The sequence below is a fragment of the Bacteroides sp. 90-K9/2 genome (assembly GCF_047310725.1).
In the GTDB taxonomy this organism is placed as follows: domain Bacteria; phylum Bacteroidota; class Bacteroidia; order Bacteroidales; family Bacteroidaceae; genus Bacteroides; species Bacteroides vicugnae.
On record NZ_JBCGVL010000001.1, the window covers coordinates 856,927 to 1,087,612 of the forward strand.

Below are 230,686 nucleotides of genomic sequence, written 5' to 3' on the forward strand. Positions count from 1 at the left end.
AGAGCAATACACCGGGCGAACCACCCAGCAGCATGGCAAAAGCCAATGCGACTCCTTTTGAACACAAGAATTTGGATTTAATTTCCATAATACTATTAAATTGTTAAAGTTAATATGTGTTTTTCCGAATCTGGTATTTAACCGACTTTGGAGAATTCATTTTTCAAACAAGTACGAACAGTTTTGCGAGCCAGCAATAATTGACATTCTACTGTACGGGGAGATAAGGACAGCTTTCCTGCAATGGCAGGACAAGACAGTTCATGATTGAAACTAAGTTCATAGATCTGGCGGCGTTTGACAGGAAGAGCTTCCATAACTTTGTCGTGTATCTTTTTTAGTTCACGATAATGAACGGCATCTTCTGTGGTATTCCGACCGATGTCTTCCATCCTATTATATATATAGGCGACAAAATCTTCCTGTTTATAATAACGACGAATTTTATCAGTTACGATATTGCGGGCGATAGTAAAGAGCAAAGACCAGACTGTATCTTTGTTCACGAATGCCCTGTGTTCCCATAAGCGGACAAAGACATCCTGCGCCAAATCTTCCGCTTCGTGCGGATGGCAAATGCGGATAGCGATGTAGTTCTTGATATACTCCTTATATTTAAGGTAGCATTCAGAGAAAAAGTCGTCAAATGTAGCTTGCTGTTTATTCATGGCATTAAATTTATCCGTTTAACGATGATACAAAAGTAGGAACAAGTTTCGAACTAAAATATCACAAAAGTAACAGATAACAAAACTATCGTAACAAGCGTGTATTTTTGCAAAAACGTCCCATTTCATCGGGATAAATCTAACGGTCACTCCAATAAAAAAGGGGATGCCGTTACATTAGACGACTCCCCTGTTCTTAAATTTGCATGGATGAAAGCTTTCATCCGGAAGGATTCATTATTTATTATCCTGCGATGTCTGGAAATCCGGTATACGTTTTACGTTCGCACCTTTCATCACACCTCTTTTGATCGCTTCATTCGTATCGGTGATTTCTTTCTTCACACGTTTATAGTATTCTTTCGTCAGTCCTTTCTCTACCGCTTCCGATTCTGTTACTGCCCAAAGATACTGATAATCCATTAACATCAAATCCGGTGCCACTACTTTAAAGAAAATGCTGTCATCCGCAAACTTTTCACGCAAATCGCCCAAATAGATTGTATCTGCCGGATTTACTTCTTTACCACTCGCATTATTTTTTGAACTGCTACCTCCGCAAGAAGATAACATCAAACCTCCTACCAACGAAATTAAAACTAATACTTTCATATCAATATATATTATAAAATAAAACTTCTTCTGCCCCAATGTGAACAAGATCTTACAATTATCTCACTTATTCAGCGCAAATGTAATAATTAAACTACAAATACAAGCACAATGTCATTCTTTTCTTCCCGATTCCTCGGCATATTGCTTGGGTAGCACCCCAAACATTTCTCTAAAACACTTCGAGAAATAGCTGGGTGAACTGAATCCTACCCGGTTCGCAATTTCAACAATCGGCAACTGGCTTCCTTGTAATAACTGTGCCGCCCGTTTCAAACGGATGCTGCGGATAAAGTCCGTCGGTGTGTGTCCGGTGATGGATTGTAGCTTACGGTAAAGGCTCATACGCACCATACCCAAATCCCCACTCAACTCTTCTACACCATATTCCGGATTGTCCATGTTCTTTTCTATATATTCCAGACACTTCTGTATAAGCTGTTCGTCTACTGAAGTAATAGTGATAGCACTCGGATTTACTTCTATGTTTTTACGGAATTCCTGCTTTCTCTTTTCCTGTTGCTCTATCAGTTTTTCAATGCGCACCATGAGCATATCAAAGTTGAAGGGTTTCGACATATAAGAGTCTGCTCCTACTTCATAGCTATTGATCTTGATATCATCGGCAGTGCGAGCCGTCAACAATATCACAGGTATATGGGAAGCCTGCACATTCGTCTTGATCCGACGGCAAAGTTCGATACCGTCTACTTTCGGCATCATAATGTCGCTGATAATCAGGTTCGGATTCTCCTCTATCGCTTTTCGCTCTCCTTCCTCGCCGTCTGCTGCTTCAACGATCTGATAGAAATCTTCCAACTGTTCTTTCAGGAAAGTACGGAATTCCTGATTGTCCTCCACTAACAACAGTTTCTTCAGGTTATCGTCAACTATGGATGTAGTGGTTTCTTTCTCTTTAACGTCCGTTGTTTCCGTTCCGACAATTTCTTCCGGCAGTTCATCCGGTTCCGGTTTCAGATCCATCGGCAGCCAAACGGTAAATACTGATCCGCGATCTATCTGACTGTCCACTTTAATGCGGCCACCATGTATATTTACATATTCCCTTACCAAATGAAGTCCGATGCCACTGCCTATTTTTTCGTCCCCTTCATTTCCTACCTGATAGAAACGGTCAAAGATATAGGGAAGATCTGATTCGGATATTCCGATTCCGGTGTCGGATACGGATATTCTCACGTAGTTTCTTCCTTCTATTTCTTCTGTTGCAAGCAGTAAGTCTACCGTCCCGCCTTCCGGCGTATATTTAAAGGCGTTGGACAAGAGATTATTTACAATCTTATGTACCTTGTCCCGGTCGAAGAACATATAAAGCGCTCTATGTTCCGATTGGTTCACGAAGTTAAGATGCTTCTCTACTGCCATTGGCATGAAGTTGTTATAGGCCGAAACAATAAATTCCTCCATATCGCCGTTCATCAGATGCAACCTCTCTCCTTTCATTTCCAGTTTGCGGAAATCGAGTAGCTGATTCACCAATGACAATAGGTTTTGAGCATTCTTATAGATGGTATTCAGTTGTTTTTTCATCGCATCGTCTGTCAATCGACGTATCATCATATCCAATGGCGTGATAATCAACGTCAACGGAGTGCGGAGTTCATGGCTTATATTTGTGAAGAAGCGGAATTTCATCTGATCCAGTTCTTCTTTCTGCTTCAACGCTTCTTCCTCCTGCATACGAATCATCTTTTGCCGGTTGCGGCGGTTTATTACATAGATCAGCCCGAAGATTAAGAGAATACCTAAAATTGCATAGAAAACACGAGCGGCCAGTGTATCCCAAAACGGGGGATGAATTACAATTTTGAATGCAGACTCCGGTCCCCATATCCGGTCGTTTCCGGCAGCGGACACACGGAAGATGTATTCGCCCGAAGGGAGATTATTATAGACAACACGTCCTTGTCCATTCTCAAAAAGGGTTTCTGTCCATTCCTTGTCAAATCCTTCCAGCTGGTAACGGAAAAAGGTTTGGGAAGGATTGGGGAAGTTCAGGCCGGAGAATTCAAGTGTAATGTAATTCTCATCATATTTCAACTGTACTTCGTCCGAATAACTCAATGCTTTGTCAAATAAGACACGCCCGTTATATGTTTCACCCGAAACAACCGGAACATTAAACAAGCGGAATGAGGTAAACAGAGGACGATTGAGGCACTGATTATCTATCATGTTTTCCGGTGAGAAAGCGATAAAGCCGTTCATCAACCCCAGGAAAAGCTGATTGTCCCTGGTCATTAACGAAGGGAAACTATATAAATCATCCTGACGGATTTCATCTTCCGACAGACAGCTGATTACATGAAAGCCGTATTTATCAGCTCTTCTGTCTACTTTTATCTTATAAATAGAAGTGACTGTCGAAATCCAGAGATCATGGTTCTTATCTTCTACTACGTTCAGGATGGCTTTGGACAGACCTTCTTCTCTCCCTAATGTGTAGCTTTGCCCATTGTGAGTCAAGACGCTCAAGCCATATTGAGTGGCAAACCATAAAGTTCCCTCATGGTCTTTGAGTATTTGGTTGTACTTGATACTTCCCTGATTGAAGATTGAATTAGCCTGGCCGTCTTGCTCCGGTATCCATATTTTATTCGTTGCAGGATCGTAAATGTAAAGTCCGTTATCACTGCCTACGACCAACCGGGATTGGTTATCTATGGCCAATGCATTGGCTACTTTGTATTTTTTGAGTTCGGGGAACTGTTCGGACAATAAGTTTATTTGCCCGTTTTCCGGATTGAATAATCCTACACCACCATATATACTTACCCACAACCGACCGGAAGGGTCTTCGACCATGACACGGATATTACTGAAATCCAGTTCATTCTGATAATCCGTATCGGGATAATCGTAAGACCGTACCTTTCCATGATCTATACAGTAGAGTCCATCGTGGTATGTTCCGACCCAAACACGCTTCTTACTGTCTTCATAGAGTACACGGCAATTCTTCTGGCTGAATTCATGATAGAATCTGTTCATTCTCTTAGTCTCCGGTTCATAACGATAGACACCTTGTGTAGTACCCATCAGAATTTCTCCTTTAGACGTTTCGAGCATACAGCGTATTTCCTCTCCTTTCCAGTCGCCATTTATCATCTTTTTATTGTACAGCACTATTTTATTCATGCTGGGATGGTAATAGCACATTCCCTGATTATAGAGTCCTATCCAAACAGAATTGTTTTCCTTGTCGCAATAGATACTCTGAATGCCATTACGTACTGTATTACCTGATAATAAAGGAATGTCCTGTGTCCGGGTTACAGAAAAATTATGCATATCAATGACATAGAATCCATCGATAACGGTTCCTACCCATGCATTTCCACCTTTATCAATGTCCATAGAAGTGAACCATGAATAGTGTCCGAGTCGGATACCTGAAATTTGATTCCATTTTTTATTATAGACATCATAATAGCCTACTCCACGATCCCACATCAGCCAAAAGTCACCATTGTCGAGTATCTTCAGAACTACACGGTCATCCGGTTTCAGTTGGTCTTTCAGGAAATCAAGTTGCTGTACAAAACGTTTCTTTTCCAAATCGTAGCAACGGATAGCTCCTTTCTGATGAACCATCCAACTGTATTTTCCATGACTTTCCACCCCGAGCAATCCGCCATAGTATTCCATAAACTCATCGTTCCTGCAAACCTGCTCGATTGATTTTGTCTCTGCATCGTACATATAGACAGAGGAACCCGGTGTCAGAAACCAACAGTGTTTTTCAGAATCAATGATGATATCCGCCACTTTATCCTTTAAGCCGAACTGTTGGAATAAAGAATCTACGTTATATATATACTGTTCGGTAGTCAAATCGAAAACACGCAGGCTCTTACGTTCTTTCATCCACAAACGTTTATCAGCATCAATATACTGTTCAGGAATGATATGGTTATATGCTATCGAATATTCGCCATGAATATTGAAAGGGAAATTTGAATAGTTCGCACCGTCATACAGGCTTAACAGCACAGTGCTTCGCACACCGATACGTCCGTCCGGGATGGGGAAAACGCTTTTTACATAGTTATCCGGTAATCCTTCGACAACTCCAATCTGGCGGAATACATAAGGGGACTCTTGCGAGCTAATATAACCCGGATACAATAATCCCATCAGTATGATTAACAAACATATTCGAATTTTCATGGCCATCTTTTTTTGTAGTACTATTATTAAGTACGAACGAGAAATCAAATCCCCTTATCCTGCTTTACTATTATTTTCTGGATTTCGAGTTTATCTCCGGCTTGCTCTATCTGTAAGCGAAGTACGCAAGCTCCTGCGGAAAGAGTGAGTTTTCCTATTTCTCTTTCCGTCCATTGTGCGGAGCAGGGTAATTGCACTGGTTCCGTCTTTACTTCCGAATCAGAAGCTACGGACAATAAAGAATTTCCTTTTGATTGATAAACTAGACAATAGGTGATTCCGGGATGAATGAAGTTACGTCGTTGCGCTTGTACTCCATTTTGAATGTTCCCTATCCATACAATCCCAATAATCCATATAATTCTGTTAATCATAGTGCGATTCGATTTCTTTTCTACCAAATGACAAGCAAAGATAGCATTTCGTAGTAAAAAGAAGCTCAAATAGATAAGTTATTATCTCTCTATTGCAAAGTTCTTTCCTTCTAATACTAAAGTTGCTCTTAACTAATAGAAATCTATAATTGCAAGCTTTGATTATAAAAACGAAAGTTTCATTTATATAATTGCAAGTTCTGATTATATAAATGAAACTTGCATTTATAGTTTATGTTTAACCTAAAGAAAGTTTGGTATTAGAAGAAAAGAAGTTTGCACCTAATGCAAAGAAATTTATCTATTCATACTTCATGTTCCAGATTATGCTATTTGACGGTGATTTTCTTTATATATTCATTCGTGATAAAATCATCTGTGTTTTTCATCTTCACACCATTGATCATCACATTATCAAAGATGATATTCTTGACGGAGCGTTCTTTATCAAACCCTTTCAATAGAGACGGATTCTCACCCACTCCATTATAAGTGATATTGCGGAAAGTAATATCTTCAATTCCCCGTCCGGGCTGTTTATCATACTTTGAATTGAAACGGACATTAATATGAAACAATCTTCCCTCCTGAATACTCTCTACACGGATATCTTCAAATAATATCTTACGTACCAGATTTTTATCACCGCAATCCACCGCCATACAGCCCTGATAAAGAAGATCATCTTCGTCATGTTCCAGAATATCGACATTCCGGACGGTTATATCCTCAACCACTTCTCCCACTGCGTCGTCCGGGTTACCGTGTCCTCCAATGTTGATCGGGTGAGCAATATCCGCCCAAAGGATTGAATTCTGTAAAGTCACGTTACGACTTCCTCCGTAATAGTTCCAGCGATGGGCATAGATGGCAATACAGTCATCACTGTTCCGCATAAAAACATTGTCTATTAATACGTCACTGCAACACATCAGGTCTATGCCATCACTCCATCCTTTACAACTGAAAGACTTTAAATTCTTGATGATCAAGCCAGTAGATTCACCTCCAAATACTGTATAGTGATCAGGATTTATGACTGTAATACCGTCAATCCATACATTTTTAGAATGAGTAACTTCTATTCCACGGATCGAATGGTCGAGAATACCACGCCCGACAATGCGTACATTTTCAGCTTTATCAATCAGTAATTTAGCTTTTACAACAGCTCCGGGAGCTAAATAAACAGTAGTATTGGAAGGAATCTGTATCTGTGTATTCGGCAAATCTTTCGGACGATGGACACCCGGCCCGAAATACATCACTTTGTCACTGCTTTCAGTATAAGTTTCTGTTTCCAAAGGATTAGCAAACAAATGAAGATTATGCAAACGATCACCATTAAACTCAATCGACAGGTATTGAGGTCTAATTAATGTAAAAAAGATTGCATTGTGATTTACCGTATGTTGTATACCTATTGCCAACGGACGGATTTTCACATCCTGAATTGAACCATTGTTCTTTTTCACCATCACTTCTACGGGACTGCCCATATCAAACTGTACCATTGAAGCAGATTGTACCCGATCCATATCTACCTGAACTTCATATTCGAATACATCTTTCCATTCACCACCTGCTTCACGTACTTTGACTGTATAATCATCATTATGTGGCATACCTGTGTTCAGTCCTTCCGGATAGGTTACTAATTGAGCGTTCCCGAATGTTGAAAACACAATAGCTATCGCTAATAAACATTTTCTTTTGCCAAATAAAACTTCTACCATATTCATATCACCAAACTATGTTATACTTTAATTATTCTATTTATTGAAGTTCTTTGCAAAGCTACACTTTCTATTCCGGTCAGGTTGGCAACCTGGTAACAGAAACTGCCAAACAAGGAACCAATACAAAAAATCTCCTTTATTGTCTATTACGAACAATAAAGGAGATTTACCTAGAGTATTTCTGTTTTTTCAGTTTTCTTATTTCCCGCCTTTTATACTTGCCTCTGCAAAAACACTTCTCTCATAATTATCAGGCAAACCATCAGCTAGCCCGATACGGCGAAATATATATAGAAGGGCGCATTCAGTTTCCCTGTGTGTTTTCATACAATAAATAGTCGGATAATAAAGTGCCTATTTCTTTTCTTACTGGAAAGTAGGCATCTTGAATCTGTATAATAATCCACCTACCATGGAAGCTACGCGGTCAGGTCTTCCCTGTTCGGAGCCATCGTATGTATCGGTACGGATACCCACTTTAGGTTCGGCATACAGATACAAAGAAGAAGCCACTTTCAGCTTAACCTGCACACCGGCATCCAGTCCCGGCACTGCCTGAAACTTACCGTAACGGCGTACCAGTCCGGCAGTAACTCCCACAAAAGGAACAACGTCTATCACATGATCGGGGCTATATCCTTTTGCCAATGTGGCCAGACTCATCATATAATCCATACCCAAACCGGCATAATGGAGATTCATCTTCGACGACGTTTTGGCCTTGTACATAATTGTTCCGTTTACCCGCCATGCAGATAATGGAGTGTACCATTTGCCAATGCTTCCTTTTGCTTCTACACCTGCATTCTTCACCAAATCCTTGTTGGCTACGAGCAAACTACCCAATCCAAGTGCACCGGAGATGAAGTAACGCTTGTCATCCTGACCAAACACGCTACGATTGGCTGCTTTTGAATAAGGAACAAAGCGATAGTGGAAACCTGCATTGACTCCTACCATCACGTCTTTCTGCATAAAGCCCAGATTGCCTTCGATGAATTTATCTCCATACAAGCGAATCTGTGGTTCAATATACAAACCGAGAAAATCATTCACATGCCATAATCCCTGTATGCCCGCATTAACACCCGGTTGGATTTTATGGTCTGATTGGGAAGTATAAGCAAGGTTGACACCTACCGAACCTATTAAATCAAAGATACGATCGGGATTATATCCGCTCATGGTAGACGTTATGTTCCACAAGTAATCAAGGCCGCCACTAACACTGGCATGTCTAAGTTTGCCCGCTTTAACACTTCCCGGAACTACATAGTTCGTAAAGAGTCCACCCATACCCACCAGGCGCAAACCGGAGTAAGGACTCAACCACTTACCGATAGAGACAGAGGCCTGCGGACCTAAAGAACCAAGGTTTTCAAGATTCGTCTTATTCAGGAACATTTGCACACCGATTCCCGAAGTCATAAACAGATTGTCTGCAATGTGATTGCTTGAGAATCCGTTCTTCGGACGTGCCGCACGGTCAATCGTATGATAAGTCAAACCAAAATTCAACTCTCCGAGTTGGTCTGTATTGCTACCTACTCCGCGACCTCCTGCATATCTCTTATTATACACATTAAGGCGAGGTTCTATAAATAAATCCACAGAACGGTTGATACGGAAACTTCCTTGCACACCAACTCCTATTCCCGGAGCATACTTGGCGGTTTTATCCACTCCTTTCGTACCTGCCAGGTTAACTCCGGCAATACCGATCAGACTAAATATTCTGTCTTCATCATATCCCCAAAGAACATTATTGATATTCAACAGATAGTCCGCATGCAGATCGACATGCTTAAAGTAGCCGCTTGCACTGCCCGAAGGGGTGTCTGAAAGTCCAACTGTCCCGGACAAACGCAGACCGGAAGAAGGACTGAACCATTTACCGATTCCGGCAGAGAACTGCGGTCCTGCTCCTTTAATCGTATTCTTGATTCCCGGAACTTTCAGCGTACTGATACCACCGGATAAAGAGATAAACATATGATTCAGGAAAGAGCTATTATCAAAATCATCGAAATGGATCTTAGTTCCCATCGGAGCAGCAGGCATATAGTTCAGACCTACCAGAACCGAACCTGCCATTTTATAATTTCTCCAACTTTCCGTATGGGCAAAACCGTCATTATACCATCCGATCCGTGGCTCTACAAACAAATCCAATGTAGGAGAAAGACGTACATTTCCCTGTAAACCGAGATGAGCGCCGTAATAAAGCTGACCGCCACCTTTCAAATCCGGATACTTTTCGGAACGCCCGCTATTATCGCCCACCTTAGAATAACCGGCTTCTATACCTGCAATCCCCAATAATTCAAAACAACGGTTCGCATTGTATCCGTATGCCAGAGAGGACATATTCAACAGATAGTCCAGGCTACCGCCCCCCATTTTTATTTTAGAATCGTAGATACTCGACGGCAGATAACCCAAATTCACCCCTATCCGAAGTCCGTGAACCGGAGTAATCCACTTTCCCATAAAGAGATGAGCGGTCATTCCCATCCCATCCTGACTATCTCCACTTGTAAACAAGCTGTATGGCCCGATTCCGGCGGAGAAAAAGAGATGTTCATTGAATTTATTGCTCTCGAACTTTTCATTCGCAGGCCGTTTCTGTAACATATATTGCAATGCACCATAATCCTGTGCCTGTAAGGTAACAGCAAGCATCAGGAAGATTGCCGCTGCCACATATTTATTGTTGATTCTGAAGATATTCATCGTTTACTCTTGTTGTATATATCATTATTTAATTTTCTGCTCTTCCGGCAGCAAGTCAATAATATCCCCGTCCACCTTCGCTACTTCCAATAAGGAAGGATCAAGTTCAAGGGCCTTCTCAATGCTCATAATCGCATCACCTATTTTCTCCAGACGGTTGGCGGCAATCGCTTTTATATAATATTCGCGGGCTGTCTCTACATCCATGGCAGAAATCTTATCCCATGCTTCCTGATTTTTCTTCATTGCCAGTAGCATCACCACCTCATTGAAAGGACTGGTAGCCGCCACCTTTTCGAAAGCATCATTATAATAACCGGCCAATGCCTGAACGATGGCCTGCAAATCTTCAGAAACCGCTTCTTCGGGAACCAACGTCAGTACAGAATCCGCTTTTGTATATTTCCCTTCATGTAATAAGGCAATAGCCTGATTGGACAATAACTCTGCCGGTGCCGATTTACTGACAAACGGTTCGAGAATACGTGAATCCGGAGTATCTTTCTGTATTTTTGCCACTGCCAGTTCATTGGCTGCATACGTAAAATTATCATAAAGTTCAAGAGCTTCCCTGCAATACTTTTCTCTTTCGTCGGGAGTTTTTGCCGTCGTAATCATACGGTAATATTCGAAACGGGTCAGTTCCTTCGGATTCTTTCTGTAAAGTTCTCTAATCTCGTCGTCCGTCAAAGAACGGAAGATTGAATAACCATACGTATATTGCACCTTTCTCAATTTAGGCAGATAAGTAGCCGCAAGTTCCTTGTAGAAAGGTTTCGATTTCAAGACCCCATTCAACCGGTAAGGAGTAGCTGCATATTGTTTGATTAAGTCCTCTACTTCTTTCGCCAATTCCGGTTTGGAATCCTTCTTCAGCAATTCAGCCACTTCCTTCCATGAAGCTACCGACGCATCCGATTTCACTTCCAGCAGCTTGCGTGTTTCCGGATCCAGTTGGGCCAGAATACGTTCCAGTGCTTTATCCGTACGTAACTTTGCCAGACGGAGATTCGTCTCGTAGGAACCGTCCGGTGAAGCCACTCCCGTGATATGGAAACTCTTCAAAGAGGCATCCGGATTCGTCTCAATACCACGTAATTCCTGATTCAACCGGTTCAGTTCCACCTGATTCTGTGGATTCTTATCATCCAAATCGGCTTTACCTACCAGGAAGGTCAGGTTAACCTCCCCTTTCGTATCCCGCAACTGCATCACGGGTTTCGGAAGATATTTCTCGTCCGTCAGGCTGAAAGCGGAGAATTTATACTCCAAGAAACGAAGCGGGTTGACTGTTCCGCGTGCAATGGAGAAAGAGTCGCGATAAATGATATTCTGGTAATTTTCCATCGCCAGATGCACATCCGCACGATAGTCATGTTGCAGATATTCTATATAGATAGAATCATGATAAGCAATAATATCCCCTTTGCGTGAAGAAGTCGTTTTCACACGGATGTAATCGTGCAAAGGGTCTTTATCCATATCATAATCGTACATTCGATTTTGCGTTGTATTATAAGTATCTCCATCGAATACAACAGGACGCATCAACAGACGCTTTTTCAGTGTCACATCATAAATGGAAGGCTGCAATACCAAGCGGCGATGTGAGTTAAACATCTCCTTAGGCACCGGGACACGGGTTTTCAGATGGAAATAATTACCTTTGATTTCGATGTCCGTAGGTTCCGGAATCACTTTATCCTTCACTTTGGAAGTAATCGTTACCTCGTCCAGTTCGATGACGGCATCTTTCAATACCACATTCAGAACCTGCTTGCCTGCCACCTTCACCGTTTTGTCCTCATAACCGACACATGTAAACTTCAACGAGCCGTTTTTCTCAACCAATACACTGTAACGGCCATCCTCGTCGGACATTTCTATACGTTCATCATTGACCGGATTCAGCACATTTACATTCGGAACACTTTTTCCCTGCGGGTTTGTGACATGCCCCTGCACACGGATCCGTTGGGCAGATACATTCATGCCGACTAACATCATCGCCACGAGAAGTATACCTGCTAATCTATCACGTTTCAAATTGATTTTCATTCTCTTTTCTGACTAGCTAATGTTCGTTATCGAATAATATAAACAAAAGATATCCCCAGTTTGACAGGTGCTATGGTGGTCTTACTATCGTTGACCGCACCCGGTTTCGGAGTACCCTTATCATACTTAAACTGACGGTAGCGCAACACACCCACTCCGGCAGTTGCTTCGATATTCCAATGATCGCCCAGCACCCATGCATATCCATAGGTCAAACCTGCGGCGTATGCATCGCCTTTGTGATGCACATCTTTCACCATCATATTAAAATTATTCACGAAAGCGGTGATTCCAAGAAAATGACTCACCATCGGACGATTTAGCCAGTAACGAACTTCAGGCTGAAAATGCGTGAAAGTCGTTTTAAAGTTGTCTGTACTGATTGGGTTCGCAGCAATCCCCATGTTTAAGGAGACATGGCTACCCAATACAAATTCTGCTTCTACATTCGGACTGGCGGTCAGCCAACCTAATGCATTTGTCTTTACAGCCACCCGCTGTGCGTGCACATGTACACCACAACATAATAACAGAAATGATAATGCAGCAATTACCCTGCGACCATTTCTCATCACATATACCATCATTTATTTCCCACTAAATATTTCCCACTAATATTTACCCACAAAAAAAGGGCTTACTGTCCATTTTATATACTACTTGGACAGAAAGCCACAAAATTAGAAAAAATATAGTATTAAAAACGTTTAAACGCGCTTTTTTTGTTTTTTATTGCAACTATTTCCATCTTAGGCCATAATATATCATACTACGGATAAGATATACAATTTTTCTTTATTACAAATGAAACATCAGATACGCAACAATATAGGCTCCGGCGCAGCATCGGATTTTATCTTCTTATCGCCGATAACAACCGTACAGGGGGCAGAAGAAATAATATACCATTTTCCCCCTTTCTTTTCGAGCAATACATTGGCGGCATTGTCGGTCTGGATCATTATCCCGGGCGTAACCAATTGGGTTCCATTCCCTAAAAATAACATCCGGTTTCCTGCATATTCATTGCTGATAACGGCATAATCCGCTTTCACTTTCATTCCCTGATAAGTAGCGGTTTGTGCGGCATCGGATAGAGAGAAGATATGATCTATACGTCCGTTTTTGCTTTTCACACAGATTCCGGCAAAGTCTTCTAAACCTACTCCTTCCGCATCAAAGTAAGAGACGGACTGAATAGCGGACGGTTCTTTTTTCGTGCTCGGTTCATATATCGAAACAAAAGGACGATTCCATGCTTCTCCATGCTGGCGGGCAACAAATGTCAGCGTCGGCTGCTCCTTTATATTATAGGGCATATTCGGTGTGCGGCTCAGCCCTTCGGTCATTGGCGCCAAGGCCGTAAAAACTTCACGATCCGGTGCACCTTTCATCCAAAGATTCATGTATATATCATCGCCATCCTTATCTTTCATATCGATGGTGAAAGTTGCCTTGACATCCTTATCGGTTGCAGCCACTTTCTTATCATATAAATAGGAATAAGCGTAAAGATGTGCACCTGCAAAGGAGAGTTCTTCCGTAGGCTGGAGATTCAGGTCGCTACCATCTGCTGCCGTCAATGTCAAAGTCTGCCCAAGGTTGTGATAGAAGTAATCGTGCATCTTATCGCCTCCTTTCTCTTTCCGGCTGCGGAATACATCGACATAATATCCTGTCTCCGCCCCGGTAGTGACAATACTCATCATACGGGTCTGATCCGCCCTGCTTTCCGGTTCGCGGAAATAAAGGTTACTGTAAGTGACGGACGTAAATGCTTTGCCCGGTTCCGCTGATGCCGGAAAACAGGAAAGCAACTCAAAAGAATGGTTACTTTTCATCACCGGATAGCTCGATATTCCATCCACACAAACTGTATTATGACTAGGAAATTGAGAATAATATTCTGCATAATCCAGTCCGCTGTACAGGAAAAGTCCGATACCTGCATCCGGTCCCAGTACATATCCTTTTCCGTAAAGTTCCATCGAAATGCCGTTAGCGTGCATGTGATTACCTTCACTGCCATTCAACGAAATCATCAAACTGTTGCGCGGATGCATACCGTTGCGCTGTACCAGCCACGACACATTGGGAGCATAAAATAAAGGAGAAACATAATCTTCTATCTTTCCCGGCTGCACTTTGGGATTTAGCGTCAGCGGTTTATCTTCAAAGAAAGAATTGACAGATACACGCACATTCTTCTTTTCTGTTTTATCATTTCCCAAATCCGGGTTCAGGCATTTCAGTAAAGCCGTGAAATAGTTTTCCTGTCCTTTCTTCCCGTTCGCCTGTGCATTCTGTATCATACGGATAAAGAAGTTCGTACTCAAATATCCCGGATGCGTATCTCCAAAGCCACAAATCATGCGGTTGGGAAACAGATATTGGGGAGTGGTTGCTACCGCTTTCGACAATACAGGCATTGCTTTCACCAAATCATATTGCAGATTCGTATCAAACTGATTCACAAAATTGGCATAATCATTGATTACCACACTGCTATATCCCGGACATTCAGCCCAAATTCCTGTATTGGTGTCGAAACCGTAATCCGCCAGTCGCGTCAGACTCCATTGGCGGATGCTGGAACGGTTCATCACATAGTCGATATAATATTCGCGTCCTTTTCCGTCGGCATATTCCTTATTGTCTTCCAATACCAATCCGACATTCATAATAAACCGTGCCTGTAACAAATTCCAATTGTTATGAGGTACACCGTTCGCAATGATATTATCCGCCCATTTCTTGAAAGCTCCGGCATAGATTTCCATTTTATCCGGGTAATTAGCCTTTAGGTAATTATATAGAAAATCATATAAAGGGACAACGATATGGAGTGCATCTTCATGGATTACCTCGAAAGAAGTCAGCCCTACCAATGTTTGCTGATGCCCGTGGTTCAAGTCGATGGGGACATTTCTATAATAAATCCCCGTCATATATGTATCAAAGACTCCTGCGGCAAGTTTGGCGAACTTCTCTTCATCCGTCATCCAATAAAGGAAAGCGGCATCACGGGCAATTCCCAGAATTTCGCAGTTCAGACTTTCGATATTCCGCCCGGTTTTGGATGGGTGTACACTCTCCATAGGACGGTCGGGAAGTGCATTATTGCAAAAAGTCACATTCCCGTCCGCATCATCATAAGGAACGACATCCGCCAATTTGGGGCGGCCGTGAGTAGCAGCCGTTCCACGGGTTCCTGTATAGCGCACAGTAGGATAAGGAGCCTTTTCACCGCCTGCATGGTCGAACGTTTCACCTTTCACATATACTTCCGTGGCATGAGATTTCCAGTACATCGCCAAACGGGACAACAACCAAGATGGTTGAGCATCCGTCAGGTTTGTATATACTTCCGTCCGTTCCTTCAATTTATTGAAGACATCTTTCGCCCATTCTTCTTTTCTAATCAACTTCCATGTTTCCTGCTTTCCCGCCGGAGTGGTCAGTACCCGCGGATGCGCCTGCGGCATCGTTTCCGGCAAGGGAATCGCTTGTCCGGATGCACTGTTCAGAAAGGATAAAAAACACAGTCCCAGTAAAATTCGTCTCATACTTCAATTATCTTTTATTAGGTTTGATACCTAATTAAATACGAAGATAGAGATTTATTTACCTAAATCCTCCGTCAAAGATCGGTTTTATTTGCACAAGAGCATGCTGTTATTCCAAACAAAGAATTATATTTGCAAAAAACCTACTAACAATTCTGATACTTATGAAAATCTTATCTATCCATGATTTGGCTACAATCAGGAAGAGAGCAGAACACAAACTTTCATTACGTGAAGAGAGTAATGAAAAAGTGACCGAAAAGTGCTGCGGACTGGCGTCCGGCACACAGCATCTTCAGATTCTTATCTGCGGCGGTACAGGGTGCAAAGCCTCTTCCAGTCAAGGCATTACGGAACATCTCCGGACAGCCATCGAAAAGAACGGCATTGCCGACAAGGTAGAAGTCATCACAGTGGGCTGCTTCGGCTTCTGCGAAAAAGGTCCCATTGTGAAAATCATTCCCGACAATACATTCTACACACAGGTCACTCCCGAAGATGCGGAAGACATCATCACCGAACATATCATCGGCGGCCGGAAAATAGCAAGGCTGCTATACATAGATCCTAAAACGGAACAGACTGTCAGTGACTCCAAACACATGGATTTCTATCGGAAACAACTCCGTATCGCCCTGCGTAACTGTGGTTTTATTGATCCCGAAAACATCGAAGAATATATCGCCCGAGAGGGGTACTTCGCATTAGCCGATTGCCTGCTCAACAAACGACCGATGGATGTGATTGATATTATCAAACAGTCCGGTTTGCGCGGACGCGGCGGTGGCGGTTTTCCTACCGGATTGAAATGGGAGTTTGCCCACAAACAGAAATCAGATGTCAAATATGTAGTCTGTAATGCCGACGAGGGAGATCCGGGTGCGTTTATGGACCGTTCCATCATGGAGGGAGACCCTCATTCGATTGTAGAAGCGATGTGTGTCTGCGGTTATTCTATCGGTTCTTCCAAAGGATTGGTGTATATCCGTGCCGAATATCCGCTGGCTATCAACCGCCTGAAAACAGCTATCGGCCAGGCACGCCAATACGGGTTGCTGGGAGATCATATCTTGGGGACTGATTTTTGTTTCGATATAGAAATACGATATGGGGCAGGTGCATTCGTCTGCGGAGAAGAAACCGCCCTGATTCACTCCATGGAAGGAAAACGGGGTGAACCAACCCTCAAACCTCCCTTCCCTGCCGAATCCGGTTATTTGGGGAAGCCTACTAACGTAAACAATGTAGAGACGCTTGCCAACATCCCCATTATTTTGACGAAAGGTGCCGACTGGTTTGCAGCCATCGGAACGGAACGTTCCAAAGGAACGAAAGTATTCGCCCTTGCAGGAAAAATAAACAATGTCGGCCTGATTGAGGTACCGATGGGAACTACCCTCCGGGAAGTAATCTATGAAATCGGTGGCGGTATCAAAGGCGGAAAGAGGTTCAAGGCAGTGCAGACAGGCGGACCTTCGGGCGGTTGTCTGACAGAGAAACATCTGGATACTCCTATCGACTTCGATAATCTTCTGGCTGCCGGATCTATGATGGGTTCGGGAGGTATGATTGTCATGGATGAAGACGATTGTATGGTATCGGTTGCCCGTTTCTACCTCGATTTCACCGTTGAAGAATCTTGCGGAAAATGTACGCCTTGCCGTATCGGCAACAAACGTCTGCTGGAACTGCTGAACAAGATAACGGAAGGAAGAGGTACGGAAAAAGACCTGGATACCCTCGCTACTTTGGGACAAGTAATTAAGGATACTGCTCTCTGCGGATTAGGGCAGACTTCTCCGAATCCTGTTCTATCAACACTGGACAATTTCTATAATGAATACGTGGAGCATGTGCGGGATAAAACCTGTCGCGCCAAGCAATGTAAATCACTGCTGACTTATACGATTAATCCGGAGCATTGCATCGGTTGTCATTTATGCGCCAAAAACTGTCCGGCTGATGCAATCGGCGGCTTAGTGCGAAAACCGCATGTAATCAATCCTGATAAATGTATCAAGTGCGGCATGTGCATGGCACGCTGCAAATTCAATGCTATTCTTGTCTGCTAAAATCTATTTACTATGGAAGAAAAACAAATTACTCTCCAGATAGACGGTCATTTCATCACTGTGCCCGAGGGAAGCACGATTCTTGAAGCCGCCATCAAAATCGGTATCAATATACCTACGCTGTGTCATATCGACCTGAAAGGAACTTGCATAAAAAATAATCCGGCTTCCTGCCGTATTTGTGTGGTTGAAGTGATGGGACGACGCAACCTGGCTCCTGCCTGCGCTACCCGTTGCACGGAGGGAATGGTGGTAAAAACCAGTACCCTGCGCGTAATGAACGCCCGTAAAGTGGTAGCCGAACTGATTCTTTCCGACCATCCTAATGACTGTCTCACTTGCCCTAAATGCGGTAACTGCGAACTTCAAACGTTGGCACTGCGTTTCAATATTCGCGAAATGCCTTTCAATGGTGGTGAGCTGTCCCCCCGTAAGCGGGAAATTACTGCTTCTATCGTCCGTAATATGGATAAATGCATCTTCTGCCGCCGTTGTGAAAGTGTTTGCAATGATGTACAGACTGTCGGAGCATTGGGAGCCATCCGTCGCGGCTTCAACACCACCATCGCTCCCGCTTTCGACCGAATGATGACGGAAAGTGAATGTACTTACTGCGGTCAGTGTGTGGCTGTCTGTCCCGTAGGCGCATTAACGGAACGTGACTACACCAACCGTCTGCTTGACGATCTGGCTAATCCGGACAAAGTAGTGATTGTGCAGACCGCACCTGCCGTACGGGCTGCCCTAGGTGAAGAATTCGGATTTCCTCCCGGCACTCTGGTAACCGGGAAAATGGTATATGCGCTTCGCGAACTGGGATTCGACTATGTATTTGACACGGATTTTGCAGCGGATCTTACCATTATGGAAGAAGGTTCTGAAATTCTGAACCGATTGACACGTTATCTCAACGGAGATAAATCCGTGCGGTTACCTATCCTGACCTCCTGTTGTCCGGCATGGGTCAACTTCTTCGAACATCATTTCCCAGATATGTTGGACATTCCGTCTACCGCCCGCTCCCCACAACAGATGTTCGGTTCCATCGCCAAATCCTATTGGGCGGAGAAAATGGGCATACCCAGAGAAAAGCTGGTAGTCGTATCTATCATGCCTTGTCTGGCTAAAAAGTACGAATGTGCCCGTGATGAGTTCAAAGTGAACGGTATCCCCGATGTCGACTATTCCATTTCCACCCGTGAGCTGGCACGACTGATTAAACGTGCCAATATCGGCTTCCCTCTCGTACTGGATAGCCCATTCGACAACCCGATGGGTGAATCGACAGGCGCCGGTGTCATTTTCGGAACAACAGGTGGCGTAATGGAAGCCGCTCTCCGTTCTGTCTATGAAATCTATACCGGAGAACCTCTGAAAAATGTAAATTTCGAACAAGTACGCGGACTAAGCGGTGTTCGTCGTGCTACTATTAACCTAAACGGATTTGAATTAAAAGTAGGCATCGCACACGGACTAGGCAACGCTCGTCATCTATTGGAAGATATACGGAACGGGCACAACGAATATCATGTCATCGAAATTATGGCTTGCCCCGGAGGCTGTATCGGTGGCGGCGGGCAGCCTTTGCATCACGGCAACTCGGAAATACTCTATGCACGCGCTAACGCACTTTACCGCGAAGACGCCAACAAACCTTTGCGCAAATCGCACGAGAATCCGTATATCAAGACATTGTACGAGGATTATCTCGGCAAACCGCTGGGTGAGAAATCGGAAACTCTCCTGCATACGCATTATTTCAACAAAGCGATTGATTAACTTTTAAATGAAGAGTATTATGTCAGATATCAAACTAGCCTGTGACATGGCAGAGCAAATCAAAACGATCTGCGACAAGCATGGAAACAACCCGGGCGAACTTATCAATATTTTACACGAGGCACAGCATCTGCAAGGGTATCTACCCGAGGAAACGCAACGGATTATCGCTTCCAAACTCGGAATCCCCGTATCAAAAGTGTATGGTGTGGTCACTTTCTATACTTTCTTTACCATGACTCCCAAAGGGAAACATCCCATCTCTGTCTGCATGGGTACAGCCTGCTATGTACGTGGCTCTGAAAAATTGCTGGAAGAGTTCAAACGTGTATTGGGTATCGAAGTAGGAGATACGACTCCGGACGGAAAATTCTCATTAGACTGTCTGCGCTGTGTAGGCGCCTGTGGACTGGCTCCGGTAGTGATGATCGGCGAAAAGGTGTACGGACGCCTGCAACCGGTAGATGTAAAGAAGATTATTGAAGAATTGGAATAAACGCTCAAACGTTTCTATATAAAAATTAAAGCGGCTGCTTTGATTATTCAAAACAGTCGCTTTTACAAATTTCAAATAACACTAAAAAAAAGCGGAGAGAACGAGATTCGAACTCGTGATACACTTTTGGCGTATACACGCTTTCCAGGCGTGCCTCTTCAACCACTCGAGCACCTCTCCTTGTTCGGGGCGCAAAAGTACAGGAAGTTTCCGTAACTCGCAAATATTTGAGAAGAATAATGCAATATTTTTTATATTCAGACTTTTATTGAAAAGATTTATACATCTACTTATTTAAATTCAAGGTAATATATTCGAATAGGGAGAGAAATAAAAAAAAGTCCTGCCATGATAATATGTCATGTAGGACTTTTTTTACTGCCTTAAGTTTTTTTTGGGCGGAGAGACAGGATTATGAACCTTACTCTTCCAATTCCGTATATATCAGCCTATTAGCACTTATATTTTTACTACCTGTAACGAATTTGTAACGACATAAAGAAATCTTCATTTGACTACATTTGTCCTAAATTCGTCTGCCATAGCTTTCGGGTTCAAAAGTATGGAAAAAACGAACATCTTCCAAACATTTGATTATTAATTATCTATTTTTATTTTTCTAGTGCAAGGTGCGAGCCTATATATAAGTATAGGCTTGCACCTTGCACTGACATTTCACTTGTCCGACATGAGACTATCATCTACTACGGTAATTATCAATCATCATAAAAAAAGTAATACCAAGTTGGTAACAAGTTGGTAAATGGTCTGATAAGATTGGATGAACTTTGCAGCAAATAATTAAACGAAAAGTTATGGATGTAATTACAATGGAGGCTACCGCCTATAAAGATCTTATTCGCAAAATCGAGAAAATTGCGGATTATGTATTCAGAAAAGAAGCAAAGCCCAATGAAGAGGAAGAAGTATGGATGGACAACCAAGAAGTTGCCGCCATACTACGTATCAGCACAAAAACCCTACAAAGATTGAGAAAGGAAAATCTCATCAGTTATTCTATGGTGAGAGGACAGTGCAGATATAAGTTATCAGAAATTGAAAGAGGGCTGAATGAGAAAATCATAGTCTGCGATCCGCATACATTAGAACAATTTCGTAGAAACTATTTATTCAATGGAAATCATGAATAAAGAAGATATTCTTCGTATGACGGATAAAGGAATGGCTATATTCAGACATTACCTCCCCACCCCTTTCCGTGTAGGTCGTAATTTTCATAATCCACTTTATGAGGATAAGCATGCATCGTGCAACATCTATTACGAGCGTAGAAGCGATATGTATAGATTAAAAGATTTTGGGAATGATGATTATTCCGGTGATTGCTTTGCCTTAGTGGGGAAATTGAATGGATTAAATTGTAAAGAGCCTAAAGAGTTTATTGAAATAATGACGATTATTGACCGGGACTTACATTTGGGATTAACAAAAAATGAGAAACAAATATTCAAGCCCATTGTAACCGCTATCCATGAACCTGTTCCACCGGCAAAAAAGAAACGCCCTTATACAACAATTCAAAGAGTATTCACGGCTGCGGAACTTGCCTATTGGAATAAATATGGCATCACACCGGATATACTGAAAAGATTCAAGGTTACTTCCCTTCTGAAATTCAGCAGCGAAAATAATGAGGGGAAGCCGTTTAGTTTCTCTTCCACAGCAAAAGAACCGATTTATGGATATACAGGTAAACAGCACATAAAGATTTACCGTCCATCTTCGGATGTTCGTTTCCTGTATGCCGGCGATTTCGGAGATAATTATTGCTTCGGGTTGGAACAACTACCATCTAAAGGTGATTTGCTTTTCATCACGGGTGGAGAAAAGGATGTAATGAGTCTCACCGCTCACGGATTTCATGCCATTTGTTTCAACTCTGAAACAGTAGCGATACCAATGGGGATTGTCCGTAAACTCTCTTTCCGGTTCAAGCATATTATCTTACTCTTCGATATGGATAAGACGGGGCTGGACAGCTCGGCAAAACAGGAGCAGAACTTAAAGGAGTATGGTGTAAAACGATTGTTGTTGCCATTGGCAGGGACAAAGGAAGAAAAAGATATTTCGGACTATTTCAAGTCAGGGAATAGACGAGAAGATTTGATAAAACTATTTTTAAACTATCTGGATTCAATTTATAGTGAAACAATGTCAGCTTTAAGATCTTGCGAAGTGGATTTCAACAATCCCCCTCCTATTGCCCAAATGATTGTATCGGTCAATGATGTGCCTCTCGGAACCCAAGGCAACCTGCTATGTGTGACAGGCGGCGAAGGAACGGGAAAGAGTAATTATATAGCCGCCCTGATTGCGGGAGCTATCAGGCAAACGGATAAGACGATTGATACGTTAGGCGTATCAGTTTGTGAGAACACCAAACAGAAAGCTATTCTGTTCTATGATACGGAACAGTCGGAAGTGCAGACCTACAAGAATATCACCAATCTTCTGCGTCGAAGCGGACGAGAGGCGATGCCGGAATATTTCCGGGCTTACTGCCTAACGGGAATGAGCCGTAAAGAACGATTGCAGTCCATTATTCAAAGTATGGATAAGTTTCATTACCAGTATCAAGGTATCCACATGGTGGTTATAGACGGAATAGCGGACTTGATAAAGGGGGCTAATGATGAAGCGGAAAGTATTGCGGTAGTGGAGGAACTCTACCGATTGGCAGGAATCTATAAGACCTGTATCATAACGGTGCTGCATTTTATTCCTAATGGCTTAAAACTGCGTGGACATCTTGGCTCGGAACTGCAACGCAAGGCTGCCGCCATCCTTTCCATCGAAAAAGATACCGATCCGGCTATATCGGTAGTGAAAGCATTGAAAGTTCGTAACGGTAGTCCATTAGATGTTCCCATCATGCAATTCTCTTGGGATAGAGAAGCCGGGATGCACATTTATCTGGGAGAAAAGCCCAAAGAGGCAAAGGAGAAACGAAAAGAGGATGAATTAGTTTCGGTTGCAAAAGATGTATTCGGCAGGCAGCGATTTATTACCTATGTGGATTTATCGGAACAGATACAGACTATTCTTGATGTAAAGGAACGGACGGCAAAAAGCTATATCAAATTTATGCGTGAGAAAGAGATTATAGTTAAAGACCCGTCCAACCAGAGCTATTATATTACCGGCAACTTCAATCAGGAACTATGATACCATTGGATAAAGAAACATTTGAGTGTTACATGGAGCGTCTGTTGGAACAACTGGAGAAGTTATTCCGGGCTGCAAGTATAAAAGAGAAGAAGCACGCCAACTATCTGAACGGTGAAAAGCTATACGATAATCAGGATATTTGCCTGTTATTGAACATCAGTAAGCGGACACTTCAACGGTATCGGGATAGTGGGCTGAAATATTATACCATTCTCCATAAGACTTATTACAAGGAAAAGGACTTGCACGAGTTTATACGGAGATATTTCGACAATTCTGAAAAAGTGGATAATAATAAGAAAGAGGACTCTTATGAAATATCACCGGAAGCTGGTGAACAGGAAGAATACTAATAATGTACATACCATATAATTTCCATAATTTGATTAGAGATTAAGTTTAGAGCTTAATGTATATCCCATACTGTCGTGAGGATAGGATGGGATATTTTTTAACGAAAAAGCAAGAAATCACATTTCATCTGCGATTTTACCCGAAAAATGAGTATTTTTGCAGATACAATGTTGATCAGATATGAAACAGGAAGATAATTATAAGATTAGAAATTGGGTGGAAGACTTACCTAAGAGAGGGGTTATCACTTTTTCTATTGAAGAAGTCTATAAATTATTTCCATCTATAAGTAAACGTGGAACAGCGAATGCTTTATTACGTTTAGTTACCAAAGGGAAAATTCTATCGGTATGGAAAGGATTTTATGTTGTAATACCTATTGAGTATGCGCATAAAGGCGTAGTACCCCCTATTGTTTATATAAATCAATTGATGGAATATTTGCACAGACAATATTATATTGGATTATTGGATGCCGCAGCCTTTTATGCGGCGGCACATCAACGTCCGCAAGTATTCACTGTGATTACAGGCTTACCAAGCGTAAGAGCATCAGAGAAAAAAGGTATAAGGATGAAGTTCATCATAAAGAAAAATATACCGACATCTTTTTTGATTCAGAAGAAAACTAAAAGCGGTTACGTTTTAGTTTCCAGTCCCGAACTGACCGCAATGGATCTTATCCTTTATGATAAAGAGATAGGCGGGATTAACAGAGCGGCGACCGTATTGAATGAATTGGCGGAAGAGCTAAACTTCCGTGATATGGCTATTTCTATATTTGACAATACTCCCGTCCCTGTAGTGCAAAGGTTAGGGTATTTATTAGAAGAACTGGATTATTCAGAGTTGGCAGATGATTTACTGCGCAAAACAAAGGAGGCTGGCATTCTATTCCGAAAGTCACCCTTGAAGACTGGAAAAGACAGTGAGGATTGCGAATATAATGCAAAGTGGAAAATAATTATTAATGAAGAAATTGAAATAGACGAATGATACCGGAATATGCAATAACAGCATGGCGCAACATAGTGCCTTGGAGTGCTTCCGAACAAGTGGAGCAGGATTTAGTTATATGTCGTGCATTGACAGAAATATATAAGGATGAATACCTGTCATCACATTTGGCTTTTCGTGGCGGTACAGCCTTGCATAAGCTCTACCTGTCTCCCCAGCCCAGGTACAGTGAAGACATTGACCTGGTACAGATAGAGCCGGAGCCGATAAAGGCAACCATAGACAAAATACGTGATGTGCTTGCTTTCTTAGGTGAGCCTAAAGTGAAACAGAAGAAGCATAACAATACATTAATCTTTCGATTTGATTCAGAAACCATACCTGTGGTACCGATACGATTAAAAGTAGAGATTAACTGCAAGGAGCATTTCAATGTCTTTGGTCTGAATAAGATGGATTTCAGTGTACAGAACCAATGGTATACCGGAAGTTGCCAAGTGAATACTTATCATTTAGACGAATTAATAGGAACTAAATTACGTGCGCTCTACCAAAGAAGAAAAGGACGTGATCTTTTTGATTTGTACAAAGCAATATCGACAGGCTCATTAAATACCGATAAGGTACTGGAATGTTATCACAAGTATATGGAGTTTGTTGTGGACAATCCTCCTTCACAAAAGGAGTTTATACAAAATATGGAAATAAAAATGCAGGATGATGAATTTTTGGGAGATACGGAACTACTGCTCCGTCCTGACGAAAAGTTCAATCCGCAAGAGGCATATGAAATTATAAAGAAAGAATTAATAGAAAAACTATAATAATAAAAATAATTTCATCCTTCAACTTAACTTAAAAAGCCGTTACATTCAAAATCATGTAACGGCTTTTATTTTAGAAACACTGTCCATAAAATTGTGTAAATGAAAAACTACAGGTATTGTTACTTGTAGTTTTTTTATTTATTAAATTTGAAAAATGTAAATTTTATGGAGATTCCCAAAGAATTATTGAGCAAGGAGTTCTTAAGTCAATTTAAAAGCGAAGAAGACGTAAGCATTCAACATTTGAAAACAAGATTTAAGTATAAAACCTTAAATCTGAAACTTCTTATTTATACAAAATTTTGGAAAGTATCACGTAAAATCTGTACTATATTTAATGCTACAACAGTTTCTTTACAAATAAAATCAATACCAAATTGAGTTTTCTTAAGCTCCATCTATTTTCAATACATGAAGCTTAAGATATAAAAGTCTAATCTATCTTTGACATGAGTATAGCCAAATCATTACTTAATTTTTCATCGGTAATCTTGGCATATAGTTGAGTAGTTTTTATATTAGTGTGTCCTAAAACCTTAGATAGGCTCTCAATAGGCACACCGTTTGCCAAACAAACAGTCGTTGCCATCGTATGGCGGGCAACGTGAAAAGTCAGGTTCTTATGAATATCACAAATATCAGCAATCTCTTTTAAATAAGCATTTACTTTTTGATTACTTGGAACAGGAAATAAGTAGATAGAATCTGGATTTTCATATTTTGCAATCAATGTCTTAGGAAGATTAAATAGGTATACATTTGCTGTCTCACCACTTTTATTGCGGTTCATTCGTAACCACAAATTCCCATCATGAGCAATATACAAATGATGTTTTGACAAATTCTTGAGATCAATATAAGATAAACCTGTGTAGCATGCAAAAAGAAAAAGATCTCTGACTAAAACCAAACGTTTTATTTCGATCTTTTTTTCTTTTATTCTCTGTAGTTCTTCTCTCGTTAAATATCCACGATCTACTTTTTGCAGTTTTATCTGATATTCTGAAAAAGGATTTTTGGTTATATACCCATTATTTAAAGCAAGGATGATAATTCGTTTGAAAAACTGCATAAATTTAGCTGTTGTATTATGAGCACAATGAGCGGTTACACGCAAATAGACTTCAAAATCACAAATAAATGTATGATTGATATTTTCTAGAATTATATCCTCCAGACACTTACTTCGAAGATAACCTTGAAGATGCTTGCGTGTAGTTTCATATTTCCGAAAAGTCGTAGGAGATTTGCTTATACCCACCTGCTTCCTTATACTCTCATTGTGTAATTCAAATAAAGAAAGTAAATAATGATTCTTTTTGTCTGCTCCTGTAAAAGTATCTTTGATTTTTTGAGGAGTAGTTGTCTCTCCGTATAAAGACTGTTGATAAAAAATCTGATTCAGCCTAAACCTGATACTTTTTAGAAATAAATTTGTTTGTTTCGCACAACTGCCCACACACTGATGTAATCGGATACTCCAATTAGAAAGTAACGCTTTTTGCCCGGTATAAATTTCTACACTTTTACCATTGATAGTGATACGAACCATAATTGGATGCAAGCCATCCATATGGTTTTGTCTTTTCTTCAAAAAGAATAAAAGGGAAAATGTTTGTCTCATAATGATCGATTTTTAATTAAACAATTTCCAAAGAAGGGCAAAAAATAATAAAACAATGAAGAAAAAATAGTTTTCTTTAAGGCAAACAGATAAAATACTGATTATCTGAATAATAAATATTTAATCATGGACATTTTTGAGTTCAATCATTGAGCATGATTTAGCCACTTCCAACACTCATTATCAGTGCCCAATTACAATAAACCAACTAGCAATAAATTATATAACTATCATATTATCAGATAAATAAAGAAAAAGAAAACAATAGGTTCGGGAGATTTGAGGTACTAAAAAACCCTTTATAAATCATTGATTTATAAAGGGTTACATTTCCAGCGGAGAGACAGGGATTCGAACCCCGGGTACCTCGCGGTACAACGGTTTTCAAGACCGCCGCAATCGACCACTCTGCCACCTCTCCAAAACCTCTTTATCAGAAGTGCTTTTCGTTAAAAGTGGTGCAAAGGTACAACTCTTTTTTTGATACGCAAATATTTTTAGGACAAAATTTACGAAAAATAAAATCAGGGCAGAAAATAAAGCTGGCAAAACAACTCTATAGTCCGTTACTAATTAATTCTCATTTTCCTTTGCATATTTACATTTTATGCATATCTTCGCCTCGTTTTCACAACAAAATAAACAATAAGCGAAAAAGCAGTATGGGAAGTATATTTAAGACTAGTATTATTTTTTTATGCCTACTCACACACACTCTTCTATCAGTAGGTAGTACCCCTAAAAAAGACCTCGACCAGATTCTGGTCATCAGCGCTTATGCAGACTCCAATCCCTGGAGCAACAGCTTCATCACTCCGATTGTCACCATGGCTTCACAAGACAGCACCATAGGAGCATATACTATATATCTGAATATGTTCGCATTGCAAAACGCCAAAGAGGTGGATAAATTCGAAGCAAGTATCTGCGAGATGTTACCTTCGTCTCCTCCCAAAATGGTGGTATTTGTGGGGAATGCCAGTTTCGTTTTCTGCGACAACCTCAATAAGATATGGCCGGACATTCCTATGTTGCTATGTGGCGAGCGGGATTATACAGGTCCGGACAGCCTTATCATTCAGGCTCATGCACTGGCTCCGCAACAGCGTATACCTATCAGCGACCTACAAAAGACGATGAACTTGACCATGTTGTACGCCAATCTGTATATCGAAGAGAATCTGCAACTCATGAAGCAGCTCATTCCGCAAATGAATAAAGTCATTTATATCGGTGATGGTACATACACATGCCAGCAGAACGATTATGACCTTTCCGCAACGATCAGGAAGAAGCATCCGGACTTGGAATATCAGTTTATTTCTGCAGAAAACACCTCTACCGACAGTCTTTTCACCATTCTCCGCAAACAGAATCCTCTCACTACCGGATTTTTGTTTTCTTCCTGGTTACGAAAAAAAGACTATGAAGAAAATCTTGTAATGACCAGTAACTCCCATCGTATTATCGCCACCTCATCCGTACCTCTTTTTTCATTCAGAAGAGTAGGTATTCAGGAAGAAGGAGGAATTATCGGTGGCTATATCTATGATGAAAAAGAGTATATTAACCGGATGTTAACCACCATCAAAGAGATTATCCACGGAAAACAACCCCGTTATATCCCTATCTATAATGCCGGAAATGCTACTCCCGTATTCAATTATCAGTCATTACTCCACCGCAAACTCGATCCAAAAAATTGTCCAAAAAATACAATTTTCTATGACGCACCTCCCACTTTGTGGGAGAAATACGAATATGCGATCATCGGAACAAGCTGCCTGTTCATTCTGCTGCTGTTAGGCTTCCAATATTACCGAGTACACACACTCGAAAGAATGAAGCGTGTCCAGCACAAAGCATTAGAAAGTACTGGCAAGTATTATAACATTATCAATAATATGCCAATTCTTTACATGGCGGAAGAACTTATAAAAGATGAGGACGGACGGATTGTAGACACAATATATATAGACGTAAACCAACATTTCGAGAAGAGATTTTTCGAAAAACAGAAAGTTATCGGTAAGCGGGGAAGCGAAATATTTCCGGAATCACTGCCACAGTTTCTACATTTCATGAATATCTCCCTGGCAGAAAAACGTTCCATCACTTTTTCCTACTATTATAAAGAGATCGACACTTTTTATGACATAGTAGTAAATGCCAGTGACGACGGACGATTCATGCATATATTCTGTATGGACAGCACAGAGTTGCACCATGCCCAGATGCAAATGCGTTCTATCAACCACAAGTTATCCATGGCACTCGATATTGCCAATATCATCCCCTGGAAATGGGATTTAAAGACACATACCATACAGTATGATGTAAACAGAACCGCCGTCACCGGCAATGAGAATACAGAAATAAGTGATGAACAGCTTTATATATCCGACGAACAGTATTTTACAAAAATACATAAAGAAGACTTTCCCAAGGTAAAAGAAGCCTATGCAAGCCTAATCACCAAACATACTAGAAAAGCAAAGGTGGAATACCGTATCATCAAAGAAGTGGACGGTGTGAACCATACTGACTGGATAGAGGCACAGGTAGCTGTAGAAAGTTATGACGAAAACGGACAGCCACTCACTTTAGTAGGTTCCTCGCTGACCATTACCGACCGGAAGAGCATGGAAAACGATTTGATTTCCGCTAAAAACCGCGCGGAAGAGTCCAATCGACTCAAATCGGCTTTCCTTGCCAACATGAGCCACGAGATCCGCACACCGCTCAATGCAATTGTCGGTTTCTCCGGAATACTGGCTTCCACCGAGGAAGAAGAAGAGAAACGGGAATATGTCAGCATCATCGAAAATAACAATACCCTGCTTTTACAACTTATCAGTGACATCCTTGATCTCTCAAAGATTGAAGCCGGTACCATGGAGTTTGCCTACACAGACTTTGACCTGAATGGTGTAATGACCGAGCTGGAAAGTTCATTACGCCTGAAACTGTCCCCCGACAAACAAGTCACACTCACTCTCGAAACTCCGTTACCGGAATGTTATATTCATGCCGAACGCAACCGCATTTCACAGATTATCATTAATCTGGTAACAAACGCCATCAAATTTACAGAAACAGGTAACATTCGTATAGGCTACCAAATACGTGATAACAAACAGCTCTATTTCTATGTGACTGATACCGGCTGCGGCATTTCGGAAGACAAGCAAGAAAGTGTATTCGGACGCTTTGTCAAACTGAACACTTTCGCACAAGGAACAGGACTGGGACTTTCGATTTGCCAAACTCTTGTTCAGCAAATGGGAGGTGAAATCAGTGTATGCTCAACCCCCGGAGAGGGTTCCACTTTTTGGTTCACCCTCCCCTACCGTCCCGCGCTCGAAGCTCCGCAGCAGGAAGTAACAACAGAACCGGTAAAGATAAAGAAGCAAAAAATCACGATCCTGGTGGCGGAAGACCATGGAAGTAATTACCGTCTGATAGAATCCATTCTTAAAAAGGACTACAATTTACTACATGCCTGGAATGGAGAGGAAGCAGTAAGCCTATTTAGAGAACATAACCCGCAGCTCATCCTGATGGATATCAACATGCCCGTGATGGATGGATACGAGGCAACCAAAGAGATACGGAAATACTCCAAACGGGTTCCCATCATAGCCGTCACCGCCTTTGCCTATGCTTCGGACGAGCAGAGAGTGATGGAAAACGGATTTGACGCTTATATGCCCAAGCCCATCAATGCCAATCAACTGAAAGGGCAAATCACCTCCATACTGATGAAACATATCACTTTTATGTAGACCGGAAACAATCGTTTCGTACAGTCGGGGAAAGGTCATTTCCAAAGAATAGCAATATCTAGGTATTTTATGTTGAAAAGCATAAAATAGAGCATATTTATGCCGATTATATGAAAAATCATTGTAACTTTGTGCGCTCTAAAGAAAAGGATAACTACAACCTCTAATTTTATCATTTATGGAATTAAACAAGATCTTTAAAGACGGTCTTTGGAGCACTGAAATCAACGTCAGAGATTTCGTAAGTCATAACATCACTCCGTATTATGGAGATGCTTCTTTCCTCGAAGGACCTACTGAACGCACAAAAGCCGTGTGGAACCGCTGCCTCGAAGCACTGGCAGAAGAAAGAGCCAATAATGGGGTACGCTCACTGGATAATGTCACCGTCTCAACCATCACTTCTCATAAAGCCGGATACATCGACAAAGAAAACGAACTGATTGTCGGCTTACAGACAGACGAGCTTCTGAAACGTGCCATCAAACCTTTCGGAGGTATCAATGTAGTGAGCAAAGCCTGCCACGAAAACGGTGTAGAGGTGGACGACCGCGTAAAAGATATCTTCACCCACTACCGCAAGACACACAACGACGGAGTATTCGACGTATATACCGAAGAAATCCGCTCGTTCCGTTCTTTGGGATTCCTCACCGGACTTCCTGACAACTACGCCCGCGGACGTATCATCGGCGACTACCGCCGCATGGCCCTCTATGGTATCGACCGACTGATTGAAGCCAAAAAAGAAGACTTACGCAACCTCACCGGTCCGATGACCGACGCCCGTATCCGCCTGCGCGAAGAAGTGGCAGAACAAATCAAGGCGTTGAAAGACATGAAGGTAATGGGCGAATACTACGGACTCGATTTGAGCCGTCCCGCTTACACGGCACAAGAAGCCGTACAATGGGTTTACATGGCATACCTTGCTGCCGTAAAAGAACAAGACGGCGCTGCCATGTCACTGGGTAACGTCTCTTCGTTCCTCGACATTTATATGGAATATGAATTGAGCAAAGGAACCATCACCGAATCTTTCGCACAGGAGCTGATCGACCAGTTTGTCATCAAACTGCGTATGGTGCGCCACCTGCGTATGCAATCCTACAACGATATCTTTGCGGGTGACCCGACATGGGTAACCGAATCTCTGGGCGGACGCCTCAACGACGGACGTACCAAGGTGACAAAGACTTCATTCCGCTTCCTGCAAACACTGTACAACCTCGGCCCTTCACCGGAACCGAACCTGACCGTACTATGGAGCCCGGAACTGCCGGAAGGATTCAAGGAATTCTGTGCTAAAGTTTCCATCGACACTTCATCCATCCAATACGAAAACGACGACCTGATGCGCGAAGTACGCCAGTCGGACGACTATGGAATTGCCTGCTGCGTATCTTACCAGGAAATCGGTAAACAAATCCAGTTCTTCGGCGCACGCTGCAATCTTGCGAAAGCCCTGTTGCTCGCCATCAACGGCGGACGTTGCGAAAACACCGGTACAGTTATGGTGAAAAACATTCCCGTATTGACCAGTGATACGCTGAAATTTGAGGAAGTAATGGACAACTACAAGAAAGTATTGACCGAAATCGCCCGTGTTTACAACGAAGCGATGAACATCATCCATTATATGCATGATAAGTATTACTACGAGAAAGCCCAAATGGCACTTGTAGATACCAACCCACGCATTAATCTTGCTTACGGTGTAGCCGGACTTTCTATCGCACTCGATTCACTGTCGGCCATCAAATATGCCAAAGTAACCGCACGTCGCAACGACATCGGTCTCACTGAAGGCTTCGACATCGAAGGCGAATTCCCTTGCTTCGGTAATGACAACGACAAGGTAGACCATCTGGGTGTTGACCTGGTATATTTCTTCAGCGAAGAACTGAAGAAACTTCCGGTTTACAAGAATGCCCGTCCGACTCTTTCATTGCTGACTATCACTTCCAACGTGATGTATGGCAAGAAGACAGGTGCTACTCCCGACGGACGTGCCAAAGGTGTCGCTTTTGCTCCGGGAGCCAACCCGATGCACGGACGCGACAAGAACGGTGCCATCGCTTCCTTGAGTTCCGTAGCGAAATTACGTTACCGCGATTCACAGGACGGTATCAGTAACACTTTCTCTATCGTTCCTAAATCACTGGGAGCTACTGCGGAAGATCGCATCGAGAATCTGGTTACCATGATGGACGGTTACTTCACCAAAGGTGCTCACCACCTGAATGTAAACGTTCTGAACCGTGATATGCTGTATGATGCCATGGAACATCCGGAAAAATACCCGCAGCTTACCATCCGTGTTTCCGGTTATGCCGTAAACTTCGTGAAGTTGAGCCGCGAACATCAATTGGAGGTTATCAGCCGTAGCTTCCACGAACGTATGTAACAATCTATTTACTCTATATGACGATAAACGTACATTCATACGAAAGTATGGGAACATTCGACGGGCCGGGCTTACGGCTCGTCGTTTTTCTTCAAGGTTGCAACTTCCGTTGCCTGTATTGCGCCAATCCCGACACGATAGCCGGCAAAGGCGGCACGCCTACCCCACCGGCAGAGATTGTCCGCATGGCAATGAGCCAGCGTCCTTTCTTCGGAAAGCGTGGAGGAGTTACTTTCTCCGGAGGAGAACCGACGTTTCAGGCAAAGGCACTCGTCCCACTGGTTCGTGAGCTGAAAGAGAAAGGAATTCATGTGTGCATAGACAGCAACGGCGGCATTTGGAACGAAGATGTAGAAGAGCTTTTCCGTCTGACCGATCTTGTATTGCTAGATATTAAAGAATTCAATCCTGCACGCCATCAGGCACTGACCGGAAGAAGCAACGAGCAAAACATCCGCACGGCAGCATGGCTGGAAGAAAACGAGAAACCTTTCTGGCTGCGTTATGTATTAGTGCCCGGCTACAGCGATTTCGAGGAAGACATCCGCCGTTTAGGAGAGGCTCTGGGAAAATATAAGATGGTGCAACGAGTGGAAATCCTGCCTTATCACACATTAGGCGTACATAAGTATGAAGCGATGGAGCAGGAATACAAGCTGAAAGACGTAAAAGAAAATACCCCCGAACAACTTGAAAAAGCCGCGGAGGTATTTAAAGAGTATTTCACTACTGTGGTGGTAAACTAATCATTTACCACACAGTATTATAATTCATTTAATTTGCAAATATCATTCTGTATCTTTGAGATCTCTTGATATTCTTCATAAGCAAGAGACTCCTTTAATATATTTTGTTCAAAATCCACTCCTGTTCCTTCGCACAATTTTTTCCCTATAGAAACCAAATAATTATACAGGCAGTGCCCCCGAACATACAAATAGGCGTTCTCTTTCTGTAAGCCAAAGCGCGAGTACTGTTCCATTTCATTTTCCAGACAAAAATCAGTCTTATCTTTCCAATCAGCTACAGCATTTTGCAACAACATCTTCAATCGCCGCAATAGCTTACTTCCGTTGTCCAGTTCATCATCCTTTTGATATTGCAAAGAGATACATCGCTTAAAAGCATCCCGGCCAAAATCCTTTAAGCCTTTTCTTTCTTCATAAAGCATAAAAAGCAAAGACTCGTAAATGATTGCAGAATAATTACTCAAAGACAGCAAGGCTGCTCCTATCCAAAACCAATTGATATAGGTGAAGTCATAAACATCTACTCCATTTTGAACAGTCTTATTACCTTCTATTTAAATGCCACTCATCACATCCTGCAATCCGGCTCCGATATAACTAGCGATGCCGACTACTCCCAAAGCGGCACCCGAAGCATTACGGGGAGCAATATCCACTGCCATCAAACCACCCAGAAAACAGATCAAAACTCCGATTCCTAAACCGAAAAGTACCATTGCCAACACGTCTATCCAAAAATGCCCCCCCGGGACCAAAAGAAACAAACAGAGAGCAAACACATTCATCAACCCGAAAATTAACGCAGGCACATTGCGACGTCCACCAAATAACTTATCAAAAATAACACCTGAAAACATAGTACCGATAATACCACAGACCGGACAAATAGAAATGATAAAACTGGCATCCAATGTGGAGTAACCCTTTTGGGCTTCCAAATAAAAAACGCCCCAACCATTGATAGCGTAGCGGCTGATATACATAAAAACACTTGAAAGAGCCAGCATCCAAATGGCAGGCATCAGCAATGTAGCCATAGGTCATAAACAGGTGACAATATTATTAATATTGTCTCAATTATCCGACTTTTCGGGAAGGTTTCTGCATATATTTCTTTTTCCTAAAGTTCAAAAATAGTTAATTAAATTCCCGGATTATCCGATGTTCTATCAGCATACAAGGATATTTTCCTATCTTTGCAATAGGATTACGTTATCAAGGACAAAATGTAGTTTTAAAATTTAATAGAATGGGCAATATCAAAACAAAACAAAAGAATATTTCTTCTCAAAAGCAGAAGAATAAAATCAATCCCTCAAAAATTGATGATGGGAAAAAATTTGTATTGTCTGATGTATCCAAAGAAGAACTAAATAAAAGAAGAATTCCAGTATATCCTTACCTCCTCTAAATGTTAGAAAGCGCATATCCATTCTTCTTCATCCAAAAAGATGAAGGGAATGAGGATGGACTTCTATCTATATTATTATACAGATTCAAATCCGCTAAGTCGAATTTAGTTTATATTGTCAGGGTAGAGCAATACGAATGCAATATCTATGCAGTAAAGTTCTATCAGAAAAATCATAGATTATCTCATAATAAGTATAGGATAATGACCAATACCTTCGAACCGAGAAGGATCATTAATACCTGTATTAATATAATGCTCTCTATCTACGAAAAAAATCCCAAAGCTTCATTTGGTTTTATTGGAGCCAACGGTTTTAATGAAGATACGAAGTGTACCAAAAGATACAGAGTCTATTCAAGAATTGTAGCAACCTACTTTAGCGACAGAGTTTTCTATCACAAAGAAAATATAGAGAAGAGTGCATATATGCTCATCAACAATATAGCATTAAAAGAAAATCCCGACTTTATTCAACAAATCGAGAATTTCTTTATTAATCAATATGATTATTTTGAATAATTATTATTCGTACTAATAAGTCAGACGAACACCTGCTTGTATGTTGAAGTTAAACGGATTCTCTTTACGTATAGTTTGTATGTCGGAACCATCATTGAAATAATAAGCAACACCCGGTTCCACGTAGATACCCAAACGCTTCGTTGCATTGATCTGTGCACCTACACCACCGGATACCGAGAACTGCAAAGGCTTCACTGTTTCTTTTTCAGAGCCAAGCTTTCCATAAACGCATTTCTCAACCATACCTCCGCCGGAGACATAAAGAGTGACAAGTTTCTTATCCAGGAAGTTCCAGTTGGCACGCAACGGAATACCGATATAATGTAGTTTCTGCTCTATCTGTTGCTCTTCACCTGCCAGTTTTGCATCCGAAGAAAGCAGCGTATAAGTCAGTCCTGTCTCAAGAGAGAATCCCTTAGCTAAACCTTTACGAACAGACAATCCGAAAGAAATAGGTTGATGATGTTTAATATCAACCACCTGTTTTGCCTGACGCAGGTAAGGTACTCCATCTTCAAAAACCAACGTCTGGTCATTAGGAATTGTCTCCATCAAACCGTTGGAAACAGAAAACATACTCACACGGGACATATAGGCATGAGATCCGGCACCTACTTCTGTCGAAGCACCTCCTGAATTTCCTACCGAAAGTCCCATTGACCATGTTCCCTTTTGAGAAGATCTTTTTTCTGTCGGAATATGAAGTTTGTCTTTACCGGAGGGGCGGCGCGGTCTGTTATTCAATCGCTCTGCATCTTGTGACTGTCCCTGACTGACATTTGTATTTTCTACCTGCTTCGGTTCATCTTCTACATTTTCAGTCTCTCCTTTCCCTTTTACATTCTTATCCTCCTCACTCAAAGAGTCCTCTCCATTTCCTATTGAAGGTTTATTTTCATTACCGATCCCTAATGGATCTACACCTGTTTTCTGCTCCGTATGATTCCTGTTGACTTTCGCCAAACGGTCTACGCGAGCTACCGGCCGTAAGACAGGTTCCACAGCAGTTCCCTGCATATCCGGTTGTTGCACACCCGGCAATGCATCGGGCGTGGAAGCCAATGCAGGAGTTTGTATATGACGTATTTCATCCGCAGCAGGTGTCCCTAGAAAATACAGACTTACTGACGAAACGACAGCTAATATTATAACAGCTGCAGCAGCCATCATCCATTTTCGATAAGGATATATTTTCTTCTCCACAGGAGGCATAAGTTCTTTCTCCAGTTGTTCCCAACCGGAAGCAGGCGTCGGCTCGGAATAATCCGCGAGCTTCTCCTTCAACTTATTCATCCACAATTCTTTCTCTTCCATCTCTATCTATCCATTATGCGTTATCCATTCTTTTACTCTTTTTGCTAATACACTCTTCGCACGAAACAGTTGCGAAGCCGAAGATTTTTCATTGATACCTAATACCTGTGCGATTTCTTTATGCGATTTGTCTTCAAATGTATAAAGGTTGAACACGGTACGATACCCGGCGGGTAATTCTTCAATAAACTGCATCAGTACTTTTTGTGGAATCGCTTCCACATCGGAAGCATCCGGCTCTTCATACTCTTCGGGCAACTCTTCCAAAGGTGCCGACTGATTGATTACATCATTCTTCCGAAGATACTGCAAAGCAGTGTTGACCATCACCCGCTCCATCCAGGCCCGCAAGGAACCCTCACCCCTCCAGGTGAACTTATCGAACGAATCGAAGATCTTTAAAAAACCGTCGTGAAGCAGATCCTGGGCTGTATCCCGGTCGCCGGTATAACGTAGACAGATGCCAAGCATACGCCCCGCATACTGTTCATACAGTTCCTTGCGGGCCCGGTTATTACCCAGCCTACATTGTTCCGACAACTCTATTTCTTCCATTCTCTTATACACGTGTTTACCTTATAAATGCAGCAAAGATAGAAATACTGCACAGAGAGAACAACTCTTTTATCACTTTTGTTTCTTTAACAGATCCGAATGCAATATTCTCTATCCCCTTGCATTTTTACTACAGAAAACATAAATATTATAAAATCTAAAACCTAGTAAGTATATGAAGAAATTTAAATTCATTGCCTTTATCTTTGCTATTATGACTACCATGCCGATTCTCCAGTCATGCTTGGACGACGATGACAGTTCGTCCGATCTTCTGGTTATCAGCACCATTAATATGATTAGCCAGGATAGCAAGGAATTTTATTTCACTTTGGATAATGGGAAAAAGATGTATCCCAGCAACTCGCAAGGATGGAACAATAAAGATTGGGTGGAAGGACAACGAGCTTTTGTGATATTCAACGAGCTGGAAGAGCCTGTGAATGGATATGACCTTAATATTCAGGTGAAAGGTATCAATCCAATCTTAACCAAAGACATCGTCACAATGGGTGAAGATGACAACGACGAAGAGAAAATCGGAGATGATAAGATCAACACGACTTATATGTGGATCAATAAGGATAATAAATATCTGACGATTGAATTCCAATATTACGGAACACATAGTGAAGATAAAAAACATTTCCTGAATCTGGTGATTAACGACAAAGAAGAGACAGTTCCCACTGCTGACGAAGACAATGCAGAGGACGAATATATTAATCTGGAATTCCGTCATAACAGTGAAGGAGATTATCCTCAACGTTTGGGTGAAGGATATGTGTCTTTCAAACTGGATAAAATAAAAGAGCGGATGGAAGGAAAAAAGGGATTGAGAATTCGTGTTAATACCTTATATAGTGGGGTGAAAACTTATGAAGTAAAATTTCCTTAGATTACTAATCTAATATGAACATGCGAAACACACTCTTTTTTAATATAATATATTAATTACGCAAGAGGGGGCGGTAGTTGTGAAACTGCCGCCCTTTACCTATAAAATCATATACACACCTGCATCTTTTCCATTCATACGCCCAGTCAAGAATGCTCCTGATTATATGGTTAGAAATCATTCCTGCCACATTAGAAAAGATAAACAGGAATTCTCTAATTCACTATAACAAACATTGTATGGCCTGCAAAGTAAGCATTTCTTTAGGGACCGCTGCCTTTATTTCTTCTTTCAGGACGCACAGCAGGCTGTGACGGATAAAATCTCTATTTGTCACCAGCACCACTTGTCGCGTAGGCCGGGGGATAGCAAACGGACGCACTAACTGTCGCTGTTCTTCTGTCAATTGCGCCACTGCCAGTTCGGGAATAAAAGTGATGCCTTTTCCGCTTTCTACCATTCGCATAAAAGTTTCCATACTTCCCAGACGATAAGCTATCTGGCTGACCTTCACCGCCTCCATCTGACAAAAACGGACAAGTTGGTCACGGAAGCAATGTCCTTCGTCCAGGAGCCAAAGATGTTCACCTGTTATATCGGAAGTACGGATCACTTCATGCTTGAAAGAGGGCTCTTTCCTTGATACATATGCGTAGAATTGCTCATAGAAAAGAGTTTCTTCTGTCAGGAATGTGTCTTCTAATTTACTGGCAATAATCCCTGCGTCCAAATCTCCGGCGTGCAAAGCTTGCTGAATATCCTGTGTTTTCATTTCTGTGACACGAATATCCAGTTCCGGGTATTTTTCCATTAGTTGAGGGAAAAAGCGGGGAAGCAAATAAGGAGCAATAGTTGGCAATACTCCCAAGCGGAATACACCGGACAATGACTGTTTATCTTCACTGATTATTTCTTTTACTTGGGCTGCCTGTGCCAGAATCACACGAGCCTGATCTATCACTTTCCGCCCGATGGCTGTCGGACAAACGGGCTGTACCGTTCTATCGAACAGTTTTACTCCCAGTTCATCTTCCAGTTTCTGAATCATGGCACTCAAAGTGGGTTGCGTCACACGGCAATATTCGGCTGCCCGTGCAAAATGCCTGAACTGGTCTACAGCCAGTATATATTCTAATTGTTGTATCGTCATCTATCAAATCATATTAAGTTATAGATTTCATCTATGCAAAGATAGAAATTTTCAGTTTGACAACAAGCATTTTCCGCCTTATCTTTGCAGTACAGAAAAAAAGAAAACGAGTATAAATCATTAAAAATAAAAAGAATATGAAAACTTTAGAATTTATCAAATTGAACGAATCGGGAGCAAACAACGTAGTAGCATCTTTGCAACAACTATTAGCAGACTTCCAAGTATATTACACCAATCTCCGCGGGTTCCACTGGAATATCAAGGGACATAATTTCTTTGTTCTCCACAGTCAATTCGAAAAGATGTATGATGACACGGCCGAAAAAGTGGACGAAATCGCAGAACGTATCTTAATGTTAGGTGGCACTCCGGCCAATAAGTTCAGTGATTATCTGAAAGTGGCAGGCATCAATGAAGTAGATAAAGTGAGTAACGGAGATGAAGCATTGAATAGTATCCTTCAGTCTATCAGCTATCTGATTGGTGAAGAACGTAAGATCTTGTCCATCGCTTCTCAAGCCGGAGATGAAGTTACCGTTTCGATGATGAGCGATTATCTGAAAGAACAGGAGAAGTTGGTTTGGATGTTGGTTGCCTATAATAACAAGTAAAATTTAAATAAAAGGTTTAGGTTTTAAGTCAAAAAGAGAGGATATTCCCATAAAAAGGTATATTCTCTCTTTTTTGCATTTCTTCTCTCCAGAATTAAAAACATTCCTCAAAGAGTTTCTGCATTTGTGGGTATTTGCCATCTGTATCTTCGACTTCCATACGTAGTTTTATCATTTCCTTTTTCATTTGTTTAATGATAGGGGCATATTCTTTCTCATTGTACACATTATGATCTTCTTTCGGATCTTTTTGTAAATCATAAAAGTCCCATACCGGTTTAGTCGCTCTCTCCTGCCCGTCCGTCATATCTAATGGATCACCATAATAGAAAACAAGCTTATAACGTTCGTTACGAATCCCCATATGAGCAGGACGAATAGTGTGGTGCGTCCAATAACGATAATAAAAACTCCTACGCCAATCATCCGGTGTCCGCCCGCAAAGATTATCCACGAAGCTGCGTCCCTGCATTCCTCCTGACGGGTTCACTCCGGCAAATTGTGCCAACGTCGGAGCAAAATCGATATTTAAAATCAAATCTTTCACTCGCTTTCCGGACGGGAGCCTCTTCGGATAACGAATCACAAACGGCATGCGGGCTGCTTCCTCATAAAACATACGTTTATCGAAAAATCCATGCTCTCCCAAAAAGTAACCTTGATCGGAAACATATACCACAATCGTATTATCCGCTATCCCCATATCATCCAAAGCCTGCAAAAGTTTACCTATATTATCATCCACCGTGGCTCCGCAACGCAGATAATCTCTTATATATTTCTGATAGATAGTTTTACGGGCTGCCGCACGTTGCCTACCTTGAGTAGAAAAAGGCAATCCGGGATAACGGCACCACCATTTGTCAGGATCGGCAGAAGCCAGTTCCCATCTTCTTCCTATTTCTTCCAATTTTTGTCCGATGAATCCTCTTCCATTAGTTTCCGGTCCCCAATCCATCAGATTCTCGGGCTCGGGAAATACGATTCCGTCGTACAGATGCTCCATTCTAGTTGGATAATCATACGGTTCATGGGTAGCTTTAAAATGGCAACACATCAGAAACGGCTGCTTCTTCTCCCAGGCTTTCATCCATTCTATCGCTTTCTCCGTCACAATATCGGTAGAGAATCCCTGCACACACTCACCGAAATTACGATTGCCCGGCCACGGATCGGAACTATTGATAAACAACGGATCGCGATATACTCCTTGATCGTAAAAAATTGAATAATAATCAAATCCTTGCGGCTGGGATTTTAAATGCCATTTACCGACCAAGCCTGTTTGATAGCCTGCCTGCTTCAAGATAGTAGCAATGGTAGGCAACGAAGTGTCCAACGAATCGGCTAATGTATAGACACCGTTTTTATGGCTATAAGCTCCTGTCAGAATAGAAGCGCGGCTTGGCGATGAAATAGAATTTGTACAGAAACAATTATCCAGCACCACTCCCTCGGAAGCTAAACGACGAATATTGGGATTATGCGCATAATCAGCCAATATTCCTCCATAAATTCCCCATGCTTGCGCTGTATGGTCATCACTTAGGATGAAGAGAATATTAGGACGTTCCTCCCCTGCTATTTTTATATCTGTCTGAGCACATATTTTCCCGTTCATACAGGCAGCCAGCACGCCCAGTACAGACAATGAAATTTTTTTGTCCATAATGTATTTTAGTCCAATTTAAAAGTATATTTCGCAATCAGAAACGAAATCGAATAAATAAAAACTACTTTTTTATACTAAATTACCCCCTTGTTACAATATCCGTAACAAGGGGGAATCATATTTCAAATGTTTTAACTCATATTAATTCCTCGTTACATTTTCATCATCTCCCCTACATACTCAAAGCCCAAAGTAAGTGCCGGAGATGAATCACTCGCTGCTATATTAAGTACTCCTTTAATTGTATACTTTTGGGTCGCTTCATCGTATTGAATCGTAAATATTCCCGGATTTGAAGGATCTACTTGCCTGTTCTTATCAATACCATCCACCCCTTGTAATACTACCGTCACGATATCTGCTTTGGTATAATCACCGGGAAGTAAAGCTGTCCTGTTTACCAGTATGTTTATAAGAGCATTATTACTACCAGCAAACGCTAACACCAAATTATTGCCTTGAACTTTATATCCTGCCATTATAGATTCGAAAAACAGATCTGTATCGGACTCATCTTTTACCTCTATTCTGAGTTCTGTTGAAACTCCACTGCCGTCATTCGCTATTATTTCAATAACAGCCGTACCGGAGGCCAAAACCTCAATGATACCATTCTCCAATGAAATGACCTCATCGCCTTCCTTCAAATTATAAGATACAGATTTATCCTCCGCATTATCCGGCAATACAACAAGGGTAGCATTCAAATCGTAAGTATCACCGACTACCAAGTCCAGAACTCCCATTCCATCCGCTACAATAATTTCTTCCACTCTTACCTGATAATCTACGGCTACTCTGTATTTGGATTGAAATCGTGCTATATTTGCATTATCTACCAGAGTGACCGTCAGTTCTGCTTCACCAGAAGCAATACCCGTAATTACTCCTTCACGGTTTACTGTGAAAACGTCCTCGTTACTTGAGCCAAACCGAAATGAGTATTCCTCCAGATTACCAGCATTATCCGGAATAACGCTAACACGCAGAGCAGTGGTAATTCCTACTTCATCAAAAACAATATCCCCCTCTTCGGTTATATACTCATTTTCGACAGAAATCCCGGTAACAGGGTTTTCCACCACCTCTACCTGACTAATTTCATCGTCATCACCGCAAGCCGCACATATAACAGCCGCAGCAAACATTAAATATAATAATTTTTTCTTCATATTTACTTCATTATAAATCGATTGTTCTGCCAATTATTCGGGACAGCGTACACCCTCCACCCAGTTAAGAGTCTTATTTATATCCCAGCCATTTCCGGTCCAGTCTCTGACAACATCGCCTTCACCTTCATTAAATCTCCAGTAAGCAATCATATCCTGATAATTGTCCGGAGATATATAGCACATATTATTCTGAATCTCGCTCTGTGTCAAAGCCTTTTTCCATACACGAACTTCACTTATGACTCCGTCAAAATAGCGGGAATCCAGCGAAGAGCCAATACAGAACCTGCGTTTATCTGTCTTTCCACACAAGGTAATAGGACCACGCGGAGCATCTACCTGTCCATCCAATTCACCATTCACATAAAGCTTAATGCTAGAACCGTCGAACACAACTGCAAGATGATACCATTTATTCACTTCGAACTCCGTCTTGCCCGTGACAGGATAGCCACCTCCGGCCAATTGAATCTGATTCGGCTTAATAGTAACATCACCAAAGCGCAATAGAAATTCTTCCTCCACTCCCATTACAGTACTAATATACGGATTTATGGCAGCGAAGTTGTTCACCTTAACTCTCGCCTCCATCGTGACTTGCGGCACACTCGCCAACGCAGGATCATCCTCAAAAGCAAGCTTCATGTTAGTCCGGTAAAGAGTGGCAGCCTTAACTACCATCACTTGATTCAATACAAGATAAATCGTTCGGGAAGATTCCATAACAGGCATATCACCAGTCACATTCGTAATAGTTATAGGCACACAATAGATAACCCCCTCTTCAAAATTAGTAGTTCTCAATAAAGAAAAGATCAATTGTTCTGAAATATTCTCACCTGCTTTCAGCACAATTTCGTCATTGGACAACATATAATCTTCAACAGGAACAATCTTATATTTCTTCCCATACTCCGCATTGTAACCCTCCAGCTTATCCGGATCCACTTTGACTTTAATCAGTTGATCCCCCATTGCCTGGCAAGAAGCCGAAACTGTCACACCAATGTCAGCCGGACCATCCACTGTATATTTAACAGTAGGAGAATTTTCAGTGCCGGTAAAGTATAAAGCATCTTTCAATGGTTCCGCATTTGTACAAGCAAACAAAACGGCCCCCCATAACATAATCAATAATAAATATTTTGTCTTCATATCTTTTCTGCTTTTTAGATATTATTTCTTCGCAGGATTCATTATCTGGATAGCCTCACGAAGATATTTATATTCAACATCCGTATGGTTATACTCATATTCCATATGGTAACTTCCAATCCCTCCCTTATGCTGTTTTTCCGTTATTTCTTCCGGTTGCCAGCGTGCCATTCCAAGCAAAGAGGGAATCGTGCCTAGTTCCGGATCTTTATATCCGGCTCCTCCCGTTGACCAGAGGCTCTCAAAATTTTCTGTAACTATAAAACGTTCTGGGCTAATATGTTTACTCACCGTATTAAATCGATATTGCAAAGAAGAAGGAGCAGTTGTACCATATGCCTGGGCAATTGCATAATTTGCATATTTCCATCCTTCTTCCGTGATTTTCTCTATATATCCGTCCACACAGATGAGCTTATCCTCTCCCAAATTAGCACGCATTTCTCTCAATAAAGTAGTCATATTCACCGACTTATTGAATAAGTCACCACTGCTACATTCATGGTCGAAATCGACTCCATCATACCCATATTTGAACACACTGTCGGCTACCGCCTTCGCCACAGCAGGAATATTCTCCGCCACATTCTCAAAATTACCGGGGAAGTTGGACATATTATGAGAAAATATAGTAAATGTCACCTTGGTTCCATATACCTCTTGCACATATTTCAAATCCTCCATCTGCGCCTGAGTCAAGCTATGCCATGTTCCCCAAATAGAAACCACGTCTACACTGTCAGGCAAGTTACGCAGATATTTTACAGGAGATGTTCCGGCTGCCTTCCAGCCGCCAAACCATCCAAAAGCCAACTGATGATCTGACTTTTTATAGGCTCGCAGATTCTCATAATATTGGGCATCTTTCACAACAGGCACTTGGAGCGATATATTTTCTATCTCCGTATCACATGCCACCATAACCATAGCCAATACGAAAAGTCCAAAGACTCTATTCATTATCTTATTCATAGTAATAAAATTAGATACATAATTATTTTTTATCCCACCACAACTTTACATTTCCATAGTCCTTGCCACCAAGAAAATCAGTTACGGCCTTATTTACCTCTGTTGTATTCGTATCATATTCCGTAGACGGAAGCGGAATACGACGAGGACCGGAAGCGTCCACTTGCCCTGAACTGGCATTTGTTCCATACAAGTTAAACAGTTTCGGATACCCGGTCCGACGATATTCGCTCCAAGCCTCCTGACCTTCCGGAAACATAGCGATCCATTTCTGCGTGATAATACGCTCGAGTTTCTTTTCATCACGATCAACAGCATTCCATGCAATAGTAATTGTTGAAGCTGCCACCGCACTACCTGTTGTTCCCGAGGGCGCAGTGAACGGCACAGGTTTATATTCATCACCTCTTGTCAGATAATCACCCAAGGACACTCCCCACTGCTCAAAAGACTTCGTAATACCTGTATTATATAGTCCTTCCATTTCACCGCCCATATTCCAACCATGAAGCCTTCCTTCCGCACGCAAGAAATAAACCTCCGCAGCACACATCCACTGAACGGGTGTCTCTGCAAATATATTCGGAGCCGACAACTTAACGTAATTCGTCTTATTAGTAATATTCACCCCTAATCGTGCCCCATGAAGCTTATCACCAACTTCACCATATTCCGATTCTTGGAAATATTTGGAAAGACGAGGATCATTGTAACCCTTCATTATAGACTCAATATCAGCTCCCATTCGTACATCCTCATAATTATCCCAGCAAATCTTCAAAGGATGAAATACAGAGATCCCGTTTCCCGACTGCAACAGGGCATTTTCCGCATTTTCCGTAATCACTCCATTCTTAACTGCTTCCTCAGCTAACTTTCGTGAAGTTTTTCCATTCACCTCAAATCCCTCCACATAACAGGTACGCATAGCCAAACGCAGTTTTAATGAATTCGCGAATTTCAACCACCTCGTGAAATCACCTCCATATACCAGATCATATTTACTCAAAGGCTTACTTCCCGGATGAACAGCGACATAATCCTGCAATTCCGCTATAGCCTCATCAAGATCTTCGAAAAAAGATTTATAGATATCTTCCTGTGAATCATAAGGAGTTTCCAAGCCCCCGTGTCCAAACTGCAGATAGGGCAAAGGACCATATATATCCGTTATCCGATGCATAGCAGCCACCTTTAATATTTGTGCCACCGCATAAGCTTCCGGAAATTCATCCTTGCCATTATCACGAATTTGTTTCCATGCCGACATCACATTAGTAAATGCGACCTCGAAAGCAACGTCATTCCATTTATCATACCGCAAGTTATAATGGCAAGCAGAATTCGATCCCCACGTACCGATGGGTGTCATGTATCCTGAATGCATATCGCCGCATAAGTTTTGAGCGCGTTGAAATTGATTAGCGTCCACATCACTGGTCGGTATAACATCCATCTGCATAGCCGGAAAGAAATTCCCTATTTTCATCAATCCGACCAGCATATATTCCGGGACCTCTGTAGGATCGGTATTCCACTCTTTATAATTATCCGTACACGATGAAGCAATCAACATAGCCGCTCCTAACGTGCATACCATATGTCTTATTTTTCCTAATCTTTTCATTGTATTATTCCTTTCTGGTTAGTTAATATTGGAATTTCACACTAAACCCGATGCTACGTACACTTGGTTGCATAAAATAGTCAAACCCTTGATAATATGTACCCGTAGAGGCCGATAATTCCGGATCAAAAGGTGCCTTATTATGAAACATGAACAGATTCTTACCAATAAGCGACACTGTTAGATTTTGTATCTGATTGCCAAACCATTTTGTTGGAAATGTATACCCTAAAGTTGCTTCTCTAAGCCGTACATTTGTCATACTATAGACATAATTCGCCAAGACTCCGGTCGCCCCATTACCAAGTACATTATAGTAATCTTTTGCTGTCACGCGGCCACTATTAAGATTCACTCCACCATTATCCCGTACTATAGCCGATGTTTTAGAAGTTCCATAGTAATCCATTTTAGCTTGTGTAGCAGACACGCCTACTCCACCGATACGAGCATCAATCAGGAAACTAAGATTAATGCCTTTCCAGCTGAAACTGTTATTCCATCCCCAATTGAATCGTGGTGCCGCACTACCGGCTTTTATCCAGGTATTCGGGTCAGCCTCAATAGCACCCGTATTTGCGTCAACTTTAATGTTGCCTAAATAGTCAATCTTCAACCCAGTTACATAAATATCACTCAGAGTACCTCCCTCTTTCACTATCATTTTATAGCTTCCTTGCGGATTGAAAGGTTCTATCTCTGTAATGGAAATGGGTTCTCCTGTAATTGGATTGGTAGCACCACCGGGTAACAGATAAACAACCTTATTACGATTCATAGTAAAAGTCAGATTCGAGTTCCATTTTACAGGGCCAAGATTAGCGTCAATACCCAAACGCGCTTCAATACCCCAGTTATTTACCTTACCGCCATTCAACATATAGTTGCTATAACCCGTACTCGGCGGCATTGTATAATTAATGAACTGATTGTAAGTATTACTATTATAATAGGTGAAATCAATATTCAACAAATTCTGAAACATTCTCAAGTTCATACCGATTTCAACAGATTTTGTGCGTTCAGGCTTCAGATCCGGATTCAATAATCTGGAGGAAGTGTTGACGATACCATCTTTCACGGTATAGGTGGGCATTGTAATCTGCCGCATCGGCGGATTACCCACTTCACTGTAAGAAGCTCTAAACTTTAAAAAGGAAATATATGCTTTTGACAAATCAAACATCTCACTGACAACTGCAGATACACCTACCGATGGATAAAAGAAACCACTTTTCTCATTATCCGTATTTGCTAAAGTAGAAAACCAGTCATTGCGGGCAGTTAAATCCAGATATGCCCAACTCTTATACCCCAACTGGAAAGTCGCAAAAACAGCTTGATTATTATCTATATATCCCGCTTGTTCAGCCTTGGTATTTGCACCATTTTTACTTATATTGTTAAAAGAGAAAAAGTTGGGAACAGTAGCCAGATGTCCCTCATAGTTCGTCATTTCATAGGTTTGATGATTAAAACTGGCTCCCAAGTTTGCTGTAATTCCCCAATTCTCCCAACGTTTATTAATCTGTGCCATGACATCTCCATAGGTATTCTTATATCCAGACTTCATGTTCATATAATTACCATATTCAGATGCAAACAATTGGTCGGAAGAGGCCGCAATTTTACGTTCATATATATCATTGCTATTGTCTACGCGCATACGGCCAACCACATTCATCCAATCAAAAACTTTATAATTCAAATTAGCCGAGAACATGTAGCGAGATTTATGATTACTCATATTCTCACGATTCACAATCCAATACGGATTTTCTATTGCAAATCCCTGATTACCATAAGGCCAGTATTGCACATCATAATATTTCTCACTATTATAACGTTCATATACCTTATATTTATTCAAATCATCTCCCCTGGGCATGAGGTATAATGCAACAAGTGGGTTATGATATTGCCCCTGCGACATCATATTATTATCATTGGTAATCACATAAGAGGCACTCATATCCAATGTCAACTTATCCTTAATTAATTCAGTCGTATTACGCAATGTAAAATTATACCGGTTATAAGTATTATTAGGTATAATACCACGCGCATTAGTCGATGCTACAGAGAAATAAGTCTGATTGCGGTCATTGCCTGCTGACAAACCTAACGAGTTAGTTTCTGTGAAACCTGTTTGAAAGAAATCTTTAGGTTCCCATGTCGCATCCTTTTTAGCTCCCCAGCTAGCAAACTCACCTTCTAGCGATCCATAAGTCGTCTGAAACTCCGGCATTACCAATGGACTCATGAACTGAGTATCGTTAGAATAATTAATTCTCAACTTCCCCTCTTCTCCTTTTTTTGTTGTAATCAACACAACACCATTGGCACCCTGCGAACCGTAAAGCGCAGCAGCCGCTGCACCTGTCAATACAGACATCGATTCAATATCATCCGGATTTATACTGGAAATCCCATCACTATCTCCTCCATCTGCATTCTCATAAAAGCTTTTTTCCTGATTAGAACGCATAGAAGCCATAGGAATACCGTCAATTACATACAAGGCATTGTTATCATTTGTGATAGATTTCAAACCGCGCATCACAACACGGGTAGAACCACCAATACCAGACGCACTTTGATTAATAGTCACCCCGGCAATCTTACCAGCCAGACTATTCATGAAACTAGCATCCTTTACAGTAGTAAGATCAGCAGCTTTCATTTCTTGCACATTATAGGTCAATGATTTCACTTCGCGTTTAATACCCAAAGCGGTAACAACCACCTCATCCAGCACTTCATTATCCGGACGCATGGTTATACTGTAAAAGTCCTTTCCGGAAACAGGTATCAATTGAGTGGCATATCCGATATAAGAGACTTTCAAAGTAGAATTACTCAAAGCAGACATTGAGAAATTTCCATCCAAATCGGTAATGGTACCAGTATTAGTACCCTCAACTGCAACATTGACACCAATCAAAGGTTCTCCCTTCTCATCAACAATTTTTCCTTTCACCGTCTTTGTAGTCTGAGAATTTGTTCCCTTTTTTTCAGGAACAATCATAATATACTTATCAGTCAATTTATAAGAAAACCCTGTTCCTTTCAAAATTGTTTTTAGCGCAGTCTCTAACGGTTGGTTTACTATATTCAAAGATAATTGTCGTTTATCTGAAAGTTGTGATTGATTGTAAGCAACGGATAATTTAGACTGTCTTTCGACTTCCGACAATGCCTTTTGTAAAGTGATTTCTGCATTTTTTATAGTAATACGAATATTACTTTGGGCAAATGCTGTTGTTTGTAATATAAACAAACAGCAAATAATTATTGTACTTTTAGCTGTTTTTAGATATAAATTCATATCTTCGTAGCGTTTTTAGTGTTAAACTCATAATATTAATTCCATCAAAAATCTAGTATTTTACATTTTAATACTAAAAAACTTATTTCATATCCGGAACCAGGCGGCATCCTCGTTCCGGATACTTTTTTACATAATGATATATTTTAAGGTTAAACAATCGAGCTTCTTATTCTATTTCACAGTTTTCATATAGCAAACATTTTTATCTATTTTGTAAGTAAACTTTCCAGTCACTTCTTTCATTACCTCCATTATTTCTCCAATATCCGTATTCTTGCTAAAACTAAAGTTATATTCATCTGTTGTAAATAACTTCGTATTATATTGGAAAGTTATGTCAAAACGCCTTTCCAAAGTCAGCAGAATCTCTTCCATTGTACTTCCACGAAATACAATCTGTCCTCTCTGCCAAGCTGTTACATCTTCCAGATCAGCTTCTTCAATTTTACTTTGAGCTGTCTTTCGATTATAAACTACCTGTTGCCCCGGTCTCAAAATATAAGAATGATCCGATTGTTCATAGTTCACTTTTATCTTGCCTTGAATCAAAGTTGCAACAATTTCCGAATCTTCAGGATAAGCAGCTACATTAAATTCTGTTCCCAAGGCAGTTACAGACATATTGGCAGATCGCACAATAAATGGTTTATCCGGATTCTTCTTAACTTTAAAATCGGCTTCTCCTATTAGATAAACAGTACGAGTATCTCCTTTAAATGCATCCGGATAGAGCAATAACGTTCCGGAATTCACATGAACCCGGCTACCATCCGGTAATTCAAACTCATATGTTTTTCCATCAGGAATATATTGCTCAATCATCGCAGCCGTTTCCTCTTTAAAAGTATTCTTTGTTAACCAAAATGTACCGGATACCGTTACAACAAACATTGCGACTGCTGCCGCATATTTCCAGGGAAACAACCGATACCGCTTTTTAGTGCCGGCAGATACTCCGACTTTATCATATACATTCTCTAAAGAAGTCCATGTGCCTGCATCAACTTTGCCTTCTGTTTCTTTCCATAATGTACTCAACGCTATATCTTTCTCATCAGCATGCTCCTCGTCTAACAACCATTGATGTACTTCTTTGGTTACATTCTCGCTATGCTCAGAAGCGGTGAATACATTGATAATTTTTTGAATATAATTCTTCATTTTAGATTTGCCTTATATAATATAGACAACTAGCTAAAACGGACTACTCAACTGAAATAGAAAAAAAATGCGATTAAGATGACTTTTTTTAATTCTTGTAGTGCAAGATAGATGTGGCGTTCCACTGTACGGATAGAAAGTTGTAGTTTATCAGCAATCTCCTGATTACTCATACCGTTTTGCCGGCTCATAGAAAAAACTTTTCTGCGTTGTTCCGGCATATTATCTAAAGTAAGTTTTATCAGAAGTTGTAGTTCTTTTGCATAAAGTTTATCGTATATATCAAATTCAAAAGAAGGAGAATCTTCCTGGGACAATTTCTCCTGATAACTAAGTTCTACGGACTGATGCTTCAAAAAGTTATAAATCTGATTACGAGTCATCGTGTAAATATAACTATCCCATGTCTCTTTGTTTTCCCAGATTTCCGGATTATCCCACAGTTTGACAAATATATCCTGAGCAATATCTTCAGCATCTTCTTCCGAACGTAAAATCTTCCATGCAAAAGCCTTTACCTTCGGAAAAGTAAGAATGAAAAACTGCTCGAATTTTTTCTTCTTTTCTTGTTCACCAATATGTGTCATCAGAGATTTTCGGCTATTATCGTTTTTATGGAAGCCAAAAATAGAAGCTTTTATTAAAAAAAACAAGTAAAAGTTATATTAAAAACAAATTTATTATTTTCTCCCGAAATTCACTTTCCGGTATATCCTCTTATTTATCAGAGATTATAAAAGTGAACTACAGCTTTCATAAGATGAGACCTATTCAACTGAAAATAATCCATTTAATCTAATATCATCCGGAGAACTACCGATCATTATCTGAAAAACTCCTGCCTCAACAGTTCGTTCCACATCTTGGTTTATAATACATAAGTCTTCTTCTGCCAAAGTGAAGATAATAGACTTTTCCTCTCCCTTTCTTAAAGGAAAACGTTTAAAATGTTTCAACTGCCTCATTGGCTGGACAACTGACGCATATTTATGCCTTATATAAAGTTGTGCCACTTCCTCCCCGTCATACTTCCCTGTATTTTTCACATTAAATGAAACCTCAAAACAATAAGGGCCTTTCTGTACTATTTGTAAATCTGAATATTCAAAAGTGGTATAACTCATCCCGTAACCAAAAGTATAGATGGGCGATGCTGACATTTCTACATAATCATGGTTGAGGGGAGCTTTCTTATTATAATATACCGGAATCTGCCCTACTGACCGGGGAACAGATATTGGCAAACGTCCGGCAGGATTATAATCTCCAAATAAGACATCGGCTATCGCATTTCCACCTTCCTGTCCCGGATAATAGGCCGTTAATAATGCATCTGCATATTCCGAAGCCCAGTTTTTCTCTAACGGACGACCTTCGATATAAACTACAATCAATGGCTTTCCCGTTTGCTTCAAGGCTTCCAATAATTCTTGCTGTCTGCCAAGCAATGACAAAGTTGCACGATCGAATCCTTCACCACATTCCATATCACTAATGCTACCCTGTTCAGCTACTGCTGCACCTGTTTCTTTATAACTCGTTTTAAAGTCACGGGCACTGGAACCGCCCACCACTGCTATGACAACTTCAGCACAACGCGCAACGTCAACTGCCTGTTTTATTTCATTCACAGCAGTATCACGGATAGCGCAACCTTTCACATATTCCACACGCGAAGGAGATAGTTTAGCTATTATTCCATCAAGTACAGTTTTCACATTACTGTCTGCCTGAGGAGCGGTATAGTCTCCTAACATATTGTACCGATTGTCGGCATTAGGACCAATAACTGCCACTTTGTTTATTTTCTTGTTTAAAGGCAGAATTGAATTTTCATTTTTGAGCAATGTAATAGAGGCTTGTGCCATTTTACGTGCCAAACTGATATGTTCTTTACTGCGTACTATTTTTTTCGCAACCTTCGGTTCCACATAAGGATGCTCAAACAACCCCATCTCAAATTTCATCCGTAACACCCGGCAAACAGCAGTATCAATCACCGCTTTGTCCATTCGCCCGGTCTGAACTGCATGACAAAGATTAGTATAGGCATCTCCCCCTAGGTCAACGTCAACGCCCGCCATAACAGCGCTTATCGCAGCTTTTTCTTTTGTCGGAGCTACAAAGTGACTTTCATGAATGCCCTCAATACTATATAAATCGGACACAACAAAACCACGAAATTTCCACTCATTACGCAACAATTGAGTCAGCAAATAATGATTCGACGTACATGGAATGCCATCTATTGAGTTATATGAGGTCATGACTGATAATGCTCCTGCATCTATCGCCTTATGAAAAGGAGGAAGAAAGTTCTGATGCAAATCCCGAATACCTACTGATGCATAATTACCATTTTGTCCACCCTCCGGCACAGCATATGCCAGAAAATGTTTCAGCGTCGCTATGGTAGCGTACTTCTGCGATAAATCACCTCCTCCTAAACCTTCGACCATAGCTGCTCCTAAAACGCCACTCAACACCGGATCTTCTCCAAATGTTTCTTCCACACGAGACCAACGGGGATCACGAGTTAAATCAAGCACAGGCCCGTAACTTATATGCCCGCCTTGAGAACGAATCTCTTTAGCTATGACCTGCCCTACTTCTTTTATCAATTCCGGAGACCATGATGCCGCCATTCCTATACCCGTAGGAAAAACAGTAGTACCAATTGCCATATGCCCATGAGGGGCTTCTTCCGCTAGAAACATCGGGATTCCCAAACGGGTATTCTCCATCACATATTTTTGCAATGCATTTCCTGCTTTCGCTGCCAATTCAGGATTTAATCCACTCGATAATGTTTTCTTTGTCCATGGGTCTGCACGATAAGTCGCCCAAAGCATTCCTGCATTCCTTTCCTTGACAAGTTGCTTGAACTTCCCGGAAGGATAAACCTCATTTCCCTTTATTTCGTACATCTCCCACCCCAGAGGACAAAGTAATTGACCGACCTTCTCTTCTAAAGTCATACGTGACAACAAATCAGCCACCCTTAAATCAACAGACAGACCCGGATTCTTATAAGACGGTAAAGAGGATTGGGCAAAAATTTGAACGCTCACCCATAAAATGAATATAAAAACATATAATCGATGTGTCATAATGCAATGAACCTTTTTATAATAGGACAAAGTAAGTCTGCATATCTCATCATTCCCAAATCAGTGAAGTGTACCCCATCAACAGTAGCTTCTCCATCCTTTCCCAACATTTCTGAAGAAGGTATTAAATAAATGTTTTTCTCGCCGTTTTTCTTCAATGTACCAAAAATCTCATTTAAAGCCTGATTCCTCTCTTCTACCTCACGAGCAATTTCCTGATCAAACAGGACATGAGTGAAAACCGGATCCTCTACAAAAAGAACCGGAGTCTGCGGATGCTTGGCACGGACTATCTGATAAAAAGTTACCATTCTTTCCTTTATCTGTTTCACAGAAGCATTTGGTGCAAAATCCAACACAAAAACACCGGCATCTATTTCCGCCATCACTTTTGCCACTTCCAGATCAAGCAAAGCATTACCGCTAAATCCAAAATTGACACATTCGCGATTCAATCTTCTTGATATTATATTTGTATGTGCCATTCCCGGCCGTGAAGCGCAACCACCTTGCAAAATACTGGTTCCATAAAACACAACAGGTTTCTCACGAACCGGATAGTTTGTTGCCGGTCGGTTTATGGCAGACAATGAATCAACACCGATTGCCAAAGAATCAATTCCGTCATAAAGCGGCAGATAGAGCATAAACTCTCTTTCTTTGGGTACCATATTGGCTATAATCGTTGTCTGATTCTCTTTCTGTGTAGGACGGGCACTGTTAACAAAACGCCAAATACCATTTTCCTCTAAACTATAAAGATCGAGACCTTTTATTCCCACGTCAGTCATGTGATTCATATGGTTATTAAAAAGCACTTCCCACTTCACTGCAATCCTTGTGGAGTTACTTCGAAAACGTATTGCCATTCCTGCCGAATTACGGCTTAAATTCCAAAGTGGAGTACGTAATATATTCTTCAATGAATCCGGTAATCTTTCATATCTTGGGCCTCCGTTATCAACAACTTTTCCTAACAACGGAAAAACCGAGGCATCATAATATACAATCTGTGCATACCCATAGCACGCCAACAATAGCATACTAAGAATGATAATTGTTCTTTTCATATTTAATCAAATAAGTTGTAAGATTCATATATGTGTCAACTAAAATTCGATGTCCGCATCTTCTATAACAGAAACCAACGGAAATCCATCCAACGAGTCTTTCAAGTTCAACTCTTCGGGAGTAGGTGGCATGAACTTAGCCTTTTTTCCTTTCACTTCCGCCCCTTTACTCGTCAATGTCACCAAAGCATACAACGGAGCATCATAAGTTATCGAGTATTTCATCAAAGAATATTTCTGATTGATTTCTTCCGGATAACGTTTCTCCGTCATTGAAGGTTGTTCAATCCAAACATAGGAAGCACTATTCATTTGCATATACGTAATACCATTTATTACTTTTGTGTAATTGCTATGATTATGACCGCTAAAAGCCAACACAACCTTTTTAAATCCGGCCCGCCGATTCTCATCTTCCAAAATCTGCCGTACTTTATCTCCATTCTTCACAACAGCATCAATACTCTGATGTGAGAAAATCACACAACGCTTCTCTGTTTTTTCCAAATCACATTTAAGCCATTCCATTTGTTCCGGATCTATAAAAGCGCGCATACTGGCATCCACATAATAATTTGCTTTCGCATAGTGCCGGTACTCTTTTCCATCATACAAGTTATTACCATCCAATACAATAAAATGGAAGTTTCCAGAATCGAAAGAATAGTAACGTCCCGGCATTCCCATCCCTTCCACATATTCCTCCGGAGCATATTTATCCATATCATGATTACCTATAACATGATATTTATCACCCGAAAACCTATCCCAAATATTCAAATAGGGCTGGCTTACACTATCCAAACGACAAAAGTCCCCCAACTCTATAATAAAATCCACATCTGCACAAGAAGCGGCAGTTATAAACGAATCTAATCGTTCTTTCCCGTCCGGCACGTCCTCTGCATGCAGATCAGATACAATGGCAAACCTTACCGGCTTCTCCGGAGAAGTACAAGCTGCCATACACACAACCATAAAAAGTATTATAATTCTTCCAAACATTTTTTTCTACTATTAAATATTCCTTTTATTCTCATTCTTTTGATACAAATCCATATACATTGCCGGCATAATCAGCCCCGAACATCATATTGCCCGACACTGCCACCGTACTCATAACAGGTGCACCTACCGAGTGTTTCCAACACAAATTACCGTCTGCACAGTCGAGCGCATAAAAAGCTCCATCCGAAGCACCGAATAGTACTAGTTTTCCTGATTTTACCGGGCTGCTTTCTATTTGTGAAGCCGGAGTACAAACATAAGGTGAAGTATAGATAAGCGCATCTCCTGTCATATAATTCCAGCGTCTTTCCAGATTTTCCCGGTCTAATGCAACCATTCCGTTCCGTGCTGTTCCAAAGATAATGGCATCTTCAGTCACTAACGGAGTTGAAGTGACATCCACTGAATAAGGCAATTTCTTCTTTGCCAGAATCTGCCCTGTGTGGACAGACATGACAAACAAAGAACTGTTGGAAAGGAGATACATTACTCCGCCGTGTATGGCCGGAGATGAAGCCCGGTTACGGACGCCCTCTTTCTCCACTCTCCAAAGTAGTTTCCCCGTACGGATATCATTGCCATATAAAGCATCCCATTGTACGCTACCCACTAGCACTCCTGTGCCTGAAGACAAAGTAGCTGTTGTTCCTTCACCCTGTTTCCACGAAGTATTCTTCCAATATTCCCGTCCGCTACTTGCTTCCACAGCACAAAGTCCCTCACCGGAACCGGCAAAAACCGTATCGCCCGAAACCACCAGACCATCATTCAATGCCGGTACTCCCATAACATCCAGTTGTTTCTCCCAAATCAGTTGTCCCGCCGACGCATCAACCGCATACAAATGCCCGTCTACATCCTGTGCAAAGACAAGTCCTTGAGTAGCAGCAATGCTATTCTTAACGGACGAACTCACAGGGTACTTCCAACAAACCACACCAGTAAGTGCATCCATTGCAACGATAGCAGACTTCCCCGATGCATTTTCATCCGCAGAAGCAATGTACACTCTGCCACGATATATGACAGGAGAGGTCATATAGATATTCGAACCGACATTTTGGGTCCATAATAAAGAGAAAGGAGCGGACAATGTATCCTTACTAATACCTATATGTTCCGGATTCCCCAATAAATTGTTCCAGTCCCCTTTCACTTTTCCAGTTGTTATTCTTGTTACCGGACAAACAAAGGTTTCCCGTGTTTCCGCCACTTCTCCATTGGTGAATCGAGCCTCAACTTCCACTGCAACCTGTCTGCCCTTGCACTTATCCGGCAAAACAATCTCCCCAAACCAGTTAAAGTCAGTTTTCTGGTGCAAAGGTCGGCCATTGATAATTTTCTGCCCGTCCACCCAACAACTATATACAACTTCACGAGCAGGCGAAACAGTATGATAAGCATTTACCGACAAAGGAATATTCCCATTTTTCAACAAGGGAACTTCTCCATTCTGAATGGAAGCAATCTGCACCTGCTTATTGATATAAGTATAACGTAATGTAGAAGTCAATGCTCCTTTACGGTCAACCTTTATAACACGGAAAGCTGCCGCCGCATGGTCAATTCCTCCCCGAATCGGCGTTGAAGTACAAATGCTGACTGCACTCTGATGCTTCCGGATATGATTGATATGCCAATGTCCATAAATCCATGCTTTCAGATTATAGTTATCCAGGTCTATGAACTCCCGGTCATTGATACCATAAATAAATTTATCATCCTTCGTTAACAAGTCATGACTGAACACGACAATTGGTTTCCCCGCAGGAATCTGTGCCAGATCATTCTTCAACCATCGGTAAACTTCCTCTTTCGTATAACCCGGACGATAATCTCCCCCGAGCATCGGAGTAACAATATAATGGACATTGCCTACATCAAAAGAATAATAGACCGGACCATAAATACTTTCATACAACTCCTCGCCGGATTTACCTTTCACCAAATCATGGTTACCTATACAATAAAAAACCGGAACTCCCATATTCTCAGAGTTCATCATAGGCAGATGCGCTTTCATCCCGGCTTCATAACAGAGATCACCTGTATGAATTATAAAAGCAGCCTTTTCATTTATCGCATAGTCGCGTACATTAGCAAGCCAAACATTTTGTCCCTCCTTTGAAGAGATTTCCGTATCGGATATATGCACAAAAGAATGACTGCTATCGGAAGCTATAACAGCGGAATGCAAAGGGAAAACGCCAAAATCATATCCTTCCCTATCATTTGTAACGCGATAATAATGTTTATAGTTTGTCTGATACCCGGAAGGGGTTGTTATAAAGAGAAATTCAACTTTCGAGTGTCCCGGCAGAGAATATGTCCCGTCAACAGCTGTTTTTGTAACATTCAGACCGTCTGAAACCATTACCCCTTTAAGCACCTTTTCTCCTTTGTCATATTGCCCGTTTCTATTAGAATCCACATAGACTTTTCCTCTAAATGTAGCATTCAGACATAAAGGAAGCAAGCACAAAATAATAAATAAGAAAATCCTGTTCATAATCATTGTTTTAGTATAACCCATTAAAAATACCCCAATGAACAATCATTTCATTCATTGAGTCCCACCTACTATCCCTGTGAAACGTATCATCCGTACCGGACTTCCAGGATCATTACTTATCAGCTTTACATCCGCTTTCAATCGACTAGCCTTACGGGGAGTAACAACAAATACAATTTCCCTTGTTTCTCCCGGTCTTAATACCATTTCTTTATGAACATCCGCTACCACATCTTCCCCACATTCCAATTTACGAACAATCAAAGGTGACTTTCCTGTGTTTATAATGTGTACTGCACGAGTTATCCGAACGCCAGATTTCAATGTACCCAATTCAAAAGTATGAGAAGAAAGTTTCAGTTTTGGACCGTTTAGTAAACTCACTCCCCGCATATCATCTACACCTGTACCATATGCTTCAAGTGCTTCTGTACGTTTTCCGTTTACTAAAAGTACTATTCTATCATTGAAAGAGCCATAATAATTTCGAGGTATAGTGGCAACAGTTCGTATTGTTGCCACATCTTTTGCTTCAATCTTTTTAGGCATATCCACCTGAAGACAACCACTCTCATTTTCAATGATATAAGACAGAAGTACACGCTGATTTGAATGGTTATAAATTTTAGTTTTTATTTCTTTAGATATCATATTCTGCTGAACATTCTGAAAAGAAAGTACTAATTGCTCAATCGCAACTCCATCTGTCAATGAATATGGGAAATCCTTCTCCAAATCGGGAATAGGATCTACAAATCCGGTGACACGTAAGTAATTCGTACTTATTCCCTTTCCGCAAATAACTCGAATACTTTTTGAAAAATAATTCATACGTCCACGGGGATCAAAAGTAATCTTAATAAATCCTTTTTCACCAGGCAATATCCTTTTTTTTGTGTATGATGCTACTACACATCCACAAGTAGACACAATCCGTTCTATTGTAACCGATTGAGAATGATTATTAACAAAACAAAAGTTATGTGTTAATTTTCCCATATTTTCGGAAACATGTCCAACATCCCAAGTTGTATTATCGAAATGCAAAAAACTACATTTGTTTTGCGTTTGCTGGGCAATAAGATTACCCAGCAAAACAAAACCAAATAATAATAATGCTATTTCCTTTTTCATAAACTTTCAAAAGATAATCCTAAAGAAATATCCGATTAAATATTCAAGCATGATTTAATGAAATCTAACTACATATATCTATTCAACACATTTATTATTAACTTCCGTCCATTCAACCACTCCTTCTTTTTCATATACTAAATGCCGTTGATTGGGAGACATATCTCGAAAAACATCCCCACTTCCTTCATTCATCGGCCAATAGGCCTCTAATCCGACCGCATCAGGATCAACACTACACAAATTATTCTTGATTTCACGCTGTGAAAGAGCTCTACTCCAAATACGTATTCCTCCACACCATCCATGAAAAAGCTGCCTAGCCTGATACAAACTTTCCGTCATCCCAACGTCATAATAACTAAACACATATTCATCCGTGGACACTGTCCTTGAGTTATCTTTCTCACCATTAACATATAACGTCAGTGTTCGCCCATCATTAACGACTGAAAGCATATACCAAACTCCGGGTGTAAATTGAGTATTAGCAATCAGTTTTTTTTCTGTACCTGCATATACTTCCAAAATATTAGTTGAAGCCCCTCCTTCACCAAAACGTAGCATATTATTATACCAACTACCGATACGAATTGGCTCATTCGCACTATTTCTTTTGAAATTCTCCGCTTTAAACTTTAGCTCCCAAGTATATTGAGTCATAGGTTCTGCCGGATTATCAAATTCAAATTTTTTTGTTGTATTAGTAGTTCCTACATAAGGAGCCGAAAAATATACACTCTTAGAAAGTTTTAAAAATATGGTACGCCCCGATTCTATTACAGGTAATCCTGCATCTACATGCAAAATTGTTACAGGAAGTAAATATGAACGTCCTTCAACCAATAAATCTCTCTTATCTGCAAGTATCGAGATTGTTGCAGCTGAAGAAACGGCCTGCCCTGCAGATATTACAACATCACTATTATCTAATGTACACACTTCATCAGGCACTGGATAAAATATTGTTCCCATATCCCTATTATATTCTTCTACCAAATCTGTATCTATTGCAATATGAACTTTCACATCACTTTCTACACATGCCGTAGATGTTACAGATATAGTATACATATCCTGTTCATCGATTGGAAATTTCACAAGATTATTAGATGCAGTTCCTGTCATCAATATTCCATCTCCACATTCAACCATCTCTTTACATCCAAACAAAGTAAAGAGCATAACTATATAAATTATTCTATGTTTCATCACAATTTCTATTTATTTTTTTGTACAAGCATAAAATTCATGAATAGTACCTCCCGCTTTCTTAGTTACGCCACCGAAAATACTCCAAGACTCAACTATCGGGAATGTAAATTTCACATAACGTAATTGTACAGGAATATAAAATACAATATCCGGACTAGTAGATATAGTTGTTCCAATTTTTGTCCAAGTCTCTTTATCCACACTAACATTAACTTCCACACCTTTTGCAATTCCAATCAGACGACACCCAATAATATCATCATACACTTTCTGCATATCTACGATTACATCGACAGGAGATGACTTACTCTCAAACCACCACCTGTGCTGATAAACATTTGTTATACCATCAAACAACTTTGCAGGGCCATTAGTCTGTGAAATGTTCAAACCTGATAGTTCGGCCTCCCACCCACTACGAATATCATCAGCTATAAAATTGGCATGAATATCTTCCAACGTAACTCCTTCCTGATAATTTCCTTCTACAGTTGTAACTTCTATACTTATATACACTACATTACTAGTAGTAGTACTTAAAGTTGCATTTCCCAACACTTCTTTTAACCTTATTGGGATTAAATAACGATCGGCATTTTTCAATAAAGCTAGATTCTCTTCCGCTATAGATATTTCCATTTCTTGTTTTGCAGCCATAGCATTAGAAGCAATAACTAAAATAGGATTTTTCATATCTAGTATCTCAATCGGTACAGCAGCATAATCCGTCTCATGAATTATATTATAATCTTCAACTAAAGTATTATCTACTGCAAAAACTGCTTGAATTTCCCCATTAGCTTTATTAGTACAATGAACTGATACTTTCATTTTCACATCTCCAACGCTAGAAACGGGAGTGTGAAGCACCTCTAAAACCGTAGAACCTGGATCTGGAATGTATACTTTATTTTCTGTTCCACCATAAATATCATACACTTCTTCATTGCCACATGAAACAACAATAATTGCACATACAAGAAGAAGTTGATAAATACAACTTAAATATAATATTCTTTTCATAAACATATACGTTTACATGATTTTAATAAATTATCTAACAGCTGGATTCTGTTCCTGTATCCCACGTCTTAAGCTATAATATGGAATTGGCTTATCCTCCTTATCTCCAATACTTTGATTTGCAGGACGAGTTGTATTGTACTCATAATCAAAGTAATATCCACCAAATCCGCCTTTACGCCCTTGTTTGGGATTCCAACGGGCCATACCAATTGCAGAATACAATGGATTTCCCCATGAGTCTACAGTGTTACCGTCATTCTCCGTAAATGGTAATCCGCCATTCTGCCAATATTCACCAATCCATTCTGTAGCCACCCATTTCTTAGGAGGACACCAACTACTTATATAATCATAAGTTTCTTGTAACTTCTTAGCTGTAGTTGTTTTATATGTTTGGCAGACAAAATAATCCACATATTTTTCTATTTCAGCAGTCGGTTTTAAAGGACCTGCTCCCGATACATAATCCATTATTAGAAGTTTCCCTGTTCCTGATTGAGGACCAATGTATTGCCCTAGTATTTTGACAAACTTCATCATAACTTCTCCTGTTACCCAATCTTGGCCAGGCTCATAGTCTATATCTAATCCATCCAAATCATACTGATTTATTTTATTAACAAAATACATTGCAAAATCCTCTAACCCCTCGTCAGTATGTGGATATTCATCTCCAATTTTACAAAAAGAACATAAAACGAAGCGAGTTCCTTTTTTCTTACGAACTTCATACATTTCTTCCAGCATCTTCCCTTCTGGAATTCCCATCCACAAACTAACTATATCCATACTATCCGGTAATCCCTCAAAATGATTCCCCATAGATGGAGAATCTCCATTTACATATGCTGAATACCAACCAAAACAAATAGCATGATCACTTTTCTTATAATTTCGAAGATTTTCATAATACTGTTCATCAGCACGCAAAGGGTTTTGTATGCTTACAGATTCTATTTCTGAATCACAGGCATGAAATCCCAAAGCCATAGCTATACAAGTTATCCACAAATATATTATAACTGTTCTCATAAATATTGTATTAAATCTAATTATTACTGTTTTTATCCCACCAAACTCTCGTACCTGGATTGTCAGGTCCTTCCAAAAGTACTCTTGCAGCTTCCACCGCTTTTCTATTCGTATCATATTCTGATACCGGATAAGGTAAACGACGAATTTGTGTATTCAAGTCTACATTTGAATTTTCACATTCTATCACTGGATATACTCTTGGATAACCTGTACGACGAAAATCCGTCCAAGCCTCTTGTCCCACAGGAAACAAAGCTATATATTTTTGAGTGATAATCCTTTCTATCTTCATAGCTTTATCATCTTGTTCATTCCAAGGTATTGTTATAGAACTCGGACTATTAGCAGAATATAAACTATTAAGCTTATCTTCATATTGAGCTGGAATCTTGGTAGACTTCAAATAATCATCAGCTCCAGAAATAGAATGTTCTTCAAAAGAAAGACGAATACCTTGATCATAAAACTCTGCTGCACTTCCTCCTAGTTCCAAATCAGGCCAACGCACTGCAGCTTCCGCTTTAAGAAAACAAGTTTCAGAAGCACGCATCCAGACTATATTTCCTGTAGCACTTACAACCGGATGTGAGAACAAATTATCTTTTGTATATGCATCCATAGAAATAGTAGCCGGCATTCCAGCACGTACTCCACGGAATTTATTATCCGAAGTCCGCCTGAAATAAGCATCTCGGCGAGGATCTTCATATCCATTCATATAAGCATCAATAGTAGCCCCCATTAAAATATCATTCCAACCATCAATCACATAAAGAGGACTTTCATATGTAGCAATTGGATGAATATGCCTCAATTCCACAATGTCTGTCTTTTCCGTCAAAAAGCCGTGAGGAGCTTTCATCACCTTCTGTATCTCTTCTTTTGCTTTATCTGGATCAATATTAGACAAGTGCATAGCTAAACGTAGCCGTAAAGAATTTGCAAATTTCACCCACTGTTTAACATCTCCACGAAATACGCAATCCCAATCTGTAAAAATTAAGTCGCCATTAGTAGCTGGTATGTCCAAAATGTTGACCGCAGCTTCCAATTCATCAAAGAAACTATAATAAATATCTTTCTGGGTATCATAGGCTACTTCTTTATCTATTCCAAATTTCAAATATGGAATAGGACCATAAGTATCTGTTACTCGATGCATATTGGCTATTTTCAAAATTTGCACAACAGCATATCGCGGGTCACTATCATTATTGATAGCCGTCTTCAGCTCACGCCAAGCATTCATTACATCTCTATAAGCACTAGTAAACATCATTCCCGGCCAATTACGGTTACCACTCCAGCTATAGCGTCCCGCTGAATTGATATTCGGATTGGGAGAACCAAAAAAGCCCACAAATCCATCCCCAGTCACAACTTCCACAACCTGATAAACAGATGCCTCTTCAATAGGTATTACATTACGCTGCATTTGTAAAAAGAACGATCCTGTTCTCGCATTATCCCAATCAGCCATTTCTGCAGTTACCTCATCCGGATTCGTATTATATTCTTCAAAACTACTCGTACAACTTGTTGCTAAAACTACAGTCCCCCAAAAACAAAGGAAACTTTTCAAGTTTAGATATTTAGATATTTTCATATTCAAACATATATTAGAAAGTTACTTTTGCGGAAAATCCCATAGAACGTAAACTAGGTTGCATAAAATAATCCATTCCTTGATTATAAGTTCCCGTTCCGGCCGTTGTTTCAGGATCAAACGGTGCTTTGCAATAAATCATCAACAAATTGCGCCCAACCAATGAAACATTTAATTCTTTAATAAACTTGCACCATTTATTAATGGGAATATCATATCCGATACTAAGTTCTCCGAGGCGTACATTTGTCATATCATATATATAGCAAGAGCCTACAAAATCAACACCGTTTCCGCCTACCGTCTGATACCAACTCTGTGCATCATATTTATAACCATTAACTAAAACTCCACCATTATCACGCGCTTTTGCAGAAGTTTCCGACACCCCGTAATAGTCTAGTACAGCCTGAGTAGCAGAAGCGCCTCTACCTCCAACTCGAGCATTAATCATGAACCCCAAACTGATTCCTCTCCAAAAGAATTCATTACGCCAACTTAGCACATATTTAGGATTAGTATTACCCACATAAATATAGTTGTTTTTTTCCGTTTGTATAGTATTCGACTTTGAATCCAGCCAAATATGCCCATGTTCATCCGTACGCAATATATTTGCATACAAATCGCCCATCGAACCACCAACTGTCAAGCGTTTCTTTGCTCCACCCATCGAATAAACATCCATTTCATCCAAACGAACAGTCACTCCCAATTCATCATTTGTATATTCGGGGAGTAATTGATTTACTTTATTCCTATTTAAAGACCAAAGTAATGTAGTTTTCCAATCTACCTGTCCAATTTTCTGCTTGTATCCTAGTGCCAATTCGATACCTTCATTAGTTACCTTACCAGCATTAACATAGATACTGGAATACCCCGTAGTAGTAGAGATTTCCGGACTAAACAATTGATTTTTAGTATATGACCTATAAACAGTAGCATCTAAAGTCAATTTATTTTCAAATAACGCTAAATTAAGACCGGTTTCCCATGAATATGTACGTTCCGGTTTAAGATCTTTAATTGGGAAATACGATGTAGTAGTCAATCCACCATATACAGAATAGGTCGTTATCGCTGAAAAACGAGACGGTGCATTTCCCACCTCACTATAAGAAAGGCGAATCTTTGCATAAGACAGAATATCTGATTTTATATTAAACGCATCCGTCAATATAGCCGAAGCTCCTACTGATGGATAAAGAATAGATTTATGCTTTGTTCCAGCTAAAGCAGAAAGCCAGTCACTACGCAAAGCACCGTCTACATACACCATTCCTTTATATCCAACAGAAGCCGTAGCGAATAAAGAGTTTGTCCGATCGTGATAGTTGCCTCTGCGATAAGTCAGCTTACCGCTAGTGTCGATATTATTTACTGTAAATCTATTAGGAACAGTCAACAATCCTCCTCCTAAAGTCAATGTTCTACTGTTTAGGTCCAATAAACTAGCACCAAGTGTAGCCGTAACATTCCATTTATCATCAGCAAAATATTTATTTACATTCGCCATTACATCTGCATAGTACTGAGTAACATTCTGCTCTGTTTCAATATATGCTCCTTTATCTGAATTTTCTGCTAATACGGTCAAAGTCGACGCATACATTTTACGCTCATTATGCACGATATCTCTGTCCATTTTTGCACGTGCAGATACATTCAACCAATTAGTTATCTCATATTTCAAAGAAGCAGATGTCAAGAAACGGTCTTTTTTATTAATATACATATTACGATCAGTCACCCAATAAGGGTTCTGCATAGAAAGTCCATTTTCGCCCAAAGGCCAATATTGTACATCTATATTACGTTCTATGTCATAACGCTCATAATAACGATATTTTTCGATATCTTCTCCACGGGGAAACAAATAAACCGGAACTAAAGGATTACCATATTCACCTTGTGCCAGCATATTTTGCTCTTTTACATTAGAATACATAAAGCTAACATCCAAATGCAATTTATCATTCAACATAGAAGCCGTATTACGTGCTGAAAAGTTATAGCGATCTAAATCATTATTATGAATGATACCTCTACCATTTACTGTTCCGACAGAAACATAAGTCTGATTTTTATCATTTCCTGTCGTCAGACTCACCGTATTGGCTACATTATACCCTGTCTGGAAAAAGTCATTCACATCGTAGCTGGAAGGAGTATCTAACTTAGATGACCAACTAAACCATTCCCCAGGCTCTGAACCGTAAGAATTTTGAAATTTTGGCATTACAAACGGAGAATAGAAAGTAGAATTATTATTATAGCTGACACTTGTCTTTCCAGCCGCGCCTTTTTTGGTAGTTATCAAAACAACCCCATTAGCAGCAGCAGAACCATACAAAGCAGCGGCAGCAGAACCACTTAAAACTGAAATAGATTCAATATCATCCGAATTAAAGTAAGAAATGCCATCACCTGATTGTCCTGCTCCTTCATAACGCCCACCAGGTTGTGTTCCATATGAACTTGGCAAAGGAACTCCATCTACAACATACAATGCATTGTTATTTCCGGAAATGGATTTTGTACCACGCATTACAACACGAGCACCACCACCAATACCTGCTGAGCTTGAATTGATACTCACACCAGCTACCTTTCCGGCCAGACTGTTCATCATATTCACATCCTTCACTTTCGTGATCTCATCCGAACTGACTTGCTGTACATTATAAGTCAATGATTTAGTTTCCCTTTTGAGTCCCAAAGCTGTCACCACCACCTCATTCAACACTTTTGTATCTTCAGTAAGTACGATATCCAAAGCCTTACTATCGGATATTTTAATCGATTGAGAAACGTAGCCAACATAAGAGATTTCAAGAATATCCCCTTTTACTACTTGCAAGATGAATTTTCCGTCAAAATCGGTAATAGTACCTTTACCTGCTCCTTTAACTTTGACATTCACCCCAATCAGAGGTTCTCCTTTCACGTCTTTCACAACCCCCTTCAATGGAAAAGAAGGATTTTGTGCAACTACATCTAATTTATTTGTAGACAAAATAATTTGCTTGTCTACCACTGTATAAACAATATTAGTACCTCGGAATACTTCATCCAAAATATCCATAATTTTCCCATTCGTATTTCGAACTGAAACAATACGATTTGTCTGAATGGTCTTGTCATTGTATAAAAAGACAAAATCTGATATTTCTTCTATTTTATTCAGCACTTGTTCTATCGAAGCGTTATTCATAGAAATAGGAATCCGTGTTCGCTGGGCGTACCCATTTTCGGCTGATAGCTGTAATACCACAGCAAAAAGCAGTATTAGACTAATCCTCATAACTAAAGGAAGTTTTAAATTTAAAGCATATTTAGAACATGATGCAATAAATGAATGATTTTTTTTCATACATTTGCGGTTAACTAGAGTTTATTACTATAATGAACTATGGTCGATTCCGGTTGTCGTTTGCGAAACTTTGGACCGTGAATCTTAAAAATCGGAGGAAGACAGCTGTTGGTAGCAGCTTTCTTCCTTTTTTTGTCGTCTTTGTGCTATCTCATTGGCTATTATATTTTTAAAGTTATTAATGTAAATCTACTATAATTCTTTTCTTTGTGAATGTATCATCGGTTTGTTGTTCCGGTTCTTCTGTCCTCCATTTCAATGTAGCGGATTTAGACAGATAATCCAGAATCTGTGGCAGAGTTTCATTCCGGAAAGTAGCCCGATACTTATATTCTTTTCCTGATTTATTAGAAAACTGGATTTCAACATTGAAATGCCGTTCCAAACGCTTGAAAATATCTTCCAATGCAGTATTGCGGAATATAAGTTTACCATCTTTCCAGGCTACCTTCTCATAAACGTCCACCTTATTTTTAACCAATTTCTGACTGTGTTTATCGTAAAGCAAACGTTCACCGGGAGTCAATTGAGTAATAGTCTGCCGGTCGGGGGATATCACATTTACTTTACCTTTTTCCAAAACTGTTTCTATAATATCATCATCTTCATACGCGGACACATTAAATTTTGTACCATACACATATATGCTCAACCCATTCGGAGTATTTACATAAAATGGACACTCACGATCAGCCTGAACATCAAAATAGGCTTCACCTCTCAAATCTACATTACGATTATCTTTACGAAAAACAGTAGGATAACGTAAAGTACTACCGGCATTCAACCAAACAACTGAATGATCGGGAAGCTCGAAACGAATAACAGAACCTGTAGCTGCCGTAATTTCGGCATATCTGTCATCTTGTTCCGGTTCATGAAAATATAGATATCCTAACACCAACGATGTCAGCAATAATGGCAGAGTCAAAAAAGCCGCATATCTCATCAATTGATGATACACTTGTTTTCTTTTAGCTGACTTAATCTTCATTTGTGCCCGGTTATAGGCCCGAGCTACATTAATAGCTTCCATCTCTTTAATATCATCTCCCAAGGCTTGCGCTTTCCGGAGTAATGATTCAGGGTTCAGATTTTCCATATTCTCGTTCAAAATCATATTTATAATTGCAATTACACTAATAGTACAATTGATGCTATCAGAAAGGGACAGGCAAATGGCGTTTTTTTCATCATAATTAAAAAAAAAGTTCAAAATAGCCCTGAAGTTGCTTTCTTATTATATATTTGCAGTATCAATAATACTTATATCTAATCTAAGAAGAAATGGAATTATCACACTTACAACACAGTAAAGAGCAGATTTTCAAACAACTCTATGAGGAATATTACGCTCCTTTCTGTCTGTATGCAAAAAGATTTATTGATGATAAAGATACACGTGAAGACATTGTTTCGGATGTATTCACCTCGATATGGGACAAGCTCGGAACGGAATCCTTCGATCTGCAATCGGACACAGCATTAGGATACATCAAAATGTGCGTAAAAAATAACTGCCTGAATTACCTGAAACATCAGGAATATGAATGGAACTATGCGGAAATCATTCAGAAGAAAGCTCCTATTTACGAAACAGAGGCGGATAGTGTATATACGCTTGATGAATTATACAGGATGTTGTATGAGACATTGAATAAACTACCCGAAAACTATCGAACCGTCTTTGTGAAAAGTTTCTTTGAAGGTAAGACTCATGCGGAGATTGCAGAAGAGATGAATCTTAGCGTGAAGTCCATCAACCGATACAAGCAAAAGACAATGGAACTTTTGCGAAATGAACTGAAAGACTATCTGCCACTATTCCTTCTATTATTCTTTCGTACGTAAGCTACTGCCACACGAATATCATTCTCCCGTATATACGTAGTAAAGTTCTTCACACCCTATTGCAAACTACATTCCCCTTACAGTGTTCCTTTGTCCCATATATTGTGGGAAAAGATTCCCAGTTAATTGGGAAAGTATTCCCTCATTTTGTGGGAAAGTATTCCCATAATATAAGAGAAAGTATTTCCACAATATGTGGGACAATCGGAACGAATGCTTATCCTCAACCAAGAAAAGGAAAAGGATAGTATCTGACTATGAGAAATACCCTGAAATACTATGAGAACAAGGTGAATTTTGAGCCAAAACTGGAAATATCTTATGAGAAATGCCATCTTAAAAAGTATTTCTCATAAGATATCCATTTGATTATCTTTGATTTAACAGCAACTATGAGAATATGAGAAATGAAATTAGAAAATCGTTTCTAGGGACCCCTAAGATGTCAAAACTGGAAATTCTATCTCTTTTAGGGAATATCCAACAAAACATCTATCTTTGTCCTTTGTAAGCCGAAGAGAAATGCGGCATATTGAAACGTTTTTTGCAGACGAAAAAAGTACCAAATTTATTTTAAACAAAAAGCAACTGACAGAAGCATCACGCTTTCACCCGAAATAGCCAGTCTGTTACTGTAACAGACTCTCCGCCAAAACACGACACTCCGCACGATTTACTTTTCCGTTTCCTGTTTGCGGAATAGATTCTGTTGTCAATATGTGTTTGGGGCGATAATAAGGTGCCAGTATTTCCTGCAACTTATTGTCTATGTATTGTAGCTTATTGTCGATTTCTTCAATGTCGTCCGGCTGACCACCTTCCAATAATTCCGGCTGACCTTCCAGCAACAAAGTCACAGCCTGCCCTAAACGCGGGTCGGGAACAGAAGTGATGACAAATGGCACAGGAATAAACGGTCGGAGCAACTTCTCCAGTTCTTCCGCCTGAATCTTAATCCCTCCGCTATTGATTACATTATCTTTTCGCCCCAGAATCATAAAACTTCCATCGGGATAGATACGTGCAATGTCATTGGTCTGCAATGTTTCGTCACATACCAAAGGAGCATCGATGACTAATGTATTCTCTGCGGATAAAGACAATTTTACTGAAGGAAATGGATAATAATGTTCTGAAGCCGATGCTCCATTCAAACGACGAAGGGCAATATGCGACAAGGTTTCGGTCATGCCATAAGTGGAGTAAACCGCCGTCGGAAGATGTTTGATCTCCGTTTCCAGAGCCTCATCGATGGCTCCGCCTCCTATAATCAGAATATCCGTTTGTTTTAATCGCTTTTTTTCTTCGGGAACCTGCAATGTGTTATAAACTTGCAATGGGACCATTGCAACAAATCTCAAAGATTCTTTTATATCGGCCATTGGATGACCGGAAGCGGGACGAACAAGCAGGTTCAAACCTGCGACCAAAGAACGTACCACTACCATCATGGCACCGATATAACGAAGGTTCATACATAATAATGCCGACTCACCTTTCTTCAAATTCAGAAACTCACAGGTCAGGCGCGCACTTTGCATCATCCGGTCCTTACGTACCATCAGTTCTTTAGGTGTACCCGTAGAGCCTGATGTATGAACAGTAATGACCGGAAAATCATTGAACCATTCGTTCAAGAAAAGATATAAATCCCAATAAGCAGGAGAATGAGCTTCCGTTCCTCCTGCTATCAATTGACGTATATCTTCAGAAGTGTATTCTTTTCCGTCCAGTAACAGACATTGTTGTTGTCGGTTGAATATCATCACAACATCCTTTAAATATCATCCTTTAAATATTATCCTTTGCAAAACCACAAGCAATCTTTTCTTATTTCAAGGGGCACTTCCACATTATCCGTAAAAAGCAATCCTGTCCCCAATCCCTGTGGCAACGGATTATTGAATGTTGCACACCACTGTGCAATAGCGTTCAAACCGATGTTTGATTCCAGAGCGGAAGTGACCCACCAGCCGATATGTCGCTTTTCAGCTTCGGTAATCCATTCGTCCCCTCCGCACATTCCTCCGTGAAGGGAAGGTTTAATAACAATATATTGCGGACGGATGGTTGAAAGCAGTTCTTGTTTTCTTTCCAACGTGTTGTACCCTATCAATTCTTCATCCAAAGCTATCGGTAATGGAGATGCGGAAGTAAGGCGTGCCATTTCCTCCCATTGTCCGGCACGGATCGGCTGTTCGATAGAGTGCAGATCAAGTTCGGACAGACGCTTCAGCTTTTCCATGGCATCAACCGGAGAAAAAGCACCATTCGCATCTACACGCAACTCTATTTCCTTAGAGGAGAAATGTGAACGGATATAACGTAGCAATGCCAACTCTTCTTCAAAGTTGATAGCACCAATCTTTAGTTTGATACAACGGAATCCAGCTTCCATCTTTTTCTCAATCTGGGATAACATACAATCATAATCTCCCATCCAGATAAGACCGTTGATGGGAATCCCCGTCTCTCCACGTGAGAAAGCCGTATCACATAAAGCCCAGTTTCCTGCAAAGAAATGCCGGATGGCCGTTTCCAGACCAAATAAAATGGAAGGATAGTCGCACCAACCATCCATATCCAATATTCCTTGTTCTCTCTCCACTTGCCGGCAAACTTTCATTAATATATCTTCGTAATCAGGAAGATCATCGCAACTCAAAGCGGGCAAAGGTGCACACTCTCCTATTCCCACTCTGCCCGGAAAGTCTGGAGAGGTGAAATGAAGATACCAGACTTTACGCGTAGTATATGTTCCCCGGGAAGTCCCTGCCGGTTGCTTGAAATGAAGCAACCGGGGAATGATTTCTATTTTACAGTTCATTGTGAATAAATTCTCTATTCACCACAGAGTAACATAGAGCCCCACGAAGTTTTAGTAATCAGATCTCTTGCAGTTCTCCTGCAGCTCTCTTACAGTTCTGCTTTGCAGAAAAAATAAACTCTGTGTTACTCTGTAGTGAAATCGGTTTAAGGGAATTTCGGATATTGTTTGAAGTTCGGTTTACGTTTCTCCAGAAATGCATTCTTTCCTTCCTGTGCTTCATCCGTCAGGTAATAGAGCAACGTTGCATCGCCCGCGAGTTCCTGAATACCTGCCTGGCCATCCAGTTCGGCATTCAATCCCGCTTTAATCATGCGCAAAGCCAACGGACTAAGCAACATCATTTCTTCCGCCCACTGCACATATTCATCTTCCAACTGTTCCAAGGGGACCACCTTATTCACTAATCCCATGTCCAGTGCTTCCTGCGCATTGTATTTCCGGCAGAGAAACCAAATTTCACGTGCTTTCTTTTGGCCTACCACACGTGCCAGATAAGACGCACCGAATCCGGCATCAAAGCTGCCCACACGAGGACCAGTCTGACCGAAGATGGCATTTTCCGAAGCAATGGATAAATCACATACTACGTGAAGTACATGTCCGCCACCAATGGCAAAGCCGTTCACGGCGGCAATCACAGGTTTCGGGATGCTACGAATCTGCTTCTGTACATCCAGTACGCTCAAACGAGGCACACCGTCTTTCCCGATATATCCGCCACGTCCTTTCACATTTTGGTCGCCTCCCGAACAGAATGCCTTATCTCCGGCTCCGGTAATCACAATCACGTCAATATCCGCTTCTTCACGGCAAATACGCAATGCATCACTCATTTCGGCGGTAGTAGTCGGGGTAAATGCATTCCGATAACGTTCACGGTTGATTGTGATGCGGGCAATTCCATTATAATAATCAAAAAGAATATCGTCGTATTCTCTGATGGTTGTCCACTCTCTTTGTGTTGACATAATCTATTTTTGTTTTAATTGATGATAATAATTCTTCAACATACGCGCATCCTTGTTTTTGTTGGTAAACACTTCCAGCAACACTGGCTGTTCCATAGCCTGCGGTTGGGTGAAAGTTTTCATCGCTTCAGCCAGTTCTTCATCATTTTGCGCTTGCAGATAGAGGAAGCCACGTTCCTCCGCCCAGCCTTTGGCCGACGTTTTATGGACTGCTGCAATAAATTTATGTGAGGTTCCCGACATATCCAATCCCGGTAAAGTATGGAAAATCTCTCCTCCTCCGTTATTTAATAAAAGGATACGCAAGTTAGAACGGACGTTGATATTCCACAACGCATTCATATCATAGAAGAAACTTAAATCTCCGATAGCTATAAAATTCAGTTTATCGGAAGCTGCCGCATAGCCGACTGCCGTAGACAGTGAACCTTCAATGCCACTTGTTCCCCGATTGCAACAGACCTCAATCGTGGAAGGGATCGAATACAACTGCGCATAGCGAACCACCGAACTGTTTGCCAGATGCAAGGCGCACGACTCCGGCAAGGCTTTCAGCAACGCACCGACAGCCGACATCTCCGAATAAGCAAAATCCGGTTCGGGGATAATCTTGCAATAATTCTCCCATACACGTGGATATTCAGGAGTCCGGTTATCCAGCAGACTGGCAATCTTCTCCAAAAACTCGAACGGATCCATCTCGATCACCGTAGTTAATGAGCCGTACAAATCGACCACCTCACCGTCCGGCGATACGTGCCAATGTTCTTTAGGCGGATGCTGGCGAAGGAACTTCTTCAACCGTTTGGAAACCACGTGTCCACCATAAGTAATCAGCAGTTCGGGAACCATCTGGCCTACCTTCTCTTCGGGCATGGCATAAAGCGCCGCATCAAAATTCTTCACCGGAATACCGGGAACTGTCTGGTTGCCGATATGTTCTGTCAACCAGGCAAAATGTTTATATAATAACTTGATATATCTTTTCTCAAACAGATAGATAAGATTCATCTGACCGATGATAATCATACGCTTCTGATATTTATTCATCCGGTCGATCAGATCGTTATAATCACGGTCGTAGACATTCAATCCCTGATAACGGGTAATGACACGCACTGCGGGTAGTGAATCGGCCGTAAACTGAAACAGCGGTTCGGAAACAGGTACATTGATATGTACCGGACCTTTCCCATGATGGGTCATCTCCAGCAAAGCCTCATTCACCAGACGATTGCAATACCACTCATCTTCTTCCGTGTGAATCTCCGGAAGGTTCACCGATTTCTTGACCAACGTCCGAAATACGTCTGGTTGCGGAACGGTCTGTCCATCCATCTGTCCGATCCAGGCAGCGGGACGGTCTGCAGAAATGACGACTAAAGGAACATTCTGGTAAAATGCTTCCGCCACAGCCGGATGAAGGTTTAATAACGCTGTACCGGAAGTGCAGCAGACAGCAGCAGGCTTACCACCATTCAACGCAAGACCAATGGCAAAATAACCGGCACTCCGTTCATCAGTCACCGGATAACAGGTAAAATTCGGGTGGTTAGACAAAGTATGCACGATGGGCGTGTTACGGCTACCCGGACACAACACAACTTTGGTAATCCCATGCGCCTCGAGCAACGCAACCAACTGGAGTATGTTCTTCTTGTCTGTATACATGACGGTTAATGATTAGTGAATTAGTGATTAATGATTAATGGGTTATAAGCCGTTTGATGGTTTGCAACTTCTTTTCCGTTTCCAGCCATTCATCATTCAATTCCGAAGAGGCCAATAATCCGCCGCCGGCATAAAGAGTGAGGTGTTTGTCCTCGATATGCATACAGCGCAGATTCACGTAGATGTCAGTTCTCCCTTCCGGATCCAGCCATCCGATAAAGCCGGAATAATAGCGCCGGTCGTAACCTTCGTTCTGCAATATAAACCGATAGGCTTCTTCCTTTGGCAGACCGCATACGGCAGGCGTCGGATGCAATACTTTCAGAAGATCGCCCAAACCTTTATTATCTTTCAATGAGAAGCGGAAATCTGTCTTTAAATGAGACAAGGCACCGGCATAAGCCGGATAAGGCCCGTTTTCCGTAGAATGGATGCCCAATGAAAGAAGCTGGCGGCGAATGTAAGAGGCTACATAATCCTGTTCTTTCCGGTTCTTTTCATCCCATACCTGCGGCAGCCTGCCATCTTGCAAAGGCTGCGTTCCGGCTAGCGCAACTGTATTCCATTCATCTTTCTCACCTGATAAAATGATTTCGGGAGTACTTCCCAGCCAAATACCCGTTTGGGGAGTGTAGCATAAATATATATAGGAATGAATATAACGCTTGCAAGCCGCACGAAAAATGGACGAAGGAGAAAAGTCTGCTACTTTATCAATAGTAAGATGACGGGAAAGCACTAATTTATCAAAAGTCTTATCGCGTAAAGCATTGATAAAGGTATGAAAGCACGCTGCATATTCCTCCGTGAAAGAAGTCAGGAATGATTCTTGTCCTTGCATCCGCAAAGCGACCTTGCGGTCTTCTTCCGTATCATCATCAACCAGTAAAGGCTGCCCCCACTGATCGGGTTGAATCAACACAACCGGACACCTCTCACTCACCTGAAACGGAGCGATGACAAATCCTCTCTGTCCATTCAGTTCTTTCAGATCGTATATCAGACGTACCTCTCCTTCCGCCTGTGTCAACAGACGGGGAACTTTCTCCCCGGGAATACGGTAAACAGCAAATGGCTGCTTCCGCTGAATAAATGCATCAATAGTTGTCAAGTTACTTATTTCTTCGTCGGTCATCTCTTTTTCATCACACTGTTGACTACCCGTATGGAAGACACCAGTTTATTGGTTGAAGTAAACACGTCTACATTCCACACATGGGATGAACGTCCTTTATGTACAACTGTCCCTACTGCACGTACCGTATCTCCTTCATGCGCAGAAGATATATGATTTCCGCTGACCTGCATTCCTACTACAATTTCGTCCGGCTGGCAAAGGATCATCGAACCGAGTCCGGCAACTGTTTCTGCCAACGCAAGAGTAGCTCCACCATGTAAAATACCAAAAGGCTGACGGGTACGATGATCTACCGGCATCGTCGCTTCCACACGGTCTTCATCGGCATATGTGTATTGAATTCCCAAGTTTCCCATTAACGCGTGGCGTGCCTGCGCATTCAGTTGGTCAAGGGGGATTTCGGCCGCACGCACTTCAGAAAGGATCGCTTTCTCCACTGCAACAGCCACCCCGTCTTCCTCATTCGAAGCTGTCACATAATCGGCACAAGCTTTCACCGAGTCCTGTGAATGTCCCATAGCTACACCCAATCCTGCCAATTGAATCATAGTCACATCACACACGCCGTCGCCAATAGCAATCACTTCCTCACGCTTCATATTTAAGACTTCCAGCAAAGCCCCCAAAGAATTGGCTTTATCAATGGAGCAGGGAACGACTTCCAGAAAATAAGGTTCCGAACGGAATACATCCAACGCTCCGTTCAGTCTTCTCTTCCAGTGATCTTCCAAACCGATCAATGCTTCTTCGTCGTCACTGACCAGCATACATTTGCAAGGAGCAAAGTCAACGGCTGCAGAAAATTCTTCTTCCTTGATTATTTGCAGGTTATTCAACCGGGCTTCATTTTGGATATGTACATTTTCAGGAGAATCCGTTATGATCGTATCATCATGATAAGTGAATATGGCAAAACCGTTTTTACGGGCTTTCTTTTCCAGATACGGCAACATTTCGGGATTAATCCGACGCTCGAACAATATTTCACCGTTTTGCGCACTGATAATCTGGCAACCATTATAGGAAAGGATAAAACCTCCATAGTTTCCAAGTTCGAGCATCTTGGCCAGTGGCATCAAGCCATAAGTCGGTCTGCCGGAAGCCAGCACGATACGTACTCCCATCTGCTGAACTTTCAACAAAGCGGCCAATGTACGTTTACTAATTTCTTTCGCATCATTAAGGAGCGTTCCGTCTACATCAAGAACCAATAATTTATACTTCATGATTACACGATTTTGATTTAGATGACAAAGGTAGGAAATTGAGTGAACGACAGAAAGCGTAAACAGATAAAAATTACTTTAATTTCACTCTTTCAGATGCATTTCCAAATAATCGCGAAGGATTCGGGCATGATTGTACACAGGTTCTTTAGAAGCATAAAGTAAAGTAACCACAGGATGAGGCTTGATAAGAGTTAGAAAATCAGCCACTGCCGGAGAAGCGTCCAGCTCTTTCTGATACTGCACCACAAAATCGTCCCAATGTCCGGGAATATCTTCGTGAAACCATTTACGTAATATAGGGGACGGTGTTATATCTTTTGCCCAATAATCGTATTTCAACCATTCTTTCTTTATTCCGCGTGGCCATAATTTATCTACCAGCACCCTGTATCCATCTGTTTCTGAAAAATCTTCGTAAACCCGTTTTATCCTTACCTGTATCATTTCCATTTATATTCAGTTACTGATAAATAAACCGGAAAAATCGAAAATTGTTTAACGGAACCGCTTAATTCCTCAATGTTTCCTGTGCTTTTTTAAATTCATAAGGAGTCATCCCCGTCTTCTTCTTAAAAAGATTATATAAGATCGGGGTGCTATTAAATCCTGACTCATCCGCTATGGCACGTATCGTATAGTTAGGATACTTCTTCATCAGCTTGATCGCATAATTAATACGCAGTTCATTGATATATCCATTGAAATTGGTTCCGGCACATTCCCTTATCATCCGGGCAAAGCGTGCGTTGTTCAGATGTACGATTTGAGCCAGATCTTCTCTCGACAATTCGGAAGAAAGATATAACTGCTTCTGAACAACAATATGATTCAGCTCCTGAAATATCTTCCGATTCTCTTCTTCTTCCCCACTTTCCTTGTCTGTCTCATCCGAAAGTTCTTCCTGTTCTTCAGGTGAAACCTGTTCCGGTTCCAGATCCGATGAAATAGTCAACTGCTCGTGCACTTCCGATAACTGATTACCATCTTTTCTATTAGCGAATTTTTCGTTTATGAGACTGGCAAGCATTCTGTTCTTATACTTGACTATATGGCTGAAACGCCACAAACGCCATAGTATAAATAAGGTAAGCAGCACAACACAAGCCAAAAAACAGAGCGAAATATTTCTTATTTTTAATTGAGAAGCCTGTTCGGCAATATATTCTTCCTTTTCAGAAGCACCGTATATGGCATTCAGTTCTAATGCCGCATTTCTCTTGTCGTTATTGTTAATGCTATCCGTTATAGCAAGAATAATCCCACGTATCGCTGCCGCTTCCTTATAATTGTGCATCCCCAGATAAGCTTGTACTTCTTTATTAAGCACAGTAATATATTGAGCATTCAAGGTATCTTGCTGCATCCTCAACAATTCTTTAAAGTCTTTACAGTTATCTATTACTTTCTCATACTGTTTGGAAAGAATCAAATAAGGAATCGAATACATCTTGCCGTCCGGAGTATGGGAATCCTTCATTGTCAGATATTGTTGATAATATCGTTCAGCCTGTGCATACTGTTTTTCTACATAGTAGATATAGGCCAATTTTGCATACAAATAACTATACTGACCATCCACATACCCTTCGGGGACTTGTGGTAATTTCTCCAATTTCTTAAGAAGCTTTTCGCGTTCATAGGCAAGATTCAAAGCTTCCTTGACACGTGAATCACTCATTAAGAATCCCATTTCCGCTCCATAATAATAAGAAAGCAACATCATCTCTCTCACCTCCTTTGATCCCCGCAGCAATTCAATAGCACGACCAAAATAATCGTACGCTTTATCTTTCAATGATAATCTCCAGTTATTCTCTCCTATGCAAAAAAGCAGTCTGGCTTCGGCCTCCCGGTCCTTCAGTTCTTGCACCTGTTTAATTCCATTGAGAGCATATCTCATGCTTTCATTATATTTACTCATTAAAGACGATAGTTCAGACAAAAAGACTGTCATTTTCAACATGTGTTGCGGTTCCCTTTGAGATATGGAATCAAGCAAGTATGATTTCCGCGCATACATAAAAGCTAGTTTATTCATATACATATTACGATATGACAAACTACGTAATTCATTAATCAAACGCATAGAGAAAGCTTTTCTGCTTTCTGCCTCGTCCAATAATTGTAAAGCACGCTTTGGATTGGAAATATAAATATCTCTGATATACTTTTCAGTATACAGAGAATCATTATTTATTATTTTATCAGCCCTCGAAAATTGATTGTGTACAAATAGAAGCACAAAAATACATACCAAAAAACGCATACAACTCTTAATCGTGTTTAATCATTAACATTCAAAGATATGCATTTTCTACATAAAGTGCAGACAGAATTTAAATTTGCAAAATAAAAATAAGAAACATTAGCTAAAGATACCGAAGACACAACATTGTCCATGCTATCCATTTGCCGGAATCACAGTCCTAACGCTTTGCCCAACCGTCCTTCCATACACGCACTTAAGTCAGTCGTTACAAACTTCCCGTTATAAAAAAGAGTAAATATAGTAGCCGGAGTGGGTGCATTTTGCGCCTGCTCCATACTTTCCAACTCGATTATTCTCAATGGAATATCTTTGTTCCTGACAGCATTTACCAAAGAACCGCGAACGTGATACTCCGTAAATGGGCAGCGATGGGTATAATAAACCACTATCCCATCTTTATCCGGACACTCACCACTCAACACGCAATCATTAAAAGAAGGATCAGGAGCAACCGGATTTAGTTTCAAACCTAAAAGGCTGAATCCGTAAGGGAGCTTTTCTATTGTTTGGAAGCCTTGTCGCAACAGCCATTTCGTATCACTCATAAAGTGAAATTTAGAAGTACCCACCACAGTGACCAAGCCATCTTTCCCCTGCGATTTTGCATCATCAATGGCAGACTGCAACAATGCCTTACCATGTCCGCAACCTTTATATTTACCTGACACCCAGAAACAGTTTATCATCAGATAATTGGGAGCGTTCACCGGAATCCATGCTTTTTCAGCAGGACCGTATTCGATAAACACTTTTGCCCGTTCATCAATACGTCTGAACACATAGCCGTTATCGAACTCTTTCTTCAGCCATTCTTTTTTCAGTTCATAACTATCCTTGCATTTCTTATCTGAAAAAGCACAGCATATATGTTCGTTCGCAATATTCTCCTTTGTCAAAGTGATGTAATTGGTTTCCATAATATATTCTATTCAATTAACTGGTTAAACAAATAACAATTCGATATCTCCCCGTTGTTATGAGTCGGCAGAAAACCGCCAGGCTAATATCCTGCTACTTTTAGTTCCCTGCTGCATTCGAATAATTTTATATTCGGACACATTCACCGATTTTAATTTGGCATATAACTTTCCCAGATTCTTTTCTTTAGAAACCAAACTCGTAAACCATCCGCAGTTCTTCTGAAATTTTTGACTCTCGGAAATCATATTCAATAAGAAACGTACTTCTCCGCCTTCGCACCAAAGTTCATTCGCACTCCCGCCGAAATTCAGCTGCACTTTATTCACCTTCGTACCTTTCAGACTGCTTAATTTGCGCAACGTTCCGTCTTCCGCCTCTTCACGCGAACTATGAAACGGAGGATTGCATATTGTCACATCAAAATACTCGTCAGGCATAATAATTCCATCGAAAATCTTCTTACTGTCTTTTTGAAGTCGCAAGTCAATCTTGTGCGCCAACACAGGGTTGCAAGTCACTATCTTTCGTGCATTTTCTATCGAAACCGGATCAATATCAGTTCCAACAAAGATCCACCCATATTCAGTATGTCCTATGATCGGATAAATGCAATTTGCACCTACCCCAATATCCAGACATCTACATTTCGGTTTCTGCCCATTAGCATCTCCTGCCGGTAAATCCGCAGTTGTCCCGTCCGGCTGGATAAGATCGGCAATATAATGAATATAATCCGCCCTTCCGGGAATAGGCGGGCACAAATATTGCTTCGGTATGTCCCAATACCGGATACCGTAATAAGTGACCAATAATGCTTTGTTCAAGGCCTTCACCGCTTGCGGATTAAAAAAGTTTATAGTCTGTGTTCCGAGGGGATTGAGCGATACGAACCTCTTTAGTGGAAGATAATTTTCCATCAACAATGGAAAATCATACTGACCATTGTGCTTATTTCTTCTATGTAACTCGCCTTTTTTTGCCATGCCGGCAAAGATACAGAGAATTTCCCTGTCTGCAAATCTTTCCCTATTCTTATCTTATACTCTCCGGGGATCATATATAATATTCTACCATTTCAATCAGCCCGGCACGTAAGGCATACTTAGTCGCTTCATATACATTATTCACACCCAACTTCCGGAAAATATTCTTTTTGTGGGTGATAATGGTATGAATACTCGAGGTTCTTTCCAATGCTATTTCTTTCACGGATTTTCCACGTGCAATCAATTTGAGAATGTCAATCTCTGTAACGGTCAAAACAGAATGAATTTCCGGTTTGCCGGAACCGGTTATCAACAGATTGGTTATCTGGTGACCAAGAAACCGTTCCTTATGAGCTGCACACATCAATGCAGAATGGATCTCTTCACCGGAGTTCTCTTTCAATATCATACCGATATTCTTTTCTATACTCATCCTGCGAATAAAATCCTCACTCAATTCATTGGAAAATAATATCCAGTGAACTTCAGGAAAACGCTTTCCTATAATGAGAAACTCATCCACACCATTGAGATCAAACAGGGTATAATCAAGAATGACAACACTGTCACTACATTCTACCAATGCCTGTATCAGTTCCTTCTTGTCTGTCACATCTATCATGCGACATCTACTGAATATAGTGGAAATATATCCATGCATTCCCATTCTGGTTATATCCTGATTATCTGCTATGATAAATGTAATGTCAGTGTTCATTGCAATTCTGATTTTTAAATTCAACGGATTTTTTTCAAAAGCATACGGCAGCCCGGAGATACTGATGCATCATCGTTCCTTATCAGCCACATCAAACCACAAACGGGTAGTGATTTCATCTGCTCCCTGGCGGGATATGGCAATCTGATACTGTTTACCATTAAGTGATTGTTCCGTTACGGGATAAAAAAAGCGACGGGGTAATTCTCCGGAACCCAAAACAGAGTCGGGACCAGGGAGAAGCCGGGGATAACCCAGCCTGCGCCAATCAGTGAAGGCATCAGGGCCTTGTCCATAATAAGCTATCCACTTCTGCCAGCCAATAGATTCGTACCAATGTTCGGCGTCGAACCGGACGCCCTCCTGCTGCAAATAGGAATCGATGATATGAGTGTCTGTTATGCCAAACTGGTTCAATGAAGCAATAACAGCTTCTCGGTAGAGTGTTTCCGCATCAGCCGTTATCCAGCCGCGTACAGCGGATTCCGCAAATATAAACAAGACCTCGGCATACGTATAAAATACAGCCGGAGAACTGTCTTTCAAAAAATAAGTGCCGGGACGGGAGACTTTATAAAATCCCTGATTGTTTGCGGCATCAGCAGAGAGGGAATTGGCTGCTCCTACATAGTTTGTCACACTTTCGTCTTGAGGTAGCTGTGCTAAAACTCCGATTCTCGGATCATTCCATTCATTCAGTCTATCAATCAATGTTTTTGATACCCGCTGATCATCACGTGAATTGAAAGCAGACGCCCACGGATTCCATTGCGGTGAAGAAGTAAATACAAAACGGGCTATGGCATCATTGCTATCTATCACACTGTTACGACTATTCCAAAGGGAAGCAATAACCCGACGTGCCGTATCCTCATCCCGATCCGCCAACTCAAGAGCGATACGTAGCCGCAGGGATTGAGCCAACTGTTTCCAACGGGCAATATCGTTTCCGTAAATCAAATCCCCCTCCACTGCTTCTCCCGTGGTAGAAAGCAACTGGTCAGCAGTAACCAACTCCTCCAAAAGTCCGCGTAAAACAGTTTCTTGTGAATCATAAGCCGGTGTTACACTTTGTGCATATTCAGTGTATGGTATATCTCCATACAGATTTGTAAGCAACAGATAAACCCATGAACGCCATACAGTAGCTATACCTCGGTAATTATCATTACCGAATTCCGAACTGATAATAGCATTCAAGTCAGTTATTAATGTTGCATATCCGGTGTCCCATGTAGTGGTAAAGCTCCCATTATCCACATTATAGCAGTCCGGCTCTGTATATTGTATTTTAGCCCAATGTTGCACCCACAACAGAGTAGAATTATAATTTGTACTACTTCCCCAATAAAGATTGGCAGCATGATACTGTGCAGCGGCAAGCAAATAAGCCGGTTGTGGATTTTCGGTGGCATTAGGGTTACGGTTGATATCGGCCAGTTCATCATCACACGACCACAGGGAAATGGTAACTACTTGTACCCATATTATATATAAAAAGTATATTCTTCTTTTCATTTTATCCTATTATTAAAAGGTTCGCATTTAGAATTTTACGGAAAGGTTCACACCAAAGGAACGTGTCGTAGGCAGTGAGTAGGCCTCTACCCCTTGTGCATTTCCGGTAGTCAAAGCCGATTCCGGATCTATATTGGGGACACTTTTATAGATAGTCCACAAGTTACGTCCCGTCAGCGTAACGGAAGCTTCTTGTAAATGCAGTTTCTGCGTCCACAAGCGAGGCAGACGATAACTCAAAGCTACTTCGCGCAGTTTCACGTAAGAGGCATCATACACATTAGATTCGGCAATACTGTAAATGCGATGATAGTATTTCTCGGCAGACACGACCTTTTCATTCTTAGAACCGCTTTCCGTCACTCCTTCTACAATAATACCATCCTGATATACACGAGTGGATTGACCATTGACGTGGGCATAGTAAAGCCCATCGGAGGATATGGAGTAAGAAGGAGGTTCCGATAATCGTACATTGTTACCCATAGCGTCAGTATAATACCACAAACCACCATGCTCGGCATCCCTGCCCGGTAATGTGTTAGCCAATACACCGGTATATTTTCCTGTTTTATTAGTGTTGGAAAATATAGAACCGCCCACACTGGCATCTATCAGAAAAGAAAGACTCAACGAACGATAGCTGAAAGTGTTGCTGACACCACCTGTCCAGTCGGGTGTAAACTTCCCCAATGTTTTATTAGTGGTTGAAATTTTAGGCAGACCGTTAGCATCCACCACAATGCTTCCATTAGCATCACGCACGTATGAAGTGCCATACAAAGTTCCATAAGCTTCTCCCACTGAAGCCAGTATCTGAATGCCCGACGAGTAGAGCTGATAACTCGTAATTAAACCTTCATCATCCAGCTTGATAACCTTGCTGCGGTTGGCACCATAATTCAGGTCCAGATTCCAACGAAACCCTTTCGATGTTTGTATAGGAACAGCTCCCAATTGTATTTCATAGCCACGATTACGAATATGTCCGGCATTACGCACCTGCGACGTGTAGCCACTGGCCGCAGTAGTAGCCAGTTTTAATATTTGGTTGCGGCTATCGGTCTTATAGTAAGTGAAATCCAAATACAGGCGGTTGTCCAGAAAAGCTGCTTCGAAACCAGCTTCTATAGATGATGTCTTCTCCGGCTTTAGATTCGGATTCATGCCGATGGTAGAAGAACTTTGAAGCGGATTTCCGTCGAAAGCTGTTTCTGAAGTAAAGACTGTTGCTAATTGATAAGGATCGGCATCTGCTCCCACTTGCGACCATCCTCCACGTAATTTCAGATAGTTGACGGCCTTACTCCTCCACCCCAAAGCCTCGGAAAGCAGCACACTAGCCGTCACCGAAGGATAGAAATAAGAATTGTTGTCCACAGGTAGCGTAGACGACCAATCATTCCGTCCTGTTATGTTCAAGAAAGCCCAACGACGGTAATCCAATTGTACGGAACCGTAGAGTCCATATTGCCGCAAGCGGTAAAAATCATTGGACGAAGTGAGCGGATCACGAGAATTGGTCAACGTATAAAGGTCGGCAACAGCCAAACGGGGAGCAGCCTGATAGTTGTTCTCGTACTGTTTGTTACGCACATTAAAACCCAGAAGAGCGTCAAATCCCCAGTTTTTATTCAACTGCTTGACATAAGTCGCCAATATTTCTGTGTTATTCTCTTTCACCGTATAAGCATCTTCAGCATAACTGCCGTAAGGTGAACCGGCACCTGTACTGCCCCATTTTACTTTAGATTTTCTCCGGTCATTATACCAGTCGGTGCTGGTACGGAAACGCATATTCAGACCATCTGCCAGATGGAATTCGGCATGCAGGTCACCTATCAGACGATGCCGCTCCTGACTTTGCGTATTATAAGAAGCACTCCAAAAAGGATTATCATAATAGCTTGAATTCCAGTTGCGAGTATAGTCTGCTTTCAATGAGTTCGTATCCACTTGACGTCCGAACCACAAAAACTGAAGCATAGGACTGTTAGAACGTACGTTACTACCCGAAGGGGTAGCTGACCCCGGTAAACTGGGAGCTGTATAAATGATGTAATTGGCCGTAGCTCCTACCGAAATCCATTTTGCAAGATGGTAATCTGTATTTAGACTGATATTCGTTTTATTGGTTCCAGCATCAGGAACAATACTGACTTGTTTCTCGTAGTTATAACCTACACGGAACTGATATTTGTCGTCCCCACGGGCAACTGAAATACCGTTGTTGGTAGAAAAGCCCGTACGGAAATAATCGCGTACATTGTTGGGATGCGACACCCAGGGAGTAGCCATACGAGTACCGTCAGCATCCAGCGGACTGTCAAACTGGGGAATCAGCAATCCAATGTCAAGACGCGGTCCCCAGCTTTCGTCCACACCGTCATTCACACCTGCACCTTTGCCGTCCACATAACTGAATCGTCCGCCTGCCCCTTGCCCGAAAAGGTTCTGAAACTCCGGCAAGGTCGCTGCAAAAGAAATTTGTGTGGAAGAATGCAATGTAATGCCTATCCCTTGCTGCTTTTTGTCTCCTCCTTTGGTAGTGATAACAATAGCACCATGGGCAGCACGTGCACCATAAAGGGCAGCAGCATTCGGACCTTTTAATACAGTAAGCGTCTTTATGTCCTCCGGATTCAAGTCAGCTATCGCATTCTTAAAATCGCGTCCGCTGGAACGTGCATTAAGCTGCGAATTGTCCACCGGGATGCCATCCACAATAAAAAGCGGTTGATTCTCACCGGCAATAGAAGTTTCACCACGAATAACAATACGGCTGGAACCGACATCTCCCTGCGTGTTGGTAATACGCACACCTGCTATCTTACCACTCAATGAATTCAACAAGTTATTGTCTTTCCCCTGCACCAACGCATCCTGCTTTATCTCCTGTGCCGTGTAGCCCAGCGCCTTCTTCTCGCGTGAAATACCCAAAGCTGTTACCACCACCTCATCCAGCAGATGTGTGTCACTCTTCAATGCCACCGACAGCTGTGGTGCGATAGCCACCTCCTTTGCTATCAAACTGATGTAGGAGATTATCAGCCGGGTGGCCGATGGCGGAAGTCCGCTCAGTTCAAATCTCCCGTTAACATCAGTTACAGTACCCAATGCGGTTCCTTTCACTATGACCGAAGCACCGATAACCGGTTCTCCATCTTCTTCTGTGGTGACGATGCCCCGCACCGTTGTCACCTGTGCCGCCCCTTGTATCACTCCTATTGCAAGAGCAAGCAAAAATAAACGAATCCTTTTACCCATTATTATTTACTGTTAAAATGATGGGGCAAAGGTATTAGATATATACAAACTGGTAAATCCCGTATGAATGGCATTTTATATACCATATTTGCGGTATATTACAGCCACAGTGTATCACTTTTTGATTTTCTTTTCTATTCTTTTTTATTTTCCAAAGCCTGCCTGATATCCTCAAACAGATCATCCACATCCTCCAAACCAATGGAGAGACGGATAGTCGTATCCAGCACATCCATGGCCAGCCGTTGTTCGTCAGTAAACGGTCCGAAAATAGTACTCGCAGGATGGATGGCAAGTGTCTTATTGTCAAATAAGTTGGTAGCACGGCGTATCAACTTCAGGCGGTTGATGAAAAGAAAACACACCTCTTTACTTTCAAGGTCTATCGTAATCATAGCACCAGCGGTTGAACCAAACTGTCTTTGCGCCAAGGCATAGTACGGATTATCCTCCAATCCCACATAATTCACACGTCTAATAGCAGGCAACGTGCGGAGTTTGCTTGCCAGTGTAGCGGCATTGGCAGACTGTAACCGGTATCGTGCGTCCAACGTTTCCAGTCCGATGGTATGCATATAGGCCACATGAGGAGTCATGTAAGCTCCCAAATTGAGTAACATCTCTGTACGCATACGTTGACCGAATCCCAGACAAGTACCATAATCAATCACCAAGCCACCAATGGAAGTGGCTCCTCCTGACAAGTATTTGGTACTGGAAACCACTTCAATATCTACCCCTAATCTGTGTGAATCGAATTCCGTAAAAGGAATAAGTGTAGTATCGGCAATGAGAGGAATCCCCCTTTCATGAGCTATCCGTGAGAGCACCTGTAAGTCCGCCACTTCCATTTGAGGATTGGTGATAATTTCCATATAAATACAACAAGTATTACCGTCTACGACTTTTTCTACAGTTTCAACTTCAGTCAAATCACACAACCTGGGTTCCACCCCGAAGCGCGACAACGTACCAGTAATAAATGAATAGGTATTACCGAACAAATGACGCGATGTAACTATATTCTTTCCTGCAGCTGCAATTGAAAGCAATGTATTACTAATAGCCGCCATACCGGAATTGACAGCTATCACTTCCGTTGCCCCGGTAAGTTGCTTTACTTTATTCTCAAAAAAAGTCACTGTCGGATTCATTACTCTGGAATAATCCGGAGCATCTGTCCGCCCGCAGAAAGCATCAGCCATATCATCGGCATTGTCAAACTCATAAGCCGCTGTATGGTAAACCGGCATACTAAGAGAATTATAAGCATCTCTTCTTTGGAACTGGGTATGAATCGCTTGGGTCTGTTTTTTCATTATTCTATCCTTTTATATTATAGCTATCAAATCTTGTAAAATCAGAACAAAGGTAGATATAAAAACTGAAAGGTGATAGTAAATAAAAACAGATATTTAACTGATAATAAGCATTTTGGAATAATATTCTTTAAACTGATAATTTCCACCTTTTAAAAAGAGTGTTTATTCTAAAATATACTGTTCAAATAGTATTATTTTCTATTTCAATAAGAAACACACTTTTTCATGCCTATCATGCTATATATACAAAATAGAAAATCCCTGTAAAGTGCTACTTTACAGGGATTTATCTATTAATTGAAGCGGAGAGACAGGGATTCGAACCCCGGGTACCTCGCGGTACAACGGTTTTCAAGACCGCCGCAATCGACCACTCTGCCACCTCTCCAAAACTCCTTTATCAGAAGTGCTTTCCGTTGAAAGCGGTGCAAAGGTACGAATCATTTTTAAATCTGCAAACATTCTGATATTTTTTTCGCGAATAAATCGTATTTTTGCAGTTCATTAGTAAGAACAGAAATATGATATACCCTCAAAACTTTGAGCAAAAGATAGGATTCGACCAGATAAGACAGTTACTAAAAGATAAGTGCCTCAGTACTTTAGGCGAAGAAAGAGTTACAGACATGAACTTTTCCGAGCAACATGAAGAGGTTGAAGAGAAATTAAACCAAGTAACAGAGTTTGTCCGCATCATCCAGGAAGAGGACGGATTTCCCGATCAATTTTTCTTTGATGTCCGTCCTTCGTTAAAACGCGTGCGGATAGAAGGAATGTATTTGGACGAACAAGAACTATTTGACCTACGCCGTTCATTAGAAACCATCCGTGACATCGTACGCTTTCTGCATCGGAATGAAGATGAAGAAGAGAACAACACCCCCTACCCCAGCCTGAAACGACTGGCAGGAGATATTGCCGTGTTCCCGCAACTGATAGGAAAAATAGACGGCATCCTTAACAAATATGGGAAAATCAAGGACAATGCCTCTACCGAATTAGCCCGCATACGTCGCGAACTTGCCAGTACGATGGGAAATATTTCCCGCTCGTTAAACAGCATCCTACGTAGCGCACAGTCCGAAGGTTACGTGGACAAAGATGTAGCTCCCACCATGCGTGACGGACGTCTGGTGATCCCGGTTGCCCCCGGACTCAAGCGAAAAATCAAAGGTATCGTACACGATGAATCCGCCAGCGGAAAAACAGTGTTTATAGAACCGGCGGAAGTGGTAGAAGCCAACAACCGCATCCGCGAACTCGAAGGCGATGAACGACGTGAGATCATTCGCATCCTTACCGAGTTCTCAAACATTCTCCGTCCATCTATCCCGGAAATTCTTCAATCATACGAATTTCTGGCAGAGATAGATTTTATTCGTGCGAAAAGTTACTTCGCCATACAGACCAATAGTCTGAAACCCGCCGTCGAGAATGAGCAACTACTGGATTGGACGATGGCCGTGCATCCTTTATTACAACTTTCACTAGCTAAACATGGAAAGAAAGTCGTACCACTGGATATAGAACTTAATCAGAAACAACGTATCCTTATCATATCCGGACCGAACGCCGGAGGTAAATCCGTCTGTTTGAAAACAGTCGGTTTGCTGCAATATATGCTGCAATGCGGTATGCTGATTCCCTTGCACGAACGTAGTCATGCCGGTATATTCAGCAGCATCTTTATCGATATTGGTGACGAGCAATCTATTGAAGATGATTTGAGTACCTACTCTTCTCACTTGACCAATATGAAAATCATGATGAAGAGCTGTAACGAACGGAGCCTCATCCTGATTGACGAGTTCGGTGGAGGTACGGAGCCGCAAATCGGAGGTGCTATTGCCGAAGCTGTACTGAAACGTTTCAACCAGAAAGGAACATTCGGAGTCATCACTACCCACTACCAAAATCTGAAACATTTTGCCGAAGATCATGAAGGAGTAGTAAACGGAGCCATGCTTTACGACCGTCATCTCATGCAAGCACTTTTCCAATTACAAATCGGAAATCCGGGAAGTTCGTTTGCCGTAGAGATTGCACGAAAAATCGGACTACCGGAAGATGTCATCGCAGATGCTTCGGAAATCGTAGGAAGCGAATATATCAATGCAGACAAATACCTTCAGGACATTGTGCGCGACAAGCGTTACTGGGAAGGAAAACGTCAAACCATCCGTCAACGGGAAAAGCACATGGAAGAAACCATTGCCCGTTACCAGACAGAGATGGAAGAATTGCAAAAATCCCGGAAAGAGATTATCCGGCAAGCAAAAGAAGAAGCGGAACGCATGCTTCAGGAATCCAATGCCCGCATTGAAAATACGATTCGTACGATAAAGGAAGCACAAGCCGAAAAGGAAAAGACACGCCAGGCACGTCAGGAACTGACAGACTTCCGTACTTCTCTGGATGCACTGGCATCTAAAGAGCATGAAGAGAAGATTGCAAAAAAAATGGAGAAACTAAAGGAGAAGCAAGAGCGGAAGAAAAACAAGAAGAGCGAACCGAAAGCTGTAGTCTCTTCTCCATCAAGTGCCCCTAAAATAGTGCCGATTGCGGTAGGAGAGAATGTAAAAATCAAAGGACAGACAAGCGTCGGCCAAGTGATGGAAATCAGTGGTAAAAATGCGACTGTTGCCTTTGGAAGCATAAAAACGACCGTAAAAACAGACCGTTTGGAACGTGTCAATCATATGCCCAAGACGGAAGGGATTGCTAAAAGCACCTTTGTCAGCAGCCAGACACACGATCAGATGTATGAAAAAAAGCTTAGCTTCAAACAGGATATTGATGTACGCGGAATGCGTGGAGACGAAGCCTTACAAGCAGTCACCTATTTTATTGATGACGCCATATTAGTCGGCATGGATCGTGTACGTATCCTTCACGGCACAGGAACGGGAATACTTCGTACACTTATCCGCCAATATCTGGCCACCGTACCGGGAGTTAGCCACTATGCCGACGAACATGTGCAGTTTGGTGGTGCCGGAATCACAGTAGTCGATTTTGACTAACACGTAAACAAAACGTTCAAAGAACTTGTTCTCATTTAGAAAACCACTACCTTTGTTACAGTGGTTTTCTAAAACGAGAATAAAGCATGAAGAATAATCTGTTAAGCGAAAAGCTTATTTACACAGGAGAAAGTCTTACTCCTACCCATTTACATCTTTGTACTTACAATGCTACCGAGATACAGGAAAGCTCTAGTGATACTTTTCAGGCCATCAAAGGTACGCTAAACAATGATCAAATCAATTGGCTACAGATACACGGAATGAAAAATACAGAAACTATCCGGGAAATCTGCAGTCATTTCGAAATAGACTTCCTTGTCTTACAAGATATATTAAATGCGGATCATCCGACCAAGATAGAAGAGCATGATAAATACATTGTCCTGATCTTAAAGATATTCTATCCGAACGAACATAAAGAAGAAAATGAACTGGACGAACTGCTCCAACAGCAAGTCTGCCTTATCATAGGAAATAATTATGTACTGACTTTCCTCGAAAAAGAAACTGATTTCTTCGATGATATCAGTTCCGCCTTGCGTAATGATGTCCTGAAGATACGCAGTCGTCAAACAGATTATCTGCTTAGCGTACTGCTCAACAGCGTGATGGGAAACTATATTTCAACCATCTCTTCCATCGATGACGCACTCGAAGATTTGGAAGAGGAACTGCTTACTATCACCAACGGAGATGACATCGGTATCCAGATTCAGGCATTACGACGCCAATATATGCTAATGAAAAAAGCAATCCTCCCCTTGAAAGAACAATATATAAAGCTACTGAGGGCAGAAAACCAGCTCATCCATAAAGTGAACCGCGCCTTTTTCAATGATGTAAACGACCACCTACAATTTGTATTACAAACCATCGAAATCTGTCGGGAAACCCTTTCTTCATTAGTCGATCTTTATATCTCCAACAATGATTTGCGTATGAACGATATCATGAAGAGACTGACCATCGTATCCACAATTTTCATTCCTTTAACATTTCTGGTTGGAGTATGGGGAATGAATTACAAATGGATGCCGGAACTGGAATGGCAGTACGGGTATTTATTTGCCTGGATTGTAATGGCAATTATCGGTATTATTGTATATTTGTACTTCAGAAAAAAGAAATGGTATTAACAAAAACACATCATCAGTCATGAAATCGATTAAAGAGCTATACAGGATAGGCACAGGACCTTCCAGTAGCCACACTATGGGACCGCGCAAAGCTGCCGAAATGTTTTTGGAACGTCATCAGGATGCTGCATCTTTTAAAGTCACCCTTTACGGCAGTTTAGCCGCTACCGGTAAAGGACACATGACGGATGTAGCCATTATAGACACCTTACAGCCCACTGCACCAGTAGAAATTGTATGGCAACCCAAAGTCTTTCTACCGTTCCATCCGAACGGAATGACATTTGCGGCTTTGGATAACAATAATAAAGTGCTTGAGAACTGGACTGTTTACAGTATTGGTGGCGGTGCACTGGCAGAAAATAATGATAATCCAACTATCGAAAGCCCCGATGTATATGGCATGGAAAACATGACCGAAATACTCCAATGGTGTGAGGATACCGGAAAAAGTTATTGGGAATACGTGAAGGAATGTGAGGAAGAAGATATATGGGATTACCTGGCTGAAGTATGGGGCACCATGAAAGATGCCATTCACCGTGGACTGGAAGCGGAAGGAGTACTTCCCGGCCCACTAAATCTTAGACGAAAAGCCTCCACCTACTATATACGCGCTACCGGATACAAACAATCCCTGCAATCCAGAGGACTTGTCTTTTCTTATGCTTTGGCAGTAAGTGAGGAAAATGCTTCCGGTGGAAAAATAGTGACCGCTCCTACCTGTGGTTCCTGCGGAGTGATGCCTGCCGTATTATATCATCTCCAGAAAAGCCGTGATTTCAGTGATATGCGCATCCTACGCGCATTAGCCACTGCCGGATTGTTTGGCAACATTGTCAAATTCAATGCATCTATTTCCGGAGCAGAAGTAGGTTGCCAAGGAGAAGTAGGCGTCGCCTGCGCAATGGCTTCGGCTGCCGCCAATCAATTATTTGGAGGTAGCCCTGCACAAATTGAGTATGCAGCAGAAATGGGATTGGAGCACCATCTGGGAATGACTTGCGACCCGGTATGCGGATTGGTACAAATTCCCTGTATCGAACGAAATGCATACGCTGCCGCACGTGCGCTGGATGCAAATCTTTATTCAGCTTTCACCGATGGTATGCACCGTGTCTCTTTCGATAAAGTAGTGCAAGTAATGAAACAGACCGGACACGACCTTCCATCACTTTACAAAGAAACAAGTGAAGGAGGATTAGCTAAGGATTATAAACAAATGTAATTATAAAAAACAACGGGCTATTCCTTTCATAGAAATAGCCCGTTTTGATTTTTATGATTAAAAACTATTCAGTCGGCGGCCAATTTGTATCATCTCCATTGCTAATATCTTTTTCATGTAGCAATCCGCCTTCCTGTGAGAAATAAAGCGCATAGCGTTGACTACCTTGCTTCACCTGAATCACAGATTCCATCGGATTTTGTGGAAAAGTCAACACATACACATCCGTCACTACCCATGCATTATATTTAGAATCCATGAAAGCGGTGTAAACAGCCGGTACGAGCTGATCTATGCTATTCAGTTCATTTTCCGTCATCACCCAATTGGCATTAGCATCAAACCAGACCTCCAGTTCGTCATTGCTTACCCAGCAGTCAGCTACATAATAGGCACCTTTCATCTCCCATTCTACATTCTGGGCAGCCGGATATACCTGTTTTAAGGCTTCTGTAATATTACTGGGCGGAACAAAAGTATCATCATCGTCATTATCACATGCGCCAAACAAAAGAGCAGTCATCATCAATACCACTGCCCAAGCGCCAAACTTAAATCTCCACATAGCTATCTTCTTGTTTAGGTCTATTATCACAAATCTTCAATTAATCATCAGCCTTGATAAACTTTCCCTTCTTATCAAATTTGAAAGAAAGTCCGGTAGACAATTCTATTTCATATCCTTTACGGTCACGTTCCACTTTGGTCACTCCCTCATTTACAAAATTATGAGACTTCAAATAATTGACAGCAAATCCCGGAATAATACTAACAGGAACAACCTGTCCTTTCTTTGCACTTACTTCTTCCCAGTTGCCTTTACTGTCAAAATCAATTTCCGTACCATCCATCAATACCACTTCATACTTGGTAGACTCCATCATATCCTTATCAATCTTGATATGAGCCACCTCTGGTTTCGTAAAATTGCTATTGATAAAATTACGTGCCGGAAGCGGTAACTGATTCATGTCTTTTGTAATCACATCTTTTGCGAATGAGAATTGTACGGCTACAATAGCCAACACAAGTAAAGATAGAATTTTCTTCATAATCGTTATTCTTTTAGCGTTAATACTATACTTTCGTTTCATACAGCAAATAACGATACAGATTCTGGAAAGATTTAGGAATCATGCAAGTTTGCTCTTTTTTTGTATTCTTTAACCATCTAAAAAATAATATACCAACGATCCTCACAGACAGTTGGTATATTTCACATATAGATACATATCAGTTTTTAAACCAATATGAGGGCTAAGTTAGAAATATACCGCTGTACGATTTCTAACCTGCAAAATGTAGGGATTTCATGAGTTTATCATGAATCTAGGGACCTACATATTCTTTTATAATTATAGTTTGTGATTCATTTTAAATATCAACGATCTTCACAGACAGTTGATATAGTGGGAAATTCACATCGGCTTTAACCTCCGATGTCAGGGCGTAAATTAGAAATGTACCGTCGTACGATTTCCAATCCACAATGTAGGAGAATCATGCCTTTACAGCATGAAGCTAGGGACCTACATTTTTTTCATCTCACATACGAAACACTCACGTGTTTATTACATCTCAACATATTCAACATTTATTATATACCCAATTTATTTCAGAAAAGTCATCTCAAATACAGATTATCATTATCTCTATACCAATCCTTAATTGCTTCCTCAAATGTATAATGAAACTTATAACCTGAATCAGCCAATTTCTTTCCGCATATATTAGTAGAGATCATTAATTTCTTTACACGAGCCGGACAAATACCTAAAGCTTTTCCCCCTAACGGACCGACAATACTTGCAACTGTCATTAGAAGACTTCCCGGCACCTTAACAATGGCACGTTGTAGTCCCGTAACCTTTTTCATTGTTTCGACTATTTGCTCGATAGTAAAAGCCGGTTCAAATGTACAGTTATATAACTCTACTCCTTCGCTATGATTCTCCAACCGGTAAAGCATAAAGCGAACCAATTCTTTCACATAAATGCAAGCTTTAATCGTATCTTTACGGCCTGGATAGAAGAACTTACCACCACGGATACCCCAATACAAACGGGTAAAGTTACCATTTTCCCCTTTACCGAATACCACACCCGGACGAACAATAGTAAGTTGCCGTTCGTTCGTTTTTTTTGCCTGCCAAATCGCATGTATTTTTTCAGCCACTAATTTAGAAATTCCATAAGGCGTGTTCGGTGTGGGAAGCGTCTTTTCTGTTTTCAAATCTTCAGCTGCACCATAAGGGGCTATGGAACTAGTAAAAACGATTCTCTTTACCCCGAACTTCTCGGCAAAAGCACATACATTCTCTGCACCACGAATATTCGTCTCAAAATAAGCCTGGTCCGGATGTCCCGGGGTACGATGAACGGCTGCAAAGTTAAAGATAACGTCTTCGGAAGTAACGGGAATATCAATGTTTATTTCAGAACGAACATCACAATTGATATATGTAGATTTACCTTCATGGTTATTCTCCACGATATCCAAATTGTATATTCTTGTACCCGGATATAAATTATCAATTAGAGCAATAAGGTGCGTACCGATAAAACCGGAACCGCCAAATATAAAATGACTCATTTCACTAGATGATTAAATTCATTATATTTTAACTCTACAAACTCCTTTATTTCCTTCTTAAAACGTTCTTCCGAAAAAGTCTCCGCATGGTTACGTATTATTTTAGGATCAAACGGTGTTTCTAGTTTTTCAAATCTTTCTACTGCATCAATAATCGAATCTACAGTTTGTTCATAAAAGAAAAGACCTGTTACTCCTTCTTTTACTGTTTCCAAAGAACCTCCCCTGCCATAAGCAATAACAGGAGTCCCACATGATTGCGCTTCGATCGGAATCATACCAAAATCCTCATCTGCTGCAAAAACAAAGGCTTTAGCTTTCTGCATCTTTTCTTTTAGTACGGCAAATGACTGATATCCCATGACAGTTACATTATGCCCGGCAATCTTGCGTATCTTTTCCAAATTAGGACCTCCACCAATCACAACCAGCTTTTTATTAGGCATACGACTAAAAGCTTCGACAATAAGATCTATTTTCTTATATCCCACCAAACGACTACTAGTTAAATAGAAATCTTCTTTCTCTACGCACAAATCAAAGTTAGAAATATCAATATTAGGGTGAATTGTTACAGAATCCCGCCTATAAGTCTCCTGAATTCGACGTCCCACATAATCGGAATTACTTATAAAACAGTCAACCCGGAAGCTGGATATCAAATCCCATTTACGAATACGGTGAAGCATATATTTAGCCAGATATCCTTTCAAGCCTTTTGTCAACCCCGATTCTTCCAAGTATTCATGATACATATCCCACACATAACGAATAGGAGAATGACAATAACAAATATGCAGTTGATCCGCTTTGGTTAAAACTCCTTTGGCAACAGCATGAGAAGATGATATAATCACATCATATCCCCGTAAATCAAACTGTTCTATTGCAAACGGAAATATAGGCAAATACATCCTATGCTTCTTTACCCCTAAAGGCAACTTCTGAATGAATGATGTATGGACTTTATTCCAGTCAATCCCTAATTCGTCACAAACTTGTTTTTTAGCAACTAAGGTGTAAATATCTGCGGCAGGAAATACATCCGCAATAGCTTTGACTACTTTATCTGAACCGCCAACGGTTACTAACCATTCTTGAATAATAGCAACTTTCATATTTAATAAGTGCAATAATATTTTAAAGCGATAGAAAATATCTCATAAATCACTTTTTCCTTTATCACTTTATGTACTTCACTAAACATATTTATTTTCACAGAACAATACTTGACTACAACTTTTCATTCTTGCAAAATAAATTACTTTAAGTCGCTAAAATCAAATTGGCATTTCCAAAGTATACTGGAAAATATATACTCCCTCTCCTTCATACCAAAGGTATTTATTATAGTCATCAGAATCCTCATCCCCCTAAAAAAATATCCAAATGATAATATTATTAAAACATTGAAGTATTCAATATTCATCATCATATGATTTTATAATATCCCTGATATATTCCGCACTCCTTCCCCACGAAAAACGTTTTACATTCTCGTATCCTCTACGAACTAGATATTCTGACATTATCTTATCTTGAGCAATTTTTATTATAGCTTTAGCAAAATCATTTTCTTTATTTGAATTACACAATATTGCACTATCACCTAACACCTCAAGCAAAGCCGAAGAATCACTCGAAATAACAGGACATCCACAAGCTTGTGCTTCAAGCACAGGTATCCCAAATCCCTCATAAAATGAAGGAAAAACAAAAGCCATAGCGTTACTATAAAATTTTACAAGTTCAGTATCCGCCACACGCCCCAACAATACTACATCTTTATCTTGTTGCAACTGAGAAACAAGGACATCCATATTATTAAAACTTCCTGTTTTAACATCACCAATTATATATAATTTCAAGCCTTCTACATATTTTTGAGCTAATTTAAATGCCTTATATGCCATAATAAAATTCTTATTCTCTTTAAAACTTGAAACTGTAATCAAATACTTTTCCTTACCTAACACATTATCAGTTATATGATGAAACATTCCATTTACCGCATTATAAATAATTGCGACTTTATTCGGATTAACGTTATAGTAATCACATATTTCTTTCTTAGAAAAATCGCTTACTGTAAAAATATGCTTTGAGGTATGTAACACTCTTGGTATGAGAATCCTATATAGCATCCTAAATTTAAATGAGAATGTTTTAGGATAGCGTATGAACATAATATCATGTAGTGTTGAAATTTTATTATGATAAAAAACAGGTGCTGTATTTCCCAGACATATAAGTATAGGACTACCTTTAGTCTTCAAATAGATTGGTAAATCTATCTGTTCCCAAAGATGGCCTTTCTTTTTTCCTATAACGACTGCCCCCAATTGTTCAGCTATCTCTGTATGAATAATATTATAAGGTACAACAAACTGTACATCACCACCGAATCTTTCTTTCATTTGCAAACAAAGTTCAATAGCAAACCGCTGTACACCAGTTAATTTCTGAGTCAAAAACCTTGCGTTTATTATTATCATTTTATATATGTTATCAACTACTCCACAACATTATTATTTTAAGCTACAGCATTGGGTAATCTTAATAGTTCCACCCTTAACAGTAACGCGTAAATAATATATGCCTCACATAAAAAAATCGGAATCTGTGGTTCTGCAATAATCATCAAACGTCCAACACTTACCACTATTAAAAAAAGACCTAATGCAGCACAGTAATACCAGCCATATTTCTGTTGAACACGACACGTCAATTTCAAAAGAAGAACTAAATAATAAACAATAAATACCATTCCTAAGATACCTGACGTCTTGAGTGTACCCAAATATGGGACTTGATATTCAGCTTGATATTGCGAATATTTTTCATTCTCAGAATCAACAACTCTTCTTTCACCACCATCTTCTGACATGGTTTGCCTTATAATCAAACCTCCATCACCTATTCCAAAAATAATATTTACTGGATTATTCTGAAATGCAACCATTAAACTATTATTTTGTCCCACTCTAGACATTTTATCACCTTTCGAACTATTAATAAAAAACAAGGCAAATATAAATACAGCTATACCGATCAACATCGATAAATTCCTAATTCTACGTGATATCCTCCCTCCCATTAATCCTATAATAACTAATAATATAAGCAATAATGCTGCATTTAAATACAACATTTTCACATAATTATACACCTGTAGTAATATGATAACATAAGCCGTAAAAACCATCCATTTGGAAATTATCTTATTTTTAGCTATTATTAAAGGAAGAAGGAATAGTGACATATAACTCTCAGACTGGTCTAATAAAACTACACTATGCCCCCCTCTTTGCCAACTTATACTTTGCAAGAAAAAAGAACTAATAACCTGAGATAACACATTCATAAAATTTAGAAAGAACAATATTGAAAGGAGTCTTCTTATATCTTGCTCTTTATCATATTTCTTTAAAATAAGCATTGTTATATAAACACAAATGAACCCTGTTATTACCCCCCGTAATGTTCTAAGCTGTATCATATAATCCGTTGGATTGCCTGTTAACATATAAAGATAAAATCCCCCAAAAGATAAAACCAATATATATACATCTCTTCTCCATATCCACATAATAACATTCGATTGCTTAAAAATCCCCTTATCTCTTTTAAGAATAAAATAGCGAATTAAAAGCATCCCACAAAGCCCAATAGAGAAAAAATCGTAAATTGATAATCCTGCAACTATCTTTTGATAAAAAATATAAGTACGAGGTATAGGTAATAAATAATCTTGTACAGGTTTTACATATATATTGTAAATAGAGAATGTTACAATCATATATATATATAAAGCTATTTTTTCTTTTCCAATACTCTTCTTGCTAATATATATTGACGAAATAATTATAGCGATCAATAGTATCAACGAATCAATCAGTACTAATTTTAACAATTCGTTTCCAATTACAAACATATATTTTTTTTAAATTAACATTCCAGTAATTATATACTTTCAATTATCTCTTCATATTTATCAATCCACCCCTCAAAGTCCATCATTTCCTCTACAGTATTTCTTGCTCTTAAAGCCATACTAGCTAATATAGCAGGATTATCATAAATATACATTATCGCTTTTGAAAGACTATCTATATCTGAAGCATCAACAATTACACCATTAATCCCACTTTGAATTATTTCAGGGAGTCCACCGCAATTAGTAGCTATCACAGGCACGTGGTACGCACAACTCTCAAATGCCACAGTGGGAAATGTATCCGGCCATCTTGATGGAATCACTGACAGATGAATATTAGCATAATGTTCAGCTTGCTTCACATACCCAACAAAATTTATTCTACTATCCCCATAAGCTAAATTATGTAAATAACTCTCATAATCCTGTGTATCGCCTCTTCCAGCAATAGTAAGTGTAGCGTTAATATTCATTTTCATAAAAGTGCGTATCAACCACTCCACCCCCTTCACCTCGCTCAATGTACCAATATAGCCAAGACGAAGCGGCTCGTTACCGTTCCATATAAGGTACTGCTGTGGTTCTGTAATATTACGCGCATTATGAATCACCTTTTTACAACTCCTTGCAAAATAACCTAAACAGATAAGGCTATCTAGTACAAATCTACTAACCCCAATAACCACATCTACCTGATTACTCATATATCGATGAGGCAGTCGCATTAATCGACATAACACGCACTGCCCCTCACATGGTTTCCCATGCTTAAAAGCATTACTATTAGGACATCGAAAATACTGATCATGCAACACTTCAATAATGGGAATATTGCGACGTTTTATAACCTTCCAAATAGAGATAGACAGTCCCGAAATATTGTGACATATAACAACATCCGGTTTTTCTTTATTAAGTGCCCACTCAACTCCGGCCATCATAGCACTATTATAAATATCCTGCAAATGCCAAATTAAGTGAACTAACCGTCCATTTCTTTTCTCAAAATGCCAATATATATTGCGTATTCCCACTCTATATACAGTGAGCCCATTTACTGTGTCAGACACCACCTTCCTATTTGCAGCCCCTGTTGTAAGTACAGACACATGATAACCTCTCACTGCTAACGCTTCGGCCTGTTCTTGACAAATAATCTCAGCACCACCTCCAATATTGGGACTATAGAGTGTATTAATGATAAGTAAGCGTTTCATCTAGAAATCTTTGCAGTCTTCTTATTTTCTTTTAATCAGTTTAAATCTATTACTAGGTTTAGTTTTATGTATGCTAACACAATCACATTCAAATCCCCAATAAGTTTTAAACTTTCTATTAAGTAAAATCCAGTTACCCATCTTTTCATCTTTCACAAATATCACTGGACATGGAGAAATAAGTATAGTATTAGGATCGAAATTAATCTCTATTCCTTTACTAGATATTATTGGCAATTTTTGTGTTTTATATAGTAACCCTTGCTTTATCTGTTCTTCTTTCAATGAATCATAAGTCATTACATAGTAACCCAGACCTTTCATTCCGTAAAATCCCGCATTACCTTGTACCCTATTTGCATTACTAAATAAAGAACTGCCCTCATATAACATTTCAGCAACATTCTCGGGAATAGTTATCATAATAGGAACAGAATCTACCCCCAATTTATCAGCTTTAACTCTCGCCAATCTCATTGAAGTGAAACTGGAATTCAATACATCATCTACATTTATAGTAAAAGGCCTCGTAATACTCATGCCTTCATATACCGTTCTTTTTATAATATAATCTTTACTATTAAGATATGTTTGTTGACAATTATCGACAATATTCCACTTATAAAAAGAATCATAAATCACAAGAGTAAAATGTACGAATAAACATATTGCTATACCATAAAACCATCTAACATAACCAGAATTGTAGAAAGCGTATATTAATCTTCCTAAAACTATAATACTGAATGCTTCTATAGCAACAGCTGATCTACCTCCCTGACCTGCAAATATAGGAATAGCAAACGATGAAAATAACATTAACAGAATTAAAATATTTCTCTTCAAGAAAAAAATAGCCTCATTTTTATGTTTGAACCGAAATATGACCCATACTCCCCAAAATAAATAAAAAAACTTCAAACTTTTACATAAGGCAATTACCCTTCTTATAATAGCCATAAAATTCAAAGCTTCTATTCCCGATTCACTCCCAACGCGGTTAAAGTTACCAGGAGAAGCAAATACAATTAAAGACGCCACACAAAACCCTACTAAAGCAAATAATAGATTTTTATTTAATAGATTTCGATTAAAAGCATAAAATACTAATAGAGAAAAAGACATTGGTATCACAAACATTTCATGTTGCAAACCTAAAAAAAATGAAGAAAACAATATTAATATATTTATTTCTGTCGTCATCCGCGTCTTTTTATTTTGTAAATACTGCAAGATCACCAAAAAGCCTAATGACATAGCCATAGACCATAAATAATTTGCAGAACCTGCTCCCCAAAAGAATAGACTACCATTTTCAAGCATAATTACATAAAATCCACATAATACTATCGCTATAGGGCATACAGAGCTACAGTTAAATTTGGGAACTACAAGTTTAATCATCAAACACAACGATATTGTAAACACAATTGTATTCAAAATATTAAATATTACATCCCCTATAAGCGTTGGAAAAGCCATCATTAACAAATTGCAAAAGAAACGACCATTCAAATTATGCCAGCTAACAAAAGTTGATTTTAATAAATCTGTTACATTTGTGATCAACCTATCATTATACATAGAATATATCACAGCATAATCATCACCATAAAAAGGCACAATAATATTCATCACATAAAACATAAGGATGAATATTAACAGTATGACATAATCAATTTTCTTCATCCGTATCTTTTTTTATAAAGTATCTCACTAGCAAGAAATTTATTGGTACACAAATAATAAACACCGGAAAGGGCGCCCATTGCTCAGATATCCCCAAGACAAGAAACAAGTTTAAACAGCCTATCTGTATCAGATAGTTAACCAGATGACTAAATGCAAAACCAATAGTTCGTTTTGTATTTAGTTTTACTTTAAATGTAAAATATACGGTTAATAAATAGTTCACAATAATACTTACTATATACCCAACAGTATAGGATAAGTTATGTCCACATACGGATAGTAACAAATAATACACTAAATACAATATAAAAAGAGCAACCCCTCCTACTATTCCAAACTTCACAAATTCAAATAGTTTAGGATTTCGCTTTACCAGACTAGTTATCAATCTCATACATTCAAAGATTTTACATATTCAAGAACTCGGACTACATCTTCTATACTATCTTTGTTCCCCATCTCTATAGACACAAAATGCTGATAATTGATATCCTTCAATAAAGCAAAAAGTTGCTTATGCATATCACGCCGTTCGATAATATTCAAATTTGGTTCGCTAATATGAATGTGATTTATAACTTCTGCGACTTGTCTCAAATATCCAATATCTTCTTTATTATATATGATTGTGCCTAAATCAACATTTAGTTTTACTCCTTCCGAGGATACTTTATAAATCAATTCAACAGCTTGTTCAGTAGTATTTATAAAACGGGTATTATATATGAGAGGATTGGCTTCTATCGCAACAATAGTATTATGTTTTATTGCATAATCACCCAGTTCTTTAAAAAAATCAATAGCTATTGACATATTACCCGTTATATTATCGGTATCTCTATTACGAGGACATCCAAAAACAATATTCTTACATCCTATTGATTCTGCAAATAAAATGGCCTTTTTAGTATAATTGACTAATATTTTTCTTTCATTTTCTGTTTCAAATATTTTCTCTTGGCGACCATACCAAATAGATTGTATGGAAGATATTTTAAGTCCATATTCATTTTTTAATTCAGTTGCCCAGTGTTTCGCTTCTGCTCTATGCGAATACGGATGTTCCATAAAAATACGTGTCGGGGCAATTTCAAGACCCTGATAACCATAGGATCTAAGTATTTCATACATAAAAAGATCATTGTTACCCCTCCATGCTATATTTGAAATTGATAATCTCATAGTAATTGTGACAAGACAAATTGTTTGATTTCATCAAGGCAAGTTTTTTTACCCAAAAGATAACCATTGGTACCTCCCAACTCTATATCATGAATAGTTTTAAAATCATAATGAGCAATTGGCTTATCCAATTCATTTACAAACTTTTCACCTTCATATACATATTCATAAATTTCCGCAGCCGTAATCGGTTCTACCGCAATATTCAGTACATTAATGTTAATGGCCAACGCTTTTTCTATGACTGACCAAAGATGCGAAAGACAATAATACTGATATATCCCTCGACTATCTGTAAAAGATAATGCAGTAAAACCTAGATTTTTAAATTCTCTCTTCAGTTTAGAAAGTATAATTTTATCTTTTACAGAACATTTCAAAAAGCCATTACCTTGCATACTATATGAAGATGCTATGAGTTTAGACTTTTTAGAAAGCTCTTCATATTTATCTTCTTTCAACATTGTAGGAATAATATGGATCATGTCAAAAAGAAAGTTTTTCTTTAAATTGATACCATAAATCCCAGGAAGGCGTACTATCAATGAATCAGGATAGTTATGTTCAACCCATTCCTCCAAAATCCTACGATTGCAACCATAAGGTGTAGATAATTCTTTGTTTATAGGAGTGGATTCATCAACGCCATAAGTTTTATTATACACTGCTATAGTTGAAATTAACACAATCCTTTTAGGAGCTATACGTCGAATATTCTCTATTGCTTCCTCAATTGTAGCCAAATCCTCATTAGCAAAATTATTAGCAAGAAACATTTCAGCCCTTACTCCAGAATATATCAATAAATCGGGATGAGTACCAAAAGCATTCTCTATATTTCTACTATTATAACAAGCATCAAACTGGTGAGAAACGCAGAGATTACTTCCTACGAAACCTGTATATCCTACTATTACTTTTGCCATTTCATTATCTACCTAAATTTAACCTACCTTTTTTATAATCTCCCATAGAAAACAACCTTTCATTCATACAATAAATCAAGATAAATGTATATCTAAAAAACATAGCCTTTAACTTCAAATTACTTTCCCCTAATTCTCGATTATACCAATTATTGGATATTACTTTATAAGAATATCCTCTAATTATTCCTTTAAGTGGTAATTCCAATGCTAGACTAAACTGTCCCGATAGGAAAGGTTTTAATCCTTCAATAGTTTCGCGACTAAATAATTTAAATCCATTAGTAACATCATTATACTTAAACCCAAATAGTAAACGAATACAATGATTTACAACACGATTTAGCCATAACTTATTTTTAGGATAGTTTACCACTTTCGACTTCTTTGTCCATCGAGAACCAAAAACCATATCACATTTTTCTCTTTCCATGACACGAAAGTATTTCACCAAATCCTTTGGCTCGTCAGATAAATCCGCCATCACAATTGCTACACAATCACCTATAAAATTATTCAATCCCTTTTGACAAGCATATCCATAACCATTTGGAGCAATATTTGTTAGATATCGTAGTGTAGGAATTTCTTCTTTCATTTTTTTAAGAACTGCCAATGTTTTATCTTGAGAGTTATCATTTATGACTAGTATCTCATGGTCAATATGTTCTGCAGTCAGCTCTCGATAAAAAGATTTCACTGTATTTTCAATATTTCCTTCCTCATTATAGGCTGGTATTACAACTGATAGCATCTTCATATTTACTGCAATTTTTGAATAGACTCAAATAAAAAATCTTTCTTTCTGAAATTTAACTTGACAATTACCTGAAGATACTTTATCACCATAGCGAGAATTATAAAAAGCCCACCAAAACCCAAAGAATTGAAAATAACCGTAGTAGTCCAACCTTCAACAGGATTCTCTGTCAATTTATAAGCTAATGCATAAATAGCAATTCCAACAGACAATAACAACATAATAATAGCTAAACCAATTGTAACACGATAAGCTACATCCGTAAAAAGTATTAATGAATCAATAGCAACTGATTTACTATCCTTACGCGGTTTACGTGATATTTTAGAAATTGGCTTATATTCTAGCACATCAATAGCTAGTCCACTATTAGCATAAGCAGCTTTACGGAAAGGTATACTTTGAGTTATAGAATGAATACGATTAATTGCTCTACGAGACAGAATACGAAACGACTCCATGCCGATCTTATATTGCAAATGAGCATACCTATTAAACAATTTATAAAAGATTCGTGATACTAACCGTGGTTTTCCTTCAACTTTGGCACTCACAATATCATAACCAGCTAACGAATGTTGGTATACTTTCATCAACATAGACCAATCGTAATCAAGATTCATTGAGTCAAACTCAAAAACAAAGTCACCGATAGAAAGAGCTACGCCAGCATTCATTGATGCTTCAAGTCCTTGAAAATAACTCATATTTAGTAAGCTAATTACTACTCTCTCTTTATTATAAGTAGTATATTGTTTTATTATATCAGAACTATTATCGGTAGAACAATCATTGACAATTATAATTTCGAATTTCAAAAATATCTCCGACAGTGTTTTATGTAAATTTTCTATAAACTCTTTTATTATACAAGCATCATTATAACAATATACAACGGCTGAAATGAAGTTCTTTTCCTTATATTTTTTTTCCATAAACTTCTATATTATTGATTACTTAAAACATTATCCAGATCATACACAGTATTGATCTTGCCAGACAAAACACTAACAAATGTTGGTTCATTTGAAAACTGACGTATCACAGTAGGGCGTGAATCATCAATCTCAGAAGCCAACAATATAGGTTTCATTGAATACAATGTATGATTGAATTCAAAATTTAAATCATCTCGCATATATTTTCGTGCCAAACTACTCATGTATGGCCATGCTGATTCAGGCTTAACAGGGCAATTATTACAATTTCCTAATTGCATAGGTGAACAAAAACCATCACTACGTTCCTGACAATCAAATCTTGGCAATGATTCCTTACAAGTAACATGAGGGGTAAATGTAACAGCAGTAAGTGAATGATAACCAGTCTTACCAAAAGGCATAATAGAAAAGAATGGACCATCCATCACTGTTAATCCTATTTTTTTAAGTTTATCATTTACATCACATAATATAATCTCACACAACTCATATTTAATTTTGAACATCTCGAAACCAAGCATTTTTTGAATTTGGTTCACAGACGCATAAGTTGCATTCAACACAAATGAAGAACTTACTTTTTTATCACCAGAGATTGTTAAATGATATTCATCGCCATTATTCTCGATTCTTTTTATCTGTTGAGAATACTTTATCTCAATATTGGGATAATTATCGATTTGCTCTAAATACCATCTACATAATATTTTTGCATCATATGTATACTCTTCCGTCAAAAATGCACCATCACAACAGCCTTCTTTAAAATATTGACGTACAGAAATTTCATCACAGCGTATTTTTGAAGCCTCACAAAATTTCCTAAATTCATTAGCATCACTCCAGGAAAAGTCAGAACTTGTAGCATAAATTTGATCAAATTTATTCAGAATACAAAAACCATAATCTTCATTAAAACGCTTAAAATAACCGGCTGATTTTATAGCCGTCGAAAAAGATCGAGGATAGTGATATCCCATGTGTACACGTGCCTGATTAATATATGTAGCACGTTTAAAGGGAATATCTTCATATTCTAAAACCAACACTTTCTCTCCTCTTCTTCCACAAAAGAGTGCTGAATATAAACCATAAAGCCCAGCCCCAATTATGATTTTATCATATTGCTGTTTCATATATAGAAGTATTTTATATCTATTGCTACTATTTATCTTTAAGCATTTTTTCAAAAAAACGAGTTGTTGTCTTTCTTTCCATATCATATACCCGCTCTACATATTGCCAATCAATAATATTATCAAGAGGTGAAAAATCATCAAATTGACAAATAGCACGAGCTTTCAGACCAGTGAGAGTAAGTAAATCATAGATTCGCCCTCCAAACTGCTTGGCAGGTATAACACTAATAAAGTCTTTTTGAAAATTTGTACTAAACGCAGTTACATGAAAGGAGTCTGTAACCACTAACGAAGCATAATAGATGGCAGATAAAAGTATATCTATGGTCGGTATCAATAATGGATATCCTTGTTTACGAATTTCATCGTAACGGTAACACACACGAACAATTTTAAGCTGGCAACGATATGCGATTTCTTTAAGATAATCATCCATACCCTCCTCTTTATGCAGTTGATAAACTAGAAGATATTTCTGTTTCACTGGACGACTATGAACAAATTTTTTCCAATATTTACTTGATAACAATAATGTAGGATCAAGTATTCGATGAACCTGCTTTAAACCCAAGCTATGACATATATTCACTCCACTACTTTCTCTGCAGGTAATATAATCATATCGATTAAGCAATCGACGTACTTCATCTATTTCCCAATCATCGAGTAGTTCTTTTCCAAATGATGACGAAAACGATATACGTTTCTTACCTTCAGGAACAAAATCTAGAAAAAAATGTGGCAAAGTACCACTATTTAACGTACTATTCCAGACTTGATCACTACCTGTACAATAGATATCAGCTTGAGGTGTATGGTCATAAAAATCAGCATTAGTAATATATTCTCTCTTCGAGATATTAAGATTTCTAGTACAGAATATTCCGAACATTCTTTTCCAATGAATTACCGTAGGTAGTAAAACTAATGATTTCAGAATTGATTTCAAAAATGGGTCATCTTTACAAGTATAACATAAATAATTACCTATACTACGAAAATCATTACGTTTGTAGTTTATAAACTCTACTGTATAACCTAGCTGTTCAAAAAAATACTGGGTAGCAAGCGCTTGTAAAACACTACCATAATTCCAAACGCCATGTAAAGTAATAACTTCAATCTTCATATTTTTTTCATCCTATTTACTATATAACTATATAGCTTTGATGGGTGTTTAAGTATATTCATCAAATTATTTAATTTCAATGGTAGTTTAATCGCAGAAGCTACATCATTAATCGTTGCATTTTCATCCATAAGCACAGCCATTGCCTTATTATAAATATAGCCTCTTTGAGGACAAGTCTTCATTTGTCCTTCTGTTACAATTTCTAACGGGTGTTCAACCAGTGTACAATTACACCATTTCAACAATTCATCTCCTTTACTAGTAAAAGTTAAAACAGCACTTACGCCTTCTTCATTTTGAGAATATGTTTTTCCCCAAAGATCACCAATACGAATATCAGCTGAAGACTGTAAGTCTTTATATTTACAATCAGTGTAGCAAGCTTTACCCAGACATGCATCACTCAAAAATAAACGATAAAAGTTATCACCTTGTGACAACCGAGAATAAAAAAAATGCTCTCTTTTATATTTTAAAACATCATTATTACCCCCAATTGGCATTTTTTTATTAAACTCACTCTCTATAGCCATAGCCCATGAATCATGCCACCCCGTCCTTTTGTTGCGCCAAGATACATAAGTTAATTTACCAATCTTTTTTTCTACGTCAGTTATATACTTTCGCCACATCAGCATAGATGGAACACCATGACAAAAAAAGTCCATTAGTAGAAAATTATCCTCCATATGAAATTTACGAATATAACGACGAAATGAATCTATTTGACATGGTGTACCTGTAACAAGATATTTCTGTTTGCGATTAATAGAGCTAAATCCATTGATTGTATAGCTCTGTATATATTTACTACCTATAGAAGGTCGTAATTCATCAATAGTAGTAGCAATATAGTGTTCAGCACGAGCAAGCTCAGTATTATAACGCACTCCGCAAACATGATAACCTTTACCAATTAAAGTACGCCCTAATTCAAAACCAATCCCCCCACTACTACACTCACTACGTATTATAGAATCATTACTCCATGCAGCATAAGATTTTGGTGTTCTACATTGTAAACTCAACTCTTTATGAGTGTAAGCACATACTTCACAACAAAGTCCACAATCTAAACAATCAGTAATATCAGTAATATTAGGCTCATAAAACCCCTCGTTATTCAATTCAATATTAATAATTCTTTTAGGACAGGCTATAGCACAAAGGCCACAGCCATAACAATTTCTTATATATTGTATATTCATAATATTACTTTCATTCATTATGTAAACAATGAACTAGCAATCTCTTTAACAGCACCCAAGTATTTACAAATAAATTAACAGTTTTATTCCTTCTCCTAATATTCCAGCTTTCAGTCCCCAAGCTTTTTGAACTAATTCCTCCTATTGTAAAAATAGCAAAGTCAATATCAACATATTTAAATATATATGGTTTCAAATATGCTCTAACCAATATATCATAATCAGCACATAAATTATACCGCTCATCAAATCCTTTTAGATCTTCTATTACTTTTCTTCGCATAATAACAGCTTGATGGCTTGTATTGTTTTTCCTAAGAAATGAGGGGTTACTATGAGATTTTATGATTTCTACTTTTCCTTGAGAGTTTGTCAAATAATTGCCATAAATAACATCACAATCTTCTATCTGTTTTTCAAAAATACTTTTAAAAGTATTAGGCAAAAGTTCATCATCAGCACCTAAATAATAAACCCATTCACCTTTAGCCATTCGCCACCCTTTGTTAAAAGCATCATATACCCCTCCATCTGGTTCAGATACCCAACGATAACGTGAATCTTTTTCTGAAAAATATTTAACAACTTCAATTGTGCCATCCTTTGACGCCCCATCAACTATAATACATTCCCAATCTAGAAAATTTTGGTTCTGTACGCTATTCAATGCGACATGCAACGTTTTTACTGCATTATATGTTGCAATAATAATTGAAACTTTCTTCATTATTATAAAAAGAATTAATGCCTATATAATAATAGATATTTAATAAAATAAATCTAGCTATTTACCACTATTCAAATGAATAGATACATAAAAATCAAATACCTTACACAGTGAAACTAAAGTTACACCGCATAAAAACTATTTTCTTTGTTTATTCTATTTCAACCAAATGCCTCTTGCTTTACGATTAATAATTTTCGATATTTGTATTTTTCCAATTAAAGCTTGTATACCAAATGTAATCGTTGGTACAATCAAAATACCTTCTATACCATACCTATGACAAAACAAATTCATCAATGGAACAGATACAATAGCAACAGATACATAAACTATCAGTTGAAGCCGAACTTTACTTGTCCCATTAATAAGATACATATACACATTACCTCCCGTCTGAAACAAAACATAAACGGCTATACAACAAGACAAAGATAAAGGAATACATACCGAATCACCAATCCACAATCGATATAAAAAGCTTGAGCATAAGATCATTATGCATAGAATAGGAATACACAATAACCACATACATTCCAACTTCTTCAATGCTCTACGCATCCATTCATAGTCCTTTTTTACGTAAGCGTCCGTAAAAGCAGACCAAAAAGGAGTCAGAATAATCGTAGCCACCATATTAAGCACATTAAAGTACTTGTAAGCTATGTTATATTGGGTAACTGCATCAGGTCCCTCCACTCTTGATAGTATAATATTAATAAACTGAAAGATAAATAACATCGATATCATTATGACGAAGAATTGTCCTCCAAGCCCTAAAATATTCTTAGTCAGAGAAATCCGGACACAATGAATAGAGGGAGCTATAGAACGATATTTTCTCATATTAAACATTACTATAGAAAATATAATCAACAACACACAAGGAACTCCTGCAAAAGTTACAGCTAAAGCACTTAAACTTCCAGAAGTCATTTTCGTCAAAATATAAACACCGAGAAAAGCAAAAGCCTGCCCCCCTGTCTGTACAAGCGCAGCCAATGCCGGCTTCTGATCTGCCATCAACATTGTTGTAAAAACACTTGCTACAATATTCAAACAAAAGAAACAAGCTAATAACCCAAAAACAATATGTAGTTCATTATTATAAACTGGAGCTATATTCAAAATACTACTCCAATTCAAAAAATTGTTCACTATCAAAACTATCAATAATATAAAAGAAAACAATAAGAACAATACAATATATGTCGTACTGATATATTCTTTTGCTAATTTTATATCTCCTTTTGCCTTTGATTCAGCAAAACGATTACGAAATCCATGTGCAAAGCCTAAATCAAAATAAGATAACCAAGCAATAATAGAACTTAATGTCAGCCAAATTCCATATTTTGTTGGGTTGATATAATCAATAGTTAATGGTACGACTTGCAATGAAATCAAAATGCTAATACACTTCAACACCAATGCTCCTGCAATATTTTTTTTTACAGTAATACTGCGTGTACATCCATTAGTAAAACTGGAATACAATTTTAATTTTATTAAGTGCATTTTCATTTATAAATTCCTCTAAAATCTCTCCCTTAGTTATTTAAACATCTCATTTTATGCTTTAAAGAAGATAGTAAACATATATTTACTATTTTAAAGCTACTCGATCGTTTTTATTTTTCATTAATATGCATTCTTTTCTCCAACAATCACATTTGCTATAGTCTTATAAATAATATATAAGTCAAGCAACATTGTCCAATGCTCCATATACCAGATATCAGCCTTAACACGTTCCTCCATCTGTGAAAGTTCCCTCGTTTCACCACGAAAACCATGCGTTTGAGCCCAACCGGTTACTCCAGGTTTTATAAAATGTCGCACCATATATTTATCAATCAACCGGGCATAAATCTCCGTATGAGCCAACATGTGAGGACGGGGACCTACTATCGACATATCACCCTTAAAGACATTGATAAACTGAGGAAGTTCGTCAATATTAGAACAGCGAAGGAAGTTCCCAAAACGAGTTTTACGGGGATCATCAGCCGTAGCCTGTTTACTGTCAGCTTCATCATTCACTTTCATGGATCGAAATTTGTAACACACAAAATCCACACCATTCAAACCTGTACGCATTTGCTTAAAGAATACAGGACCGGGAGAAGTTAATTTTATAATACTTCCTACTATAAGATAGATAAAAGGAAAAATAGTAACTAAAAAAAGACTGGAGAAAACAACATCAAATATCCGTTTCAATATACGGTTCTCCATCTTACTCAAAGGCTCATAACGCAGATTCAAGATAGGCATATTACCAACCATACTGTGCCAGATACGACGAGGAAAACCTTTACATACATTAGGAACACCATGAAAATAAAGAAGATGGTTCTCACAGTGATTCATAATAGAAAAATTATAACGCCCCTCCTCCATCGACAAAGAACAAAAAACATGCTTGATGCTTGGGTGTGCAGACATAAAATCTGAAAAAGCGTCAGGATTACCTAAATAAGAACATTGCGAAGAGAGGGTGTCATTCGGTTTAATATCAAAATAGCCTACGACTTCATATAGAGAAAACGCCAGAGAATTCTCCATCTCCTCATACAAAACCTGCATATTATTGCCTCCTCCTATAAAAACAGCATAACGCCTATGCTTGCCCTTAGCACAATAAACTATCAGGAAATGACGGATAATAATACGATAAATACTTAAAATGACAAAGAGGAAAGAGAAATAAGCGACAAAGAAAAGAGGAGAATAGATAGAGATTCCACTAAAAGTCATGATACATGCCCAAAAGATGGAAAAAGCAACAATATTCTTCAATACACGCAACACAAGTTGGTCAGGACGAATTCCCCGACTGTCCCAAACCCTTCCACGGGAGCCCGAACAGGCCAGATAACAGAGACTTAGCGAAGTCATCATCCATGAAACCCTACAAGAAAAAGGTAAAGAGACAAATACTTCTTCCCAAAAGAAAAGGAGAAAGAACAATACCAAATTCAGAATGATCAGATCTCCCAGAACTGCTACAAATTCTATAAATTTATTGATTTGACTGGTGGTTGATACCATATCATATTAAAGATTGATTTTAGGCACATACTTCTTTGAACTTATTCAGAAGATTTTTTCCGAATAAATTCCATAATACAACAAAACAAACTGATAGGAAAACAAAAGCTAAAACATATAACTTCCTACTAGTTCCTGAAGGATATAATGGCACTACCGCAGGCTCTACAACTGCAAATACAGGCTTTTCCTCCTGAACTTTGGCTCTAGCGATCTGAAGCTGACTGGCAACCTGACTATATACCTGATAAGCAAGACTCACATCATTTTGTAAACGTTCCTGTTCAGTACGAACACTCTGCAAAATGATATTATCATGAGAATCCATATAATCGGCGTATTTTTTCTGTGCTTCATAATATTCCTGCTGACGTTCTTTAAACAATTTCTCCAGATAGAGACAATCCTCTTTTGCCTTGAAAGTACGATAGTCTATTATGTATTCCTGCAATTTCTTCACTACAGAATCGGCTACGACTGCAGCAACTTTAGGATCCTGAAAAGTTGCAGTTACGGAAGTCATAGATGTTTTCTTATCTACAGAAGCAGTTATCATTTTCTTTAGAATTTCAATCTTCATAGACTCCATCTTAGATAATTCAATTGTACCCTGATTCGCTTTACCGAAAGATGTAATTTCATCTTCCTCAGTAAACAAGGAATTTACTCCACCAATTACCATTCCAGGAAACCCGATTACATAGCTCCACCAAGGAGAAGACTCTTCATCTAAATAAGTTTCCAATGTCATAACTTCATTTTTCGATACAGGTATTTTCATTGTGAAAAGTTCCAATAAGAAAGGAGTGGAAGATACAATATCAGCAGATAAGGAAGCATTCAATGCATCAGTACCATCTCCCATAGAAACGTCACTTCCTAAAAAAGAGGCTGCTAAACCAGATAGACCACCACCTTTAGCACTTCCCATCTCTGGAGAAAGAGTCACTTCAACCGTGTACTGTTTAGGAATACTGATTGCTATAATAACGCCAATTACCAAACCAATGCCAGCAGCTTTATAAATTTTCTCACGAATGCTTATAACCTTACGAAGAAGATCCATCAGATCGATTTCAATCTCCTCATCATTGTGAATATTCTGTTGTTGTTTTATTTCTTTTTCAGACGCATGTTCCATCAGAGTAGCCATAAAAGGGATTCGTTATTTCTTTATTAAGTTAGCAATAGAGGCAACCATCATTCCCAAAGTACTGAAGGTAGTAGCATAACCTAAGATATTTCCAATATTAGTTTTCTTCTTAGCTTTACTAGGCACAATTATCTCACAACCTGGTTCAATCTGTTTCTTACCACTACCTTTAACCTTCGTTACCTGACCATTCATATAAACGATGAATTTCTTACTCTTCTTCGCATTTTCAGAATAACCTCCCGCTTGATTCAGATAATAATCTATATTCTTTCCTTCCATATAAGAAACTGTATTCGGGACCATTACAGCGCCATTAATCGTAACCGTATTATTATTTTTTGGAATAGAAATCACATCACCCTCACGCAAGACAATATCTACTGTACTTCCAGGGTTAGCCAATGCCTTTTCCAAGTCAATACCAACACTAAAGGTATCTTCCACACGAACACCCAAAGAATCCATCATAGCCTCACCCAATTGTCTGCTCATCAAACGGATTACATCACCCATGCGTTTCTTTTCGCTCGCATTAGCCACACGAGTCAATTTGGCACCACGTAAGTAGGCATAATTCGTTGCACCTCCCGCTTTATTGATTAAGTCCGAAAGACGTTCTTCACGGCTGGTCATAGCATAAGAACCTCCGAACAGAATTTCACCTTCAACAACTACATTCTGTTGAGCCTGATAACCCGGACTACGACGTACATAAACTTCATCATAAGGTTGAAGGACAAAGCCGGGAGTTCCATCTACAATAAAACCTTCTTTCAGGGAGAATGTATATATCTGGCCGATAGTATCGTTGTCTACTGTACTACGAGGATTTTTAATTCTACGGGATACATCTACACGGACTACAGAAGCGGCTTCACGCAATCCACCTGCTTGAATAATCAAGTCTTCAAGGGTCATGTTATCCGCATAAGGATAAGAATCCGGTTTGGCTACCTCACCATGGATTACGACATTGCCTCTGTCTTCCAGGTCATGAATACTCGGAATATAAAGGATATCGTTTCTCATCAGAATGATGTTTTGGGAAGTACCGTCCATGATAGCTTTAATGTCTACTGGAACAACTTCGGTAGTCAAGTCCTCACGCTGGCGGTAGAGAACAGCACGGTTTAAGAAGGCATCACCAGTCAGGCCTTGAGCTTCGTTTACCAGTTCACGGACTGTATTCAGTTTTCCATTCAGCTGGTAGATGCCGGGACGATAAACGGCTCCACGGATTTCAAGTTTATTGATGAAGCGGTTAAGGATGGCTTCGGCGGTCACAACATCACCGTTTCGCATTTTATAGACACTATAGTCAAGGTCTTTGACCGTGTTTACTTCATATTCCTGTCCGTTCTGGCGTACGACGCGTAAGGAACGGGTGTAGGCGTCGGCTTCAAAGCCACCGGCATAGCTGATAAGAGTGGATAGACTCTCATCCTTTTTCATTTCGAAACGCATTGGGCGTTTCACTTTTCCGTCGATCTTAACCAATACGTCATAGGCGGGGACAATCACTACATCGCCTTCCTGAAGCCGGATGTCATCCTGAATGTTTCCTTTCATGATAAATTGGTAGACGTCGATCGTGGCGATATTTTTGCCGTTACGTACCAGCTGCACATTGCGAAGGCTTCCTATGTCACTGACTCCACCCGCACGGTAAAGTGCATGGAAAACTGTGGCAAAAGAAGAGAGGGAGTAAGTGCCCGGTTGGACAACCTCACCCATTACATTGATCTGGATAGTACGTATGCTACCCAAAGTCAGACGGATGTCAGAGGTGGGATCATTCGTATTATTAAGACCATTATATATCTTGTTTAATGTCTTTTTGAGATAGTCGTTGGCTTCAGCAATGGTTAGTCCGTTCAGGTTGACAGGACCTATTTTCTGAATGTTGATCGTGCCGTCAGGAGAAATATGCTGACGGATAGTGTTCTGGCTGGCTCCCCAGATGTCGATAATCACTTCATCACCGGGACCCAGACGATAGCTTAAAGGAGTGGCGATGTTGACGCTGGGTTCAAAAGTCAGATTACGGGTGTTGAAGATGTTTCGTCCGAAAACCTGGTTGCCACGTGCGAGGTCTTGAGTGCTCGGGTGGTCTTCCAGCATATCGGAAGTATTTTCTTTCATTTCCTCACGCAGGCGTGATTCATTGACATCGGTACCTGTTGCATTGGAAGCATTGACATTGTTTTGCTGCTCATATAGTTGCTTCACACGCGTTGCCTGTTCTTTGGTCACACCTCTACGTGCCAGTTCGGAGGCTAGTTGTTTCTGTTCTTTACCCTGGCGGATGCCATCCTTTACATATTCAAGAACTTGGGAGTCGCTCATGCTTTGAGCCATTAAAGGAGAAAAAACTCCCAGTATCAAAAATAGAAGAAAAGTACGAAAAAGCGTTTGTATTTTCATCGATCAATTCAAATTAGAAAAATTAGCCCACATGAATGTCTGCAGATTCAACATAACCAATAGGCATATCTACACAGGCACAGCCAAGCATATTCAACCGAACTGCAATCTTACTTTTACCATCAACACTGACCAATTCACCAACCAGTCCAGTCAAAGGTCCTTTCACAACACGAACTTTTTCGCCACGTGCCAAAGGAGAGCTATTCATACAAATAGCTTCTTCTGAATAATCAAGCATAAAACGGAAACGAGCCATCTGTTCATCAGGAATCACTGCCGGAGTACTTTCTCCACGCATCACCATATAACGGCTCACTGTAGAAAAGCTTAGAACTTCTTTACGTTCAGATGGATCAGCATGAACAAATACCATCATTGGAAGAAGAACAGATTCAACCATCTTACGACGGTCGCTCCATTGATGAATTTCCTGCTGAACGGGAACAAAAGAATCAATTCCCATCTTAGATAAACGCTCGGCAACTTTCTTCTCGTGATGCATTCGAACGAGTGCTACATACCAGCGTTTTGAGTGTGCTACGCCTTCCCCTGTCCCACTACTAGACCCGGCATTTACTGATTTCGGTTTTGTTAAAATCATACTTTTTTACCCCATGTTATTCCGTTACTTCTTAGGTAACAGACAATATATACACGAAACGCATACTACAGTGAGAATAGAAATCACACACATGACAAAGGCGTATAAAATGGAAAAGCCTAATATTCAATAGGAAAACTATTGAATTAGGCAATGAAAAAGTATAGAGCATGGAAATAAGATTATTTCATGTTCAGACAATTTTTTGCTCTATGTTTTAGATAAAACGAAAAAAAGTGGAAGAATATTTGCTTACTATTCGTGTTTTTGCCTATCTTTGCGTCAAATTTAAGTTCTGTTACCTAAGAAGTAACACACATATTTTACTTCTGATTATCAATATTTTATATATCTACCATCTGTCTACACAACAGTTCCTCACGTAAGATAAATTCCCTTTATTTACCTCTGTACGTTCTTTAAGCCCGAAGCCTTTTAAATAGATTTGTGTGGTTTTTATAGATTTGTGTCCCAATGATTCACTAATCATTTCAATCGATACTCCCCGATACTTCGCGGTCGTTGCCCAAGAATGGCGAAGTGTGTAAGAAGTGACAGGAGATTTCAAACGTAAAGCTCTCGCTAAGTCTTTTAAACGGTTGTTGAATCGACGAAGGGCAGACTGGTATTCCCGATAAGCCCTTTCATCCGTCCGTTTCTTATCACTACTAAGAATATCAAACAAATAATCCGGAGAATCAGGATGAGAATCCTGATTACTACGAAGCCGGTTAATCATTTCCTTTGCAGTATCAAGTATTTCCACACTCATCGGAGTTTTGGTCTTGATACGGTTATACCGTAACACATTCTGATCTAAAGCTGATTTCTCCAGATGAGCTAAATCCGCGAATGACATTCCACAGAATTGAAACATCAGGGCAGCAATAGCCTGCGTTCGACGCAAACGCTCCGATTTGGGATCCTCATACAGAAGTCTACGTAATTCACCGATAGGCAAAGCTTTCTTTTGGCGAACATCTACTCCCGTATAAACATCATGAAACAACCGAGGCACATAAGGTGCACTACCCGCTTCTACTCCCCGGTTATAAATACTACGAAGCATACGCATATACGTAGAAATCGTATTAGGCTTCAAACCACACTCATAAAGATACTGCCCGTAACGTCGTAAACGTTCGCGGGTGACCTGTCGGAACGACACATGGGACGTGCCACAAAATTTGCTAAAAGAGAAAATAGCATTCTTATAGACATGCGCTGTAGAATGCCTCCCTTCCTTCCGCAAACGACCGATGTAGAACTCTGCACATCGGCTAAATCCATTTTTGTTCATCATTTGCATCACTAGTTATTTTATATATATACCATTTGGCAAGCGGCAAAAAAACAAATCTTTTTGCATACCTGACACGTACTTACCAGATGTAGTCTTATTTTTCATCATTTTTAACTTTGTTAAAATCAGCAAATTATGGCTAGTAAAAAAACAAATCACAGAGAGTCTAAAACACAAGTAAAAAACGGTGCTCAAAACCAGAAAAAAGAGGGAAGAGCACATCAGAAAGGGGAAATTATCAGTAGGGATGAACTAGAAAAAAGAGGCGGGCTCACCGGAGATCCAACAGCTTTGCTGGCGGTATACCTACACAAGTTTGAGGAAGGAGAAACTCATGTCAACTACTCCAAAAAACTCAAAGATTTAGCTGAACATATCTATGAGAAAGAAATATTATACATACCCAAGCATGGAGGTTATAAGCTAATGGAAGTCAGCAGTATAGAAACAGAATTATCTGTTATCAGAAGAGCCAAACGGGAACAGTTGGAAGAGGAAGAAAGACAGACGAAAGAGAAAGTATCAAACAGGTATTGACAAAAATAATTGTGCAGGTAAAATGCAAGCTCTACTTTTGACGCCGTTTTAAGCCGGCTAAAAACAGAGAATTATATCCCAGAAAAATAGTGACGCTATCCGGTTGAGATGGCGTCACTATATCCCCCATATAGCGTCACTATCTTTCAGGAAGTATTCTCACTTCACTAAACACGCATTTTTAATTTTAATTATTTTTCAATGAAAAGAAAAATCGACAAAAGCAAGATTGCATCTTGCAAATTAGTATGGAAAAAACGTATTGTATCCGAAAAAGGATTCTCGGAAAAATATGCTGAAAGAATAGTGCAAAAGTGCATAGAATTGATAGAACGCATGCAGTATGGAAATGCCATGATAGCTTTTTATAAACAAGACGGCACATTCTGCATGGAACAAGGCACGTTGGTAGGATACGAAAAAGTCTTTCATCGAGAGTATCAAAACACGCCAAGGCAAGAGTCCATCGTCTATTGGAGTACAGAACAACATGCATGGAGAAGATTTATGATTGGAAACCTGCTCGAATGGAAAGCGATTGTGTAATTTACAATAAAAAAGATTGAATAATGAGTATGATTAACAAAGGGATACCTTATTTCCCGACACCTGCAAACTTTTTCGATGAAGAAGTCATGGAATTATTAGAAGCCAAATATGGAATGTTAGCCTCTTACATCGTATTGAGATTACTTTGCAAAATCTATAAAGAAGGGTATTATATCTCTTGGGGAAAAGAACAAAGTCTGATTTTTATCCGTAAAATTGGTGGAGGAATCAAAGAGGATATGATGGAAAAAATTGTTGAACTATTGCTGGAAAAGGGATTCTTTCATAAAGAGACTTACGACCGGTATGGAGTTTTGACTTCGAAACAAATTCAAAAAGTCTGGCTGGAAGCTACGGTACGCAGGAAAATTGATTTCTCTCAATTACCTTATTTGTTAGATAGCAAACCAAAAAACGGGAAACAAAAAGAGGATACGAACCCGGAAAATGTAGACATTTTATCGACTCAAGAAGAGTTGAGTTCAGAAAATGCAGACATTTCCCGACAAACTAAACTAAACCAAACTAAACTAAATCATGAAGAAGAAGAAAACAACGTTGTTTCGATTGAAATTCCGGGGTATGCCTACAATCTGGCTACACACAACATAGCAGGATTGATGGAGAGCCTGAACAACCATAAAGTGACTGACCAGAAAGAGAAACAAACGATTCTCCGGCTATCGGATTATGGCAGAAAAGGCACGCAGATATGGAAACTACTTTCAAATACGTCATGGAGCAAAATTGGAGCACCAGGAAAGTATATCATTGCTGCGCTGACAAATAAACGGTAAAAGCACTAAAAAAATATCCGGATGCCCACAAAAGGACACCCGGATATCACTCTCTTTTTACCTTCTGACTAATTACCTTTCTGAATAGTTTGTCAGATTGTAACATACCGGCTTAGTGCTATTACCTACACGGTAGATACCGAACTTGAAGTAATAACCATCATCGTCGTTACGTCCAATCATGATTTTTTCATTGTCTACAATGTGTTTACTAACCTTTTTCCCTTTTTCCTGATAGTCCATCTGCACATCAAGCATGCCCGGTTTTACAATCGTTTCCGCCTCTTTGCCATAAACTGTCCAGTCAATATGAATGCGGAATGTAATCCAGCAGTCTTTCGGAAAATCGGCATAAGGCATTTTGTAAGCAATGGTCGATGCTTTATAGTCTGATGTTACAGGTTTCATAATCGGTGTTTTTTCGGGATTTGCGTTGCAACGGTCATCTTTATCCGTCAGCCACTTACGGTCGGAATTTGCTTTGATATAGAACCATCCACCGGAGAACCCGAACGCCAATGGAGGATAGCCTCCTTGTTCCACGAGCCATCCGTTAGCCTTTCCGGCCTGATATACAGGATTTCCTTGCTTGTCTTTTAACGGGTTACCTTGTTTATCCAGCTTGGCTACTTTCTCGTGCCCTTCATTCTTTTTGAAAATCGTAGTCTTTTCCAGTTCAACGAACTCGTCAATCGTCAGTTTTTTCACTTCACCCTGTGGAGTCTGTACCAATGTACGATCCGGCATTCCATGCCATTGAGCAAAAATTGTCGAGACATCGCTACCCAATGAAGAAGGAATATATACGGAAAACTCATAGTCGCGGGAAGCTCCTTGCGGACAAATGCCTTTCCCATGATGATATACGGTTTTAGTGATCTGCGCTTTCTGATAAACATCGGCAGGCAGACCTTTGAAATCATCGGAAGTTGCATAACAATAAGAGAATTCCGCACGCCCTTTTGTTTCCCCTTTGGCATATCCTGACAGGGTGTTATCATCTTCCTTCAATTCAAAACGATAAGAAGGTTTACCATTGAACAGACGTGTAAAGTCGCGTTGAATTGCATGAGACTTTTTAGTCCCTACTGCTACCCAGCAATCGTCTATAATTTGATTGACGCGTGCCGAATCCGCCTGCACATTTACCCGTTCGGTAAGCGGAACCAATGTTTGTGTATCTTTGGTTTGAGCGGTCAGTGCCGTACATCCTACTGCTACCACACAGATAGCAAAAATGTTTTTCTTCATTCTATTCGGTATTAAGTTTGTTGACGGTGCAAAAATACGAAAGGCAACCCCATCGGCTGCCTTTCTTTTGTCTCAAATGTTTTCACATTTGTGCAATTTTACTGTCAACACCCGCCTACAAGCCTAATTGGGCGCTTCGTCGTTATAATCTTCTTCAAGCATATCCACTTTCTGTATACTCATTTTTCCATCAGCGGTGACCGTTATGGAAAGCGGCATATATAAATCTGTCTGCGGATAACAAACACTCGCAGCGTAGACAATTCCCTGCGGAGTAGTCTTGTCATATACAATGCCTTCCAATATGGACTTAGACAGGAAGTTCGCATCGACTACCGATGAAAAATCATTCTTGGTAAAGGTCCTGTTCAACACGGTTTCGTTACCACGCGTCAGGTGCAACACTATTTTATTGTCGACATAGGTATCTCCCATCTCGTTTGTCACATGGGGCAGATTTTCATCCGGAGTACGCGAAACGAGGGAATGATAATCTTTTCCCTTAAACTTAAAGTCGGTTTCGCTCTTAGACGTCTGCATACGCTGCAATCCGTGAGCATCCACACTATCCATCATTGCCAGTGTCGACTTATTATCTGAAGATCCTTTTTTACCGCCACATGCACTCACAGCCACTGCCAACGGCAATAAAAGCCAATAAATTAGTTTTCTCATATGTAAGTTTTCTGTTTATAAATAGATAGCAAAGGAACAAAAAGAGCGGGATATTTACAAGTGTAACCGACATTTTTCCTACATTTGCGAATGTAATACAGAAGATAATTAATACCAAACGTCCTATTGGATAACTATTTTAACCATGAAACTAAAAAAAGTACATTTGAGTAATTACCGTAACTTCAAAGACTATCAGATAGAATTCGGAGCAAAAACTACCATTTTTATCGGTAAGAATGGCATGGGTAAAACTAACATTATATCAGCATTAAAACAGTCGTTGAGTTTTATCTTCTCCAAAAAGAAAGATGAACCTCAATACGAATTTATTGCAAGTTCTAAGCAATTGGTGAAAGGATTTGCTGTAACCGATGCCAGATACTGCAATGAGGGTCCGTATGGTTATGATTATAAATATCCGGTATCAATAGAGACAACAGCTTCATTGAATAAAGAAACTATCAATTGGCATTTTTATAGCGAATATGCGAAATCAGGAGTAGATAAAAAGTTATTTCAAGAAGCCAAAAGTATATTTTGGAATCATTATCTATCAGAAAAATCACAATTTCCAGTATTAGCATTCTTTTCAGATTCATATCCTCATATCAAAACAAATATCGGAAAAGATATGCAGGAGATGCTTGATTCCAATAAGGAATTGCCCAAGAATATAGCATTTTTTAATTGGGATGAAGAAAAAAATTGTACGGAGATATGGGTACAGTATTTCACCATGCAATGGAAAAATCATAAATTTAAAGAGGATCAAGAGAAAGAAGACTATATAGATGCTATTACCCAAAAGATGAAACAATTCTCATTGCCGATACATGAGGATTTATCCACTCCCGAACTAGAATTGGATACTCTGGAAATAGAAGCACGCGGAAAGAACGATATATTGATCATGTCTTTTAAAAATGGCGATCGTATTCCGTTCGAACAACTACCACAAGGCTACAAACGTATCTTCTCTATTGTCTTTGACATAGCTAACAGAAGTTACATATTGAATCATAACTGTGATCCTTCAGGTGTTGTTTTTATCGATGAGATTGAACTGCATCTGCACCCTTCGATAGCACAAGAAATATTGGAACGTTTACAAAAGTCATTCCCCAATATACAGTTTATCGTATCAACTCACTCACCATTAGTAATCACCAACTTCAAACAGGATGGTGAGAACATACTTTATAGGCTGTACAAAGATGACGATGATTACAAAAACGAGCGTGTGGAAAACTTATATGGAGTGGACTATAATTCCGGATTGCGTTATTCAATGGATACTCCAGAACGTGAAACATTTGTCCGTGATCTTATTGAAGCTTATGGATATTGGAAAGAAGCGGACAATGAAGATATGATGGATAAATTAAAAGAAAAGATCAAGGAGGCAGTGGGTGTGTCAAGTCATCTTTATCAGTCGCTTTTTGAATAATACATCATGGAATATATTGATAAAACAAAATTAAGAGACGAGGGAGAGGCCATTATTGACGCTTTTTTAGAACGACTACAAGAAGCTGGAAAATATCCGGATGATCTGTATGAAGCATTTAAAAGTGATAAAGACGAAAACGGCGAATACTCTAAAGATAAACTGATAAAGGTTTTATTGACAGAACAAGAAAATCGTTGTTGTTACTGCATGAAGAAGCTCAACCAAGAGAAAGATGAGATAACATTAGAACATCTAATCCTAAACAGCATCACAGAACGCAGAAAATATAATGAGTATTTAAAAAGATACACAGTCTTGAATGCTAAAGTCTGCCTGGCTAAAGATTTCATCGATAAAAATGAAACAAACACGCCACCTTATCCACATACAGTTGCTTATGAAAATCTGGCAGCCTCATGTAATGGAAAACTCTTTTCGAGAACTGAAAAAATCGTTCAGTGTTGTAATCTGAAGAGAGAGAATAAATATATGGAGCCGATCGTTTTGTACGACACTATTCATGATGAGTTCGAATATACGGCTAATGGTTATACAATTTGGAAAAATGAAACTGCCATGTTTCCTACCACTTCTATATTAGGATTAAATGCTCCTGTTTTAAGAATGATAAGAAGGATATGGTTATATGCAAAAGATAATCAGATAGATCTAGAAAAAACAGATAGACAAAAAGTATTATTCGAACTTTTAGGTGAGTTTACGGACAAAGAGTTTGCTGAGACCAATAATCTTGAGATTCTATCCAACTTTCTGAATGACGGATATTGGAAACTGTTATTAAAATACAGTTATTTTGGTTCAAGCAAAGTTTAAGTCCTGACATACAGATAATAATTATAAGCAATAATGCCACATGTGCTAACGGATTAGATGGATTCTTTTACTCATTTATATATACTGTATCTGCTATGATGTATATGGGCAAAAAGTAAATTATCAGCAATTCGACAACGTCTATCTCGGGACCGAAGCTTCGGTGATCAGTTGCTTCCTGCAAAACACCATCTATTCCATCATTCAGACAAAGGACAATCAAATTTATATAGGTACTTACAACGGACTTTATGTATACCAGAATGACAAAGAACCTTTGCAGCATATCATTCACGATTCACGCAATATCCAGTCATTAACCAACAATATTATCTGGAACATATTCTCGGATCAGGGACATAGTAGGCTTTTCCAATCATTTTTATTTCTCCAAATGTTTTCAGGCAGAATTCGGAAAAACGCCACGTCAATACCTGAATGAAGAGTTGTAGAGGCATTTTGAGGCATTTCGTCCTATTCTTATCCTTATATGTCCAATCTGTGCTTTTATTGAAATTACTAATAATTTACCTTTGTTGCTGTCAATAAACCGATAAATTTGATTGCATGAAAAGACTGTTGATCCTTACCTTTATTTGTTTAATATCCGTCTTTGTCAAAGTGCAGGGCAAATCATCCTCTACACCTATTATATATAGATGGCAATGGGGTAATGCGTTGGAGTGACACCCGCCAGGAGGCTTCCTTTTTCGGTGTTAATTATACGCTGTCTTCCGCCCATGCTTACCGTGCCATTGGATATTTGGGACTAGACCGCAAAGCTGCCGTAGATAAAGATGTATATCATATTTCCCGTTTGGGGCTAAATGCTTACCGTATTCATTTATGGGATGTGGAACTAACAGACGAACAAGGAAATCTCCTCGAAAACGAGCATCTCGACCTGATGGACTATCTGATAACCAAACTCAAAGAGCGCAATATCCATATTGTGATTACCGCACAGACTAACTTTGGAAACGGATATCCCGAACGAAACATATAAACGGGCGGTTTCTCCTATCAATATGATAAATGCGATATGCACTCCCATCCGGAAGCTATCGTTGCACAAGAAACCTATCTTCATGGTTTGGTAAAGCACGTCAATCCATATACGGGGTTAGCTTACAAAGACGACCCTTCCATCGTAGGATTCGAGATCAATAATGAACCTTGTCATTCCGGTACGAAGGAAGAGGTAAAAGTCTATATCAACCGGATGCTGAAAGCGATCAATAAAACAGGAAACCGCAAACCTGTATTCGATCGGACTGGTATCCGGACAGACACAGCAGGGAAATTTCCTTCCCTATATAGACCGCTATGATATTCCCTTTTCCGATAGGTGCTTATTTCATGGATTGCTTCGAAGCGGGAGTCTGGAGACTGGAAGTGATGCCGGACGCGGTAGTAGTGAACGATCCGTTTGCTAAACCGTCTTGTCTGCCGGGGCAACAGCACTCGCACTTATCCCACAGGAAATTCCGGTTACAGGAATCCATCATCGGGAATAAAGGGAAATCCACTGGACTGGAATTATACTTCCGGAGCCTATTGGACTACTCGTGTTGTTGCCTCAGATAATGCGATACCACTATTGACTATTACGGATGCAGATAGCCGGATAGAAGCATACACGCTTCCCGAATGGAATGATCTCCAACGTACTTTGGTTGATTCTTCTCCGGTGGAAAGGCTATCACAAAGGCTTGTTTGACGATACCGGTAAACCCACTAACGCATTTAATGCTTTCAAGAGATAAGATTATTGAATCATTTTTTATAACTTTACCCCGAATCCAAAATATTTTATACCTGAAAAGCAAAAATGAACATGAAACACCAAAAACAGTTATTAGCTGTACTTTTGATGGGCACCGCTTGCACATTGCAAGCGCAACGCAGTGAGACGCTGCTCGAGAAAAACTGGAAATTCAGTAAAGGAGATTTTAAAGAGGCTAGCCAGCCGGAGTTTAATGACACAAAATGGGAGTCGGTTGTTATTCCACATGACTGGGCGATTTTCGGTCCATTCGATATGAATAATGACCTGCAGAATGTAGCTGTGACACAGAACTTCGAGAAAAAGGCTTCCTTGAAAACAGGACGTACCGGTGGGCTCCCTTATGTAGGCACCGGATGGTATCGAACCAGTTTTGATGCTCCTGCCGATAAGGAGGTGACACTGCTCTTTGATGGCGCCATGAGCGAAGCACGTGTCTATGTAAATGGAAAAGAGGCTTGTTTCTGGCCTTTCGGCTACAACTCTTTCCACTGTAATGTGACGCCCCTAATGAATAAAGACGGAAAGAATAATACGCTGGCCGTACGTTTGGAAAATCGTCCGCAGTCCTCGCGCTGGTATCCGGGAGCAGGTTTGTATCGCAATGTGCATCTGATCGTAACGGAGAAAGTCCATGTGCCCGTATGGGGAACACAAATCACAACTCCTCATGTTAGTAAGGACTTTGCAGCCATACGTCTTCAAACGAAGATTGACAATGCGGATGAGAAAACACAAATCCGTGTAGAGACAGAGATTCTTTCTCCGGACGGAAAAGTGGTTACCAGCAAAGAGAATACGAACCGCATTAATCACGGACAACCATTCGAACAAAACTTTATTGTAAATGCGCCCGAGCTCTGGTCACCGGAAAGTCCGTCGCTCTACAAGGCTGTTTCCAAAATTTACGCAGATGATAAACTGGTGGATACTTACACGACCCGTTTCGGTATCCGCAGCATTGAATATATCGCTGATAAGGGTTTCTATCTGAACGGAAAACATCGCAAATTCCAAGGGGTATGTAATCATCATGATTTAGGTCCGCTGGGTGCCGCTATTAATGTGGCAGCGCTTCGCCATCAACTTACATTGCTGAAAGATATGGGATGTGACGCTATCCGTACTTCTCATAATATGCCGACTCCCGAACTCGTAGCATTGTGTGACGAAATGGGATTTATGATGATGATTGAACCGTTCGATGAATGGGACATCGCCAAGTGTGAAAACGGTTATCACCGTTATTTCAATGAATGGGCGGAACGTGATATGGTGAATATGCTCCATAATTATCGGAATAATCCGTGTGTGATTATGTGGAGTATCGGTAATGAAGTACCGACCCAATGTAGCCCCGTCGGCTATAAAGTGGCTAAATTCCTGCAAGACATTTGCCACCGAGAAGATCCGACACGTCCTGTCACCTGCGGAATGGATCAGGTTACTTGTGTACTTGCGAACGGATTTGCAGCAATGATTGACATTCCGGGACTTAATTACCGTACCCAACGCTATAAAGAATCTTATGACCAACTCCCGCAGAATCTGATTCTGGGTAGTGAGACTGCTTCTACTGTCAGTTCACGTGGGGTATACAAATTCCCGGTAGAGGATAAGAAAAGCGCCAAATATGAAGACCATCAATGTTCCTCTTATGATGTGGAAGCCTGTTCATGGTCAAATATTCCGGATGAGGACTTTGCACTGGCCGACGATAACCATTGGACAATCGGACAATTTGTATGGACAGGATTTGACTATCTGGGCGAGCCATCACCTTATGATACGGATGCATGGCCCAATCACAGTTCCATGTTTGGTATTATCGACCTTGCCAGTCTGCCTAAAGACCGCTATTACTTGTATCGCAGTGTATGGAACAAGGATGCGGAAACCTTGCATATTCTGCCTCACTGGACATGGCCGGGACGTGAAGGTGAAGTGACTCCTATATTTGTATATACCAACTATCCTACAGCCGAACTGTTTATCAACGGTAAAAGTTATGGTAAACAAAGCAAGAATAATAGTTCGTTGAAGAACCGCTATCGTCTGATGTGGATGGATGCTGTATATGAACCGGGAGAAGTAAAAGTAATAGCCTATAACAAAGATGGAAAAGCAGTAGCGGAAAAAGTGGTTCGCACTGCCGGAAAGCCTCATCACATCGAACTGGTCAGCAACCGTAACGAATTGACTGCAGACGGAAAAGACTTAGCGTATGTGACTGTGAAAGTTGTAGACAAAGATGGTAACCTATGCCCTACTGATAATCGTCAGATAAACTTCTCTGCAAAGGGAACCGGTAAATATCGTGCTGCAGCCAATGGCGACCCGACAAATCTGGAACAATTCCATCTTCCGAAGATGCATACTTTCAACGGAATGTTGACAGCTATCATACAAGCTGGTGAAACTGCCGGAGAAATTGTATTTACAGCCAAAGCAAATGGAGTGAAAGCCGGAAATATTCGTATTCAAACGAAATAAGGCATACGCTTTATAATATCTGATAAGCCACCGGATTTCTTAACTAAAGAGAAGTCCGGTGGTTTTCATATATAATATACTGGACTTTTCACTTTTACGAGAAAAGAGGCAAGTAAATACAGGTTAATGTCTATCTTTGCCAAAGAAAACGTTACAGATATGTCGCACAGGATTCACTTCCTTATTTTTACAGGTCTTTTACTGATGTTCTGTTCATGCCGGAAAGAAAACAGGTTTGAATGGCAAGTAAATCAAAGACACATGGAAGTATCTCTGAACAAAGAATCTGATTCGCTCTATGTCATTCATTTGAATACAGACCAACCCTCCCACTCTGTTTGGAAATTGCCTTATCCTGTCTATCAATTTGATTATGGAGATGTTACAGGAGACGGGATGCCGGAAATTATTGTGGGGGTTATCAAGCCTACCCGATTCGATCCCAAACCTGACAAGCGGTTATTCATTTACCGGATTGCAGATGAAGCGTATATCCGCCCACTTTGGTTAGGTTCGAGGGTAGCACAACCTTTGGAAGATTTTAGAGTGATTCGTAAACATACTCCTGTATTGATACGTACCATGGAACGGGAACGAAGTGGAAAATTTCTGATAGCGGAATATGCATGGAGAGGTTTTGGTCTGGATTTTAAGGGATATCTGAAACGCGAGACAGAAGAAAAGGAGGCCAAACGCATTCTTGAACGTTAACGTTAGATACTATCATTTATATATAGTAATTTATAGAATAATGAAAAACATGAGACGACTATTATTACTGTCCTGTACACTAATTCTTATTCTCTGCGGATGCAAGAACAAGAACAAAAACACCTCAACGGCATCGGCACAAGATACTGTTATGACTGCCACCTCATTATTGACCGATACTGTTCTACCTCAATCTATTGATTTGAAGCAGGATATCAGTCGTTACTCTTTTCAGGAGTTACGTTTATTACGTAGTTATCCATACGCTATACATGGTTATCATTTTATGGAAGCGGACATCAATGCTTTCTTCTCGGCCAATACGAAATGGTATAATGATCTTGTCTGGAAGTTATGGGATGAATCGGAGGCAGACGGAGAGAATAAATTTCCGGAAAACTATGATGAAGTCAAACTGACGGCTGAAGAGAAGGCTTTCGTAGAACGCATCGATGCTCGCATGGCAGAAATGCGTCAGCAACAGTTTACTCAACGAGACTCTTATTATTTAGGAAATGCAAATAATATAGTCAACCTGTTCCAATTCAAAGATATAGACGAGGCATTACTAGCCAAGTTGCAACAGAACAACTTTGCCATTACAGAAGGAAGTAACTTACAGTTGTTTCATGCTTACGAAGAAAATGATTATCGCCAAGTGCCCAATTTCATCACCACTGACTTATATTTACAGGCATTTCACATGTATTTCTCTTATGTACTGAAAAGTCTGGAGAAACAACACATCATTCCTACTTTGGAAAGACTATGTCTATCACTCAACGCAACTTGCATAAGCATCTCCCGCCAGACAGAAGACGAATCTCTGAAAGATATGGCAGAATATGCCGCTACTTTTTATGCTATCCCTTATTATTTGCTGACAAAGGAAACGCCCAACCTCCCTGCTAAGTATCAAAAAGCATATCAACAGGAAATAGAACATATTAATGCACAAGAAGATGATTTCTCGGAGTTTCTTTCATACAAAGATGCATACTTCCCATACAGTCTTTTCAAACCACGCGGACATTATACCCGTGAACCCCAATTACAGGCATACTTTCAGGCTATGATGTGGCTTCAAACTGCCTGCTTTTGCAGAGAACAACAAGAACAGCTCAAACAAGCAATCTTTCAGGCTACCGTACTATCTAGTTATAAAGATATGACCAGGACACCACTAATGGAACTATACCAACGCGTCTATACACCACTTACTTTCCTGATGGGTGAGACTGATAATCTTTCTCTTCTCGATATTGTACAGATTCTGAAGAAAAATAAAGCAGAATATACTGAAGATGCATTGACTCCGGTTCAAATAGAAAAGGTGAATCAAGCGCTCATTGAACTGGCAAAAAGCAAGAATAGGATCAAACCTAAAATAGAAATCTCCTGCCGGGACAAAATCAACTTTATGCCACAAAGATATCTGGCAGATAATGAAGTACTTCAGGAATTGGTAGATGTCACCCCAAACAGCAAACGTGCTTATCCGAAAGGATTGGATGTCTTTGCCGCTTTCGGAGTAAACTCCGCCGAGACTTTACTGACTGATTTTTACAAAGAACCGGGCAACTGGAACCAGTATACCGGAGAATTACAAAAACTGAAAGATAAATTCAAAGCTTCCCAGCCTGCACAAGTATCTGTCTACGAATTATGGATGAAAAGTCTGTTCACCATGCAGAAAACGGACAAGAGCCAGCCAGGATTTATGCAAACACCCGAATGGGGATACAAGAACCTGAATACAGCTCTGGCATCTTGGGCTGAATTGAAGCATGACGCGATCCTTTACGGAGAACAGCCCATGGCTGCAGAATGTGGAGGTGCCGGACCTCCTGATCCGATCGTAGTGGGGTATGTAGAACCGAATCTTCCTTTCTGGAAGAAAATGTCAGGGATTCTGCAAGCCACCCAACTGGTTCTGCAACAAAGCAATTGCCTGACGGATGACTTGAAAGGAAAGACAGAGCAGTTGCAGGACTATGTCAGCTTTCTGATTCAAGTAACAGAAAAGGAACTGCGGGGAGAAAAACTGACCGAACAGGAATATCGCACTCTTGAGTATATGGGAAGTAGTATAGAATATTTCACTCTGTCTGTGCTCGATCCGGATTTACATCTGGATAACTGGTCATTAGTGCAAGGTCCGGACAAGTCGATAGCTGTAGTGGCTGATATTTATACACGCAACGTGAGGGGATGTGATAAGAATGGAGTACTGCATGTGGCAACAGGAAATGCCAACAATATCTATGTGATAGTAGAAATAGAGGGTAATCTCTATCTTACCCGTGGTGCCACATTTAGTTACTACGAGTTTGTCCAGCCACTGGATACCCGGCTCACGGACGAAGAGTGGCAGAAAATGCTGGAAGAAAAGAAAGCACCTGCCGTCCCGGAATGGATGAAAAATATCCTGTTGGAGAAAGAACCTAAAGTAGATGACAGAGTTTTTTATAGTTCAGGATGCTAATATCCTTTTCCCGAATTAACCGGATTATAGGTAGTATAGGTCTGTTATTGCTTACTGCCTGCCAGCACCCGTCAGAAGAATGTCTCTCTATCGCTTTCACCGGAGATGTTCTTCTGGACAGAGGGGTACGCCAACAGATTCAACGGGGAGGTGTCGAAGATTTATTTGCGTCGGTAGCTCCTCTCTTTCATCAAATGGACGCTACGGTAATCAACCTGGAATGTCCCGTCACTTCGGTTCGTTCACCACTACACAAGAAATATATCTTTCGCGCGGAACCGAGATGGATGGAAGAATTGGTTAAAGCCGGCATCAGTCATGCGGCTTTAGCGAATAATCATACTATGGATCAGGGGCGAAACGGATTGACAGATACTTATCAGCATCTCTTATCGGCAGGAATCACTCCGATAGGATATGGTAATACTTCTTCCGAGAGTTGCCAACCCGTAGTGATAAAGAAAGGAAAAATTAAAGTAGCACTCTTCAATTCAGTTACACTTCCTTTGGAGAATTGGGTATATTTAGAAAATAATCCCGGTATTTGCCAGCAAACCACGGAAGAAATAGAAGAGGAAATCAAAAACTTCAAGCGAGAGAATCCCGAAAGTTATGTGGTCGTAATTCTCCATTGGGGAATCGAATATCAATCTTCCCCTACTCTGAGCCAAAGAAAGGGAGCACACCGACTCATTCGTGCAGGTGCGGATGCTATCATCGGACATCACCCGCACGTCATTCAGAAAGAGGAATATTTCAATGGTAAGCCTATTTTCTATAGTTTAGGCAACCTCGTGTTCGACCAACGAAAACCGGAAACATCACAAAGCCTGATTGTGCAGCTTAATTTCACCTCTATAGGATATAGTATACAACTTCATCCTGTAACAATTAATAATTGCAAACCGGAATTACAATAATCAGACAAAATCAAAGAGGATAACTGCCAACATTATACTTTACCAACAAATATCATCATCCCTCTATCTTGAAATCTGACTAGATTTTGCACATTAAATAGCTTTCCAGAAAGCTTGGAAATCGCGGTATCTACCGTAACAAACCAGTTCATCTCCTTCTTCTACTTTCTCATTTTCCGATAATTCATTCTTCACATGAAGTTCGGTCAGAGAAATACCCAGGCAATTGGTTATCTTATTTGCCCGTTTCAAGCCTATCATTTTCAGATGAAATTCTTCATCCAGATTTAACTCATTCACAAAATATCCTACAATTTTTTCTGGAACCGTGAACTTCACAACATAATAATCCTGATCAATGCGGAACCCTTCCATGTTTGTGCCGAAATCGAGCAGTTGCACCAGACTACGGGCGGCATCTTCTTCCGGAGTCAGGATTCTTTCAAGATCAAAGGCTTCAAGCACTGCTTTATGTACTGCATCAATAGCACGGGCAAAGATGCGGGGAACCTTTTTCTGCTTCAACAGAGCAACAACACGTATCGATGCACCAAAATTCTCACCAATCGCTACAATCACTATATCCACACTATTCAATGGTAACACTGACAATGATTGTTCGTCAGTGGCATCAATGACAAAAGCTGTAGCAACCTTATCTTTGATTGAATCTATACGACTTTCACTAATATCCGCACCAATAATCTCGTGTCCTAACGCAGACAATTCCTCGGCCAACACATGACCGTAATTTCCTAAACCGATAATAATATACTTCATATCTTTAGTTTATTATAATGTTATCACTCGGATAACGGTATTTTGTATTCTTTTTCTGTTTTACAATTCCCAACATCAATGTTATCAATCCCACACGTCCGATAAACATCAACAAGGATACCAACAACTTACTGGCATCACACAAATGAGGGGTCAGATTCAGACTGGATCCCACAGTACTAAGTGCAGAGACACATTCGAAAGTCAATGCCATGATGGAAACACCCGGTTCGAGTATGCTCAATGTGAAAATAAAGATGAATAACACTCCCAATGACATGACTACTGTTGCATTGGAACGCCGGATTGAATCGTAAGACAATTCCCTGCCGAACACTTCTACCCGTTCAGTACCACGCAATACGGCTACAAGATTCAGAACCACGACCGCAAAAGCATTCACTTTCACACCACCTGCCGTAGATTGTGAACCACCGCCAACCCACATCAAGAATAGATAAACCAATAAAGTCTGCACGCTCAACGATGCCAGATCGACACTACTGAAACCGGCTGTTCGCGGACAAGTGGCATTAAAGAAGGCTTGAGTCCATTTGTCTGCCAAAGGCATACCGGCAAAGGAAGCATTCCACTCAAAAGCAGCAATAGCTAATGTACCGATTAATAAAAGCAGGAAAGTCATGATTAGCACAATTTTCGTATTCAGGTTATAGAGATGCTGCATTTTGTGACGATCCAGTTTACGTGTACAGACCAATTTCCAGAAACGACGCAGGTGATACAATACAATATCCTTGAAATTGACAAGAATGGGGAAGCCAATCCCCCCGAAGATTATCAGTAAAGAAACAGAAATAAACAGTCCATTATGATTGGTCATCACCATCGGATTCCCTAAATTACCGGAAAGTGTAGAAAAGCCTGCATTACAAAAAGCTGATATAGAATGGAAAGCAGCAAAACCTAACTCCCCTTCCAAAGTCATTCCCAACGTACCGTGAATACTAAACCAAATCGAGGCCATGCCAATCCCTTCAATCACTAAAGTAAAACCTAATATATATAGTAAGGTAGACAGTAATGAGCCTAACGAATTGGAACTAACCATATCACGCACAACGAGCTGATTGTAAATGGAAGTGTTCCCCATGAAGAACATGGCAAAGAAGCTGGTTAATGTCATCACTCCTAATCCGCCGATCTGAATCAATAGAATTATGACAACTAATCCGGAAGTGGTGAATGTTGTAGATACATCTACCGGAACCAACCCTGTAACACATACGGCACTGGTAGCCGTAAATAAAGAGTCCACCCAAGTAATGCCATTCACCGTGCAGCGCGGAAGCATCAACAAGCCTGCTCCAATCAGGATAATAGCCATAAAACTGACTGCCAATATCAAGGACGGATTGGTACGCCGTCCCAACAGGCGCACCAGCCCATTGGACAAGTTGAGGAAGGAAAGGACTAATAGCAACAGGAGATGATAAAACTTCCCATGCAGGAATTCCCAAATCTGCAAAATAGCTCCTTCTTCTTCCGGACGGTGAAAAATGACGGGTATTAGAGTGAGATATAACAATCCGCTTAATATCCAGGCCAATCGCCGGTATTGTTTTTTAGTATTCCGGTATTCCAGTGAGATATGTAAAGTTACATCAATCAGAAAGATGATCCAGACTGTTTTATACAATGTCTGCAAATTCGCCACTTCATCTATGGATAAGGGAAAGCCGTGTTCATATACTACTCCGACAATCAACAACAGAGATGCCAGATAGGTGAGTGCTTCTACCAGCCCCAACAAGATACGTACATAGGGTTTTAGCAGTTTATTCTGATACAATAAAAACTTATGATAAATCTTCATATCATCTTTTTTAACAGGGTCGTGCAAACTTAAGTAAAATAACAATTAGAACCGATTCTTTGTTGACAAAATTTTCTGAATATTAAAAATTTGAGTACTTTTGGCAACAAGAAACTAAAAAACTACAATATTATGAGTGAAAAAAGAAAACGGTATATTTTACCCGAAGAAGAAATTCCACACTACTGGTACAACATTCAGGCTGATATGGTAAACAAACCTATGCCTCCGTTACATCCGGGAACCAAACAACCACTGAAAGCGGAAGACTTGTATCCGATTTTCGCTAAGGAACTGTGTCATCAGGAACTGAATCAGACCGATGCATGGATCGAAATACCGGAAGAAGTGCGCGAAATGTATAAATACTATCGCAGTACTCCGCTAGTTCGTGCTTACGGATTGGAAAAAGCACTCGGTACTCCGGCTCATATCTATTTTAAGAATGAGAGTGTCAGCCCTATCGGTTCACATAAGTTGAACTCTGCATTGGCACAGGCTTATTATTGCAAAGAAGAAGGGGTGACCAACATCACCACTGAAACCGGTGCCGGACAATGGGGAGCCGCTCTTTCTTATGCAGCTAAGGTTTTCGGTTTGGAAGCTGCTGTTTATCAGGTAAAAATCAGTTATGAACAGAAACCGTACCGCCGTAGCATTATGCAGACTTTCGGAGCACAGGTAACCCCTTCTCCATCCATGTCTACCCGTGCCGGTAAGGATATTCTAACTAAACATCCCACTTATCAGGGTTCGTTGGGAACAGCTATTTCGGAAGCTATCGAACTGGCACAAATGACTCCCAACTGTAAATATACGCTCGGTTCTGTACTTAGCCATGTTACTCTTCACCAGACTATTATCGGACTGGAAGCTGAAAAACAGATGGAAATGGCAGGTGAATATCCGGATATCGTAATCGGTTGTTTCGGAGGTGGTTCCAATTTCGGAGGTATCTCTTTCCCATTCATGCGTCACACGATACAGGCAGGAAAAAAGACTCGTTTTGTTGCTGCCGAACCTGCTTCTTGCCCGAAACTGACACGTGGTAAGTTCCAGTATGACTTCGGTGATGAAGCCGGATATACTCCGTTGCTACCGATGTTTACCCTGGGACACAATTTTGCTCCGGCCCATATTCATGCCGGTGGTCTTCGTTATCATGGTGCAGGTGTCATCGTTTCACAGTTGCTCAAGGACAATCTGATGGAGGCAGTAGATATACAGCAATTGGAATCTTTCGAAGCAGGTTGTCTGTTTGCACAGTCTGAAGGTATTATTCCGGCTCCAGAGTCCAGCCACGCTATTGCAGCGGCTATCCGCGAAGCTAACAAATGCAAGGAGACAGGAGAAGAAAAAGTAATCCTGTTTAATCTTTCCGGACATGGCCTGATTGATATGGCTTCTTATGATAAGTATTTGGCCGGTGACTTGGTAAACTATTCATTGACTGATGATGATATTCAGAAGAATTTAGACGAAATAGGAGATTTAGCTAAATAAATAACCTGTTAGTTTCAAGTTTCACCACAGATTACATAAAAGAAACATTGATTCTGCATTGATAATCTTTGAATTACAATCAAATCCGTGCTAATTCTATGATCTGTGGTGATTCTTTTCCCACACTCCTTATTAATTTTCTCTATTGAGCATCTCCATATATTCACTGGGAGACATTTTTTCCACACTCGCAAAATAACGGTAAAAACTGGAACGGGAGGTAAAGCCGCTCAAAAACATTAATTCCTTTACTGTAAGGTCTTTTTTCAGCTGTGCCTGTTCTTTAAAATACTGCAAACGGTAGAAATTAATATAATCTCTGAAACCGGAAAAGCCATCATAATGAAGAGCCTTATTGAGTCTGTTTTCATTCGTATTCAAATCATTCAAGAAATCCTGTAAGGAATATAGAGGATTAGTAAACGATTTACTATGTTTCATAAGACTTTGCATCTGATTGGATAGTTCAAGAACGACAGGTGAAACTGCAATTTCCCGAATGGCTTCTATTTCTTCCATCTCCAACTCTTCTACAGGCTGGGGAGGTAAAGAAAGCGGATTCTCATTACGCAAATATAGTATATTTAAAAAAAGGACGGGAAGGATTACAATATAACCGAACACGTTAAAGCATAATCCACTAGTACCCAGCATCAGCCAAATATAGCCGGACATGATGATAGCAAAACACATCATATAAATCGACATTGCCTTACTCTGTTTACGTCGGACTGGGATCCATCGTCTCATATATGGAAAGAGGAAATTTACGGAAGGAGTAATTACACTGATTATAAACAGCATCAGCCTTACCCGTACATCCTGTTCTCCAATATTCTCCCGAATGGAGGCAAAAGATTTTAGAGTAGTATAGTGACCGTTGAAAAACTCATAACAACAAGCTATACATGTGATCAGCAAAATAGGAATACATAAACTGACGACTCTTGAAAAAGTCATCCATCCCGGTTTCAATGAGGCTATAGGAAAAATAGAAAAGAATTGAAAAAAGACAATCACCCGGACAATATGCCATATCGAAAGATGATTCATCGGAACTTCAGTAAAACGCGGAATCGTCTCCTCACCTCCTCTACTGAAAATCCACATCCATTCCAGATTATCACACAAAAGAAGAAGGGACAGAGTGATAGCCAATACTCCCCATGCTTTTGTAAGTCCATTATTGTCTGAAGAACGTGAATAAACAAGTATTCCCAATACCAAGCCCACAATATCCAGCAACAATTCAATGCAGAGAACAATTACGTTTACCATGTTTTTTTGTTTTGAGCGACAAAAGTAGTCTTTTCGCGAAAAGAACGGGAGCATCCCACTTGCAAAAAGCGTCCCAATATAGGGAGATTAGCTAAAATGGGAACTATTTGGGGGTAATATATTTCAGACTTTTCACCTTTACTAATACTTTTGTGGCAGCATTCACCCCAAACAAGAATAAATTATAATATGACGCGCTACTTAAAGAATATGGAAAAGGAAATCACTATCGAAAATCAGGTAGAGGAAATTGCAATAATTGCCCAATTCATCGAAGAATTAGGCATATCATTACATTTACCTTCCGGCATTACAATGAGTCTCAATCTTGCTATTGAAGAAGCAATAAGCAATATTATCCATCACGGTTACCCTCAAAATCAAAAAGGTGAAATCATATTGAAAACTTCCGTGGCACCCGGACTACTGATTGCCCAAATTATTGACGATGGTATTTCATTCGATCCCACAAAATCTGAAAATGAAGCATCAGGAGATGCACTATCTCTGGAACAGCAACTGACACAAGGTTTGGGGCTCTTTCTGATTCGCCGCACCATGGATAAAGTAGAATATCATTCGACGGACAGCCAAAACGAACTAATCCTGACTAAAAAAATAGACATGGATTTCAAACCGGAAGCAACTCTTAAAACGAACTTATGTAAAATAGAGGAAGTTATCATACTCACTGTTGAAGGACGATTGGACACTGCCAATACGAACGAATTCAATGCTCTCATCCAACCTCTGCTAAGCATTCAGAATCCTAATATAATAATCAACTGCGAAGGATTACTATATATCAGCAGTTCCGGTTTAAGAAGTCTGATAACCCTCCAGAAAAGTGTAAAGCAACACAGCGGACAACTTGTATTGGAAGCTATGCGTCCGGAAATACGGAAAATATTCGATATGACAGGCTGTTCCGGCCTTTTTATCATTCGTTAATCCCACTTATAATGAGAAAAGCATCTATTATTTGCTGTATCTTGCTATCTCTGTTCTTTCTGACAGAACCGGTGAATGCGCAGTCGATTAACCTCACACCTAAATGGACGGCACAAGCACAATTTGCAGGCTATTACGTAGCTGACAAACTAGGATTCTACAAGGAAGAAGGACTTGACGTACACGTAGTACATCCTTCGCTTTCGGCAAGCTCTTTTTCTTTCCTGCAGAAAGGATATTCGCAAGCGGTAGTTATGAACCTATCGTATGCCCTGACTGAATATTTTGCAGGTGCGCAGGTAGTCAATATCTTACAAACCTCACAGGAAAACAGCCTGATGCTTGTCAGTCGTTCACCACTCAAGGGTATTTCATCTTTGCAACATAAGAAAATAGGGGTATGGAATCATCTTAGTCAAGAACTACTGGATCAAATAGCCAACAAATATCAACTGCAGGTGGAATGGATACGTTTCAATGGGGGAGTCAACATTTTCCTATCAAAAGCTGTGGATATTTGCCTCGTAGGAAGCTACAATGAGTTTCTACAACTGATTGAAGCCGGCATCAAGACGGATTCTATTCATATCATGCGTTTCTCGGATTATGGATATAACCTGCCGGAGGACGGACTTTATGTTAGCAGAGAATTCTATCAGAAATATCCTCAAGCAGTACAGAAATTAGCCCGTGCCAGCATGCGTGGCTGGGAATGGGCAAATGAACACCGCGAACAAACATTGGACATCGTAATGGAACAAGTGCATCAACACAACATAGGAACCAACCGGTATCACCAACGTAAAATGTTGGATGAGATACTAAGGTTACAAACAAACAAGAAGAGCGGGCAACGTCCCTATCGGCTAAGCCGGGAAGAGTTTAATCTGGCAACAAGTATTTTGTTGCCGGATCAAACTCAAAATTCCAATGATATCCGTTATGAAAATTTTGTAAAATAATAGACATTCATTCATGAAACACACATTCTCCCATTCTTTTGCAACCCGGCTAAGTATCTACGTACTATCTTTTACGTTAATTATCTTTGCTACTATCATGGCGTTATTTTATTATTATAGCCAACAGAAAGTAACGGGCTTTGCAATCGAACACACTCATGGACTATTAAGTAACATTGCTACAGAAATCAGCGGTCAGCTACTGTCTGTTGAGACGACTGTCAACCAATCTGTCTGGGTCTTGGAAAAGAATATTGATCACCCGGACTCTTTACACAATATTATAGAATCTGTTGTAAGAAACAATCAGTTCATCGTCGGAAGCGGCATAGCTTTTGTTCCCGACTATTATAAGGAAAAAGGGAAATATTTCATGCCTTATGCTTCTTTTAAGGATGAAATAAATGGAGAAATAACCTATCAGGTATTGGGCAGTCAGAATTATGACTATCCATGCATGGATTGGTATCTTATTCCCCAGTTACTTAAACAACCTTATTGGAGTGAGCCTTACTATGACGACGGAGGGGGAAACTTCATCATGAGTACTTATGCCAAACCTCTGTTTGACAGCAAAGGGGAACTATATGCAGTTTTCACTGCCAATATATCCCTGACACAATTCACTGATACAATCAGTCTACTGAAGCCTTATCCTTCCAGCTACACCTATTTAATTAGCCGTAACGGAAGCTTTCTGACTCACATGGACCGAAGCAAGATCATGAATGAAACGATATTCTCCGAAGCTTTCGCCAAAGAAAATCTAGCACAGGAACAGATCGGACACGAAATGCTGGCAGGACATACCGGAACTATGCGCTTCAATAATAAAGGAGTCGACTCGTATGCATTTTACACAACCATTCCTCAAATAGGATGGTCGGTATGTACTGTTTGTCCAAGCCAGATTATTCTTCAGGAATTGGATAACACCTCACGGAAAATCATCTATACCTTTATGGTTGGTATGATAGCTTTATTTCTAATCATATACAGCATTATCCGACGCCTTGTCAGTCCACTGGAGAAATTCTCCGAATCAGCCCGGGAAATTGCGACCGGACGGTTTGATGTTATCCTGCCGGAAGTACATTCCAAAGATGAAATAAAGGATTTACATGATTCACTTGTCTTCATGCAACACTCTTTATCTACCTACGTAGGTGAACTAAGAGATACCACTGCCAGCAAAGAACGGATTGAAAGCGAGCTTTCCATAGCACGGGAAATTCAAATGGGGATGCTTCCTAAGATATTCCCTCCTTATCCCGAACGCAATGATGTAGATTTACATGCTATACTCCATCCCGCCAAAGAAGTAGGTGGAGACCTTTATGATTTCTATATGGATGGCAATCACCTCTACTTTTTAATCGGAGATGTTTCGGGGAAAGGAGTGCCCGCCTCTCTATTTATGGCTATCACCCGTAGTTTATTCCGCACCTTGTCACAACAGGTACTTTCGCCGGCTAAGATTGTGACGGATATGAACAACTCGATTTCTGATAATAACGAATCCAACATGTTTGTTACGCTTATTGTCGGAATCCTTGATTTGGAAACAGGTAAACTGAAACTGTGTAATGCCGGACATAATCCTCCCATATTGATTCGTCCGGACGGACAGGTTTCTTTCCTTGAATTCAAAACACAGATATTTGTCGGTGTCATTGAAGAATTTGCCTATACCGAAGATGAAACAACATTGGAGAAAGGAAGTAAACTGTTCCTCTACACCGATGGAGTGACAGAAGCTGAAAATACAGACAAAGAACTATATGGAGACGAAAAGTTATTGAAAACATTGTCTGATAATAGCACGTCTGATGTACGCACCACTGTTAATGGTATAGTGGACTCTATAGCAGAGCATGTCAAAGAAGCAGAAGCCAGCGATGACTTGACTATTTTACTTATTCAATATGAACCCGGGACAACAAACAATTAAGCACATATCATTATGGAAAGAGAAATAAAGATCTCAAACGATTTAAATGAAATTTCAGTTTTAGCCAGTTTCATCGAAGAACTGGGAGAGGAACTTTCTTTGTCATTTGAAACGACAATGAATATTAATCTGGCATTGGAAGAGGCCGTAGCCAATATAATTATGTATGCCTATCCGACTCAAGAACAACACACCATCCTATTAAGAGTAACTTACAGCGAAAAACAACTCGTTTTCCTATTAACGGACAAAGGAGCCTCTTTTGATCCGACACAAGTAGACGAGGTAGATGTTACGCTTTCTTTGGAGGAACGTCCAATCGGGGGGCTGGGAATATTCCTTATACGAAGCATTATGAACGAAATATCATACCAACGTATCGACAATGAGAATCACCTCATTATGAAAAAAGACATTTAACGCGGGGCGGAAAGATTGTATAGTTTTCCGGTCAATTCATGGGGTATATCAAAGATTTCACTATCTTTGATGCCATTATTAATCTTATGAACTAATAATGAGCAGCCTTAACAAAATAACAATCTGTCTACTTTTTCTATGTGCAGGAGTTAATTATGCTTTTTCTGATATTCCGGAGCAAATCAACTTCTCCTATATCTCTATTAATGAAGGATTGTCACAAAGTACCGTATTCTCTATCGATCAGGACCAACGAGGCAATATGTGGTTCGCAACTTATGACGGAGTAAACAAGTACGATGGGTATTCATTTACAGTTTATCAGCATAATGAAGATGATCCGAACAGTATCGCTAATGATATTTCCCGAATCGTAAAGACCGACAGTCAGGGACGGGTTTGGATCGGTACACGGGATGGTTTGTCATATTATGACGAAGAGAAAGACAAGTTCAGGAATTTCTTCTATGAGAAAAAAGGCAAGAAACAGCAAATCAATGGTATTGCAGAAATCTCGCCTGAGCAGTTGCTTATAAGTACACAGGAAGGTCTGACTATGTTCGATATTAAAGAATCACGATTCGTTGATGATTCTTTTAGCACAGCCATGCATAAGATAGTGGCTTCTGCTCTTTACCGGAATGGTGATATTATCTATATCGGTACCCCTGTTGACGGGCTTTACAGCTATTCCATTCCCCAAAAGAAACTGGAGAAAATTAGTCCGATAACAGGAACTAAACAGATTCAGGCCATTTTACAGCAATCCCCTACCCGCATCTGGATAGCTACCGAAGGAGCCGGTCTACTTCTACTCAATCCGAAAACGCAAGAAGTAAAAGCTTATCATCATTCTTCTTCCAATCCTAAAAGTATCAGTTCCAATTATATCCGTTCCCTGGCACTGGATTCGCAAAATCGCCTATGGATAGGAACATTCAATGATTTAAACATTTATCATGAAGCAAACGATTCTTTCGTTTCTTATAGCAGCAGTCCGGTAGAAAGCGGGAGTCTGTCACAGCGTTCGGTCCGCAGTATCTTTATGGATTCGCAGGGCGGAATGTGGCTTGGAACATATTTCGGAGGACTAAATTATTATCATCCGATCCGCAACAGATTCAAGAATATTCAGCGTATTCCATATAAGAATTCTTTAAGTGACAATGTAGTCAGTTGCATTACCGAAGATAAGAATAAGAACTTATGGATAGGAACGAATGATGGTGGATTGAATCTATATAACCCAAAGACACAACAATTTACACACTATATTCTACAGGAAGACGAACGGGAAATCGGTATTGGTTCCAACAATATCAAAGCTGTATATGTAGATGAACAAAAATCACTTGTATATATAGGAACACATGCGGGTGGTCTGACTGTTCTCCACCGTAACAGTGGACAAATGGAAAGTTTCAATCAGCTGAATAGCCAGTTGGTCAATGAAAATGTATATGCCATTCTTCCTGACAAGGAGGGTAGTATTTTATTAGGAACTTTAAGTGCGCTGGTTAGTTTTAATCCGGAGAAACGGAGCTTTACCACTATAGATAAAGAAAAAGACGGTACGCCATTTACTTCACAACGAATCACAATCCTGTTCAGAGATTCCCGTAAACGTCTTTGGATCGGTGGCGAAGAAGGTATATCAGTCTTTCAGCAGGAAGGGATCGAAATAGAAAAAGCTCCTATTCTTCCGGAATCATCTGTAACAAAGATGTTTACCAATTGCATTTATGAAGCTGCCAATGGCATCATTTGGGTAGGTACGCGTGAAGGTTTCTACAGTTTTAATGAAAAAGAGAAGAAAATCAAACGATATACAACAGCTAACGGTTTACCCAATAATGTGGTCTACGGTATTCTGGAAGATACCTTCGGGCGTCTCTGGGTAAGCACCAACCGCGGTATCTCCTGTTTCAATCCGGAGACAGAGAAGTTCCGTAATTTTACGGAATCCGACGGGTTGCAGAGTAATCAGTTTAATACTTCTTCATTCTGCCGCACCTCTAATGGGCAAATGTACTTCGGGGGTATCAACGGTATCACAACTTTCCGCCCGGAACTCCTACTGGACAACCCTTACACTCCTCCGGTAGTTATCACTAAACTTCAACTGTTTAACAAGACAGTCCGTCCGGATGATGAAACCGGTATCCTGACTAAGAATATCAATGAAACAGAAAGTATCACGCTAAAATCATGGCAAACAGCTTTCACTATTGAATTTGTGGTATCCAACTATATTTCAGGTCAACACAATACTTTCGCTTATAAATTGGAAGGATATGATAAAGAGTGGTATTATCTGACAGACAAACGTACTGTCTCCTACTCCAACTTGCCGCAAGGTACTTATCATTTTCTGGTGAAAGCAGCTAATAGTGACGGAAAATGGAATACCGTACCTACAATGTTGGAAATCATAGTTCTCCCTATATGGTACAAGACTTGGTGGGCAATCATGCTTTTCCTTGCTGTTTTTATCGGCTTTATCACTTTCGTCTTCCGCTTCTTCTGGATGCGGAAGAGCATGGAGGCAAAACTGGAGCTCGAGCGCAAAGACAAGGAGCATCAAGAAGAAATCAACCAGATGAAGATGCGCTTCTTCATCAATATTTCCCATGAACTTCGTACGCCGTTGACTCTTATCTTGGCTCCTTTACAAGAAATAATCAATAAGATCAGTGACCGTTGGACTCGTAATCAACTGGAATATATCCAACGTAATGCTAATCGTCTGCTACATCTTGTGAACCAACTGATGGATTATCGCCGAGCCGAATTGGGAGTTTTCGAGTTGAAAGTTAAGAAAGAGAATGCGCATCAACTAATACAAGATAATTTCTTGTTCTATGATAAACTGGCACGCCACAAAAAGATTACTTATACTCTCCATTCTGAATTGGAAGATAAAGAGGAACTTTTTGATCCTAATTATCTGGAACTGATTGTTAATAACCTGCTTTCAAATGCTTTCAAATATACGGAAAGCGGTCAAAGCATCACTGTGACATTGAAAGAGGAGAATAATTGGCTGGTACTGCAGGTTAGTGACACCGGCATCGGCATTCCTATCAACAAACAGGGAAAAATATTCGAACGTTTTTATCAGATAGAGAGTGAGCACGTAGGAAGTGGTATCGGTCTTTCATTGGTACAACGTCTGGTAGAATTACACCATGGCCGTATCGAATTGGACAGTGAAGAGGGCAAAGGCAGCACTTTCTCTGTTTATCTGCCACAAGACATAAATACCTATAAGTCCTCCGAACTGGCTTCTAATGACAGTCTGAATGAGGAAGGTCAGGTATATTCCACCAATTCGAAAGAAATGTATTTCATTGATACGGAAAAGATCGAAAGCGAAACGATCGAAGCCGGTGACAAGAAGCGTGGCACTATTCTTATTGTAGAGGACAATAATGAAATCCGCCATTATCTTAGTAGCGGACTTGCCGAACTTTTCAATACGCTGGAAGCCGGGAATGGTGAAGAAGCTTTGGAAAAACTGAAAGACAATGAAGTTGACATCATTGTAACTGATGTCATGATGCCTGTGATGGATGGTATTAAATTATGTAAGAATGTGAAGCAAAATATCCGTACCTGTCATATTCCCGTGATTATCCTGTCTGCTAAAAGCGAAGTCAAAGACCAGATGGAAGGTCTGCAAATGGGTGCGGATGATTATATCCCGAAACCATTCTCGCTGGCTATCCTGACTACGAAGATACAGAATATGATGCGTACCCGCAGACGTATGCTTGAACGGTATTCTAAATCTCTGGAAGTGGAACCGGAAAAGATTACGTTTAACGCCATGGATGAAGCCTTACTGAAACGTGCCGTAGCCATTGTAGAAAAAAATATGGATAATATTGAATTCTCTACTGACGAGTTTGCCAGAGAAATGAACATGAGCCGTTCTAATCTACATCTCAAATTGAAAGCTATTACAGGCGAATCGACTATTGACTTTATACGAAAGATCCGTTTCAATGAAGCGGCCAAATTATTAAAAGATGGTCGCTACACGATAGCAGAAGTTAGCACAATGGTAGGTTTCAATACACCTTCTTACTTTGCTACGAGTTTCAAGAAGTATTTCGGATGTTTGCCTACGGAGTATATCAAGAAAGCAAAAGGATAATTCCAGAGAAATCATAAATCCATAACCTGCCACATTATTGTATTTATTCTAAGTATTATAGGGGGAAATATAAAAATGTGGCAGAACTAAAAATCAGCTATTTAACCCTAAAAATAGAGTAAAATAAAGATTAGTTTACAAAAAAGAACAGGATGATTTTGCTTTTTTCCGAAAGAAAACTGCATTTTGCATATAATACTTTATTTATCAATCCATTATCCAAGAATTCCGTCTATTGCTTTCATTAGTGAACTGCAGTTGTGCAACCATCAAGTTACACTTGTCCATCTAAGTAGATACACAACTGCAACCAGCGAGTTGTCTAACTGTAACTGACTAAACTAATTAAAAGAAGTTACTAAAAAGATAGCATGATTTATAAAATTCAATTAGATGAAATCGTTAATACTTCTGCATCATTTAGAGAAAGAATACTGTCCTTTATATATATCAAGCAGAATCATTGCACAAATTTGATATACTATTCGATAAAACTATTAGCAACAAAGCTACTTTACCCCATATATTTGCATAGAGTTAATAACCAGCTCTCATATAAATTAAAATCTATCCAAACTAAAATTTATACTATGAATTTCAAAAACGGTTTCCGGATTAATATATTGCTAGTCTTTGTCTTTACAATCGTAGGATGTACTGATAATGATATCCCTCAAAAAGAGAACAATGACATTCCGTCAAAAGAGGAACCGACACCTCCGAAAGAGAATACTGAAGAATATTTATTTGAAATACTCAATCTTGATTATCCCGGATTGGAGGAGGTAAAATCTCTGTATGAAACCGATGACAGTGATGCTGCCCTGAAAAAGCTGCTCACCTATTACAAGAATAGAACAGAGATAATAAATCCAAACCTATCTACTACCCTTAATGAAACGGAACAAGGATATGCCGACTATGCAATAAACGAATATCGCTTTTATGTCAATGACAATTATCTGGAAGACAAAACCAGAAAGATCCCTTATTCATTGCAAAACAACGATAAAACAATTAACTGGGAATTTGCTCCCAAAGGAGCCGACAATGAATATCAAAAACAATTACATCGTCATAACTGGATGCCCCTTCAAGGGAAAGCTTACCAAAACTCTCACGATGAAAAATACATATATTCATGGAAAGAAGTATATACCGACTGGATTGCCAAGAACCCCAAACCTGATGGAAAACCGGACAAGTTCAAATGGTATCAACTTCAGGTATCCACACGTATCATGGGACAAACAGAATCATTCGAGCATTTCAAGTCCTCTCCCAACTTCACAACCGAATGGCTTTCTTTTTTCCTCATACACTTTGCAGAACACGCCGACTATTTGTCCATGTACAAATACACCGGAGAAAACAATATTCTACTAAGCCAAGCAGTAGCATTAGTCTTTGCAGGAACCTTATTCCCCGAACTAAAAAATGCCCCACAGTGGCAAAAAACAGGATGTAACATCATTAATGAGCAAACCACAAAATTGTTTTTAAGAGATGGGATGACGAATGATCTCTCACTCCACTATCACATAGGTATAGTGGACGGGCTATATGATTTAAAGAGATTAATCCAATTAAATAAGCTACCGGACAACCTGCTTTCTCCAGAACTCGACAACGTCTTGCTGAAAGCCACTAAAGTCGTCATGCACTTTACATATCCTAGCTACTTCATTAAAGGAAGTAAGGATTGCAGTCCTGCATTCAACGATTCGTGGATAAAAACACGCAGTGTACTGAACAAGAACTTCGTAAAATATGCCAAAATGTTCCCGGATGATTCAGAACTTGACTACATGAAAACATACGGAAAAGGAACTCCACCCGATACCAAAATCAAAACGTTCGAATACTCTGGATTCTATGTATTACGCAATGGCTGGACTCCCCAATCAACAATGTTGGTACACAGCAACAATGTATCTTCCAAATTAGAAGATTCAAGTCACAACCAACTCGACAATGGGACGTTCGAACTATATCACAATGGTCGCAACTTCTTTCCGGATTCCGGCGTTTGTTCATATATGAAAGAAAATGATACGGAAGTAATGGAATTACGCAGGTGGTTCCGTCAGACCAAAGCGCACAATACTATGGTTTTGGGACAATTGGAAGAGCATGAAGCCACCGGAACCGAAGACATCAACAAGGCACAAGGCAAACTATTATTATCAGAAGAAAACGATAACCAACAACTAATAATAACAGAAAATCAAGGATATAGTAACTTCAAACACCGCCGTGCCATCTTCTATGTGAAAAAGCCTGTCGAATTCTTCGCTTTTGTAGATGAAGGCTTTGGAGCAGCTACCGGATATTCCAAATTATATTTCCATCTTTGTGACGAGACATCAGTCAACAATGTCAATTTGGATATTCAAGAGATGGGTGCGCATACAACTTTTGAAGATAATAACAACTTGCTTATTCGCAGTTTTGGGAATCAAGACATTGTATTAAAACCTTTTGAGGGACGAATCTCATATCAGACAGATAGAAAATTCTCTGTCAGAAAAGCTTATTCATTAGTTATGGAGAAAAAGAAAAACACATCCGTACGTTATATTACCATATTATATCCGGTAACAACAGCTTTCAATCACAAGATTAACGCTAAATTCACAGATAATCCTTCAGATTCAGATAATGTTTCTATTGAAGTGACAATTGATAATGAAACATATAATCTAAATTACGAACTTAAGAATTAATATAAGAGATAGCACTATGAATATTCGACGTAAATACCTTAACTGTATCTTTCTATTTTTAATCTGTTCTTTCACTGTAGACGCCCATTCTACAACTCTTAAACAGGATATTAATTGGCCTGAATTCATGAGCCAGCAAGATATGGTATGGGAAAAGCTGCCAGAATACTGGTATGAATCAGCTTATCTAGGCAACGGCAAATTAGGATTAATGATCTACAAAGCACCCGGTGAAAACTACTTGCGTCTGGAAACCGGTAACTGTGATGTGCATGACCATCGTACAAAAAGAGATGTATTCGGGATCCCCCGACTACTTACCGGTTACTTTGCCCTGCATCCTAGAGGAGAAATAATCAGCGGTAAGATGCGCCTTGACCTTTGGAATGCCGAAGCATCAACAGATATTATCACCACCAAAGGGGTTATCCACCTACAAACCTTTGCCCATGCTGACAATATGATAATAGCAGTAAAAGCAACTACAGAAGGAGAAGAACATGACTTCAAATGGGAATGGGTAGCGGCTGAAGCCAATAGCCCCCGCTATCTACTTTTTAAAAGGCGGGGACAAATCAATAAAATTCCCAAAGACTATGAACTCAATCCTGCACCAACAATCACTCGAAAAGAAGATATCAACTTATCTGTTCAGAAGTTATTGGCAGGTGGTGAAACAACAGTAGGCTGGAAAGAGACTCAATCAACTAAAAAGGAACGTACCTTATGGATAAACCTTACACATACATATCCTCAAAATAATTCGAGTGAAATATGTAAAACTGAAATCCGGAAAGCTATAAGCGAAGGCTATCCATCCTTGCAAAAGACACATCGTAAATGGTGGAATTCCTTTTATCCAAGTAGCTTCATCACATTACCGGAAGCACAAAAAGAGAACTTTTATTGGATTCAAATGTACAAACTAGCTTCTGCTACCCGTAGCGACCGTGCTCTAATAGACAATACAGGTCCATGGCTGACGGAAACTCCCTGGCCAAATGCTTGGTGGAACCTCAATGTACAGCTCACATACTGGGCACTAAATGCTTCCGACCATTTAGATCTCGCAGCCTCTTTAGAAAATGCACTTTACAATCACATAGACCAGTTACGTCTCAACATTCATCCTAATTATCGTCATAATTCATTAGGCATAGGAGTCGCTTCCAATTTGGAATGTATGACTACAGAAGTAGGTATTCCCGGAAAAGGTAAAGCGCAAGTAGGCCTGCTCCCATGGGCCTGTCACAACCTATGGCTTATCTACCGTCATAAAATGGATGATGACATTCTACGGAATAAACTATTTCCTTTATTAAAAGAGTCAATCAACTACTACCTGCATTTTCTTAAAAAAGGAGAAGATGGGAAATTTCACCTTCCGGCAACTTATTCTCCTGAGTACGATAGTACGGAAGATTGTAATTTTGATCTTGCATTATTACGTTGGGGATGCCAAACTCTATTGGAATCAGCCCATCGTCTGAACATTCAAGATCCATTGGCTAATACATGGAAAGACGTCCTTTATAATCTAACTCCTTATCCTATGGATAAGAATGGATTACTTATTGGGAAAGATATGCCATATGCATTCTCTCATAGACATTATTCGCATCTACTCGCCATCTATCCGCTGTACCTTATCAATAAAGAACAGCCGGGCGGTATCGAAACGATTGAAAAATCACTCACTTTCTGGCAAAGCAAGCCCAAAGCTCTCTTAGGTTATTCATGTACAGGTGCATCTTCCATATCCTCTGCCATCGGAAAGGGAAATGACGCACTAACTTATTTAAACAAATTATTTGGCAAGTTTCTCAGTCCAACCACCATGTATAGGGAGAGCGGTCCTGTTATTGAAACGCCTCTTTCCGGTGCTCAAAGTATTCACGACATGCTACTACAAAGTTGGGGTGGAAAAATCCGCATTTTTCCAGCTATTCCTGATGCATGGAAAGACATCGCCTATTCCGGTCTGCGTACGGAAGGAGCGTTCAAAGTTTCTGCTAGCAGAAAACAGGGAAAAACACAATTCATCCATATCAAAAGTCTGGCTGGAGAACCTTGCATTATAACGACTGATATAGTTAACCCTATCTTTAAAGGAGAAAGAGACTTCACTGTACAATCACTCGAAAGCAATACTTATCGGATTGATTTAAAAAAAGGAGAAGAGGTCTACATTTCCCCTCAAGGAGAAAAGCCAGATTTTATTATTTCTCCGATTCCTCATACTTCCAAAAATCATTATGGATTAAAAATCATCCAATAGAACACCTAAAAATGTACAAAACCAACCTTGTAAACACTGGTAGATTAGATTACATTATGATACAAAAATAGCCTTCTATCAGTTCCACAACAGTTTTTTAGACAGAAATAACATATGATTCAACAAATTTAATATCAAAAAAATCATTTTTGAACAAAGTGTGAACAAGGTAGACTATAGTCTATAATTTAATAAGCTAATTTTGCAAACAGTAAAATATAACTTTTAATAATTAAAACCTAATAAAGTATGAAGAACATCTTCTTTATTTGTTTATGTGCGCTTTTCGCTTTTACAGGATGCGCAGACGATGACGACGATCTATTAACCGGAGGAAATGTAGATATAGATCTACTTCCCGATTCTAAGCCCAATGATGTTGTAAATACCAACGTATTCGACATTATCAACCTTAATTATCCCGGATTAGAAAAAGTGAAAGAATTCTATGAAACAGGGGAATATTATTACGCGGCCAATGCTTTATTGGAATACTACAGAACAAGAACTAATGTTACTAATCCCAATTTGTCCTTAATTAATGTAACAATCTCAGAAGCAGATCAAACAAAAGCGGATTATGCATTGGAGGACTATCGCTTTCATGTAAACAATTTCTATGAAGATCAAGAAACATTGAAACCATATTCTTTAAAGAAAGATGGAACGATTAATTGGACATTTTCTCCAGAAGGTGCCTCTGACGAGTATCAGAAACAACTACATCGCCATCAATGGTTTATTCCACAGGCTAAAGCCTATCGAATTAGCGGAAATGAAAAATACATTCAATCATGGATTGAGGTATATAATAATTGGATAGACCAAAATCCTAAACCGGAAAGCGGTACAAACACAACGTCTTGGTGGCAATTACAAGTAGCAACCCGTATCAATGATCAAGTACAATTATTGGAATACTTCAAAAACTCTATTAATTTCACACCAGAATGGCTTACTACTTTTTTAGTAGAGTTTGCAGAGCAAGCTGACTTTCTTGTTGATTATCCTTATGAATCAGGAGGTAATATTCTGATATCACAAGCTAATGCACTGGCAACTGCCGGAACATTAATGCCGGAATTCAAAAATGCTGAAAAATGGATGGAAACTGGTTACCAAATACTTAGTGAAGAAGTACAAAATCAGATAATGAGTGATGGATGGCATAAAGAAATGTCTCTTCATTATCATATAAGTATTGTAGCAGATTTCTATGAGGCTATGAAATTAGCAGAGGCAAACCAACTTTCCAGTAAATTGCCTAGTAATTTTACAGAACCACTTCGCAAAGCAGCTGAAGTAGTAATGCATTTCACTTATCCCAACTATTTTAGCAAAGGTTCTGATAATGTAGTACCCATGTTTAATGATTCATGGAGTCGGACACGTAATGTACTTAAAAATACAAATTTCAAACAATATGTAGAAATGTTCCCTAACAGTGAGGAACTTAAATACATGCAAACTGCAGGTAACGGTGGTACTCCCCAAGGACATACTCCAAATAACGATATGAAATTATTTGACCAAGCAGGATATTACGTATTACGCAACGGCTGGACGTATGGCTCTACTGTCATGATTTTAAGTAATAATAAAAGTAATGACGCCTCCAACTCTATCAGTGCATACAGCCATAATCAACCTGACAATGGAACATTTGAACTTTATCACAATGGGCGTAATTTCTTCCCCGATTCAGGAGTATGTACCTATTACAGTACTGGTGGCGACAACACACTACGTTATTGGTTTCGCGGTATTGACAAGCATAATACATTATCATTAGGGAAGCAAAACATAAAAAAGGCCGAAGGCAAACTTTTAAAATCTGAAGAAGGTGCAACAGAACTTGTTGTATTTGAGAATCAAGGATATGACAACTTAAAACACCGTCGTGCTGTATTTTATGTAAATAAAGAATTTTTCGTACTGGTAGACGAAGGCATTGGGAGTGCTGAAGGTACTGTAAATCTAAGCTTTAATCTTTGTGAAGGTAGTAGTACCGAAGTAGTTATGGACAAAGAAGAAAACGGTGTTCATACAGCATTTAGCAATGACAATAATATCATTGTACGTACTTTTGCCAATAAGGAGATAACCTGTTCACCTTTTACAGGACGCATAGCATATCTTGTTGACGGTAACTATAATGACCGGCAATCATATACTATAGATATGAATAAAGAATCTAATGAAACAGCGCGTTATATCACAGTTATCATACCAGTTAAAAAAAGCACTGATATAAATAACATATCTGCTCATTTCACAGATAACGGATATAGTGAAAATAGCGTATCTATAGAAGTAAATGTAGGAGGAACTATATACCCATTATCATATACCTTATAAACTAATAACTCTTAAAATATGAGATCTAAATTACTAAACATTACTTCAAGATTACTAGGAACACTCATAGTAATCATATTGACAGTAGTCAATAGTTCTTGTACTGATACGGAAACCACTGACTCTACGAAGTTTACTATTTACTACACAGGTATGACTGATATCGGCCCTTCCATGACAGGAATTATCAGTAGTCCGACTTACAAAGGTAGTACTCCATACGATTTTAGTATTACCAAAATAACACTCGATGGAGAAGCCTTTTCTGGCAATATCTTTACCATTGATTCAGAAACAGGAAAAATCACATTAAATAGTACAGGCAATACTCCAGTAGGCTTGTACAAGTTATCTATCTCTTGCTATTCTAATGGTAGCAGATACGAATATGCAGATATTGTAGAAATCAATATGATGAAACCTGTGCCAGATGGCATCAAAGCCATTCCTGAAAAACTTCAGGTAGAATATGCAGATATTATTGATACTGAAAGCAGTCAAGAATTACCGACCTCACAAATAACAACGGAAGGTAATCATATTTCCATTACAAACTACACAATTGCTTCCGTTGTATGGAATGAAACTATAATAGAAGACCCAGACACTTATTTTACAGTTTCGGAAACCGGCGAAATATCAATTATCAAAGGTAACCAGAATATCCAACCTGGCAAATACATCTTATCATTCAAGTTAACAACAGCAGCGACTGGAGAAGATCCTGAAATGGGTATTTTTGAAAATGCATTGGAAATTAATGTCACTTCCAGACCTCTGTCTCTAACATATACTCCCAATGAAGGTAAAATAGAAGAAGAGGGAGAGCTTAGTCCGGAAACAACTTTCCAGAGCAACCCACCAGTACTGAAAGGTTCTACAGAAGGGTTGACTTACAGCATCAGCTCAATAAGCCCAAGTACAGACAAAATTACTATAGATCCAACAACTGGAGTATTGTCTGTGGCTGCGCATCATGGTTTCAAAGATGGAGAAAAATACGAAATCAGTGTCAAAGTTATAAACGAATACTCTACAGAAGGGGTCGTATTTGAAAATGTACTCACATTAAATGCAGTCGAATTTATAGAGCCGATAGCCAATTTCGGATATACTAATGTAGAAGAAGTTCAAGCTGTAGAAATTGATATTCAGAAGAATGACAACTTCAAAGGTGATGAAGTGAAATATGAGTTCATAGACCTCGCAACTGAACTTCAAGGACAATTAAATCTTGATCTGGATGGCAACATCACTATTAAAAAAGGTAATACTATTCCTGTCGGACAGTATACCGTTCAAGTGATGGCAACAAATACCAAAGGTTCAGAAACTGCGACATTTACATTGAAGATTATAGAAAATCCGAATTATTTCACCTTCTTCCGTTATGGAAACAATCTAAACTTACAGCCAATAGAGAACTACGCTGATCAATTTAGAATTGCAGCTGGTGCTAAACTCAACACAGTCAAACCTACGCCAGTTTCAACAGATGCATCGGGTGGATTGGAATCGTTAAAATGGGAGGTTGAATTGAAGCATAATCCCAACAATACAAAAGCAACTATCGATGCTACTACCGGACAAATTACTATCACAGGTTTAAAAGCCGGACAATGTGGTATGGTTATGGTTACAGCTACAGCAGGAGAAGGAAAAACTGCAGTTTCTGTAAGTCAACCCGTATTCTTCCACTTCTCTACTTTATCAGATAATAATGTACAATTAGAATACACTCCATTTGTCTTCCAAGTTAATCCGATGAAAGGTGGTGTATCTGAAGCTCCAAGCTTAGGAACCGATATAGACAAATCAACATTCAGATTAGACTATAGACGTGATTTCTTCTACTATAACATAGCAGGTCCCGATTCACATATAAGTGGTCAATTAGCACAAGGAGTCAACAATTTCTTATCTACATTATGGAATTCATATAGTATAGATGCAGGTACATCCAGAAAACCTGTCTCATATTTTGATAATATAACAGATTTGAGTAAACCTCTAGGATACATAGATCAGACCGACTTTAAGGTACATATTAATCCTAATATGTGGCGCACAAAAGATGGCAATGCTAATGGAGCAATGATTGGTCAAATGACTTACAGCGTCAAAGGAGAAGATCCTCAAGGAGCTGCTAGTGGAGCAAGAGTTTCTCCTATGTTTATCTGGTTTGATACTAAATTCTAATAAATACATGCAAAAATACTCGTTATGTACAATATAAATTTTATAAAATCAATTAGCACAAGAGGGTGGTTCACCCTCTTGACACTGATCCTAACGATCAGCCTATATGCCCAGAATGCCACTTTAAAAGGTGTTATTGTAGACGAAACAGATACTCCTCTCATCGGAGCTACTGTACAAGTAAAAGGAACTTCAACTGGAAGTATAACTGACTTTGATGGTAATTATACAATTAAAGCCAATAAAGGTGCTGTTATTACATTCTCATATATTGGATACAAAACACAGGAAATTAAATTTACCGGGCAACCTACCGTCAACATTAAAATGGTTCCTGACAACCAAACTCTAGATGAAGTAGTTGTAGTTGGCTATGGCACAATGAAACGCAGTGACTTAACAGGTTCCGTAGCTTCTATAGCAGCCAAAGATGTAGAAGGATTTAAAACCAGTTCAGTGGCAGGCGCATTAGGAGGACAAATCGCAGGTGTACAAATCACATCAACAGATGGTACTCCAGGTGCTGGTTTCAGTATTAATATCCGTGGTGTCGGAACTCTGACGGGAGATTCCTCTCCACTTTATATTGTCGATGGTTTTGAAGTAGATGATATTGACTATCTGTCTAATTCTGACATTGAGTCTATTGAGATTCTGAAAGACGCATCTTCTTCAGCTATTTATGGTGCACGTGCAGCAAATGGAGTCGTATTGATCAGCACTAAATCTGGAAAAATAGGGAAACCTATTATTAACTATAATGGTTCAGCTAGTTATCGTAAAATATCAAAGAAATTAGATGTCCTATCTCCATATGAATTCGTTAAATTACAAGGAGAAGTAAACTCTAAATACTCCGACAGTTATTTTAAAACAGGAAATGATGATGACGGAAACCCTTATCGTTATCAATCCCTGGATGACTATATTGGTGTAAGCGGTGTAAACTGGCAAGATGAAACATTCAATCCGACGTGGTCACAAGATCATAGTTTATCAATTATGGGAGGTACGGAAGATACTAAATATAATGCATCATTCTCACGCTATATTGAAAATGGTATTTTCAAAAATAGTGGTTTTAATAAAACAACAGGTAAATTCCGTCTTGATCAGAAATTAAGTAAAAGCCTTTCCTTCAATTTTACTGTTAACTATGCATTGACAAACCGTGAAGGTGTAGGTACATCCGGTGATTCCGGACGCTTCAATATGCTTGCACAAATATTAAGTGCCCGTCCCACGGGTGGACTAAAACTGACAGACGAAGAACTCCTAGCTTCAGCTATTGACCCTGAAATGCTCGAATCAGGTGAAAGTTTAGCCCAAGTAAACCCAGTTAAACAAACCGAGTCGGTAACAAATAATAAACGTGCAGAAATGTGGTCCGGAAACGCTTCGGCAACATGGCAGATCATTAAAGGACTGACATTCAAGACTTCAGGGACCTACAATACAACCAACAATCGTACAGATATATTCTACAAAGATGGTTCAAAAGAAGCATACCGTAATGGTCAAAAACCTTATGGACGCACACAAATGGGTCGTGACGTACGATGGACAAACTCCAACAACCTTACTTGGAAACAGAAGGTAAAAAAGCACAACTATGACATTATGTTAGGTCATGAAGTTTCTTTTAAAAGCACAGAATATTTACTAGGTGAAGCAATGGATTTCCCTTTTGACAATTTAGGCAACGACTATCTGGGACTGGGAGCTACTCCGAGTAGAGTTGAAAGTAGTTACAGCGAGAAAACGCTTCTATCATTCTTTGCACGTGGAAACTACAACTATGATAATCGGTATTTATTTACAGCTACAGTACGTGCCGATGGATCAACTGTATTCTCTAATAAAAATAAGTGGGGATTCTTCCCCTCATTTTCAGCCGCATGGCGTGTTTCGGAAGAAGCTTTCATGAAAGATGTTGAATGGGTATCTAATTTTAAAGTCCGTCTAGGTTGGGGTATCGTAGGAAATGACCGTATTTCCAATTATCTTTCCATGGATTTATATGAAGCAAACAAATATGGAATTGGCAACAACACTGTTACTGTCCTAACTCCCAAACAATTGAAAAATGCTAATTTAAAATGGGAAGGCGCAAGCAGTGTTAACTTAGGAGTCGATTTAGGATTCTTTGACAACAGATTAAATGTTACAGCTGATTTCTTTATCAAAGATACAAAAGATCTATTATTAGCACAGTCATTAGCACATGTTACTGGATTCGATTCACAAATGCAGAATATTGGTAAGATCCAGAATAAAGGAATTGAGCTAAGTCTTAACTCTACTAATATTCAGACACGTAACTTTACTTGGCAGACCAACTTCAACATCTCATTTATCAAAAACACGTTGAAGGGATTAGCTTCAGGAGTAGAGTCAATGTATGCACGTTCTGGATTCGACAGCAACTTTACTGCATATGACTATATTGCAACAGTCGGACAGTCACTTGGTCTTATTTACGGATATGAATTTGACGGTATTTATCAAAGTTCTGATTTTTACACAACTCCTGACAATCAGTTGATTCTGAAAGAAGGAATCACAAATAATGCACGATATGGTAGTGTTAAGCCGGGTGTTGTGAAATATAAAGATCAGGATGGCGATGGCATTATTACTACTAATGACCGTACCGTTATTGGTAATGCTATGCCCAAATGGTATGGTGGTATTACAAATACATTTAATTACAAAGGTATAGACTTCAGTTTCATGTTCCAGTTCAATTATGGAAATGACATATATAATGCTACCCGTTTGTATGCTACACAATCCAGAAGTGGTCGTAGAAATATGTTGGCTGAAGTTGCCGATCGTTGGAGTCCGACAAATGCATCAAATAAAGTTCCTTCACAGGATGGATATATTGTTAATGATGTATATTCCCGCTTTATAGAAGATGGCTCATTCCTACGTTTAAAAAATATAACTTTAGGATATACACTGCCACACAAATGGACTCGTAAGTTTCATGCATCTAAGCTTCGCATATATGCAACAGGTCAGAATTTATTCTGCATAAGCGGATACAGCGGTTATGACCCGGAAGTTAATAGTGCAAGCAGCAACCCTATGACTCCAGGACTAGACTGGGGTGCCTACCCGAAGAGTAGAGTATTTACATTTGGTATTGATCTTCAATTCTAATCCACAAAAAATATAATATGAAAAAGATAATATACTATATAGCCATATCAGTAATGTGTTTACTTCCTTTTTCTTGTTCATTGGAGGAAGAAACCAGAACTGAAGTAGAGAAGAAAAATTATATGAACAATGCGGATGAAGCAAAGGATGTATTACTTGGCGTATACCGTACAACCATTGTAGATGCCATGTATGGTTATCATTTATCCATACTATTCAATTTAGGAACAGACATTTCACAGGTAGAAGGAAGTGGCAATGAAAACTTTCGTATAATTCCTACGAACTCATTTCCCACAACACAATCAGAAGTACAGCAAACATGGGCTGCACTCTATACAGGTATCTACAGGGCTAATGATTTTTTAGAACGTATTTCTAACAAAATAGAATCGTATACTAACACTGATAAGAAACTGGCAACCATATACATTGCAGAGGCCAGGGCATTAAGAGCTATGTTTTATTTTGAGTTAGTAAGACGATTTGGGAATGTAGTTTTGATGACCAGTACAGAAATGTCTAATCAAGATCCGGCAACATATGTACAATCAGCCCCAGAAAAAGTCTATGAGTACATTGAAGATGATTTGTTATATGCATCTGATATATTACCATATGCAATCGATGACCAATATCGTGAAAGTAATGAATACCGTTTTTCAAAAGGAGCTGCATTAGGATTACTTACTAAAGTCTATGCTACTTGGGCAGGAGATCCAGTGAAAGATACATCCAAATGGGAGGCTGCGGCCAAAACTGCACGTATCCTAATTGAATCTGGAAAACATGGACTACTAACAGATTATGAGCAATTATGGAAAAATACTTGTAATGGGGTTTGGGATCCTACTGAAAGCTTAATTGAAATTTCGTTTTACTCACCAACCGTATCTGGTAATAGTGATCCAGTAGGGCGTATCGGTAAATGGAATGGGGTAAAAACTACTGCAATTGCTGGTGTTCGTGGAAGTTGTGCTGCTAACGTAAAGGTAGTTCATACATTTGTACTTGACTGGAGAGAGAATACAGCTGATATTCGTCGTGATTTGTCCGTAGCCAACTACCAATATACTGACACAAAGAAAACTCTTTGGGCAGCTAGTGCTAGTGACACGGAAGAAAGTGCAGCTGCAAAAGATGCAGATCCGACAAAAGCACAAAAAAATAAACAGAATTATACCCCAGCCAAATGGGATATTCAGAAATATGTAACGACCAACAGTTTCATTAATAATGATAAATCAAATGTAAATTGGTACTTCTTACGGTATGCTGATGTATTGTTGTTATATGCTGAAGCATTGAATGAATGGAAACATGGTCCTACAACCGATGCATACAATGCTATTAATGCAGTACGTCGTCGTGGTTATGGTAACCCGGGTAATACAAGTACATGTGATTTAACAGAAGGGCTTGATGAAAAAGGATTCCGTGAAGCAGTTCGTAAAGAACGTAGTTATGAATTATCATTCGAAGGTCATCGACGTATGGACTTAGTTCGTTGGGGTATTTATTATAATACCATACAAGAGACTGCGAAAGAATTAGGTTATTGGTGGGAAAGTGCTGGCTCTCCTAATTATTCTGTGGCAACATATACAGTTAATGGTAAACATGAGTTATTCCCTATTCCACAACGAGATATGGATTTATGTATTTTATTCAATCAAAATCCTAAGTGGTAATTTAAATAAAGTATTCTCCAATATGCCTTGGTTGGGGCATATTGGAGATATTTAAAACCTTTTTCAACAAAATCGAAACTTGAAAAGCTCTATTTAAATGCCTTTTCGACAATCCTGTAATAAAAAATCAGGCTTTTCGCATACTTTTGCATCAGTACAAAACTTCTAAAAACAATCACTTAAAATGAATAACATGAAAAAGAAACTTGTTCTCTTTGCTTCGGTTAGTATTGCACTCGCGTCGTGCCAGACAACCCCAAAGGAAGACTACAGTTGGATAAAAAAAGGACTGGATGTAGCTTCTGCCCAATTACAACTTTCCGCTGAAGAGGTTAGTGGTACAGGGATGTTGCCACGTTCCATCCGTACCGGCTATGACATGAATTTCCTTTGCCGCCAGTTGGAAAGAGATTCATTAACATTTAAGGATTCACTACGCGCACAACCCACTGCTGACCAGCTAGGCAAACGTCGCCTCTGCAACGTTTATGACTGGACGAGTGGTTTCTTCCCCGGTTCATTATGGTATGCATACGAACTAACAGAAAACAATACACTGAAAACTCAAGCAATCGAATATACAAATCTTCTGAATCCGGTGCGTTATTATAAAGGTACACATGATTTGGGATTTATGGTCAACTGTAGTTACGGCAATGCAGAACGTCTTTCACCTAACGATACAATCGCTGCAGTGATGAAAGAAACTGCCGATAACCTCTGTGGTCGTTTCAACGATTCCATCGGCGCTATTCGCTCATGGGATTTCGGAACATGGAACTTCCCGGTTATTATCGACAATATGATGAACCTTGATCTTCTGTTCAATGTAGCAAAAGCAACAGGTGACAATAGATATAAAGACATCGCTATCAAGCATGCCATGACTACAATGCATAATCACTTCCGCCCGGATTATACTTGCTGGCATGTAGTAAGCTATAACAACGACGGAACAGTGGAAAACAAACAAACTTTCCAAGGCAAAAACGATGACTCTTCATGGGCACGGGGACAGGCATGGGCTATATACGGATATACCGCTTGCTACCGCGAAACGAATGACAGCATATTCCTGAACTTTGCAAAGGACATAGCTGATATGATTATGAACCGCGTAAAAACGGATGATGCTATTCCTTACTGGGATTATGATGCTCCTGTAACCAAAGAAACTCCACGTGATGTATCGGCCGCTTCTGTTACTGCTTCTGCAATGATCGAACTAAGTACGATGGTTCCCGACGGACAGAAATATCTGGATTATGCAGAAAAGATTCTGAAAAGTTTGTCAAGTGATGCATATCTCGCAAAAGTGGGTGACAATCAAGGATTCATTTTGATGCATTCCGTAGGTTCACTGCCGAATGGTTCTGAAATAGACACTCCACTGAACTATGCTGACTACTATTATCTGGAAGCATTGAAGAGATTCATGGATCTGAAAGGTATCAACTATAAAGATATCTAATACATTAAATTATAACACCTATTATATCATGAATAAAACTTTAAAGTACATCGTTCTGCTTGCAATCGCATGTTTCGTAAGCAAGGGTTACGCCCAAGAACTGAAAAGCGAAGTCTTTTCTCTCCTTAACCTGGACTATCCGGGACTGGAGAAAGTAAAAACTTTGCATCAGGAGGGTAAAGATGAGGATGCTGCCAAAGCATTACTGGACTATTACCGTGCACGTACCAACGTAAAAACTCCGGATATCAATCTGAACAAAGTGACTATCAGCAAAGAAGAACAGCAATGGGCGGATGACGGATTGAAACATACATTCTTCGTACATAAAGGTTATCAACCTTCTTACAATTATGGAGAAGATATCAACTGGCAATACTGGCCGGTGAAAGATAATGAGCTCCGCTGGCAGTTGCACCGTCACAAATGGTTCACTCCGATGGGTAAGGCTTACCGTATATCCGGTGATGAAAAATATGCTAAAGAATGGGCACACCAGTATATCGATTGGATTAAAAAAAATCCGTTAGTGAAGATGGACAAGAAAGAATATGAGCTGGTAAGTGATGGAAAAATCAAAGGCGAAGTAGAAAACGTACGTTTTGCATGGCGTCCCCTGGAAGTGAGTAATCGTCTGCAAGACCAGACTTCACAGTTCCAGTTATTCCTTCCCTCACCTTCTTTCACTCCGGACTTCCTGACAGAATTCCTGGTGAACTATTACAAACATGCTGTACATATCCTTGCTAATTACTCGGATCAAGGCAACCATTTACTGTTTGAAGCTCAACGCATGATTTATGCAGGTGCCTTTTTCCCTGAATTCAAAGATGCTCCGGCTTGGAGAAAAAGTGGTATCGACATTCTGAACCGTGAAATTCACGTACAAGTATACGAAGATGGCGGACAGTTCGAACTTGACCCACATTATCATCTGGCAGCTATTAACATTTTCTGTAAAGCCTTAGGTATCGCAGATGCTAACGGATTCCGTAAGGAATTCCCCCAAGATTATTTGGATACCATTGAAAACATGATTATGTTCTATGCAAACATTTCTTTCCCTGATTACACTAATCCATGTTTCAGCGACGCCAAGTTGACAACAAAGAAAGAAATGGTGAAAAACTACAAGTCATGGAGTAAACTGTTCCCGAAGAACCAGACAATCAAATACTTTGCTACAGAAGGAAAAGAAGGTGCATTGCCGGATTATATGTCTAAAGGTTTCCTGAAATCAGGCTTTTTTGTATTCCGTAATTCATGGGGAATGGATGCTACCCAAATGGTAGTAAAGGCAGGTCCGAAAGCTTTCTGGCACTGTCAGCCGGACAACGGAACATTTGAACTTTGGTTCAACGGTAAGAATTTGTTCCCGGATTCAGGTTCGTATGTATACGCCGGTGAAGGCGAAGTAATGGAACAACGCAACTGGCACCGTCAGACTTGTGTTCACAACACAGTAACCCTGGATAATAAGAATCTCGATACAACAGAATCTGTTACTAAGTTGTGGCAACCGGAAGGTGCTATCCAGACTTTAGTAACTGAAAATCCGAGTTATAAGAATTTGAAACACCGCCGTTCTGTTTTCTTCGTTAATAACACTTACTTTGTCATTGTAGATGAAATGGTAGGTAGCGGTAAAGGTTCTATCAATCTTCACTATCAGATGCCGAAAGGAGAAATTGCCAACAGCCGCGAAGACATGACATTCCTGACACAGTTTGAGGATGGAAGCAACATGAAACTGCAATGCTTCGGCCCTGCCGGCATGAGTATGAAGAAAGAACCGGGATGGTGTTCAACAGCTTATCGCAAACGCTACAAACGTATGAATGTATCATTCAACGTAAGAAAAGACGGTGAAGAAGCTGTACGTTACATCACTGTTATCTACCCGGTTAAGAAAAGCGCAGATGCCCCTAAATTTGACGCTAAATTCAAGAACAAAGCGTTCGATGAAAACGGTCTGGAAGTAGAAGTGAAAGTAAACGGAAAGAAACAGTCATTAAAATACAAACTATAAAAAACCTCAAAGTCTCTCCCTGCCCCTTTTCTTGGGAGAGGCTTCTTCATCATTATGGAAAACTATTACACCTCCTCTACCCTACTCCTCCCATTGGCAGCATTAAACCTCGTTTCTTGCAACAGCCAAAAGAAAGAAGAAGTCAGACAACCGAACATTATCTTCATGATGACGGATGATCACACCACTCAAGCGATGTCCTGTTATGGAGGAAATCTAATCCAAACTCCTAATATGGACCGGATTGCCAACGAAGGTATTCGCTTTGATAATTGTTACGCTGTCAATGCTCTTTCAGGACCTTCACGCGCTTGCATCCTCACCGGCAAGTTCAGTCACGAGAATGGTTTTACCGATAATGCAAGTACATTCAACGGCGATCAGCAGACATTCCCCAAACTTCTTCAGCAAGCCGGATACCAGACTGCCATGATCGGCAAATGGCATCTCATCAGCGAACCGCAAGGTTTCGACCATTGGAGTATCCTTAGCGGCCAACATGAGCAAGGTGACTATTACAATCCTGATTTCTGGGAGGACGGAAAACATATCATAGAAAAAGGATACGCTACGGATATTATTACCGACAAAGCAATTAAATTCCTCGAAGGACGTGACAAGAACAAGCCTTTCTGCATGATGTATCACCAGAAAGCCCCACACCGTAACTGGATGCCTGCTCCCCGTCATTTGGGTATATTCAACAATACCACTTTCCCGGAACCGGCTAATCTGTTCGACGACTACGAAGGTCGTGGAAGAGCTGCTCGTGAGCAGGATATGTCTATCGAACACACGTTGACAAACGACTGGGATCTCAAATTGATAACTCGTGAAGAGATGCTGAAAGATACAACCAACCGTCTTTATAGTGTATATAAACGTATGCCTATTGAAGTTCAGGATAAATGGGATTCTGTATACGCCGGGCGCATTGCCGAATACCGCAAAGGTGACTTGAAAGGCAAATCTTTAATCAGCTGGAAATATCAACAATATATGCGCGATTATCTGGCTACGGTTCTGGCAGTAGACGAAAATATCGGCCGACTATTGAATTATCTCGAAAAGATTGGTGAACTGGACAATACAATCATTGTATACACCTCCGACCAAGGTTTCTTCCTTGGCGAACATGGCTGGTTTGACAAACGCTTCATGTATGAAGAATGTCAGCGTATGCCTCTTATCATCCGTTACCCGAAAGCAATCAAAGCAGGAAGTACCAGTAATGCAATCAGTATGAATGTAGACTTTGCTCCTACCTTCCTAGACTTTGCCGGAGTAGATATTCCGTCAGATATTCAAGGAGCTTCTTTGAAACCGATATTGGTCAACGAAGGAAAAACCCCGGCCGACTGGCGTAAAGCAGCTTATTACCACTACTACGAATATCCTGCAGAACACTCTGTAAAACGTCACTATGGTATCCGTACACAAGATTTCAAGTTGATTCATTTCTACAATGATATTGACGAATGGGAAATGTATGACATGAAAGCTGATCCGAGAGAGATGAACAACGTCTTCGGCAAACCGGAGTATGCTAAAGTACAAGAAGAGCTGATAGAGCTGCTTCAGGATACTCAAAAACAGTACAAAGATACTGACCCCGATGAAAAGGAAAAAGTCCTCTTTAAAGGTGATCGTCGGCAAATGCAAAACCGCTAAGAAGAGGACATATCAATAAGAATTAATATGCTTCATAATTAGTTTACATAATAAATTTAGGCACGGATTACACGGATGAACGCTGTTGTTTTACCTCATCATCATTCTAAAAACCGTGAAATCCGTGTAATCCGTGCCTCATAACCGAATAAATTAGATAAAACCATGGATAGAAGAAAGTTTTTAAAAAACACAGGCTGGTCTTTCCTCGGATTGGCAGCTTCAGGCAGTTTACTGGGTTCTTGCGCAGCTGGAAGCAAAGAAGCAAAAAAAATTATGCCGTCAGCCAGTAACCTCAAAATGTACTGGGGCGACTTACACAACCATTGCAACATCACATATGGACACGGCGACATGCGCGACGCTTTTGAAGCTGCAAAAGCACAATTGGATTTTGTCAGTGTCACTCCTCATGCTATGTGGCCGGATATTCCCGGAGCAGATGATCCCCGCCTGAAATGGGTAATCGATTACCACACGGGAGCTTTCAAACGTTTGCGTGAAGGCGGTTATGAGAAGTACGTAAAAATGACGAATGAATACAATAAAGAAGGTGAATTCCTTACTTTTGTCGGATACGAAGCCCACAGCATGGAACATGGTGACCATGTTGCATTGAATTATGATCTTGACGCACCGCTTGTGGAATGTACTTCTATCGAAGACTGGAAACAGAAGGCAAAAGGCCACAAAGTATTTATCACTCCGCATCACATGGGTTATCAGGGTGGCTATCGTGGTTACAACTGGAAATGCTTTACCGAAGGAGATATTACCCCATTCGTAGAAATGTATTCCCGCCACGGTCTGGCAGAAAGCGACCAGGGAGATTATCCTTATCTACACGACATGGGTCCGCGCCAATGGGAAGGAACCATTCAATATGGTCTTGAATTAGGTAACAAATTCGGTATTATGGCTTCTACCGACCAACATTCCGGTTATCCGGGAAGCTATGGCGACGGTCGTATCGGTGTCATGGCTCCGTCATTGACTCGTGACGCTATTTGGGAAGCTCTCCGCACCCGCCACGTATGTGCCGCAACCGGTGATAAAATTATTATTGACTTCCGCCTCAACGACGCTTTCATGGGTGACGTAGTTCGCGGTAACAGCCGCCGTATCTATCTGAACGTCACAGGTGAAAGCTGTATCGACTACGTGGATATTGTCAAGAATGGACAGATTTTAGCTCGCATGAACGGCCCTCTGACTCCGATTGCTCCGGAAGGTGATACGGTACGTTGCAAAGTTAAAGTTGATTTTGGTTGGAATCGTGAAGAGAAATACGTACATTGGCAGGGCAAACTGTCAGTAGACAAAGGACAGATCCATAGTGTAACTCCTTGTTTCCGTGGCGCAGCGTTCACTTCTCCGCAAGAAGGTGAAACTGAATTCCACACGCATGTCAACCGTATTGTATCCGTTGGCGACAAGGAAACGGAATTGGATATGTACAGCAGCAAGAATCCGAATACAACTACAGCAGCCATGCAAGCCGTCATTCTGGATGTGGAAATGCCCAAAGACGGCAAGATCATTGCCGAATTCAATGGCAAGAAGTTTGAACATACATTGGGCGAATTGCTCGAAGGTTCACGCTCACACTTCATGATCGGTTGGTTGAGCGAGGCAATCCTCTTCAATCGTGCTATGCCGGAAAGCTGCTTCACTTTGGAACACTACATGGAAGATAAAGAGCCGCAGCGTGATACGGATTACTACTATGTACGCGTTCGCCAACGTGACGGACAATGGGCTTGGAGTTCACCGATTTGGGCAGAGAGAGTGTGATTTTTTTAAGTATTAAGTATTATGTATTAAGTATTACTTGGTGATATGGAAAAAGAATACGCTATAGGAATTGACCTTGGCGGAACTTCTGTAAAATACGCCCTAATTGATAATGAAGGCGTATTTTACTTTCAAGGGAAGTTACCGTCGAAAGCCGATGTATCAGCAGAAGCTGTCATCGGACAGTTGGTTACTGCTATCAATGAGGTAAAAGCTTTTGCACAAGAACAAGGCTACAAAATCAATGGTATAGGAATTGGTACACCAGGCATCGTAGATTCTACAAACCGTATTGTTCTAGGAGGTGCGGAAAACATCAACGGTTGGGAAAACATACATCTGGCAGACCGTATTGAAAAGGAAACCGGACTCCCGGCTTTATTGGGAAATGATGCTAATCTGATGGGATTAGGAGAAACAATGTATGGAGCCGGACAGGGAGCCACTCATGTTGTTTTCCTAACAGTAGGAACAGGCATTGGCGGTGCAGTAGTCATTGATGGCAAATTGTTCAACGGTTATGCCAACCGGGGGACAGAACTGGGGCACGTGCCTCTCATTGCCAATGGCGAACCTTGTGCCTGTGGTTCCGTCGGCTGTCTGGAACATTACGCTTCCACTTCTGCCTTGGTACGCCGTTTCAGTCAACGGATAATAGACGCAGGTATCTCCTACCCGGATGAAGAGATTAATGGAGAACTGATCGTCCGCCTTTACAAACAAGGAGATAAGATTGCACAACTATCGCTGGAAGAACACTGCGATTTTCTGGGACACGGAATTGCAGGGTTTATCAATATCTTCAGCCCTCAAAAGATTGTGATCGGTGGAGGACTTTCCGAAGCCGGAGACTTTTATATTCAAAAAGTAAGTGAAAAAGCCCGCAGTTACGCTATCCCCGACTGCGCCGTGAATACTCAAATCATAGCTGCCGCTCTTGGAAACAAGGCCGGAAGTATTGGAGCTGCTTCACTCTTTTTCAAATGAAAACAAAAATAAATGATAGTTGATAGTTGATAAATGATAGTTAGTAAATGAAAGTTATTCCAACATACAAATACTCAATCATCATTAATTATCAACTTCCATCTATCAGTTATCATTTATCAACTATCAACTATTTAAGATTATGAGAAAAAATTTAGGAATGCTGGCGCTGATTATGGCGTTCTGGTTTACCATCTCGTTTATCACCAATATTCTAGGTCCACTCATTCCGGATATTATCCACAACTTCAATCTAAGCGACCTGGCAATGGCGGGATTTATCCCGACTTCTTTCTTCCTGGCCTATGCCATCATGTCTATCCCTGCCGGATTGCTCATTGACCGTTTCGGTGAAAAGCCGGTATTATTCGGTGGGTTTCTGATGCCGTTCATCGGTACCATCTTGTTTGCCTGCATGCACACGTATCCAATGTTATTAGCTTCTTCTTTCATCATCGGGTTAGGAATGGCCATGTTACAAACGGTATTGAATCCACTCCAACGTACCGTAGGAGGAGAAGAAAACTATGCATTTATCGCTGAATTGGCGCAATTTATGTTTGGCATTGCTTCTTTCCTAAGTCCTCTGGTATATACTTATCTGATTCGCGAACTTAATCCGGCGACATATACAGCAGGTAAGGGTTTCTTTATCGACTTGTTGGCCGATGTCACTCCACGGGAAATGCCGTGGGTATCTCTTTATTGGGTATTTACAATCCTGCTATTGGTCATGCTGATTGCTGTCGGTGTATCCCGTTTTCCCAAAATCGAGTTGAAAGAAGACGAGAAAAGCGGATCTAAAGATTCATATCTGGCTTTATTCAAACAGAAATATGTATGGCTGTTTTTCCTGGGAATCTTCTGCTATGTAAGCACGGAACAAGGAACTTCAATCTTTATGAGTACCTTCCTGGAACAATACCATGGAGTTAACCCGCAAACAGACGGTGCACAAGCCGTGAGCTATTTTTGGGGATTGATGACAGCCGGTTGTCTGGTAGGCATGATCCTACTCAAGTTGATTGACAGCAAACGATTGTTACAGATTTCCGGAATTCTGACGATCATTCTATTATTATCAGCATTGTTCGGAAGTAAAGAAGTATCTATGCTTGCTTTCCCAGCTGTTGGCTTCAGTATCTCCATGATGTATTCCATCGTATTCTCATTAGCACTGAACTCTGCGTCACAGCACCACGGTTCATTCGCAGGTATACTATGCTCAGCAATTGTAGGTGGTGCCGGTGGTCCGATGATTGTAAGTACGCTGGCAGATGCAACATCACTTCGCACGGGTATGCTCTTTATCCTTGTTTTCGTAGGATATATCACCTTTATTGGTTTCTGGGCACGTCCACTGATTAATAACAAGACTATTCGTCTGAAAGATTTGTTCAAACAACGCTGAACAACAAAGCGATGAATAATAAAAGCAAAGTTATATGATGAAACAACGAATATCTATTTTCCTCTTGTTCACCCTTTTGCTATTCGCCAACGGGTATGCACAAAAAGGAATCATGCATCTGACTCAACAGACCTTGATGCATGAAGTCCGCGAAACGCCTTCGCCCCTGGACGGACAGCATATTACCGTCAATCCTCCGCGTTTTATGTGGCCGGATAAGTTCCCGCACCTCGGTGCCGTATTGGACGGAGTTGAAGAAGAGGACTACAAACCGGAAGTAACCTACCGCATCCGTATCGCACGCGACCCCGAATTCAAATCGGAAGTGATTACCGCCGAAAGAAAATGGGCCTTTTTCAACCCATTCAAACTCTTTGAAAAAGGGAAATGGTATTGGCAACATGCCTACGTTGACAAAGAAGGAAAAGAAGAATGGTCACCTGTTTATCATTTTTATATAGACGAACACATACGTACATTCAGTCCTCCTTCTCTACAGGAAGTATTAGCCAAATTACCCCAAACCCATCCCCGCATCTTGCTTGATACCGAAGATTGGGATAATATCATCGAACGGAATAAAAACAATCCGGAGGCACAGGCTTATATCCGAAAAGCCGATAAATGCCTGAACCACCCGCTGAAACATCTGGAAGAAGAAATTGATACAACCCAGGTTGTCAAGCTGACAAACATTGTTCAATATCGTTCTGCCCTGATTCGGGAAAGTCGTAAGATTGTAGACCGTGAAGAAGCAAATATCGAAGCCATGGTACGCGCTTACCTGCTAACGAAAGACGAGGTATACTACAAAGAAGGTATAAAGCGGCTTTCCGAAATTCTTTCCTGGAAAAACAGTAAATACTTTGCCGGAGATTTCAATCGTTCTACTATTCTGTCCATGAGTACTTCAGCGTATGATGCATGGTACAATCTGTTGACTCCGAATGAGAGAAAACTACTCCTAAGAACGATTCGTGACAATGGAAAGAAGTTCTATCATGAATATGTCAATCACTTGGAAAACCGCATTGCTGATAATCATGTCTGGCAAATGACTTTCCGTATCTTGAATATGGCGGCATTTGCTACGTATGGTGAGCTACCGATGGCTTCCACCTGGGTGGATTATTGCTACAATGAATGGGTATCCCGTCTTCCGGGCCTCAACGCTGACGGAGGATGGCACAATGGTGATTCCTATTTCCAGGTCAATCTTCGCACATTGATTGAAGTTCCCGCTTTCTACTCCCGTATCAGCGGATTCGATTTCTTCGCTGATACGTGGTATAACAACAATGCATTTTACGTCATCTACCAGCAACCTCCATTCTCAAAATCTGCCGGACAAGGCAATTCACACGAGAGCAAGATGAAGCCGAACGGTACACGAGTAGGTTATGCGGATGCCTTGGCACGTGAATGTAATAATCCGTGGGCGGCCGCTTATGTACGTACTATTCTGCAAAAAGAACCGGATATTATGGAAAAGACTTTCCTCGGAAAATCCGGAGATTTGACCTGGTATCGTTGTACAACCAAGAAAACTCTCCCCAAAGAAGGACATACTCTTGCCGAGCTACCCATGGCGAAAGTATTCAATGAAACAGGAATCGGTACGATGAATACTTCTTTGGGAGATATAGACAGGAATGCCATGTTATCGTTCCGCTCCAGTTCTTATGGTTCCACTTCCCATGCACTAGCCAATCAGAATGCTTTCAATACATTCTATGGGGGTAAAGCCATTTTTTACAGCAGCGGACATCGTACAGGTTTTACGGACGATCATTGTATGTATTCTTACCGTAACACCCGTGCACACAACAGTATTTTGGTAAATGGAATGACTCAAAAGATTGGAACAGAAGGATATGGCTGGATTCCGCGTTGGTATGAAGGAGAAAAAATCGCTTATATGGTAGGAGATGCTTCCAATGCTTATGGCAAAGTGACTTCTCCCCTATGGCTGAAACGTGGCGAACTATCCGGTACGCAATATACGCCTGAAAAAGGATGGGATGAGAATAAATTGGATATGTTCCGCCGTCATATCATCCAATTGGGAACTACCGGAATTTTCGTGATTTATGATGAGCTGGAAGGAAAAGAAGCCGTAACATGGAGTTACCTTTTACATACTGTAGAATTACCGATGGAAATACTGGAACTGACTAATGAAGTGAAAGTAACCGGAAGAAATAAAGCCGGTGGTATCTCTGTTGCTCATCTTTTCAGTTCGGCAAAAACGGAACAGGCAATGGTAGATACTTTCTTCTGTGCTCCGACCAACTGGAAAAATGTAACGAATGCACAAGGAAAAGCGGTGAAATATCCTAATCACTGGCATTTCTCTTCTACAACAGTTCCTTGCAAAACCGCCCGTTTCTTAACGGTTATGGATATACATGGAAATAATCGCCCGGATATGCAGTTAGTTCGCAAAGGCAATACCATTCAAGTAGGTGACTGGACTATCACTTGCAACCTTACGGAAAAAGGAAAAGCCGCTATTCACGTTAGTAATAAAGTGGAAAAAGTTTCCTTAAACTATGATGCAGGTAAAAAGGAAGGTGCGACGACTGTTATTGACCAAGTAAAAGGGAAACAAGTTAGTAAAGTGCTGACAGACTATTTGCCTGATTTTGAAATTTAATCAATGCTCTTTATATCAAAATCAGCCCCTTCTTTTTTGATTATCAAAAGAAGAAGGGACTGGTTTTATAGTTATACGGATTTATAAATCATAAATAGACAATCTCGGATATTTCGAATAAAGTCCGGTATTCTGCAACTCTTCCTTTTCAGGAATGCGGAACAGATAATATTTACTATTCGGAACAAAAGGAGTATTATCCGGTAAACTAATAATAGTATGTCCCTTAACCGATATTTCTTTGCCACCCACAGTAATCTTTCCATCATATTCCTTACGTTCCACTGATTGTTGGTTACGAATAAGGTCAGTCAAAGCAAAACCTTCACCCCACAATTCTTTACGACGCTCTTTCCATATTTCCTGTATCAACGCATCACCGGTTTCCGTAACTGCATGCGCAGTTTTACCTTCCTTCATACGGGCATTACGCAAAGTCTGTAACAACTGTTGTGCTTCACCCTCTTTACCTGCTAAATGAGCAGCCGCTTCAGCTTTAATCAAATACATCTCCGAAGTACGCATCAATACTAAATCCGCCAACATATTGTCGAGGTCTTTAAATATGAATTTCTTATTCAACATAGCCCAGTCTCCATAAGCCGTCTGTCCCCAACCGAATAAATCCTTACGGTAGTCACCATCTTCAAACTCTTCCTTGAAATAAGGATCGGCATTGAGGTTTGTATAACCATCGGATGTGCAATCCTTGAAATAAAACAGATAACAGGGCATATTATCGTCAATTGTACATGACAATCCCCACATCCACTCTTTATTGGTATAATCATTAAAGCCACTCTTATATTCATTCTCATTCATTAAATAAGAATTGATAGCTAAAGCATCCGTCGCATAATCATACGCCTTCTGCCAGCTACGAGCATATAGATGAGTACGTGCCAGCAAGCCCAATGCAACAGAATAATCAATCTGATACTGGGCATTCGCATCATTCCCATGTGAATAGTTTTCAGGAATAAACAACAAGGCATCTTCCAAATCACTCAGAGCTTGAGCAAAAACTTCTGATACACTAGAAGCAGGTTTTCCTGTCAAAGCTACTTCGTTATCTGTTGGTTCAGTATATATTGGAGCGCAAACAGCATTCGGATCTTTGTCGATGGCAAAAGAATAATGTGTAGCCAAAATCATATATGCGTACCCACGTGTAGCCAATGCCTGTCCTTTGATCCTGGCCTTATCTTCTTTAGTTCCCGCCACATCGTCTATATACTTCAATATGCCGTTACAATTATTAATCGGATCATACATCAAATCCCAAAGCACGCCATTATACTCGCCGCGTGAATATCCGTTTGTCAGGTTATAACTGCCGGAGAAACCATAGCTTCTTGTTCTGACAGCGTCTGAACCGGCAAAATCGTCATTCAACATTATGGAACCCATACCAATAGATGCATAAGTGGAGCCCGTATTAAAGATATAGTTCCATGCGCCCCTCAACACACGTTCCGCATTCTTCGTATCTTTATATACATTCGGAGCATCCAATGAAGTGGTAGGAGTAGTATCTAAATCACATGACACCACTGCACATACCATCAAAATAAGTCCACATACATTTTTAAGTTTTATCTTCATTGTTGTATTCATTTTAAAGTTTTACATTGATACCAAATGAAATTGTCTTCATAGCCGGATAACGGAAAGAAGCCATACCACTGACCGGCTGTTCCGGATCAAGTCCCTGCTGCTTACTGAATGTCAGCATATTTTCACCTTGCACAAATACGCTTGCATCTTTCAAAGTCAGTGGGTGCAACCATTTCTTCGGTAAGTTATAGTTGAGTGTTATTGTTTTTAAACGAAGGAAAGAACGATCTACCAGCCAACGTGTAGACGAGGAAGTAAACTTGCTTGTACCATCCTGTGTCAACCGGGGAATATTTGTATTTGTATTTTCTGGTGTCCAACGGTTCAAGAGTTCTTTACTCATACTATCTCCATTACCACCGTTTACTCTCATCAGCATCGTTATATCATTATTATAGATTTTTCCACCGATACCATAAGAGAACAACATAGATAATGACAGATCTTTCCATGTAAGATCTGACTGGAAACCTCCACTTAATTTCGGCAAAGAGCTACCAGCTTTTACCTTCTTATCAGAAGTCAGAGCCGAATAGTCATCTGTTAAATGCCTCATGCCGTCAGCATCATAATAAGCCCATTGCGCACTTCCGGTTTCGGGATCTACACCACCCCATTCATACAACCAAAAGTCATACAATGAACCACCCTGTACCCATTTCTTACTACCTTGCCACATTACTTCCGTGGGCAACTGCACTATTTTGTTTTTATAAGTCGTCATATTAACCGACAACCGCCATGTCCAGTCACGAGTCAATACAGGTGTAGCATTTACAGTAAATTCCCAACCGTAGTTTTTCAATTTTCCAATATTGGCATCAATAGAACTAAAACCGGAAGAAAGTACTAAATCACGGCTGAACAGCAAATCTTTGGACGCACGGTTAAAGTATTCAATCGTACCATTGATGCGGTTATTCAAAAAACCGAAGTCCAAACCGACATTAAAGTTCAAGTTCGTTTCCCACGACAAATCAGGAGTTGCCAGACGAGAAGCGTGAAGAGTAGTCTCACCCAAGAAGCTACCGATACCGTATAATTCTTGATACGCATAATAACCCACATTATCATTTCCCTGAGCACCATAACTGGCACGAATACTTAGGTTTGACAGCCATTTGTCAGCAACACCTTTCATAAAAGACTCCTGATGAATTTTCCAGGAAGCCCCAAACGACCAAAATGTTCCCCAACGATTGTCGGGATGAAAACGTGATGATCCATCAGTACGCATGGACGCCGATAAGAAATAACGCTGATTGAAAGCATATTCGGCACTTCCGAAATAACTAAGTAATTTATACTGATCGCTATTTCCACTGAAACCTGTCAATGTAGAAGCTGCGTCCGGTTCAAAAAAGCCATCAGTAATGACACCGGAACGTGATCCTCCGAAGTTGGAAGTATTGTACTCATAATATTCTTGACCTGCCATCAAACGAATATTGTGGAGTTCTTTGAATTTATGCTCCCAATTTACCACATTATTGAATGTCATACCTGTAGTCCGATAATTGCGCTTACTAACCGAACCTACCAAAGGTTCTTTTCCATAAGTGGGATTAGTATAATCATGCGAAAATTTACTGTTGTAATCTATGCTCAAAGACATCTTATAGGATAATCCCTTAATCGGAGCAATCTGCAAATATCCGCGTACCGAAGCCGCATCCCTCTTTATCTCATTCTTGTCATAGGGCATAGATTGAACAAAATTATAACCGCGGTAAGAACTCTTGCGATAATTTCCGTAATCATAGATTTTATTTCCATCGTCACCGAGCAAATACTCACCGGTATCGGGATTCCGCTCGTAAACCGGATAGAATGAAGGTAATGAACGTGCAGCCAATACAATATTACCGATTGCAGTATCATCCTGCTTCGGATAATCCTGAATAGAATGGGTACCCGAAACGTTCAAACCCACCTGTAACCAGTCACGCAGATCGGAAGTGATATTAGAACGCAATGTATAACGCTTGAAGCCAGAACAGATATATGCCCCTTGATCGTCCAGATACCCCAACGAGAAGTAATATTTCGTATTCTTACTTCCACCTGAAATTCGAGCACTTAAATCCGTATAGTGTGCGTCTTGCGTTAAAGCATCCTCCCAACTGTCGTCCCACAATGGTGTAGCTCCTGCCACCAATTTACCATCTACCCCAACCGGCTGGACATATTTGCTTCCATAAGGATTAATGCCAATAGCAGATATTAACTCGGATGAAGATCGCTGTGCAGCATCTTCTGCCGAATGACCATCGTTTATATATTTATTACGCATAGCTTCCCATTGCAACATAAAATAATCATTGGTACTTAACTGGTCATAATCTCTTACCGCACGACTTGAAAAACCGAATTTAGCAGACAACTCGATAACCGGAGCAGACTCGACTCCCTGTTTGGTGGTAATCATGATTACACCGTTTGCAGCACGCGATCCATACAACGTAGCAGCCGCAGCATCTTTCAACACAGTAATAGAAGCAATATCCTGTGAAGAAATGGAAGACAAAGCACCGTCGTAGGGAACGCCATCCACTACGTAAAGCGGAGTGGTAGATGCATTGGCCGAACCAATACCACGGATATAGATACTAGCATCTTCTCCGGGTTGTCCACTCGTTGAGAATGATTGTAAACCTGCCACACTTCCTTGTAATGCTTTTGAGACACTACTTACTTGTGATGACGCAATCAACTTTTTATCAACAACTCCGGCCGAACCGGTAAATGTAGATTTCTTAACAGTTCCGTAAGGCACAGTAATGATTACTTCATCAACAGCCAAAGAAGTTTCTTTCATCTCCACATTGATCGTAGTACGCCCTTTTACCGGAACCTTCATTGTTTCACAACCAATATACGAAAAGATAAGAGTTCCTTTACTATCCACTTTCAATGAATAATTGCCATTAACTGAGGTTACTGTGCCCTGCTGTCCATTGCTACCTTTCACAACAATAGTCACACCTGCCATTTCCTCTCCATGAGTAGAAACTTTTCCTCGTACAGTGACATCCTGCGCGTAGCTAGCCATACATAGGAAAAGAGCACATAAACAGCCGATACTTTTAATAAAGGCTACATTCAAATAAGAAAACAAAGAATTGGGAGCATGATAATTCATTTGCATGTTATTTATGGCTTATAGCCTCCCCGGATTGAGCAGTAAATAAAAAAAGGCATGGGAGTCTGTACTTCTGCTTATCCCGAACTCAGGCTCTCGCATTGCCCATCTACAAGGATAAGCAACACAGCTAGCCCACGCCAAGACGAGATATACAGAACATTATGCAAAGCACAATGTTTGATAACACATCCTTAGTGAACGCTTCCGTTGCCTTATCTTCTTGTAGATTTCAAATTTGCGAGATTTGAGTTCAGAAGATAACGTTTGGTAAACGCCTTTCTTAAATAAAAAAAACACCCCACCGCCCCCTCCGGAGCTAGCTGGATATCGCAAATATAGAAAGTTAAATTAAGAACTACAAACTTTATTTCACTTTTTTCCTTTCTATGAGCGTTTTGAACTAAATTCATAGTTACAAGGATTAATCTAACGCAATACTATTTTTAGTAACTCTTCTTGGAACTGCTATTTTCTTCATTCCTATGAATTTACGTTCAACAGTTGTGGAACGTAAACTAGAATGCAGTTCAAAGTATTATTAGTAAAAAACAGGAAGTTAAATACTGCATTAAGACAGCTTACCTCTTACTAACTATTGGAAGCTACCATTTAGTTCATCTCCACTCCTATTAAAACATTTTTGGTGCAGTCGACCTACCCTAATTGTTTTTTCAAACATTAGTTCTTCCAAAAATGTTATATTTGCAAACTTGAATCAGATTAAAAAACAAAATATGAAATATATCGGAGCACACGTTAGCGCATCCGGTGGCGTTGAATTCGCCCCCATTAATGCGCGCGAAATAGGAGCAAATGCTTTTGCATTATTCACCAAGAATCAACGTCAATGGGTAAGTAAACCTTTAACGAAAGAAAGTATCAACCTCTTTAAAGAGAATTGTGAGAAGTACGGTTTCCAACCGGAATATATCCTGCCACATGACAGTTATCTTATCAATCTGGGGCATCCGGAGGAAGAGGGACTTCAAAAAAGCCGTGCCGCTTTTCTGGACGAAATGAAACGTTGCGAACAGCTTGGTTTGAAACTTTTAAATTTTCATCCCGGTAGCTCTCTCAATAAAATATCAACAGAAGATTGCCTGTCGCTTATTGCAGAAAGCATTAATCTTGCTTTAGAAAAAACAAACGGAGTGACAGCCGTTATTGAAAACACAGCCGGACAAGGTAGTAATTTAGGAAGCGAGTTCTGGCAACTGAAATATATCATCGACCGGGTAAACGATAAGAGCCGGGTAGGTGTTTGCCTCGATACTTGTCATACTTATACTGCAGGTTACGACATTGTCAATGAATATGATAAAGTTTTTGATGAATTTAACAAGGAAGTGGGATTCAACTACCTCCGCGGTATGCACTTGAATGATTCTAAAAAAGCATTAGGTACCCATGTTGACCGCCACGACAGCATTGGTGAAGGATTGATTGGCAGAGCTTTTTTTGAAAGATTGATGCAAGATTCCAGATTTGATAATATTCCGTTAATACTCGAAACCCCAGATGAAAATAAATGGAAAGAAGAAATTGCATGGCTAAGAAGTATGGAATAATGAGATAAAAAGACTGGAAAATACAAGTTATAGAACATATTTTTGAAAATTATTCAACTTTTCTATGATTGTATTGAATAATATATATATCTTTGCACCCGTAAGCTTTTGAACTTTAAAGAGCTTACGGGTTTCTTTTAAAACAAAACGAACTAAATTATTGCATAAACAAAAAACAACACATATGAAGAAATTTTGGTTAGCATGTACAGTGATTATTGCAATGGGTGTAAGCAGCTGTGTAGACAGTGATAAAGACTTATACCAAGAAGCTCCAGGAGCAGAAATTAACCCCTCTAACTTTTCTACTATACAAAAAGTACAAGTAGAAATTGACTATTCTAATTCTGAATCAAGAGTTCCTTTCTCCATTTATGATGGAAATCCATTGATTGAAGGTGAAAACACTACTATTCTAAAAGAAAATGTTCAGCCATTAGATGGTGCATGGACAGATGAACAAGGCAGATTCACTACAACAATAGAATTGCCGGCTTATGTATCTAATGTGTATATCGTTTCTACATCACCTTTTGCCAGACAGGCAATACCCGGAAAAATAGTTAACGGTGTTTTAAAGGTATCAGACACAGATGAACAGCCTACGACTAGAGCGTCTTATAAAGAATCAACAAAATTTGATGGAAATCGGTTTAATAATCTAGGATGGAATACTAATCTCGGCTCATTTGATAAACGTAGTGGGGTTATTGATTATGCTTATAAAGGTAACGATCCTAAACTCACTTTGAGTAAATCTGAAATGAATGAATTGCGTACTACTGTAAATAAAGTATTAAATACATTAGGAAGTTGTCCAGAGGGATTTCGCACTCCTGCCGATTTATATGTTGAAAAAGACGAAACAGCCGTAGTTCTAACCGCATTAAAAGGATGGACCTGCTGGAACAGTTCATTAGGCTACTACTATTACCGACTTGACCAAGTTCCTGCTAGCCTGAAAGATGCAAAGGTATATGCTATATTCCCAAACACCCAAATGACTTGGAATAACGGAAGCCTTCAAGCTTCTCCACAAGGCGTAAAAGAAGGCACTGCTGTACAGCTAAAATATTTTGATGATCCTGAACATCCGGAAGGGACAAATTTCCCCAAAGGATATAGCATCGGTTTTGTTCTAGCATGTAACGCATGGAACACCTATTTTACAGGCTTCAATAGCTATACCCAAACCGCAGGATTTTATGCTAGCTCCACCAAAGGATTTAGCACTAAAGTGAATAGCAATATAGATGTACGTACGGCTATGTTTAAAGATAAAAACAACAACATTGCTATCGCTTTTGAAGATTTCATGGATGACCAGAACTTTACAGATGTTGTGTTCTCCTTAAAAGCCAATCCTGAAATCACCAATGTTCCTCCTGTAGATGAAGATTTAAATACAACCATCGAAAAGACAGGTGTATACGCATTTGAAGATGAATGGCCTAAAGCTGGTGATTACGATATGAATGACGTATTGGTTCAGTATACTTATCAAAAAGTTTTCAATATATATAATGAAATTTTAAGCGAATCATTTACGCTTAAAACTTTATATAATAAATCGACTGTATTTACTAACGGATTAGGTTTCACTCTTTCAAATGAGGGAAACGCACAGTCAACTGAATACTTTATTAGAAAAGAAAATGAAAAGGACTTTACTGTAGCTTCGGGAGCTGACAAATTTACTCGTGAAAGTAATGCAATCATATTGACTGATAACGTCAAAACAAACCCGAATGCCGAATATAAAGTAACATTCAAATACGGAGATAAAAACTCGAATAAAAAGCAGGAAACATCAATCGATGCATTCATATACCGTCCTAGTAAAGAAGGTAATCGCCTGGAAGTTCATAGTCCAATGCAAAAACCGACTTCTAAAGTAGATACTTCCCTCTTCGGACAATATGACGACCGTTCAAAACCTAACGAAGGTATCTACTATGTATCGGATCAAGAGAATATTTACCCTTTTGCATTCTACCTGTCAAATGCCAATGTAAATGATATTGCAGAATTAAAAAACTTCGATAAAAACGAGAAAAAACCTATCAGTGAAATCTATCCTAAATTTATAGACTGGGCTAAATATGGTACAAACCCCGATTGGTATAAGAAAAAATAAGTATTTAATATACTGAAAGAATAGCTGGAAGAATCTCTCTTTCAGCTATTTTTATATATCAAGGACCAGAATCTAAAGATGAAATACTTAATAAATATTCGCCATACTTACTAAAGGTTCATACAATTTTTCTATATCCTGTGAGTCCATTTCTATTTGAACCTGATCGCCAGGCATTAATTTCTGCCCCTTGGGAGGCCAGTTCTTACGATCACGATGTATATTAATGATCATACAACGTTCTGGCAAACGAAGTTCGTCCACCATCTTTCCATCCAAATAGGAGCCACTCATTACTTCTACAGATAGTGTATAACGGGGTTCTTCCGTAAATGCAGGTGAATGAATCATATCGTCATACAAAATAACATTAAACGGCTTGATCTGAAGCATTTCCGTAAAGTAATAAGTTAATCCCCCTACAACAATGGAAGGATAAAAGACTTCCAAATGCCCTGTAATCTCGGTTATTAGTACAATAGCTGTCAAAGGGGTACGGATTACTGCTACAAGGAATGCAGACATACAAATCAACATGATATAGCTGATATTCTCATAAGCAATAACACCTTGTTGAACCATAATCAATCCTACTATTTGTCCAAGAAGTCCTCCCGTCACCAGTGTCGGGATAAAACTTCCTCCCGGTAAACCCGAAGAAAAAGAAAAAGTGCTAAAAACAAAATGCAATAACATCATGCCAACAATCCAGAGGATATGTGTGTCCGGATGCATAGCTTGTGATAACAAGAACTGTTCGCCTCCTCCGGTCAGATTAAACTCGGCCATAGAAATTAGAAAAGCTATAAAAAGCAAATACAGCATCTTCACGTATTCCGGATGCTTAATGCCAGGGTAAATACGTTTCACCTGAAGAGTGGTGACAGAAAAGAACTTTCCAAAAACAGAAACGACTGCTGCCAACAAAAGAAACAATTTCACTTGTCCCCAGAAAGTCATTCCCGGTACAATAGCATCAATATGAAAATAAGGATTAATCGGGAAAATCCAACTAGCAACTCCACCTGCCACTACTCCTGCCAGAAGTGTGGTAATAGCTGTTTTAGGTGCATCGAACCGCTCGATAGATTCGATCACCAACAATGACGAAGCCAATGGGGCAGCAAAAGCTGCCGCTAACCCGGCACCGGCACCAGCGGACAATAACTGTTTCCGTTCACCGCTAAGCACCCTCCCCCATTTGGATACCAGATATCCTACATACGAACCTATTTGTACAGAGGGACCTTCACGCCCCAAAGACAATCCGGTACTTAATGCAAGTATTCCCCCTACAAACTTTGCCACCAATTCCAGAAAAGGATGTTTATAATCAACCCTGCCATTGATAACTCCACGTGTTTGCGGAATACCCCCACCGGTAATAAGCGGCATTTTCTTTACCAACCAGGATACGAATACAAGTATTCCCCACATCAAAAGAAAAAGAGGTATGTACCAATACCACTTAGGACGAGAATCAAAGAAATCGTGACGGAGATTAAAGAAAAACTGTAATAGGTAATGATAAGGCACAGCTACAAGTCCTGTCAGTAATCCTACGAAGATACTGACAAAGTACAGTCGGGCATCAATCAACTTCAGTTTAAAAATACGCCAACGACCTTTATCTTTTATCTTTTTTATCAGTCGAAACATTCAGCCAGCCTTACATTGTTTTTATACGTAGGACATACAACAATCAAAACCCTGCTGTGGTTTTCGAACTAATGAAGATTTAATTTCTAATTATTTTCCCATCATATTCAAACGAAGGATAGCATGCACCATAAAATAAGAACCCAGTGCATTATAATCAGTGTCACGAATGGCAGTAGCGGTTATCGTGCGTATCATGGAAATGTCCTGATGAAGAATATCATATATTTTGAAGCGGATTAGTAACTGTTTCCTCTTCAAAAAGGCTTTTGACAGCTGGCAGTTCCACATGAAATTTGCTTTGGCATAACCCTCATAACCATATCCGGTACGGAGAAAATAAGTCAGGTCATTATATAATTCCATCCCCCAGGGAAGATAAAGCTGCAATTCGGTCCCTGCCTGATAATCAAAAGTTTCAGTACGCTTCTCCCGTACATCATTATAAGAATTGTTATAAGTCAGGCCAACAAGCCCTGTAAGTTCCATTTGGCGGGTACGATAAGTAATCCGTAGACGTTCACGTCCCGTTAAATGCTGTACGGAAGTTTTCACCGGTTCTTCTTTGTTCAAGGTTGTATAGCCATTCTGATTCCGGTATTGCAGATAGGAGTAAGTACGAAATATCCAGTTACGATTCTTAAAAGGGGTATTGAGAGAAAAAGAACCCATGGCCCGCCAATTACCATTCATATTGACCGGAGATGTAGTTCGTACACCAGTTTCACTATCATAAGTCACCTGATTGGTTACATTGTTAATGGTATTCTCGAACAAAGCGGTAGCTACCATATTTCGCTGATGTTTGGTATTGTAAGAATTGAAATTCAGCGTAAAAGTATTCATATATGAAGGCTTCAACGAAGGGTTTCCGACACGGATATTCAAAGGGTTGGTACGGTCGGTCACAGGTTGGAGATCACGTATATTAGGCTGTTTCCCTTTTCCCCTATACACAATTTGCAAACGGGTGCGTTTTGAAAACTTATAGCGGAAATTGACAGTAGGCGAAAAATTCATGACCGATCTTTCCAACTGATCTTCGGGAGCATCACTCAACAATGAATGGCTAACAGACTTTTGAGGTTCAAAATCAACACCAATATTATAATTGTACTTTTTTTGCGAGGTACGTATCGCAAGATTTACTAAATGATTACTATATTGATTCTCAAAACGGTTACTGGATTCTTCATCAAAGTCAGGAGCAAACTCTTCCAATTCCTTATCCCAGTCATAGACAAAGCGATCAGAATTGTTCACTCTATACTGATAACTGTAACGCAGTTGCAGGAAATGCCGCCACGGTAATGGCTCTACATACACCAACTGCACCCGGTAATTGAATCCGTCAACATCATCCTCTATTTTCTGATTCTGAATCTTCTTCGTATTATTTTTGAAGTACCGGGTAGTAGAAAGGTTCGTCCGCTCTGTAGCTGAAGCATTAGCACCATAGTCTACCTTCAAAGCAACATTTCTCCCCAGACGACTCAATTTCCGACTAAGCTGCAACATCAGTGCCAGATTATACCGGGAATTATGATTAGTGCCGGAGGACTCTCTCTCATTCAGCAACACATCATTCCCCCACCCTTCCTGAAAACCATTATTCTCTCTATCATTGGCTGCGAAACGATATTGAGGACGGAAAATCAATGTAGTAACAGAATCCATTTTCCATTCAAGAGAAGCATTGGCTACCAGTTCGTGATTCTGTTGCCGACTATGACTTGTGCCCAGATTGATTGATCTATCTTCCCGGAGAAAGTTGTCGACTGTGGTACGGCTATCTTCCAAACGATCGGTGCCAACATATTGAACATTTGAACGTAATTTAACGCGCTTCCAGTCATAAGTTGCATTAAGCCCCAATGAGCGGGAGGTAGTCAGTCCCATCCGGCTACGGATATTGCCTGTTGAACTGGAAGATTCATTCTGTAATTCCGAGAATCCCTGGTTATTGGTATTATTCAGATTCCCGATAATGGTTAATTGAGAGTTTTCACGAAAACGGTTCAAGGTATTGGCTAATTCATAACGGTCTTTACTTCCATATCCTCCCATAAAATTCTCCATCCAGCCCCGTTTCATATTTTTTTTCACAGACAAGTCCAGAATCATCTCTTCCTCTCCGTCATCTATTCCCGTAAGACGTGCCAAATCCGATTGACGTTCATACGCTTTTAACTTCTCCACCATCTCCACAGGAAGATTTTTAAGAGCGGCTTTCGGATCATCAGAGAAAAACTCTTTACCGTCCACCAAAATCTTTTTTACTTCCTTGCCATGTATCAGCAACTTACCGTCTGCATCTATTTCACCTCCCGGAAGCTGTTTTACCAATTCTTCAAGCATTGAACCTTCGGGAGTACGATAGGCAGAAGCGTTGAATACCGTTGTATCCCCCTCTGTCACCGCCATTGGAGCCTGTCCTACTACCACAGCTTCATCCAAAGCATAACTTTCCGGAGTCAGATTTATATCCCCCAATTCATAAGAAGAACTTTTGCTGGAAATGGAAACGGGATGAAAAACCGGCTTATATCCGATATATGAAACCTGTAATAATAAAGACTTCGCTTTAGTTGCATGATTAGGAATGGAAACGGAAAGTTGAAATTTACCGATAGCATCCGTAGCGCCGCCGCCCAACAATGTACTATCCGGTAAAGCTAAAAGCCGGACCGTAGCAAACGGTACCGGCTGATAAGTTTCAGTATCAATCACACGACCGGAAAAACGTTCTTTGCCGGACTGAGCAAAAACAGTCAAACTAATCAGTAACAAGACATAACAAGTAATCAAACGGTACTGAAAAGAATAAATATGGCTGTCTATGTTCAAATTGTGTTGATTTAGTAAAATAAAACTATAATAAAATAAACCTAATCTTTATTTCTGGTCTGAACGCGGACTACGAGTTCTTTGTCCCTGGTGGTGTCCTTGTCCAGGTTTCTGTCCTTTTCTGCGGTCAAACTCTTTCTTAAACTTATTAGCATTCATCTTTTCCTGCTGATAAATCTTCAGAATCTGCTTCTGCGAAAGTATCTTACTGAATTCATTGTAATACTTTTCACGAACATCCAGCATTTTACGGCTTTGAGTAAACTGATTCCGCAACATGGTTGCAATCTGGTCGTCAGTCATGGACGACCGTTCCTGCTTAGCATTGGCATCCATCCCTTGTTTTTTCGCTTTTTCGGTTCTCGGTTTGGACATCATACGACATTCGCGTAACTCTTTCAGATATTTCTCATAAACCGGAGTAAACTTGGTAGCTGTTGCATCATCCAGCATCAGTATTTTCACCATCTGGTTAGTCTGCATCTGCACCATTTGTTCCGGTGTAGGGCGCTGTTTCTTTTCTTTGTTATCTGTATTCTGTGCAGACAAAGTCATCTGGCTTCCCATCAATAGGACAGCCAAAATTACATAAATAAATTTAGTCTTCATAATCTTCACGTTTAAAATAATAATTGAGTTACTTAATTCAAAAATATATCATTTTCAGAGAAGTTGACGAGCTCCTCCAACTCCTCATCCGATAGTTCTTTAATCCATTTATCTACAGATTCTGTACCATTAGCTAACACTTTCGAAGAAGACGTTTTCGCCTCATCTGCCTGTCTCAAAGATGGAACAAACAGAAATCCGATCAATACTGCCGCCATGGTAATCACCGTAGAAATAATCAGCTTCATGTGAGATTTCCGCTGTTGCTTCACTCCGGCGCGTTCCATCACCTTTCGTTGCACGTCCTCGAAGAATCCATCGGGGGTACGGTAAGGTGTCCGTTTACCAATATCGTCAAAATCAAAATCCTTTTTCATCATTCTATCTGTTTAATATATATTCCTTAATCTTCTCTTTCGCATAGTGGTAATTCACCTTTAGTGTATCCACTTTACTATCCAGTACACGGGCAATCTCTTCATATTCAAGTTCATCGTAATAACGTAAGTTGAATACAAGCCGTTGCTTTTCAGGCAAACTTAGAATGGCTTCCTGAAACTTCACTGCCAACTCATTTTCATAATCAATATAATCGGAAGCCTTCAACTTGCCCATCAACTCTTCCTGAACATCTTCTGCAGAAACAACTCCCTCATCTTTACGACCGTTCAGCAAGCGTAAACTCTCATTCGTGGCAATCCGGTAAATCCAGGTTGACAGTGAACTTTCTTCGCGAAACTGATCGATATGCCGGAACACCCGGATAAAGACTTCCTGAAGCACATCCTCCGCATCTTCATGAGATACGACCAGTCTACGGATATAATTATATATCGGTACCTGAAAAGAGTCCATCAACATCTTGAATCCCCGTTCGCGATTCGAGGCACAAGCTTCACGAATTTTATTCTCGTTTATCATCAATTCTTTTTCTAAGCTTTATTAGTTAGAACGCAGAAGAGCCGGGAAGTTAAATACGGGAATCCGCATTTTGCTTTTATTAACAAGAAAGAGTAAGAGAGAAGCTGCGCATAAGATATAGAAAGTGCCTCCATATCCTTTGTAAAGGCGATGAAGGCACTTTTAGTAGTTTATCTATAAGTTATAAACAAGAAAATGATTACCAGAACTTATTGTGTTCCACACTATATTCAAAGCCCACGGCTTTCAACTGATTCACTAATTCATCCTTGTCCACATTCATATCTTCACAAAGTTCGTCAAGTGAAGAATAACAATCACGTAACTTCATATTGATGACGCTGAACAACATCATCGGATCTTTTGGTAATTCCATAACATACAATCTTTTAAACCGGATGCAAAGGTACAGTAATCTCATTGAATGACAAAACAAATCAATCACCTATTTCTTCTATCTTCAAAGAGATCTTTTCTATCAGTTTACTGATTTCCTCTTCCAATGGGATCACGTTGAAGTCCTTCCAGAAGTTCTCATCATATTTGAAATTGGTGTCAGAGAAGATGGTACGGGTGGGCAATCTGTCTGTACGGGGAAATACGACCACTTGTTCGGTATCCACCTTACAAGTAATCATCTCAAACCAGATATGAAGATCCCGGCTGCCGAACAGCATTTTTGCCCGTTTCACTTTGAAATGAAGATCTCCACGGATATGGTGTATGTAATAAGTCCCTTGCCACGGTTTATAAGAAATAGTATACACCACCTTTTGAGGAATCATTCGCACGTTACGCGTACGCCTTTCGACAAACATACCTGCCGCATAACAGCAAAGAGGAAAATAGTAACGACGAAAAAGTTCCTCAAACGCTTTCATGTCACCTCCTTTTATCTTTTTTAGTATGAGCAGTTCATCCAGCATCTTTATGATTGACCTCAAATATAAGAAAACTATCCCTGTTTCAATTCGATTGCTTTTTTAATTTATCCACTGCGTGCTCTAAAGATATCACTCGCTTTCTGGCTAAGCAGGCGACGTCCCTTCACCACCCTTACTTTGTCATGATTAGTATTTCTATTAGTGTAGGCTGTTTTGGACACATCGATCACAGCCTCCGATATACCAATATACCGACGCCCTTTCTGTACAGTCTCCCGATAAAATCCCGTCAGCATATCACGCTTATCACTATAATTTAGAGGAATCTTACTGATTGCCTTCTCTACAATCATACGTGGATTTTCAGCAAACACCACCACTTCATTCAGCAGGTTGGCATGAGGTGTCAGCCAAACCGTCAACTTAGAGGGTGTTTCTTTCTCCAGAGAGATATGATTATTTACATAACCTATATGTGAAATCTCCAGTTCGCGCGACGCTTCTGTTTTTTTGATTTTCAAAGCAAATTCTCCTTCCGCATTCGTCACAGTGCCGATATTACTGCCATGCACAGATACATTTACGTTCTCCAGAGCTTTTTTATTTTGCTTGTCTTTCACCATACCAACGATTGTCAGATAATCTCCGGCATCTCCTTGCGCCCACACAGGAAAGCTACAAAGCAGCAAACAAACTGACAGCCATCCAACCAAGTGTTTTTCTACATTCTTCATACTGATGCTTTTTAAAGGTAAATAAATTACGTTTCTATTTATAAGAGCGCTCAGACTGGAAATACCCTACAGCTTTTACAAAAAAAAAGAAAAAGAAATCATATTCCAATGTTATATCCGGGAATTAATAGTAAATTTCCCGGCAAATTAATGATAAAAGCAATCGCCATGATACGCAAATTAGACAAGACCGAATACGACCGGGCTACCTCATTAGCATTGGAGGTATATATACAATGTGGAGCGGAAGACTTCGATGAAGAAGGTTTGAATTCATTCAAAAGTTTTATCTTTAGTGAGCAACTTATGAATGAATTAGTGATTTACGGGGCTTTTGACAATGAAAATCTAGTAGGAATTATGGGAACGAAGAATGAAGGGAAGCATCTATCCCTGTTCTTCATCGGAAAAGAACACCACCGTAAAGGCATCGGCAAACAATTATTCAATTTTGCAATCAAGCATTGCCCAGTAAATGAAATGACAGTTAATTCATCCACATACGCTATTCCTTTTTATCAAAGTCTGGGCTTCGATAAAATTGCCGGGAAACAATGTACCAATGGGATAACATATACTCCGATGAAATTTACGATAAGCAACTTCAAAGAATAATTCCCGATAATCACTGATATAATTGTTAATTATGCTTGTGAATATGTATTTCATATAAAAATAGTTTCTACCTTTGCGGCGGTTATGATGAAGTACATATTTTGTATACTATTAGGCGTATTTCTGTGTTGGGGATTCCATCTGATTTCCGACGAAGCACAAGAGGCATACCGGTTAGAAGCCGGTAGTAACGGCATACAAACCTATTCCAATTCATACACCTCTAAAGCTAGCATTATACAACTGGATCAAGAACAGAAACTAGTCAAGACAAAAGAATACGCCGGAAAGCAAAATTACAATAACGATAACGGCGTTTTAAATCCATTTTCCTTCCGCCACCTCTCTCCCTTAAAAATACTAAGATTCAATATTCCTTCTGTCACTATCCGCATACTAAGCTCGCTAAAGATTCAACTTCCTCAAAATCAATGGACAGGTTTTTCATATTATACCAATCTTTTTAAATATTCCGATAGATATCATATCTATTCATTAGGACACATACTCATTTAGCCATTTTATATCTTTTTTCGGCATAGGACAATTCAAGTCTTTTATGCCCCACTTTCTGTTTGCATCCACCATTTGAGTGAAAAGAAAATTCACTATGGTCTGGAAGCCTATAACATTCTTTCATTACAATAATAACCAAAGTATATAAAATGGACTTTTTATTGGATTTTATACTTCATATCGATCAATATATGGTGATGATTGTGCGTGATTATCATGCCTGGACATACGCCATCTTGTTTTTTATCATCTTCTGTGAAACCGGATTAGTGGTCACTCCTTTTCTTCCCGGTGATTCTTTACTCTTCGTTGCAGGAGCCATTTCAGCATTACCCGATATGCCCATCAGCGTGCATATACTTGTCATTATCTTATTTGCCGCTGCCGTATTGGGCGATTCCTGCAATTACATGATAGGACATTTCTTCGGTCGAAAGCTGTTTAATAATCCCAACTCCAGAATATTCAAACAAAGTTATCTGGAGAAAACACACGAGTTCTATAAAAAGTATGGTGGGAAAACAATTATTCTAGCCAGATTTGTCCCGATAGTACGCACATTTGCACCTTTCGTAGCAGGAATGGGAAAGATGAATTACTACTATTTTATGATGTATAATTTAGTTGGTGGTGCGCTCTGGGTTGCCGTATTCTGTTATGCTGGTTATTTCTTCGGCGACCTTCCGTTTGTGCAGGAAAACCTGAAGTTACTGATTGTAGCCATCATATTTATCTCTGTATTGCCTGCCATTATAGAGGTAGTACGTGCCAAACTAAAATCTTAAAAACAGCAAACTATAATCTGTATTCATTTGTTACTAATATAAATAGAGAAGAAAAAACAATTTAAAGTTTTTACACTTATGAAAAATTCTTTTTTTAGCCGGTTTACTCCAAAGGAGCCCAAATTTTTCCCTTTACTGAAACAGCTATCAGAAGTGCTCTGCGAAGCATCAGTTGTTTTAATAGAAAGCTTGCAACATGACTCACCTACAGAACGTTCGGACTACTACAAAAAAATCAAAGACCTAGAACGGGAAGGCGACAGACTGACACACCTGATTTTTGATGAATTAGGTACTACCTTTATCACTCCTTTCGACCGCGAAGATATTCATGACTTAGCTTCCTGCATGGATGACGTCATTGACGGAATAAACAGTTGTGCCAAACGAATCTCTATTTACAATCCCCGTCCTATTTCAGAGAATGGCAAAGAGTTGAGCCGTTTGATTCAGGAGGAAGCGATCTATATATGCAAAGCCATGGACGAACTCGAAACATTCCGTAAGAAACCGACTCTTCTCCGTGAATATTGTTCCAAACTGCATGAAATCGAGAACCAGGCGGATGATGTATACGAATTCTTTATCACCAAACTTTTCGAAGAGGAAAAAGATTGCATTGAACTTATCAAAATAAAGGAGATCATGCATGAACTGGAAAAAACGACCGATGCCGCAGAGCATGTAGGCAAGATTCTCAAAAACCTGATTGTAAAGTACGCATAAAGCAAGCCGGAACACATGGAATTATTAGTGACTATCATCATTCTGGCTCTGATATTCGATTATATCAACGGCTTTCACGATGCAGCAAACTCAATAGCTACCATCGTATCTACCAGGGTGCTTACTCCCTTTCAAGCTGTAATATGGGCTGCTTTCTTCAACTTCGTAGCCTTTTTCATTGCCAAATATATAATAGGTGGATTCGGTATCGCCAATACAGTATCCAAGACTGTGGTAGAGCAATATATCACCCTGCCCATTATATTAGCAGGAGTTATAGCGGCTATCACTTGGAACCTGGTTACCTGGTGGAAAGGGATTCCGTCTTCTTCCTCACACACCCTTATCGGAGGTTTTGCAGGAGCTGCCATTATGGCAAACGGATTTGAAGCAATTCAGCTTAACATCATTCTTAAAATTGCAGCCTTTATCTTTCTGGCTCCTTTTATCGGAATGGTCATTGCTTTCGGTTTCACCCTGTTTGTCCTCTACATCTGCCGACGCGCACATCCCCACACAGCCGAGCAATGGTTCAAGAGGTTACAACTCGTATCCTCCGCCCTCTTCAGCGTCGGACATGGCTTGAACGATTCACAGAAAGTAATGGGTATTATTGCCGCTGCCATGATAGCCGGCCATTCAATGGGATTGGGCATGGGCATCAACAGTATCAATGACCTTCCCGACTGGGTTGCTTTTTCGTGCTTCACAGCAATTTCACTCGGTACGATGTCCGGTGGCTGGAAGATAGTGAAAACAATGGGAACAAAAATTACCAAAGTAACCCCACTGGAAGGAGTGATTGCCGAAACAGCAGGTGCTTTCACTCTCTACATTACGGAAATGTTGAAAATCCCCGTTAGTACCACACATACTATCACAGGAGCGATTATTGGAGTAGGCGCAACTAAACGCCTCTCTGCCGTTCGTTGGGGAGTAACCAAAAGCCTCATGACTGCCTGGATTCTTACAATTCCAGTCAGTGGACTCTTAGCTGCAGCTATTTATTATATTGTTTCCATCTTTTTATAGATGGAAACATATTATCTATCAGGAATGTTATAATAAATAAACCCACACCTAATGTCACACTTGCCAACTTTGATTGCCGACCTTGCGCTGATATTAATATCGGCCAGTATCATAACCTTGTTGTTCAAATGGCTAAAACAGCCTTTAGTCTTAGGTTACATTATTGCCGGATTGCTGGCAGGTCCTTATATTAATATTTTCCCTACAGTGGGAGATATTGAGAATATCAATATATGGGCAGAAATAGGTGTTATATTCCTGCTCTTTGCACTCGGACTGGAGTTTAGCTTTAAGAAGCTCATGAATGTAGGTTCCACAGCTTTTATTACGGCTATCACCGAAGTAATCAGCATGTTACTCATTGGGTATTTGGTGGGACAATTATTAGGATGGGGCACCATGAATTCCATTTTCCTGGGAGGAATGTTGTCTATGTCATCCACTACAATCATTATCAAAGCCTTCAATGATCTGGAATTGCGTAACCAACGTTTTACCGGTATCGTATTCGGTACTCTGGTAGTGGAAGACCTGATTGCTATCTTAATGATGGTGCTTCTTTCCACAATGGCAGTGAGTCAGGACTTTGTAGGTGAAGATTTGCTGATAAGTGTGCTCAAGGTCGTTTTCTTTTTAATCCTGTGGTTTCTCATAGGTATCTTCGTTATTCCGGCTTTTCTCAAAAAAGCAAAGAAGTTGATGAATAACGAGACTCTTCTGATTGTTTCTCTCGGTCTTTGTCTGGGAATGGTAGTATTGGCTACTTATACAGGGTTTTCAACAGCACTGGGAGCATTTATCATGGGATCTATCCTTGCCGAAACTATCGAGGCCGAACACATCGAACATATCATACAACCGGTAAAAGACCTCTTCGGAGCTATCTTTTTCGTTTCGGTCGGTATGCTGGTGAATCCGGCTGTATTGGTAGAATACGCCTGGCCTGTCATCATCATTACACTGGTTACCATTATCGGCAAAGCCATTTTCTCTTCGTTTGGCGTACTCTTATCCGGAGAACCACTGAATACTTCCATCAAATCCGGATTCAGCCTGGCACAAATCGGAGAGTTTGCTTTCATCATTGCCGGACTGGGTGTTTCGCTCAAAGTGCTTGATCCGTTTATTTCACCTATCATTGTGGCTGTATCTGTTATCACCACTTTCACGACTCCTTACTTTATCCGTTTAGCCAATCCTTTTGCCGAATGGCTTTACAAAATATTGCCTACTAAAGTACAGGAGACATTAGATCGTTATGCTTCCGGCAAGAAGACCATGAACCACGATAGTGACTGGAAGAAATTACTAAAAAACATGATTGGGAGAGTTGTTATCTATAGCGTACTGCTCACTGCTATTTGGCTGCTGTCGATACAAATCATTTATCCCGCCATCAGCGAAATGTTTGCTCCTGTCACTGTATGGATCAACCTGGTGATGTGTCTGGGTACTCTTCTACTTATGACTCCTTTTTTATGGGCGCTCATCTCCAACAAATACAACTCTTCGGAATTATTCCTGAAGCTATGGAGAGACGAGAATTACAATCACGGACGCCTGGTTTCCCTGGTTCTGGGACGTGTATCTGTTGCTCTTTTCTTTATCACTAGTGTAGTCATCAGCTACTTTAAACTAAACTGGGGAATAAGTGTGATTATTGCCATAGCCGTGGTAGCATTGATTCTTATTCTTAGGGAAGACCTCACGCAATATTCACGATTGGAAACAAGATTCCTTGCCAATCTTAACCGACGGGAAGAGGTAGCTAAAAAACGGCACCCGCTAAAAACAAGTTTCAATAGCGAATTCAATGATAAAGACCTTGATTTGACATCTATCCTCGTATCGCCTTATTCCGATTACATCGGCAAGTCTTTAGGAGAACTTTCATTCAGGCAAAATTTTGGAGTAAATGTCGTCGCAATCACTCGTGGCGATCTGAACATATATATACCGAAAAGCTCTGAACACATCTATCCGCAGGATAAATTGACAGTAGTTGGTACAGATACGCAATTACAGGAATTCAGAAATAGAATAGAAGATGTAAAAAATACATCAGATATGGATGCAGTGGATAAAAAGATAACTCTCCACTCTTTCACGGTAGACGAAGAATTCCGCTTTTTAAATCAGACCATCGCGCAGTCTCATTTAGGAGAGAAGCATGACAGTATTGTTGTAGCTATTGAACGAAATGACGAACTGATTCCCCTGGATAAAGACACAACTTTCCAATTAGGAGATCTCGTTTGGATTGTGGGCAACCGGGAAAAGATTAGAAAAATACTGTACTTAACGTAATTGGTATCTAAGCCAGAATGGAATACATCTGCTTTACTTATCTAACATTCTATTTACAAAGTGAGGACGTGTGAATGGCTTACTTGGTCCTACTGTTGATTTAGCACTGCGCGTTTGTGATCTATTCTGCAAATCAAATACGGCAAACTCCTCATAAGACATTTGTTTATCCAAACTTCTTTCCATTATTTTATCATATATCGCTTTACGGGAAGGAGTATTAAAAGATAAGCTACATTTTCATTACCAGAAAATTTATTCGACAAATCTCCCTAAAAAAAACGTACAGACTTTTTTTTGAACTTTCCGATATAGAATAATAGTCATTCAAAAATAAAAAGGGTTGAAAGTCATAGACTTTCAACCCTTTTCTATTATTTCAATCGTCTTATTCAGCGATTTTATTTCACTTCCTCAAAATCAACAGTATCTCTGTATGAGCAACTTGCGTACACGTGTTGCAATTATATCGCAAATCCGAAAATAAGCATCCATAAACAACCACAGCTCTTGACTGCAAAAATATAAAATTTTCCAATAAATATCGTGATATAAACGCATAATAATCAAAAGTATGGCACGAATTTAACAGAATCTCCACTTTTATCCTTACCTTTGTACATGATATTGGGGAACTATACCCTAACAATTATAAGGAAACGATGCAAATTCAAAACAATACATTGATAGCGGAATGCTCAGCTTACGATTTCAAGGAAATGTTGGAACGTAAGAAAGTGAAGTCATGGCTCAAATCCGTGTCGGCTTTTGCCAATACAGAAGGTGGCAGTCTGTTCTATGGAGTGAACGATGATGGAGTGATTGTAGGTTTGGAGAATCCACAATCCGATGCTGACTTTATCAGTGAAACCATCAAAGCGAGACTTGACCCTGTTCCGGAAATACAACTTATCCCGATAGAACATGAAGGGCACTCTTTGCTTGAAGTGAAAGTAAAGGCTGGAACGCTTACACCTTATTACTATTATCAGGACGGAACACGTACCGCATATGTACGGGTTGGCAATGAAAGCGTAGAGTGTAATTCACAACAACTTCTTTCGTTGGTATTGAAAGGTACACACATGACATGGGATTCTCTTCCTACACAAGTGGATGCCAGCAAGCACTCTTTTATTATTCTCGCCAATACTTTCCGTGAACAGACCCATCAGGAATGGAATGACAAGTATCTGGAATCATTCGGTCTGGTTACTCCTGACGGTAAACTGACCAATGCTGGATTGCTGTTCGTGGATAATTGCACCGTATTCCAATCGCGTATTTTCTGCACTCGTTGGACCGGACTTTATAAAGATGATGCCATCAGTTCCGTAGAGCATCGGGCAAATCTCGTATTGCTTCTGAAATATGGTATGGACTTCATCAAGAACTATACTATGAGCGGATGGGTGAAGATGCCGAACTATCGTCTGAATCTCCCCGACTATTCCGACCGTGCCATCTTTGAAGGGTTGGTAAATCATCTTATCCATAGAGATTATACGGTAATGGGCGGTGAAGTGCATATTGACATTTACGATGACCGTGTAGAACTGGTATCACCCGGTGCCATGCTTGACGGTACACAGATTCAAGACCGTGACATATACAAAGTACCATCCATGCGCCGCAATCCTGTCATTGCAGATGTGTTCACACAGTTGGACTATATGGAGAAACGTGGCTCCGGCTTACGCAAAATGCGTGAACTTACAGAGAAGCTACCTAACTTCCTGCAAGGGAAAGAACCACAATATCAAACAGAAGCGACTTCTTTCTATACCACATTCTATAATCTGAACTGGAGCGAGAACGGCAGAATACCTGTTGAGGAGGTGGCTAACAGGGTAAATAGTACCCTCGAAAAGTACCCTGTAAGCGAAGAAAGTTCGGTCGAAAAGTTCGGTGTAAATGCAAAAATGTTCGGTGTAAACAGCAAAAGTTCGGTGAAAAAGTTCGGTGTAAATGCAGATAAGTTCGGAAACACATCGGAAACACCTAAGAAAGTCAGTAAAACTGCACAAAAGATAATTGACCTCGTTATTTCTGATCCATCAATCACAGCTGACAATATGGCTAACAAGGTTGGTGTAACGAAACGTGCTATAGAGAAAAACATCAAGAACCTTAGAGGTATGGGCATTTTGGTTCATGAAGGTTCTGATAAAGCTGGTTATTGGCGCATTGTAATTAATCCTCAAACCGAGCTATAAGCCTATGGGAACATCTTTCATACCACTTTGTGCAATAATTGCCGTCTTGATTATCGCCTTTTTGTTTGCCTCCTTACCGCAGGTAAACCATAAAACGCGATACAGAGTGCTTTATGCAATAGCCATCATCATGCTATTTGCCGTTATTCCTATCAGTGAGTATATGGCTGGACATGCCCAAAATTCAAACAGCAATTATCTGCTTGTTCTGATATTCGATATTGCAGTAGGTTATTTCTGTATGTACATTGCCGCATTACTGAAATTCAATGTCCTTAAACGAAAGAATCAAGCATTGGAAAATGCCTTGACCGAAAAGCAACAAGAAAATGTAGCAATTCTATTGGAACATCAAAATGAAAAGCAACAAGCACTTCAGCAAAGAGAACTTGAATGGTTTGCAGGGAAAATAAAGATGTTTACCGAAGAAGAACAGAAAGCTATTCTTGCCAGTGCTTGCGCATTTGCAGAACACAGTTTGATAATCACTCCCCCAATAACCATTCAGCCAACAGATACATGTAGTCAGCAAGATCTTATGTATTTTGTTTGTTCTGCCTTTTTCAATATGGGTAAGAAGCGTAGTGATATTGTAAGTTTCTTATCTCAGGTCTTTCCGCTTTACTTTCCTTCCGGAGAAAGTGTATTGGCTAAAAAGATGCCGGGAATGGAAAAAGTAAAAGAGAAAAGGGAGAAAGAGAATCAATCCAAGTGAGTTTTCCGACATATAGTCGGTACTTTTCTTTTCTCAGTGAACATAAGGTGAACACAGAACGGCAGATTAGGCTTGAATGATATTTTAACGCGAGTTCGATGAATTATAATAGTCTGTAGATTTAGCGATTAGCGAAAATTGTTGTAACTTTATAGTGCTCAATTACAAAGAAATACAAACAATAATCGCTATAATCACCGAAGACAAAGTTACAGAATTATTTTGTATGACAGATGACTTTTGTAAGTTTTTTGATGCCCTGATGAAAAAATACACTATGAAATCTGATACAAAGCGGCATTATCACCGAAACTCAACCATGTCAAAGGCTGAAATCATGCTGATCATGATATTATTTCACGATTCAGGCTACCGCTGTCTGAAACATTTCTATTTGGAAAAAGTCTGCAAACATCTGCGACATCTCTTCCCAAAGGTTGTTTCATACAACCGTTTTGTAGAACTCGGAAAAGAGGTGGCTATCCCTCTGGCGCTGTTCATCAAAAAAGTGTTGCTTGGGAAATGCACCGGCATAAGTTTCCTAGACAGCACTCCTCTGAGAGTATGTAGGAATCAAAGGATACGTATCCATAAAGTATTCAAGGGTATTACCCAAAGAGGCAAATGCTCTATGGGATGGTTCTTTGGCTTCAAACTGCATCTGATTTGCAATGAGAAAGGAGAATAGCTCAACTTTAGATAACTCCAGGTGATGTCGACGACAGAAAGCCATTGGAATACAAGGCTTTTATTGAATTCCTATATGGTAAGCTGGTTGCTGACAAAGGATATATCGGCAGGAAGCTTTTCCAGCGCTTATTCGTGGTGGCATACAGCTTATCACAAAACTCAAAAGTAACATGAAGGGAGCTTTGATGAGTGTTTCGGACAGGCTGCTTCTTCGCAAAAGGGCTATTATAGAGACGGTGAACGATGAATTGAAAAACATCGCACAAGTGGAGCATTCCAGACATAGGAACTTTGATAATTTCATTGTGAACATACTGGGGTTGCGGCTTATTGTATGTTTCCTAAAGAAGCCGTGTATCAATGTACAACGTACATTAGACACACAGCTTGCTTTGTTTTGAATCCGTCAAACTCACGTTAATTACTAATTATAGTCAATTATGTGAATGTATGAATAGCGGTACTTGTCAATTGCACATCGAGGTAACTTTGCACACAAATGATTTAATCAAATGGATCAAACGGATATAAAAAAAGCTTCCTCAAGGGAAGCCTTTTGTTATTTTATATGCCATCTAAAACGTATAAAAGTGGATGTGTCATAATGATTTGTCATAGCTACACGAAGTTTTACCGTCATAGCATCTACTTTATCCGCACATTCATCTTCCATATCAAATAATTGGCGTTGTTTTTGACGTAGTTGCTTTGCTATTTTAGCTTCATTCTCCTGAAGCTCAAGTTTAAATTTTGCATTCCGTTCTTTACGAATCTGTCTTTTTAATGCTTCATCTTCCTTGCGTAATGCAATGACTTCATTTTCCAACGAATAAACCTGGTCTTCAGCCCATGCTTGATACTTGTCAATTTCAAAGCTTACGTACTCTTCAGATTTACTGTATACATCCTGTTTTAGTTCATACAAGTGCTGTTCGTATTCTTTGGACAATGAGGCTTCCGCAATATCACCATTCCATTTTGTCTCAGATAAAGGATTGGTTTCAAGGAGTTTTTTAACAAAATCTTGTGAAAGACTTTCTCCGTTATCTGTACGGGCACAGAACAACAGTTGTTCATGGGAGTCATGTTCATTGTACGCTTTAACTCTATAAACAACGGCAATACCAGACTGTCCTTTATACTTTTCTAGCAATATCTGCCTTGAAGATAAATTGTCAACATCAAATACAATTTCAGAATCAGGTACTTCTGTTTTTAATGCTTGGTTTATTACATACTCTCCTAGAGGATGCGTTACTCGTAACTGATGGAACTCACCATTATCCTTATTAAGAATATAAGTACCAGTAGGTATATTCTTGTTCAATGGGGTTAGCAACGTGAATGTTAGCTCTTTATTATCGATATTGGTAATGCTGTCTTTTAGAACTCTTTTAGTCAAACGCCAAAAATGTCTATTATAAGAACTAACTCTATCTCGATCTTCACTTTGCCTTATCTTCAATTTATCTACTACCTCTTCATCAAAATTTTCAAGAAGCGACTTCTTAGTATCTTTAATCCTTCGCTGAATGATTTCTTCCAGTTCCAATTGAAGTTGATTAAAAGCAGCTTCAATTTCTCGTTCAGTTCGACAAGTTTGGTATATATGATTCAATTTCTTTTCGAAATCTACACAAGACTCAATCGAACCTAATACCTCGTCACTACTTCCAAACACACCATCAAAGAGATTGAACTTATCATTCAGTAGCTCATATACCCTGCAATCAGCATAGTTAAGTTGATTCACAAAATTTACGACAACAACATCAAACTTCTGACCATATCTATGACAACGCCCAATTCTCTGCTCTATACGTTGTGGGTTCCAAGGCATATCGTAGTTTACTAGCAATGAGCAAAACTGCAAGTTAATACCTTCTGCACCAGATTCCGTCGCAATCATAATTTCGGCATCTGTTCTAAAATAATCCACAAGTGATTGTTTGCGATCAATTATAGTACGTCCCGATATACGTTTAGAACCGGCATACAGGGATAGCCATTTGCGATATATAGACTTAGAATCCTCGTCATTATTTGAGCCATTGAAACATACAACCTTGCCATTATATCCATTGTTTTGCAAGAAGTTCTTGAGATACTCTTGAGTCCTTCTGCTTTCAGTAAATATCAGCGCTTTTCTTGGAGCACCTAACATTTCGTTTTTCTGAAATGTCTTATCTAATGCTACAAGAAGTTGTTTTGCCTTGGTTTCATTTACGATAGACTTAGCTTGCTCTTGGTACATTTTAAGTTCAGCAATCTCATAATCAATAGCATCTGAAATAGCTGGATTAACACCTTCATTTACCTCTGCCTTTTCATCATCCTGAGAAACTTCATAATCATTCTCTATAGTTGATAGAGCAGAGAGAAGTTCTCCTGTAGCTTTATAGTGATCCAATCGTTCTATAAAACATTGTAAGGTATAGCTCAAAGCATAAGCAGAAGAAGACATTATTTTTCTCACAATCAGAGAAAGCATAGGTCTTACTTTTTCTGGAATACCATAGGTTCCTGGCCTTTGAAGATATTCGCTTACATTTTCATATAGTTGAACTTCTTCTGGAGAAGCTTCGTATTCTTGTACAAAAGCTGTTCTCTTAGTATAATTCACATACTCCTTTACTTGTTTACGTAATGTTCTATGAACAATATGTGATAACCTACCTTTTAATTCGCCAAACTTTGCTGAATCTCTAGTAGTTATCATATTGTATTGTTCATTGAAGGAATCTACTGTTGAAAAGAAATGTGGATCAATAATGCTAATCAGACCATACAACTCCTTAAGATTATTCTGCAAGGGTGTAGCGGTCAATAAGACCTTTTTGTAATGCTTAAAGGTATTCATCATCGTATTACCGATAATGTTGCCTTTCTTATAAACATTTCTCATTTTATGGGCTTCATCAAACACGACTAAATCCCAATCAACAAGCTGTAACTCTTCTGAGTGCTTGATTGCGAAATTATAAGAGCAGATTATTATATTTCGGCCATCCTCAAAAGGGTTATTACCCAACTCTTTAATTTCCTTGTAACTGTCATTTTCTAAGATAACTGACGGAAGAAAGAATTTCTCCATCAATTCTAGATTCCATTGATTTCTAAGTGAAGCCGGAACAACAATGATAATCCGCCTGCTATGTTCCGCCCAAAGTTCTGAAATGATAATACCTGCTTCAATTGTTTTACCCAAACCAACTTCATCTGCCAATATTGCACCTTTGCTTAGAGGAGATTTGAAAGCAAACAAAGCAGCTTCTACTTGGTGAGGATTCATATCAACCTTTGCTTCAGACAATACGCCAGTGAATCGACTGTCATCACTGGTCGATTTCTTATGCGATAAATCCCACGCATAATAAAGTTGTTGAGCTGGAGTTATGCTATTCTTCATCTTACTTCTTTTCTATCTTAATAGAGTACTCTGGTGACAATGCATCGAATTGTTCAATCTTTGCACCTCTCCAATACTTCTTGGCAATTTTCAAGCAATCCTCTTTAAGTCTTTCGTCAATCATAGGATTTGCTTCTTTACCGTAAATATCTCTTATTCTTTCATACGATTTCTGCAAATCCAAGTCGTTTAATGATATTCGAATTATATGGTATTTCTCATTGGGATGCTTTTGCATAAAAGTGTTTTGAGATTTATGTAAATAGAATGGAGCAGTACCATCTTTAAGACTATACAATGTTGTTTTAACATCGACATAAATCCTGTCTGTAATATTATGAAAGTCATAATCTCCAATACCTTCTATTGCAGCATACTTATAATCCTTACCTTGAGCCAATAGATATTGCTCATAAATAAGTTCACCGATATATCCAATTGTTTGACGAACTTGCGACTCTTGAGTTTCATCATCAACCTCTTGCATTTCATGAAGAATCTCTAATATCATGTCTTTCTTATCAGCAAGTTCCATCAATTCATCTGCATCAAATGATTCAGCCAACTCTTTAATATTGTCAAGTTTATCTTCATCGACCTTTAAGTTCGCATTATTATCACCTGTATTACTAATTGATTTTTCTGAAGTTTGAACTATCGTAGCGATATCTGTTCCTTTTTCTTCTGCAATTTGCTCAAGTTTTTCCAATTGGTCTACATATAGTCCTTGCAATACAATAAAAGGTTGCTGGAAGAACTCCATATCGGCAATATGTTTCTCTATCATCTTTATTGCAGAGATTTTTTCTGCATTAGGATATTGAACAACTACCAAACCATTAGTGTCATAACCAAAATCCTTGTTATCTATTGCTTTTGAGAAAACCTGTTCCCTATTTTTGAGCATTGTAAAGTTTATACCAATAGGTTTCTTTGATGTTTTAATCAAGATACCTCTAGATTCGGGCATATTCTTCCAAATCTGATATGGTTCTGTTGCAATTTCATTATAATCTCCTTCATGAGCCTTAACAGAAACCTCTAGTTTAGGAGATTTATGTAGTTTATGTTTAGAAAGTAATTCTAATCCTCCATAAGCAAACACAACTTCATTTACAAAGAAATTCTGCACCTTCTTGTCATTCATCAACATATCCAAGAATATTGGTGTCCAAGAATAAATAGATAAGAAACATGATTCTTTATCATACTCTTCAAGAGTAAATGTGGGGCAAATAGAGCCAAGTGACTTATCACGACATTCGACATTGCCAGTATATCTTAAGAATACCATGTTGTCAATGCCTTCTGGTAGTCTATCGATGATACGTTTTATATTCTTGTAGGCATTATCACCATAAACATATATAAGTTCAGCATTCAACACCCAGTTTATTGTTGATTCAGTTTTATCTGAGTCTTCAAAATCAGGAATAGCTATAGCTTCTTCGTTATCACGAATGAGTCTTCTTACAGAAATGTATGATTCACTGTCGGTTCTGATATTCCCAAACAAATTGATAGCATCAACATTCTGTTCCAACCATTTCTGCATTTCGTTGGGAAGCTTTTCTTCGTCATTAAGTAAAGATTGCTCTGCAAATACTTGGGTTTCTGAATCAAAATCAGAAATCTTGAAATACTCATCAAACCCTCTATACTGGTTAGTCTTAATCATTGTCAAAGCCTCGCTAAGACTCTCTTCTTTACCTATTGCAAGATTGTAATAATCAGGCTCATCATTAAGTGAATAGTCAAGACAGAAGCGGAGTTGTTCTATTGTGAGATGTTTATCTTTTATCTCGTCATAGATTTCTTTGCAAGAAACGTTCTCCTTCTTGTCTCCATAAAATTGTTCCTTAAACCACTCTGCATCATTATCTGAAGGAAGACAATCCAGAAATGAATCGATATGTTCATTCTCTTCTTGATAATCACCATTTAAGGCATACAGACTATACTCATGATCATAAGCAATGAAAACACTATCCTTTATTGTCTCTGGAAGTCCTTCATTATTATGTCTGATACAATTAAATATGGTTTTTCTAAATTCATTCTCTTCAGTATCACGTGACACGGCAAATTTAATAATCTGCCAACGAATATCAGAATCTGTAATCTTATGGTCGATAGATATTATAGACAACGAATTGATATAATGTTCCACAACAGCAGAGCTACAATTTCTGATAAGGGGGAATATTAGATTCTTATCTGAAATCTTATCTACAACAGAATTTGCAAAGTCGTCACGAGTGATATTGAAAGCATTTGTATCTGATGGAATAAGAGTTTGTACCTTTTGAGGTATATAGTAAAAACCTATCTCTAACAAAGCACTTCTCAAATCCGTGTCAAGGTCATTAGTATAGTTTTTCCCACCATTAAGGGCCTGAACTATAAAGCTATTATCATTACCTATAACCCTGTATTTAAGCAAGAATCCATCAGATGATATCTTCGACAAAATAGCCAATGTATCAAAGTCTATAAACTGATTAGGGTCAATCAAGTCGTAGACATATAAGGTATTCATCATGAATGGTGCAGAACTCAATACCTTTTCGTACTTATATGGCACAAAATTATAATCAGAATATGAAGCTTGAAGCTTTTCATATTCTGCTTCAGATAACTTATCGAAGTTTTCTACATTCTGACATGATTCATCTGTAGGTTTACCATCCTTGTCAAGATATAATCTAAGTAATGAACCTGCAACAGATGTTCCACCTGCCTTGTAAGCATTCTGTATATCTCTTAGATATGCATCTGTGTTGTCGCCCCAGCCATCTTCTTGCTTTATATCATCGAAATGATTTACGATCCAATTCCATAGTGCAGTATTGTCGCCTTGTTTGTCAATAAGCCAATCTCGCTGTTTAATACATTCAGGTATGCTACCTTTGATGCGGAAATTGTCAAACAAAATAGTCCCGTCCAAACGCTCTTCAAACAGTTCAGAGAATGGCAAATAATCACCACGCCAGTTCTGAAAAACAGTGATTCCATTTATAATTTCATCTTCGTAATCAGATTCATTTTCAGCAATCATACAGAGCGTTTGACATACAGCATCTCTGCCCATAGAAGTTTCTCTCAATTCTGCAAGATTTGCTTTTATCTTACCGAAAAGATTTGAATAATCATCTTCATCATATTCCTCACACATAGGTTCTACTATATACTCTTGACCTACAAATATTGGTTGTGTCGTCTGAGCCATATAGTAAACATTGATATCGGACTTCAATTCCCCCCATGAATATAAATTATTCTCATTTGAACGGAATAATTGTATTGTTTCAATATCTGAGATACAATCAAGACAATTGGTATGGAATAGTCTATAATCCTCCTTAGACATACACTTTATCCATGCGGACAATTTTTCCATGTCTGCCATTTGAAGCATCTCAGCAAAACGTAAAACACGAACCTTTTTATCAAAGTGGAAAGAATATTTTTTTCTGCTTTCATTGTCAATCCAATGTAAATCAGTTATACCAATATCTTTCAATAAAACATTCGTTTCCTTTTCTTCCTCACATACTTGTTCAAAAGGTACGTAAGTACCCTCAGATGTATAAGCATATTCCTTCAAGAATGGACGAATAACATCATAGAATGCTTTACGGATCTTCTGTTCATCTTCAGAGTTATCTTCTGGGCGTGACGATATCAAGGACTGATAGATATAATCAAACTTTTCTCTATTTGTAACCAAAAGCGACTTCAATTCATCAACCAAATGTGTATAGGCAAGACGCAATTGATCACAAGTTTTTTCTGTATCGCTTATACGCTGACGGCTATCATCTACCTCTAAAATCTGGCTGTCCAAAATAAAACCAAATCGATATTTTGTTTGTAGAATAGGCAATCCCTTAAAGAAGTTAACCACATTTTTTTCAGCGAATATTGGATTGAAAGCAAAGTGATAATAGAATTTATTCCCTTCTTCTACAAAATCAACAAATAACGAACTAACAGGATGCTGCTCTACTTCCTTACCCATCACATATATATGTTTAAGTGATTTGCCTACATTACGCTCTTGATCAGCTGTAATAGAAGCAAAAACGCCTAAACGTTCACGAACATTCTCAAGGTTGTTTTCTTCAATGATCGCATCATACTTACCCTTTCCTAAGGGTATAATTAAAGCCGTTCCCCTAGTCAAGAACGATTTATTTCTTGGTGGATCAACTAATTCATTGAATGCCTTAATTGCTCTTTGAGCTTCTTCATTGCTAAATCTTTCTAAATCTTGACCTGGTGCTATTGGATAATAGCTCATAAGAATTTTCGCAAACAGTATATGGTTCTCTACATCGTCTGCTTGAGCAGGAATCCACTCATCATCGTTAATAAGCCAAGCATCCAACTGGGACATATTGTGCCAACTAACAAGATATGGTCCTTTTTTGTTATTAATGATGGCATCTTTAAGAAGTTCTTCTGTATTGACGTTATGATTTATATCTGCCAAAAGTGTATAAAGCAACTTGGAACCTTGACCATATTTACCTAGTTTGTCATCATCGTTTAACTTCAAGGATTTACCTTTTGCCAAAAAATTATATAACTGACCATCTCTAGGCTCTTCGCCTTCAGGAAGATCAAAAATATTGAGGTCTGTAAAGAACGGTTCTCCGTTATTTAGTACTATCAAGAACTCTTCATTAGCATAGAAGAATAAAAAATCTGCACTTGCATCATACGCATTCTGCACAAATTCATAGAACAACTGTTCTTTTGCATTATTTACAAAACTGGCTGCACCTGTTATGAGAGCATCGACTTTTTGTCCCTGCCCACTCATCATATTCAAAAAGTATTCTTTATTCGAACCTACTAGTTCAAGGGTTTCATTACCTTTTGAAATTGATTTTATATATTGTCTGAGGTCTCTTACTTTCATAATTCCTCTACTTTATTTGATGTAAGGGATGATTTGAATGATAAATGTTTTGTTGAGTTCTTCTTGGCCTGGAGTATTGGGATATCTACCTTGACCACCAAAACCCGAACCAGAAATAAACACTTCTCCATTCATTTCTTGAATGGATTTAATTATCCCATTTTGATTCCAAAGATTATATAAGCTCAATGCACGTTCATAGCTACGAATTTCCATTGTGTGCCATACAGCTCTATCCGCTGCTTCATTTGCTTCCTTGGAATCTTTGTTCAAATGTCTGGCTGCTCGTCCTTCTATTATGATTTTGAAAGAGATGTTTACAGACTCTTTAAATTTGGACAAAATTTTGTTAACCAACTCTTTTCCCGCTTCTATAAAAATTTCTTCTTTATCAGCCGGGATATTTGACAAATTAGGTTCAAACATTATATCTGATTTACACTCAAATCTTTGATATTGCTCATTATAATGGAAATACTCACTTACCAATGACTTTTGTGCTTCGTTGAACTCTCGAATCATTCTTGATTGTTCAATGGTGACTTTTATACTACCACCATCACCACCAATAGCCCCTGTCACCTTAATGTAGCCATACCATGCAACAAGACTGGTTATGATAAAAACAACCAGAAACCCTGACATTAAATCTGTATAATTCTGCCAGAAATTATGCTCGTCACCTTCGTTTTTAAAATTCAACTTACTCATTTGTTGGTGATTCTATTAAGTTGACTTTCAAGTTTCTGAAGAGTCTCAATTGTTGTGCTGATTTCATTGATGTGAGAAATCAGGTTCTCTATACGTTCTTGCCTTTCTTCCATTACAGCAATGACTTCATCCACTTTTTCATTTGTGTGGACAACATGCTTCATGCTATCATTAATGGTCGAAAGCATATTTTCTTGACTCTCATTCATCCTATGAGCATTATTTACGGCATCAATATATGCTTGAGCTGCACTCTCATAGTTGCCCTTAATATTTCGGACATGATCACTGATGTATGCATAACTCTTTTCTAATGCTTCTACATTTGTGACAATTGCTGAACTGAGGGCATTAACTTCATCAGTAACAGTCTTCTGCAAGTCCGTTACGAATGTAGAAAGAGAATTGCGTAATTCAGCACTTACTTCACGATTCATAGATGTACTGCTTTGAAGCATTTTTTGATTTACTTCAGCATAAGCATCCTTCAAATCAACCATCTGTTGCAAGCTGTTTGTACTTTGTTCCTGAATCTTTTCATATTCAGCATTAAATTGTGCATTCATCTTTTCAGCGAAATCTGAGTTCTGATTAGCCAATTTCTCTGACAAAGCATTATAGTTTTCAACGATAGAAGTCAATTTTTCATCCTGGCTAGAACGTAAATTAGCCAATGCAGAAGTCATTTGAGTACAGAGTGATGTGATTTGTACTGTCACATTGTTAGATACAGACTGTAACTCTGTATTGGTCCCTGCAATCATTTGCTGGACATTAGTCTTTTGCTCTTCAAGCAGACCTGTAGAGAGTGAAGACATTTTATCTGTCAAAGCCTCAAGAGTATCTGCACATTTCTTGAACTGTTCTTCACCAAAGTCCTTAATATTCTGTTCAATCCGGCCATGCATCTCAGTAAAGATATCATCCATTCTCTTTACAAAGTCATTAATAAATTGCTCAAGAATCTTACTTTGCTGGCTAATAGTAGTATTGAGTCGTTCATAATATTCTTCATTTTTGGCACTTTGTTCTACAAGTTGCTGTGAAATCCTTGATAGAGATTTATTTGTTGTAGTTGACAACAGGGTAAGATTATACAAACACTCTTCAGGTGTTTGTAGGTTAATTTTCTTTTCCAATTTCCGGTCTTCATATGAATACCATATCTTACATCCAGCTGTTGCGATAAACGCAGAAATAAGACCTGCGATAGAAGATGTAAAGGCAGGTACCAAATTTCGAATTATGGTATCTATTTCAAGTGAGTCCTGGTTGATGTCGCCTAATGAATTACAGATAGCCACGAATGTTCCCAAGAGACCTAATGAAGTAAATAAGCCTGGTAAGCTATTCAGTAATTGTCTGGATCTATTCTTATAGTATATCAATCCAAAAATTACAGTTATCACAACGCTTGCAATAAACACACCCTTACCTGTCAGCATTACGGCAAGTGGTTCTGTTAACCATTTGAATTCAATTTCACTCATGACTTCTATTATTGTTTCAATTTGTTATTCTTTACTAATTATTATACTACAAATGTAACCTATTTTAAGGAAAACAATACGAAAACGAAGAATAATTTGCATAAAAAGCAAATTATTTGTTGGATTTTCGATGATTATTTTATAATTTCATCTATTTTTGCATTAATAAAACTGAAAAAACATGGATAATAAAGACATTAACAGAATTAAAGTTGTACTTGTAGAAAAGAAGCGGACTGGAAAATGGTTAGCTGAAGCTTTAGACAAAGATCCAGCAACAGTTTCCAAGTGGTGTACCAATACAGCACAACCTTCACTTGAAACGTTAAGGCAAATAGCCAAATGTCTTGAAGTTGATGTAAAAGACTTACTCAACTCACAGAATGAATAGATTACCCGCATATCCTATAGTTTTAATTCTAATGCAAAAGTACTCATATAATTGCGAGTTCGGAATACATGGCCGATAGATGGACTAAAATGGATGTGCGTATATAAAATGAACCAATTACTTTTGCAAGTTATGGCAGACCAATTCAACAATGAACAGGCAAACCTCAGTGAAGTAGTGCTTGGTGAGAATGAAATTATATGCTCTCTTACTAACAGAGTTGTCAAGGCAACAGACAAGGAGCTAACTCTTCAGTCAATGATTAACATGATGACTGAAGAATATGACTTTGCCCCTTCTGATATGGAGAGAGACTTCAAAGTTAAGTATGAAGATGTAGATGAGGGTAAGACAAAGAATCAAAAGGTAGATTTGGCTATCTTTGAGGAAGGACGTGCTCACGATGTGGCTAATTTAGTTAGAGTCATTATCGTAGCCAAAGATGCAAAGGTAAAGCCAGAAGATAAGAAGAATGGTGTATCAGCATCCCTTGAAGGCATACTATGCTTCACAGATTGTCAATTTGGCTGCTGGACAAATGGAGAAGACTTACAATATCAGTACTCTTCTGAAGATGCATTTGGTCAGACAACTATTGAATCTATCTCAGACTTTCCTGCTAATGGTCAAACCTTGGAAGACCTCGAAGCACAAGGTGAACGTGCAATGCCTCGTAAGCCGGCAAATGAATCTTTGGTAAAGACCTTCAAACGCTGCCATGACTATATCTACGGAAATGAGGGTATGAAGAAGACTGCCTTCTGGGAACTTCTTAATCTCATTTTCTGTAAACTTTATGATGAAAAACGTAGATTCTCTGATGCTAAGGCTGGAATAAGCTATCGTCGTCGCTTCTGGGTTGGTGTTAAAGAGCAAAACACAGAAGAAGGAAGAAAGGCTGTAGCAGAACGAATCAAGGGTATATTCGAAGACCTTAAGGAAAGCAGCGTATTCAAGGATGTATTTGATGGCAATGAACAAATTATGCTTTCTGATAGAGGTTTGGCATACGTTGCCAGTGAATTGGCAAAATACTCATTCCTCGATGCTACTGTAGATGTAAAGGGTACAGCTTACGAAACCATTGTAAGTAATACTCTTAAGCAAGAGGCTGGTCAGTTCTTCACACCAAGAAACATCATCAAGTGTATGGTTGAAATTCTCGACCCAGATGAGAATTGCCGTGTTCTTGACCCAGCATGTGGTTCTGGTGGATTCTTGGTTATGGTTCTTGATCATGTAAGACATAAAATCGCCAGAAGAATGTATGGCGATTTGGATGATTTGCATCTTGAAGCCAAGCTAAACTCACCTGAGGTTGATGACTGTGTACGTGAGTATGCAGAGAAGATGATATTTGGTTTCGACTTTGACCCAGACCTCAAGAAAGCAGCACGTATGAACATGGTGATGGCTGGTGATGGTCATTCAAACATATACAATATCAACTCGCTTGATTATCCTTATGGTGCTAAACCAGATATACCATTAATTGCAGAAGCAGTGAACAAGAGTATCAAGCAGAGTGCTGATAAAGATTTCAAGTTTACTACAGCAGAAAATAATGCTCAAGGTAAGTTCGATATGATTTTCACTAACCCACCTTTCGGAGCCAAGGTTGAGGTAGATATTGAAATTGCCAAGCGATATGAGTTGAATAGCAAGGCTCCTGAAGTTCTCTTCATCGAAGCCTGCTACAACTTCTTAAAGCCTGGTGGTAAGATGGCAATCGTTCTTCCTGATGGTATCTTGGGCAATCCTAATACAGAAGAAGTACGTCTGTGGATTCTCAAGCATTTCAAACTGATTGCTAGTGTTGACCTACCAGTAGAAACCTTCTTACCTCAAGTTGGTGTACAGGCATCACTGCTTTTCCTCCAAAAGAAAACAGATGAAGAAATGTTGATTCCTATTGAGAGTGAGGATTATGATGTATTTATGGCAATCGTTGAACAAGTGGGCAAAGATCGTAGAGGTGTTCCTGTCTATGAAAGAGACGAAGACGGGGCTGAAATCTTATTCCCTCATGTAAAACGATGGTTGGCATATAATGAGTTCGGACGTGAGGTAGTTCGCTCACGCAACGAACGTATAAAGAGATTAGCTGATGACCTACCAAAGGTTGCAGAAGAATATAGAAAATTTAGGTTTGATAAATTATGAAATGTCGAGTTATAAATAGCCAAGAAGTCCTTTTAAGCAAAAGGTTTGACGGAAGCTATCATAATGCAGAAGTAAATATATACTCTTCTGTTATTGAAAGACATTCTTCGTTCAAGCTTAAAGACTATTGCACTGAAATATTCACTTCTGGCAGAAATAAACGTGTATATACAACAAAGGAATTTGGTTATCCATTTCTAAGCAATTCAGACGTAGTTGCAGCAGACCCTCTAGCGTCATGTAAATACAGTTCTAAAAAATACGGTTTTGATGAGAAAGCTATTCTTAGAAAGGGAATGATTCTTACAGGAAGAGTTGGCGCGATAGGTCAAACCGCTTTTGTTCCAGGGTATTTAGAGGCATATAATGCAATGGGATCTGATAATATCATACGCATCTGTGTTAAGCCTGAAGAACGTAATGGATTCATTTATGCTTATCTTGCATCAAAGATAGGCAACTTATCGTTTTGGAAGCACGCTACAGGAGGCGTACAGCCGTTTATAACGGATGCAATGGTTGGAGAATTACCAATACCAGATTTCCCTGAAGCTTTCCAAAAGGAAGTTGATGATTTGATTCAAGAATCAGCTCGCCTAAGAGAAGAAGCAACAGAAGCACTTGAAGATGCATCGAAATTATTAAAACATTACGCTTCGTTATCAGATTTAACAGAAGCAGATTATGATTATTATGGTCCTCGTTCATATGAACGGCAAGTTTCATGTTTTGTAAAGAGTCGTAAGGATATTGATTCTACAACAATAAACGCATTTAATCATTCTGAAAGAATAAAAAATACAAAGGATAAGATTACATGTCTCACAAGACCATTAAAAGATTTAATTATTAATGGTGATGTATTCTCCACAGGTTCGTTTCCTAGGATAGAAGTAAAAGAAGATAAAGGCATCATGCTTATCAACCAGTCTGACATATTTGATACAATTATCAGAGGAAAGCACATTTCTAAACGCAATGTAAAGTTATCGAATCTTGTAGAATATGGAGAGGTATTAATTGCTGGCGTAGGTACATTAGGAGAAAATGAAACTTTCTGCAGGTGCATATATGCTAATGAAGATTTGGTTAATCAACTTGTATCTGGTGAATTTATCAGAATGAAAACTATAGAAGAAATACCTTCGGGTTATCTTTATACATGGCTATCATCTGATTATGGATTTAGATTCATAAGAAATCTTCAAACAGGTACGAAATTATGTCGTCCTATTCCTCGATTACTTTTAGAAATACCTGTGCCTATTATAGAGTCTAATAAGATGAAAGAAATTCATGATATAGTAACCGATGCTTATACCAAAAGATACAAAGCAAATTGCTTAGTTAAACAGGCTATAGGAATGATTGAGAATGAAATTGAACATTGGAATAAGTAATTTAATGTAGATAAAGCCGTATATGGATAAAGTTCTAAGTACTATATATCTCAAAGTGAAATCAGAGACGCAAACTCTGACAAAGAGTGCTATTGCTCAAATTTTAGTTAAGATTATATACTCAAGTGAAAAACGAATGTCACTTAAGGATATAATAGCTTCATATAAGGCATTTACAAACCGTAAATGTGTAGATGAGCAAATAATCACAGAGCTTATTGAAAACCTTTGTAAAAACTCTGAGATACAAATTAGTTCAAAGAACGAGTATTATTTATCACCTTCAAGACGAAAACAGATATGCAAATGTTGTGAGGATTCTGCTAATCGGACTAACGCAATTCTTGCACGATATTTCTTTGAAGTACACACAGAAAAAGAAGTAATAAGACAATGGTTTCAAGATGTAACGCTTCACTTCTTTCAGTTCTTTTCTGACGAATGGATTTCAGACTTATTGAAAACCAAAGATGCTGTAATTCATAGTAAGGACAGCATAAAAGATATGGTTGAAAGAAGAACAAGAAATATTAAGGGTGTTGACAAAAAAGATTATGAAATTCTTCCTAAACTATTCTTTAAGTTTCTTGGCTCTAAAGATTCTGATGTAACAGCCTATCTATGGGAATATGGCACGTCTGCATTTTCCGCAAAATTGATAAGTAACACAACAGGAATAGATGCACTTACTTTAGATGTGTTCAAAGGCTCGAAATGTCTATTGGATACCAACATTCTTATGTTCATTAAGTTAGATGCGAGTAAATTTCATAATGCACTAATTTCTCTAGAAAATACTTTCAGTACTCTGAGAATTGAGTTAGGAGTTTTATACATTACTAAGCAAGAATTCCAGCACAAAATTGAACATCAAAGATGTTTAACACTCAATAATCTTGAAAAGTTTGGATTAGATTTGACATCTAATGCCAATGATGATTTTACTCAAAGTGCTATAGCTCTACATTGTAGAACTAGTGAAGATTTCGTTAGATACTTTGATTGTTTACGAGAACTTCCAGAACATCTAAACGAGACTCTAAAGATAGCTGAAATTGATGATAGCAAGACATTATTAGAAGCGATAGAAAAGGCTCAAAAATCAGAGCATAAAATAGCAGAGTTAAACAACGTTTATAAATCCGCAACAGGACGTGATAAAAGGACTTCTGCACTAACGCATGATGTTGGTTTAATTGCAGGAGCTGAATTCTTAAGAAACGATGACAAATGGTTTATTTTATCGGAAGAGATTTCAGTAAATAACTATTCAAAAAATAAACCAACTGTAAGTGGATTACCATTAGCCTTAAGGGTTGAAACACTGATTAACGTCTTAGCTCTTAATAATGGTGGAGACTCTTTTGATGCAGATGATTATATGCCTTTATTTGCGTCAATAATCCAGAACGGTTTTCAGCCTCTGAAAGACACTTTTGTTCAGGAGGATCTATACGCAATATATGAAATGAATCAGCAAATTGCGTTACTCCCTGAAGAACAAAAGAAAGTGATTGTACAAGAAATCAATTCTAAGAGACTTAAAGGAGAATCTGAAGATAAATTGAAAGTAGAACTTGAAAGAGCAATAACAAGAGGTAAGCTACAAGTTCATGATGACTTAAATGAAGCTAAAGAGCAACTTTCAGCATCAAAGAAAGAAACACAAAGACAAAAAAATAGAGGAGACGCCACATATAAGGTGTTACGTAAAACTATAGAAACTCAAGTAATTTCTAAATACAGAAAACGTTTTTGGGGAAGAATTGCTTTATTTATTGGTGGGATAATATCCATAGGTGTCATGTTTTTCTTAATCTATTCCTGGATAAAGAATAATTTCGAGGACACTAACAGCCAATCTATTGCTTTTCTAATTAGCATTGTTACAAGCCTTGCTATTGAATTAGCCTTGGGTTTCTTTGGATTTTTCAACGTTAAAGGAATATTCAAAAACAAGAAAAAATATATAAGAGAGCAAACTGAAATTGAATTAAATAAAGCTCTAGAAAATGATGAATTAAATTAGAACATACTTCTATGTCACAAGTAAAGAGAGAAACTATAGAATGTCCAAACTGCCACCGCAAAGGTGAATTTGAGATTTGGGACAGTGTAAATGTGGATTTGGATCCAGAACTCAGAGAAAAGATTTTCAATGAGGAACTATTCATGTATCACTGCCCTCATTGTGAGCATGTGACAGGCATTCCTTTGGACACTCTTTACCATGACATGAAGAATCAATTCATGTTGTTCTTCAGTTTCTTCAAAGAAGACGATTTCGATTATAAACTTATGGATATGGAAGTACCAAAGTCTATGATGAAAGGTGACTATACGTTCCGTATGGTTTTCGGCTTGATGCAACTCAAGGAGAAAATTGTCATTCTTGAACATGGTCTAAATGATGTTGCCATTGAACGTCAAAAGTATATGATTAGCCATGTCATAATGCCTGAGATAGCTCAAAATGGATATGAACTTTACTTTGCAAAGGTTGATGAACTAAGCGAAGGATTTGAACATGGTGCTATCTACTACTTTTATGAGGACAAAGAAACTGAAGAGCTAATGACTGTACGCTTTGCCATGGACAACTACTATGAGCATTGCCTTGCTTGTGAAATTGACCCAAGAATGAAGGTCGAAGGATGTGCTTGTGTAGATCGAGATTGGATGGCTCAACAATTTAAAAAGAATAATGTATGAGCGAGGAAAAGAAAACATATAATGGCAGAGTCCAGTTCTGGGAACATGGATATGTTGGAGTAAAAGACTATGACGATAATGTTGTAATCTCTCCTTCCTTGCAATACGAGGAGATTCGTGAAAGAGAAGGTGAAGAAGTTGCCATAGTACTTAAAGGTGGCAAATGGACTTTAACAAATCTAGATGGTGTAGCAATTTGTCCATTCATATATGACCGCATATCGTATATAGGAGCACATCTTTACAAAGCAGGTATCTATGTATCTGAAGATTATCTTAACACAAGAGTCGAATATGCAGATACAAGAATGACATATGCAATTCTTGATGCGAATGGTAATATCTTATGCGATAGAAACAAAGGGTACAACTACATTTCTGAGGTGCATGAAGGTGAAGCTACAGCTGCCATCAATGGCCGTTGTGGCATCATTGATTTACATGGTAATGTACTAATGGATTTCCAACACAAGTATATCCAACCAATGGGCGAAGGTCATTACCTAGTTTCGTATCACAATGAAGATGATAATTATTACGCTACCATTATCAACAGAAAAGGCGATATCCTAATTTCCTCAAGCATGCAATATCGTAGCATTTATGCTTTTCACAACAATGTTGCAGTTGCTCACCAAAATGGGAAGTGGGGATTGATTGATGACAATGGAAACCATATTGGCGAATTTAACTATTCGTTTGTTGAAGAATGGGGCGAAGGATATTACAAGGCAGAACAAGGTGCCAAAAAGAACATACTCCGTCCAGATGGCTCTGTTGTGCTTGAACAATGGTATAACGATGTGTTCAAGGTACAACATGGCTTTTTCATTTTTGGCAACACCATCCGTAAGTCCAAGACCAACCCTAAAACAAGATACATACAAGGTGTCGCTCATGTATCAGGCATCATTGTGTTCCCAATGATATTTGAAAGAACTCAATGGTGTGAAGATGGTCTAGGCATATATGCAGAGATAGATGAAAAGCCATATATACTTACATTAGACGGAAGTATTTATGACCCAGCTCATTCACATTTGCCTCTGAGAAAGAAGATTAATTGGCCAGACCTTTTTGAAAAATTCGCAAACTGGACATTGCCAGGTCTTCAGTTCTACTACAGAGATACTGATGCTCGTGTAATAATAGAAACTACTTATCATGTAGGAGATGTCTTGCGTGCCGGATTCCTATTGGACGCAACAACCCAATTATGGAAACCAGCTCACAGGACTCGTTTTATAATAGCAAGTGCACATGCTGCACATTTCTTTGAAATTGAGGATTTGGTAAAAGCTAATCCTAATGTAAAGGAATGGAATTTATGTACTTTCCCCTTCAATAGCTACTTCAAGGTGATGGATGTTTACGAGAAGGATGGATATAGACAAGTCTTTCTCTTGCATATTCCACCAGCTGCTGCACTCTTCCTTGGACGAGATGAAACAGCAATCAACTTCATCAATGAAGCAACAGGTCAAGAAGGTTCACTTATTGAAATGGCACGAAAGAGTCTTGACGAAAAACTAAAGATGGATATTCACCCACGCTCTTTAGATCAAGACTTTGTAAATCGTATGCACCATCCGATAGGTTTAGACCCAGACTTCTGGCCAGTGTCACCATATCCTATGGAAGAACCAGTCGATGGAGAACTAGCTTTCATCTGCAATATTGTACATAAGTTATCCGACGACAAGGATATAAAGGATTTTATAGTTGAAGAGGATAACTTCCCATTTACAGGAATCGTAGGCAGAGTATGTGAGGATTGCATCTATGCCAAAGGCATCTGTGGTAATGGTGAAGGTTGTGGACGTTTGTTCATCAATTCGTTCAGAAACAGATACCTCAAGGGTAATTGCGAATATCACAAAACAGATCTTTACGAACCATCTCGTTACGAAGAATTAGAAAGCTTCAGAAAGAAGAAAGAAAAAGAGACAAAGGAGAAAACAGCAGACACTTTTGCTGTTGGATTGCTGAATGATTTCATTAAGGAAAAACTTGATGGAAATATAGACAATCTTCGCACTTATGATTTGTCTAAACTCAGAGATGATTCTAAATATGGTGACTGTTCTATAGAAAGAGCTCCTATTGTGAGAGCGATTATGGCGTTGGCATTTGCTGACACGTGGCCTAATCTATCTGTCAATGCAATAGAAAAGTATGAATATTGGTGCAGTCCTATAAATCACTATCAAAGATTGTTTGGTGCAAATATACTTGACCAATACTTTAAGGGGTTACAGAACTTCTCCCCTACTGTAGAGCAACATGAAAGAGCTTTGAATGTGGCTCATCTCATATATTCAATCGGTAATATGTGGGTACTTCCTAACAAGGCTTCATTCAGCAGTTATCTGGATGATTCAAAAAACAAAGGATATGTGGATAAATTCCTTAAATCAATGTATGATGTCTTTGTTGGAGTATCCAAAGTAGACCTTAATATGAAAGGAATACTCTTCAAGAACCGTAAGATGATGACTGAATATGAAGGTTTGAATGGCTGGAGAAAGTTCATAAAAATGATGATGTTGGAGGACTATACGAATGGTGCGATGGAACCAAAACCAATCTTCAATCAGGTGTGGTGCTCAATGAAAGGTATAACGAGAGAAGATTATTTTGAAGCATTCGATAAATACTGTTCATTCTGCGAGGAAGCTATTCCCAAAAGAAGTGAACAGATTATAGAGAAATTAAAAGAAATCCTGAATTAAAATTAAACCTATATATATGGCTAAGATTAAATGTCCACTTCACGACGATGGTCCGGTAAATGCAGGTGAACAGCGTTTACTTGATTATTTAAGCTTAAAGCTGCCAGAAAACTATTACATTGTCCCGAATGTAAATTTACCCATTTCAGGACCGAACAATGTGATGAAATATTGGGAGTACGATTGTATCGTAATAGCTCCTCATGCCATATTCCACATAGAGAATAAGGATTGGGGTGGTAATCTTGAAGGTGATGATTTTGCTTGGTTCCGTAGTGGACAAGAGGTGGCAAACCCTCATAAAACTGCCGGACTTAAGACACGTATATTGGCATCAAAGATTAAGAATGCTCATCCAGATTGGAGATTCGGCCAAATATTTACTTTAATTACCTTAAGTAACCCACAACAGTCTAAGTTTGGTTTAGATCCACAGTGTGAATGTTACAAGCAAACATATACACTTGGAAATGAATTGATAGACTTCTTGACTAACTATGACATGTTAGGCAGAAGACAATATCAAATTTCGGATGTTCAGGAGAAGGTTGCAGACTATTTAACAGGTCAATCAGTTGCTGGCATAAGAGCTGCACGCACAGAGCTATTCAATTATAAGATTATTGAAAAGCTACAAGAAACCGAAGAGTTTACAGAATTCTTGTGCGAGCCAAAACTGATTGCAACAGCAAAATATAAGATTCGTGAATATCCATTGGATGTTGCTGGCAAGAGTCCAACCGAGCTTAACAAGCTCAGACTTCAGGTTCAGAATGCCGCTATCGCTCAACAGAAGATTGGTATTTCTCCATATATCGTTCAAACAGACTGTCGTTTGAACGAAGAGCAAACGTACTATTATGAGATTAGTAGATATCAAGATGAAAGTACGCTCCGTTCTAAACTGCGATTAAAGACATTCAAGCAGACTGATAAGATAAACATTATCCTTGATGTTGCTAAAGCCTTAAAAGAGGCCCACAAAGAAAGTGTTTACCATAGAGATGTATGCCCAGAGAACATCTACGTGTACGAAGGAGGCAAGGCTGCACTTGCCAACTTTGGTATGGCGTGGTTCATTGAACATACAGATCTAAGTTTTACAGTTAACAGAAATTCCGATAATACTTCACCATATACAGCTCCTGAAGTTATTGATGGAGATGTTTGTTCAAGCAGTGATATATTCTCACTTGGTGTCATTTTCTATGAGTTAATGACTGGCAAACTCCCATTCGATAGTGCAATGACATTTACTCTTGGCATGAGTGGCAAACTCCCTGAAGATTCATTGCCTTGCAAGGTAGCTAAGGATCTGCCAAAGTGGATGGACGAAGTCGTCAAGAAGACTATTGTTGGAGAATTGGACGAGCGATGGGATTCTGTAGATGATGTTATCAACTTCATAACCACTGAACTTGAGAAAGAACAGGCGGCTTATCATACTATTTCTCATTTGTCAAGTACTCCAGACTCTGAACAGACTTTATATCTCAAGGATATGAAGCCGGGAATGAAAGTGTCACCAAGTATGACGCTTCATGACATATTGGGCCGTGGTGGTTTTGGTCGTGTCTTTAAGGTTTGGCACGATATGCAGAAACAGTACCTTGCCATTAAGATATTTGAGAAAGACGCTTCCATAGATAACGCATTAAATGAGTTCAATGCTCTAAAAGAATTGTCTCATCCCAATATTGTTGAGTTCAAACACAACGATAGAACTATGCCTGGTGGCTTATTCTATACATTGATGGAACTGCTTGAGGGAGACAATCTGCATAACTATATAAGTGGAGATTTGCGTTTGCCTATAGATGAGATATACAAAATGACAACGCAGATATTGAGTGCTCTTGTATATATGCAAAAGAAGGATCCACCAGTATACCATAGAGATATTAAGCCAAGCAACATTATGTGGCATAAACGCCAGTTGTACAAGCTTATAGACTTTAATATCTCCACTACAACTGATGATCATTCATTTGGAGGCACTTTGCCATATATGGCTCCTGACTTGGTTGTTTCAGGAAATAAGATTGATTGGGACTGTTCTGCCGATACATTTGCATTGGGTGTAACACTGTACCAACTGTTGACACATGCTTATCCATGGCCAGGTTCTCAGCTACGTCCAAACATACATATGGAGCCTACTCCTATCCAACAGTACAATGAAAAGTTGACGGATGAGTTTGCGGAATTTGTAATGAAGTCCATCATTACAGATAAGACAAAGCGTTTCGGAACAGCTAAAGAAATGTTAGCCGCACTTGAGAAGATAGGATTAGACGGAATACTTAAGGATACAACAAAGGTTATTATTCTTGATGACCCAAACAATATTGATAATCCTGTTGACTATATCAATTCGCTGTACAGTCAAAGCCGTCATGGAAACAGAGGTACCCGTGCTGGTTCTCATTCCCATGTATTCGACGCTTTGACCTATACAGAGACGAAGTTAGATAAGGAACTACTTTCGGATATCAGACAACTCAAGTATAAACTTATTATCATTACTGGTAATGCTGGTGATGGTAAAACTGCCTTTATTCATCGAATTGAGAATATCGGTGAGAACAAGGTCACGTTCGAATCTAACAATGGTTCATCATTTGATATTTCAGGCGTAAAATTCCAAACCAATTACGATGGTTCTCAGGATGAAGATGAAAAGGCAAACGATGATGTTTTGACAGATTTCCTTAGTCCGTTCTTTGGCCTTGAGAATTACAATAATGCAACAGAAGGACGTGTTATTGCAATCAACGAAGGCCGATTGGTTGACTTCTTGACAACACGACCAGAATTGCGTAAACTTCAGGATAATATTGAAGAGTATTTCTACAAAGAGGGACATACAGAACTGATGCCTGGATTGCTTGTTATCAATCTTAATCTCCGTTCTGTTACGGCTAGAGGTGATAATAACAGTCCAAGTTTGTTGGCTCAGCAAGTTAAGAAACTTACAAGACCCGAACTGTGGACTAAATGTGAAGGATGTCCGATTGCAGACAGATGTTTCATCAAATATAACGTAGATACATTCCAAGATTCCAGTGCTGGAGAAGAGGTTATCAATCGTCTAGAATGGTTGATCCGCACTATCATATACAAACGTGAACTTCATATTACGATGAGAGACTTGCGTTCTATGATAGCTTGGATGCTCACAAGGGATTACTCATGTAACGAAGTAAAGCAATTGGTTGAGTACGTACAGTCTGAGAATATATCTGAATTCTTATGGCAGTACTATTACTTTAACCTTACTGCACCAGAAATCTGGCCAGCAAAAGAGTCGTTTAATCTGCCATCTCTTGAGTCTTCTGATAGATTGATTAAGATGCTTAGAGAAACTGATGTTGCTGGTGTCGCCCTCCCTGCGTTTGATAGAGACTTATATTATACCACTAAAAAGCCAGAATCATACCTTATTTTCAGTGATAGAAAACGTTCGCTCCTCAAAGATTTCAATGAGGCGAATGTGATTATCCCTGCTTATGAAATAAAGGGTGAAGACATTAGAATGCAAGTGACTACTCGTCATAAATCATACATCCGTCACCAGTATTTCGAAGGTATGTTTGAGTTTAAGCGTAGATTGCCATATCGTTTTGCTAGCGAGTTTGAAGAGAAACTAAGAAACGAGAGTAACCTTGAAGAAACCATGCAGGAGTTAGCAATTGCTATCTCAGCAAGTGAAGGATGTACCAACAAACAACTTGTAGATGGATATCTGTTATTGTCCAGCTCGAATGTTGCTGACCCGATATCGAAAAGCTATAGAAGATTCTCATTAGATGAATTTGAGTTATTTGTAAACAAGACAGATCACCTTACCAAATACATAGAATACGAGAGTGATAGCCTCATATTCCGTCATAAGACCGATAAATTCATTCAATTGACAGTAAGTTTGGATTTGTTCGAGATGTTGCGTTATATACACCAAGGTTATAGTCCTTCTATTAATGACTTACGAGGTCGTTTCATTGAGTTGCAAATATTTAAGAACCTGCTCGAAGCAAAAACTTACACAGAAGTTCTTGTAACCAAGAATAATCGTAAATTCACGATTATTCGCATTGATGAGAATAAGCGAATTGTTATTGAACCACTTAAATTAACAGAATAAAGGTATGATACTCAAATTAAAAAAAGAAGCTGGTATACCTGCGTTCTTTAATAAAGATATACTTTTCATTGACTTTAAGACAGTCAAGTTGGACCGTGTTCTAACCAATCTATTCATAAAGATGTATGCAGATGGCTACTCTGTAACATCGGCATTCAAAAAGGAGTTTACAATGAATTCTCTGAAACAGATTTTAGCTGAATTGGAGAAGCAGAATGAAGTAATTGGTGCCACTGATAACCCCGAAGGTGTAGAAGATTGGTTACGTAGTTCATTATTGGAATTTGCCAATAGAGGAAATGTCATCAAGGAGCACGTTTCTTCACTTAAGCCTTTGCATCTATTGAGTTTCAGAGTACTTAATAGCAAATATTGTCGTGATTATCGTACATCAGACCAATTATATTTGATGCTCAGACATAATCCTGAAATCATGGAAGGATTAAGTAAATTCCTTAGCAAAGGCTTTGACAAGCATTCTGGTGAATTGGTTATTGGCGAAGAACTGGATGTTGACACTACAGGTATATTGCGTATTACACGTCCGCTTAAGGAACGAAAAAATCTTAATCGTGAGGTGGTTGAAATTCCTAAGCCATTCCTTGTGAAACAGGCGGAGTTGTTCAATGACGACATTAAAAGACTTCTTCTTTACAAGAATAAGATTCCAAGAACTGTATTCATAGACTATCTGAGAATACTTTGTGGATTCCATTTGGCGATATATACAATGAAGGTTGTATATCTTCTTCCAAAGATGGTGGAAGCTGGTACTCGTGATATAAATGACGACTGGTCAATGGTTGTTGATTTAACAGAGAACTTGGATAGCCCTGTCTCATACTATGCTTGTAAGGACATTGAACGTATTGAGAATGCTGTAAACAAGTACATCCGTTCTACATTCATGCTTCATGCAGTACAGCAATACAAGAGATGTAACATCGATGAAGCTTTGAGAGTATTGAAAGAGGAGAACAATAATTCTGATGCATACTATAGAGTAAAACTGGAGGTTATAGAAAATACATTACCAGGAAAGGATGAGAAGGAATTTGATAAATTGGATTTTGCTGAGATGCTTTCTCTTTTCCCTGAGGAGGATTACTTCAATAAACTGATTCATGTATATGAGAAGTCTATTGTAGCAAATCGTGTATACAAATATTTCCCAGCGTTTATTGACTGCGTGTCAATGAAAAATTCGCCTTCGATGTTGCTTGCTGACAGTAGAAGTCGCAGACATCCTCGTAGAGGTGTACTCGGTTCTAAATTGTTGGAAACATTAGTACAGTTGCTTGTATTGAGACAGAAGGAAGATGGAAGTTATGAAACTCATTCTTTGTCTATAGAAGATTTGGCTTCAGAAATTAGTAACAGATATGGTCTGATCATTAATGGCGTACATGAAAAACGATTTGCCGATGCTGATGTGGAAATGAATGCCGCATTCAAGGTAAACATGGATGCCTTCAAGAATAAGCTCAGACAGATCGGTTTCTACACAGATATGAGTGATGCTTGCATTTTACAGAAAATCAGACCACGTTATAAATTGGATGAATAATGGAAAACATTAAATCTTTATATTTCGAGCAGTTCCTGCAACATGTGATTGAGAGTTATCGCAAAACAATTATGCAGGCAAAGCCGGGACACTGTATGAAAATTACAGGTCTTGCGATGAAAGAACTACGATCTTTATTGCCATTACTTCGGACAATAAACGATGTGGTTAAAGTCTTCATTCTTTCAGAGACGGAGAAGGGTGATGAGTATATCCATGCAACAAAGTTGATTGAGTTACGCAACAACCCGAACTATGCTGTACTCATTTTAGTTCCTTCTAATAGTAGAACGTCAGCTGAAGATTCATATGGTGATGCAACATTCCAGAATCTCTCAACGATTGATTTGCAAGCATCTTTCTTGTACAAGTTGATTGAGGATATTCCGAATGATAAGGCATATTTATGGAAGCAGATTTTTGAGTTACTCAAAGAGGTGCGTCTTTCATATACGACTTTGATCAACTACATATTGTATTTGGAACTGAACCACTATTCAGATGAAAGCTGGGGAAATGGTTTGTATATTTTCGGTTTATTGCCCGATAGAGAACTAATTAAAGAGGATGCTTCTATCAGACGAAGATTCCTTATCAATCTTGAGAAGGTGTCTGCTGTTATTTCTGATTTTACGATGACAGCTGCTGATAGAGTAATTAGTCTTCCTATCGAAAAGAATACTATTCAAAAGAACCTAATGGACTTTCTTTTAAGAGAAATCTCATTAGAGGATAAGTATGCTCTATTTGAGTGTATACACAACGATCATCCAGAGTTTAACTATGCCTCTATACCATGGATAATATCGGATAGTGGCCCAGTTAAGATTGAAGTTAACCTAGTTTCTGAAAAGGAAGCCAAAAAAGGAATCGTTAAAGACAATGAAGGTAATTGGGTTCTTAATACCATTAAAGATAAAAAGAGCAAGATACCATTTACCATAACAACAGACCCTTCTCCTAAGGACAATCCAAGCATATATGCTTTTGAGATTGCTCTCATAAACATTGAAGATTTCTCAGAAGTTGGAGTTATCAAGAAGGCTCTTGTTGGAACAAATAAAAAAGCTCATAGAAAGCTATCTGTAAACATCCAATCAGAAATGTTTGATGAAGGTGTTTACATGTTGCGTGTACGTGCTCTAGATGAGAATGGAATATTGTTGGACTCGAAGAAAGAGTTCAAAGAAGAAAGAGTTCAAGCAGCATGGCTGGATGCGAAAGAAAAAGACCCTAATCTTCAGATAGAGCAATACCGTTTGGAAAACCATGTTGCCTACTGTAATGAAAGTGAAGCCTTTACAATTACTGAAGATGACGATGATACAACAGACACCGCACCAGATAAACGAGCAAAAGTGAACAGTTTTACACAAGCAGTAATTCATTATCGCTCTGTACATTTGGCGAAGAATGAGTCTTTAGACTTTGACATTAGCACAGATAGAAATAAATGGGAAGAAGGAACATTAAACAATACATATCAGTTTGATTTTGGAGCTGCTTATGCTTATCAAATTCAGTTGCCCAAGAAACTTATTCAGTTGGAACAGGTATTCTTGAACAAAGGCAATCGTTTAGGATATGCAGAAGCTTTGCTTAGTGCAAATCCTACTGATACTAAATTGTTAAACCCTCGTGATACTGCTATCGAAAGTCCTAATTTCGTAGTAGCATCTAATCTTGCGATTTCTGAAGAGTTATTGTTATTACGTCAGAATCTATTCAATGTTATTAAGGAATCAGCATTGGGTGATACCGGTTTAACATGCACATTGGATTTTTCAAGCAATATCAAACTGGTCAAAGACTATCTCTTTGAATATGATAATTGGTTGAGAGCATTACTGGAAAGTGAACTGGACGAGAATGATGTATTGACCATTCAGAATTTGGATACAGTTCTGTTGACAGTTGAGATGCCTGATGGCAACACTACCAATATCAGACTTATTACACCATTACATCCATTACGCCTTTCGTGGATGATGAACCAGTACGAGCTTTACAAGGATTGGGAAGAAAAGACTGAAGCCAATCCTAAATATCGTAAAGCATGGTACAGAAAATTAGACAAACTTTTCCAAGGTCAGCTTCCTATGGATATAGCTCCTCTGGTGTTGTGTGAAAATTCAATGGCAGAAGCATATCAATACATAGGTGAACTTACCTTTGGTTGGGGTGTGTATGCTCAACCTCATTTTGAAGATGAGGAAGCATTCGCTTCTAGTTATCGTCAATTGAAGTCATATGCAGCCATGTTGCTTAATATCACTAAGGATAAACGTATTGACAGCGATGTGAATTTGGAGTTAGTGACCCGACATCTAATCAACTATGGACTTTCTCATCCATATACTGATAAATTGGTTATTAATTTGTTCAATGCTGGTGATGCGTCAGTGTTTGCAAAGGCACTTACACTATTGGAGAAACATGGTATTGGAAATAATCTGACCTATGAAGTAAGATTATTTACAGACAATAATATGTTGCAGTCGGGAGAAGCTTTAAAAGAATTGCTCGATCCTGAAGCGTCTGTCGTTGCCACAGAAGCAGAAATCTTTGCTCAAGCTTCTTCGAATAGATTGTTCCCTAAGTTAAGATTCTCACTGAATAGAATAAGTGATTTCATTAACAACCACAATAAGTACCAGGCACACATATCGTTCCTTGTAAATCCATTTGCTGTTCATACAGAATTAGTGCGTCCTGATGAGTTGAATCGTTCATTCCACTTAAACGGAACTATCTGTAGAAACCTTGTCAGAGCAAGTGAAGAAGGTAAGTCATTTGTGTGGAATAGATATTATTCAAACAAGACATTACCAAATCCTGTGTCTGAAGCTGCGAATATTGAGGTTAGCATCTTTGCCAGACTACAAGAAGTTATAGGTAGAATGTTGTCATCTACATTGGAAGAATCGGTTCCAGCCACAACGTTAAGGCTCAAGGATAACGACATGATGTTATTGTCATTTATTCACGATACTAGTGACTGGGTAGTAACTTTTGACAAAAATATGGGACCAGAGTTTTACGACCTTCCATGTGTAGGTGAAAATGATGTTCCTTACCTTCTAGACTACATTCCGAATGACGAAGCAACAGGTATATCATCATATCTTACTACAAAGCCAACCAGTGAGATAGGTGCAATCATGATACCGTTGTTCAAAGAGTATGGAATAGATATTGAGAATAAAAAGAATTACAATAAGATCCTTGAAGATGTACGTTCTGTGAGCAGTTCACTGATTATGCAAGCTAATACTACATCCAGAAAGGGCTTTGAGGTTATTGGAACTACTTTGACCAAACGTTTCCTTGATAAAAAGGGAATAATGAAAGAGTCCTTCCTAATACCGATTGACCTTCACAAGGATTTATTTGCTGACGAGGATGCTCTAAATAAAGAGCGTGCCGATAATTTGGTTGCAAAAATCGATGTCAAGAACAAGGAAATTCTATTTAGCGTAGTTGAAATCAAATGTAGAAATGCATACTATAACGAAGATGAACTGCATGAGAAAATCGTACGTCAGATAGAAAATACTATAATTGCATTAAGACGCCATTTTGAAATTGCAGTTGATGGCCATGACCGTCTCGATAGAGAATTAAAGACACTAGAGTTTAAGTCA

The 230,686-nt window shown here is 39.4% G+C and carries 155 protein-coding genes, 3 tRNA genes and 7 pseudogenes (2 of these 165 running past the window's edge); 70 read left to right on the top strand and 95 right to left on the bottom strand.

Annotation, left to right across the window (positions count from 1 at the left end; all coding sequences use genetic code 11):
- The 10 genes from AAHJ11_RS03345 to AAHJ11_RS03390 all read right to left on the bottom strand — a co-directional run.
- A protein-coding gene (locus tag AAHJ11_RS03345; protein WP_148366020.1) for a SusC/RagA family TonB-linked outer membrane protein crosses the window boundary here: on the bottom strand, positions 1-88 show its beginning. The gene continues 3,161 nt to the left of window position 1, outside the view; the window shows 88 of its 3,249 coding nt (coding positions 1-88); its start codon is at positions 86-88; its stop codon lies off the left edge, out of view.
- A gap of 49 nt (positions 89-137) precedes the next feature.
- Complete coding sequence (locus tag AAHJ11_RS03350; protein ID WP_148366018.1) at positions 138-668, bottom strand: sigma-70 family RNA polymerase sigma factor; 531 nt, start codon at positions 666-668, stop codon at positions 138-140.
- A gap of 237 nt (positions 669-905) precedes the next feature.
- Entirely contained in the window at positions 906-1,280 is a 375-nt protein-coding gene (locus AAHJ11_RS03355) for a hypothetical protein (RefSeq protein ID WP_217721480.1), read from the bottom strand.
- A gap of 114 nt (positions 1,281-1,394) precedes the next feature.
- On the bottom strand, positions 1,395-5,471 hold the full coding sequence (locus AAHJ11_RS03360) for an ATP-binding protein (RefSeq protein ID WP_342988119.1): 4,077 nt from the start codon (positions 5,469-5,471) through the stop codon (positions 1,395-1,397).
- Positions 5,472-5,515: 44 nt separating this feature from the next.
- On the bottom strand, positions 5,516-5,845 hold the full coding sequence (locus tag AAHJ11_RS03365; protein ID WP_229128564.1) for a hypothetical protein: 330 nt from the start codon (positions 5,843-5,845) through the stop codon (positions 5,516-5,518).
- A gap of 329 nt (positions 5,846-6,174) precedes the next feature.
- Positions 6,175-7,587, bottom strand: coding sequence for a glycosyl hydrolase family 28 protein (locus AAHJ11_RS03370; protein ID WP_367741925.1), 1,413 nt, complete (start codon positions 7,585-7,587; stop codon positions 6,175-6,177).
- A 363-nt stretch (positions 7,588-7,950) separates the two neighbouring features.
- Positions 7,951-10,317 carry a hypothetical protein gene (locus AAHJ11_RS03375; protein WP_234132039.1) on the bottom strand — a complete coding sequence of 789 codons (2,367 nt, stop codon included), beginning with the start codon at positions 10,315-10,317 and terminating at the stop codon, positions 7,951-7,953.
- A gap of 24 nt (positions 10,318-10,341) precedes the next feature.
- Positions 10,342-12,375: a carboxypeptidase-like regulatory domain-containing protein gene (locus AAHJ11_RS03380; protein WP_413579067.1), complete on the bottom strand. Its 2,034-nt coding sequence runs from the start codon at positions 12,373-12,375 to the stop codon at positions 10,342-10,344.
- Positions 12,376-12,401: 26 nt separating this feature from the next.
- Positions 12,402-12,947, bottom strand: coding sequence for a DUF3575 domain-containing protein (locus AAHJ11_RS03385; RefSeq protein WP_148366366.1), 546 nt, complete (start codon positions 12,945-12,947; stop codon positions 12,402-12,404).
- Between the two features lie 240 nt (positions 12,948-13,187).
- The gene (locus tag AAHJ11_RS03390; protein ID WP_413579069.1) at positions 13,188-15,941 is read right to left on the bottom strand and encodes a six-hairpin glycosidase; all 2,754 of its coding nucleotides are present in this window, start codon (positions 15,939-15,941) and stop codon (positions 13,188-13,190) included.
- A gap of 164 nt (positions 15,942-16,105) precedes the next feature.
- Here AAHJ11_RS03390 and AAHJ11_RS03395 point away from each other — a divergent pair, with 164 nt between their 5' ends.
- The 3 genes from AAHJ11_RS03395 to nuoE are packed head-to-tail and all read left to right on the top strand — an operon-like array spanning position 16,106 to position 20,288.
- The gene (locus AAHJ11_RS03395; RefSeq protein ID WP_321020824.1) at positions 16,106-18,013 is read left to right on the top strand and encodes an NADH-quinone oxidoreductase subunit NuoF; all 1,908 of its coding nucleotides are present in this window, start codon (positions 16,106-16,108) and stop codon (positions 18,011-18,013) included.
- A gap of 12 nt (positions 18,014-18,025) precedes the next feature.
- Positions 18,026-19,792 carry an NADH-dependent [FeFe] hydrogenase, group A6 gene (locus tag AAHJ11_RS03400; protein WP_117935148.1) on the top strand — a complete coding sequence of 589 codons (1,767 nt, stop codon included), beginning with the start codon at positions 18,026-18,028 and terminating at the stop codon, positions 19,790-19,792.
- Between the two features lie 19 nt (positions 19,793-19,811).
- Positions 19,812-20,288 carry an NADH-quinone oxidoreductase subunit NuoE gene (gene nuoE, locus AAHJ11_RS03405; protein ID WP_117935149.1) on the top strand — a complete coding sequence of 159 codons (477 nt, stop codon included), beginning with the start codon at positions 19,812-19,814 and terminating at the stop codon, positions 20,286-20,288.
- A gap of 92 nt (positions 20,289-20,380) precedes the next feature.
- On the opposite strand, the gene AAHJ11_RS03410 is transcribed toward nuoE, so the two are convergent.
- A tRNA-Ser gene (locus AAHJ11_RS03410) sits at positions 20,381-20,468 on the bottom strand.
- A 635-nt stretch (positions 20,469-21,103) separates the two neighbouring features.
- Between AAHJ11_RS03410 and AAHJ11_RS03415 the strand changes: the two genes are divergently transcribed.
- From AAHJ11_RS03415 to AAHJ11_RS03435, 5 genes are all read left to right on the top strand, one after another.
- The gene (locus AAHJ11_RS03415; RefSeq protein ID WP_148365998.1) at positions 21,104-21,439 is read left to right on the top strand and encodes a helix-turn-helix domain-containing protein; all 336 of its coding nucleotides are present in this window, start codon (positions 21,104-21,106) and stop codon (positions 21,437-21,439) included.
- A complete protein-coding gene (locus AAHJ11_RS03420; RefSeq protein WP_148366365.1) occupies positions 21,429-23,474 on the top strand; it encodes a toprim domain-containing protein in 2,046 nt (681 codons plus the stop codon). The genes AAHJ11_RS03415 and AAHJ11_RS03420 overlap by 11 nt, the downstream gene beginning before the upstream one ends.
- Positions 23,471-23,830, top strand: coding sequence for a helix-turn-helix domain-containing protein (locus AAHJ11_RS03425; protein WP_148365996.1), 360 nt, complete (start codon positions 23,471-23,473; stop codon positions 23,828-23,830). The genes AAHJ11_RS03420 and AAHJ11_RS03425 overlap by 4 nt, the downstream gene beginning before the upstream one ends.
- A gap of 181 nt (positions 23,831-24,011) precedes the next feature.
- The gene (locus AAHJ11_RS03430; RefSeq protein ID WP_148365995.1) at positions 24,012-24,827 is read left to right on the top strand and encodes a type IV toxin-antitoxin system AbiEi family antitoxin domain-containing protein; all 816 of its coding nucleotides are present in this window, start codon (positions 24,012-24,014) and stop codon (positions 24,825-24,827) included.
- Complete coding sequence (locus AAHJ11_RS03435) at positions 24,824-25,612, top strand: nucleotidyl transferase AbiEii/AbiGii toxin family protein (RefSeq protein ID WP_148365993.1); 789 nt, start codon at positions 24,824-24,826, stop codon at positions 25,610-25,612. The genes AAHJ11_RS03430 and AAHJ11_RS03435 overlap by 4 nt, the downstream gene beginning before the upstream one ends.
- 436 nt (positions 25,613-26,048) lie before the next feature.
- Here AAHJ11_RS03435 and AAHJ11_RS03440 read toward each other — a convergent pair whose 3' ends face one another.
- Both AAHJ11_RS03440 and AAHJ11_RS03445 read right to left on the bottom strand, forming a co-directional pair.
- Entirely contained in the window at positions 26,049-27,239 is a 1,191-nt protein-coding gene (locus AAHJ11_RS03440) for a site-specific integrase (protein ID WP_148365991.1), read from the bottom strand.
- Between the two features lie 336 nt (positions 27,240-27,575).
- Positions 27,576-27,660 (bottom strand) — tRNA-Ser (locus AAHJ11_RS03445).
- 241 nt (positions 27,661-27,901) lie between these two features.
- Here AAHJ11_RS03445 and AAHJ11_RS03450 point away from each other — a divergent pair.
- The 3 genes from AAHJ11_RS03450 (at position 27,902) to pflA (ending at position 34,177) form a co-directional block, all read left to right on the top strand.
- Complete coding sequence (locus tag AAHJ11_RS03450; RefSeq protein ID WP_413579071.1) at positions 27,902-31,024, top strand: ATP-binding protein; 3,123 nt, start codon at positions 27,902-27,904, stop codon at positions 31,022-31,024.
- A gap of 178 nt (positions 31,025-31,202) precedes the next feature.
- On the top strand, positions 31,203-33,431 hold the full coding sequence (gene pflB / locus AAHJ11_RS03455; RefSeq protein WP_148365989.1) for a formate C-acetyltransferase: 2,229 nt from the start codon (positions 31,203-31,205) through the stop codon (positions 33,429-33,431).
- 17 nt (positions 33,432-33,448) lie between these two features.
- Positions 33,449-34,177, top strand: a complete 729-nt coding sequence (gene pflA, locus AAHJ11_RS03460; RefSeq protein WP_148365987.1) for a pyruvate formate-lyase-activating protein — start codon at positions 33,449-33,451, stop codon at positions 34,175-34,177.
- Positions 34,178-34,194: 17 nt separating this feature from the next.
- On the opposite strand, the gene AAHJ11_RS03465 is transcribed toward pflA, so the two are convergent.
- A complete protein-coding gene (locus AAHJ11_RS03465; protein WP_167511809.1) occupies positions 34,195-34,602 on the bottom strand; it encodes a hypothetical protein in 408 nt (135 codons plus the stop codon).
- Between the two features lie 39 nt (positions 34,603-34,641).
- A pseudogene (locus AAHJ11_RS03470) lies at positions 34,642-35,208 on the bottom strand (MFS transporter); the annotation flags it as partial.
- A 221-nt stretch (positions 35,209-35,429) separates the two neighbouring features.
- On the opposite strand from AAHJ11_RS03470, the gene AAHJ11_RS03475 reads away from it, so the two are divergent.
- On the top strand, positions 35,430-35,591 hold the full coding sequence (locus tag AAHJ11_RS03475) for a hypothetical protein (RefSeq protein ID WP_167511812.1): 162 nt from the start codon (positions 35,430-35,432) through the stop codon (positions 35,589-35,591).
- 534 nt (positions 35,592-36,125) lie between these two features.
- Here the strand turns inward: AAHJ11_RS03475 and AAHJ11_RS03480 are convergent.
- Positions 36,126-37,430 (bottom strand): outer membrane beta-barrel protein, encoded by a 1,305-nt coding sequence (locus tag AAHJ11_RS03480; protein ID WP_320974294.1) that lies wholly within the window; start codon positions 37,428-37,430, stop codon positions 36,126-36,128.
- Between the two features lie 6 nt (positions 37,431-37,436).
- Complete coding sequence (locus tag AAHJ11_RS03485; RefSeq protein ID WP_148365982.1) at positions 37,437-37,985, bottom strand: RNA polymerase sigma factor; 549 nt, start codon at positions 37,983-37,985, stop codon at positions 37,437-37,439.
- 175 nt (positions 37,986-38,160) lie between these two features.
- Between AAHJ11_RS03485 and AAHJ11_RS03490 the strand changes: the two genes are divergently transcribed.
- Entirely contained in the window at positions 38,161-38,883 is a 723-nt protein-coding gene (locus AAHJ11_RS03490) for a NigD-like protein (protein WP_148365980.1), read from the top strand.
- Between the two features lie 223 nt (positions 38,884-39,106).
- Here the strand turns inward: AAHJ11_RS03490 and AAHJ11_RS03495 are convergent, their stop codons facing one another.
- A complete protein-coding gene (locus AAHJ11_RS03495; protein WP_148365978.1) occupies positions 39,107-40,033 on the bottom strand; it encodes a hydrogen peroxide-inducible genes activator in 927 nt (308 codons plus the stop codon).
- Positions 40,034-40,170: 137 nt separating this feature from the next.
- On the opposite strand from AAHJ11_RS03495, the gene AAHJ11_RS03500 reads away from it, so the two are divergent.
- On the top strand, positions 40,171-40,647 hold the full coding sequence (locus tag AAHJ11_RS03500) for a Dps family protein (protein ID WP_148365976.1): 477 nt from the start codon (positions 40,171-40,173) through the stop codon (positions 40,645-40,647).
- A gap of 94 nt (positions 40,648-40,741) precedes the next feature.
- On the opposite strand, the gene AAHJ11_RS03505 is transcribed toward AAHJ11_RS03500, so the two are convergent.
- The 19 genes from AAHJ11_RS03505 to AAHJ11_RS03595 all read right to left on the bottom strand — a co-directional run bounded on the left by AAHJ11_RS03505 (position 40,742) and on the right by AAHJ11_RS03595 (position 69,934).
- Positions 40,742-42,268 (bottom strand): sulfatase, encoded by a 1,527-nt coding sequence (locus AAHJ11_RS03505; RefSeq protein ID WP_413579267.1) that lies wholly within the window; start codon positions 42,266-42,268, stop codon positions 40,742-40,744.
- Positions 42,269-42,471: 203 nt separating this feature from the next.
- Positions 42,472-43,491: an Ig-like domain-containing protein gene (locus tag AAHJ11_RS03510; protein WP_148365972.1), complete on the bottom strand. Its 1,020-nt coding sequence runs from the start codon at positions 43,489-43,491 to the stop codon at positions 42,472-42,474.
- A 33-nt stretch (positions 43,492-43,524) separates the two neighbouring features.
- A complete protein-coding gene (locus AAHJ11_RS03515; protein ID WP_148365970.1) occupies positions 43,525-44,649 on the bottom strand; it encodes a DUF1735 and LamG domain-containing protein in 1,125 nt (374 codons plus the stop codon).
- A 21-nt stretch (positions 44,650-44,670) separates the two neighbouring features.
- Entirely contained in the window at positions 44,671-45,609 is a 939-nt protein-coding gene (locus AAHJ11_RS03520; RefSeq protein WP_195649874.1) for a glycoside hydrolase family 18, read from the bottom strand.
- Positions 45,610-45,643: 34 nt separating this feature from the next.
- A complete protein-coding gene (locus tag AAHJ11_RS03525) occupies positions 45,644-47,248 on the bottom strand; it encodes a RagB/SusD family nutrient uptake outer membrane protein (RefSeq protein WP_148365966.1) in 1,605 nt (534 codons plus the stop codon).
- 22 nt (positions 47,249-47,270) lie between these two features.
- Positions 47,271-50,576: a TonB-dependent receptor gene (locus AAHJ11_RS03530; RefSeq protein WP_234132104.1), complete on the bottom strand. Its 3,306-nt coding sequence runs from the start codon at positions 50,574-50,576 to the stop codon at positions 47,271-47,273.
- A 174-nt stretch (positions 50,577-50,750) separates the two neighbouring features.
- Positions 50,751-51,740 (bottom strand): FecR family protein, encoded by a 990-nt coding sequence (locus AAHJ11_RS03535; protein ID WP_148365962.1) that lies wholly within the window; start codon positions 51,738-51,740, stop codon positions 50,751-50,753.
- 47 nt (positions 51,741-51,787) lie between these two features.
- A complete protein-coding gene (locus AAHJ11_RS03540; RefSeq protein WP_148365960.1) occupies positions 51,788-52,327 on the bottom strand; it encodes an RNA polymerase sigma-70 factor in 540 nt (179 codons plus the stop codon).
- Positions 52,328-52,507: 180 nt separating this feature from the next.
- Positions 52,508-54,850, bottom strand: a complete 2,343-nt coding sequence (locus tag AAHJ11_RS03545) for a glycoside hydrolase family 3 N-terminal domain-containing protein (protein ID WP_320974744.1) — start codon at positions 54,848-54,850, stop codon at positions 52,508-52,510.
- Complete coding sequence (locus AAHJ11_RS03550; protein ID WP_320974743.1) at positions 54,847-55,920, bottom strand: SGNH/GDSL hydrolase family protein; 1,074 nt, start codon at positions 55,918-55,920, stop codon at positions 54,847-54,849. The genes AAHJ11_RS03545 and AAHJ11_RS03550 overlap by 4 nt, the downstream gene beginning before the upstream one ends.
- 39 nt (positions 55,921-55,959) lie before the next feature.
- The gene (locus AAHJ11_RS03555) at positions 55,960-56,886 is read right to left on the bottom strand and encodes a metallophosphoesterase family protein (protein ID WP_254883763.1); all 927 of its coding nucleotides are present in this window, start codon (positions 56,884-56,886) and stop codon (positions 55,960-55,962) included.
- Between the two features lie 70 nt (positions 56,887-56,956).
- The gene (locus tag AAHJ11_RS03560) at positions 56,957-59,437 is read right to left on the bottom strand and encodes a PQQ-binding-like beta-propeller repeat protein (protein ID WP_320974742.1); all 2,481 of its coding nucleotides are present in this window, start codon (positions 59,435-59,437) and stop codon (positions 56,957-56,959) included.
- Between the two features lie 54 nt (positions 59,438-59,491).
- A complete protein-coding gene (locus AAHJ11_RS03565) occupies positions 59,492-60,574 on the bottom strand; it encodes a DUF1573 domain-containing protein (protein ID WP_320974741.1) in 1,083 nt (360 codons plus the stop codon).
- Between the two features lie 78 nt (positions 60,575-60,652).
- Positions 60,653-61,786, bottom strand: a complete 1,134-nt coding sequence (locus AAHJ11_RS03570) for a BT_3987 domain-containing protein (RefSeq protein WP_320974740.1) — start codon at positions 61,784-61,786, stop codon at positions 60,653-60,655.
- Between the two features lie 12 nt (positions 61,787-61,798).
- Entirely contained in the window at positions 61,799-62,812 is a 1,014-nt protein-coding gene (locus AAHJ11_RS03575; protein ID WP_320974739.1) for a BT_3987 domain-containing protein, read from the bottom strand.
- A 30-nt stretch (positions 62,813-62,842) separates the two neighbouring features.
- The gene (locus tag AAHJ11_RS03580) at positions 62,843-63,847 is read right to left on the bottom strand and encodes a glycoside hydrolase family 18 (RefSeq protein WP_148365946.1); all 1,005 of its coding nucleotides are present in this window, start codon (positions 63,845-63,847) and stop codon (positions 62,843-62,845) included.
- A gap of 16 nt (positions 63,848-63,863) precedes the next feature.
- Positions 63,864-65,456, bottom strand: a complete 1,593-nt coding sequence (locus tag AAHJ11_RS03585) for a SusD/RagB family nutrient-binding outer membrane lipoprotein (RefSeq protein WP_413579078.1) — start codon at positions 65,454-65,456, stop codon at positions 63,864-63,866.
- A 13-nt stretch (positions 65,457-65,469) separates the two neighbouring features.
- Positions 65,470-68,763, bottom strand: a complete 3,294-nt coding sequence (locus AAHJ11_RS03590) for a SusC/RagA family TonB-linked outer membrane protein (RefSeq protein WP_148365942.1) — start codon at positions 68,761-68,763, stop codon at positions 65,470-65,472.
- 247 nt (positions 68,764-69,010) lie between these two features.
- A complete protein-coding gene (locus tag AAHJ11_RS03595) occupies positions 69,011-69,934 on the bottom strand; it encodes a FecR family protein (RefSeq protein ID WP_148366363.1) in 924 nt (307 codons plus the stop codon).
- Positions 69,935-70,119: 185 nt separating this feature from the next.
- On the opposite strand from AAHJ11_RS03595, the gene AAHJ11_RS03600 reads away from it, so the two are divergent.
- Positions 70,120-70,683 (top strand): RNA polymerase sigma-70 factor, encoded by a 564-nt coding sequence (locus AAHJ11_RS03600; protein WP_148365940.1) that lies wholly within the window; start codon positions 70,120-70,122, stop codon positions 70,681-70,683.
- A gap of 629 nt (positions 70,684-71,312) precedes the next feature.
- Here the strand turns inward: AAHJ11_RS03600 and AAHJ11_RS03605 are convergent.
- The 15 genes from AAHJ11_RS03605 to AAHJ11_RS03675 form a co-directional block, all read right to left on the bottom strand.
- A complete protein-coding gene (locus AAHJ11_RS03605; protein ID WP_320974603.1) occupies positions 71,313-72,449 on the bottom strand; it encodes an AMP-binding protein in 1,137 nt (378 codons plus the stop codon).
- A 32-nt stretch (positions 72,450-72,481) separates the two neighbouring features.
- Positions 72,482-73,510 carry an o-succinylbenzoate synthase gene (locus AAHJ11_RS03610; protein ID WP_320974602.1) on the bottom strand — a complete coding sequence of 343 codons (1,029 nt, stop codon included), beginning with the start codon at positions 73,508-73,510 and terminating at the stop codon, positions 72,482-72,484.
- A gap of 146 nt (positions 73,511-73,656) precedes the next feature.
- Positions 73,657-74,481, bottom strand: coding sequence for a 1,4-dihydroxy-2-naphthoyl-CoA synthase (menB, locus tag AAHJ11_RS03615; protein ID WP_004310001.1), 825 nt, complete (start codon positions 74,479-74,481; stop codon positions 73,657-73,659).
- A gap of 3 nt (positions 74,482-74,484) precedes the next feature.
- Positions 74,485-76,152: a 2-succinyl-5-enolpyruvyl-6-hydroxy-3-cyclohexene-1-carboxylic-acid synthase gene (gene menD, locus AAHJ11_RS03620; protein ID WP_148365934.1), complete on the bottom strand. Its 1,668-nt coding sequence runs from the start codon at positions 76,150-76,152 to the stop codon at positions 74,485-74,487.
- A 34-nt stretch (positions 76,153-76,186) separates the two neighbouring features.
- Positions 76,187-77,287, bottom strand: a complete 1,101-nt coding sequence (locus AAHJ11_RS03625) for an isochorismate synthase (RefSeq protein WP_074638800.1) — start codon at positions 77,285-77,287, stop codon at positions 76,187-76,189.
- The gene (locus tag AAHJ11_RS03630; RefSeq protein WP_148365930.1) at positions 77,284-78,516 is read right to left on the bottom strand and encodes a Cof-type HAD-IIB family hydrolase; all 1,233 of its coding nucleotides are present in this window, start codon (positions 78,514-78,516) and stop codon (positions 77,284-77,286) included. Before AAHJ11_RS03630 ends, AAHJ11_RS03625 begins: the two co-directional genes overlap by 4 nt.
- A gap of 84 nt (positions 78,517-78,600) precedes the next feature.
- Complete coding sequence (locus tag AAHJ11_RS03635; RefSeq protein ID WP_148366362.1) at positions 78,601-78,963, bottom strand: DUF488 domain-containing protein; 363 nt, start codon at positions 78,961-78,963, stop codon at positions 78,601-78,603.
- 64 nt (positions 78,964-79,027) lie between these two features.
- Positions 79,028-80,785, bottom strand: coding sequence for a helix-turn-helix domain-containing protein (locus tag AAHJ11_RS03640; protein ID WP_413579079.1), 1,758 nt, complete (start codon positions 80,783-80,785; stop codon positions 79,028-79,030).
- Between the two features lie 152 nt (positions 80,786-80,937).
- The gene (locus AAHJ11_RS03645) at positions 80,938-81,705 is read right to left on the bottom strand and encodes an N-acetyltransferase (RefSeq protein ID WP_148365926.1); all 768 of its coding nucleotides are present in this window, start codon (positions 81,703-81,705) and stop codon (positions 80,938-80,940) included.
- Between the two features lie 57 nt (positions 81,706-81,762).
- Positions 81,763-82,692 (bottom strand): 23S rRNA (adenine(1618)-N(6))-methyltransferase RlmF, encoded by a 930-nt coding sequence (rlmF, locus tag AAHJ11_RS03650; RefSeq protein WP_367741841.1) that lies wholly within the window; start codon positions 82,690-82,692, stop codon positions 81,763-81,765.
- A gap of 70 nt (positions 82,693-82,762) precedes the next feature.
- Positions 82,763-83,413, bottom strand: coding sequence for a response regulator transcription factor (locus tag AAHJ11_RS03655; RefSeq protein WP_148365922.1), 651 nt, complete (start codon positions 83,411-83,413; stop codon positions 82,763-82,765).
- 69 nt (positions 83,414-83,482) lie between these two features.
- Complete coding sequence (locus AAHJ11_RS03660) at positions 83,483-84,931, bottom strand: SusD/RagB family nutrient-binding outer membrane lipoprotein (protein ID WP_195649859.1); 1,449 nt, start codon at positions 84,929-84,931, stop codon at positions 83,483-83,485.
- Positions 84,932-84,958: 27 nt separating this feature from the next.
- Positions 84,959-88,198 (bottom strand): SusC/RagA family TonB-linked outer membrane protein, encoded by a 3,240-nt coding sequence (locus tag AAHJ11_RS03665; protein ID WP_234132117.1) that lies wholly within the window; start codon positions 88,196-88,198, stop codon positions 84,959-84,961.
- 134 nt (positions 88,199-88,332) lie between these two features.
- On the bottom strand, positions 88,333-89,517 hold the full coding sequence (locus AAHJ11_RS03670; RefSeq protein ID WP_195649857.1) for a PLP-dependent transferase: 1,185 nt from the start codon (positions 89,515-89,517) through the stop codon (positions 88,333-88,335).
- 306 nt (positions 89,518-89,823) lie between these two features.
- Positions 89,824-89,908 (bottom strand) — tRNA-Ser (locus AAHJ11_RS03675).
- A 133-nt stretch (positions 89,909-90,041) separates the two neighbouring features.
- Here AAHJ11_RS03675 and AAHJ11_RS03680 point away from each other — a divergent pair.
- The 3 genes from AAHJ11_RS03680 (at position 90,042) to AAHJ11_RS03690 (ending at position 94,910) form a co-directional block, all read left to right on the top strand.
- The gene (locus AAHJ11_RS03680; protein WP_259022592.1) at positions 90,042-92,543 is read left to right on the top strand and encodes an endonuclease MutS2; all 2,502 of its coding nucleotides are present in this window, start codon (positions 90,042-90,044) and stop codon (positions 92,541-92,543) included.
- A gap of 86 nt (positions 92,544-92,629) precedes the next feature.
- The gene (gene corA, locus AAHJ11_RS03685) at positions 92,630-93,682 is read left to right on the top strand and encodes a magnesium/cobalt transporter CorA (RefSeq protein ID WP_413579081.1); all 1,053 of its coding nucleotides are present in this window, start codon (positions 92,630-92,632) and stop codon (positions 93,680-93,682) included.
- 19 nt (positions 93,683-93,701) lie between these two features.
- Positions 93,702-94,910, top strand: a complete 1,209-nt coding sequence (locus AAHJ11_RS03690; RefSeq protein WP_074557704.1) for an L-serine ammonia-lyase — start codon at positions 93,702-93,704, stop codon at positions 94,908-94,910.
- Positions 94,911-94,974: 64 nt separating this feature from the next.
- Here the strand turns inward: AAHJ11_RS03690 and AAHJ11_RS03695 are convergent, their stop codons facing one another.
- From AAHJ11_RS03695 to AAHJ11_RS03805, 23 genes are all read right to left on the bottom strand, one after another.
- On the bottom strand, positions 94,975-95,475 hold the full coding sequence (locus AAHJ11_RS03695; protein WP_148365908.1) for a PepSY-like domain-containing protein: 501 nt from the start codon (positions 95,473-95,475) through the stop codon (positions 94,975-94,977).
- A 40-nt stretch (positions 95,476-95,515) separates the two neighbouring features.
- Positions 95,516-95,962, bottom strand: a complete 447-nt coding sequence (locus AAHJ11_RS03700) for a PepSY-like domain-containing protein (RefSeq protein ID WP_148365906.1) — start codon at positions 95,960-95,962, stop codon at positions 95,516-95,518.
- A gap of 572 nt (positions 95,963-96,534) precedes the next feature.
- A complete protein-coding gene (locus tag AAHJ11_RS03705) occupies positions 96,535-97,503 on the bottom strand; it encodes an NAD-dependent epimerase/dehydratase family protein (RefSeq protein ID WP_148365904.1) in 969 nt (322 codons plus the stop codon).
- On the bottom strand, positions 97,500-98,621 hold the full coding sequence (locus AAHJ11_RS03710) for a glycosyltransferase family 4 protein (RefSeq protein WP_148365902.1): 1,122 nt from the start codon (positions 98,619-98,621) through the stop codon (positions 97,500-97,502). The genes AAHJ11_RS03705 and AAHJ11_RS03710 overlap by 4 nt, the downstream gene beginning before the upstream one ends.
- A 300-nt stretch (positions 98,622-98,921) precedes the next feature.
- Positions 98,922-99,998: a glycosyltransferase family 4 protein gene (locus AAHJ11_RS03715; protein WP_413579084.1), complete on the bottom strand. Its 1,077-nt coding sequence runs from the start codon at positions 99,996-99,998 to the stop codon at positions 98,922-98,924.
- 38 nt (positions 99,999-100,036) lie between these two features.
- The gene (locus AAHJ11_RS03720; RefSeq protein ID WP_320975321.1) at positions 100,037-101,437 is read right to left on the bottom strand and encodes a hypothetical protein; all 1,401 of its coding nucleotides are present in this window, start codon (positions 101,435-101,437) and stop codon (positions 100,037-100,039) included.
- 29 nt (positions 101,438-101,466) lie between these two features.
- Positions 101,467-102,657 (bottom strand): glycosyltransferase family 4 protein, encoded by a 1,191-nt coding sequence (locus tag AAHJ11_RS03725; protein WP_320975322.1) that lies wholly within the window; start codon positions 102,655-102,657, stop codon positions 101,467-101,469.
- Positions 102,658-102,678: 21 nt separating this feature from the next.
- The gene (locus AAHJ11_RS03730) at positions 102,679-104,346 is read right to left on the bottom strand and encodes a DUF6056 family protein (RefSeq protein WP_148365895.1); all 1,668 of its coding nucleotides are present in this window, start codon (positions 104,344-104,346) and stop codon (positions 102,679-102,681) included.
- Positions 104,333-104,743 carry a GtrA family protein gene (locus tag AAHJ11_RS03735; protein WP_148365893.1) on the bottom strand — a complete coding sequence of 137 codons (411 nt, stop codon included), beginning with the start codon at positions 104,741-104,743 and terminating at the stop codon, positions 104,333-104,335. The genes AAHJ11_RS03730 and AAHJ11_RS03735 overlap by 14 nt, the downstream gene beginning before the upstream one ends.
- Complete coding sequence (locus AAHJ11_RS03740; protein WP_148365892.1) at positions 104,740-105,531, bottom strand: sugar phosphate isomerase/epimerase family protein; 792 nt, start codon at positions 105,529-105,531, stop codon at positions 104,740-104,742. Before AAHJ11_RS03740 ends, AAHJ11_RS03735 begins: the two co-directional genes overlap by 4 nt.
- Positions 105,528-106,457, bottom strand: coding sequence for an NAD-dependent epimerase/dehydratase family protein (locus AAHJ11_RS03745; RefSeq protein ID WP_148365890.1), 930 nt, complete (start codon positions 106,455-106,457; stop codon positions 105,528-105,530). The genes AAHJ11_RS03740 and AAHJ11_RS03745 overlap by 4 nt, the downstream gene beginning before the upstream one ends.
- 4 nt (positions 106,458-106,461) lie before the next feature.
- On the bottom strand, positions 106,462-107,217 hold the full coding sequence (locus tag AAHJ11_RS03750; RefSeq protein WP_148365888.1) for a glycosyltransferase family 2 protein: 756 nt from the start codon (positions 107,215-107,217) through the stop codon (positions 106,462-106,464).
- A gap of 2 nt (positions 107,218-107,219) precedes the next feature.
- Positions 107,220-108,152: a glycosyltransferase gene (locus AAHJ11_RS03755; protein WP_148365886.1), complete on the bottom strand. Its 933-nt coding sequence runs from the start codon at positions 108,150-108,152 to the stop codon at positions 107,220-107,222.
- 11 nt (positions 108,153-108,163) lie between these two features.
- On the bottom strand, positions 108,164-109,294 hold the full coding sequence (locus AAHJ11_RS03760) for an FAD-dependent oxidoreductase (protein WP_148365884.1): 1,131 nt from the start codon (positions 109,292-109,294) through the stop codon (positions 108,164-108,166).
- A gap of 28 nt (positions 109,295-109,322) precedes the next feature.
- Positions 109,323-110,426: a polysaccharide pyruvyl transferase family protein gene (locus tag AAHJ11_RS03765; protein ID WP_148365882.1), complete on the bottom strand. Its 1,104-nt coding sequence runs from the start codon at positions 110,424-110,426 to the stop codon at positions 109,323-109,325.
- The gene (locus AAHJ11_RS03770) at positions 110,423-111,637 is read right to left on the bottom strand and encodes a Coenzyme F420 hydrogenase/dehydrogenase, beta subunit C-terminal domain (protein ID WP_297284969.1); all 1,215 of its coding nucleotides are present in this window, start codon (positions 111,635-111,637) and stop codon (positions 110,423-110,425) included. Before AAHJ11_RS03770 ends, AAHJ11_RS03765 begins: the two co-directional genes overlap by 4 nt.
- Before the next feature lie 10 nt (positions 111,638-111,647).
- A complete protein-coding gene (locus AAHJ11_RS03775; RefSeq protein WP_148365880.1) occupies positions 111,648-112,364 on the bottom strand; it encodes a glycosyltransferase family 2 protein in 717 nt (238 codons plus the stop codon).
- A gap of 156 nt (positions 112,365-112,520) precedes the next feature.
- Positions 112,521-113,888 carry an oligosaccharide flippase family protein gene (locus AAHJ11_RS03780; protein ID WP_148365878.1) on the bottom strand — a complete coding sequence of 456 codons (1,368 nt, stop codon included), beginning with the start codon at positions 113,886-113,888 and terminating at the stop codon, positions 112,521-112,523.
- Between the two features lie 117 nt (positions 113,889-114,005).
- Positions 114,006-115,418: an undecaprenyl-phosphate glucose phosphotransferase gene (locus AAHJ11_RS03785; RefSeq protein WP_413579088.1), complete on the bottom strand. Its 1,413-nt coding sequence runs from the start codon at positions 115,416-115,418 to the stop codon at positions 114,006-114,008.
- Positions 115,419-115,437: 19 nt separating this feature from the next.
- Positions 115,438-116,571 carry a chain-length determining protein gene (locus tag AAHJ11_RS03790; protein ID WP_148365875.1) on the bottom strand — a complete coding sequence of 378 codons (1,134 nt, stop codon included), beginning with the start codon at positions 116,569-116,571 and terminating at the stop codon, positions 115,438-115,440.
- Positions 116,572-116,583: 12 nt separating this feature from the next.
- On the bottom strand, positions 116,584-118,998 hold the full coding sequence (locus AAHJ11_RS03795) for an SLBB domain-containing protein (protein WP_297284971.1): 2,415 nt from the start codon (positions 118,996-118,998) through the stop codon (positions 116,584-116,586).
- Positions 118,999-119,020: 22 nt separating this feature from the next.
- Positions 119,021-119,602, bottom strand: coding sequence for a UpxY family transcription antiterminator (locus tag AAHJ11_RS03800; protein WP_148367954.1), 582 nt, complete (start codon positions 119,600-119,602; stop codon positions 119,021-119,023).
- A gap of 352 nt (positions 119,603-119,954) precedes the next feature.
- Entirely contained in the window at positions 119,955-120,905 is a 951-nt protein-coding gene (locus tag AAHJ11_RS03805) for a tyrosine-type DNA invertase cluster 3b (RefSeq protein WP_297284972.1), read from the bottom strand.
- Positions 120,906-121,040: 135 nt separating this feature from the next.
- On the opposite strand from AAHJ11_RS03805, the gene AAHJ11_RS03810 reads away from it, so the two are divergent.
- The 3 genes from AAHJ11_RS03810 to AAHJ11_RS03820 all read left to right on the top strand — a co-directional run bounded on the left by AAHJ11_RS03810 (position 121,041) and on the right by AAHJ11_RS03820 (position 122,788).
- Positions 121,041-121,442, top strand: coding sequence for a DUF4119 family protein (locus AAHJ11_RS03810; RefSeq protein ID WP_148367956.1), 402 nt, complete (start codon positions 121,041-121,043; stop codon positions 121,440-121,442).
- A 201-nt stretch (positions 121,443-121,643) separates the two neighbouring features.
- Positions 121,644-121,988: an SH3 beta-barrel fold-containing protein gene (locus AAHJ11_RS03815; RefSeq protein WP_148367957.1), complete on the top strand. Its 345-nt coding sequence runs from the start codon at positions 121,644-121,646 to the stop codon at positions 121,986-121,988.
- 23 nt (positions 121,989-122,011) lie between these two features.
- Positions 122,012-122,788: a DUF4373 domain-containing protein gene (locus tag AAHJ11_RS03820; RefSeq protein ID WP_148367958.1), complete on the top strand. Its 777-nt coding sequence runs from the start codon at positions 122,012-122,014 to the stop codon at positions 122,786-122,788.
- Positions 122,789-122,860: 72 nt separating this feature from the next.
- Here the strand turns inward: AAHJ11_RS03820 and AAHJ11_RS03825 are convergent, their stop codons facing one another.
- A complete protein-coding gene (locus tag AAHJ11_RS03825; RefSeq protein WP_148367959.1) occupies positions 122,861-124,039 on the bottom strand; it encodes a heparin lyase I family protein in 1,179 nt (392 codons plus the stop codon).
- A 123-nt stretch (positions 124,040-124,162) separates the two neighbouring features.
- The gene (locus tag AAHJ11_RS03830) at positions 124,163-124,714 is read right to left on the bottom strand and encodes a DUF4738 domain-containing protein (RefSeq protein ID WP_148367960.1); all 552 of its coding nucleotides are present in this window, start codon (positions 124,712-124,714) and stop codon (positions 124,163-124,165) included.
- Positions 124,715-124,859: 145 nt separating this feature from the next.
- On the opposite strand from AAHJ11_RS03830, the gene AAHJ11_RS03835 reads away from it, so the two are divergent.
- From AAHJ11_RS03835 to AAHJ11_RS03875, 9 genes and pseudogenes are all read left to right on the top strand, one after another.
- Positions 124,860-126,164: an AAA family ATPase gene (locus AAHJ11_RS03835; protein ID WP_148367961.1), complete on the top strand. Its 1,305-nt coding sequence runs from the start codon at positions 124,860-124,862 to the stop codon at positions 126,162-126,164.
- Positions 126,165-126,170: 6 nt separating this feature from the next.
- A complete protein-coding gene (locus tag AAHJ11_RS03840; protein ID WP_148367962.1) occupies positions 126,171-127,001 on the top strand; it encodes a hypothetical protein in 831 nt (276 codons plus the stop codon).
- Between the two features lie 52 nt (positions 127,002-127,053).
- A pseudogene (locus AAHJ11_RS03845) lies at positions 127,054-127,365 on the top strand (two-component regulator propeller domain-containing protein); the annotation flags it as partial.
- Positions 127,361-127,453 (top strand): AraC family transcriptional regulator, encoded by a 93-nt coding sequence (locus AAHJ11_RS03850; RefSeq protein ID WP_366045667.1) that lies wholly within the window; start codon positions 127,361-127,363, stop codon positions 127,451-127,453. The pseudogene AAHJ11_RS03845 and the gene AAHJ11_RS03850, both read left to right, overlap by 5 nt.
- Positions 127,454-127,568: 115 nt before the next feature.
- Positions 127,569-128,700: pseudogene (locus AAHJ11_RS03855) on the top strand (cellulase family glycosylhydrolase); the annotation flags it as partial.
- A 132-nt stretch (positions 128,701-128,832) separates the two neighbouring features.
- Positions 128,833-131,280, top strand: coding sequence for a beta-galactosidase GalB (gene galB / locus AAHJ11_RS03860; protein WP_320974222.1), 2,448 nt, complete (start codon positions 128,833-128,835; stop codon positions 131,278-131,280).
- A 261-nt stretch (positions 131,281-131,541) separates the two neighbouring features.
- On the top strand, positions 131,542-131,991 hold the full coding sequence (locus tag AAHJ11_RS03865) for a nuclear receptor-binding factor 2 (protein WP_320974221.1): 450 nt from the start codon (positions 131,542-131,544) through the stop codon (positions 131,989-131,991).
- Positions 131,992-132,040: 49 nt separating this feature from the next.
- Entirely contained in the window at positions 132,041-134,476 is a 2,436-nt protein-coding gene (locus tag AAHJ11_RS03870; protein ID WP_320974220.1) for a DUF3160 domain-containing protein, read from the top strand.
- A complete protein-coding gene (locus AAHJ11_RS03875) occupies positions 134,470-135,396 on the top strand; it encodes a CapA family protein (protein ID WP_320974219.1) in 927 nt (308 codons plus the stop codon). The genes AAHJ11_RS03870 and AAHJ11_RS03875 overlap by 7 nt, the downstream gene beginning before the upstream one ends.
- Positions 135,397-135,489: 93 nt before the next feature.
- On the opposite strand, the gene AAHJ11_RS03880 is transcribed toward AAHJ11_RS03875, so the two are convergent.
- A complete protein-coding gene (locus tag AAHJ11_RS03880) occupies positions 135,490-136,176 on the bottom strand; it encodes a TrkA family potassium uptake protein (RefSeq protein WP_320974218.1) in 687 nt (228 codons plus the stop codon).
- Positions 136,177-136,180: 4 nt separating this feature from the next.
- Positions 136,181-138,010: a TrkH family potassium uptake protein gene (locus AAHJ11_RS03885; RefSeq protein WP_148367968.1), complete on the bottom strand. Its 1,830-nt coding sequence runs from the start codon at positions 138,008-138,010 to the stop codon at positions 136,181-136,183.
- A gap of 132 nt (positions 138,011-138,142) precedes the next feature.
- On the opposite strand from AAHJ11_RS03885, the gene AAHJ11_RS03890 reads away from it, so the two are divergent.
- Positions 138,143-139,513: a TrpB-like pyridoxal phosphate-dependent enzyme gene (locus AAHJ11_RS03890; RefSeq protein ID WP_195650169.1), complete on the top strand. Its 1,371-nt coding sequence runs from the start codon at positions 138,143-138,145 to the stop codon at positions 139,511-139,513.
- Between the two features lie 132 nt (positions 139,514-139,645).
- On the opposite strand, the gene AAHJ11_RS03895 is transcribed toward AAHJ11_RS03890, so the two are convergent.
- Positions 139,646-140,791 (bottom strand): AraC family transcriptional regulator, encoded by a 1,146-nt coding sequence (locus AAHJ11_RS03895; protein WP_148367970.1) that lies wholly within the window; start codon positions 140,789-140,791, stop codon positions 139,646-139,648.
- 210 nt (positions 140,792-141,001) lie between these two features.
- Between AAHJ11_RS03895 and AAHJ11_RS03900 the strand changes: the two genes are divergently transcribed.
- The 18 genes from AAHJ11_RS03900 (at position 141,002) to AAHJ11_RS03985 (ending at position 175,673) form a co-directional block, all read left to right on the top strand.
- The gene (locus AAHJ11_RS03900) at positions 141,002-141,742 is read left to right on the top strand and encodes an anti-sigma factor antagonist (RefSeq protein WP_229128671.1); all 741 of its coding nucleotides are present in this window, start codon (positions 141,002-141,004) and stop codon (positions 141,740-141,742) included.
- Between the two features lie 11 nt (positions 141,743-141,753).
- Positions 141,754-142,704 carry an ABC transporter substrate-binding protein gene (locus AAHJ11_RS03905; RefSeq protein WP_148367972.1) on the top strand — a complete coding sequence of 317 codons (951 nt, stop codon included), beginning with the start codon at positions 141,754-141,756 and terminating at the stop codon, positions 142,702-142,704.
- A gap of 13 nt (positions 142,705-142,717) precedes the next feature.
- Positions 142,718-144,655, top strand: coding sequence for a SpoIIE family protein phosphatase (locus tag AAHJ11_RS03910; RefSeq protein WP_148367973.1), 1,938 nt, complete (start codon positions 142,718-142,720; stop codon positions 144,653-144,655).
- A gap of 12 nt (positions 144,656-144,667) precedes the next feature.
- Positions 144,668-145,075 (top strand): ATP-binding protein, encoded by a 408-nt coding sequence (locus AAHJ11_RS03915; protein WP_004325354.1) that lies wholly within the window; start codon positions 144,668-144,670, stop codon positions 145,073-145,075.
- 97 nt (positions 145,076-145,172) lie between these two features.
- Positions 145,173-149,234, top strand: a complete 4,062-nt coding sequence (locus tag AAHJ11_RS03920) for a two-component regulator propeller domain-containing protein (RefSeq protein ID WP_148367974.1) — start codon at positions 145,173-145,175, stop codon at positions 149,232-149,234.
- A 590-nt stretch (positions 149,235-149,824) separates the two neighbouring features.
- Positions 149,825-151,960 carry a heparin-sulfate lyase HepC gene (hepC, locus tag AAHJ11_RS03925; protein ID WP_148364561.1) on the top strand — a complete coding sequence of 712 codons (2,136 nt, stop codon included), beginning with the start codon at positions 149,825-149,827 and terminating at the stop codon, positions 151,958-151,960.
- Between the two features lie 16 nt (positions 151,961-151,976).
- Complete coding sequence (locus AAHJ11_RS03930) at positions 151,977-154,238, top strand: glycosyl hydrolase family 95 catalytic domain-containing protein (protein ID WP_148364560.1); 2,262 nt, start codon at positions 151,977-151,979, stop codon at positions 154,236-154,238.
- Between the two features lie 249 nt (positions 154,239-154,487).
- Positions 154,488-156,596: a heparin-sulfate lyase HepC gene (gene hepC / locus AAHJ11_RS03935; RefSeq protein ID WP_148364559.1), complete on the top strand. Its 2,109-nt coding sequence runs from the start codon at positions 154,488-154,490 to the stop codon at positions 156,594-156,596.
- Between the two features lie 18 nt (positions 156,597-156,614).
- Positions 156,615-158,795 (top strand): surface glycan-binding family protein, encoded by a 2,181-nt coding sequence (locus tag AAHJ11_RS03940; protein ID WP_148364558.1) that lies wholly within the window; start codon positions 156,615-156,617, stop codon positions 158,793-158,795.
- A 24-nt stretch (positions 158,796-158,819) separates the two neighbouring features.
- Positions 158,820-161,963: a SusC/RagA family TonB-linked outer membrane protein gene (locus AAHJ11_RS03945; protein ID WP_148364557.1), complete on the top strand. Its 3,144-nt coding sequence runs from the start codon at positions 158,820-158,822 to the stop codon at positions 161,961-161,963.
- 17 nt (positions 161,964-161,980) lie between these two features.
- On the top strand, positions 161,981-163,654 hold the full coding sequence (locus tag AAHJ11_RS03950) for a RagB/SusD family nutrient uptake outer membrane protein (RefSeq protein WP_148364556.1): 1,674 nt from the start codon (positions 161,981-161,983) through the stop codon (positions 163,652-163,654).
- 184 nt (positions 163,655-163,838) lie between these two features.
- On the top strand, positions 163,839-165,125 hold the full coding sequence (locus AAHJ11_RS03955; RefSeq protein ID WP_148364555.1) for a DUF4995 domain-containing protein: 1,287 nt from the start codon (positions 163,839-163,841) through the stop codon (positions 165,123-165,125).
- Positions 165,126-165,153: 28 nt separating this feature from the next.
- The gene (hepC, locus tag AAHJ11_RS03960) at positions 165,154-167,154 is read left to right on the top strand and encodes a heparin-sulfate lyase HepC (protein WP_148364554.1); all 2,001 of its coding nucleotides are present in this window, start codon (positions 165,154-165,156) and stop codon (positions 167,152-167,154) included.
- Positions 167,155-167,208: 54 nt separating this feature from the next.
- Positions 167,209-168,825 (top strand): sulfatase, encoded by a 1,617-nt coding sequence (locus AAHJ11_RS03965; protein ID WP_320979145.1) that lies wholly within the window; start codon positions 167,209-167,211, stop codon positions 168,823-168,825.
- Positions 168,826-168,990: 165 nt separating this feature from the next.
- A complete protein-coding gene (locus tag AAHJ11_RS03970) occupies positions 168,991-170,619 on the top strand; it encodes a Tat pathway signal sequence (RefSeq protein ID WP_167511734.1) in 1,629 nt (542 codons plus the stop codon).
- Between the two features lie 45 nt (positions 170,620-170,664).
- Complete coding sequence (locus AAHJ11_RS03975; protein WP_099146281.1) at positions 170,665-171,606, top strand: ROK family protein; 942 nt, start codon at positions 170,665-170,667, stop codon at positions 171,604-171,606.
- A gap of 142 nt (positions 171,607-171,748) precedes the next feature.
- Positions 171,749-173,017 carry a sugar MFS transporter gene (locus tag AAHJ11_RS03980; protein WP_167511733.1) on the top strand — a complete coding sequence of 423 codons (1,269 nt, stop codon included), beginning with the start codon at positions 171,749-171,751 and terminating at the stop codon, positions 173,015-173,017.
- 34 nt (positions 173,018-173,051) lie between these two features.
- On the top strand, positions 173,052-175,673 hold the full coding sequence (locus AAHJ11_RS03985) for a DUF4962 domain-containing protein (RefSeq protein WP_167511732.1): 2,622 nt from the start codon (positions 173,052-173,054) through the stop codon (positions 175,671-175,673).
- Positions 175,674-175,754: 81 nt separating this feature from the next.
- Here AAHJ11_RS03985 and AAHJ11_RS03990 read toward each other — a convergent pair whose 3' ends face one another.
- Entirely contained in the window at positions 175,755-177,278 is a 1,524-nt protein-coding gene (locus AAHJ11_RS03990; RefSeq protein ID WP_148364552.1) for a RagB/SusD family nutrient uptake outer membrane protein, read from the bottom strand.
- A gap of 13 nt (positions 177,279-177,291) precedes the next feature.
- Positions 177,292-180,438 (bottom strand): TonB-dependent receptor, encoded by a 3,147-nt coding sequence (locus tag AAHJ11_RS03995; RefSeq protein WP_320983291.1) that lies wholly within the window; start codon positions 180,436-180,438, stop codon positions 177,292-177,294.
- Positions 180,439-181,169: 731 nt separating this feature from the next.
- Here AAHJ11_RS03995 and nfo point away from each other — a divergent pair.
- Together nfo and AAHJ11_RS04005 are read left to right on the top strand one after the other, a co-directional pair.
- Complete coding sequence (gene nfo, locus AAHJ11_RS04000; RefSeq protein ID WP_217722961.1) at positions 181,170-182,003, top strand: deoxyribonuclease IV; 834 nt, start codon at positions 181,170-181,172, stop codon at positions 182,001-182,003.
- A gap of 184 nt (positions 182,004-182,187) precedes the next feature.
- Complete coding sequence (locus AAHJ11_RS04005) at positions 182,188-184,140, top strand: LruC domain-containing protein (RefSeq protein WP_320983290.1); 1,953 nt, start codon at positions 182,188-182,190, stop codon at positions 184,138-184,140.
- Positions 184,141-184,227: 87 nt separating this feature from the next.
- Here the strand turns inward: AAHJ11_RS04005 and AAHJ11_RS04010 are convergent, their stop codons facing one another.
- The 9 genes and pseudogenes from AAHJ11_RS04010 to AAHJ11_RS04050 form a co-directional block, all read right to left on the bottom strand.
- On the bottom strand, positions 184,228-185,799 hold the full coding sequence (locus tag AAHJ11_RS04010) for a ClC family H(+)/Cl(-) exchange transporter (protein ID WP_148364549.1): 1,572 nt from the start codon (positions 185,797-185,799) through the stop codon (positions 184,228-184,230).
- 90 nt (positions 185,800-185,889) lie between these two features.
- On the bottom strand, positions 185,890-188,646 hold the full coding sequence (locus AAHJ11_RS04015; RefSeq protein ID WP_413579092.1) for an outer membrane beta-barrel protein: 2,757 nt from the start codon (positions 188,644-188,646) through the stop codon (positions 185,890-185,892).
- Positions 188,647-188,694: 48 nt separating this feature from the next.
- On the bottom strand, positions 188,695-189,255 hold the full coding sequence (locus AAHJ11_RS04020; protein WP_148364547.1) for a hypothetical protein: 561 nt from the start codon (positions 189,253-189,255) through the stop codon (positions 188,695-188,697).
- A 32-nt stretch (positions 189,256-189,287) separates the two neighbouring features.
- The gene (locus AAHJ11_RS04025; RefSeq protein WP_148364586.1) at positions 189,288-189,632 is read right to left on the bottom strand and encodes a hypothetical protein; all 345 of its coding nucleotides are present in this window, start codon (positions 189,630-189,632) and stop codon (positions 189,288-189,290) included.
- A gap of 4 nt (positions 189,633-189,636) precedes the next feature.
- Positions 189,637-190,176, bottom strand: a complete 540-nt coding sequence (locus AAHJ11_RS04030; RefSeq protein WP_004302175.1) for an RNA polymerase sigma factor — start codon at positions 190,174-190,176, stop codon at positions 189,637-189,639.
- A 199-nt stretch (positions 190,177-190,375) separates the two neighbouring features.
- A complete protein-coding gene (locus tag AAHJ11_RS04035; RefSeq protein ID WP_004302174.1) occupies positions 190,376-190,552 on the bottom strand; it encodes a DUF4250 domain-containing protein in 177 nt (58 codons plus the stop codon).
- A gap of 61 nt (positions 190,553-190,613) precedes the next feature.
- Positions 190,614-191,003, bottom strand: a pseudogene (locus AAHJ11_RS04040) (carboxypeptidase-like regulatory domain-containing protein); the annotation flags it as partial.
- Positions 190,992-191,102 (bottom strand): annotated as a pseudogene (locus AAHJ11_RS04045) (RNA polymerase sigma-70 factor); the annotation flags it as partial. The pseudogenes AAHJ11_RS04040 and AAHJ11_RS04045, both read right to left, overlap by 12 nt.
- Positions 191,103-191,188: 86 nt before the next feature.
- Positions 191,189-191,794: pseudogene (locus AAHJ11_RS04050) on the bottom strand (carboxypeptidase-like regulatory domain-containing protein); the annotation flags it as partial.
- A 168-nt stretch (positions 191,795-191,962) separates the two neighbouring features.
- Between AAHJ11_RS04050 and AAHJ11_RS04055 the strand changes: the two are divergent.
- From AAHJ11_RS04055 to AAHJ11_RS04100, 10 genes and pseudogenes are all read left to right on the top strand, one after another.
- A complete protein-coding gene (locus AAHJ11_RS04055) occupies positions 191,963-192,409 on the top strand; it encodes a GNAT family N-acetyltransferase (protein ID WP_032843206.1) in 447 nt (148 codons plus the stop codon).
- 84 nt (positions 192,410-192,493) lie between these two features.
- Positions 192,494-192,925, top strand: a complete 432-nt coding sequence (locus AAHJ11_RS04060) for a hypothetical protein (protein ID WP_122136839.1) — start codon at positions 192,494-192,496, stop codon at positions 192,923-192,925.
- Between the two features lie 149 nt (positions 192,926-193,074).
- Entirely contained in the window at positions 193,075-193,710 is a 636-nt protein-coding gene (locus AAHJ11_RS04065; protein WP_004305686.1) for a DedA family protein, read from the top strand.
- Between the two features lie 78 nt (positions 193,711-193,788).
- Positions 193,789-194,436, top strand: a complete 648-nt coding sequence (locus AAHJ11_RS04070) for a DUF47 domain-containing protein (RefSeq protein ID WP_004325331.1) — start codon at positions 193,789-193,791, stop codon at positions 194,434-194,436.
- A 15-nt stretch (positions 194,437-194,451) separates the two neighbouring features.
- The gene (locus tag AAHJ11_RS04075; RefSeq protein WP_004305685.1) at positions 194,452-195,468 is read left to right on the top strand and encodes an inorganic phosphate transporter; all 1,017 of its coding nucleotides are present in this window, start codon (positions 194,452-194,454) and stop codon (positions 195,466-195,468) included.
- Between the two features lie 51 nt (positions 195,469-195,519).
- On the top strand, positions 195,520-197,775 hold the full coding sequence (locus AAHJ11_RS04080) for a cation:proton antiporter (protein WP_148364546.1): 2,256 nt from the start codon (positions 195,520-195,522) through the stop codon (positions 197,773-197,775).
- Positions 197,776-198,437: 662 nt separating this feature from the next.
- On the top strand, positions 198,438-199,991 hold the full coding sequence (locus tag AAHJ11_RS04085; protein WP_342989915.1) for an ATP-binding protein: 1,554 nt from the start codon (positions 198,438-198,440) through the stop codon (positions 199,989-199,991).
- A 4-nt stretch (positions 199,992-199,995) separates the two neighbouring features.
- A complete protein-coding gene (locus AAHJ11_RS04090; RefSeq protein WP_234069582.1) occupies positions 199,996-200,706 on the top strand; it encodes a hypothetical protein in 711 nt (236 codons plus the stop codon).
- Between the two features lie 277 nt (positions 200,707-200,983).
- A complete protein-coding gene (locus AAHJ11_RS04095) occupies positions 200,984-201,394 on the top strand; it encodes a transposase (protein WP_254637796.1) in 411 nt (136 codons plus the stop codon).
- Between the two features lie 44 nt (positions 201,395-201,438).
- Positions 201,439-201,797: pseudogene (locus tag AAHJ11_RS04100) on the top strand (transposase).
- Positions 201,798-201,955: 158 nt separating this feature from the next.
- On the opposite strand, the gene AAHJ11_RS04105 reads toward AAHJ11_RS04100, so the two are convergent.
- The 4 genes from AAHJ11_RS04105 to AAHJ11_RS04120 are packed head-to-tail and all read right to left on the bottom strand — an operon-like array spanning position 201,956 to position 211,933.
- A complete protein-coding gene (locus tag AAHJ11_RS04105) occupies positions 201,956-204,805 on the bottom strand; it encodes an SNF2-related protein (protein ID WP_035448912.1) in 2,850 nt (949 codons plus the stop codon).
- Between the two features lies 1 nt (position 204,806).
- On the bottom strand, positions 204,807-209,732 hold the full coding sequence (locus AAHJ11_RS04110) for a hypothetical protein (protein ID WP_413579095.1): 4,926 nt from the start codon (positions 209,730-209,732) through the stop codon (positions 204,807-204,809).
- A 12-nt stretch (positions 209,733-209,744) separates the two neighbouring features.
- Positions 209,745-210,443, bottom strand: a complete 699-nt coding sequence (locus AAHJ11_RS04115; RefSeq protein ID WP_413579096.1) for a hypothetical protein — start codon at positions 210,441-210,443, stop codon at positions 209,745-209,747.
- Positions 210,440-211,933, bottom strand: coding sequence for a MotA/TolQ/ExbB proton channel family protein (locus tag AAHJ11_RS04120; protein ID WP_413579097.1), 1,494 nt, complete (start codon positions 211,931-211,933; stop codon positions 210,440-210,442). Before AAHJ11_RS04120 ends, AAHJ11_RS04115 begins: the two co-directional genes overlap by 4 nt.
- A gap of 181 nt (positions 211,934-212,114) precedes the next feature.
- On the opposite strand from AAHJ11_RS04120, the gene AAHJ11_RS04125 reads away from it, so the two are divergent.
- The 9 genes from AAHJ11_RS04125 to mads8 all read left to right on the top strand — a co-directional run.
- Complete coding sequence (locus AAHJ11_RS04125; protein ID WP_005785854.1) at positions 212,115-212,324, top strand: helix-turn-helix transcriptional regulator; 210 nt, start codon at positions 212,115-212,117, stop codon at positions 212,322-212,324.
- Between the two features lie 108 nt (positions 212,325-212,432).
- Positions 212,433-214,487, top strand: a complete 2,055-nt coding sequence (gene mads2 / locus AAHJ11_RS04130) for a methylation-associated defense system DNA methyltransferase MAD2 (RefSeq protein WP_234069590.1) — start codon at positions 212,433-212,435, stop codon at positions 214,485-214,487.
- Positions 214,484-215,887 carry a methylation-associated defense system restriction endonuclease subunit S MAD5 gene (gene mads5, locus AAHJ11_RS04135; protein ID WP_413579100.1) on the top strand — a complete coding sequence of 468 codons (1,404 nt, stop codon included), beginning with the start codon at positions 214,484-214,486 and terminating at the stop codon, positions 215,885-215,887. The genes mads2 and mads5 overlap by 4 nt, the downstream gene beginning before the upstream one ends.
- Before the next feature lie 22 nt (positions 215,888-215,909).
- Positions 215,910-217,916 carry a hypothetical protein gene (locus tag AAHJ11_RS04140; protein WP_413579101.1) on the top strand — a complete coding sequence of 669 codons (2,007 nt, stop codon included), beginning with the start codon at positions 215,910-215,912 and terminating at the stop codon, positions 217,914-217,916.
- 11 nt (positions 217,917-217,927) lie between these two features.
- Positions 217,928-218,599 carry a CpXC domain-containing protein gene (locus AAHJ11_RS04145; RefSeq protein ID WP_413579103.1) on the top strand — a complete coding sequence of 224 codons (672 nt, stop codon included), beginning with the start codon at positions 217,928-217,930 and terminating at the stop codon, positions 218,597-218,599.
- Complete coding sequence (locus AAHJ11_RS04150; protein WP_413579104.1) at positions 218,596-221,331, top strand: WG repeat-containing protein; 2,736 nt, start codon at positions 218,596-218,598, stop codon at positions 221,329-221,331. Before AAHJ11_RS04145 ends, AAHJ11_RS04150 begins: the two co-directional genes overlap by 4 nt.
- A 16-nt stretch (positions 221,332-221,347) precedes the next feature.
- Positions 221,348-225,475 carry a methylation-associated defense system protein kinase MAD6 gene (mads6, locus tag AAHJ11_RS04155; protein ID WP_234069599.1) on the top strand — a complete coding sequence of 1,376 codons (4,128 nt, stop codon included), beginning with the start codon at positions 221,348-221,350 and terminating at the stop codon, positions 225,473-225,475.
- A gap of 4 nt (positions 225,476-225,479) precedes the next feature.
- The gene (gene mads7 / locus AAHJ11_RS04160) at positions 225,480-227,042 is read left to right on the top strand and encodes a methylation-associated defense system protein MAD7 (RefSeq protein WP_413579105.1); all 1,563 of its coding nucleotides are present in this window, start codon (positions 225,480-225,482) and stop codon (positions 227,040-227,042) included.
- Positions 227,042-230,686, top strand: the 5' portion of a protein-coding gene (gene mads8 / locus AAHJ11_RS04165) for a methylation-associated defense system ATP-binding protein MAD8 (protein WP_413579107.1). It continues 1,806 nt past the right edge of the window; 3,645 of the gene's 5,451 nt are visible here — the first part of the coding sequence; the start codon lies at positions 227,042-227,044; its stop codon lies beyond the right edge, outside the window. The genes mads7 and mads8 overlap by 1 nt, the downstream gene beginning before the upstream one ends.

Coding starts and splice junctions, on each gene's coding strand:
- AAHJ11_RS03660 (WP_195649859.1), bottom strand. CDS start 84,931: ATGAAAAGAAGAATATACTTTTTATATATAATATGGGTACAAGTAGTT.
- AAHJ11_RS03940 (WP_148364558.1), top strand. CDS start 156,615: ATGAGATCTAAATTACTAAACATTACTTCAAGATTACTAGGAACACTC.
- AAHJ11_RS03485 (WP_148365982.1), bottom strand. CDS start 37,985: ATGGAAGAAATAGAGTTGTCGGAACAATGTAGGCTGGGTAATAACCGG.
- AAHJ11_RS03555 (WP_254883763.1), bottom strand. CDS start 56,886: ATGGCAGCTTGTACTTCTCCGGAGAAGCCGGTAAGGTTTGCCATTGTA.
- AAHJ11_RS03780 (WP_148365878.1), bottom strand. CDS start 113,888: ATGAAAATGCACTTAATAAAATTAAAATTGTATTCCAGTTTTACTAAT.
- AAHJ11_RS03450 (WP_413579071.1), top strand. CDS start 27,902: ATGGGAAGTATATTTAAGACTAGTATTATTTTTTTATGCCTACTCACA.
- AAHJ11_RS04150 (WP_413579104.1), top strand. CDS start 218,596: ATGAGCGAGGAAAAGAAAACATATAATGGCAGAGTCCAGTTCTGGGAA.
- AAHJ11_RS03810 (WP_148367956.1), top strand. CDS start 121,041: ATGGCTAGTAAAAAAACAAATCACAGAGAGTCTAAAACACAAGTAAAA.
- AAHJ11_RS03695 (WP_148365908.1), bottom strand. CDS start 95,475: ATGTGGAGATTTAAGTTTGGCGCTTGGGCAGTGGTATTGATGATGACT.
- AAHJ11_RS03550 (WP_320974743.1), bottom strand. CDS start 55,920: ATGAAAAGAACAATTATCATTCTTAGTATGCTATTGTTGGCGTGCTAT.
- AAHJ11_RS04065 (WP_004305686.1), top strand. CDS start 193,075: ATGGACTTTTTATTGGATTTTATACTTCATATCGATCAATATATGGTG.
- AAHJ11_RS03950 (WP_148364556.1), top strand. CDS start 161,981: ATGAAAAAGATAATATACTATATAGCCATATCAGTAATGTGTTTACTT.
- AAHJ11_RS04005 (WP_320983290.1), top strand. CDS start 182,188: ATGAAGAAATTTTGGTTAGCATGTACAGTGATTATTGCAATGGGTGTA.
- AAHJ11_RS04115 (WP_413579096.1), bottom strand. CDS start 210,443: ATGAGTAAGTTGAATTTTAAAAACGAAGGTGACGAGCATAATTTCTGG.
- AAHJ11_RS03795 (WP_297284971.1), bottom strand. CDS start 118,998: ATGAAAATACAAACGCTTTTTCGTACTTTTCTTCTATTTTTGATACTG.
- hepC (WP_148364559.1), top strand. CDS start 154,488: ATGAAGAACATCTTCTTTATTTGTTTATGTGCGCTTTTCGCTTTTACA.
- AAHJ11_RS03585 (WP_413579078.1), bottom strand. CDS start 65,456: ATGAAAATATCTAAATATCTAAACTTGAAAAGTTTCCTTTGTTTTTGG.
- AAHJ11_RS03755 (WP_148365886.1), bottom strand. CDS start 108,152: ATGGAAAAAAAATATAAGGAAAAGAACTTCATTTCAGCCGTTGTATAT.
- AAHJ11_RS03995 (WP_320983291.1), bottom strand. CDS start 180,438: ATGCAAATGAATTATCATGCTCCCAATTCTTTGTTTTCTTATTTGAAT.
- AAHJ11_RS03980 (WP_167511733.1), top strand. CDS start 171,749: ATGAGAAAAAATTTAGGAATGCTGGCGCTGATTATGGCGTTCTGGTTT.
- AAHJ11_RS03745 (WP_148365890.1), bottom strand. CDS start 106,457: ATGGCAAAAGTAATAGTAGGATATACAGGTTTCGTAGGAAGTAATCTC.
- AAHJ11_RS03785 (WP_413579088.1), bottom strand. CDS start 115,418: ATGGTATCAACCACCAGTCAAATCAATAAATTTATAGAATTTGTAGCA.
- AAHJ11_RS03720 (WP_320975321.1), bottom strand. CDS start 101,437: ATGTTTGTAATTGGAAACGAATTGTTAAAATTAGTACTGATTGATTCG.
- AAHJ11_RS03595 (WP_148366363.1), bottom strand. CDS start 69,934: ATGGAAAATCTGAACCCTGAATCATTACTCCGGAAAGCGCAAGCCTTG.
- mads5 (WP_413579100.1), top strand. CDS start 214,484: ATGAAATGTCGAGTTATAAATAGCCAAGAAGTCCTTTTAAGCAAAAGG.
- AAHJ11_RS03590 (WP_148365942.1), bottom strand. CDS start 68,763: ATGAGGATTAGTCTAATACTGCTTTTTGCTGTGGTATTACAGCTATCA.
- AAHJ11_RS03370 (WP_367741925.1), bottom strand. CDS start 7,587: ATGAATATGGTAGAAGTTTTATTTGGCAAAAGAAAATGTTTATTAGCG.
- AAHJ11_RS03705 (WP_148365904.1), bottom strand. CDS start 97,503: ATGAGTCATTTTATATTTGGCGGTTCCGGTTTTATCGGTACGCACCTT.
- AAHJ11_RS03475 (WP_167511812.1), top strand. CDS start 35,430: ATGGGCAATATCAAAACAAAACAAAAGAATATTTCTTCTCAAAAGCAG.
- AAHJ11_RS03875 (WP_320974219.1), top strand. CDS start 134,470: ATGCTAATATCCTTTTCCCGAATTAACCGGATTATAGGTAGTATAGGT.
- AAHJ11_RS04055 (WP_032843206.1), top strand. CDS start 191,963: ATGATACGCAAATTAGACAAGACCGAATACGACCGGGCTACCTCATTA.
- AAHJ11_RS03570 (WP_320974740.1), bottom strand. CDS start 61,786: ATGAAACATAGAATAATTTATATAGTTATGCTCTTTACTTTGTTTGGA.
- AAHJ11_RS03580 (WP_148365946.1), bottom strand. CDS start 63,847: ATGAGAACAGTTATAATATATTTGTGGATAACTTGTATAGCTATGGCT.
- mads7 (WP_413579105.1), top strand. CDS start 225,480: ATGATACTCAAATTAAAAAAAGAAGCTGGTATACCTGCGTTCTTTAAT.
- AAHJ11_RS03990 (WP_148364552.1), bottom strand. CDS start 177,278: ATGAAGATAAAACTTAAAAATGTATGTGGACTTATTTTGATGGTATGT.
- AAHJ11_RS03670 (WP_195649857.1), bottom strand. CDS start 89,517: ATGAAAAAACAGACCCAAGCGATTCATACCCAGTTCCAAAGAAGAGAT.
- rlmF (WP_367741841.1), bottom strand. CDS start 82,692: ATGGCAAAAAAAGGCGAGTTACATAGAAGAAATAAGCACAATGGTCAG.
- AAHJ11_RS04120 (WP_413579097.1), bottom strand. CDS start 211,933: ATGAGTGAAATTGAATTCAAATGGTTAACAGAACCACTTGCCGTAATG.
- nfo (WP_217722961.1), top strand. CDS start 181,170: ATGAAATATATCGGAGCACACGTTAGCGCATCCGGTGGCGTTGAATTC.
- AAHJ11_RS03665 (WP_234132117.1), bottom strand. CDS start 88,198: ATGGGTAAAAGGATTCGTTTATTTTTGCTTGCTCTTGCAATAGGAGTG.
- AAHJ11_RS03350 (WP_148366018.1), bottom strand. CDS start 668: ATGAATAAACAGCAAGCTACATTTGACGACTTTTTCTCTGAATGCTAC.
- AAHJ11_RS03885 (WP_148367968.1), bottom strand. CDS start 138,010: ATGAAGATTTATCATAAGTTTTTATTGTATCAGAATAAACTGCTAAAA.
- AAHJ11_RS03430 (WP_148365995.1), top strand. CDS start 24,012: ATGAAACAGGAAGATAATTATAAGATTAGAAATTGGGTGGAAGACTTA.
- AAHJ11_RS04010 (WP_148364549.1), bottom strand. CDS start 185,799: ATGTTTCGACTGATAAAAAAGATAAAAGATAAAGGTCGTTGGCGTATT.
- AAHJ11_RS03955 (WP_148364555.1), top strand. CDS start 163,839: ATGAATAACATGAAAAAGAAACTTGTTCTCTTTGCTTCGGTTAGTATT.
- AAHJ11_RS03870 (WP_320974220.1), top strand. CDS start 132,041: ATGAGACGACTATTATTACTGTCCTGTACACTAATTCTTATTCTCTGC.
- AAHJ11_RS04095 (WP_254637796.1), top strand. CDS start 200,984: ATGAAATCTGATACAAAGCGGCATTATCACCGAAACTCAACCATGTCA.
- AAHJ11_RS03400 (WP_117935148.1), top strand. CDS start 18,026: ATGGAAGAAAAACAAATTACTCTCCAGATAGACGGTCATTTCATCACT.
- AAHJ11_RS03495 (WP_148365978.1), bottom strand. CDS start 40,033: ATGACGATACAACAATTAGAATATATACTGGCTGTAGACCAGTTCAGG.
- AAHJ11_RS03355 (WP_217721480.1), bottom strand. CDS start 1,280: ATGAAAGTATTAGTTTTAATTTCGTTGGTAGGAGGTTTGATGTTATCT.
- AAHJ11_RS04075 (WP_004305685.1), top strand. CDS start 194,452: ATGGAATTATTAGTGACTATCATCATTCTGGCTCTGATATTCGATTAT.
- AAHJ11_RS03820 (WP_148367958.1), top strand. CDS start 122,012: ATGAGTATGATTAACAAAGGGATACCTTATTTCCCGACACCTGCAAAC.
- AAHJ11_RS04105 (WP_035448912.1), bottom strand. CDS start 204,805: ATGAAGAATAGCATAACTCCAGCTCAACAACTTTATTATGCGTGGGAT.
- pflA (WP_148365987.1), top strand. CDS start 33,449: ATGACGATAAACGTACATTCATACGAAAGTATGGGAACATTCGACGGG.
- AAHJ11_RS03715 (WP_413579084.1), bottom strand. CDS start 99,998: ATGATAATAATAAACGCAAGGTTTTTGACTCAGAAATTAACTGGTGTA.
- AAHJ11_RS03750 (WP_148365888.1), bottom strand. CDS start 107,217: ATGAAGATGCTATCAGTTGTAATACCAGCCTATAATGAGGAAGGAAAT.
- AAHJ11_RS03770 (WP_297284969.1), bottom strand. CDS start 111,637: ATGAATATACAATATATAAGAAATTGTTATGGCTGTGGCCTTTGTGCT.
- AAHJ11_RS03725 (WP_320975322.1), bottom strand. CDS start 102,657: ATGAAACGCTTACTTATCATTAATACACTCTATAGTCCCAATATTGGA.
- AAHJ11_RS03930 (WP_148364560.1), top strand. CDS start 151,977: ATGAATATTCGACGTAAATACCTTAACTGTATCTTTCTATTTTTAATC.
- AAHJ11_RS04085 (WP_342989915.1), top strand. CDS start 198,438: ATGCAAATTCAAAACAATACATTGATAGCGGAATGCTCAGCTTACGAT.
- AAHJ11_RS03375 (WP_234132039.1), bottom strand. CDS start 10,317: ATGAATATCTTCAGAATCAACAATAAATATGTGGCAGCGGCAATCTTC.
- AAHJ11_RS03915 (WP_004325354.1), top strand. CDS start 144,668: ATGGAAAGAGAAATAAAGATCTCAAACGATTTAAATGAAATTTCAGTT.
- AAHJ11_RS04110 (WP_413579095.1), bottom strand. CDS start 209,732: ATGAAAGTAAGAGACCTCAGACAATATATAAAATCAATTTCAAAAGGT.
- AAHJ11_RS03655 (WP_148365922.1), bottom strand. CDS start 83,413: ATGAACACTGACATTACATTTATCATAGCAGATAATCAGGATATAACC.
- menB (WP_004310001.1), bottom strand. CDS start 74,481: ATGTCAACACAAAGAGAGTGGACAACCATCAGAGAATACGACGATATT.
- AAHJ11_RS03880 (WP_320974218.1), bottom strand. CDS start 136,176: ATGAAGTATATTATTATCGGTTTAGGAAATTACGGTCATGTGTTGGCC.
- AAHJ11_RS03900 (WP_229128671.1), top strand. CDS start 141,002: ATGGAAAAGGAAATCACTATCGAAAATCAGGTAGAGGAAATTGCAATA.
- galB (WP_320974222.1), top strand. CDS start 128,833: ATGAACATGAAACACCAAAAACAGTTATTAGCTGTACTTTTGATGGGC.
- AAHJ11_RS04125 (WP_005785854.1), top strand. CDS start 212,115: ATGGATAATAAAGACATTAACAGAATTAAAGTTGTACTTGTAGAAAAG.
- AAHJ11_RS04080 (WP_148364546.1), top strand. CDS start 195,520: ATGTCACACTTGCCAACTTTGATTGCCGACCTTGCGCTGATATTAATA.
- AAHJ11_RS03805 (WP_297284972.1), bottom strand. CDS start 120,905: ATGATGAACAAAAATGGATTTAGCCGATGTGCAGAGTTCTACATCGGT.
- AAHJ11_RS03465 (WP_167511809.1), bottom strand. CDS start 34,602: ATGCTTTATGAAGAAAGAAAAGGCTTAAAGGATTTTGGCCGGGATGCT.
- AAHJ11_RS04025 (WP_148364586.1), bottom strand. CDS start 189,632: ATGAAAAAGGATTTTGATTTTGACGATATTGGTAAACGGACACCTTAC.
- AAHJ11_RS03480 (WP_320974294.1), bottom strand. CDS start 37,430: ATGGAAGAGAAAGAATTGTGGATGAATAAGTTGAAGGAGAAGCTCGCG.
- AAHJ11_RS03575 (WP_320974739.1), bottom strand. CDS start 62,812: ATGAAAAGAATATTATATTTAAGTTGTATTTATCAACTTCTTCTTGTA.
- AAHJ11_RS03710 (WP_148365902.1), bottom strand. CDS start 98,621: ATGAAAGTTGCTATTATTCAAGAATGGTTAGTAACCGTTGGCGGTTCA.
- AAHJ11_RS03920 (WP_148367974.1), top strand. CDS start 145,173: ATGAGCAGCCTTAACAAAATAACAATCTGTCTACTTTTTCTATGTGCA.
- AAHJ11_RS03500 (WP_148365976.1), top strand. CDS start 40,171: ATGAAAACTTTAGAATTTATCAAATTGAACGAATCGGGAGCAAACAAC.
- AAHJ11_RS03835 (WP_148367961.1), top strand. CDS start 124,860: ATGAAACTAAAAAAAGTACATTTGAGTAATTACCGTAACTTCAAAGAC.
- AAHJ11_RS03690 (WP_074557704.1), top strand. CDS start 93,702: ATGAAATCGATTAAAGAGCTATACAGGATAGGCACAGGACCTTCCAGT.
- pflB (WP_148365989.1), top strand. CDS start 31,203: ATGGAATTAAACAAGATCTTTAAAGACGGTCTTTGGAGCACTGAAATC.
- AAHJ11_RS04030 (WP_004302175.1), bottom strand. CDS start 190,176: ATGATAAACGAGAATAAAATTCGTGAAGCTTGTGCCTCGAATCGCGAA.
- AAHJ11_RS03975 (WP_099146281.1), top strand. CDS start 170,665: ATGGAAAAAGAATACGCTATAGGAATTGACCTTGGCGGAACTTCTGTA.
- AAHJ11_RS04020 (WP_148364547.1), bottom strand. CDS start 189,255: ATGAAGACTAAATTTATTTATGTAATTTTGGCTGTCCTATTGATGGGA.
- AAHJ11_RS03830 (WP_148367960.1), bottom strand. CDS start 124,714: ATGAGAAAACTAATTTATTGGCTTTTATTGCCGTTGGCAGTGGCTGTG.
- AAHJ11_RS03905 (WP_148367972.1), top strand. CDS start 141,754: ATGAGAAAAGCATCTATTATTTGCTGTATCTTGCTATCTCTGTTCTTT.
- AAHJ11_RS03965 (WP_320979145.1), top strand. CDS start 167,209: ATGGAAAACTATTACACCTCCTCTACCCTACTCCTCCCATTGGCAGCA.
- AAHJ11_RS03380 (WP_413579067.1), bottom strand. CDS start 12,375: ATGAAAATCAATTTGAAACGTGATAGATTAGCAGGTATACTTCTCGTG.
- AAHJ11_RS03365 (WP_229128564.1), bottom strand. CDS start 5,845: ATGATTAACAGAATTATATGGATTATTGGGATTGTATGGATAGGGAAC.
- AAHJ11_RS03800 (WP_148367954.1), bottom strand. CDS start 119,602: ATGATTTTAACAAAACCGAAATCAGTAAATGCCGGGTCTAGTAGTGGG.
- AAHJ11_RS03525 (WP_148365966.1), bottom strand. CDS start 47,248: ATGAAAAGATTAGGAAAAATAAGACATATGGTATGCACGTTAGGAGCG.
- AAHJ11_RS03435 (WP_148365993.1), top strand. CDS start 24,824: ATGATACCGGAATATGCAATAACAGCATGGCGCAACATAGTGCCTTGG.
- AAHJ11_RS03945 (WP_148364557.1), top strand. CDS start 158,820: ATGTACAATATAAATTTTATAAAATCAATTAGCACAAGAGGGTGGTTC.
- AAHJ11_RS03610 (WP_320974602.1), bottom strand. CDS start 73,510: ATGAACTGTAAAATAGAAATCATTCCCCGGTTGCTTCATTTCAAGCAA.
- AAHJ11_RS03565 (WP_320974741.1), bottom strand. CDS start 60,574: ATGAAAAAGGAAATAGCATTATTATTATTTGGTTTTGTTTTGCTGGGT.
- AAHJ11_RS03730 (WP_148365895.1), bottom strand. CDS start 104,346: ATGAAGAAAATTGATTATGTCATACTGTTAATATTCATCCTTATGTTT.
- AAHJ11_RS03415 (WP_148365998.1), top strand. CDS start 21,104: ATGGATGTAATTACAATGGAGGCTACCGCCTATAAAGATCTTATTCGC.
- AAHJ11_RS03625 (WP_074638800.1), bottom strand. CDS start 77,287: ATGACCGACGAAGAAATAAGTAACTTGACAACTATTGATGCATTTATT.
- mads6 (WP_234069599.1), top strand. CDS start 221,348: ATGGCTAAGATTAAATGTCCACTTCACGACGATGGTCCGGTAAATGCA.
- corA (WP_413579081.1), top strand. CDS start 92,630: ATGAAGAATAATCTGTTAAGCGAAAAGCTTATTTACACAGGAGAAAGT.
- AAHJ11_RS04145 (WP_413579103.1), top strand. CDS start 217,928: ATGTCACAAGTAAAGAGAGAAACTATAGAATGTCCAAACTGCCACCGC.
- AAHJ11_RS03815 (WP_148367957.1), top strand. CDS start 121,644: ATGAAAAGAAAAATCGACAAAAGCAAGATTGCATCTTGCAAATTAGTA.
- AAHJ11_RS03490 (WP_148365980.1), top strand. CDS start 38,161: ATGAAGAAATTTAAATTCATTGCCTTTATCTTTGCTATTATGACTACC.
- AAHJ11_RS04060 (WP_122136839.1), top strand. CDS start 192,494: ATGATGAAGTACATATTTTGTATACTATTAGGCGTATTTCTGTGTTGG.
- AAHJ11_RS03825 (WP_148367959.1), bottom strand. CDS start 124,039: ATGAAGAAAAACATTTTTGCTATCTGTGTGGTAGCAGTAGGATGTACG.
- AAHJ11_RS03910 (WP_148367973.1), top strand. CDS start 142,718: ATGAAACACACATTCTCCCATTCTTTTGCAACCCGGCTAAGTATCTAC.
- AAHJ11_RS03890 (WP_195650169.1), top strand. CDS start 138,143: ATGAGTGAAAAAAGAAAACGGTATATTTTACCCGAAGAAGAAATTCCA.
- AAHJ11_RS03600 (WP_148365940.1), top strand. CDS start 70,120: ATGGAATTATCACACTTACAACACAGTAAAGAGCAGATTTTCAAACAA.
- AAHJ11_RS03645 (WP_148365926.1), bottom strand. CDS start 81,705: ATGGAAACCAATTACATCACTTTGACAAAGGAGAATATTGCGAACGAA.
- AAHJ11_RS03395 (WP_321020824.1), top strand. CDS start 16,106: ATGAAAATCTTATCTATCCATGATTTGGCTACAATCAGGAAGAGAGCA.
- AAHJ11_RS03630 (WP_148365930.1), bottom strand. CDS start 78,516: ATGAAGTATAAATTATTGGTTCTTGATGTAGACGGAACGCTCCTTAAT.
- AAHJ11_RS03540 (WP_148365960.1), bottom strand. CDS start 52,327: ATGACACATATTGGTGAACAAGAAAAGAAGAAAAAATTCGAGCAGTTT.
- AAHJ11_RS03735 (WP_148365893.1), bottom strand. CDS start 104,743: ATGAGATTGATAACTAGTCTGGTAAAGCGAAATCCTAAACTATTTGAA.
- AAHJ11_RS03895 (WP_148367970.1), bottom strand. CDS start 140,791: ATGGTAAACGTAATTGTTCTCTGCATTGAATTGTTGCTGGATATTGTG.
- AAHJ11_RS03560 (WP_320974742.1), bottom strand. CDS start 59,437: ATGAACAGGATTTTCTTATTTATTATTTTGTGCTTGCTTCCTTTATGT.
- hepC (WP_148364561.1), top strand. CDS start 149,825: ATGAATTTCAAAAACGGTTTCCGGATTAATATATTGCTAGTCTTTGTC.
- AAHJ11_RS04090 (WP_234069582.1), top strand. CDS start 199,996: ATGGGAACATCTTTCATACCACTTTGTGCAATAATTGCCGTCTTGATT.
- hepC (WP_148364554.1), top strand. CDS start 165,154: ATGAATAAAACTTTAAAGTACATCGTTCTGCTTGCAATCGCATGTTTC.
- AAHJ11_RS03535 (WP_148365962.1), bottom strand. CDS start 51,740: ATGAAGAATTATATTCAAAAAATTATCAATGTATTCACCGCTTCTGAG.
- AAHJ11_RS03530 (WP_234132104.1), bottom strand. CDS start 50,576: ATGAATTTATATCTAAAAACAGCTAAAAGTACAATAATTATTTGCTGT.
- AAHJ11_RS03970 (WP_167511734.1), top strand. CDS start 168,991: ATGGATAGAAGAAAGTTTTTAAAAAACACAGGCTGGTCTTTCCTCGGA.
- AAHJ11_RS03865 (WP_320974221.1), top strand. CDS start 131,542: ATGGAAGTATCTCTGAACAAAGAATCTGATTCGCTCTATGTCATTCAT.
- AAHJ11_RS03635 (WP_148366362.1), bottom strand. CDS start 78,963: ATGATACAGGTAAGGATAAAACGGGTTTACGAAGATTTTTCAGAAACA.
- AAHJ11_RS03985 (WP_167511732.1), top strand. CDS start 173,052: ATGATGAAACAACGAATATCTATTTTCCTCTTGTTCACCCTTTTGCTA.
- AAHJ11_RS03840 (WP_148367962.1), top strand. CDS start 126,171: ATGGAATATATTGATAAAACAAAATTAAGAGACGAGGGAGAGGCCATT.
- AAHJ11_RS03760 (WP_148365884.1), bottom strand. CDS start 109,294: ATGAAACAGCAATATGATAAAATCATAATTGGGGCTGGGCTTTATGGT.
- AAHJ11_RS03360 (WP_342988119.1), bottom strand. CDS start 5,471: ATGAAAATTCGAATATGTTTGTTAATCATACTGATGGGATTATTGTAT.
- AAHJ11_RS04140 (WP_413579101.1), top strand. CDS start 215,910: ATGGATAAAGTTCTAAGTACTATATATCTCAAAGTGAAATCAGAGACG.
- AAHJ11_RS03390 (WP_413579069.1), bottom strand. CDS start 15,941: ATGAGACGAATTTTACTGGGACTGTGTTTTTTATCCTTTCTGAACAGT.
- nuoE (WP_117935149.1), top strand. CDS start 19,812: ATGTCAGATATCAAACTAGCCTGTGACATGGCAGAGCAAATCAAAACG.
- AAHJ11_RS03605 (WP_320974603.1), bottom strand. CDS start 72,449: ATGATATTCAACCGACAACAACAATGTCTGTTACTGGACGGAAAAGAA.
- AAHJ11_RS03520 (WP_195649874.1), bottom strand. CDS start 45,609: ATGAATAGAGTCTTTGGACTTTTCGTATTGGCTATGGTTATGGTGGCA.
- AAHJ11_RS03775 (WP_148365880.1), bottom strand. CDS start 112,364: ATGAAGAAAGTTTCAATTATTATTGCAACATATAATGCAGTAAAAACG.
- AAHJ11_RS03640 (WP_413579079.1), bottom strand. CDS start 80,785: ATGCGTTTTTTGGTATGTATTTTTGTGCTTCTATTTGTACACAATCAA.
- AAHJ11_RS04035 (WP_004302174.1), bottom strand. CDS start 190,552: ATGGAATTACCAAAAGATCCGATGATGTTGTTCAGCGTCATCAATATG.
- AAHJ11_RS03680 (WP_259022592.1), top strand. CDS start 90,042: ATGATATACCCTCAAAACTTTGAGCAAAAGATAGGATTCGACCAGATA.
- AAHJ11_RS03515 (WP_148365970.1), bottom strand. CDS start 44,649: ATGAAGACAAAATATTTATTATTGATTATGTTATGGGGGGCCGTTTTG.
- menD (WP_148365934.1), bottom strand. CDS start 76,152: ATGTATACAGACAAGAAGAACATACTCCAGTTGGTTGCGTTGCTCGAG.
- AAHJ11_RS03700 (WP_148365906.1), bottom strand. CDS start 95,962: ATGAAGAAAATTCTATCTTTACTTGTGTTGGCTATTGTAGCCGTACAA.
- AAHJ11_RS03765 (WP_148365882.1), bottom strand. CDS start 110,426: ATGAAGATTGAAGTTATTACTTTACATGGCGTTTGGAATTATGGTAGT.
- mads2 (WP_234069590.1), top strand. CDS start 212,433: ATGAACCAATTACTTTTGCAAGTTATGGCAGACCAATTCAACAATGAA.
- AAHJ11_RS03545 (WP_320974744.1), bottom strand. CDS start 54,850: ATGACACATCGATTATATGTTTTTATATTCATTTTATGGGTGAGCGTT.
- AAHJ11_RS03790 (WP_148365875.1), bottom strand. CDS start 116,571: ATGGCTACTCTGATGGAACATGCGTCTGAAAAAGAAATAAAACAACAA.
- AAHJ11_RS03440 (WP_148365991.1), bottom strand. CDS start 27,239: ATGAGACAAACATTTTCCCTTTTATTCTTTTTGAAGAAAAGACAAAAC.
- AAHJ11_RS03740 (WP_148365892.1), bottom strand. CDS start 105,531: ATGAGATTATCAATTTCAAATATAGCATGGAGGGGTAACAATGATCTT.
- AAHJ11_RS03505 (WP_413579267.1), bottom strand. CDS start 42,268: ATGAACGGGAAAATATGTGCTCAGACAGATATAAAAATAGCAGGGGAG.
- AAHJ11_RS03510 (WP_148365972.1), bottom strand. CDS start 43,491: ATGAAGAAAAAATTATTATATTTAATGTTTGCTGCGGCTGTTATATGT.
- AAHJ11_RS03425 (WP_148365996.1), top strand. CDS start 23,471: ATGATACCATTGGATAAAGAAACATTTGAGTGTTACATGGAGCGTCTG.
- AAHJ11_RS03385 (WP_148366366.1), bottom strand. CDS start 12,947: ATGAGAAATGGTCGCAGGGTAATTGCTGCATTATCATTTCTGTTATTA.
- AAHJ11_RS04070 (WP_004325331.1), top strand. CDS start 193,789: ATGAAAAATTCTTTTTTTAGCCGGTTTACTCCAAAGGAGCCCAAATTT.